The 230,686-nt window shown below is 49.4% G+C and carries 224 protein-coding genes, 6 tRNA genes, 1 pseudogene, 1 CRISPR repeat array, 2 riboswitches and 1 other annotated feature (2 of these 235 only partly in view); of the genes and pseudogenes, 71 read left to right on the top strand and 160 right to left on the bottom strand.

Annotation, left to right across the window (positions count from 1 at the left end; genetic code table 11):
• From I8U18_RS06530 to I8U18_RS06550, 5 genes are all read left to right on the top strand, one after another.
• On the top strand, positions 1-481 hold the 3' portion of the coding sequence (locus tag I8U18_RS06530; RefSeq protein WP_198055388.1) for a matrixin family metalloprotease. 44 nt of this gene lie to the left of the window's left edge; 481 of the gene's 525 nt are visible here — the last part of the coding sequence; its start codon lies beyond the left edge, outside the window; the stop codon is at positions 479-481.
• 13 nt (positions 482-494) lie between these two features.
• Positions 495-1,175, top strand: a complete 681-nt coding sequence (locus I8U18_RS06535; RefSeq protein WP_152568552.1) for a hypothetical protein — start codon at positions 495-497, stop codon at positions 1,173-1,175.
• A 46-nt stretch (positions 1,176-1,221) separates the two neighbouring features.
• The gene (locus I8U18_RS06540) at positions 1,222-1,965 is read left to right on the top strand and encodes an SDR family NAD(P)-dependent oxidoreductase (RefSeq protein WP_033101146.1); all 744 of its coding nucleotides are present in this window, start codon (positions 1,222-1,224) and stop codon (positions 1,963-1,965) included.
• A 134-nt stretch (positions 1,966-2,099) separates the two neighbouring features.
• Entirely contained in the window at positions 2,100-3,680 is a 1,581-nt protein-coding gene (locus I8U18_RS06545) for a glycoside hydrolase family 10-like protein (RefSeq protein WP_052154222.1), read from the top strand.
• Between the two features lie 286 nt (positions 3,681-3,966).
• Positions 3,967-4,488: a DUF2062 domain-containing protein gene (locus I8U18_RS06550; RefSeq protein ID WP_232336326.1), complete on the top strand. Its 522-nt coding sequence runs from the start codon at positions 3,967-3,969 to the stop codon at positions 4,486-4,488.
• 157 nt (positions 4,489-4,645) lie between these two features.
• Here the strand turns inward: I8U18_RS06550 and leuB are convergent, their stop codons facing one another.
• The 6 genes from leuB to ilvD form a co-directional block, all read right to left on the bottom strand.
• Positions 4,646-5,752, bottom strand: a complete 1,107-nt coding sequence (gene leuB / locus I8U18_RS06555) for a 3-isopropylmalate dehydrogenase (RefSeq protein WP_033101144.1) — start codon at positions 5,750-5,752, stop codon at positions 4,646-4,648.
• A gap of 15 nt (positions 5,753-5,767) precedes the next feature.
• Positions 5,768-7,339, bottom strand: a complete 1,572-nt coding sequence (locus I8U18_RS06560) for a 2-isopropylmalate synthase (protein WP_309485158.1) — start codon at positions 7,337-7,339, stop codon at positions 5,768-5,770.
• Between the two features lie 9 nt (positions 7,340-7,348).
• The gene (gene ilvC / locus I8U18_RS06565) at positions 7,349-8,356 is read right to left on the bottom strand and encodes a ketol-acid reductoisomerase (RefSeq protein WP_033101142.1); all 1,008 of its coding nucleotides are present in this window, start codon (positions 8,354-8,356) and stop codon (positions 7,349-7,351) included.
• Between the two features lie 39 nt (positions 8,357-8,395).
• On the bottom strand, positions 8,396-8,893 hold the full coding sequence (gene ilvN, locus I8U18_RS06570) for an acetolactate synthase small subunit (RefSeq protein WP_033101141.1): 498 nt from the start codon (positions 8,891-8,893) through the stop codon (positions 8,396-8,398).
• On the bottom strand, positions 8,894-10,618 hold the full coding sequence (gene ilvB / locus I8U18_RS06575) for a biosynthetic-type acetolactate synthase large subunit (RefSeq protein WP_198064656.1): 1,725 nt from the start codon (positions 10,616-10,618) through the stop codon (positions 8,894-8,896). It lies immediately after the preceding gene.
• Positions 10,619-11,206: 588 nt separating this feature from the next.
• Positions 11,207-12,877: a dihydroxy-acid dehydratase gene (gene ilvD / locus I8U18_RS06580; RefSeq protein WP_033101140.1), complete on the bottom strand. Its 1,671-nt coding sequence runs from the start codon at positions 12,875-12,877 to the stop codon at positions 11,207-11,209.
• A gap of 375 nt (positions 12,878-13,252) precedes the next feature.
• On the opposite strand from ilvD, the gene I8U18_RS06585 reads away from it, so the two are divergent.
• Together I8U18_RS06585 and I8U18_RS06590 are read left to right on the top strand one after the other, a co-directional pair.
• The gene (locus tag I8U18_RS06585; RefSeq protein ID WP_052154221.1) at positions 13,253-13,669 is read left to right on the top strand and encodes a MarR family winged helix-turn-helix transcriptional regulator; all 417 of its coding nucleotides are present in this window, start codon (positions 13,253-13,255) and stop codon (positions 13,667-13,669) included.
• A gap of 96 nt (positions 13,670-13,765) precedes the next feature.
• Entirely contained in the window at positions 13,766-15,382 is a 1,617-nt protein-coding gene (locus I8U18_RS06590; RefSeq protein ID WP_198064606.1) for an MDR family MFS transporter, read from the top strand.
• A gap of 100 nt (positions 15,383-15,482) precedes the next feature.
• Here the strand turns inward: I8U18_RS06590 and rplT are convergent, their stop codons facing one another.
• The 15 genes from rplT to I8U18_RS06665 form a co-directional block, all read right to left on the bottom strand.
• Entirely contained in the window at positions 15,483-15,836 is a 354-nt protein-coding gene (rplT, locus tag I8U18_RS06595) for a 50S ribosomal protein L20 (protein ID WP_033101139.1), read from the bottom strand.
• Positions 15,837-15,878: 42 nt separating this feature from the next.
• Positions 15,879-16,076 (bottom strand): 50S ribosomal protein L35, encoded by a 198-nt coding sequence (gene rpmI / locus I8U18_RS06600; protein ID WP_033101138.1) that lies wholly within the window; start codon positions 16,074-16,076, stop codon positions 15,879-15,881.
• Positions 16,077-16,096: 20 nt separating this feature from the next.
• Entirely contained in the window at positions 16,097-16,675 is a 579-nt protein-coding gene (infC, locus tag I8U18_RS06605; RefSeq protein WP_198055395.1) for a translation initiation factor IF-3, read from the bottom strand.
• Positions 16,638-16,776: a sequence feature (ribosomal protein L20 leader region), on the bottom strand. (Overlaps the previous gene by 38 nt.)
• A 194-nt stretch (positions 16,777-16,970) precedes the next feature.
• On the bottom strand, positions 16,971-18,878 hold the full coding sequence (gene thrS / locus I8U18_RS06610; protein ID WP_033101137.1) for a threonine--tRNA ligase: 1,908 nt from the start codon (positions 18,876-18,878) through the stop codon (positions 16,971-16,973).
• A 342-nt stretch (positions 18,879-19,220) separates the two neighbouring features.
• Positions 19,221-20,090, bottom strand: coding sequence for a sporulation protein YtxC (ytxC, locus tag I8U18_RS06615; RefSeq protein ID WP_198059013.1), 870 nt, complete (start codon positions 20,088-20,090; stop codon positions 19,221-19,223).
• A 236-nt stretch (positions 20,091-20,326) separates the two neighbouring features.
• On the bottom strand, positions 20,327-20,590 hold the full coding sequence (locus I8U18_RS06620) for a hypothetical protein (protein ID WP_033101134.1): 264 nt from the start codon (positions 20,588-20,590) through the stop codon (positions 20,327-20,329).
• Positions 20,591-20,868: 278 nt separating this feature from the next.
• Positions 20,869-21,498: a metal-dependent hydrolase gene (locus I8U18_RS06625; protein ID WP_033101133.1), complete on the bottom strand. Its 630-nt coding sequence runs from the start codon at positions 21,496-21,498 to the stop codon at positions 20,869-20,871.
• Between the two features lie 180 nt (positions 21,499-21,678).
• On the bottom strand, positions 21,679-22,791 hold the full coding sequence (mqnC, locus tag I8U18_RS06630) for a cyclic dehypoxanthinyl futalosine synthase (RefSeq protein ID WP_033101132.1): 1,113 nt from the start codon (positions 22,789-22,791) through the stop codon (positions 21,679-21,681).
• 152 nt (positions 22,792-22,943) lie between these two features.
• The gene (locus I8U18_RS06635; protein WP_033101131.1) at positions 22,944-23,513 is read right to left on the bottom strand and encodes a nitroreductase family protein; all 570 of its coding nucleotides are present in this window, start codon (positions 23,511-23,513) and stop codon (positions 22,944-22,946) included.
• Positions 23,514-23,665: 152 nt separating this feature from the next.
• Positions 23,666-23,755 (bottom strand) — tRNA-Leu (locus I8U18_RS06640).
• Positions 23,756-23,765: 10 nt separating this feature from the next.
• Positions 23,766-23,840, bottom strand: a tRNA-Gly gene (locus tag I8U18_RS06645).
• Between the two features lie 4 nt (positions 23,841-23,844).
• Positions 23,845-23,920 (bottom strand) — tRNA-Phe (locus I8U18_RS06650).
• 130 nt (positions 23,921-24,050) lie between these two features.
• Positions 24,051-25,502 (bottom strand): replication initiation and membrane attachment family protein, encoded by a 1,452-nt coding sequence (locus I8U18_RS06655; protein ID WP_033101130.1) that lies wholly within the window; start codon positions 25,500-25,502, stop codon positions 24,051-24,053.
• Between the two features lie 173 nt (positions 25,503-25,675).
• On the bottom strand, positions 25,676-26,167 hold the full coding sequence (gene nrdR / locus I8U18_RS06660) for a transcriptional regulator NrdR (protein ID WP_033101129.1): 492 nt from the start codon (positions 26,165-26,167) through the stop codon (positions 25,676-25,678).
• A 105-nt stretch (positions 26,168-26,272) separates the two neighbouring features.
• Positions 26,273-27,214 carry an EamA family transporter gene (locus I8U18_RS06665; protein WP_033101128.1) on the bottom strand — a complete coding sequence of 314 codons (942 nt, stop codon included), beginning with the start codon at positions 27,212-27,214 and terminating at the stop codon, positions 26,273-26,275.
• Between the two features lie 176 nt (positions 27,215-27,390).
• Between I8U18_RS06665 and I8U18_RS06670 the strand changes: the two genes are divergently transcribed.
• Positions 27,391-27,861 (top strand): GyrI-like domain-containing protein, encoded by a 471-nt coding sequence (locus I8U18_RS06670; RefSeq protein WP_052154219.1) that lies wholly within the window; start codon positions 27,391-27,393, stop codon positions 27,859-27,861.
• Between the two features lie 226 nt (positions 27,862-28,087).
• Here the strand turns inward: I8U18_RS06670 and I8U18_RS06675 are convergent, their stop codons facing one another.
• The 18 genes from I8U18_RS06675 to citZ form a co-directional block, all read right to left on the bottom strand.
• The gene (locus I8U18_RS06675; RefSeq protein WP_198064607.1) at positions 28,088-29,116 is read right to left on the bottom strand and encodes a glyceraldehyde-3-phosphate dehydrogenase; all 1,029 of its coding nucleotides are present in this window, start codon (positions 29,114-29,116) and stop codon (positions 28,088-28,090) included.
• Between the two features lie 117 nt (positions 29,117-29,233).
• Entirely contained in the window at positions 29,234-29,878 is a 645-nt protein-coding gene (locus tag I8U18_RS06680; protein ID WP_052154218.1) for a lytic transglycosylase domain-containing protein, read from the bottom strand.
• Positions 29,836-30,450, bottom strand: coding sequence for a dephospho-CoA kinase (coaE, locus tag I8U18_RS06685; RefSeq protein WP_198055401.1), 615 nt, complete (start codon positions 30,448-30,450; stop codon positions 29,836-29,838). The genes I8U18_RS06680 and coaE overlap by 43 nt, the downstream gene beginning before the upstream one ends.
• A 15-nt stretch (positions 30,451-30,465) precedes the next feature.
• Positions 30,466-31,128 carry a sporulation membrane protein YtaF gene (ytaF, locus tag I8U18_RS06690; RefSeq protein WP_198064608.1) on the bottom strand — a complete coding sequence of 221 codons (663 nt, stop codon included), beginning with the start codon at positions 31,126-31,128 and terminating at the stop codon, positions 30,466-30,468.
• Between the two features lie 67 nt (positions 31,129-31,195).
• Positions 31,196-32,020, bottom strand: coding sequence for a DNA-formamidopyrimidine glycosylase (gene mutM / locus I8U18_RS06695; RefSeq protein ID WP_198059010.1), 825 nt, complete (start codon positions 32,018-32,020; stop codon positions 31,196-31,198).
• Positions 32,021-32,035: 15 nt separating this feature from the next.
• Complete coding sequence (gene polA, locus I8U18_RS06700; RefSeq protein WP_198064609.1) at positions 32,036-34,699, bottom strand: DNA polymerase I; 2,664 nt, start codon at positions 34,697-34,699, stop codon at positions 32,036-32,038.
• A gap of 204 nt (positions 34,700-34,903) precedes the next feature.
• Complete coding sequence (phoU, locus tag I8U18_RS06705; protein WP_198064610.1) at positions 34,904-35,518, bottom strand: phosphate signaling complex protein PhoU; 615 nt, start codon at positions 35,516-35,518, stop codon at positions 34,904-34,906.
• Between the two features lie 70 nt (positions 35,519-35,588).
• Positions 35,589-36,344 carry a phosphate ABC transporter ATP-binding protein PstB gene (gene pstB, locus I8U18_RS06710; protein ID WP_198064611.1) on the bottom strand — a complete coding sequence of 252 codons (756 nt, stop codon included), beginning with the start codon at positions 36,342-36,344 and terminating at the stop codon, positions 35,589-35,591.
• A gap of 22 nt (positions 36,345-36,366) precedes the next feature.
• Positions 36,367-37,137 carry a phosphate ABC transporter ATP-binding protein PstB gene (pstB, locus tag I8U18_RS06715; RefSeq protein WP_370589205.1) on the bottom strand — a complete coding sequence of 257 codons (771 nt, stop codon included), beginning with the start codon at positions 37,135-37,137 and terminating at the stop codon, positions 36,367-36,369.
• Positions 37,138-37,203: 66 nt separating this feature from the next.
• Positions 37,204-38,094 carry a phosphate ABC transporter permease PstA gene (pstA, locus tag I8U18_RS06720; protein WP_033101120.1) on the bottom strand — a complete coding sequence of 297 codons (891 nt, stop codon included), beginning with the start codon at positions 38,092-38,094 and terminating at the stop codon, positions 37,204-37,206.
• 1 nt (position 38,095) lies between these two features.
• Positions 38,096-39,034, bottom strand: coding sequence for a phosphate ABC transporter permease subunit PstC (pstC, locus tag I8U18_RS06725; protein WP_198059007.1), 939 nt, complete (start codon positions 39,032-39,034; stop codon positions 38,096-38,098).
• 73 nt (positions 39,035-39,107) lie between these two features.
• Complete coding sequence (locus I8U18_RS06730; protein ID WP_198064612.1) at positions 39,108-40,001, bottom strand: phosphate ABC transporter substrate-binding protein; 894 nt, start codon at positions 39,999-40,001, stop codon at positions 39,108-39,110.
• Positions 40,002-40,299: 298 nt separating this feature from the next.
• The gene (pnpS, locus tag I8U18_RS06735) at positions 40,300-42,030 is read right to left on the bottom strand and encodes a two-component system histidine kinase PnpS (RefSeq protein ID WP_198055406.1); all 1,731 of its coding nucleotides are present in this window, start codon (positions 42,028-42,030) and stop codon (positions 40,300-40,302) included.
• Positions 42,027-42,740, bottom strand: coding sequence for a response regulator transcription factor (locus I8U18_RS06740; protein WP_198064613.1), 714 nt, complete (start codon positions 42,738-42,740; stop codon positions 42,027-42,029). The genes pnpS and I8U18_RS06740 overlap by 4 nt, the downstream gene beginning before the upstream one ends.
• A gap of 224 nt (positions 42,741-42,964) precedes the next feature.
• Positions 42,965-43,435 carry a hotdog family protein gene (locus I8U18_RS06745; RefSeq protein WP_052154216.1) on the bottom strand — a complete coding sequence of 157 codons (471 nt, stop codon included), beginning with the start codon at positions 43,433-43,435 and terminating at the stop codon, positions 42,965-42,967.
• An 88-nt stretch (positions 43,436-43,523) separates the two neighbouring features.
• On the bottom strand, positions 43,524-44,462 hold the full coding sequence (gene mdh, locus I8U18_RS06750) for a malate dehydrogenase (RefSeq protein WP_033101116.1): 939 nt from the start codon (positions 44,460-44,462) through the stop codon (positions 43,524-43,526).
• 23 nt (positions 44,463-44,485) lie between these two features.
• Entirely contained in the window at positions 44,486-45,781 is a 1,296-nt protein-coding gene (gene icd / locus I8U18_RS06755) for an NADP-dependent isocitrate dehydrogenase (protein WP_198055408.1), read from the bottom strand.
• Positions 45,782-45,855: 74 nt separating this feature from the next.
• A complete protein-coding gene (gene citZ, locus I8U18_RS06760; RefSeq protein WP_033101114.1) occupies positions 45,856-46,968 on the bottom strand; it encodes a citrate synthase in 1,113 nt (370 codons plus the stop codon).
• A gap of 435 nt (positions 46,969-47,403) precedes the next feature.
• Between citZ and ytvI the strand changes: the two genes are divergently transcribed.
• Together ytvI and I8U18_RS06770 are read left to right on the top strand one after the other, a co-directional pair.
• The gene (gene ytvI, locus I8U18_RS06765) at positions 47,404-48,528 is read left to right on the top strand and encodes a sporulation integral membrane protein YtvI (protein WP_033101113.1); all 1,125 of its coding nucleotides are present in this window, start codon (positions 47,404-47,406) and stop codon (positions 48,526-48,528) included.
• A gap of 200 nt (positions 48,529-48,728) precedes the next feature.
• A complete protein-coding gene (locus I8U18_RS06770) occupies positions 48,729-49,673 on the top strand; it encodes a glycerophosphodiester phosphodiesterase family protein (protein WP_198059004.1) in 945 nt (314 codons plus the stop codon).
• A gap of 21 nt (positions 49,674-49,694) precedes the next feature.
• Here the strand turns inward: I8U18_RS06770 and I8U18_RS06775 are convergent, their stop codons facing one another.
• The 12 genes from I8U18_RS06775 to I8U18_RS06830 all read right to left on the bottom strand — a co-directional run bounded on the left by I8U18_RS06775 (position 49,695) and on the right by I8U18_RS06830 (position 63,440).
• Positions 49,695-50,087: an FxsA family protein gene (locus I8U18_RS06775; RefSeq protein WP_052154214.1), complete on the bottom strand. Its 393-nt coding sequence runs from the start codon at positions 50,085-50,087 to the stop codon at positions 49,695-49,697.
• Between the two features lie 6 nt (positions 50,088-50,093).
• Positions 50,094-50,540 carry an acyl-CoA thioesterase gene (locus I8U18_RS06780; RefSeq protein WP_198055409.1) on the bottom strand — a complete coding sequence of 149 codons (447 nt, stop codon included), beginning with the start codon at positions 50,538-50,540 and terminating at the stop codon, positions 50,094-50,096.
• A 427-nt stretch (positions 50,541-50,967) separates the two neighbouring features.
• Positions 50,968-52,719 (bottom strand): pyruvate kinase, encoded by a 1,752-nt coding sequence (pyk, locus tag I8U18_RS06785; protein WP_198059029.1) that lies wholly within the window; start codon positions 52,717-52,719, stop codon positions 50,968-50,970.
• A gap of 23 nt (positions 52,720-52,742) precedes the next feature.
• On the bottom strand, positions 52,743-53,702 hold the full coding sequence (gene pfkA / locus I8U18_RS06790) for a 6-phosphofructokinase (RefSeq protein ID WP_033101110.1): 960 nt from the start codon (positions 53,700-53,702) through the stop codon (positions 52,743-52,745).
• Between the two features lie 229 nt (positions 53,703-53,931).
• Positions 53,932-54,900: an acetyl-CoA carboxylase carboxyltransferase subunit alpha gene (locus I8U18_RS06795; RefSeq protein WP_033101109.1), complete on the bottom strand. Its 969-nt coding sequence runs from the start codon at positions 54,898-54,900 to the stop codon at positions 53,932-53,934.
• Positions 54,897-55,757 (bottom strand): acetyl-CoA carboxylase, carboxyltransferase subunit beta, encoded by an 861-nt coding sequence (accD, locus tag I8U18_RS06800; protein WP_033101108.1) that lies wholly within the window; start codon positions 55,755-55,757, stop codon positions 54,897-54,899. Before accD ends, I8U18_RS06795 begins: the two co-directional genes overlap by 4 nt.
• A 133-nt stretch (positions 55,758-55,890) precedes the next feature.
• A complete protein-coding gene (locus I8U18_RS18175; RefSeq protein WP_198055410.1) occupies positions 55,891-56,571 on the bottom strand; it encodes a FadR/GntR family transcriptional regulator in 681 nt (226 codons plus the stop codon).
• A 15-nt stretch (positions 56,572-56,586) separates the two neighbouring features.
• On the bottom strand, positions 56,587-57,825 hold the full coding sequence (gene ystJ / locus I8U18_RS06810; protein WP_198055411.1) for an NADP-dependent malic enzyme: 1,239 nt from the start codon (positions 57,823-57,825) through the stop codon (positions 56,587-56,589).
• Positions 57,826-58,037: 212 nt separating this feature from the next.
• Positions 58,038-58,418, bottom strand: coding sequence for a hypothetical protein (locus I8U18_RS06815; protein WP_160173855.1), 381 nt, complete (start codon positions 58,416-58,418; stop codon positions 58,038-58,040).
• A 207-nt stretch (positions 58,419-58,625) separates the two neighbouring features.
• Positions 58,626-59,093 carry a hypothetical protein gene (locus I8U18_RS06820; protein WP_033101104.1) on the bottom strand — a complete coding sequence of 156 codons (468 nt, stop codon included), beginning with the start codon at positions 59,091-59,093 and terminating at the stop codon, positions 58,626-58,628.
• A 148-nt stretch (positions 59,094-59,241) separates the two neighbouring features.
• Positions 59,242-59,784 (bottom strand): phosphatidylglycerophosphatase A family protein, encoded by a 543-nt coding sequence (locus I8U18_RS06825; protein WP_198055412.1) that lies wholly within the window; start codon positions 59,782-59,784, stop codon positions 59,242-59,244.
• Between the two features lie 233 nt (positions 59,785-60,017).
• Positions 60,018-63,440, bottom strand: coding sequence for a DNA polymerase III subunit alpha (locus I8U18_RS06830; RefSeq protein WP_033101103.1), 3,423 nt, complete (start codon positions 63,438-63,440; stop codon positions 60,018-60,020).
• Positions 63,441-63,589: 149 nt separating this feature from the next.
• Between I8U18_RS06830 and I8U18_RS06835 the strand changes: the two genes are divergently transcribed.
• The 4 genes from I8U18_RS06835 to I8U18_RS06850 all read left to right on the top strand — a co-directional run bounded on the left by I8U18_RS06835 (position 63,590) and on the right by I8U18_RS06850 (position 65,145).
• Complete coding sequence (locus tag I8U18_RS06835) at positions 63,590-63,913, top strand: YtrH family sporulation protein (RefSeq protein ID WP_033101102.1); 324 nt, start codon at positions 63,590-63,592, stop codon at positions 63,911-63,913.
• Between the two features lie 15 nt (positions 63,914-63,928).
• Complete coding sequence (locus I8U18_RS06840) at positions 63,929-64,468, top strand: sporulation membrane protein YtrI (RefSeq protein ID WP_033101101.1); 540 nt, start codon at positions 63,929-63,931, stop codon at positions 64,466-64,468.
• Positions 64,469-64,559: 91 nt separating this feature from the next.
• Positions 64,560-64,748 (top strand): YtzJ family protein, encoded by a 189-nt coding sequence (locus I8U18_RS06845; RefSeq protein ID WP_033101100.1) that lies wholly within the window; start codon positions 64,560-64,562, stop codon positions 64,746-64,748.
• 85 nt (positions 64,749-64,833) lie between these two features.
• Positions 64,834-65,145 carry a YtpI family protein gene (locus tag I8U18_RS06850; protein WP_033101099.1) on the top strand — a complete coding sequence of 104 codons (312 nt, stop codon included), beginning with the start codon at positions 64,834-64,836 and terminating at the stop codon, positions 65,143-65,145.
• A gap of 52 nt (positions 65,146-65,197) precedes the next feature.
• On the opposite strand, the gene I8U18_RS06855 is transcribed toward I8U18_RS06850, so the two are convergent.
• The 8 genes from I8U18_RS06855 to I8U18_RS06890 form a co-directional block, all read right to left on the bottom strand.
• Positions 65,198-66,508, bottom strand: coding sequence for a DRTGG domain-containing protein (locus tag I8U18_RS06855; RefSeq protein WP_033101098.1), 1,311 nt, complete (start codon positions 66,506-66,508; stop codon positions 65,198-65,200).
• A gap of 129 nt (positions 66,509-66,637) precedes the next feature.
• The gene (locus I8U18_RS06860) at positions 66,638-66,928 is read right to left on the bottom strand and encodes a hypothetical protein (RefSeq protein ID WP_160173854.1); all 291 of its coding nucleotides are present in this window, start codon (positions 66,926-66,928) and stop codon (positions 66,638-66,640) included.
• A 196-nt stretch (positions 66,929-67,124) separates the two neighbouring features.
• The gene (locus tag I8U18_RS06865; RefSeq protein WP_198064614.1) at positions 67,125-67,571 is read right to left on the bottom strand and encodes an antitoxin YezG family protein; all 447 of its coding nucleotides are present in this window, start codon (positions 67,569-67,571) and stop codon (positions 67,125-67,127) included.
• A gap of 279 nt (positions 67,572-67,850) precedes the next feature.
• Positions 67,851-68,357 carry an Imm6 family immunity protein gene (locus I8U18_RS06870; protein WP_033101095.1) on the bottom strand — a complete coding sequence of 169 codons (507 nt, stop codon included), beginning with the start codon at positions 68,355-68,357 and terminating at the stop codon, positions 67,851-67,853.
• Between the two features lie 16 nt (positions 68,358-68,373).
• A complete protein-coding gene (locus tag I8U18_RS06875; RefSeq protein WP_052154211.1) occupies positions 68,374-69,942 on the bottom strand; it encodes a hypothetical protein in 1,569 nt (522 codons plus the stop codon).
• Positions 69,943-70,250: 308 nt separating this feature from the next.
• A complete protein-coding gene (locus I8U18_RS06880; RefSeq protein WP_033101094.1) occupies positions 70,251-70,769 on the bottom strand; it encodes an Imm6 family immunity protein in 519 nt (172 codons plus the stop codon).
• Between the two features lie 244 nt (positions 70,770-71,013).
• Entirely contained in the window at positions 71,014-71,703 is a 690-nt protein-coding gene (locus I8U18_RS06885; protein ID WP_033101093.1) for a metal-dependent hydrolase, read from the bottom strand.
• Between the two features lie 13 nt (positions 71,704-71,716).
• Positions 71,717-72,067, bottom strand: coding sequence for a YlbF family regulator (locus I8U18_RS06890; protein WP_198055416.1), 351 nt, complete (start codon positions 72,065-72,067; stop codon positions 71,717-71,719).
• Positions 72,068-72,265: 198 nt separating this feature from the next.
• Here I8U18_RS06890 and I8U18_RS06895 point away from each other — a divergent pair, with 198 nt between their 5' ends.
• Genes I8U18_RS06895 through I8U18_RS06915 form a run of 5 tightly spaced genes read left to right on the top strand, consistent with a single transcriptional unit; the run spans position 72,266 to position 77,992 of the window.
• Positions 72,266-73,636: a YheC/YheD family endospore coat-associated protein gene (locus I8U18_RS06895; RefSeq protein ID WP_181735390.1), complete on the top strand. Its 1,371-nt coding sequence runs from the start codon at positions 72,266-72,268 to the stop codon at positions 73,634-73,636.
• Positions 73,633-74,739 (top strand): YheC/YheD family endospore coat-associated protein, encoded by a 1,107-nt coding sequence (locus I8U18_RS06900; RefSeq protein WP_081943856.1) that lies wholly within the window; start codon positions 73,633-73,635, stop codon positions 74,737-74,739. Before I8U18_RS06895 ends, I8U18_RS06900 begins: the two co-directional genes overlap by 4 nt.
• A 10-nt stretch (positions 74,740-74,749) precedes the next feature.
• The gene (locus I8U18_RS06905; RefSeq protein ID WP_033101091.1) at positions 74,750-76,132 is read left to right on the top strand and encodes a YheC/YheD family endospore coat-associated protein; all 1,383 of its coding nucleotides are present in this window, start codon (positions 74,750-74,752) and stop codon (positions 76,130-76,132) included.
• A 16-nt stretch (positions 76,133-76,148) separates the two neighbouring features.
• Positions 76,149-77,480: a YheC/YheD family endospore coat-associated protein gene (locus tag I8U18_RS18180; RefSeq protein WP_198064615.1), complete on the top strand. Its 1,332-nt coding sequence runs from the start codon at positions 76,149-76,151 to the stop codon at positions 77,478-77,480.
• Positions 77,480-77,992: a GNAT family N-acetyltransferase gene (locus tag I8U18_RS06915; RefSeq protein ID WP_052154208.1), complete on the top strand. Its 513-nt coding sequence runs from the start codon at positions 77,480-77,482 to the stop codon at positions 77,990-77,992. Before I8U18_RS18180 ends, I8U18_RS06915 begins: the two co-directional genes overlap by 1 nt.
• Before the next feature lie 30 nt (positions 77,993-78,022).
• Here I8U18_RS06915 and I8U18_RS06920 read toward each other — a convergent pair whose 3' ends face one another.
• A complete protein-coding gene (locus I8U18_RS06920) occupies positions 78,023-78,736 on the bottom strand; it encodes a C40 family peptidase (RefSeq protein WP_198064616.1) in 714 nt (237 codons plus the stop codon).
• A 221-nt stretch (positions 78,737-78,957) separates the two neighbouring features.
• Between I8U18_RS06920 and I8U18_RS06925 the strand changes: the two genes are divergently transcribed.
• Entirely contained in the window at positions 78,958-83,256 is a 4,299-nt protein-coding gene (locus tag I8U18_RS06925; protein ID WP_198064617.1) for a WIAG-tail domain, read from the top strand.
• Between the two features lie 52 nt (positions 83,257-83,308).
• Here the strand turns inward: I8U18_RS06925 and I8U18_RS06930 are convergent, their stop codons facing one another.
• Positions 83,309-84,727: a SpoVR family protein gene (locus I8U18_RS06930; protein WP_033101089.1), complete on the bottom strand. Its 1,419-nt coding sequence runs from the start codon at positions 84,725-84,727 to the stop codon at positions 83,309-83,311.
• Between the two features lie 360 nt (positions 84,728-85,087).
• A riboswitch (M-box (ykoK) riboswitch) is annotated at positions 85,088-85,256 on the top strand.
• 95 nt (positions 85,257-85,351) lie between these two features.
• On the opposite strand from I8U18_RS06930, the gene mgtE reads away from it, so the two are divergent.
• Entirely contained in the window at positions 85,352-86,695 is a 1,344-nt protein-coding gene (gene mgtE / locus I8U18_RS06935) for a magnesium transporter (RefSeq protein WP_198064618.1), read from the top strand.
• A 230-nt stretch (positions 86,696-86,925) separates the two neighbouring features.
• On the opposite strand, the gene kynB is transcribed toward mgtE, so the two are convergent.
• The 3 genes from kynB to kynA are packed head-to-tail and all read right to left on the bottom strand — an operon-like array spanning position 86,926 to position 89,681.
• Entirely contained in the window at positions 86,926-87,549 is a 624-nt protein-coding gene (gene kynB, locus I8U18_RS06940) for an arylformamidase (RefSeq protein ID WP_033101087.1), read from the bottom strand.
• Positions 87,550-88,833: a kynureninase gene (kynU, locus tag I8U18_RS06945; RefSeq protein ID WP_198055422.1), complete on the bottom strand. Its 1,284-nt coding sequence runs from the start codon at positions 88,831-88,833 to the stop codon at positions 87,550-87,552.
• Between the two features lie 14 nt (positions 88,834-88,847).
• Positions 88,848-89,681, bottom strand: a complete 834-nt coding sequence (gene kynA / locus I8U18_RS06950) for a tryptophan 2,3-dioxygenase (RefSeq protein WP_033101188.1) — start codon at positions 89,679-89,681, stop codon at positions 88,848-88,850.
• Between the two features lie 198 nt (positions 89,682-89,879).
• Here kynA and I8U18_RS06955 point away from each other — a divergent pair, with 198 nt between their 5' ends.
• The 4 genes from I8U18_RS06955 (at position 89,880) to I8U18_RS06970 (ending at position 93,008) form a co-directional block, all read left to right on the top strand.
• Complete coding sequence (locus tag I8U18_RS06955) at positions 89,880-90,287, top strand: hypothetical protein (RefSeq protein ID WP_198055423.1); 408 nt, start codon at positions 89,880-89,882, stop codon at positions 90,285-90,287.
• A 1-nt stretch (position 90,288) separates the two neighbouring features.
• Complete coding sequence (locus tag I8U18_RS06960) at positions 90,289-90,588, top strand: hypothetical protein (RefSeq protein ID WP_033101084.1); 300 nt, start codon at positions 90,289-90,291, stop codon at positions 90,586-90,588.
• 147 nt (positions 90,589-90,735) lie between these two features.
• Complete coding sequence (locus I8U18_RS06965) at positions 90,736-91,194, top strand: hypothetical protein (protein ID WP_198064619.1); 459 nt, start codon at positions 90,736-90,738, stop codon at positions 91,192-91,194.
• A gap of 113 nt (positions 91,195-91,307) precedes the next feature.
• Positions 91,308-93,008 (top strand): pyruvate oxidase, encoded by a 1,701-nt coding sequence (locus I8U18_RS06970; RefSeq protein WP_198058996.1) that lies wholly within the window; start codon positions 91,308-91,310, stop codon positions 93,006-93,008.
• A gap of 79 nt (positions 93,009-93,087) precedes the next feature.
• Here I8U18_RS06970 and I8U18_RS06975 read toward each other — a convergent pair whose 3' ends face one another.
• The 3 genes from I8U18_RS06975 to I8U18_RS06985 all read right to left on the bottom strand — a co-directional run bounded on the left by I8U18_RS06975 (position 93,088) and on the right by I8U18_RS06985 (position 95,282).
• Positions 93,088-93,534: a MarR family winged helix-turn-helix transcriptional regulator gene (locus I8U18_RS06975; RefSeq protein WP_198064620.1), complete on the bottom strand. Its 447-nt coding sequence runs from the start codon at positions 93,532-93,534 to the stop codon at positions 93,088-93,090.
• Between the two features lie 281 nt (positions 93,535-93,815).
• Positions 93,816-94,058, bottom strand: coding sequence for a hypothetical protein (locus I8U18_RS06980; protein ID WP_033101082.1), 243 nt, complete (start codon positions 94,056-94,058; stop codon positions 93,816-93,818).
• Between the two features lie 930 nt (positions 94,059-94,988).
• On the bottom strand, positions 94,989-95,282 hold the full coding sequence (locus I8U18_RS06985; protein ID WP_033101080.1) for a YciI family protein: 294 nt from the start codon (positions 95,280-95,282) through the stop codon (positions 94,989-94,991).
• 151 nt (positions 95,283-95,433) lie between these two features.
• Here I8U18_RS06985 and I8U18_RS06990 point away from each other — a divergent pair, with 151 nt between their 5' ends.
• Positions 95,434-96,219, top strand: coding sequence for an SDR family NAD(P)-dependent oxidoreductase (locus I8U18_RS06990; protein ID WP_198064621.1), 786 nt, complete (start codon positions 95,434-95,436; stop codon positions 96,217-96,219).
• A 41-nt stretch (positions 96,220-96,260) separates the two neighbouring features.
• On the opposite strand, the gene I8U18_RS06995 is transcribed toward I8U18_RS06990, so the two are convergent.
• A complete protein-coding gene (locus I8U18_RS06995; protein ID WP_033101078.1) occupies positions 96,261-98,138 on the bottom strand; it encodes a terpene cyclase/mutase family protein in 1,878 nt (625 codons plus the stop codon).
• A gap of 288 nt (positions 98,139-98,426) precedes the next feature.
• Between I8U18_RS06995 and I8U18_RS07000 the strand changes: the two genes are divergently transcribed.
• Positions 98,427-98,633, top strand: a complete 207-nt coding sequence (locus I8U18_RS07000; protein WP_033101077.1) for a DUF1657 domain-containing protein — start codon at positions 98,427-98,429, stop codon at positions 98,631-98,633.
• A 46-nt stretch (positions 98,634-98,679) separates the two neighbouring features.
• On the opposite strand, the gene spoVAE is transcribed toward I8U18_RS07000, so the two are convergent.
• The 4 genes from spoVAE to I8U18_RS07020 all read right to left on the bottom strand — a co-directional run bounded on the left by spoVAE (position 98,680) and on the right by I8U18_RS07020 (position 101,227).
• Entirely contained in the window at positions 98,680-99,030 is a 351-nt protein-coding gene (spoVAE, locus tag I8U18_RS07005; protein ID WP_033101076.1) for a stage V sporulation protein AE, read from the bottom strand.
• A complete protein-coding gene (spoVAD, locus tag I8U18_RS07010; RefSeq protein WP_198064622.1) occupies positions 99,027-100,049 on the bottom strand; it encodes a stage V sporulation protein AD in 1,023 nt (340 codons plus the stop codon). Before spoVAD ends, spoVAE begins: the two co-directional genes overlap by 4 nt.
• The gene (spoVAC, locus tag I8U18_RS07015; RefSeq protein WP_033101074.1) at positions 100,050-100,529 is read right to left on the bottom strand and encodes a stage V sporulation protein AC; all 480 of its coding nucleotides are present in this window, start codon (positions 100,527-100,529) and stop codon (positions 100,050-100,052) included.
• Between the two features lie 398 nt (positions 100,530-100,927).
• Positions 100,928-101,227: a hypothetical protein gene (locus I8U18_RS07020; protein ID WP_033101073.1), complete on the bottom strand. Its 300-nt coding sequence runs from the start codon at positions 101,225-101,227 to the stop codon at positions 100,928-100,930.
• Between the two features lie 279 nt (positions 101,228-101,506).
• Between I8U18_RS07020 and I8U18_RS07025 the strand changes: the two genes are divergently transcribed.
• Both I8U18_RS07025 and I8U18_RS07030 read left to right on the top strand, forming a co-directional pair.
• A complete protein-coding gene (locus I8U18_RS07025) occupies positions 101,507-102,829 on the top strand; it encodes a helix-turn-helix domain-containing protein (protein ID WP_033101072.1) in 1,323 nt (440 codons plus the stop codon).
• A 330-nt stretch (positions 102,830-103,159) separates the two neighbouring features.
• On the top strand, positions 103,160-104,098 hold the full coding sequence (locus I8U18_RS07030) for a magnesium transporter CorA family protein (RefSeq protein WP_198055431.1): 939 nt from the start codon (positions 103,160-103,162) through the stop codon (positions 104,096-104,098).
• Between the two features lie 284 nt (positions 104,099-104,382).
• On the opposite strand, the gene I8U18_RS07035 is transcribed toward I8U18_RS07030, so the two are convergent.
• From I8U18_RS07035 to I8U18_RS07065, 7 genes are all read right to left on the bottom strand, one after another.
• A complete protein-coding gene (locus tag I8U18_RS07035) occupies positions 104,383-104,631 on the bottom strand; it encodes a hypothetical protein (RefSeq protein ID WP_198064623.1) in 249 nt (82 codons plus the stop codon).
• A 204-nt stretch (positions 104,632-104,835) separates the two neighbouring features.
• The gene (locus tag I8U18_RS07040) at positions 104,836-105,054 is read right to left on the bottom strand and encodes a hypothetical protein (RefSeq protein WP_152568548.1); all 219 of its coding nucleotides are present in this window, start codon (positions 105,052-105,054) and stop codon (positions 104,836-104,838) included.
• A 157-nt stretch (positions 105,055-105,211) separates the two neighbouring features.
• A complete protein-coding gene (locus tag I8U18_RS07045; protein ID WP_033101069.1) occupies positions 105,212-105,430 on the bottom strand; it encodes a hypothetical protein in 219 nt (72 codons plus the stop codon).
• A gap of 63 nt (positions 105,431-105,493) precedes the next feature.
• Complete coding sequence (locus I8U18_RS07050; RefSeq protein WP_198055433.1) at positions 105,494-105,718, bottom strand: spore germination protein; 225 nt, start codon at positions 105,716-105,718, stop codon at positions 105,494-105,496.
• Between the two features lie 20 nt (positions 105,719-105,738).
• The gene (locus I8U18_RS07055) at positions 105,739-105,945 is read right to left on the bottom strand and encodes a hypothetical protein (RefSeq protein ID WP_198055434.1); all 207 of its coding nucleotides are present in this window, start codon (positions 105,943-105,945) and stop codon (positions 105,739-105,741) included.
• Between the two features lie 19 nt (positions 105,946-105,964).
• A complete protein-coding gene (locus I8U18_RS07060) occupies positions 105,965-106,180 on the bottom strand; it encodes a hypothetical protein (protein WP_033101067.1) in 216 nt (71 codons plus the stop codon).
• 23 nt (positions 106,181-106,203) lie between these two features.
• Positions 106,204-106,410, bottom strand: a complete 207-nt coding sequence (locus I8U18_RS07065; protein ID WP_033101066.1) for a spore germination protein — start codon at positions 106,408-106,410, stop codon at positions 106,204-106,206.
• Between the two features lie 852 nt (positions 106,411-107,262).
• Between I8U18_RS07065 and I8U18_RS07070 the strand changes: the two genes are divergently transcribed.
• Both I8U18_RS07070 and I8U18_RS07075 read left to right on the top strand, forming a co-directional pair.
• Positions 107,263-107,844, top strand: coding sequence for a TetR/AcrR family transcriptional regulator (locus I8U18_RS07070; protein WP_198055435.1), 582 nt, complete (start codon positions 107,263-107,265; stop codon positions 107,842-107,844).
• Between the two features lie 63 nt (positions 107,845-107,907).
• On the top strand, positions 107,908-108,279 hold the full coding sequence (locus tag I8U18_RS07075) for a nuclear transport factor 2 family protein (RefSeq protein WP_033101064.1): 372 nt from the start codon (positions 107,908-107,910) through the stop codon (positions 108,277-108,279).
• 104 nt (positions 108,280-108,383) lie between these two features.
• On the opposite strand, the gene I8U18_RS07080 is transcribed toward I8U18_RS07075, so the two are convergent.
• The 11 genes from I8U18_RS07080 to I8U18_RS07130 form a co-directional block, all read right to left on the bottom strand.
• Positions 108,384-108,989, bottom strand: coding sequence for an LOG family protein (locus I8U18_RS07080; protein WP_033101063.1), 606 nt, complete (start codon positions 108,987-108,989; stop codon positions 108,384-108,386).
• 31 nt (positions 108,990-109,020) lie between these two features.
• The gene (locus tag I8U18_RS07085) at positions 109,021-109,602 is read right to left on the bottom strand and encodes a TlpA family protein disulfide reductase (RefSeq protein WP_198064624.1); all 582 of its coding nucleotides are present in this window, start codon (positions 109,600-109,602) and stop codon (positions 109,021-109,023) included.
• A gap of 436 nt (positions 109,603-110,038) precedes the next feature.
• Entirely contained in the window at positions 110,039-111,592 is a 1,554-nt protein-coding gene (locus I8U18_RS07090; protein ID WP_198059028.1) for a DHA2 family efflux MFS transporter permease subunit, read from the bottom strand.
• Between the two features lie 100 nt (positions 111,593-111,692).
• Positions 111,693-112,328: a biotin/lipoyl-containing protein gene (locus I8U18_RS07095; protein WP_198055438.1), complete on the bottom strand. Its 636-nt coding sequence runs from the start codon at positions 112,326-112,328 to the stop codon at positions 111,693-111,695.
• Between the two features lie 36 nt (positions 112,329-112,364).
• The gene (locus I8U18_RS07100) at positions 112,365-113,063 is read right to left on the bottom strand and encodes an HlyD family secretion protein (RefSeq protein WP_198055439.1); all 699 of its coding nucleotides are present in this window, start codon (positions 113,061-113,063) and stop codon (positions 112,365-112,367) included.
• A 15-nt stretch (positions 113,064-113,078) separates the two neighbouring features.
• Positions 113,079-113,522, bottom strand: coding sequence for a MarR family winged helix-turn-helix transcriptional regulator (locus I8U18_RS07105; RefSeq protein ID WP_052154201.1), 444 nt, complete (start codon positions 113,520-113,522; stop codon positions 113,079-113,081).
• 437 nt (positions 113,523-113,959) lie between these two features.
• Positions 113,960-114,778, bottom strand: a complete 819-nt coding sequence (locus tag I8U18_RS07110; RefSeq protein ID WP_033101057.1) for a TIGR03943 family putative permease subunit — start codon at positions 114,776-114,778, stop codon at positions 113,960-113,962.
• A 19-nt stretch (positions 114,779-114,797) separates the two neighbouring features.
• The gene (locus I8U18_RS07115; protein ID WP_198064625.1) at positions 114,798-115,841 is read right to left on the bottom strand and encodes a permease; all 1,044 of its coding nucleotides are present in this window, start codon (positions 115,839-115,841) and stop codon (positions 114,798-114,800) included.
• A gap of 324 nt (positions 115,842-116,165) precedes the next feature.
• On the bottom strand, positions 116,166-117,206 hold the full coding sequence (locus I8U18_RS07120; protein WP_033101056.1) for an NADP-dependent oxidoreductase: 1,041 nt from the start codon (positions 117,204-117,206) through the stop codon (positions 116,166-116,168).
• Between the two features lie 123 nt (positions 117,207-117,329).
• The gene (locus tag I8U18_RS07125) at positions 117,330-118,109 is read right to left on the bottom strand and encodes an ABC transporter permease (protein ID WP_052154200.1); all 780 of its coding nucleotides are present in this window, start codon (positions 118,107-118,109) and stop codon (positions 117,330-117,332) included.
• Positions 118,102-119,031, bottom strand: a complete 930-nt coding sequence (locus I8U18_RS07130; protein ID WP_198058992.1) for an ABC transporter ATP-binding protein — start codon at positions 119,029-119,031, stop codon at positions 118,102-118,104. Before I8U18_RS07130 ends, I8U18_RS07125 begins: the two co-directional genes overlap by 8 nt.
• Before the next feature lie 347 nt (positions 119,032-119,378).
• On the opposite strand from I8U18_RS07130, the gene I8U18_RS07135 reads away from it, so the two are divergent.
• Positions 119,379-119,927: a flavodoxin family protein gene (locus tag I8U18_RS07135; protein ID WP_198055440.1), complete on the top strand. Its 549-nt coding sequence runs from the start codon at positions 119,379-119,381 to the stop codon at positions 119,925-119,927.
• A gap of 46 nt (positions 119,928-119,973) precedes the next feature.
• Here I8U18_RS07135 and I8U18_RS07140 read toward each other — a convergent pair whose 3' ends face one another.
• From I8U18_RS07140 to I8U18_RS07160, 7 genes are all read right to left on the bottom strand, one after another.
• Positions 119,974-121,245: a metal-dependent hydrolase family protein gene (locus I8U18_RS07140; RefSeq protein ID WP_198055441.1), complete on the bottom strand. Its 1,272-nt coding sequence runs from the start codon at positions 121,243-121,245 to the stop codon at positions 119,974-119,976.
• A 259-nt stretch (positions 121,246-121,504) separates the two neighbouring features.
• Positions 121,505-121,957, bottom strand: a complete 453-nt coding sequence (locus I8U18_RS07145) for a phosphoheptose isomerase family protein (RefSeq protein WP_198064626.1) — start codon at positions 121,955-121,957, stop codon at positions 121,505-121,507.
• A gap of 11 nt (positions 121,958-121,968) precedes the next feature.
• Positions 121,969-123,228 carry an MFS transporter gene (locus I8U18_RS07150; RefSeq protein ID WP_198064627.1) on the bottom strand — a complete coding sequence of 420 codons (1,260 nt, stop codon included), beginning with the start codon at positions 123,226-123,228 and terminating at the stop codon, positions 121,969-121,971.
• Positions 123,229-123,360: 132 nt separating this feature from the next.
• Positions 123,361-123,522, bottom strand: coding sequence for a hypothetical protein (locus tag I8U18_RS18425; RefSeq protein WP_370589204.1), 162 nt, complete (start codon positions 123,520-123,522; stop codon positions 123,361-123,363).
• Positions 123,523-123,562: 40 nt separating this feature from the next.
• Positions 123,563-123,715, bottom strand: coding sequence for a hypothetical protein (locus I8U18_RS18430; protein ID WP_370589203.1), 153 nt, complete (start codon positions 123,713-123,715; stop codon positions 123,563-123,565).
• 49 nt (positions 123,716-123,764) lie between these two features.
• Complete coding sequence (locus I8U18_RS18435; protein ID WP_407701821.1) at positions 123,765-123,923, bottom strand: hypothetical protein; 159 nt, start codon at positions 123,921-123,923, stop codon at positions 123,765-123,767.
• Positions 123,924-123,989: 66 nt separating this feature from the next.
• Entirely contained in the window at positions 123,990-125,030 is a 1,041-nt protein-coding gene (locus I8U18_RS07160) for a LacI family DNA-binding transcriptional regulator (RefSeq protein WP_198055444.1), read from the bottom strand.
• A gap of 552 nt (positions 125,031-125,582) precedes the next feature.
• Here I8U18_RS07160 and I8U18_RS07165 point away from each other — a divergent pair.
• Entirely contained in the window at positions 125,583-127,175 is a 1,593-nt protein-coding gene (locus I8U18_RS07165) for an APC family permease (protein WP_198055445.1), read from the top strand.
• 194 nt (positions 127,176-127,369) lie between these two features.
• Here I8U18_RS07165 and I8U18_RS07170 read toward each other — a convergent pair whose 3' ends face one another.
• The 5 genes from I8U18_RS07170 to copZ all read right to left on the bottom strand — a co-directional run bounded on the left by I8U18_RS07170 (position 127,370) and on the right by copZ (position 132,806).
• Positions 127,370-127,783: a VOC family protein gene (locus I8U18_RS07170; RefSeq protein WP_198055446.1), complete on the bottom strand. Its 414-nt coding sequence runs from the start codon at positions 127,781-127,783 to the stop codon at positions 127,370-127,372.
• 224 nt (positions 127,784-128,007) lie between these two features.
• The gene (nagB, locus tag I8U18_RS07175) at positions 128,008-128,745 is read right to left on the bottom strand and encodes a glucosamine-6-phosphate deaminase (protein ID WP_033101050.1); all 738 of its coding nucleotides are present in this window, start codon (positions 128,743-128,745) and stop codon (positions 128,008-128,010) included.
• Positions 128,746-129,057: 312 nt separating this feature from the next.
• On the bottom strand, positions 129,058-129,981 hold the full coding sequence (locus I8U18_RS07180) for a cation diffusion facilitator family transporter (RefSeq protein WP_198064628.1): 924 nt from the start codon (positions 129,979-129,981) through the stop codon (positions 129,058-129,060).
• A gap of 144 nt (positions 129,982-130,125) precedes the next feature.
• Positions 130,126-132,546, bottom strand: a complete 2,421-nt coding sequence (locus tag I8U18_RS07185; protein ID WP_370589202.1) for a heavy metal translocating P-type ATPase — start codon at positions 132,544-132,546, stop codon at positions 130,126-130,128.
• 47 nt (positions 132,547-132,593) lie between these two features.
• Positions 132,594-132,806, bottom strand: coding sequence for a copper chaperone CopZ (gene copZ, locus I8U18_RS07190; protein ID WP_033101047.1), 213 nt, complete (start codon positions 132,804-132,806; stop codon positions 132,594-132,596).
• Between the two features lie 392 nt (positions 132,807-133,198).
• Here copZ and I8U18_RS07195 point away from each other — a divergent pair, with 392 nt between their 5' ends.
• Entirely contained in the window at positions 133,199-134,794 is a 1,596-nt protein-coding gene (locus tag I8U18_RS07195; RefSeq protein ID WP_198064629.1) for a multicopper oxidase family protein, read from the top strand.
• A gap of 136 nt (positions 134,795-134,930) precedes the next feature.
• Here I8U18_RS07195 and I8U18_RS07200 read toward each other — a convergent pair whose 3' ends face one another.
• Both I8U18_RS07200 and I8U18_RS07205 read right to left on the bottom strand, forming a co-directional pair.
• Positions 134,931-135,989 (bottom strand): sensor histidine kinase, encoded by a 1,059-nt coding sequence (locus I8U18_RS07200; protein ID WP_033101046.1) that lies wholly within the window; start codon positions 135,987-135,989, stop codon positions 134,931-134,933.
• On the bottom strand, positions 135,986-136,927 hold the full coding sequence (locus tag I8U18_RS07205; RefSeq protein ID WP_370589201.1) for a response regulator transcription factor: 942 nt from the start codon (positions 136,925-136,927) through the stop codon (positions 135,986-135,988). Before I8U18_RS07205 ends, I8U18_RS07200 begins: the two co-directional genes overlap by 4 nt.
• A 21-nt stretch (positions 136,928-136,948) precedes the next feature.
• Between I8U18_RS07205 and yunB the strand changes: the two genes are divergently transcribed.
• Positions 136,949-137,587 carry a sporulation protein YunB gene (yunB, locus tag I8U18_RS07210; RefSeq protein WP_309485156.1) on the top strand — a complete coding sequence of 213 codons (639 nt, stop codon included), beginning with the start codon at positions 136,949-136,951 and terminating at the stop codon, positions 137,585-137,587.
• A gap of 197 nt (positions 137,588-137,784) precedes the next feature.
• Positions 137,785-138,165: a hypothetical protein gene (locus tag I8U18_RS07215; protein WP_198055450.1), complete on the top strand. Its 381-nt coding sequence runs from the start codon at positions 137,785-137,787 to the stop codon at positions 138,163-138,165.
• A 59-nt stretch (positions 138,166-138,224) separates the two neighbouring features.
• Here the strand turns inward: I8U18_RS07215 and I8U18_RS07220 are convergent, their stop codons facing one another.
• Both I8U18_RS07220 and I8U18_RS07225 read right to left on the bottom strand, forming a co-directional pair.
• Positions 138,225-140,138: a peptidoglycan recognition protein family protein gene (locus tag I8U18_RS07220; RefSeq protein ID WP_198064630.1), complete on the bottom strand. Its 1,914-nt coding sequence runs from the start codon at positions 140,136-140,138 to the stop codon at positions 138,225-138,227.
• Positions 140,139-140,406: 268 nt separating this feature from the next.
• On the bottom strand, positions 140,407-141,129 hold the full coding sequence (locus tag I8U18_RS07225) for a BUD32 family EKC/KEOPS complex subunit (protein ID WP_198064631.1): 723 nt from the start codon (positions 141,127-141,129) through the stop codon (positions 140,407-140,409).
• A 290-nt stretch (positions 141,130-141,419) separates the two neighbouring features.
• Between I8U18_RS07225 and deoD the strand changes: the two genes are divergently transcribed.
• From deoD to I8U18_RS07240, 3 genes are all read left to right on the top strand, one after another.
• Positions 141,420-142,127 (top strand): purine-nucleoside phosphorylase, encoded by a 708-nt coding sequence (gene deoD / locus I8U18_RS07230; protein WP_198064657.1) that lies wholly within the window; start codon positions 141,420-141,422, stop codon positions 142,125-142,127.
• 221 nt (positions 142,128-142,348) lie between these two features.
• The gene (locus I8U18_RS07235; protein ID WP_198055453.1) at positions 142,349-143,719 is read left to right on the top strand and encodes an aspartate aminotransferase family protein; all 1,371 of its coding nucleotides are present in this window, start codon (positions 142,349-142,351) and stop codon (positions 143,717-143,719) included.
• Positions 143,720-143,723: 4 nt separating this feature from the next.
• Positions 143,724-144,590 (top strand): MurR/RpiR family transcriptional regulator, encoded by an 867-nt coding sequence (locus I8U18_RS07240; RefSeq protein ID WP_033101043.1) that lies wholly within the window; start codon positions 143,724-143,726, stop codon positions 144,588-144,590.
• 332 nt (positions 144,591-144,922) lie between these two features.
• Here I8U18_RS07240 and I8U18_RS18185 read toward each other — a convergent pair.
• Positions 144,923-145,129, bottom strand: a pseudogene (locus I8U18_RS18185) (YciI family protein); the annotation flags it as partial.
• Between the two features lie 198 nt (positions 145,130-145,327).
• Positions 145,328-145,816 carry an RrF2 family transcriptional regulator gene (locus tag I8U18_RS07250; protein WP_033101041.1) on the bottom strand — a complete coding sequence of 163 codons (489 nt, stop codon included), beginning with the start codon at positions 145,814-145,816 and terminating at the stop codon, positions 145,328-145,330.
• Between the two features lie 206 nt (positions 145,817-146,022).
• On the opposite strand from I8U18_RS07250, the gene I8U18_RS07255 reads away from it, so the two are divergent.
• Complete coding sequence (locus tag I8U18_RS07255) at positions 146,023-146,676, top strand: FMN-dependent NADH-azoreductase (protein WP_033101040.1); 654 nt, start codon at positions 146,023-146,025, stop codon at positions 146,674-146,676.
• Between the two features lie 411 nt (positions 146,677-147,087).
• Here the strand turns inward: I8U18_RS07255 and I8U18_RS07260 are convergent, their stop codons facing one another.
• Complete coding sequence (locus tag I8U18_RS07260) at positions 147,088-147,624, bottom strand: PolC-type DNA polymerase III N-terminal domain-containing protein (RefSeq protein ID WP_033101039.1); 537 nt, start codon at positions 147,622-147,624, stop codon at positions 147,088-147,090.
• 225 nt (positions 147,625-147,849) lie between these two features.
• Between I8U18_RS07260 and I8U18_RS07265 the strand changes: the two genes are divergently transcribed.
• Complete coding sequence (locus I8U18_RS07265) at positions 147,850-149,079, top strand: multidrug effflux MFS transporter (protein WP_033101038.1); 1,230 nt, start codon at positions 147,850-147,852, stop codon at positions 149,077-149,079.
• 131 nt (positions 149,080-149,210) lie between these two features.
• Positions 149,211-150,335 (top strand): glycerate kinase, encoded by a 1,125-nt coding sequence (locus I8U18_RS07270; RefSeq protein WP_198058985.1) that lies wholly within the window; start codon positions 149,211-149,213, stop codon positions 150,333-150,335.
• A gap of 63 nt (positions 150,336-150,398) precedes the next feature.
• Here the strand turns inward: I8U18_RS07270 and I8U18_RS07275 are convergent, their stop codons facing one another.
• Entirely contained in the window at positions 150,399-150,551 is a 153-nt protein-coding gene (locus I8U18_RS07275) for a hypothetical protein (protein ID WP_181735391.1), read from the bottom strand.
• A 148-nt stretch (positions 150,552-150,699) separates the two neighbouring features.
• On the opposite strand from I8U18_RS07275, the gene I8U18_RS07280 reads away from it, so the two are divergent.
• A complete protein-coding gene (locus I8U18_RS07280) occupies positions 150,700-151,461 on the top strand; it encodes a sulfite exporter TauE/SafE family protein (protein WP_033101036.1) in 762 nt (253 codons plus the stop codon).
• A gap of 134 nt (positions 151,462-151,595) precedes the next feature.
• Here I8U18_RS07280 and I8U18_RS07285 read toward each other — a convergent pair whose 3' ends face one another.
• Positions 151,596-153,713, bottom strand: coding sequence for a heavy metal translocating P-type ATPase (locus tag I8U18_RS07285; protein ID WP_198064632.1), 2,118 nt, complete (start codon positions 153,711-153,713; stop codon positions 151,596-151,598).
• Complete coding sequence (locus I8U18_RS07290; RefSeq protein ID WP_033101034.1) at positions 153,697-154,071, bottom strand: ArsR/SmtB family transcription factor; 375 nt, start codon at positions 154,069-154,071, stop codon at positions 153,697-153,699. The genes I8U18_RS07285 and I8U18_RS07290 overlap by 17 nt, the downstream gene beginning before the upstream one ends.
• 313 nt (positions 154,072-154,384) lie before the next feature.
• Here I8U18_RS07290 and I8U18_RS07295 point away from each other — a divergent pair, with 313 nt between their 5' ends.
• The 10 genes from I8U18_RS07295 to I8U18_RS07340 all read left to right on the top strand — a co-directional run bounded on the left by I8U18_RS07295 (position 154,385) and on the right by I8U18_RS07340 (position 166,476).
• Entirely contained in the window at positions 154,385-154,954 is a 570-nt protein-coding gene (locus tag I8U18_RS07295) for a nitroreductase family protein (RefSeq protein WP_033101033.1), read from the top strand.
• Between the two features lie 164 nt (positions 154,955-155,118).
• Positions 155,119-156,477 carry an aspartate aminotransferase family protein gene (locus I8U18_RS07300; protein WP_198058984.1) on the top strand — a complete coding sequence of 453 codons (1,359 nt, stop codon included), beginning with the start codon at positions 155,119-155,121 and terminating at the stop codon, positions 156,475-156,477.
• A 20-nt stretch (positions 156,478-156,497) separates the two neighbouring features.
• The gene (locus I8U18_RS07305) at positions 156,498-158,054 is read left to right on the top strand and encodes a pyridoxal phosphate-dependent decarboxylase family protein (RefSeq protein WP_052154194.1); all 1,557 of its coding nucleotides are present in this window, start codon (positions 156,498-156,500) and stop codon (positions 158,052-158,054) included.
• A complete protein-coding gene (locus I8U18_RS07310) occupies positions 158,009-159,826 on the top strand; it encodes an IucA/IucC family protein (RefSeq protein WP_198064633.1) in 1,818 nt (605 codons plus the stop codon). The genes I8U18_RS07305 and I8U18_RS07310 overlap by 46 nt, the downstream gene beginning before the upstream one ends.
• On the top strand, positions 159,804-160,385 hold the full coding sequence (locus tag I8U18_RS07315) for a GNAT family N-acetyltransferase (RefSeq protein WP_052154193.1): 582 nt from the start codon (positions 159,804-159,806) through the stop codon (positions 160,383-160,385). Before I8U18_RS07310 ends, I8U18_RS07315 begins: the two co-directional genes overlap by 23 nt.
• Positions 160,369-161,763: a lysine N(6)-hydroxylase/L-ornithine N(5)-oxygenase family protein gene (locus I8U18_RS07320; RefSeq protein WP_198064634.1), complete on the top strand. Its 1,395-nt coding sequence runs from the start codon at positions 160,369-160,371 to the stop codon at positions 161,761-161,763. Before I8U18_RS07315 ends, I8U18_RS07320 begins: the two co-directional genes overlap by 17 nt.
• Positions 161,764-161,850: 87 nt before the next feature.
• Positions 161,851-163,656 (top strand): IucA/IucC family protein, encoded by a 1,806-nt coding sequence (locus I8U18_RS07325; protein WP_033101031.1) that lies wholly within the window; start codon positions 161,851-161,853, stop codon positions 163,654-163,656.
• Positions 163,657-163,912: 256 nt separating this feature from the next.
• Complete coding sequence (locus I8U18_RS07330) at positions 163,913-164,572, top strand: PrsW family glutamic-type intramembrane protease (RefSeq protein ID WP_033101030.1); 660 nt, start codon at positions 163,913-163,915, stop codon at positions 164,570-164,572.
• Between the two features lie 604 nt (positions 164,573-165,176).
• Positions 165,177-165,704 carry a matrixin family metalloprotease gene (locus tag I8U18_RS07335; RefSeq protein WP_052154191.1) on the top strand — a complete coding sequence of 176 codons (528 nt, stop codon included), beginning with the start codon at positions 165,177-165,179 and terminating at the stop codon, positions 165,702-165,704.
• Between the two features lie 70 nt (positions 165,705-165,774).
• Positions 165,775-166,476, top strand: a complete 702-nt coding sequence (locus I8U18_RS07340; protein WP_033101029.1) for a hypothetical protein — start codon at positions 165,775-165,777, stop codon at positions 166,474-166,476.
• Positions 166,477-166,857: 381 nt separating this feature from the next.
• Here I8U18_RS07340 and I8U18_RS07345 read toward each other — a convergent pair whose 3' ends face one another.
• The 4 genes from I8U18_RS07345 to I8U18_RS07360 are packed head-to-tail and all read right to left on the bottom strand — an operon-like array spanning position 166,858 to position 169,748.
• On the bottom strand, positions 166,858-167,583 hold the full coding sequence (locus tag I8U18_RS07345) for a hypothetical protein (protein ID WP_033101028.1): 726 nt from the start codon (positions 167,581-167,583) through the stop codon (positions 166,858-166,860).
• A complete protein-coding gene (locus I8U18_RS07350; protein ID WP_198055465.1) occupies positions 167,580-168,287 on the bottom strand; it encodes a fluoroquinolone export ABC transporter permease subunit in 708 nt (235 codons plus the stop codon). Before I8U18_RS07350 ends, I8U18_RS07345 begins: the two co-directional genes overlap by 4 nt.
• Positions 168,284-169,138 carry an ABC transporter ATP-binding protein gene (locus I8U18_RS07355; RefSeq protein WP_198064635.1) on the bottom strand — a complete coding sequence of 285 codons (855 nt, stop codon included), beginning with the start codon at positions 169,136-169,138 and terminating at the stop codon, positions 168,284-168,286. Before I8U18_RS07355 ends, I8U18_RS07350 begins: the two co-directional genes overlap by 4 nt.
• Positions 169,131-169,748, bottom strand: a complete 618-nt coding sequence (locus I8U18_RS07360; protein ID WP_198064636.1) for a TetR/AcrR family transcriptional regulator — start codon at positions 169,746-169,748, stop codon at positions 169,131-169,133. The genes I8U18_RS07355 and I8U18_RS07360 overlap by 8 nt, the downstream gene beginning before the upstream one ends.
• A 560-nt stretch (positions 169,749-170,308) precedes the next feature.
• On the opposite strand from I8U18_RS07360, the gene I8U18_RS07365 reads away from it, so the two are divergent.
• Positions 170,309-170,932, top strand: coding sequence for a hypothetical protein (locus I8U18_RS07365; RefSeq protein WP_198064637.1), 624 nt, complete (start codon positions 170,309-170,311; stop codon positions 170,930-170,932).
• Positions 170,933-170,983: 51 nt separating this feature from the next.
• On the opposite strand, the gene I8U18_RS07370 is transcribed toward I8U18_RS07365, so the two are convergent.
• The 10 genes from I8U18_RS07370 to I8U18_RS07415 all read right to left on the bottom strand — a co-directional run bounded on the left by I8U18_RS07370 (position 170,984) and on the right by I8U18_RS07415 (position 184,151).
• Positions 170,984-172,036, bottom strand: coding sequence for a coiled-coil domain-containing protein (locus tag I8U18_RS07370; RefSeq protein WP_198064638.1), 1,053 nt, complete (start codon positions 172,034-172,036; stop codon positions 170,984-170,986).
• 124 nt (positions 172,037-172,160) lie between these two features.
• Entirely contained in the window at positions 172,161-174,356 is a 2,196-nt protein-coding gene (locus I8U18_RS07375; protein ID WP_198064639.1) for a DNA topoisomerase III, read from the bottom strand.
• Positions 174,357-174,807: 451 nt separating this feature from the next.
• On the bottom strand, positions 174,808-175,989 hold the full coding sequence (locus tag I8U18_RS07380) for a glycosyltransferase 87 family protein (RefSeq protein ID WP_160173849.1): 1,182 nt from the start codon (positions 175,987-175,989) through the stop codon (positions 174,808-174,810).
• A 406-nt stretch (positions 175,990-176,395) separates the two neighbouring features.
• A complete protein-coding gene (gene galE, locus I8U18_RS07385) occupies positions 176,396-177,394 on the bottom strand; it encodes a UDP-glucose 4-epimerase GalE (RefSeq protein WP_198055470.1) in 999 nt (332 codons plus the stop codon).
• The gene (galU, locus tag I8U18_RS07390; protein WP_198055471.1) at positions 177,391-178,281 is read right to left on the bottom strand and encodes a UTP--glucose-1-phosphate uridylyltransferase GalU; all 891 of its coding nucleotides are present in this window, start codon (positions 178,279-178,281) and stop codon (positions 177,391-177,393) included. The genes galE and galU overlap by 4 nt, the downstream gene beginning before the upstream one ends.
• Entirely contained in the window at positions 178,278-178,694 is a 417-nt protein-coding gene (locus I8U18_RS07395) for a GtrA family protein (RefSeq protein WP_033100884.1), read from the bottom strand. Before I8U18_RS07395 ends, galU begins: the two co-directional genes overlap by 4 nt.
• Positions 178,681-179,658 carry a glycosyltransferase family 2 protein gene (locus tag I8U18_RS07400; RefSeq protein WP_198064640.1) on the bottom strand — a complete coding sequence of 326 codons (978 nt, stop codon included), beginning with the start codon at positions 179,656-179,658 and terminating at the stop codon, positions 178,681-178,683. Before I8U18_RS07400 ends, I8U18_RS07395 begins: the two co-directional genes overlap by 14 nt.
• A 16-nt stretch (positions 179,659-179,674) precedes the next feature.
• Positions 179,675-181,786, bottom strand: coding sequence for an ArnT family glycosyltransferase (locus tag I8U18_RS07405; RefSeq protein ID WP_198055474.1), 2,112 nt, complete (start codon positions 181,784-181,786; stop codon positions 179,675-179,677).
• A 212-nt stretch (positions 181,787-181,998) separates the two neighbouring features.
• Positions 181,999-183,471: a sensor histidine kinase gene (locus I8U18_RS07410; RefSeq protein WP_198055475.1), complete on the bottom strand. Its 1,473-nt coding sequence runs from the start codon at positions 183,469-183,471 to the stop codon at positions 181,999-182,001.
• On the bottom strand, positions 183,468-184,151 hold the full coding sequence (locus I8U18_RS07415) for a response regulator transcription factor (protein WP_033100881.1): 684 nt from the start codon (positions 184,149-184,151) through the stop codon (positions 183,468-183,470). The genes I8U18_RS07410 and I8U18_RS07415 overlap by 4 nt, the downstream gene beginning before the upstream one ends.
• Positions 184,152-184,376: 225 nt before the next feature.
• Here I8U18_RS07415 and I8U18_RS07420 point away from each other — a divergent pair, with 225 nt between their 5' ends.
• Positions 184,377-185,273: a DMT family transporter gene (locus I8U18_RS07420; protein WP_052154159.1), complete on the top strand. Its 897-nt coding sequence runs from the start codon at positions 184,377-184,379 to the stop codon at positions 185,271-185,273.
• A gap of 57 nt (positions 185,274-185,330) precedes the next feature.
• Here the strand turns inward: I8U18_RS07420 and I8U18_RS07425 are convergent, their stop codons facing one another.
• Positions 185,331-187,160, bottom strand: coding sequence for an APC family permease (locus tag I8U18_RS07425; protein WP_198055477.1), 1,830 nt, complete (start codon positions 187,158-187,160; stop codon positions 185,331-185,333).
• A gap of 245 nt (positions 187,161-187,405) precedes the next feature.
• Positions 187,406-187,552: riboswitch (cyclic di-AMP (ydaO/yuaA leader) on the bottom strand.
• A 136-nt stretch (positions 187,553-187,688) separates the two neighbouring features.
• The gene (locus I8U18_RS07430) at positions 187,689-188,012 is read right to left on the bottom strand and encodes a nucleoside triphosphate pyrophosphohydrolase (protein ID WP_033100879.1); all 324 of its coding nucleotides are present in this window, start codon (positions 188,010-188,012) and stop codon (positions 187,689-187,691) included.
• A 109-nt stretch (positions 188,013-188,121) separates the two neighbouring features.
• Between I8U18_RS07430 and I8U18_RS07435 the strand changes: the two genes are divergently transcribed.
• Positions 188,122-188,670, top strand: coding sequence for an RNA 2'-phosphotransferase (locus I8U18_RS07435; protein ID WP_181735422.1), 549 nt, complete (start codon positions 188,122-188,124; stop codon positions 188,668-188,670).
• Between the two features lie 57 nt (positions 188,671-188,727).
• Here I8U18_RS07435 and yhbH read toward each other — a convergent pair whose 3' ends face one another.
• From yhbH to I8U18_RS07465, 6 genes are all read right to left on the bottom strand, one after another.
• Positions 188,728-189,879, bottom strand: a complete 1,152-nt coding sequence (gene yhbH, locus I8U18_RS07440) for a sporulation protein YhbH (protein WP_198055479.1) — start codon at positions 189,877-189,879, stop codon at positions 188,728-188,730.
• A 41-nt stretch (positions 189,880-189,920) separates the two neighbouring features.
• A complete protein-coding gene (locus I8U18_RS07445; protein ID WP_033100877.1) occupies positions 189,921-191,819 on the bottom strand; it encodes a PrkA family serine protein kinase in 1,899 nt (632 codons plus the stop codon).
• Positions 191,820-192,055: 236 nt separating this feature from the next.
• Positions 192,056-192,796: an HAD family hydrolase gene (locus tag I8U18_RS07450; RefSeq protein WP_198064641.1), complete on the bottom strand. Its 741-nt coding sequence runs from the start codon at positions 192,794-192,796 to the stop codon at positions 192,056-192,058.
• A gap of 147 nt (positions 192,797-192,943) precedes the next feature.
• Positions 192,944-193,408 (bottom strand): tRNA (uridine(34)/cytosine(34)/5-carboxymethylaminomethyluridine(34)-2'-O)-methyltransferase TrmL, encoded by a 465-nt coding sequence (gene trmL, locus I8U18_RS07455; protein WP_033100875.1) that lies wholly within the window; start codon positions 193,406-193,408, stop codon positions 192,944-192,946.
• Positions 193,409-193,471: 63 nt separating this feature from the next.
• On the bottom strand, positions 193,472-194,002 hold the full coding sequence (locus I8U18_RS07460; RefSeq protein ID WP_052154158.1) for an amidase domain-containing protein: 531 nt from the start codon (positions 194,000-194,002) through the stop codon (positions 193,472-193,474).
• Positions 194,003-194,181: 179 nt separating this feature from the next.
• A complete protein-coding gene (locus I8U18_RS07465; RefSeq protein ID WP_033100874.1) occupies positions 194,182-194,721 on the bottom strand; it encodes a methylated-DNA--[protein]-cysteine S-methyltransferase in 540 nt (179 codons plus the stop codon).
• Between the two features lie 842 nt (positions 194,722-195,563).
• On the opposite strand from I8U18_RS07465, the gene I8U18_RS07470 reads away from it, so the two are divergent.
• From I8U18_RS07470 to I8U18_RS18190, 4 genes are all read left to right on the top strand, one after another.
• A complete protein-coding gene (locus I8U18_RS07470) occupies positions 195,564-196,376 on the top strand; it encodes a sulfate permease (RefSeq protein WP_198064642.1) in 813 nt (270 codons plus the stop codon).
• Positions 196,369-196,956 carry an ABC transporter ATP-binding protein gene (locus tag I8U18_RS07475; protein ID WP_198064643.1) on the top strand — a complete coding sequence of 196 codons (588 nt, stop codon included), beginning with the start codon at positions 196,369-196,371 and terminating at the stop codon, positions 196,954-196,956. The genes I8U18_RS07470 and I8U18_RS07475 overlap by 8 nt, the downstream gene beginning before the upstream one ends.
• The gene (locus tag I8U18_RS07480; RefSeq protein ID WP_198064644.1) at positions 196,937-197,245 is read left to right on the top strand and encodes a hypothetical protein; all 309 of its coding nucleotides are present in this window, start codon (positions 196,937-196,939) and stop codon (positions 197,243-197,245) included. Before I8U18_RS07475 ends, I8U18_RS07480 begins: the two co-directional genes overlap by 20 nt.
• Positions 197,246-197,376: 131 nt before the next feature.
• Positions 197,377-198,009 carry a DUF2705 family protein gene (locus I8U18_RS18190; protein WP_198064645.1) on the top strand — a complete coding sequence of 211 codons (633 nt, stop codon included), beginning with the start codon at positions 197,377-197,379 and terminating at the stop codon, positions 198,007-198,009.
• Positions 198,010-198,993: 984 nt separating this feature from the next.
• Here I8U18_RS18190 and queG read toward each other — a convergent pair.
• The 4 genes from queG to I8U18_RS07505 form a co-directional block, all read right to left on the bottom strand.
• Complete coding sequence (gene queG / locus I8U18_RS07490) at positions 198,994-200,136, bottom strand: tRNA epoxyqueuosine(34) reductase QueG (RefSeq protein ID WP_198055483.1); 1,143 nt, start codon at positions 200,134-200,136, stop codon at positions 198,994-198,996.
• A gap of 73 nt (positions 200,137-200,209) precedes the next feature.
• Positions 200,210-200,641: a ribonuclease HI gene (rnhA, locus tag I8U18_RS07495; RefSeq protein WP_033100869.1), complete on the bottom strand. Its 432-nt coding sequence runs from the start codon at positions 200,639-200,641 to the stop codon at positions 200,210-200,212.
• Between the two features lie 3 nt (positions 200,642-200,644).
• Positions 200,645-202,357 carry an ABC-ATPase domain-containing protein gene (locus I8U18_RS07500; RefSeq protein WP_033100868.1) on the bottom strand — a complete coding sequence of 571 codons (1,713 nt, stop codon included), beginning with the start codon at positions 202,355-202,357 and terminating at the stop codon, positions 200,645-200,647.
• The gene (locus I8U18_RS07505; RefSeq protein ID WP_198055485.1) at positions 202,345-202,935 is read right to left on the bottom strand and encodes a uracil-DNA glycosylase; all 591 of its coding nucleotides are present in this window, start codon (positions 202,933-202,935) and stop codon (positions 202,345-202,347) included. The genes I8U18_RS07500 and I8U18_RS07505 overlap by 13 nt, the downstream gene beginning before the upstream one ends.
• Before the next feature lie 157 nt (positions 202,936-203,092).
• On the opposite strand from I8U18_RS07505, the gene I8U18_RS07510 reads away from it, so the two are divergent.
• On the top strand, positions 203,093-203,929 hold the full coding sequence (locus I8U18_RS07510; protein WP_198055486.1) for an HAD family hydrolase: 837 nt from the start codon (positions 203,093-203,095) through the stop codon (positions 203,927-203,929).
• 374 nt (positions 203,930-204,303) lie between these two features.
• A CRISPR array of direct repeats spans positions 204,304-204,786; the repeat unit is 37 nt; unit sequence GCATCAATGAATACACCTCTAGCAAGAGGATTGAAAC.
• A 326-nt stretch (positions 204,787-205,112) separates the two neighbouring features.
• On the opposite strand, the gene I8U18_RS07515 is transcribed toward I8U18_RS07510, so the two are convergent.
• Together I8U18_RS07515 and I8U18_RS07520 are read right to left on the bottom strand one after the other, a co-directional pair.
• Complete coding sequence (locus tag I8U18_RS07515; protein WP_033100865.1) at positions 205,113-205,394, bottom strand: hypothetical protein; 282 nt, start codon at positions 205,392-205,394, stop codon at positions 205,113-205,115.
• A gap of 273 nt (positions 205,395-205,667) precedes the next feature.
• Positions 205,668-205,907, bottom strand: coding sequence for a DUF2249 domain-containing protein (locus I8U18_RS07520; protein ID WP_033100864.1), 240 nt, complete (start codon positions 205,905-205,907; stop codon positions 205,668-205,670).
• A 164-nt stretch (positions 205,908-206,071) separates the two neighbouring features.
• On the opposite strand from I8U18_RS07520, the gene I8U18_RS07525 reads away from it, so the two are divergent.
• The 4 genes from I8U18_RS07525 to I8U18_RS07540 all read left to right on the top strand — a co-directional run bounded on the left by I8U18_RS07525 (position 206,072) and on the right by I8U18_RS07540 (position 209,489).
• The gene (locus I8U18_RS07525; protein WP_198055488.1) at positions 206,072-206,602 is read left to right on the top strand and encodes a DUF2249 domain-containing protein; all 531 of its coding nucleotides are present in this window, start codon (positions 206,072-206,074) and stop codon (positions 206,600-206,602) included.
• 227 nt (positions 206,603-206,829) lie between these two features.
• A complete protein-coding gene (locus I8U18_RS07530) occupies positions 206,830-207,882 on the top strand; it encodes a hypothetical protein (protein ID WP_198055489.1) in 1,053 nt (350 codons plus the stop codon).
• A gap of 17 nt (positions 207,883-207,899) precedes the next feature.
• Positions 207,900-208,199, top strand: coding sequence for a metal-sulfur cluster assembly factor (locus I8U18_RS07535; RefSeq protein ID WP_198055490.1), 300 nt, complete (start codon positions 207,900-207,902; stop codon positions 208,197-208,199).
• Between the two features lie 528 nt (positions 208,200-208,727).
• Positions 208,728-209,489, top strand: coding sequence for a multicopper oxidase domain-containing protein (locus I8U18_RS07540; RefSeq protein ID WP_198064646.1), 762 nt, complete (start codon positions 208,728-208,730; stop codon positions 209,487-209,489).
• 218 nt (positions 209,490-209,707) lie between these two features.
• Here the strand turns inward: I8U18_RS07540 and I8U18_RS07545 are convergent.
• The 17 genes from I8U18_RS07545 to I8U18_RS07625 form a co-directional block, all read right to left on the bottom strand.
• Positions 209,708-209,784: transfer RNA gene (locus tag I8U18_RS07545), tRNA-Pro, on the bottom strand.
• A 37-nt stretch (positions 209,785-209,821) separates the two neighbouring features.
• Positions 209,822-209,898: transfer RNA gene (locus I8U18_RS07550), tRNA-Pro, on the bottom strand.
• 120 nt (positions 209,899-210,018) lie between these two features.
• A tRNA-Leu gene (locus I8U18_RS07555) sits at positions 210,019-210,104 on the bottom strand.
• 361 nt (positions 210,105-210,465) lie between these two features.
• On the bottom strand, positions 210,466-210,654 hold the full coding sequence (locus I8U18_RS07560) for a hypothetical protein (protein WP_033100860.1): 189 nt from the start codon (positions 210,652-210,654) through the stop codon (positions 210,466-210,468).
• Between the two features lie 21 nt (positions 210,655-210,675).
• The gene (locus tag I8U18_RS07565; RefSeq protein WP_198064647.1) at positions 210,676-210,987 is read right to left on the bottom strand and encodes a hypothetical protein; all 312 of its coding nucleotides are present in this window, start codon (positions 210,985-210,987) and stop codon (positions 210,676-210,678) included.
• A gap of 542 nt (positions 210,988-211,529) precedes the next feature.
• Positions 211,530-211,922: a thioesterase family protein gene (locus I8U18_RS07570; RefSeq protein ID WP_033100858.1), complete on the bottom strand. Its 393-nt coding sequence runs from the start codon at positions 211,920-211,922 to the stop codon at positions 211,530-211,532.
• 10 nt (positions 211,923-211,932) lie between these two features.
• Positions 211,933-213,432 (bottom strand): aldehyde dehydrogenase family protein, encoded by a 1,500-nt coding sequence (locus tag I8U18_RS07575; RefSeq protein WP_198055492.1) that lies wholly within the window; start codon positions 213,430-213,432, stop codon positions 211,933-211,935.
• Positions 213,433-213,453: 21 nt separating this feature from the next.
• The gene (locus tag I8U18_RS07580) at positions 213,454-214,662 is read right to left on the bottom strand and encodes a thiolase family protein (RefSeq protein WP_198055493.1); all 1,209 of its coding nucleotides are present in this window, start codon (positions 214,660-214,662) and stop codon (positions 213,454-213,456) included.
• A 3-nt stretch (positions 214,663-214,665) separates the two neighbouring features.
• Positions 214,666-215,403 carry a 3-hydroxyacyl-CoA dehydrogenase family protein gene (locus tag I8U18_RS07585; RefSeq protein ID WP_033100855.1) on the bottom strand — a complete coding sequence of 246 codons (738 nt, stop codon included), beginning with the start codon at positions 215,401-215,403 and terminating at the stop codon, positions 214,666-214,668.
• Positions 215,393-216,268, bottom strand: a complete 876-nt coding sequence (locus tag I8U18_RS07590) for a 3-hydroxyacyl-CoA dehydrogenase family protein (protein ID WP_232330853.1) — start codon at positions 216,266-216,268, stop codon at positions 215,393-215,395. Before I8U18_RS07590 ends, I8U18_RS07585 begins: the two co-directional genes overlap by 11 nt.
• Positions 216,252-216,569, bottom strand: coding sequence for an EthD family reductase (locus I8U18_RS07595; RefSeq protein WP_033100853.1), 318 nt, complete (start codon positions 216,567-216,569; stop codon positions 216,252-216,254). Before I8U18_RS07595 ends, I8U18_RS07590 begins: the two co-directional genes overlap by 17 nt.
• 42 nt (positions 216,570-216,611) lie before the next feature.
• On the bottom strand, positions 216,612-217,934 hold the full coding sequence (locus I8U18_RS07600; RefSeq protein ID WP_198055495.1) for a phenylacetate--CoA ligase family protein: 1,323 nt from the start codon (positions 217,932-217,934) through the stop codon (positions 216,612-216,614).
• 14 nt (positions 217,935-217,948) lie between these two features.
• A complete protein-coding gene (gene paaD, locus I8U18_RS07605) occupies positions 217,949-218,407 on the bottom strand; it encodes a 1,2-phenylacetyl-CoA epoxidase subunit PaaD (protein ID WP_198055496.1) in 459 nt (152 codons plus the stop codon).
• 21 nt (positions 218,408-218,428) lie between these two features.
• A complete protein-coding gene (gene paaC, locus I8U18_RS07610) occupies positions 218,429-219,223 on the bottom strand; it encodes a 1,2-phenylacetyl-CoA epoxidase subunit PaaC (RefSeq protein WP_052154154.1) in 795 nt (264 codons plus the stop codon).
• 6 nt (positions 219,224-219,229) lie between these two features.
• On the bottom strand, positions 219,230-219,610 hold the full coding sequence (locus I8U18_RS07615) for a phenylacetic acid degradation protein (RefSeq protein ID WP_198055497.1): 381 nt from the start codon (positions 219,608-219,610) through the stop codon (positions 219,230-219,232).
• 12 nt (positions 219,611-219,622) lie between these two features.
• Entirely contained in the window at positions 219,623-220,552 is a 930-nt protein-coding gene (paaA, locus tag I8U18_RS07620; protein WP_033100850.1) for a 1,2-phenylacetyl-CoA epoxidase subunit PaaA, read from the bottom strand.
• A gap of 18 nt (positions 220,553-220,570) precedes the next feature.
• The gene (locus I8U18_RS07625; protein WP_232336327.1) at positions 220,571-221,146 is read right to left on the bottom strand and encodes a TetR/AcrR family transcriptional regulator; all 576 of its coding nucleotides are present in this window, start codon (positions 221,144-221,146) and stop codon (positions 220,571-220,573) included.
• Between the two features lie 379 nt (positions 221,147-221,525).
• Here I8U18_RS07625 and I8U18_RS07630 point away from each other — a divergent pair, with 379 nt between their 5' ends.
• Positions 221,526-221,720, top strand: coding sequence for a hypothetical protein (locus I8U18_RS07630; RefSeq protein WP_033100849.1), 195 nt, complete (start codon positions 221,526-221,528; stop codon positions 221,718-221,720).
• Between the two features lie 280 nt (positions 221,721-222,000).
• Positions 222,001-222,882 carry a hypothetical protein gene (locus tag I8U18_RS07635; RefSeq protein WP_198064648.1) on the top strand — a complete coding sequence of 294 codons (882 nt, stop codon included), beginning with the start codon at positions 222,001-222,003 and terminating at the stop codon, positions 222,880-222,882.
• 62 nt (positions 222,883-222,944) lie between these two features.
• Here the strand turns inward: I8U18_RS07635 and lplA are convergent, their stop codons facing one another.
• Positions 222,945-223,937, bottom strand: coding sequence for a lipoate--protein ligase (gene lplA / locus I8U18_RS07640; protein WP_033100847.1), 993 nt, complete (start codon positions 223,935-223,937; stop codon positions 222,945-222,947).
• 200 nt (positions 223,938-224,137) lie between these two features.
• Between lplA and recQ the strand changes: the two genes are divergently transcribed.
• Entirely contained in the window at positions 224,138-226,288 is a 2,151-nt protein-coding gene (recQ, locus tag I8U18_RS07645; RefSeq protein WP_198064649.1) for a DNA helicase RecQ, read from the top strand.
• Positions 226,289-226,294: 6 nt separating this feature from the next.
• Here the strand turns inward: recQ and I8U18_RS07650 are convergent, their stop codons facing one another.
• Positions 226,295-227,239 (bottom strand): MBL fold metallo-hydrolase, encoded by a 945-nt coding sequence (locus I8U18_RS07650; protein WP_198055500.1) that lies wholly within the window; start codon positions 227,237-227,239, stop codon positions 226,295-226,297.
• A gap of 248 nt (positions 227,240-227,487) precedes the next feature.
• Here I8U18_RS07650 and I8U18_RS07655 point away from each other — a divergent pair, with 248 nt between their 5' ends.
• Together I8U18_RS07655 and rnz are read left to right on the top strand one after the other, a co-directional pair.
• Positions 227,488-228,327 carry a Cof-type HAD-IIB family hydrolase gene (locus tag I8U18_RS07655; RefSeq protein ID WP_033100845.1) on the top strand — a complete coding sequence of 280 codons (840 nt, stop codon included), beginning with the start codon at positions 227,488-227,490 and terminating at the stop codon, positions 228,325-228,327.
• Entirely contained in the window at positions 228,324-229,268 is a 945-nt protein-coding gene (gene rnz / locus I8U18_RS07660) for a ribonuclease Z (protein WP_033100844.1), read from the top strand. The genes I8U18_RS07655 and rnz overlap by 4 nt, the downstream gene beginning before the upstream one ends.
• 5 nt (positions 229,269-229,273) lie before the next feature.
• Here the strand turns inward: rnz and I8U18_RS07665 are convergent, their stop codons facing one another.
• A complete protein-coding gene (locus tag I8U18_RS07665; protein WP_081943813.1) occupies positions 229,274-230,470 on the bottom strand; it encodes an MFS transporter in 1,197 nt (398 codons plus the stop codon).
• A gap of 94 nt (positions 230,471-230,564) precedes the next feature.
• Here I8U18_RS07665 and I8U18_RS07670 point away from each other — a divergent pair, with 94 nt between their 5' ends.
• Positions 230,565-230,686, top strand: partial view of a mechanosensitive ion channel family protein gene (locus tag I8U18_RS07670; protein ID WP_198064650.1) — the beginning only. Its footprint extends 685 nt past the window's final position; the window shows 122 of its 807 coding nt (coding positions 1-122); it begins with the start codon at positions 230,565-230,567; its stop codon lies off the right edge, out of view.

Here is a 230,686-nt window from a genome sequence, read left to right on the forward strand (position 1 = left end):
TTTCCATCTCTTTTTTTTGCCCCAATCTGTCTTTGCCTTCAGTTATACCGGCGATCAACTTTGCGATGACTATTACGTCTACTATCGCTGGGGCGGGAACATCACCGAGCCGCACAAAGAAGCGATCAGCCAATCGGTCACCGACTGGAACAACGCCCAGAACAAGCGCCGATTCGTGCAAAATCCATCCGCTTCCGGAGTCTTTGATTCATATTATTCGAGTACCGATGATTACTACGGGTATTCCTACTGGGAGACCGGACTGGATTCCTGTACCGACGACTGGGTCGTTAAAATGAATAAATTTTATGATTCCAATAATGATCTCAATTTTGGCCGCAGCGTGGCCGGGCATGAAATCGGACATATACTGGGATTGGCGCATACCAACTGGACGGCGCTGATGAATATCGACCGGGATCGCTACTCGATTTACATCCCCCAAACCGATGATATTAACGGGGTGAACAACTTATATTAGGAAGGTGTGGATGATGTTTCACAAATGGCCCCTCTGTTTAACCCTTCTTTCTCTGTTGGTATTAATGGCCGGATGCAGCCGTTTCAACAGCGAAACACAGGTGAATATGCATATGGACCTCGCCTTGGAAAACAACCTGAACGATATGATTCATCAATCCCCTCTCATTGTCATGGGTACCTATCAAAGCGCGGCGGGAAGCATCAACGGCGCCCGCAACCCCCGAGATCCGTCAAAGCCGGCAGCCGATGTTTATAACGAGGTCAAACTGTTTAATTTCAAGGTTAACAAAGTATTAAAAGGAGAGCTGGATGCAGATATAATTAAAGTGGGGCAATCACACACCCTGCAATTGGATCGTTTGCGTGAAAATGAAAATATCCATATCACCAATCCGCTTTATATCGAGCCGGAAATGGGCAAAACATATATCCTGTTTCTGAAAAAATCTCCTTATGCCGATTTTTACTCTTTTCCTTTCGTCCCCAACTCGATCCAACTGAACGGTCAAGGAAAAGCTCTGTTGCAGATCCCCTCTCATCACCTGCTAAAACAGACGGTAACCCAGGATGACCAGACAATTCATGTGTCGATCGACGGGTTTCCGACAAACTACAAAGATCAAGTGACCGGGCTGAATCTGCAGGGAATCTTAAACAGGGTGGAAAATATTGAAAAGACTCTGTTGCAATAATGGTAAACAGAATCGGAATTTCTTAAAAAGAGAGGAGCACCTCACCATGAACAATCAGGTTGCCATCGTTACCGGAGGAAGCCGGGGCATTGGTGCGGCCACTGCCAAACTGCTGGCCCGGCGCGGGGCAAAAGTGATCGTCAATTATCACAACAACCGACAGGCAGCTGATACAGTCGTCGAGTCGATTGTCCGGCAGGGCGGAGAAGCAACGTCCATTCAGGCAGATGTAAGAAACCCGGAAGCGGTTCGCCGTCTGGTCGACCAAACCATCTCTACATACGGCAAAGTGGATATTCTGGTCAACAACGCTTCCATCTCCTTTCCGATTCAACCGCTCATGGAAATGAGCTGGGATGATTTCGCCCAAAAGGTGAACGACGAGCTGCGCGCCGCTTTTGAGCTGACGAAAGCGGTCCTTCCCCACATGATCAAACAGAAATATGGCCGCCTCATCTACGTTTCCAGCGGTTTGGCACGCAGCACATCACCCGGTTTTATCGCGCACGGCGTGGCCAAAAACGGCTTGGAAGCGTTTGTTCGCTATGTCGCCGGTGAAGTTGGGCCGCATGGCATTACGGCCAACATCGTTGCCCCGGGAATGGTGGATACCGATGCAACGGCGGAAATTCCCCAAGAGAGGAAAGAGATGGCGGCCAACTTCACCCCGATGCGCCGAATCGCCCAACCGGAAGATGTCGCAAATGCCATCGCCTTTTTTGCCAGCCCGGATACCGGCTTTGTCACCGGGGGATATACCTCCGTTTCCGGCGGCTCACTGATGATTTGAATTTCACTGCAAAAAGCGCCGTTCCCTTCTTTGGACAACGGCGCTTTTTGTTTCTGCCCGACCAATTTGTCCAAATATTTTGTTATAATTAAATAGACATTTTATTGAAAATTGATTCTTGCAGGGGGAATCACATGAGGAACCGTTCATTTTGGCGAAAAGCCGGTGTTTTTTTCCTTTCTTTTTTGTTAACAGGAAGCCTGTTCCTTACGTCGAACATTCCATCCGCCCGTGCCGGGGACAACGACGGCACCCTCTCACAGGAAACCACATGGAAAAAACGACAGTTAAGGGCCCTGTGGGTTGCTTCTGTCACCAATATCGATTGGCCTTCCGCACCGGGCCTCCCGATCGGACAACAGCAACAGGAATTTATCCAAATCTTGAATGAAGCGAAGGAACTGAATATGAACGCCGTTGTGGTGCAAATCCGCCCGACCGCGGATGCTTTTTACCCTTCCAAATTAAATCCCTGGTCCAAATACCTAACCGGTACACAGGGAAAAAACCCCGGTTATGATCCGCTCGACTTCATGGTTCGCGAAGCCCATAAGCGCAATCTGGAATTTCATGCCTGGTTCAATCCTTATCGCGTCAGCATGGATACAGAAACCGACCAGTTGGCGCCAAACAACGTGGCGCGGTTGCACCCCGACTGGGTTCGATCCTACGGCGGAAAGCTCTACCTTGATCCCGGTCTTCCCGAAGTGCGAGCCTACATTATCAACAGCGTGATGGAAGTCGTCAACCATTATGATATTGATGCTGTTCATTTTGATGACTACTTTTATCCCTATCCCGTTTCCGGAATCGATTTTCCTGATGACCCAACTTATCAGAAGTATGGAGCCGATTATCCCGATAAAGGGGACTGGCGACGCCACAATGTCAATTTATTGGTAGAGCAACTTTCCCATGCGATCAAAGAGGCAAAACCTTATGTAAAATTCGGGATTTCCCCTTTCGGCATCTGGCGCAATCAAAATACCGACCCGACCGGTTCCGATACAAACGGTCTGCAAAGTTATGACTCGATTTACTGTGATACCCGCACCTGGATCAACGAGGGATGGATCGATTATGTCGCACCGCAGATTTATTGGAATTTCGGCTACGCTCCGGCTGCCTACGAAAAACTGGTCGATTGGTGGGCCCATGAGGTAAACGGCAAAAATGTTCACCTGTATATCGGACAAGCGGCCTATAAAATTGGCCACAGCACCGAAGCTTGGGACGATCCGGAAGAAATGCCCAACCAGCTGCTCTTCAACAATCAGTTTGCTGAGGTAAAAGGAAGTATTTTCTTCAGCTATAAAGACGTGAAGGCCAATTATCTCGGTTTCCGGGACCGTCTGAAAAATGATTTATTCAAATATCCGGCACTGATTCCGACGATGCCGTGGCTGGATGACAACCCACCGAAGAAGCCGAAGCTGTTAAAAGCGGAAAACAAAAGCGGTTCGGCTGTTCACCTGGTTTGGAAGGACCAGTCGAAAGGGGACAGCACAGCCTTTGCCATCTATCGTTTCTCCAGCGCAAAAGAGATCAGTCTCAATCGTCCGCAAAACCTGATCGCCACAGTCAGAAAAAACGGGAATGGCCTGCAAACATTTGATGACCGAACGGCTGAAAACAAACCTGCAATCTATGTAATCACCGCCCTCGATCGGCTGCATAATGAAAGTAAACCAAGCAATCCGATTTTTGTCCGTTAAAAACCGTTTCAGGCATGGAGTTCGTTCCGTGCCTTCCCTTCCCCGAATTCACACATGAGGCCGATTTTTAATAAATTGTAAAAGACTTGAAAAAATAAGCTGAGAGTCTGCTTTATAATGAAATTAATAAGCAATGTTCTATCATATGGAGCACAAACATTGGAATTAAAAGGATTTTTTCAATCGTTCCATAAAAGCTAAAATAGAGATAGAGAAACGAATCGGCAGCCAATCCCCTTGCTGATTCGTTCCGAAGTGGGCAGGGCTCTTTTGGGAGAGGGAAACCATGATGAAAACAAAACGAAAGCATAATTGCATAAAACGGCTGGGCAGGACCTTTCGCTTTAATTTTCTCAAGTTGTTGCGTTCACCCGGCGGGGCGAAAAAAGTATCGCTGGGGTTTGCGCTTGGTTTCGGTTTGGAAATGATCGTCATCCCCACATGTTCGCTGATCTATATCCTGTTTTACCCGATCGTCCGCCTGTGCAAAGGTTCGCTTCCGGCAGCGATTATCGGCAACATCATCGGGAAATTAACCTTCTTACCCGTCATAATGCTCCCGATCTCCAAGAAACTGGGCGAATGGATCTACCCGGTGAATACCGGGACGATGAATTTTGAAGATCACTCTTTTACCGAGATTTTTTCAGGTAATTTGCAAATTCTTTGGGACATTTTGCACGGCGGATTGCACGTCCTGATCGGGCAGTCCATTTTGGGAGCGCTGTTCGGGTTTATCTCCTACTTTATTATTTATCGTTTGTATGAAAGTAGAAACTTCTATAAATTGCTACGAAACTGTTCATAATTTACGCCCCTTCCTTCATGGGAATCAGGGGCGTTTCTTTTTCCGCAATAGCGATTTTCAGATCAACAGATTTTCTATTTTAAAATAGAAGGCCCCCGCTTTTCCGTTTGGGCCAAAGGGAACGACAGGGAAGTGCGGGGGCCGTGGATTCATGTCTTCAGGCGGTCTCCTCGATCGGCCACTCCGTCCGGCGTAACTCTTCAACCACGAGATCGCCGAACTCCTCCGTACTGACCGCCAGTTGATTCTCGCTGGCCAAATCAGGTGTCCGCACCCCTTTTTCGAAAACGGTGCGAACCGCTTGTTCAACCGCGGCGGCGGCTGCCTCATAACCGAAGGAGTGACGAAGCATCAATGCCGCGGAGAGGATCGCTGCGGCTGGATTGGCCACGCCTTGCCCGGCGATATCCGGTGCTGATCCATGAACCGGCTCATACAGACCGATCGTACCTTCTCCCAGGCTTGCGGATGGCAACATTCCGATCGATCCGGTTAAAATCGCCGCTTCATCGCTTAAGATGTCGCCAAACATATTCTCCGTCACGATGACATCAAAAGTGGCGGGGCGGCGAATGATTTGCATCGCACAGTTATCGACCAACATGTGCTCCACCTGGACATCAGGATAATCTTTGGCTACCCGGTTGACCACTTCCCGCCAGAGCCGGGAGCTTTCCAAAACATTGGCTTTGTCAACCGAAGTAACCCGTTTTTTCCGGCCGCGTGCAATCTCAAACGCCAAGCGAACAATGCGCTCAATCTCGAACTCGTGATAAATCAACAGATCCGTCGCCACTTCTCCCTCAGGCGTTGTTGTCCGCTCTTTGTCGCCAAAGTAAATGCCGCCGGTCAATTCGCGAACCACCACCAGATCAACTCCGGCAAGCACCTCAGGCCGGAGAGTCGAGCTGTTTTCCAAGCCTGCAAACAGGGTGACGGGACGCAGGTTGGAATACAGTCCCAACCCTTTCCGGATACCGAGGAGAGCTTGCTCCGGTCTCAATTCCGGCGGATAGGAATCCCAGTCGGGTCCGCCAACGGCTCCGAGCAGAACCGCATCGGATTTTTCGCAGAGCTCCATCGTTTCCGGGGGGAGGGGAATGCCCACCCGGTCGATCGCTCCTCCCCCGATCATTCCGTACTGAATGGAGAACGAAAATCCAAATTCTTTCTCAACTTGCTGCAAAACTTTTACCGCTTCCTGGGTGATTTCCGGACCGATGCCGTCTCCCGGCAAAACGGCAATTTTTTTCACTTCGCTCACCTGACTCCACTCCTCTCAAGATGCCGTTATCTTCGCCATTCCGTCCCCGGCAGCCGCGCCTGTTCGCCTGAGCAGGCGATTCACCGCATCCAGATATGCCCGGGCACTCGCTTCCAACACGTCGGTGCTGACTCCTCTTCCTCTCACGGTCCACTCACCTTGGCTCAACTGAACAAAAACCTCTCCCAATGCGTCTTTTCCCTGTGTAACCGAATGGATGCGATAATCTTTCAATTCCACCTGTACGCCGGTCAAACGGTCAATCGCCTTAAAGATCGCATCGACCGCCCCGTTTCCGCAAGCGGCTTCTTCCGATACCGAACCATCCGAAACCCGCTTGATCTGAAGGGATGCGGTAGGCAACGAATGACTCCCGCAGGTGACCAGCAATGACTCAAGTGTATAAGCATCTTTTGCATCGCTCATTTTTTCCTCGACCAAAGCAACGATATCCTCGTCCGCGACATCCTTTTTGCGATCGGCGAGTTCCTTAAAACGGATGAACAATTGATTTAATTGCTCTTCATTCAATTCATATCCCAACTGCAACAACTTATCCCGGAAAGCATGCCGGCCGGAATGTTTTCCCAAGACAAGGCGGCTTTCCGTCAGACCGACGGTCTCCGGCCTCATGATCTCGTAAGTTTCCCTGTTTTTGAGCATTCCGTCCTGATGAATGCCGGATTCATGTGCAAACGCGTTGGCACCGACCACCGCTTTATTGCCAGGAACCATCATGCCTGTCAATTTGCTCACCATGCGGCTGGTGCGATGGATTTCCCGCAAATTGAGAGTCGTTTGCAGCTGGTAATACTGCTCCCGCGTCTTGATCGCCAAGGCAATTTCTTCAAGCGCGGCATTGCCGGCCCGTTCACCGATTCCATTGATCGTGCATTCCACCTGGTCGACCCCGGCTTCAATCGCCGCCAGGCTGTTGGCCACCGCCATGCCCAGATCGTCGTGGCAGTGTGCGCTCAAACGAACCTGCTCCACTTCAGGCACGGCCTTTCTTACATTCATGAACATCTGCGCATACTCATTCGGAGTGAGATACCCCACCGTATCCGGCAGATTGATCACGCCTGCCCCCGCTTTAATCGCTTCCCGGACTACTTCGGCCAGAAAGTCGATTTCCGTTCGACCCGCATCCTCACATGAAAATTCTACAATCGGGAACAGCCGTTTAGCATACCGGATCGCTTCTCGCACCCGCTCAATGACCTGTTCCCGGCTCATCCGGAGCTTATACTCGCGATGAATTGGCGAGGTTGCCAGAAAGAGGTGCAGATAGGGTGATTCGGCTGCGCGCAACGCCTCCCACGCCTGATCGATATCTCCCTTGACCGAGCGGGACAAACTGCAAACAGAAGCATTTTTCACCCGGCTGGCAATCTCACGCACTGCTTGCATATCTCCGGCTGAGGAAGCGGCAAACCCGGCTTCGATCACATTTACTCCCAACCGTTCCAGCTGGATGGCAATTTCCACTTTCTCACGAGGGCTGAGGTTCACACCGGGCGACTGCTCCCCGTCGCGAAGGGTTGTATCAAAAATGGTGATCGTGCGCATAACCGCTTCCTCCTTTATGATTTATCTTTATTGTTGAATCGGTTCTTTTTGGCTCACCCATACCATCATCTCTCTCAGCTTCGCTCCGACTCTCTCAATCTCATGCTCTTTCTCCGCTTCTCTCATCGCCGTAAACTGCTTGCGGCCGGTTTGATTCTCCTCAATCCAGCGGCGGGCAAATGTTCCGTCCTGAATCTCTTTTAACAGCTGCTTCATCGCTTCACGACTGCTTTCAGCCACAACCCGTTTTCCGCTCACATAATCCCCGTACTCCGCCGTGTCACTGATGGAGTAACGCATGCCGGAAAGGCCGTTTTCATACATCAGGTCAACGATCAACTTCAACTCGTGCAAACACTCAAAGTAGGCGACTTCCGGCTGGTACCCGGCCTCAACCAGCGTCTCGAATCCGCTTTTGATCAACTGGCTGACCCCGCCGCACAATACCGCTTGCTCTCCAAACAAATCCGTTTCGGTTTCTTCTTTAAATGTCGTTTGGATCACTCCCGCTTTGGTGGAACCGATTCCTTTGCAGTAAGCCAGAGCGAGCGCGTGCGCATTGCCGGTCGCATCCTGATGAACCGCGATCAGGGCGGGAACCCCGAAGCCTTCGCAATATACCCGTCTTACCAAGTGACCCGGCGATTTGGGGGCTACCAGAATCACATCGACATCTTCGGGCGGAACAATCTGGCCGAAGTGGATGTTAAAACCGTGGGAGAAAAAGAGAGCAGATCCCGGTTTCAGGTGCGGTTCCACTTGTTCCTTGTATACTTTGGCCTGAAGCTCATCAGGAAGCAGAAGCTGCACCACATCGGCCCGTTTCACCGCTTCATCCACTTCAAACACCTGGAATCCATCGGCTTCGGCTTTTTCCCATGACTTTCCTTTTCTCAGCCCCACGATCACGTGTACCCCGCTGTCACGCAGATTTTGCGCCTGGGCATGCCCCTGGCTTCCATACCCGATTACCGCTACTGTTTTTTCCGAAAATAATGACAAATCTGCATGATGCTCATAGAACATTTGTGCCATCTTCATTCCTCCTCAGAGAATTGGTCCTTTTTTTATTGGTCAAACAGTCGCTTTTACCTTGTTTAAACCGCGTTCCAGGGCAATCGCACCGGTGCGGGCAATCTCAATGATGCCGTACGGGCGCAGCAGTTCAACCATTGCTTCCAGTTTCGCCGGTTCGCCCGTTACCTGAATGGTAAGCGACTGTGGACTCACATCGACGATCGAGGCGCGAAAAGGTTCGACAATGCCGAAAATCTCGGCTCTCACCGCCGAAGTTGCTTCCACTTTGATCAGAAGCAGCTCCCTTTCGACGGTCTTTTCTTTTTCCAAATGTTCAACCTTAATCACATCAATCAATTTTTCCAATTGTTTTCTTACCTGTTCCAATGTCTGGTGATCGCCGCCGGTGATAATGATCATGCGGGACAGGCCTTCTTTCTCCGACTCTCCTACGCTGATGCTCTCGATGTTGTAATTGCGTTGCCCGATCAGACTGGCAACGCGGGCCAACACCCTTGGCTGATTGTTTACCAGTACGGAAAGGATATGCCTCATCTAGATCTCATCTCCCATTACCATCTCATCCAAGCCTGATCCCGGCGCCACCATCGGATAAACATTCTCTTCCGGGGAAACCCAAAAGTCGACGAGGGCCGGTCCCGGGTGGGCCAAAGCTTCTTCCCAGCATTTTTTCGCCTCGTCTTTGGTGCGGGCCCGCCAGGCTTTTACGCCATAGGCTTCCGCCAGTGTGACAAAATCAGGGCTGCCAGCCAGATCGACTTCGCTATACCGCTTTTTGTAGAAAATTTCCTGCCACTGGCGTACCATGCCGAGGCACTGATTGTTGATGAGCGCCACTTTCACGGGGATATTTTCCAGTGAAACGACGGCCAGCTCCTGCGCTGTCATCTGAAAACCCCCATCGCCGACGACTGCGATTACCGTCCGATCCGGATAAGCGAGTTGTGCCCCGATCGCTGCCGGAAAACCGAATCCCATCGTTCCCAGCCCACCGGAGGTCAGCAGGGAACGCGGATGGTGGAAACGGTAGAACTGAGCCACCCACATCTGGTGTTGTCCGACATCGGTCGTAATGATCGCTTCCCCTTGAGTCGTGCGGTAGATTTGCTCAATCACCCATTGCGGTTTCAGGCCATCTTCCGTCTCTTTGTATTGAAGAGGGAACCGCTGCTTCCATTCATCCAGCTGATCCATCCACTTGTTTGAGCGACTGCGTGGAACCTCCTGATTGATCAGCTGAAGCACGGATTTGACATCCCCGTTCAACGGAATGTAGGTCCGCACATTTTTGCCGATTTCCGCCGGGTCGATATCGATGTGGGCGATTTTGGCTTTTTGCGCAAACTTGTCAATGCGCCCCATGGTAACCCGGTCATCGAATCGCGCCCCGATCCCGATCAGAAGATCACACTCCAGCAGGGCGTGATTGGCTGCATAAGTCCCGTGCATTCCCGGCATCCCGAGCCAATGCGGATGGGTTCCGGGAAAACCGCCGATGCCCATCAAAGTGGTCGTGACCGGAATGCCCGTTTTTTCCGAAAACGCGATCAATTCACCCGCCGCACCGGAGCTGACAACCCCGCCTCCAGCCAAAATCAGCGGTTTTTTCGCCTCGGCAATGGCTTCGTAAAGCTGTTCGACTTGTTCCCTTCCGGGCGTTCGCCAAGGATGAAACCCGGGAATCTCAACGCTTTCCGGATATTCAAAAGCGGCTTTCGCATTGGATACGTCCTTCGGGATGTCGATTAACACCGGACCCGGCCTGCCCTGAGTCGCAATCGTAAACGCCTCTTTGACGATCCGCGGCAGGTCATTCACATCGCGCACTAAATAATTGTGCTTTGTAATCGGCATGGTAATGCCCGTGATATCTGCTTCCTGAAAGGCATCGGTTCCCAAAAGGGACTGATCCACATTGCCGGTGATGCAGACCAGCGGAACGGAATCCATCATCGCGGTGGCAATCCCGGTCACCAGGTTGGTTGCTCCCGGACCGGAAGTGGCCACGACGACGCCAGGTTTCCCCGTCGCACGCGCATAACCGTCCGCCGCATGAATGGCACCTTGCTCATGGCGGGCCAACAGGTGGCGGATCTGCCCATCATAAAGCGAATCATAAATCGGTAACACAGCTCCACCCGGATAACCGAAAATCACCTCGACTCCTTCCTGGATCAAACATCGAAGCAAGATTTCTGACCCGGTAAACTTTCTCTCCTCAACCTTCGTCTCAACTAACTGACCAGACAGGGTTTCCATCTGGGGAGCCACTGGCATTTCTCCTCCTTTTAAAAAAGCAAAAATAAAAAGAACCTGATCCGCCCTTTGCTCGCATGCCAAGCAGCGCTCATTGGGACGAACAGGTTCGTGGTACCACCCAATTTTGTCGACTTCTCGCGAAAATCGACCTCAATGAGTATGGATCAACTCCATACTCCTGCCGTTAACGGGACAACCGGTAGTGTACTACTCAGCGCTGCAAAGCGCCTTTCGACACTCAACTCCAAGGTGAGAGATGTACAAGGCTGCGGTTCCGGTCTCAGCAAACCCGGACTCTCTGTATCGCGCCTCCTTGCCATCGTCCTTTTCATCGTCTTAACTTATCGAATTATCCGACGAATCGGCATTGCAAAAGCAATCCCTGCAATTATTGGAGGAAATATTGGATCGGATAAATAAAGAAGCTTCAATCTTGTAACCCTCGGGTAAAGATTTTGATTATTTAGCTGATATTATAGTCATCATCCTAAACAGCTGTCAACACAGTTTCTCTCATTTTTTTATTACAAATTTGCAAGCGTTTACAAAATTCTAATAATCCGCTCCCGACAGGGAACGGAAGAAAAGTCACACCTCTCTTAACACAGCTCCGGTATTGGCCGAAGTGACAAGACTCGCATACCGGCGCAAATATTTTCCGGAAACCTGAACGTCCGGAGCTTGCCAGCGGGCACGTCTGGCAGCCAGTTCTTCTTCATGGACATCCAGATGAAGGGTTCCTTTTTCCAAGTCGATCTCAATCCGGTCTCCCGACTGAACCAAAGCAATCGGTCCGCCTTCTGCGGCTTCAGGTGAAACATGGCCGATGCAAATGCCCCTTGTCGCTCCGGAAAAGCGGCCGTCTGTGATCAGCGCGACTTCCTTGCCCAGGCCCATTCCAACAATGGCCGAGGTCGGTGAAAGCATTTCAGGCATTCCCGGCCCGCCCTTGGGACCTTCATATCGAATGATGACTACATGGCCCGGTTTTACCTTGCCCAAGGCGATCCCGGCCAAAGCGGAATCCTGTGATTCAAAAACAATGGCTTCGCCGGAAAACTTCGTGATTGACGGATCAACGGCTCCCGCTTTGATAACTGCGCCATCCGGAGCAAGATTTCCGTACAAAATTTTCAGACCTCCCGTTTGGCTGTGGGCCTCTTCCACCCGTTTGATCACACGGGGATCTTTTATTTCGGCTCCGGCGATATTTTCCCCAAGCGTCCCCAGTGTCACCGTCTTCGTGTCGAGATGAAGCAAACCGTCGATGCGGCTTAACTCATTCAAGATCGCCGAAATCCCGCCGGCGCGGTCCACGTCTTCCATATGCCACTGCCCGGCCGGGCTCACCTTGCAAATATAGGGAACGCGTTTGGAAAGTTCATTGATGCGGGACAACGGATACTCCACCCCGGCTTCATGGGCGATCGCCATCGTATGCAGAACGGTGTTGGTGGAACCGCCCATCGCCATGTCCAGGATAAAGGCATTGTCCAACGCTTTTTCCGTCACAATATCCCGCGGTTTGAGGTCGGCTTCGATCAGGCGGATGATTTGCCGTGCCGCGCGCCGCGCCAATTCTTCCCTCTCAGGAGTCCGGGCGAGAATGCTTCCGTTCCCCGGCAGAGCAAGCCCGAGCGCCTCGGCCAAGCAGTTCATCGAATTGGCGGTGAACATGCCGGAACAGGAACCACATCCCGGACAACCGAATTTCTCAAGGGTTTCCAATTGCTGTTCATCAATTTTCCCCGCCTGATACGCTCCGACGCCTTCAAAAACGGACGAGAGGTCCACTTTGTCTCCTGCCGGCGTCACACCTGCAGCCATTGGACCACCGCTGATGAAGATCGTGGGAATATTAACCCGGAGCGCGCCCATCATCATACCGGGTGTAATCTTGTCGCAATTGGGGATGCAGATCAGCCCGTCAAACCAGTGGGCGAGCGCGACCGTTTCCACCGAATCGGCGATAATTTCCCGGCTGGGCAGAGAATAGCGCATTCCGATATGGCCCATGGCAATCCCATCGTCAACACCAATCGTATTAAACTCAAACGGAACGCCACCAGCTTCCCGTACGGCTTCCTTCAAAATTTCGGCAAAACGGTTAAGGTGGATGTGCCCCGGAATAATTTCCACAAACGAGTTGCATATGCCTATAAACGGTTTGCCAAAATCCTCTTCCTTGACGCCGGCCGCACGGAGCAATGCACGGTGGGGAGCCCGGTCAATTCCTTTTTTGATTCGGTCACTTCGCATCTTATCACCTTCCCTGGATGGTGCAAACTTTTTTTCATATCAGTTTATATCAAATATTTTTTTATGTCACTCTCTTATTTTCGTAAATGTTAGTTGCCGACCGGGTCGATGGAGAAGCGCTCACGCCGGACCGAAACGGGATGAGCGTTCGGTCTCCAACATTCCTGAACGAAATACGGTATTTTCCTGCGTGCAAATCAACCTGCCTGACTGGGCAAATTCCACACTCGGCTCTATATAGATAAATTAATATTTTTAATAAATAAATTTATATTGCCTGAATAAACGAAAAAAGATATAATGATGGTTAAACTATTTCACTTACTTAAACATTAGTATTATGAATCCAACTGTATGAATTAAGGAGATTTTCTTATGTCAGACCGATTGGAAATGAGTCTGGAACTCGAACAGGTTTTTCGCCATATTTTGCGTGATTTGCGACGGGATTTGGCAGAAATCTGGGGTGATCGAATTAACGGAGCGGAGTTTGGCGTCTTAAAACAATTGGAGCAAAAGAGCCCGCAAATCGTGACGGCGCTGGCACAGGAATTTAATGTTTCCGTAAGCCACATCACCCATGTCGCCGACCAGCTGGAAAAGAAAAACCTGGCCTACCGAAAGCGTTCCAAGCTGGATAAGCGGGTGGTGGAATTGCACATATCCGAACTCGGAAAAAAAACAATTGAAGAATTGTCTTATAAAAAATCGGAGTATTTTCGCCGTAAGTTTGAAAAATTAACCACCGAAGAGATTGAAACACTTTTGACTTTGCTGCAAAAGATAAGTTAAACAGATAAACAGATAATCTCTTTTTGCTCCAGTCCGGGATCATGACAGCAGTCGACCCTTGACCATTCAATCATTCCAAAAAGGGGTTACCAGTCGGTGGAACACTTATCCTCCAAGCAGAAGATGACCATCATGGTCGCGATTGTTGCCAGTTTGCTGTTTGCGGCATTGAATCAAACGATCGTGGGAAACATCATGCCGCGGATTATCGCCGAACTGAAAGGAATGGAGTATTTCCAGTGGGTGTTCACCATCTATATGCTCACCTCGAGCATTACCGTGATTTTGGTCGGAAGGCTGTCAGACAACTATGGGCGGAAGCCATTTATCCTGATCGGCTTGGGCATCTTTGTGATCGGGTCACTTCTTTGCGGTACTTCATCGACAATTCTTGAATTGATCTTGTACCGCGGATTGCAGGGATTTGGCGGAGGGATGGTGATGTCCACCGCCTTCAGCGCTGTCGGAGACCTGTTTTCACCCAGAGAACGCGGGCGCTGGCAGGGAATCATGAGCGGATCGTTTGGCCTGGCCAGCATTTTGGGGCCTGCCCTGGGCGGGTATATCGTGGATCACTTGGCGTGGCATTGGTGTTTCTGGATTTTCCTACCCTTTGGCATTATCGCATTCGTCTTGATCTGGTTCCTTTTCCCGTCCGTTCCCAGAAAAGGGCCTGTCTCAATCGACTACCTGGGCTCCCTTTTCCTGATGATCACCATGATTCCCTTGCTGCTGGCCTTTTCCTGGGCCGGCACGCGATATGCATGGACATCACCGGTCATTCTCGGACTCTTCGCCGGATCTGCCGCTTTCCTGATCCTTTTTCTGCTGATTGAACGATCGGCACAAAATCCGGTTTTACCCCTCAGCCTTTTTCGCACATCCATTTTCTCCCTGTCCAATGCGGCTCTTTTTTTGATCGGATTTGCCATGTTCGGTTCGATTATGTACACCCCCTTCTTCATTCAGGGGGTGCTGGGGCTGTCGGCAACCCATTCCAGCTTTCTCATGATGCCGATGACCCTCGGCATGGTGCTCGCCAGCACCGGGTCCGGGCAAATCGTGACCCGCACCGGACGGTATAAATGGATTGCGCTTACCGGGCTGGTCATCATGGCCTTTGGCGTATTCAGTATGACAACCCTCACGGAAAACGCCGACAATTGGCAAATCGCCTGGCGCATGCTGTTGATCGGCATCGGGCTGGGCAGCAGTTTCCCGATCTTCAACCTGACGATTCAAAATGCAGTCGATTACAGGTTTCTCGGGGTGGCCACTTCCGCTTCCCAATTATTCCGCCAGATGGGCGGTACGGTTGGGGTTTCCATCATGGGAACGGTGATGAATACAGCGATTCAAAGCCGGATGGGCACCTTGATGGCCAATATCCGCCACCATTTGCCCGCTGCGGCCAGAACCCCGCAGATGCTGAAGAAAATCGCATCGCTCGGCAATCCGCAACTGCTGATGGATCAAGCCCAGCTCATCCAGATTCGCTCCCGTTTGCCCGGTTCGCTCATTCCCGTGTTCGACACCATCGTTTCATTCTCAAGGGGAGCGCTTACCATCGCGATTCACCATGTTTTCTTCATTGCCGGCTTGATTTTGCTCATGGCGATTCTCATCGCGCTTTTGGTCAGGGAAATCCCGTTGCGCACCTCCAATGCGCAGGCGGTGGAAGAAGATCCCGACTGGCAGCGAAAAACAGCTTAATTCTCTTACACTCTCGCCACAGAGAGTGTTTTTTATGCAAAAAAGGCCCTTTTCCTCCCGGGAAATCCGGGCCGGAAAAAAGCCTTTTTGTGAGTCTGGGTTACTTTGCGTTTTTCGCAACGTTGACCAGTTCAGCAAATGCTTTTTGATCGCTGACGGCCAGTTCAGCCAGCATTTTGCGGTTGATGTCCACACCTGCCACTTTCAAGCCATGGACAAATTTGTTGTAGGAAAGACCGTTCATCCGCGCAGCAGCATTGATCCGGGTAATCCACAGTTTGCGGAAATCGCGTTTGCGTTGACGGCGATCGCGATAAGCGTACATCAAGGATTTCATCACTTGTTGTTTCGCCGTGCGGAACAAACGGTGTTTGGAACCAAAATAACCTTTCGCCAGTTTCAGTACCTTTTTGCGACGAGCGCGAGTAACGGTACCACCTTTCACTCTAGCCACAATAAATCCCTCCTGAAGTAACTTCTGTCTCTAATCAATTGCTTACATATATGCGATCAGTTGCTTAATCCGTTTTACATCGCCGGAATGAACGAGTGCGCTTTTGCGAAGCTTGCGTTTGCGCTTGGCAGTTTTTCCTTCGAGCAAGTGGCTTTTAAACGCATGGTTGCGTTTCACTTTGCCTGTTCCCGTTTTTTTGAAACGCTTTGCTGCAGCGCGTTTGGTTTTCATTTTTGGCATCGCGTGTATCCTCCTTGCAACTACTGTTTCGGTGTTAAAATCATAATCATTTGACGGCCTTCAAGCTTTGGCGGACGCTCGATGTCCGAGATCTCCTTCACCTCGTCCGCCATGCGATCCAAAATCCTGCGGCCAAGCTCCTGGTGCGTGATTTCACGTCCGCGGAAACGGATGGTCAACTTCACCTTATTCCCTTTTTGCAAGAACTTCTTCACGTTGTTCAGCTTGGTTTGGACATCATTTTCTTCGATCGACGGACTCAGACGGACTTCTTTAATCTGAATGATCTTTTGGTTTTTGCGGGCTTCTTTCTCCCGTTTGCTTTGCTCATAGCGGTATTTGCCATAGTCCATGATTCGGCAAACAGGCGGCTTTGCTTGCGGTGCGACATTGACAAGATCCAGATTCGCTTCCTGCGCCAAGCGTAATGCTTCCCTGAGCGGTTTAATCCCCAACTGCGACCCATCGACTCCGATCAAGCGAACCTCACGAGCACGGATCGACTCATTAACTTGGTGCTGATGTTCCTTGCTGATAACCTGCCACCTCCGGAAAAGTATTGAAAACAAAAAAATGCGGGCGCAAGTAAACGCCCACATTTAAATCCCATTATCACAAGGAAATTCAACCGTTTCCTAATGACCTGTCAACAGCAACACAGCGTCGATCAGGTGAGAAGCGGGCGCTTCTTCTTGCATGATGAAGATATCGTATCATACGCTAACAGGAAATGTCAAGCTTACGCCGTTTCACGATCACAGACAGACAACAGGGTATCGAAAAATATCCCTGCTGTCAAGCGAGTCCTGATCTCATCCTGCGAAGCCCCTTTATGCCCATTGAAGGCAAGGGCACTCCGAGCGGATTGGCCTACAACCTGCCTGTGCGGTGGCCTTATCTTCTTTCGCCGATCTCCTCTTTCAGCTCACGGATTACCTCATCCAGCGGTTTGGCGCCGAGATCCCCTTCGGTGCGCTTGCGGACGGCTACCGTTCCGGAATTCAGCTCTTTTTCCCCGACGACAAACATGTACGGCACTTTTTGCACCTGAGCTTCACGGATTTTATAGCCGACCTTCTCGTCACGCGCATCCAGTTCGACGCGGATGCCGGCTCTTTGTAATTCATCCGTCACTTTTCGGGCATATTCATTATAATCGCGGGAAACCGGAATCACGCGCACCTGAACCGGCGCCAGCCAAAGCGGGAAGGCACCGCCGTAGTGTTCGACGAGAATGCCGATAAACCGATCGATGGAACCGTAAATGGCGCGGTGAATCACCACTGGCCGATGCCGTTCATTATCTTCGCCGATGTAGGAGAGATCGAATTTCTCCGGCATCTGGAAATCGAGCTGAATTGTGGCGCATTGATGGCTGCGTTTCAGGGCGTCACGAATGTGGAAATCGATTTTCGGACCGTAGAAGGCGCCATCCCCTTCATTGATCCGGTAGTCGATTCCGGCGCGGTCCAACACGCTTTTCAGAGCGGACTCCGCTTTTTCCCACAATTCATCGGATCCCATCGAATCTTCCGGACGGGTGGAAAGCTCAACGGAATAAGGGAATCCGAAAACAGAATAAATTTGGTCAATCAGTTTCAGCGCATTCATCACTTCTTCTTCGATCTGGTCCGGGCGCACGAAAATGTGGGCATCATCCTGGGTAAACGTGCGAACGCGCAACATTCCGTTTAAAGCGCCCGACAACTCATGGCGGTGCACTTGCCCGAACTCGGCCAGACGGAGCGGGAGATCACGGTAAGAGCGAATCTCATTTTTAAAGATCAGCATGTGCCCGGGGCAATTCATCGGCTTGACGGCAAATGTGGCTTCGTCCACATCGGTGAAGTACATGTTTTCCCGGTAATGATCCCAGTGGCCCGATTGTTCCCAAAGGCGCTGATTCATCATGAGCGGCGTGCGCACTTCTTTGTATCCCGCTTTGGTTTGCATTTCGCGTGAAAGCTGCTCCAACTCATTGCGCAGGGTCATCCCGTTCGGCAGGTAGAACGGCATCCCCGGAGCCTCTTCGGAGAACATGTACAGCTTCAGTTCACGCCCCAGTTTGCGATGATCCCGTTTTCTGGCTTCCTCCAGAAAATGCAGGTACTCTTCCAACTCCGATTTTTTCGGCCAGGCCGTGCCGTAAATGCGCTGGAGCATTTGGTTGTCGGAATCGCCGCGCCAGTACGCCCCGGCCACACTGAGCAATTTGAAGGCTTTGATTTTCCCCGTCGACGGCAGATGCGGACCGCGGCAGAGATCGAAAAACTCTCCCTGCTCATAAATGGTGATCACGGCATCTTCCGGCAGGTCGCGAATAATCTCCAGTTTCAAATGGTCTCCCACTTTTTCGTAAAGGCGGATCGCTTCTTCCCTGCTGACCACTTTGCGGACGATCGGCAGATTCTCTTTGACGATCTTGTTCATCTCCGCCTCGATCTTCGGAAAGTCTTCCGGCGTCAGGCGCACCGGCAAATCGACATCATAGTAAAAGCCGTCTTCGATGACCGGACCGATTCCCAGTTTCACGTCAGGGTAAAGCCGTTTTAAAGCCTGTGCCAGCAAGTGCGCCGTACTGTGCCGGTATACCTCGACTCCGTCTTTGTCTTCCAGCGTCAGAATTTGCACCTGGGCGCCGTCGGGAACTTCCCGGTTCAAATCGACCACTTTTCCGTCGATTTTTCCCGCCACCGCTTTTTTGAGCAAACTTTTGCTGATCGATTCCGCCACGTCGCTTACAGTCACCCGGCGGTCGTATTGGCGAATCGAACCGTCAGGCAATTTCACTGCCATTTCCATTTTGCTTCTCCTCCTTCAGTATAGGAAAAAATAAAAAACGCCCGATCCCCGGAAAGGGACGAGCGTTGCTGTCGTGGTTCCACCCTTTTTCAATCCCGTTGCAAACAAAAAGAAAACCAACGGAATCCTCCAACACAATAACGGTGTGTTGCCGGCAACGGATACTGGCAAACTTCCGCGTTCCCCGTTGCAGCTTGAAGGGGGTAAGCACCTTCCCAGCGGGTACAGGGGTTTGCAGCCGGTGACCCCCGCTCTCTGAAACCATGGAAAACTGCTCGTGTCCTTCGCATTGCCGCTAAAATTGAAATTTTTATGTATTATACTCATTTCCCCGCATTTTAGTCAAGCATCTTCTCCCCATTTTACTGCCGGTTTGCACCGGCTGCAACCATCACAAAGCATAATGCGGCCTTTAAAGATTTGCAGCAGGGTGCGGATCACATTTTCATGCCGTTGTTCCGTATGTACGACCACCCGTTCAGGCACGGCTGTCAGCAAGGCGCCCAGAATATAATCCTCATTGGAAAAAGGAGTTTCCCATCCTTCATACCCCCATTCATTCAATTCTTTTTGCGGAAGCGTCCGACCGTCTGCCAACAGCAGCCGAAACCCGCCATCCGCCTGGTGAACAACATGAATCAAGGGAACCTTGGGAACTTGGAGTTGAACAAATTGGCGCAACAGACGGATAAATTCCTTATATTCCTGATCAAGGCGATAGGAGGCGACTGCTTCTTTGACACAGGAGGCCAGTACGCGGAAATGTCCTTTCATGCGAAAGCGCACATAACCGTCAACAGCCAGCCGGCAATTCTCCCGCAAGTACCATTCCACTTGTTCCGCCAATTTCTCCCTGCGGTCAGCGTAGACGGATTTCTTGTACTCCCAGGCGCTCGACTTCAGTTGCCTGAACACCTCCCGCCTGATTCTCCCGACCTCTTCATGCGAACGAAAAGGATCATACCGGCGGATCATCCAATTGATCAGGTCCGGTTCAATCTGATCGCATATGTAGCGCGCCACGGCCCAACCCACTTTTTTTCTTATTTCTTCTTCACGTCCCGGCGGAAATTGGAGCCAAAAAAAATGTCTTCCTTCAATTTCCGCCAACGTCAACGAACAACGGCGTTCGGCCAACAGATTTTGCAGATAGGGCCGCAAGCGCAGTTCTTTTTTTCGGTCATGAAAGCGAACGGAAATTAAATAATTCACCCAATTCCCCCTTTCGGCAAAAGCTTAATAACAATATATGGGATTGTGGGAATCTGTATACACAAATCGCCCGGCTTTACAGAAAACCCTGTCGCAACAGCCGGTCAATCTTGCCTCCCGCCACAAGCATGGAACGCGCCATTTCCTTCGGTGTATCACATTTAAGCCGGGGGAATTTGGATGCAGCCGGCAAGGCGGACAGCGCACAAAAGAGCCGGATTGAATAATAACAATTTTTATTCTTCTGTCCATTGTTTCGTTTTCATGTTAAAACGCCTCCCGCCATCATGGAATTGCAGGTAACAAGGAAGAGGAAATGAATCTCCACCTGCTTCCAAAAACCGGTCTGAGAACCACTCGTACAAATATTCTTCAGCGCATTCGTCAAATTCTTCCATTTCACCATCATCCAGTTCGGTTGGATCAAAGTAACGAACAGATGAGAAGTCAAACCCCAGATCTTGTAACTTCGCTTCATAAATCGAACAGGACCCTTTCATTGGTATTGGACGAATTCCATAGAATCCCTCATATCCTTCTACATAAAATAAGATCCATTGGGTATCAGGAGGATAAGCTTTCCAACGATCGTTCTCTCCATCATCCCTTAATCACCTGCGATATTTTTTCTAAATTTGTGATTCACATATGAATGGCGCTTGGTCCCCCTTATACAAACGGGGAACTCTTCTTTCACGTCTGCGGCTTAAACCATCTGCCAAGTTTACCTCCTGGCAGAGGTCAAGGGCAACACCCTGCCCCGACCTGCAACAGCGGTTTAAAACCAGCCCGATGAAGCCGCCTGCTGATAAAAAATATGGCCGACCAGATAAACAAATCCGATTGCAGCCAAAACCAGCGATAACGTGCCGATCAGATGATCTTCCTTTCCCCCGCTTTTAATATGAATCCCCAGTTTTTTCAGATTGAATTTTTTATGATAAGGCCACAAATAAGGTACACCGGCCGTGGTTAATGTGTCCGCAAATAAATGGGACAAATAGCCCATGACCACTGCAAATACATACGGGGGCGAAATCAGGTACGTAACCCAGCCAACGTAGAATACCGACAGAACCGAATGGGTAACCGTCCGATGAGGAACATAAGCCACCCCGGCTGCATAAATGCCAATGAGAAGAACCCACAACGGCAATCCTTTCACAAAATAAAGCGCAGCCATAATCACCCCCAATGCCGCTAACGCAAAGGAACGATAGGTTCGCTTCAATGAGGGAAAGATAAAGTTATTGATCAGACTCCCGTCTTCATCAATGTCCGGCAGAAGCGAAGCGAATCCCGACAGCACAATTGTCAAGCTGAGTTCGGCTACGTCATCACTCCCGGATGAACAGGCCAGTCCCACTCCTGTGGCGATTCCGATAGCCACATGCGTTTTTCCTTGCACTGTTTCTCCTCCTCCAAGAATGCCAATATGTAAAAAGTTCCATACAACCTTCTTAAAAATATCAAAGTTTTATAATAAAATCCATTTCACAAGAACAGTTTTATTATTTATAAAATAAATTACCAAAGAAAAAAACCCTGATCAGAATATACTCTGACCAAGGTTTTTGTGGTGTTCTCGCTAATTCTGCATGACAAAATCGCGGGCGGCAGTCTCGTTCTCCCCGAACACATGCAAAATTTGATATTTGGTATTGCGTTGGGCGGGGATTTTTCCTGCTTCCCGGATCAGGCGCAAAATCAGATTGGTATTCACTTTATGTGTCGTTCCCGCAGCTGACACCACGTTTTCTTCAATCATCGTACTGCCAAAATCGTTACAGCCATACTGGAGCGACAACTTGCCGATTTCCGGCCCCATCGTCACCCAAGAAGATTGGAAATTAGGGATATTATCCAACATCAGCCGGGCAATCGCCACCGCTTTCAGATACTCTTCCGGCGGAAGTTTTTCCCGTTTCAGATTGGTATGATCCGGCTGGAACGTCCAGACGATGAAAGCGAGGAAGCCTTTGGTTTCGTCCTGCGCTTCCCGGATGCGAAGCAAATGGTTAATACGGTGTTCGTAGGTTTCACCAAATCCGATCACCATCGTCGCGGTCGTATGCATGCCAACCCGGTGCGCTGTCTGCATCACATCCATCCAGTCACGCCAAGACCCTTTCAAACGGCTGATTTTCCTTCTGATCTCATCATCCAGAATCTCAGCCCCGCCGCCCGGAAGCGAATCAAGGCCGGCTTCCTTGAGCTGGCGAATCACTTCTTCCAGTGATAATCCGGATACTTCCTTCATTTTGAGAATTTCCGCCGGTGAGAAGGAGTGCATCGTAATGCCGGGAAATCGCTTTTTGATCTCACGGAGCAAATCAGTATAATATTCGAACGGCAAATCCGGATTTGTTCCGCCTTGCATCAGGATTTCCGTCCCTCCTACATCAACGGTCTCCTGGATCTTTTGAAAAATCGTCTCATTGGGCAACACATACCCTTCCGGAGACCCCGGCGCGCGATAGAAAGCGCAAAAACGGCAGTAAGTATCGCAGACATTGGAATAATTGATATTTCGCCCGATCACAAATGTGGTTACCGGCTCGGGATGCCACTTCTTCATGATCTGGTCAGCGGCCCGGCCCATTTTTTCGATTTCGTCGCTTTCCCATAATGCGATCCCATCTTCCAATCCCAAACGCTCACCGGCCAATGCCCGTTCCAATATGGAATCGATCTTCGTCATATATTCTCACCCTCCCTGACCAGGTCGGACAATCATTTGATTCAGGCGTGTTGAACGGATATCCTGTATCGGTATCAACATACCCGAATGAGATTACCTTGTTTATCGTATCACAAATGACGGGAAATTGTCATAGCCAGGGATAACGGCAACTATCCGATCCAGGTGGTTTTATCAGCAAACGGGGTCCGTTTTGCGGCAGGAGGCCGGAGATCCGGATAACCGGTATAAACAAAGCCGACGATTTTCTCATGGTCTGCCAGTGCAAATTCCTGTCTGGCCGCCGGATGATATGCCGCTTTTCCGGTTCGCCAAACGGCTCCCAAACCAAGCGCATGCGCGGCGAGCAACATATTTTGCACAGCCGCATGACAAGCCGCCAGCTCCTCTTCCTCAAGCACATTGGGACGGTCGGCAGGAGAAGCGACCACCACGATTACCACCGGAGCGCGAAACGCCTTGTTCAATTCACGCCGTAATTGCTCCTCTTTTTCCGCCGGCGAGAGTTCCTCGTTCTTTTCGTTCGCCACGGCCATCATCACATTGCCCAAACGCTTCCGGCCTTCCCCCGTCAGAACCAAAAAGCGCCACGGCTCAGTCCGGTGATGATTCGGAGCCCACGTCGCCGCTTCCAGCATTTTTTCGATTTTCTCTTTCGGCACCGGATCCGGCTTGACCTTGCCGATACTCCGCCTTGTGCGAATCGCTTCAAAAAGTTCCATCCGTTTCCCCTCTTTTCGCTCCATCAATTGATAATCGTTCTCATTTTACTTCATTGTACGCCAGAAGCCGTTCACCCGTCAATCAAAACAAAAAGCCCCCGTCAATCAAACGGAGGCAAAAAAATAACCTTCCGGGTGGAAGGACTTGGACCTGGTGCCGAGGGTCGGACTCGAACCGACACGGTAGTACACCCACCGCAGGATTTTAAGTCCTGTGCGTCTGCCAATTCCGCCACCCCGGCTTATAAAAAATGGAGCGGAAGACGGGATTCGAACCCGCGACCCTCGCCTTGGCAAGGCGATGCTCTACCCCTGAGCCACTTCCGCAAGATGGTGGTTCGGGACGGAATCGAACCGCCGACACGAGGATTTTCAGTCCTCTGCTCTACCGACTGAGCTACCGAACCAAACAAAGCTATTTGATTGGCTGACAAAAGAGATTATAACACGGGGAAAGATGGATTGCAATTGTTTTTATTATTTTTTTGTGATCACAAATTCCGAGAAGTATCATCCATCGGTCTCCCCGTGATTTGCTCAGGGAGTATTCTTATTTTCTTTTTGCGCAGCGCTAAATTTTTCGTTCATTAAACGAAGCTTTGCCCGGATTTGTGCCTGCCTGTCCTCCGTTTCCCTCTGCTGCGCCGGTGATTCTGCGGAAACGGCCTCCGCTTCAAATTGCTTTTTCAGCATTTGCGGCAACTTCTCCTCCTGTTTGGCCTGTCCCTTCAGACGCGTCTTTTTCCGTTTTGGTTCCCATATTTCCTTCCGAGCCTGCTTCAGGGCATCCTGTATAGTTTCAATCCCCAGCCGTTTCCACTGGCCGGCAATTTTCTCGACGAGATTGCGCGGCAATTTATAATCATATTTCAGCAGCACATATTCCAGCAGGACGTTAATCACTGCCGGCGGCAAACCATATTGGCGAATAAGCCTTTCCACCAATTCCACATCGCTGTCGGGAATCCGCGTTCCCTTATGATAATAGGAAAGCAATTCCAATGGGGAAATTTGGGCCAGTTGCTTAAAATGCTTCTCCTCTTCCGACAGAGACGCTTCGTCATGGCTCTTCGGGGCCTCCGGAGTTTCGTCGGTGCTGGTTGACGGTTTCAGCGGCTTGCGGGTTACGACCGGATTGTCGCCAAACCGCAACCGGTATTCGCTTTTTATATAGGAGCGCAGCCGATCTGTGTCGATCTGCCCATTTCTCGTAACATAAGGATTTTGCAATGCCTTCAGGAGATCCCAGTCATCGAGCTGATACAAAAAGCAAATCTCTCTCAATTCCCTTTTTAATTCATCTGTCCAGGCATTTTCATCAACCAAGGATGAAAGTCTCATTTTTATCAGGGCAAAACCATCGTCCGGGCCATCCAATTGCGGCCACTTTCCTTCATGCAAGCTCTCATCGATCTTTGCAACCGGCCCGACCGCCTCTTTCCCCAACTCCGCGGCCCGCGCCAACTCAGCCGGAGAAAGGCTTTTAAATACTTCCTGAAATGAACGGGTGAGATTGACCGTCAACGTGTTTTGATTCTTCTCTTCCTTTTCCTGTCCGCCAGTCAGCCAATCTTTCATCGCCAAGAAACGCTCTTTGCCGATCTGGTTATATAACGCGAAGCTGAGAACATCGCTTTGGAAAAATTTAGCCGGAGTGAGAGGCGGGATCAGCTCATATTCATAAAAATGGCCGTGCTCCTGATCTTTGATTTCGAAGGTGGAAATCAAACCGACTCCTTCGAGCAAATAGCGTGATTCCAAAAGTTGGTCAAATGTAAGCCGACAGAGATTAAGCAAATAAGAATGGCTGTGAAAATCGGAAAAACCGGCACGATGAACCGGCACTTGATAATAAAGCGTCATGTATAGAGAGATCGCCGTCGTGCCCACAATCGGCTGGTACAGATGAAGCAGGCAAAGCGAATCGGCGGTGTGAAGCGGACGGTGCGTACGGCATCGCCAGCCGAGATCTTTCCAAAAAAATGACATCGTCAGTCCCCCTCTACTTACAAAAACCCCGAAACGCTGTACCATTTTATCAGGTGATCCGGCATCTGCCAAGGATGCTTTTCCGGTTCATACAGACGAGGGATCAAACGTTTTTTGCGAAAATGTGTTGCAGATCAGCCGGCAGGACACCGCCGCCCTCCCGGTTTTTCAGGTCAGGATTGACGCTTTTTTTCTTCCTGCAGGGCGCGGCGCGAACGGTTGAGCAAATCTTCCAGTTCATTGACAAAAACGTTGATATCCTTAAATTGGCGATAGACAGAGGCGAAGCGGACATAAGCCACTTCATCAATATCCACCAGGCGCTCCATCACCATTTCACCGATCTCCTTTGAAGGAACCTCCGCCGAACCGGCCTGGCGCAAGCGGCTTTCGATCTCGGCCACCAGCGACTCCAACTTGGCCAGCGGAACCGGCCTTTTTTCACACGCGCGAATCAGCCCCCGCAACAGCTTCTCACGGCTGAATTCCTCACGGCTGCCATCTTTTTTGATCACGATCAGAGGTTGCTCCTCCACCATTTCAAAGGTGGTAAACCGCTGTTCACACTTTTCGCATTCTCTCCGGCGCCGGATGGCCCGCCCATCGTGAACGGGACGTGAATCAAGAACCCGGCTGCCGTTATTGCCACAAATTGGACATTTCAAAGATACTCTCCCCTTCATTCCGATTTTGATCCCATAACACACCCGAAGTTTTATGACCGTTTATTCTATTCACATCCGTAATCTGCTCGCATCGGCCCGACTGTTTCACACCACTGTTTTCTGATCCATCGGGACCACTTTTTCCTCTTTTTTGCGTGACAAAATCGCAACAGTGGAAATGATGCAAAGTCCTCCCGCCAACTCAAACGCTCCGGGAATATGATGAAAGCAAAAAACCGACATCACCGCCGCCGACAAAGGTTCGGCGCTGCCCAGAATTCCCACTTCATCCGGAGATAAATAACGAAGGCTGTCCAGATACAGATAAAAAGAGAGCAGCGTGCCAAATATGACCACAAAACCGACCAATGCCAGTACATGGGGCGTCATCATATCGGCTTTTATCCTCCCCGGGGCATTCAGATTGACCAGCCCCATGCCGATCCCCCCGACCAGCATCCCCCACCCGACGATGACAACCGAACCGAAGCGGCTAATCAATCGTCCGGGGTAAACGGTGTAAAAAGCGGCGGTCAGTGCGGACACAAGCCCCCATAAAACCGCGGGGAGCGGTACGGTCAGCCCTTTTAATGAACCATTGGTTACCAGCAAAAACGTGCCGAGCATAGCCAGCACAAGCGCAACTATATCGTTTTTCCCCGGGAGTTGCCTTATTTTCAGCGCCATATACACGGTGATGAAAACCGGGCCGAGATACTGCAAAAGCGTCGCAGTCGCAGCATTGCCCGATTGAATCGAGGCATAGTAACTGTATTGCACTCCGAGCATCCCGATCAAACCAAAAATAAGGATTTTCAACCCGGTCCGCGGATCTTTCCAAACAGCCCAAATTCCCTGTTTCTTCATCCCCGCCCAGAACAACAGGAGAATCCCGGCACACAGCAGACGGATCGTCACAAGCCCTCCCGCCTGGAAACCGTATCGTTGAAACAGAACTTGGGCCACGGTTCCGGAAATTCCCCACAGGGAACCGCCGACAATCACCATTGCAATTCCCTTCAGCCGCTTACGAAGCAAAGCGTTCACACGATCCCTCCAGCGTCCTTCTCTCTATTTCTCATCCTTTTACCAAATCCAATAACTTTATCATAGCGGATTAAGTTTATCGGGAAAAGAACCGCTTCTTACTTGTTACTTTTTGAATTTTCCTTTACAATATCAACAAGAACATAGATTCCTTTTCCTTCACCAAGGGGGGCCACATGCAAGGTCGAATTTTAACCAAAGACTCTTTCCAAGTGGTCGGGATCGGTTGGACAGGACCCTATACCTTGTCACGTGAGATTCCGAAACTGTGGGAACAGTTTGTAAAAAGGATACACGAAATTCCGCACCAAGTGAAACCGGGCTCTTTTGTCTGTCCTTGCCATGACCGTGTCACCGATTTCACCTGCTATATTGCCGTTGAAGTATCCGAAGCGGAAAATGTACCCGACGGAATGCTGGCGTTGACGGTTCCAACTCAGCGGTACGCTGTTTTTACCCATAGAGGATCGATTCGCAATGTTCCGGCAACCTATCAACGCGCATGGAAATGGATCGAAAAGATGGGTTATCGCAAGGATCACAGCACATTGGGGCTGGAGGTTTATGACCATCGCTATACGCCGGTCACCCACTCGCTCGATGCTCCGGACAATATGTTTGACATTTACATCCCAATTAAAAGATAAGAAATTCCCCTGAATTTTTCAGGGGAATTTCCGCTTGTTTACGCAATAAAAAGTTGAAATTTGTGAGACCTCGATATATTTTTCCAAGCTCCCTGGCCCATCGTCGCTGCCGAAAAAAACCCGTCCTCTTCCATCGAACACTTGGCGCTGATCCTGCCAACTTTCCAACACCGTTTTCTTCATTTTACCGACAGCCTCAAATTCTCCTGTTTTTTCAGGAGTTTGCTTATGCGGTCACCTTTTTCGCCGCCAGGAGCCGTTCACCGACATATTCGACCAAGTCCACAACCCTGCAGGAATATCCCCACTCGTTGTCATACCAGGCCAGCACTTTTACCTGCTTTTCTCCGATTACCATGGTGGAAAGGGCATCGATGACCGAGGAATGATCATTTCCGTTAAAATCCGACGAGACCAGCGGTTCCTCGGTGTAAGCCAGAATCCCTTTCATCGTCGTTTCCGCTGCTTGTTTCAGTACTGCGTTTACTTCATCTGCTGTTACTTTTGTCTGCAAATCGGCGACCAGATCGACAACAGAAACGTTGGGAGTCGGCACCCGCAGCGCAAATCCGTTCAATCGTCCCTTCAATTCCGGAATTACCAGACCCAGCGCTTTGGCAGCACCCGTTTTCGTCGGGATGATCGATTGGGCACATGCCCGCGCCCGCCGCAGATCTTTGTGCGGATTATCCAGATTTTTTTGATCGTTGGTATAGGAATGAACAGTGGTCATCAGTCCGTATTCAATGCCAAACGCTTGGTGCAATACCTTGGCTACAGGCGCCAAACAGTTGGTCGTGCAGGATGCGTTGGAGATAATATGATGCTCTCCAGGGTTGTAAACCCTTTCATTAACCCCCATCACAATGGTTACATCTTCATCCTTGCCCGGTGCCGTGATAATCACTTTTTTCGCTCCGGCCTTCAGATGCTTGGACGCCCCTTCCCGGTCGCGAAACTTCCCGGTCGCTTCCACCACGATATCGATATCCAGCTCAGACCAGGGAAGCTGTTCCGGGTCCCTGTTGTTTACCAGTTGAATGAATTGATGATCAACGATCAATCCGTCTTCTTTGGGGGTCACTTCTTTATCAAACATCCCGTGGATGGTGTCGTACTTAACCAGATGGGCAATCGTTTCCGGCGGATAACTGGCATTGATTGCGACCACTTTCACCATTGAATTCTGAATCAACCGGCGAAAAACCATGCGCCCGATCCGACCGAAACCGTTTATCGCGATGCGAATTGCCATAAAGATAATCTCCTTCCACCATATGTTACATACCAATTCCCTCTTATTATTATAATCAGTATGTCACATTTTGCAACAGACAAACATAAAACCCATTCCACAGCGGAATGGGTTTTCTCAATTTTGCCTGTGATTTTTTTGTTTTTGCAGGTAATTTTCATAACGGTCATTATATAACTGCTTATATTTTTCATAGTAGAAGCTGACGCGCTGGACATAATTACGCGTTTCCCAGAAAGGGATTTGCGATGCGTGCTGGCTTGTTCCATCCCAAGTCCCATTTTTAAGCCAGCGGTCCACTTTCCCCGGACCGGCATTATAAGCGGCCATGACCGCCACTTTGTTTCCATGGTACCTTTCCGTCAGGGAAGCAATATACCAGCTGCCCAGCTGAATATTGATCGCCGGGTCTTTGATGTAGTTCACAATTCCCGGGGAAAAACCGCCCCGTTTCACAATATCATCCACCGTTCCCGGCATCAGTTGCATCAGCCCCTGGGCTCCGACACGCGATTCACCGTCCGGGTCAAACTGGGTTTCGGCCCGGATGATCGCCATGATCAAAAAGGGGTCGGCTCCCGTATTTTGAGCGCTATTAAAGATGTTTTCTTCATACCTCAGCGGATACATCAAACGATTAAAGAGTGGAGATGCCACAAGCAAAAAAATCAATAACAGCACAAAGGCGATCAAAAGGACTCGTTTGGAAGGCAAGGCATCTACGGCTGGTCTGATCCACTTTTTAATGTTAGATATCTCCATAACTGATCAACCTGTCTTTCTGTTTCTTCCAGAGATCCGCTGTTGTCAATTATATAATCGGCCACCTTTTTCTTTTCTTCGATACTGAGCTGGGATTGCATCCGTTTGATCGCTTCCGTTTTCGTCAAGTGATTCCGCTCCATCAGCCTTTTCAGTTGAATCGCTTGAGGTACATATACCACAATAACTTGTTCAACAAATTGTGTCAAATTTTCTTCTATTAAGAGCGGAACATCCCAAATAACAATGCTTTTCGGGTTTTTGTCCAGACTTTCCGCCGTCATCCGTTTCATCTCATCCATAATCAGCGGATGCAACAGAGCATTCAGACGCAATCTCGCTTCCTCATCAGCAAATACGAGTTCCCCCAGTTTCGCACGATCCAGCTGCCCGTCCGCTGTCAACATTTCGCTGCCGAAAGTCCCTTTGATCCGGTTCAGGCCAAGACTCCCCGGTTCCACCACTTTCCGGGCGACCTGGTCGGCATCAACCACGACGGCGCCACGCCTTTTCAACATTTCAGCCACGGTGCTTTTGCCGGTGGCAATACTCCCTGTAAGTCCAAGCAACATCTCATCATCGCCCCTCTAAAAAAAACGAAGCAATCCCAATACGATCAAAATCAATCCGGGCGCATAAGCCACGAATCGCTGGTTAAAGCGCCCGGCATAGGAAAAACCGAGCCAGATGCCCAGCCGCAAAAAAAATGCGCTCATCACCATGATCACCGCCGCTGTCGGCAAAGGTGAAAAGCCGGCCAACGCCACTCCCAATCCGGCGCCAAACGAGTCCAGTGACAGGGCGGCCCCCAGCAACAACGCTTCCGAACTGGAGATGGAGCCCGAATTATCCAGATCCGCGGCAAGGGGTGTCTTCAAGATTTGCACGACGAGCCCGAGCTGGCGGATTTTAATCGTCCATACTTTGGGTTCCATGATGGCGGGATTTTGCCTTGCACCCGTTCCATTTTTCATCTCAAGTTTATTTTTGTCTCCCTGGTACAGTGCATAACTTCCGAGCAAAATCAAAATAAAAGCACCGATAAAATGGGTGACTGCGGGCGCCAGCCAGACAGCGATCCATTTTCCCACGACCATCGACAAGTAAATAACAGCCCCGGAACATCCGGCAATAATCACGGTCGATAGCAACGGGATACGAATTTTTCGCATTCCATATGTCGTGCCGGCTCCGAAGCTGTCCAAACTAAGTGCAAAGGCAATCCCGATGATCGAAAATATATGCCACATCACCGTCACCCCTCATCTCAGTAGGCTGTTGCGTATCCTATCTTATGATGAAGGGCTCAAGCATGTGTTATTTTTGGCATTCCGGACAGAAGTGAGTGCCCCGTCCCGCTACCACAATCCGCTCAATCGCGTTGCCGCAGCGCAGACAAGGCTCATTTTTCCGCCCGTACACTTGAATCTGGAGCTGAAACATCCCCATTTCGCCCTCGCCGTTGACATAAGAGCGAACCGAAGAACCTCCTGATTTTATCGCTTCGGACAATGTCTTTTTTATACTGTGGTACAAACGCTCCACCTCGGCCGCCGACAAGGAAGAGGCCGGCCTCTCCGGATGAATTCCGGCTGAGAACAGCGACTCGTCCACATAAATATTGCCGAGCCCGACCAGAAATTCTTGATTTAAAAGAACGGCTTTGATTTTGGTCATCCGCCTCGTCAACGCCGCTTGAAACCATTCAAGTGTAAACTGATCGGACAGCGGCTCGGGCCCCAGTTTTTTCAAAGGAAGATGCTGTTCTTCCTCTCCCGCGGGGAACAAATGCATCGTTCCAAACTGCCGCACATCACGATAGCGCAGTTCCGTTCCGTCCGTGAAGTGAAAAATCACGTGCGTGTGTTTCTCATACGGCTCATTTTGCCTGGCCAACCGGTATTTACCCTCCATGCGCAAATGAGAAACAAGAACCCATGGCGGGCAAACGATCTTCAAAAATTTGCCCCGGCGCCCGATTTCCGTGATCGTCGTTCCGACCAACTCTTTCCTGAACAGCTCGACATCTGCGGGCTCCCGGATCAGACGGGGCAAATGAACCGTCACATCGCAAATCGTTTTCCCCACAACAAGTTTGTTTAATGTTCTGCGTACAGTCTCTACCTCTGGTAACTCCGGCAACGCTGTTTCCTCCTGTCACTTCGCTTCATACCAGTTTTTCCCGCAATTGACATCAACCACAAGCGGAACCGACAGTTCAAGAGCGTGTTCCATCACATCCCGGACGAGTTCTTGCATCGCAGGCAGCTCGCTTTCCGGCACTTCCAAAATCAGTTCGTCATGAACCTGAAGCAGCATGCGTCCTTTCAACCCGCGCTCCCGGATCTGCCGGTCAAGGCGAACCATGGCGATCTTAATGATATCCGCTGCCGTCCCCTGAATCGGAGTATTCATCGCCGTCCGCTCGGCAAAACTTCTCTCCCCGAAATTGCGGGAATGGATTTTGGGCAAATAGCGGCGGCGTCCGGATAAAGTGGTCACATAGCCTTCCTGTTTCGCCTGGGCGATAATCGAATCCATATACTTTTTCACCCCAGGGTACGTTTCAAAATAACGCTCAATAAATTCCCGCGCTTCTTTTTGCGGGATATCGAGGCCCTGAGCAAGTCCGTACCCGCTGATCCCGTACACAATCCCGAAGTTGACGGCTTTAGCCTGACGGCGCATCAGGCTGGTCACTTCATCTTCCGCCACGCCGAAAACATCCATCGCTGTCTGCGTATGAATGTCTTTGCCTTCCTTAAACGCTTTTTGCAAATTGGCATCGCCGGAAATATGGGCCAGCACCCTCAGTTCAATTTGCGAATAATCGGCGGAAAGCATGTACCAACCCGGCTCGGACGGGATAAAAATCTGTCGGATTCTCCTCCCTTCCTCCATCCGGATCGGGATGTTTTGCAAGTTGGGTTCCGTCGAGCTCAAGCGGCCGGTTGCGGTGACCGTTTGATTAAACTGGGTGTGGATCTTGCCATCAGATCCAATCTCTTTTTTCAATCCTTCTATATAAGTAGAATACAGTTTTCCTACCTGTCGGTAGTGTAAAATTTTCTCGACAATTTCATGTTGCGGGGCCAGTTTTTCCAGGACATCGGCACTGGTGGAATACCCCGTTTTCGTCTTCTTGATCACCGGCAGGCCCAATTTGTCGAACAGGATTTCTCCCAATTGCTTGGGGGAATTGATGTTGAAAGGCACCCCGGCCAGTTCGTAAATCTCCTCCTGAAGCAAATCCATGCTCCGTTTCAGCTCCACCCCGAGCTCGTCCAAGCGTTCCCGATTAACCAAAACCCCGTGCCTCTCCATGTTGGCCAGCACGGCAGCCAGGGGCATCTCCAAATCAAACATCAGCGCATCCAATCCGGCCTCTTGCAATTGCCGGTCAAGCACTGGATACACTTGATAAATCGCTCTGGCTTTGCGAGCCAGATGTTTTTCCAATTCCTCTCCCTGCAACTGGCGACGTTTGGCCCCTTTTCCGTAGACTTCCTCATCAGAAGGCAGGTAACCCGCTTCAGCCCGTTTCACGATTTCATTCAGTTCCATCTGCGACTCCGACGGATCCAGCAAATAGGCGGCCAACAGCACATCAAAGGAAAGGCCGGCCACATCGAGTTCCTTTCGCTTCAGCGCGAGACTCGTCTTTTTGACGTCGTAAACCACCTTGTGTCGTTCGCCGTCCGCCAGATATTCGCGAAACGCCTGCCAGTCCATAGCCTCTTCAATCGGAATGTAGAGCTGTTTTTCCCCGTCTGACAGTGCCAGGCCGATCACATCGGAATGGTGCGGATTTTCCCCGGTCATCTCCACAAACAGCGCCAATCCGCTTTGTTTTAAAAACGGTTCCCACTCGTCCCGCGCTTCCTCGCCAAATACTGTCACTGATTCGATCGCGTCCTGTTCTTCACGGACGGTCTTCGTCTCCTCTTCATCGGCGCCGCTGAACTTCTTCAAGCGATCCAGGAGCGTTTTAAATTCCACTTTCCGGAAGAAGTCGGCAATCCGGTTCACATCCAATTCCGCCAGCAGCAGATCTTCCAATTGCAGATCAAGGGGAACTTCCGTGTAAATCGTCGCCAGCTTTTTGCTCAACAAGGCTTGATCACGGTATGTTTCCACTTTTTCCCGCAATTTTTTCCCGGGCAACTCGCTCACATGGTCAACGATCTCTTCCACGGTCGGAAATTGTTTAAGCAGTTTCAGCGCTGTTTTTTCTCCCACTCCGGGGATGCCGGGAATATTGTCGGAAGCGTCTCCCATCAATCCCTTCAGATCAATAATCTGTTGCGGGGTCAATCCATACCGGTCCGCCACGGCCTTCCGGTCGTACCGTTCCGTCTCGGTGACGCCTTTTCGGGTGAGCAATACGTTCACTTGCTCATTCACCAATTGCAGCAAGTCTTTATCCCCGCTGACGATCAGGACTTCCAAATCCTTGCCGGCCCCTGCGCGGGCAAGTGTCCCGATAATATCATCGGCTTCATAATTCTCAATCGCATAATGCCGAATGCCAAACGCGTCAAGCATTTCCCGGACAAGCGGTATTTGCTCGGCCAGCTCTCCCGGCGTTTTTTGCCGTGTTCCCTTGTATTCCTGGTAATCTTGATGCCGAAACGTCGTTTTTCCGGCGTCAAAGGCAACCAGCATATGCGTCGGTTTTTCTTCTTCCAACACCTTCAGCAACATCATGGTGAATCCATAAACAGCATTGGTGTAGATTCCGCTCGAGTTGGTCAGGAGCGGCAATGCAAAAAACGCCCGGTAAGCAATACTATTGCCATCGATCAACACCAGTTTACCCACTTTTTTCACACCTTTATCCTTAATTCGCCTTTTCCGGTCCGTTTGTACAGGTTCAGGTCAACATTCTCATTCTATCATGCCCGTTTCCCCTCCTTCCAGCAAATTGGTAACAAGTTCCGAACAAATGATCCTACTTCAAAAAACAGAAAAAAAACCGCCTCCGCCGAAGCGGAAACAGTTTGCCCGCGATTCCCCCAATCAGGCTCAGTTCAGATCAGCCTGTTTTCCTGTTTCGATATAGATGATGTTTTCCGCAATATTGGTGGCGTGATCAGCGATCCGCTCCAGATAACGTGCGACAAAGCAGCATTTTAACGCAACCTCGGCATAACGGTTACCGGTCGGAAAGTACACTTTCATCTCCTTAACAATGGAATCATATAGCCGGTCCACCTCATCATCGTCTTCGGCCAATCGTTGGGCCAACATCGTATTTCCGTCTATATAGCTGTTAATCCCGTCATTCACCATTTTCTGAACCCGTTTGGACATGGTTACGATTTCTTGCAAAGGATTAAACTCCGGAAAATTCATTTTCGCCAAGGAAATCGTCTCGATGGCGATATCTTTCGCCAGGTCTCCCATTCTTTCCATGTCGGCCGCTATTTTCAGCGCAGAGATCAGTTTTCGCAAGTCACCGGCAACCGGCTGTTGTGTTGCAATCAGTTTTGCCACCAGTTCATCGATCTGAACCTTGATTTCATCGATCTGACTGTCTTGCCTGACAATCTCTTCCGCCAACAGCTCATCGCGGCCGACAAGTGCTCTCATTGCTTTATCTATCGCAATTTCAATATGGGCTCCCATTTTCAGGAGCATCGCCTGCACATCGTTTAAGACTGGTCAAATTGGCGCGTAATCATGTCCGTCCTCCCATCCCCGTGCGAGCCTATCCAAATCGTCCGCTGATATAATCTTCCGTGCGCGGATCACTTGGATTGGTAAAGATCTGATCCGTAGGACCGCTTTCGACAATTTCTCCGTTCAAAAAGAAAACGGCAGTATCGGATACGCGTGCTGCTTGTTGCATATTGTGTGTCACGATAATAATGGTGTACTGGTCTTTCAGCCTCATGATCAATTCTTCCAACCGTTCAGTGGAAATGGGGTCCAATGCGGATGCAGGCTCATCCATCAGAATCACTTCCGGCTGCACCGCCAATACCCTGGCCAGTACCAGGCGCTGTTGCTGTCCTCCGGACATTCCCAAGGCGGAGCGGTGCAAACGATCTTTCACTTCGTCCCATAAATTGGCCTCCGTCAGTGTCCGTTCCACGATCTCATCCAATCTCTTTTTATCCCTGATTCCGTGTAGTCTCGGCCCATAGGCGACGTTGTCATAGATGGAAAGCGGAAACGGATTGGGCTGTTGAAACACCATCCCCACCTTCTTCCGCAATTCCACCAGATCCACTTTTTCACCATAAATATTTTGACCGTCGATATGGATCGTTCCGGTCGTTCGCACACCCTTGATCATATCGTTCATGCGATTGATACTGCGCAAAAATGTGGACTTGCCGCAGCCCGATGGACCGATCAGTGCGGTAACCTGATTTTCTGCGAGATCAAGATCAATATTTTTCAATGCATGATTGGTTCCATAGTAAAGCTGAAAACAGCGAACACGAACTTTTTGCGACATCCTTCCCCCTCCTTTCCCCCGCTTAACCAAACCGCCCTGTCAAATAATCTTCCGTCTCTTTTTTCCTGGGATTAACAAACAATACATCCGTCCGGTCATGTTCAATCAATTCTCCCATGTAAAAATAGGCGGTGTAATCGGAGATGCGGGCAGCCTGCTGCATATTGTGCGTCACGATGGCGATGGTAAACTCGTTCTTCAACTCTTGGACCAACTCTTCGATTTTTCCTGTTGAAACCGGGTCAAGGGCGGAAGCAGGCTCATCAAGCAGGATAATCTTGGGCTTCATGGCAATGGCCCGGGCAATGCACAAGCGCTGTTGTTGCCCGCCGGACAACGCCAGGGCGGAAGTATGCAAACGATCTTTCACTTCATCCCACAATCCCGTTTTTCTCAAGCTTTCCTCGACCAACTTCTCTTGTTCCTTCTTGGAAATGCCGTAAAGGCGGGGAGCAAACACGATATTTTCATAAATGGATTTGGCAAATGGATTGGGCCGTTGGAAAACCATGCCGATCTGGCGGCGAAGCTGAGTCACATTAATTCTGGAATCGTTGATATTCACACCTTCGACCAAAATCTTGCCCATTACTCTTGTCCCGGGAATCATATCATTCATCCGGTTAAGGCAGCGCAAAAAAGTGGACTTTCCACAACCGGATGGGCCGATTAATGCTGTCACCGTGTTTTGATATAGCGGAAGATTGACTTGTTTAATCGCATGCTTTTCACCATAATAGACATCCAAATCCAATGTTTCCAGCTGGATCGGCCGCGTTTCATCCGTCAACAACGATCTTCCATCGGTTTTCGGCTGGAACCGAAAAGGGGTGATTAATTTTTCCATCCGCCATCCTCCTCACCTTGTCGAAGTCAAACGGGCATGGATCAGGCGCCCAAACCACCGTGCAAACAAATTAAAAATCAATACGGCGATGACCAGCAGTGCAGAGGCCCCGCTGGCAATCTCTTTCGCATCCGGAACAATTCCCTCGGAATTGATTTTCCAGATGTGAACTGCCAGCGTCGATGCCGGCCGGAAAGGATTGAGGGGTGAAACAGGCGAGGTAATATCCCAATTGCTGAAATCGAGATCAGGCGAAGACATCCCCGCCGTGAACATCAGTGCCGCCGCTTCCCCAAACACCCGTCCGGCCGCCAGGATCGTTCCTGTCAAAATGCCGGGAAGCGCCGCCGGCAAAAGAACTTTGACAATGGTGTGCCAATGGGTGACTCCCAAAGCAAAACTCGCTTCTTTTTGTTCCCGGGGCACGGTTCCGAGCGCCTGCTCCACAATCCTTACCATCAACGGCAGATTAAACACTGTCAGCGTCAACGCGCCGGCAGCCAAAGAGAACCCCCAACCGGTGTATTGGACAAATACCATCAATCCAAACAATCCGACAACAATGGAAGGAAGGGATGATAATACCTCAATGCTTAACCGCAGGACATTCGTAAGTTGACCCGGTTTGGCATACTCCGCCAGATAAATTCCGCCGCCGAGACCGAGGGGAACGGTGATGATCATGGTTAAAACAAGCAGATAAAAGGAGTTAAACAGCTGGGGGCCGACTCCTCCGCCGCCGGTTAAAACCGAACCCGGCGCTTCGGTAACAAAATCCCAATTGATCACATGCAAACCTTTAAACAAAATAAAACCGATCATCCCGGCCAAAATGCCAATTATCAGGATGGCGATCAAATAAAAACAGAGAGTCGCGATCCGGTCTGTCACCTTCGCCCTCATATCAAACCTCTCTCCTTCGCGCAATAAAACGGATTGCCAGGATCAAGATGAGAGTCATCAGCAGCAAAATAAGCGCCATCGACCATAAGACGTTGTTATAAGTGGATCCTTGCACCGTATTTCCCATATTGAGTGTAATCACGCTCGTCAATGTGCTCATCGGTTTCAGCAGGTGAAAAGGGAGATCCGCCGTATTTCCGATCACCATTTGCACGGCGAGCGCTTCGCCGAATGCGCGGGCAATCCCCAAAACGACAGCGGTCAGCAATCCCGGCTGTGCCACGCGGATTACCAGCCCGGAAATCGTTTGCCATCTCGTCGCTCCCAATGCATAGGAACCTTCACGGATCCCCTGCGGAACCGAATGGATGGCATCGGCACTGATACTGATGATCGTCGGCAAAATCATGACCGACAAGACGATGATCCCGGCCAACAAGCCAAATCCCACCTCGCCGAAAATCGAACGAAGAGCCGGGACGATGAGGGTAAGCCCGATAAAACCATACACAACCGACGGAATGCCCACCAGGATTTCCACCGCAGGCTGCAAGATTTTCCGGCCTGCCTTCGGAGCGATCTCCGTCATGAAAAGAGCGGCCCCAATTCCAAGCGGCCCGCTGATCACGGCCGAACCCAGGGCCACCATAAGCGATCCCAGGATAAAATCGAGGGCGCCGTATTGCGGTCCGCCCTGCTCAGCAGATAAAGAAGGCCCCCAATTGCCGGAAAAGAAGTCGGCGAGGGTAACCTCTCCGTGAAGAAAAGGGGCGATCCCTTTGGAAGCGATAAAGTAAAGCAACGAAAACAGGGTGATGATCAATACCCATGCACTGACCAGCGTCATCACTTTTCCTCTGTATTCAATGCGAGTCCATTTCTGATTCGGTTTGGTCAGCTCTTTTTCCATCGATGAAACGCGAACGGCTGCTTGTTCCATCTTCCCACACCCTTTCCGAATAAACAGCACAAGGGATAGAGAGAATTCTATCCCGCGCTTGAATCATCAATCTTTACTCCGGTTTGACACTCCCGTCGGCATCACGCTCCACCTTCATTTGGCTGACGGGAATATACTCCATTTTTTTGACCAGCGCTTGTCCTTCCCCGGAGAGGATATATTGAATAAAAGCATTTTCCGTTTTGCTGTTTTTGCCGTTTTTATTGGTGTACATATGCTCATAGGACCAAACTTTCCATTTGTTCGTACAGACATTTTGGTTGGTCGGTTCGACACCGTCCAGCTTCAAAGCTTTCACCGAGGAGTCGATATAGGAGAAAGCGAGATATCCAATCGCACCCGGCGTTTCGGAGACGATCTTGCGCACCGTGCCGGAAGAATCTTCTTCAATGCCTCCCTTCGCGCGGAACTCCGTATTTCCTTTCAAAGCATATTTGGCAAATGTCGCCCGGGTTCCGGAACTTTCCGGACGGTTGACCAACACGACAGGCAGGTCTTTTCCCCCGACCTCTTTCCAATTTTTGATTTTGCCCGTGAAAATGTCGATCAGCTGCTGCTGGGTTAGGTTATCCACACCCACATCGGGGTTGACAACCGGTGCGAAACCGACCACAAACACTTTATGATCAACCAATTTGGATGGGTCGATATTCTCATTCGATTTTTCTTCCGCAAACAAATCGGAATTGCCGATGTCGGCCGTATCATTCATCACCGAACTGAGTCCCTGTCCGCTTCCCCCGCCTTGAACATTGATTTGGACGTTTGGATTTTTGGCGGAATATGCTTTGCCCGCTTCCTCAACCAAGGGTTGCATGGCCGTAGAGCCAACGATGGTTAAAGAACCGCCTGCCTGCTGTTGTCCGGACGTACCCTCGCTGCAACCTGTCAGCGCTCCGAATGCCAAGGCAAATACGCCTCCAAGTAAGAGACTTTTTTTCAACATGATGAAAAGTTCCCCCTAATCAACGTCATGATCATCGCAAAAACAATGATTTCAATTTGAACTATAATCTACTTCTTTTATATAAAAATGAATGCAATGTAAATGTTTGATAAACAAAAAAAGGGCATCTGCCCCTTCTACAGCGATCAGGTGGTTCAGACGCCTTGAATACAGAAATTTTTAACAATAACATGCACAATTGGGTTTCGCACTTCTAAAAGCGAAACGCAGTGGCCGATCAAACCATCAGCCTGATCCGCCGCTGCATTCTCTGTAAAAGAATTATTTCGCCGTACAGTCAATCAGACGGGGATAACGGAAAAGTGAGGATAAACGACGTCCCTTCCCCCACCTTGCTCTCGACCTGAATTTTCCCATGGTGCACTTCGACCAGGTGCTTGACGATCGCCAGACCGAGGCCGGTACCACCCGAATTTCGCGCCCGTGCTTTGTCGACGCGGTAAAACCGTTCAAAAATGCGAGGAAGATCACTCTCCGGAATACCGATCCCTGAATCGCCGATGATCAATTGCCAATCTGATTTTCTCCGCCGCGCTACCACGGTGATATGCCCTCCCGCAGGGGTATAGTGAATGGCATTGGTCAGCAAGTTTAAGATAATCTGCCGGAAACGGTCAGGATCCACCTCAACCTCAAACAGCTCGTCGATCTCAATCGTCAGATTTTGGTCTTTGGCCTTCAACTGATCCCGCACCATTTTTTGGGCAGAGTAAATCAGCGTATCAACCGGGACTATTTCGGTCTTCAAATGAAATTGTTTAGATTCGATCCGGGACAAATCGAGCAAGTCGCCGATTAATCGCTGCAACCGCAAACTCTCCTCATGGATGATTTGCAAAAATTCCTGACATGTCTCCCGGTCGTGCATCGCCCCGTCCAGCAGCGTTTCGGCAAATCCTCGAATGGAAGTGATCGGGGTTTTCAATTCATGTGAAACATTGGCCACAAAATCCCTGCGCAGTTGCTCCAAGCGGCGGATGGCCGTCAAATCATGGAAAACCACAACCACACCGACACCGTTTTTCTCCACCCACATCGGAGTGAGATGCGCGAGCAACATCCGTTCTTCAGGGTAATAGAGATGAATCTCTTTCCGCAGGCGAATGCCCGATTCGGCACACTCGGTGATCAATTCGCTCAGATCATAGGGATAACTCAGCTTCTTGTAAGACTGGCCGATCAAATCAGACGCCGGCATGGAGAACATGCGTTCAAAGGCGCGGTTGGCCAGGCTGACATTTCCCGTCGGGTCCACCATGATCAGGCCGCTTTCCATCGATTCAATCACACTGTTCAATCTTCGTTCAGACTTGCGAATCGTTTCCATCTGCTTTTGCAAACTGCGGGCCATCCGGTTGATCGCCTGCCCCAGATGGGCGACCTCATCCCGTCCCTCCTGCTGAACCCGGCGATAAAAACGTTTCTCCGCGATATCCCTGGCGACTTGCGTGATTTCTTCAAGCGGGCGGGTCACTCCGCTGGCGATGCGCGAACTGAAAAAAGCGGCCAATGCATAGGCGAACAAGAGTCCAAGAGCCAGTGAGAACCAAACTTGATGCAAAGAACGATTGACTTCCCGGATGTCCAATGATAAGCGAACAGCCCCCACGATATGACCATTCCGTTCGACAGGTAATGCCGCATGTAAAAAGTCATTGCGGATGGTCGGATCGGGAATGTGGTTTTTCAGGGCTTCTGCCACTTCCGTAAACTCTTTGCCGTCGAACGATTTCCCTTCAGAGTCGCCAAGCACCCGTCCGTTCCGGTCAAAAAAGGTAACCCTCACGTCAAGCGTCTGTGCATAGACCTGCGCCTGATGCTGTAACGATCTGTCCGAATCCCACCGGGTTGTTTCCGCCAGCATTTTCCCTTCTTTTTGCAAACGGCCGGACAGGGAATCCAGATAGGATGTTTGTAACAGAAGCGCGACAAAAATCCCTGTCCCGAGAACGGAACAGCCGATTAAAAGCAGAAATGACCAGGTAATTTTCGCTTTTAACGTTTTCATGCTCGTCTCGGGCCTTCAAATTTGTAACCGATTCCCCGAACGGTTTTAATGAAGAAAGGATTTTTAGAATCGGTTTCAATCTTATCCCTGAGGTGGCTGACATGGACATCCACGATCCGTGAATCGCCGACATAATCATAATTCCATACCGCATTGAGCAATTGGTCGCGCGATAGCACTTTTCCCCGATGATTGGCCATATACAACAGAAGTTCAAATTCCTTCGGCGTCAGTTCGATTTCTTCCCCGCTTCTGCTCACAACATATCCTTCCGGGTCGATCTCCAGGTCACCGATCTTGATCAGCTCTTGATGCTCCCCGCTTCCGAGATTCTTTTTCAGCTGATCCACCCGTCGGAAAATCGCTTTCACCCTCGCTGTCAGCTCACGGGGACTGAACGGCTTGGTCATGTAATCATCGGCGCCCAATTCAAGCCCCAGCACTTTGTCGAATTCATCTGTTTTCGCAGTCAGCATCAGGATGGGGATATGGGTTTTTTCCTGCCGCATCCGGCGACACACTTCCAAACCGTCAACTTTGGGCAACATCAGATCCAAAACAACCAGATCCGGTTGGCTTTTTTCGAGCATCGCCAGTGCCATCTGGCCATCATAAGCGACTCCCACTTCATATCCTTCTTTTTCCAAATTAAACTGCACCAGTTTGACAATCGATGCTTCATCATCAACGACCAGGATCTTCTTACCCAAGGTGATCCCTCACTCTCCGAAATCATGTTTGAACAAAATAAATCATACCATAACAAAGTTAAGATTCCGTTAAAAATGGCACCCAATACATCGGGTACCAAATAAATGCACTCTTTTCTGTCATCCCTGTTGAATCGCTGACACCGGCAACAGCCACTCGTTTGCATGCCAGTTTTTTCACTTTTGGAAGCGCTGTCAAAAAAGAGCCTGCTTTGTTTCTCTTTTCAGAAATTATCTAGCAAACCTTGGAGCGGTTTGAGCGGTTCGGGCGGCACAACGGAGAATTCGCAATTCAAAATCACCTTCTCTCCTCTTCGAGCGCTTGCCTCTATGATAATCCGCTTCTCAGTCTCGATTTTGCCGGCAACTTGCAAATACAGTTCCATTTCTTCGTCGAGATGGGCCACTCCCGGCATGTTCACCTTCATTTCCCGAACGACGCTCCCCGGGCCAGGCAATCGCGTGGAAACGAGCGCGGTCAACCAGCCGACAAGCAACCCCGGCGGTACGATCACCCGTTCAAATGGCGTTTGTCCGGCATAATTTTCCGTCAAATACAGCGGGTTAAAATCACCGGCGATCCCAAGATAGCCGAGCACATCACGAAGCTCGACAATTCGTTTTTGCACGACGCTCTCTCCGATTTGCACCTGATCAAAGCATTGGCCATCTGTCAAAATTCTCCCAAAATCCAATCGAATCCCCTCCTTATGTATATTTTTATTTTACTTAAAAAAGAAGCCCGGAGGAAGGCACCCCGGGCAATTCGTTTCTCCGATTATTTCAATTTAAAACTTTCATCACTTTGCGCACGGACTCAGCAGATTTATCGAGTGCTTTTTTCTCTTCGTCTGTCAATTCAAGCACGATCACTTTCTCCAAACCGTTGCCGCCCAAAATGGTCGGTACACCGAGATAGAGGTCATTGTAACCGTACTCCCCTTCAAGGTAGGCAACAGCCGGCAGAATGCGCTTTTTATCTTTCAGGATCGCTTCCGCCATTTGCACGAGAGAGGCCGCCGGTGCGTAATACGCGCTTCCGTTGCCCAGCAGGCCGACGATTTCACCGCCGCCTTTCCGCGTGCGCTCGACAATCGCTTCCAAACGCTCTGCCGGAATCAGTTTTTCCAGCGGAATGCCGCCTGCATAAGAGTAACGCACGAGCGGAACCATATCATCCCCGTGTCCGCCGAGCACAAATCCGGTCACATCTTCAACCGACACATTCAGCTCCTGCGCCACAAAAGTGCGGAAACGTGCAGTATCCAGGACACCGGATTGACCGATTACGCGGTTTTTCGGAAAGCCGGAGGTGCGGTAGACTTCATAAGTCATGGCGTCAACCGGGTTTGTCAGGACGATGATGATACAATTCGGCGAATACTTCACAACATTCTCTGTTACCGAACGGACGATCCCCGCGTTGATGTTGACCAGATCATCCCGGCTCATTCCCGGTTTGCGGGCCATTCCTGCAGTGATGATCACCACGTCGGAATCTTTGGTATCTTCATAGTTGCTCGTACCGATGATGTTGGCATCGAATCCTTGCACCGGGCTTGCCTCAAGCATGTCTAACGCTTTTCCCTTGGTTGGGCCTTCCGCTTGGGGAATATCAACCAATACGACATCGCCCAGTTCTTTTTGAGCCAGCATGAGCGCTGTGGTACTTCCGGTAAATCCTGCACCGATGACGGAAATTTTTCTGCGACGAATGGCCATCTTCGTTTCCTCCTTCAATCCACTTACATATTTTTAATCAGATGATCGGCGAACTCGGAGCATTTCACTTCGGTCGCCCCTTCCATCAGACGGGCAAAATCATAGGTGACCGTTTTTTCACGGATGGTTTTGCCCATGGCTGCATAGATTAAATCGGCTGCTTCTTGCCATCCCAAGTGCTCCAGCATCAGGACGCCGGACAAAATAACCGAACCGGGGTTAACTTTATCCAGGCCGGCGTATTTGGGAGCCGTGCCGTGAGTCGCCTCAAAGATGGCATGGCCCGTGCTGTAATTGATATTGGCACCCGGAGCGATCCCGATTCCGCCCACCTGTGCGGCCAGCGCATCGGAAATGTAATCCCCGTTCAAATTGAGTGTGGCGATTACATCATACTCGGCCGGACGGGTTAAAATCTGCTGCAGGAATGCATCGGCAATCACATCTTTTACGATCACTTTTCCTTCTGCTTCCGCTTTGGCCTGAGCGCTGTTCGCCGCATCCGTTCCTTTTTCCGCCTTGATGCGGTCATATTCAGCCCAGGTAAAGACGCGATCCTTGTAGTCACGCTCTGCCACTTCATAACCCCAGTTTTTAAATGACCCTTCGGTAAACTTCATAATATTTCCTTTATGTACCAGGGTTACGCTTTTGCGCCCGTGGCGAAGTGCATACTCAATCGCAGCTTTTACCAGCCGTTCGGTTCCTTCACGCGAAACCGGTTTAATGCCGATTCCGGAAGTTTCCGGGAATCGAATTTTCTTGACGCCCATTTCCTCTTGCAAGAAGCGAATCACTTTTTTTACTTCTTCGGATTCGGCTTCCCACTCAATCCCTGCGTAAATATCTTCTGAGTTTTCCCGGAAAATGACCATATCGACATCTTGCGGGCGTTTGACAGGGGAGGGGACACCTTCAAAGTAACGAACAGGACGGAGGCAGACATAAAGATCGAGCTCCTGGCGCAAAGCGACATTCAGGGAGCGGATTCCTCCGCCTACAGGTGTGGTGAGCGGTCCCTTGATGGCAACCAAATACTCGCTGATCGCGCTCAGGGTGTCTTCGGGCAGCCATTCCCCAAATTTTTGGTATGCCTTTTCACCGGCGAATACCTCATACCAAGCAATCTCTTTTTTTCCGTTGTACGCCTTTTTCACGGCCGCGTCAAGCACGCGTTTGGCGGCAGCCCAGATATCCGGCCCCGTCCCGTCTCCCTCGATAAAGGGAATGATCGGTTGATCCGGAACATTCAGCTTTCCGTTTTCCACGGTTATTTTTTCCCCTTTGACCGGGGCTTCAAGATGTTTAAATTGTGCCATGCTACCACTCCTGACTTTATAGATCGAAGAAAGGACGGTAAAAAACCCCGTCCCATTTATTCTAAACGATTTTCTCAGCGTTGGTCGATTGGAACATATGACTGGTTGGTCAGTCCGGTGTATTCTGCACGTGGCCTGATGAGACGGTTATTCGCATATTGTTCCAGTACATGCGCGGTCCAGCCGGTCACACGGCTCATGGCAAAAATCGGCGTGAACAGATCGCGCGGGATTCCAAGGTAGGTATAAACCGATGCAGAATAGAAATCAACATTCGGCTTCAAGCCTTTTTTCTCATATACCAGCTTTTCGATGGCGGCAGACATTTCATACCACAGGGAGTTCCCGCTTTGCTCGGCCAAGCGGCGAGACATTTCACGCAAGTGTTTGGCGCGCGGATCACCATCTTTATAAACGCGGTGGCCAAATCCCATGATTTTTTCTTTGTTGTCCAGCTTACTTTGGATATACGGCTCGATCCGTTCAAAAGTACCAATTTCTTCAAGCATTGCCATCACGCGCTCATTGGCTCCGCCGTGCAACGGACCTTTCAGGGTACCGATGGCAGTCGTGATCGAGGAGTACAGATCCGACAGGGTTCCAGTTGTGACGCGGGCGGCAAACGTAGAAGCGTTCAATTCATGGTCTGCATGGAGTACCAGCGCTTTATCAAAAGCTTTAACAGACACATCCGAAGGAATTTCTCCATTGAGCATATAGAGAAAATTGGCGGCAAAGCCCAGTTCTGCTTTCGGAGAAACCGGTTCCAATCCTTGGCGAATACGAGCGATCGCCGTGATAATGGTCGGCAATTTTGCCGTCAATTTAATCGCCTTAATATAATTGGCATCCTCACTGTTTACTTCTGCCTCTTCATCATAAAGAGCAAGGGCGGAAACAGCTGTTCGGAGGAGTGACATCGGATGGACGTTCTTCGGATACGCTTTCAATTGTTGCAAAAGTTCATCAGGAATGGATGCGTGCTGGCTCAGATCCTTTTTCAATTGGTCGAGCTCGGATCGGGTCGGCAATTTGCCGTGCCACAAGAGGTAAGCCACTTCCTCGAAATTGGCATATACCGCCAAATCATCAATATTATACCCGCGGTAGGTGAGTACGCCATCCACGATGGAGCTAATTCCAGAAGTACAAGCAACTACGCCTTCTAACCCTTTAGCAACCGTCATATGATCCGCTCCTTTTCTGAAAACTTGCAAGAGGGCACTCTGACTTAAAACTTGCAATTGAAATGTTTAAGACAAGAGACGATGAATGAATCATCATTCTCTTTATTTATTATAAAATATCTTTTTGAGTAAAACAGCACTTGTTCGTATTTACACAAATTTTGCAAGATTCGAGTGCAGGAATCAAGTACAATGTTTGCCCTTAATATCACTTAAGTATGCAATATTAAAGGAGAGTCAGTTTTTTTGGTCAGTGCCCACTCTTCCTACCGTTTTTTATTTTATCATAAATTGAACAAATTCGCACATAACGCGTATTTATTTATTTTTAACATGCGCACCCTGAAAGTGGAAGATAACTGGACTTCACTGTGGATTTCAACAAAAAATGGTATAATGAGTCAGAAAGGATTACACACGAGGGGGTCCATACAGATGAATTTAAACCCTTGGGTTGGACCGGTTACCCGAGCCGTCATCGTGCTGGCAATCATTATTTGTACATATTTGCTCATCTCCTTTGCCCTCCCTCTGGTTTATCCGTTTTTGATCGGCTGGCTCATCGCCATGGCAATCGAACCGATGGTCAGGTGGCTTGAACGGCGGGCCCGTATGCCCCGTTGGGCGGGTGTCACTGTGATTCTGTTTATATTGCTGGTTCTCCTGAGTTCTTTACTGATTTTCATCGTGGCCGAAGTGGTCGTTGAACTGGCCAAGCTGGCCGAATTTCTGCCGGTTCTGTTTAACAAGGTCGGCCAGATGGTCGTGGGTACATTTACCAAAAATCAGGACTTTCAGCGGATCATCGACACCGTTCAGTCCTATTTGGAAAAAAATCCCGAACATCAACAGCGCATTGCTTCCAGTATCCAGGAGAACATCGGCATTCTTGCCAATAAAGGGACGGAGATGATCACCGACATTCTCTCGGGAATCGGGTCGTTCCTCAGCAACTTGCCTTACTACATCACCGTGCTGGTTTTTATCACACTGGCTTCGCTGTTTATCGGGCTGGAATGGCCGCGGCTCCGCTCGATCTTGATTTCGCTTATACCAAACAAGATTCACAAGACAGTCGGCTTTGTGCTGGATGATTTGAAAAGAGCGCTGTTCGGATTTATTCGCGCCCAGCTCACCCTGGTCTCCATCACCGCGTTGATCATGTTTATCGGTCTGGTGATTTTGCGGGTTCCCTACGCCTTTACGATCGCCATCATCGTGGGTGTCGTCGACCTGCTCCCTTATCTCGGGGTCGGGGCAGTGGTCATTCCTTGGATTATCTATCTTTTCCTGACCGGAAATATTCACCTCGCTGTCGGGCTGTCGATTGTCTACGGAGTGATTATCATCGTCCGGCAATTGCTGGAACCGAAACTGGTGGCAAGCAATGTGGGAATCGACCCCTTGTTGACGCTGATCGCCCTGTTTATCGGATTAAAGCTGATCGGATTCTTCGGATTGATCTTGGGGCCGGTTACCGTCGTTTTCCTGCAGGCGCTTCATCGCACCCATGTGTTTAAGGATATTTGGCAGTACATTGTTGGCAAACCTGCTGAGTAGGGACTAATACCGGAAACAGGTTGCGTCCCGTACCTTGTATGCTCATCATCCAATCCCATTGCCCGCTTCACGCCAACGGTCAACTCATTCCCCGGGCAATGGGATTCTCTTGCCTGAAATATTTTTTGAAAGATCCGTCATGAAACTCTCCTTTCCACATTGGAAATCTTCACAAATCACCTCTGACAGGAGCCATCAAGATGAAAACAACAAAGAAATGGTTTATCGGCATTCTCATTGCTCTCCTGCTTCTCGTCTTTGTCAATCTGTTGCTGACAACGTTCTTCACCCCGAAAATGCCCACAGTCTTACCGGAACTGGAGCGGCCGGTGCAAATCGCGCATCAGGGCGGGGCATCACTCGCTCCGTCCAATACGATGACAGCCTTTGATCTGGCACATGCGCTTGGCACACCGGTGCTGGATCTGGATCTTCATATGACGAAAGACGGGCATCTGGTAGCCATTCACGATCCGACCGTCAACCGGACGACAAACGGAACGGGTTCGATTAGCAACCATACCCTGAAAGAACTCAAAAATCTGGATGCCGGCTACAAGTTTACCGATTTGCGCGGGGAACATGCCTATCGCGGAATGGGTGTCACGATCCCGACATTGGAAGAGATTTTTCAAACCTACGGCCCCGATTCCTTTTTCAATATCGAGATTAAAGATGATAATCCCGCCGGACAGATTCCGCAAATCGAGCATAAGCTGTGGATGCTCATTCAAAAATATCATCTCGAGCATAAAGTGATCATCAATTCGTTTGATGATGACATCATCCGCTCTTTTAAACAAATATCGCACAGACAGGTCGCACTTGGCGCCAGCCGGGCCGAGGTGAAGCGTTTTGTGATTCTCAGCAAATTGCACTTGTCCGGTTTTTACCGACCGCAAGCCAATGTTCTGGAGATTCCCGTGGAAAACAGCGGCGTCAATTTGCGGGACAAACACTTGATCGAGACGGCACATCGCTTCAACATGCAGGTTTATTATTGGACCATCGACGATAAAAAAACAATGCGGGAATTGCTGAATTTGGGAGCAGACGGCATTTTGACCAACCGTCCGGATCTGTTAAAAGAAGTGGTTGAGGAACAAAAGAAAAAAAGACAGGGGGGCAATGCTGTTGTCAAATGATTTCTTGGCGGCGATGGGAAACTAACGCCGCCAAATCCATATTTCCCCGCGCTCCCATTTGGCGTAAAGCCATCGCTTCAGCAAAAAAGCCACTATTCGGCGCGTATAGGGAAAAATGAGGAAGAAACCGAGAATATCGGAAAAAAATCCGGGCGTCATCATCAGAACGGCTCCGGCAAGGATCGACGCTCCTTCCAGCAGTGTTTCCCCGGGTGGTTCTCCATTTTGCAGTTGCTTCTTCAACAACTGAATCGTCGCCCATCCTTCCCTCTTGGCCAAATATCCCCCGATGATCGCTGTCGCGATCACGCACAGCACGGTCGGAAATGCACCGATCCACTCCCCCACTTTGATCAGTCCCCACAATTCGATGACAGGCACAAGTATGATGGCAAGCACAATGAACCAAAACACCATTCCTCATCCTTTTTTCGGATTGTGCATCTGAACCAGCAGCTCATAAATCTCCGGAAATGCACGTTTTATGTTTACTCTTTTCATCTCTTTATTCACCCACAGGTGTGTCGTCGTCCCCTTCGCCAGCTTTACACCGGTCTCCTTGTTTGAGATCTCGTACGAGAAAACGACTTTGGGACCGGATAACTCCTTCATCTCGGTACGGATCAAAACCAGGTCATCATACTTGGCTGAATGCATATACTTACAATGGATGTCCACCACGGGCAAGAGCAGACCGTTTTCTTCCAGCTTACGGTAAGAGGAACCGAATTGGCGGATCAGTTCCGTTCGGCCGATCTCAAACCACACGAGATAGTTCGTATGGTACACGACACCCATTTGATCCGTCTCCTGATAGCGAACCCGCAGAACGGTTTCATTACAAGGTACATTTGCATACTCTTCCATTAAGTATTCCCTCCAACCAAATGAAGTATCAGACAAAAGCATTCACAGAAAAAAGGAATTGGTTTGTGAGCGAAGCATTCCAGCCATTGCCATCAGTTTTTTCCAATTATGACTTTTGTCTTATTGCCCCAGATCGCCACTCTTTTTATAATAGTCAATAGCCGATGGGTTAAAACCGGGTTGTACACATATTTGCCCGCCCGACTTCACATAATGAGAACAGCCAATTCCTTTTTTACAGATAAAATCAATTCTGAAAAAAGTGCAACCTAAGAAAGAAAGGAGCATCGTCATCATGAAACTCAGAAAGAGAAAACAACGGCGCAAAAGACTCCGTTGGTGGATCTACCCCCGTTTAGGACTGCTGTAAACCCCATTGATTCCGCACTTATTCGAAAAGCGCTGGATGTCTCCAGCGCTTTTTTTATTATAGCACGTTGGCTTTACCGGAATAGATTTGACCGCGATCCGCATCCACCGTGACCATGGTCTCGGCAGCCAACAGGCTGGTTGCATTTTCCACGCCCACGACCACCGGAATTCCGAGGCTGACACCCACAACCGCCGCATGGGAGGTCAATCCACCTTCTTCCGTAATAATCGCGGCGGCCCGTTTGATTGAATCAATCATGTCCTTATCCGTGGCGCGAGTAACCAGTATCGCCCCATCGACCATTTTTCCCTTCAGTTCTTCAGCCGTATTGCCAACGACGACCGGCCCGGTGACCACTTGCTTGCCGATCCCTTGTCCGCTGGCGAGCACTCCGCCGATCACATGCACTTTCATCAAGTTGGTTGTACCGGATTTCCCAACCGGCACGCCGGCGGTGATCACCACCAGATCCCCTTGTTTTACACATCGGTTTTCCAGGGAAGCGGATATGGCGGTGGCAAACATTTCGTCCGTTGTCGGCGCTTCCTTGCCCAAAACAGGGTATACGCCCCAGACGAGAGAAAGTTTTCGGATAATATCTTCATTTGGCGTAACAGCGATAATCGGGGCCAACGGCCGGTATTTGGAAACCATCCGTGCAGTGAAACCCGTTTCCGTCGCAGTGATGATAGCCGAACAATCCAAGGTATGAGAAGTATGTACAACCGCCTGGCTGATCGATTCGGTGATCGTATTGCCGATTTCTCTCGTCCGCTGCCGGAACAGTTCCCGGTAACGAAGGGAGGATTCGGTGCGCAGAGCAATTCGTGCCATCGTTGTTACCGCTTCAACCGGGTATTTTCCGGCAGCCGTTTCACCCGAAAGCATAATGGCATCCGTACCGTCCAAAATGGCGTTGGCGACATCGCTCGCCTCAGCCCGGGTGGGTCTGGGGTTGCGCTGCATCGAATCCAGCATCTGCGTGGCCGTGATCACCGGTTTGCCCAGCTGATTGCATTTGCGAATCATCTCTTTTTGCACGACCGGCACTTCTTCAACCGGGATTTCCACTCCCAAATCCCCGCGCGCCACCATCAGCCCGTCGCTCACTTCCAGGATGGCATCGAGGTTTTCGATTCCTTCCTGATTTTCGATCTTGGAAATGATCGGGATGTTCGCACCATGCTCTTCCAGTATCCGGCGAATCTCCAGGACATCTTGCGGTTTGCGCACAAAAGAGGCTGCTATAAAGTCTACTCCCTGTTCGATTCCAAATAAAATGTCTTCTGCATCCTTTTGCGTAATTCCCGGCAGATTGATTTTGACCCCCGGGATATTTACGCCTTTGCGGCTTTTTAACGTGCCACCGTTTTGGATCGTGCAGTGAATTTCCGTTCCCTCTACAGCATCCACGGTCAATCCGATCAAACCGTCATCGATCAAGATCAATGAACCGACTGCGACATCCTGCGGCAAACCTTCATAAGAGACGGAAATCCGGCTTTGATCTCCCAAAATATTCTCTGTGGTCAAAGTGATTTTTTCGCCGGCGACCAGCTCGACTGCAGGTACCCTCAGATCGCCGGTCCGAATCTCCGGACCTTTCGTATCCAGGAGGATGGCCACATTTTTCCCTTCTGCTTTGGCCGCTTCGCGGATATTTCTGATCCGTTTTCCATGTTCTTCGTGCGATCCGTGTGAAAAATTGAGGCGTGCGACATTGAGGCCGCTCGAAATCAGCTTGCGCAGAATTCCAATCTCTTCACTGGCCGGGCCAATCGTACAAACAATTTTCGTCTTTCGCATCATCCTTTTTCATCCCCTACTCACTAAATGGATAAAATTTTGGCTAAATCATACAATTGCAAATCAGGCTTGTGTTTCATGGAAAAGGCTTTGTCAAAGTCGATTCCCACAACCTCATTATTCCGGATCGACACCATTTTGTCTTTTTTCCCTTCCAACAGAAGCTCAACGGCTTTTGCTCCCATCCTGCTGGCCAAAACCCGGTCAAATGCCGTCGGGGAACCGCCTCGCTGCACATGGCCCAATACGGTTACCCGCGTTTCACATCCGGTGATTTCTTTGATCTTCTCCCCAATCTCGATGCCGCTTCCAACCCCTTCCGCCACAATGATAATGCTGTGTTTTTTCCCGCGTTCATTGCTGTGCTTCAAACGCTCCACAATCTCGTTCAAATCATAAGGTGCTTCAGGAATCAAAATCGATTCCGCTCCGTCGGCAAGCCCCGCCCAAAGAGCGATATCACCGGCATCCCGGCCCATCACTTCAACCACATAAGTCCGCTCATGCGAATAAGCCGTATCACGAATTTTATCGATACAGTCAATCACGGTATTAATCGCCGTATCAAATCCGATCGTAAAATCCGTTCCAGGAATGTCATTATCAATCGTTCCCGGAACTCCGATGGTGGGAAATCCGAGAGCTGTCAATTTTTTCGCTCCCTGAAAACTCCCGTCCCCACCGATGACAACCAATCCGTCAATCTTGTTTTTGCGCAACTGTTCAACCGCTTTTTTGCGCCCTTCCTCGGTTTTAAATTCTTCACAGCGGGCACTGTATAAAATCGTTCCTCCACGATGGATAATATCACCGACATCCCCGAGCGAGAGAAGTTTCAGATCACCTTGAATTAGTCCCGTATAACCACGATAAACCCCAAAAACTTCCACACCGTGATAAGCCCCGCTTCGTACAACCGCCCGAATCGCGGCATTCATTCCGGGGGCATCGCCACCGCTGGTCAAAACAGCAATCCGTTTCATGATGTATCACCTCTATTAAAAGAATATCCCATCCCTAAGGGACAAAAAATGTCCATGCGGGACAAAAAGAAAAACCGCTGATCGGTTTTTCAACTGGTGAACAAAGTTCCAAAACAGGAGTCCGTCAGGTCTTGGTGCTTCTCTTTGCTCCGGTTTCTTTTTTCACAAAGGTCGCTGCAGAAAAGCACCAATCCCCTCCCGTTCCAAACTTGTCCACAGCCTCTGTTTTTTACTTTGCCACTAAGGAAGTGAATTCTCCCATACCAGCGTATTTTTTATAACGATCCTCCAACAGTTCGTCCGGCGTCAATTGCAAAAGCGACTGCAAATGTTCATTTAACGCCTGTTTGATATAGTTTGATTGTAACATGGGATCTTTATGAGCTCCACCTTTTGGTTCGGGAATAATCTCATCGATTACCCCCAACTCTTTCAAGTCTCCTGCCGTGATCTTGAGGGCTTCGGCGGCTTCCTGGGCTTTGGCGGAATCCCTCCACAGGATCGCGGCTGCTCCTTCCGGGGAAATGACGGAATAATAGGCATGCTCCAGCATTAGCAGGCGATTTCCCACTCCGATCCCCAGAGCTCCGCCGCTGCCTCCTTCCCCGGTAACCACGCAGATGATCGGAACGGTGAAGCCGGCCATCTCCCGGAGATTGCGGGCAATCGCTTCACTTTGTCCGCGCTCTTCCGCCTCCACCCCGGGGTGAGCGCCCTGAGTGTCAATGAAACAGATAATCGGGCGTCCAAACTTGTTGGCCTGCTGCATGAGGCGAAGCGCCTTGCGATACCCTTCCGGATGCGGCAAGCCAAAATTGCGGGCGATCTTGTCTTTGGTATCCGTTCCCCGTTCATGTCCGATCACGGTCACCGGTCTCCCGTTGAACTTGGCGATTCCTCCGACAATCGCCGGGTCGTCCCCGTACAGCCGGTCCCCGTGCAACTCGATAAAATCGGTAAAAATCGTATGGATATAGTGCAATGTCGTGGGACGGCTCGATTGCCGGGCGATCTGCACTTTTTGCCAGACCGTCAGGTTCCCGTAAATCTCATCTTCCAGCCGCTGCGCTTTGGCTTCAAGCGTGTTGATCTCTTCCGACATATCCAGTTGTTTTTCGGAAGCAAACTTTTTCAGTTCCGCAATCTTGTCACGCAACTCCACCAACGGCTTTTCAAAATCCAAGTAGCCATTTTTCATTTCGCTTCCCTCCCATATGCGTGAAGCTCCAGAATTTTCATGAGCGTATCACGCATCTGGTGGCGCTCCACGACCAGATCTAATTGTCCGTGTTTAAGCAAAAATTCGGCTGTCTGAAAGTCCTCCGGCAACTTCTGGCGCACCGTCTGTTCGATGACGCGCCGCCCGGCAAACCCGATCAGCGCCCCCGGTTCAGCAATATTGATATCCCCCAGCGAGGCAAAGCTGGCAGATACTCCTCCGGTCGTCGGATTGGTCAACACGGAAATGTACAAACCCTTTTCCCGATGCAAACGCTCCAGCGCCGCACTTGTTTTGGCCATCTGCATCAAGGAAAGGACCCCTTCTTGCATCCGGGCACCACCTGAAGCGCAAAACAGAATAAACGGATAGCGTTTCGTCGCCGCACGATCCGCCGCACGCGCAATTTTCTCGCCGACAACCGATCCCATGCTGCCCATGCGAAAGCGTGAATCCATCACACCGATCACGGCCGGATAACCGCCAATCGTCCCTTCTCCCGTAACAACTGCTTCATTCAGATTGGTTTTTTCCATATCTTTTTTCAGTTTGCTCATATAATTGGGGAACTGAAGCGGATCTTTGGATAACAAATCCCGATCATACTCAATGAAATGCCCTTCATCAACCAGGGAGGCGATTCGCTCCGGAGCGGAAAGCGAAAAGTGATAACCGCACGCTTTGCATACCTTCAAGTTCTTTTCCAGTTCCTTGGTGATCAGAATGGTGCTGCACCGCGGGCATTTTTGCATAATCCCTTCGGGGACCGCCTTTTTGACTTGCTCAGAAGGGATGGTTGCGTATTTCTTTTGCTTTCTGAATAAATCTCTTAACACAATAACACCTCATCTGAGTTTGAACTTAACCGATCATTTCAAGCACAGCTTCGCCTTTCAAATCCCGATTCTTTTATGCTCCCGTCATTATATCTCATTCCCTTGATCCGATTCAACGGAGCCATAAAAGACGTTAATGCGCGCATTCCATCAAGGAAAAAATCCGTTCAAACAGCATCATCGCTTCAAGCTCCTGCCGTTTTTTGAAAGCCAGGACAATTTCATGATAGTATCTTAACATTTTGTGCGCAAAATACTCCTGTTCCATCCACCCTTTTTGCCCGATTGCTTCTTCAAAATGAACAATCGGATACCAGATCCGGGTCAGCAAATAATTGTTAGCCATCCTGATAATCTGCGCATGAAAATCCCGTACTTCTTTTTTCGGATTGTTTTGCTTTTCAAGCAAGTGCTCAATTCGAGCCAATATTTTTTCCAGTTTGTCGATCTGCTCTTTCGTCGCTTTCCTCACCGCCATCCGAACCGCGCCGGTTTCGATCAGCATTCTCGTTTCCGTCAGATCCCCTTTTGACCGCTGGTCGCGCAAGATGAACCCGGCCAGCAAATCGACGAGGTGATGGGCATGATAAGGCTCCAAAAAAGTTCCTTCCCCCCGTTTGGTGCTGATGAGTCCCAACAGTTCAAGCGAGCGCAGTACCTCGCGCACAGTTGAACGGCCGGCGCCAAGGCGTTCGGACAACTCACGTTCGGATAGCAAACGATCACCAGGCTGAAGCCCGTCCTCTTCGATCAGTTGCTGAATTCCTTTGAAAATCTCCTTGAATTTGTTTGATCCGGTTTCTTGTTTCCTCACTTGGAACTTTCACCCTTATGATACAAAAGAACTTGTCAGGCGTATCGTTTTTCTGTAGATTTCCTCAGGATCCACCTGAATCCGGGCTTCTCCCGTCTCCATTGCCACCCTGGCCACTTCGGCAGCCACTTTGGCCGCCACACGCGGATCAAATGGCTTCGGAATCACGTAATGGGGAGACAATTCATGTTCTTCAATCAAATCAGCAATGGCGTAAGCAGCCGCAATCTTCATCTCTTCATTAATGCCTTTGGCTCTCACATCGAGAGCACCTCGAAAAATACCCGGAAAAGCCAGCACATTGTTAACCTGATTGGCGTAGTCCGAACGGCCGGTTCCAACTACCGCAGCGCCCGCTTCCATTGCTTCTTCCGGCATGATCTCGGGAACCGGGTTGGCCATCGCAAAGATAATCGGATCATTGTTCATCGAGCGGACCATTTCCGGGGTGACGGCCCCTGCCACGGATACCCCGATAAAGACGTCGCTTCCTTTAATCGCTTCCGCCAGATCACCGGTAATCCTCGTGCGGTTGGTTACTTTTGCGATCTCTTCCTTGATCGGATTCATCCCGAAGGATCGTCCTTCATAGATGGCTCCCTTGCTGTCGCACATGATCACGTCTTTGACGCCCATGCGCCGCAGCAACTTGATGATCGCAATCCCCGCTGCACCGGCTCCGCTCATGACAACGCGAATCTCATCCATCTTTTTGCCCACGACTTTCAAGGCATTGATCAATCCGGCCAATGTGACGATCGCCGTACCGTGCTGGTCATCATGAAAGACAGGGATATCGAGTTCCTTTTTCAGCCGTTCTTCGATCATGAAACAAGCCGGAGCGGCAATATCTTCCAGATTGATCCCCCCAAATGTCGGGGAAAGCAACTTTACAGTCTCCACAATTTTATCGATATCGGTTGTATCCAGACAGAGCGGAAAGGCATCGACACCTGCAAACGCTTTAAATAATACGGCTTTGCCTTCCATCACCGGAATGGCTGCGTGCGGACCGATATTTCCCAGCCCCAGTACTGCGGTTCCGTCCGACACAACTGCCACCAGATTTCCTTTCGCTGTGTAATCGTAAACGGTTTGAGGGTTGGTATGAATCTCCCGGCAAGGCTCAGCCACTCCCGGAGAATAAGCCAGGCTCAAATCGTGGGCCGATCCCACCGGAACTTTGGATTGAACGGTGAGTTTTCCGCGCTTCTCACCATGCAGCTTCAAAGCTTCTTCCCGCAAACTTGACAAAAAAATCGCTCCCTTTCCCGACTGTTGGTGGTCAGACCACCAGCATGTCCCATTATATCAAATTTAGGCAACTTAAAAAACGGAACGAACATGCGCTTTTTCGCTTTCTACATACGATTCCTCCGTCCGATGCCGGATCCCTGCTTCGTTCACTTTATCTTCCAAAAAAAAAGAACACAGCGAAACCGGCTGTGTTCTGTCGAGGAGCAAGCTTATTTCAGAGTCACGGTCTCCGTTTGGTTGTTCCATTCCAGCTGCAGCTTCAACTCCTGAGGCTTGTCCTCCGCTTGTTGCGCAAAACTGACCGCTTCATATTGCCCGTTATCCCCCAAGACAAAATTTCTTGTATCGGCCACTTTTCCATTTTTCAATAGTTTGTATGTAACATTGCCAACCATCACCGCGTCGGAGCCCAGATAGCGAATGATCAGTTTCTTCTCAAAGACGGAGTCCTTCATCTGATATTGGAATACGGCAGACCAATGCTCACTTTTTCCGGACAAACTCCCCTTGCCCCCCTGTCCGGAACAAGCGTTCAACAACATGAAACAAAAGATCAACAGGAACCAAGCCACTCTCCATCGTAATATCATGTCATCAACCTCTGCTTTCCCATTAGCCGCCTTAATCCAAATTCCGGTTATATTAGCAAATCCTTAATTAAATTTATCATCTCCGCCAGATCGGTTCTATCATTTCTTCTCAAACTTCCATACGGCAAATTTTGCCACCCGCCCGATCGGTCGACGCTATTGTTCCGGTACAGGGCTCGTCCAACGATAGTTCTGACGCGCTGGAGATTATTTTTTCATCATGGCGACCATGGCATCATGGAATTTCATCAATTCCTTTTCCAGCCAGGAGTCAAATTCGAATATAAGTCCGCGAACATAGGCCGCTGCCTCTTCCTCGTCCCGGGTACGAAAACCCAGATCTTGATCCATCCAGATTTCCCACGCGCCGTCGGCCCATTTTACGGAGATCTGCACTCCATAGGCAACATCAAAAAAACGCCAAACCCCTCCTTCCTTGCGCACATGCTCCAGATAAGAAGAGAGCCGGGTGCGAAAGCGTTCATATACTTCTTCCAGCACCTGTTTCATTTTTGCTTCCTCTTCAATACGCTCTTCCATCTCCTCTTCCCCGCCTGAGATGATGAGATCGCTCTTTTCCTTCGCAAACCGCACCAGATACCGGCAACCTCCAAGCGGATCAACCAGTTCCCGCTTTCCTTCTTTTCGCATCAGCGATGACCATGCTCCATTCATGATGCAATCCTCCTCTTTCTATTTTCAGATAATAAGGAATGATACAAAATTAATCAATCCTCTTTATTATAAACAAGTAAGGATCACGAAAAAACAGACATCTTCTTGCACCTGGTTTAAAAACAAGTCGTTTTCAATTGAGTTGATCTCAATCTTCCCGCCTTTGATCTCTGCTGTTCTCCGCATCTTTTTTCTTCAGCAGCAAACTGGCATCGTACCTTTTGATATTCGGATTCTGGTGCGCAATCCGGGCTGCGGCAGCAGCGGCGATCCCTGCAACCAGATCATCGAGAAAGACATGAATCTGCTCCCCGTGATTATTCAGCTTTTTCATAATGCCGACCTTATTTTTATCAAGGTATCCGAAACTGGTCAAGCCGATTGTTCCATAAACATTGGTAATGCTTAAAGCCAGAATTTCATCGATTCCGTAAAGAGGTTCGTCCGCTTCCATAATCGTTTGAAACGGTTCGGGCAGCTGCTTTTGCTCTGCCAGCATATCAAGGGAAACCCCGGTGATAATCGCATGCTGAACTTCTCTTTTGTGCAAAACGGCATCAACATTATCCACGCATTCGTCCAATGTCAGGTTCTTATTGTATGGCCGCTGCAAATCGTAGACGATCCGTGCGATATCTTCCGTCGTCACTCCGCGTTTTTCCAGCAATACAACTGAGTGTTCATAAAACACAGTTTCTCACCTTCTCAGAAAAAGGCCCTTTGTCTCCTTGAAGAGCCGGTTTAAACCAATATATGCAGGCCGGATTTGGAACTTGCCCGGACAACCCCTGCCCTGACCGGCTGTCTGATGACCTTTTTTATCCTCCGACCGTTTTTTCGCAGAATCAGGTCGTGGTGCCTCCCGGATCCCTCCTGCATTTCCAACCGTCGCTCCGCGGGGCACCACTTCCCTTCATCGCTCGCTTAACTTTCATCCCTTTTCGCGATGCGGACGCTTCCTTCTCCCAAAAGCTGTTCCAACTTGGCCAGGCTCCCCTTGTTCACCGAAAGGCCATAGCGATCCGGTGGCAATGACAAAACCTTTTTGCTCCGCTCATAATACAAATAGACAGGCATTGTCCCGCGATACTGGCCAAGGATCTTTTTCAACTGATGAAGTGACTGCGGATCTTCCCTTTCTTGAGAAATCCTGAGATAAACGACCTGCTGCTTCGGCAGGCGACCGTCAGACAAATCTGCGATTTTAGCGGCGATCACTTTGACAGACTCATCCTGGCGGTCAACGCTTCCCCACACCAAAACCGGCTGATCTTCCTTCAGCCAGGAGCGCCATTCGGCAAACCGCTGCGGAAAAATAACGATCTCCGCCCTGCCGCTGCGATCTTCCACTGTGAGGAAAGCCATCATCTCTTTCCGTTTGGTCTGGACCAGCTTCAGATGTGTAATCCATCCGGCCACTGTCACTGATTGGCGATCCCGGCATTCCGGCAATTCATTTAAACGATGGGTGATCGTCCGTTCAATCATCGGTTGCCAGCGGTCAAGCGGATGGCCTGACAGATAGATTCCGAGCAGTTCGCGTTCCGCCTCCAGCTTTTCTTTTTCCGTGTAGGGAGAAACGGACTGAACCTCCGACAGCAATTGCTCGAAGGTAATCTGATTCCCATCCTGAAACAAGCTGATCTGATCCTTGCCCTGCCTCTTTCCGTCACGGCTGGCTATTTCGATCACATCATCCAGTGCCGCCAGTTTGTGCGCGCGGTCACCAGGCAGGCAATCGAGCGCACCGCAACGGATCAGCGCATCCATCACCCGTCGGTTGCATAAGCGCAAATCGACCCGGCGGCAAAGATCGAGCAAATCGGCAAATGGCTTTTCTTCCCGTTCCTTCAAGATATTCTCGATCGCCAGCGTCCCCACGTTTTTGACGGCCGCCAGTCCGAAGCGAATCGCCCCGTTTTCCACGGTAAACGAAACGCCGCTTTTCTGTATGTCCGGCGGCAAAACGGGAATGCCCATTCTCCGGGTCTCATCGATGTATTCTGCCAGCTTGCTCTGATTCCCGACGACTGTCGCCAACAGCGCCGCCATAAATTCGAGCGGATAGTGCCTTTTTAAATAAGCCGTCTGATAAGCCAATACGCCATAGGCGGCGGAGTGGCTGCGGTTAAACCCGTAATCGGCAAAGCGGACGATCAGGTCATAAACGCGATGACCGACTTCTTCGCTGTATCCCCGATTGATACAGCCTTCGACAAATGCCTTTCGCTGCGCGGCCAGGAGATCTTTCTTTTTCTTGGAGACAGCCCGGCGCAAAAGATCGGCCTGCCCCAGGGAAAATCCGGCCATCTTGGCGGCAATTTGCATAATTTGCTCCTGATACACAATAATCCCGTACGTATTTTTGAGAATCGCTTCCAGATCCGGGTGAGGGTAATCCACTTTTTCCAGTCCTTGTTTGGCACGGATAAAGCGCGGAATCTGCTCCATCGGACCCGGCCGGTACAGTGCCAAAACAGCGATCAGGTCTTCAAAGTTGGACGGTTTCAGTTCCCGGAGCACTTTGCGCATGCCGGCCGATTCCAATTGGAAAACACCGGTGGTCTCCCCGCTGGCCAGCAATTCATAGGTTGCCGGGTCATCATATTCCGTTTGCGCGAAATTCACCTCTGTCCCGCGACCGGTCCGAATCAGCTGCAACGCTTTTTCAATGACCGTCAGATTGCGCAGCCCCAGAAAATCCACTTTCAACAGCCCGATCCCTTCGAGGACTTCCATCGGATACTGGGTCAGCGGGATGCCGTCCGTTCCTTCCTGCAAGGGAACATGGTTGGTTAACGGCTCATTGGAAATCACCACTCCCGCGGCATGAGTGGAGACATGCCGGGGCATTCCTTCAATTTTGCGCACGACAGAAAAAAGCTCGCGTATTTCGGACTGCTGTACCATTCGCTTTAACTCCGGCTCCATGGCAAACGCGCGCTTCAGCGTCATGCCCGGTTGGGCGGGGATCAGCTTGGCAGCCTGATCGACCGCCTTGTACGGCAACCCCATCACCCGTCCCGCATCGCGTACTGCTGCCCTCGGTGCCATCGTTCCAAAGGTGATGATCTGCGCCACCCGGTCAGCTCCGTATTTGTCGACAACATAGCGAATGACCTCATCGCGGCGTTCATAATTAAAGTCGAGGTCAATATCCGGCATCGTCACCCGCTCCGGATTGAGAAAACGCTCAAACAGCAACTGATACCGGATCGGATCGATATCTGTAATTCTCAGCACATAGGCTACCAGGCTGCCCGCCGCCGAACCGCGCCCCGGCCCGACAGCTATTCCCGCTTCATGCGCAAACCGGACGAAATCCCACACGACCAGAAAGTAGTCATTAAATCCCATCCGGTCGATGATCTCCAGCTCATAATCCAGTCTCGCTTTCGCTTCCTCCGTAACCTCCCCATACCGCTCACGCAATCCGTCGAGACAAAGCATCCGCAAATAGTCTTTTGCCGTCATGTCCCCGGGTACGGGAAAACGCGGCACCAGGCGCATTCCCAGCGGAATTTCCACCTGACAGCGTTCGGCGATCCGGGCCGTGTTTTCCAGCGCTTCCGGTACATGAGAGAAAAAGCGTTTCATTTCTTCTCCTGATTTCAAATAAAAGGAATCACTGGGAAACCGCAACCGGGATTCATCGGCCAATTTCCGTCCGGTGCCGATGCAGAGCAAACAATCGTGCATGGCATGATCTTCCCGGCGGACATAATGGACATCATTGGTGGCAACGAGCGGAATCCCCATTTCCCTTGACCAGGCGATCAATTGCCGGTTTACTTTCTGCTGTTCCGGCAGTCCGTGATCTTGAAGTTCAAAGAAAAAGCGGTCCCGGCCAAAAATATCCACATACTCCTCGATCAGAAGACGTGCTTTTGTCAGGTCTCCCTCCAAAATCGCCCGGGGAATTTCCCCGCTCAGGCAGGAACTGGTGGCAATCAGTCCCTCGGAAAACCGGCGCAACAATTTTTTATCGATTCGCGGTTTATAATGAAATCCATGCAGATGAGCCTCCGTGGTCAAACGTAAAAGATTGCGGTAACCCTCCGTCGTTTCCGCCAGCAACAGCTGGTGACAGATTTTTTGTTCCCGCGGCGAAGGACGATCGCGATAGTCTCCGGATGCCATGTACATCTCACAACCGATAATCGGCTTGATTCCTTGGTTGAGACACGCTTGATAGAAAGGAACCACTCCGTACATCGCACCATGATCCGTAATCGCCAGTGCGCTCATTCCCAATTTTTTCGCTTCGCCGACCAGTTCCTCGATCCGTCCGGCACCGTCCAGCAAGCTGTATTCCGTATGAACGTGCAAATGCACAAATGGATCCATTGCCCCGACCTCCCATCTTCCTTCTATTATAATGGATCTCCATCTGCGAACGTATGTTTTATTCCTCCCATATTGAACCCGGTCAGAGTCATCAATCTCCAACTCTCCTCATACGATTTTAAAAGAATCCAGAGAAGGACGGGTTGCTTATGGAACAGGAATTTTGGGCCACCACGATACTCGATTTCCTGATTGCCCTCGGAGTCGTGCTCGGCGGCGTGATCCTTGGGGGGATCGGCGCCTTTATCACCGACGAATATCCGATGTTTCGAATGGTCCGCCTGGCTGAACAGCTGAAAATCTGGGCGATGGTGGCGGCAATCGGCGGAACGTTTGATACGATCAAAAACTTTGAGATCACGATTATGGGCGGTCAGCTCAACCTCGCTTTTCAACAATTAATCTTCATCATCAGTGCTTTTTTGGGCGCACATGCCGGCACGCTCCTGGTGCGTTGGCTGATTCAGGGCTGATGGGTGAGTGAGACAATGGCACGCGAAATCTATCGCGGAATTGTCAAAAACAAACGTTCATGGGTGATGTTTTTCATCGGTATCATCTTTGGCGGAAGTATTTTTCTTTTCCTCTACGGACAGAAAATCGACAGTCTGTTATCCGAACGCAATGCCATCTACTATGCCAACAATCAAAAATACAAAGAAATCCTGAAGCTGCAGGAAGAGATCGAGAATCTGACACGAAAAGGCGAAAAAAGGGAGGAAAAAGAAGACCGCATTGAAAAAATCATCGTCGAAGTCAACAGCGATCAGCCCTATATCACCGATGCCGTCAAGACACAGGTGGAGGAAAAACTTTCTCCGTTTCTCAATAAATCAATGCAATGGATCAGCAACAATCCGGACATCATCGAGCTGATTCTGGACAAACAGCCGATCGTGATCGATGGCGCCCAGAAAAGCAAAGTGGAAATTCACTTGAAATATATCTCTTTTTACCGCTCTACGTTGAAGATATGGATTACTGCTTCGGATCTTTCCGGAGAAGAGATCCCGGAAACGGACGGTTGATACCATGCGGGTCTTCCCCCTTCAGTCGTCCGGCCTGTTCAAAATCTTTTTTTTGCGGTAATATTAAATGACAGGAAAGGGGGGGACCACCATGATCATAAGTCCAAAAGCGCTCGCCAGAGCCAAAGCGGAAAAGCTGAAAAAAGGCTACACTGCATTTGTTGAAACCGAAACCGTTGCACATTTCCTCAAAAAAGAAATCGAAAAACAAAACCTCCGTGTCGTTGTCGATCAAACCCCTCATGGATGCTGGTTTACCCCGCTTGAGCGAGAAGAGTAACACCGGTCACTGCTTATGGGGCGCATGAGCAGTTGCCATGCTCCCCAAACTGTTTTTCCATACGCTTTTTTGGGAGGTTATCCTCATGCAAGTAGTCGGAATTTTGCTCATTTGCCTGATCCTCATCACGATTTTCGGCACTTTTTTCAACAGCATCCTGCAACGGCGCAATGAAGGAATGATCAAGCGCCTGTACCAAGCACGCATGAATATCAACATGGGTGTCATGTTCATCTCCATCGCCGCGTTGCAATTAACATTGCCCGGCTCTTCCTTCCTACGTTATTTCCTGCTTTTTCTTGTCATCGCAGCAGGCCTGATCAACCTCTACTACGGAATCAAATACCGCCGCTACTATACCGAAATGATCAACAAGCAATCCGAAGCCGCTCAATGAAAAAGCGCAAAAAGAAAAGCCGCTCTCAAGCAGCCTGAGAAGCCGGCTTATTTTATCTTTCAATCGTATGGGCCGTAATCAGCGCTTTGGCGACGATCTGGTGATCCAAAACCATTTCCACATCGAGTTTGGCCTGTTTTCTCCCCAAATCGAGGATGCGCGGCACCAGTTCAACTATGCTGTCGATCTGTACTGGTTTGAGAAAATACAAGGTGAGATTGTGAACAGACAAGTCCCCCCGCCTCTGTTTGCGCAGGGTCCGAAGCGCCGTTTCCGTAATGAGGGCAGTGCAAACCCCCGAGCTCAAGGTTCCCAGCGAATCGGTCATCTGCGGGGTGATTTTCCCCCGATACACCGGCTGGCCGTTTTTCATCAGTTCCTCAAACGAACGAAAGCTGAGTTCCTGAAATGTTTCACCCACCTGCGGCTGTTTTTGCATATATTGGAGCGATTTGATCACATCCTGGCGGCTGATCACACCCAAGAGACGACGCTGATCATTCACCACCGGCAACAGTTCGATCCCTTCCCACACCATTTCATGTGCGGCCGAAGCGAGCGATGTCTTTGGATTGGCCACAATCGGGTTCCGGGTCATCACTTTTTCCACTTTATCATCTGAAACAAAACCCATCACATCTTTGGCCGTGACCATACCGACCACACGCATCGATTCATCGACCACGGGGTAACGGCTGTGACCGGTTTCCCGCACCAACTGATGAAACCGTTCAACATTGTCATGCACCGTCAGGTAAACCGGAGACGGCTCTTTGCTCATAACATCCTCGACCACCAGGATCTCCTTTTTGATCAGCCGGTCGTAAATGGCCCGATTAATCATCGCAGCCACCGTAAACGTGTCATAACTGCTGGATATGACCGGAAGTTCCAGTTTATCGGCCAATGCTTTCACTTCATCCGTGGCATCAAAACCGCCGGTGATGAGAACGGCTGCTCCGCGTTCCAGGGAAATGCGATGAACGTTATCCCGGTTTCCCACGATTAACAGATTGCCCGATTCCACATACCGCATCATTGCTTCCAGCTTCATCGCCCCGATGACAAAGCGGTTCAGTGTTTTGTGGAGTCCGGCTCTCCCTCCCACAACCGTGCCGTCAACGATGTTCACCACTTCTGCAAACGTGAGTCGTTCAATGTCGGAGCGCTGCTTTTTTTCAATTCGCACCGTCCCGACCCGTTCGATTGTATTGACCAATCCCTGCGCCTCGGCATCCTTGATCGCTCTGTAAGCAGTTCCGTCGCTTACGCCCAAATCCTTGGCGATGCTTCGCACCGAGATTTTTTCCCCGACTTCCAAATTGGCAATGTATTGCAAAATCTGCTCATGCTTGGTCGTCACATTCTCCCCTTCTTTCCTCCGCCTTCGTTGGTCTGTTATACCATATTATATAACAAACGGAGGGACAGGAAAAAGAAAAGGAGCTGACCCGTTGGTCACTCCCGATAATTCTTTTTAAAACAGATGTTTTTATTGTAAAGAAACAGATTTGACCCGCCTCATTTTCATCTGCTCCTTTTTCCACTTCCGCTCCGCAGCCAGCCATTCCAACCGTCTCTCCGCTTCCATCCTCTTCCTTCTTTGTTCTTGCATCCTGCGCATCTGCCGGGCATTGGCCATGATATAGAAAAGCATTAAAATAACCCATGTCAACGCAAATGCATCCGCCAGCGGCGATCCGGACCCCATGGTCAATTGGGAAATGCCGAACAAAAGCAGCAGAATCCCGCTCACCACAAGCACGCCGTGCTTCATAACCACCCTTTCCTCCTCCCTTGTGACAAGCTCTTTTTAAACATGTACGCAGGAAACTTCTGTTTCATGCAAAAAATGGCTGCAATTGCAGATATGATTACTAAAAAACCACAATGCCGATGAAACACATGCGGCATTGTGGAGTGGAAAAACTGAACAAGAATAGAAGGATTCAGGATTGACCGGTCTTTTTCAAATATGCTTACAAAAAAGCCCTGTCGTCCTCATCCTCGGGAACCAGTCTTAAATACTGATACTCCCAAATAATTTGCTGTTGATGCGGATTTGCTCCCGAAAGATCGGTATAGTCAAAATCAATCTTGAATTTTCCGGAGTTATCAAGGATGAAGGTCAGATTGGTCCATGGTTCATGTCCTTGTGACTGATATTCAGTCCACAGTTCTTCCAATTCATCAAGCAACTGATGTTTTAATTCGGCAAATTTCTCTTCAGACACGTGAAAAAGCTCCGGGATATCCGGACTATAAACCGGTTCCCTGCGTTCACTCGGATAGTAGAAGAAAAACGATTTGCTGAATCCATCTGCGACTTCCCCGTACAAATAAACCTTTTCCCATTCCTCCGGGATCATTTCGATTACCGTTTCCGCCATTTGCTGATATAATTTCCCCAAACGGGTGTCATCCATCTCATTTTCCTCCCGGTGTATTTTTAAACCTGGCTTCAACCCATCTGCCAATCAGTCCATAAATTATCCATTTTTTTCATTCTGCTTATTCAATCATTCATTGGAACCGCTTTATCAACACTGTCGGAACTTCTGAGGATTCGCCGGCGATGCACGCCTCGCACAGGCCGGGCAATCCGCCGGTGTTGTTGCACTTTGTTAAATAAAAAATGACCCCGAAAGCGCCGGACAGGTTCATGCCCTTCTCCCTGCCCAGGCACTTTGAGGTCGTGAGCGAAGCTAAATCCGGCTCAAAATTTCCGACCGCTTGATCTTTTTGTCACTGCCTGCCGGATAATTTTCGAGCAAATGCTTTTTCAACCGTTCAGCCCACTCTTCTTGATATCCATCCACTTCTCTTATTCTTTCCATAAACTGATCAATGGATTGATCACTTTCGCTTTCCAAGAGTTGGGGAACATACTCTGTCTTTTCATATTGATAAGCTTGCCAGATCACGTAACATACCGCTTCAATGATCGAAAACAGGACGGATTTGGCTTGCGGATTTTCTTTTACCCCGGGATATCCTTCAATCAAAATTAATCCGTCATCTTCATCATCAAATCTCTCATAAAGGTCATCTGCACCGTACTTCTTCTCTTCAACCCATTCCCAGCACATGTCTGTCATTTCTCTTACCAGAGGGTACCATTCGTATTTTTTGGTTTGATCAATGATTTTTTCAGTCAAGGTCAATACATAAGCAGCTTTGGCATCTTCATTGATCTTCTCGTACCACCCCATCATAACTCCCCCTTTACTACGGCTTGTACGGATATTGTTTACCATTTTTCACTATAAAGAAATGCTTTTTTGTCACTTTTGCTCCTTGATTAACTTCACTTGAAACAACAATCTCAAGATTTGGATACCGCTTGCTGAGTTGACTCAGAATTCCGTCCATCGCATTCGGATTCTTCCCGAGTCCCGATTTGCACGAAGAGCATACTCCCGTTGGATTGGATTGATGAATATAGAGTTTCCCTTTCACATCAAGCCGATTTGGAAACTTCGCATCAACCTTTTGAACAAAATCATTGATGACCATCTCTTCAGCATGATTTTTGGCCTTATCCAGTCCAAACGGTGATTTAATCGGTCGGTTTGGCATTAACGTATCCAGATCCGGCAAACCAGCCTCTTTCAGTACTTGAGGAGAAGCACCTTCAAATACTTCTTTTTCCAATCCTTTAATATCGGTTCTGCCTACTGCGACGGTCTCTGTTTTAGGCACATTTAATTTGTTTCGATAGGCGGCCAGATCATTTTCCAGCAGTTTCGTATTAATGCATGATGTTGCTACGGCAAAATAGCCACGCTCCTGATTCAGTGCCACACAATTGGTCGCACTTTTAAAGAGGTTTTTTACAATCGGCGTTTTGGCCAGCAATGGTTCCAGTGAGGAGGCCGCCTTATTGACCGCCGGTTCGGCAAAATGGAAAAGTCCCAGCATTCCGGCTCCGAAGACCCCGGAGAAGATCATCATTTTCCAGTTGATCTTCCGGCCGTGCAGGAGATCGTCGGCCATACTGGTTCCTGCACCTTCAACTGCATTGACAAATCCGGCCCGGGTAAAGATTTTTTGCATCGGCCCGGGAAGTTTCCCGATCAGTTTGCTTCCCCCGCGCATCAGCGGACCCATAAATCGGGATTCAGCCAGTCCGGTCAGCAGTTTCTGCCCAACTCCGGTGGCCAGGGCTCTTGATGCTCCGCCGGCGATGCCCGCCCCGCACAGTCCAAGCAATCCGCCGATGGCCGCATCCATAAAAGTGTGTTTATCGATTTTCCCGCCATTCAGCCCGGCGCTGATCAAAAATGATAAAGCTGCACCGCTCAATACGGCAGCTCCCAGCGGCGGGGCGACAAAGCACAAGACCACCCCGACAATCACCACGGCCGCACAAGCGATGTACTCTTTATACTTGACAATCCAATTCCAGGTGGCGGATAACGCATCCACTACAACTTTGGCGATCTTGTCACACACCTTGCAAATCCAGTCCCAAAGCTGTGAGGCCTTGTCTTTCGTCCAGTTCCAGGCATCGGAAGCCTTGTCCGAGGCCCAATTCCACGCGCTCTTAAAAGGTTTGGTCACCGAATGCCAAAATCCTCCCTCATCTTTCTTTTCAGGCTGGGGAGGCAGCTGCGTCTTCGACGGCGGCGGATCTTCCTTTCCTTTATCAAAATGGTCATTTACCTGCGGAACCTGAAAGCTTCCGGCGGCATATGCCTGACTGCTGTAACATCCTGCACCGACAATGAAGACCAGAAGGAGCAGCAGGAACCCGTAAAAAAATTTACTCCTTCTGATGTAATTAACATTTTTCAAAATGATATCCACCACCTGAAGGGTTATTTATTTATATGAATATATTATGTCAACAGCCAATTGATGGAAAGGTCTAATAATATGATAAAATAATAAATTTCTATCCTCTTTGAACAAAAATACTTTTTCACCCATCATTCCAGGGATTCAATTCAGGAAAGCTCATTTTTCATCCTTAAATTTCTGTTCACATATGGCAAAAATCCTCGCTATTCTGCGCCAAGTGTTAAATACAAAATAACCCCGAAAAGCGCCGGACAGGTTTATGCTCTCCCTGCCTCGTCTCTTTTCGGGGATCATGATCGAAATTAAATCTGACTCAAGAGTTCCGACCGCTTGATCTTTTTGTCACTGCCTGCCGGAACATTTTCGAGCAAATACTTTTTCAACCGTTCAGCCCACTCTTCCCGATATCCGTCCACTTCTCTTATTTTTTCCATAAACCCGCTGTTTGTATATTCGTCATTTACCCCCTCAATAGGTTGCGGAACTTTATGTTTCTTACGTTCAAACACATATGCTTGCTTGATTGTATAAGAGGCTGCATGAAATACACACCAATAAACGAACTCGGCTTGCCGGTCACCTGTGAAAGGATCCTCTTCACAGGAAATAACGAACAGCCCCTCATCTTCATCGTCGATCGTTATGTAAAGGTCATATCCCTCATGCTTCTTTTCCTCTACCCATTCCCAGCACAGGTCGATGGATTCCCTGACCGTTGGATACCAATCATAATCGGTTAATTTATCCAATACTTTTTCGGATAATGCTAAAAAATAAGCAACTTTTGCATCAGCATTGACATTCTGATACCATTTTTCCAAAATCGATTGCCTCCCTGTTAAGCACGGTACTTGTTCTCACGACAGCGATCGTATTCATATCAGCATTCACCTTCAAAAATGACAAGGGTGTACCACTACTGCTCCCGGCAGCAGGGAGAAAAATAAACATAAAAAAAAAGAGACGGTTTCCGGGGCCGTCTCTACCAAAGGGGGTTTTCATCCTGTATTTATTTTAGTCGATGATTTTTACAGGATGATTACAGGAGATTTACAATTCCATATCTTATAGTTCGAGGGATTCTCCGGCTTTCAGCGCCGCGCCTTTGATTCCTTTTTGCTCCAATTTTTTCACGAATGCCTCTCCATCCTGCTGAATCGCCGGGAACGTATTGTAGTGCATGGGAATCACTTGTTTTGCCCCGACCCATTCAGCGGCAATCAAGGCATCATCGGGGTCCATGGTGAAGTTGCCGCCAATCGGAAGCATGGCCAGATCAATCGGCTTTTGCATCCCGATCAGTTTCATGTCGGAATACAATGCGGTATCCCCGGCGTGATAAATCGTTTTGTCTCCGAGCGTCAGCACAAACCCGGAAGCAGGCCCCATGTAAATGATTTCTTTTTTCTCATCCAACACCAGCCCGCTGCCATGCAGGGCATTGATCAACTTGACGCTTCCAAATTCAAAGGAGAAGGTTCCGCCGGTTCCCATCCCATGGGTATTTAATCCCTGCCAGCCGAGCCAGACGGAAAGTTCGTGCGGGGCGATGACCGTGGCACCGGAGGCCTTGGCAATCTCGACTGTATCGCCGACATGATCATTGTGGCCGTGTGTCAGCAGGATATAATCCGGTTTCAAGTTCTCCGGTTTTACTTTCGCCAAGGGATTCCCGGTAATAAAAGGATCAATCAGCAGACGGTAACCGTTGTGTTCGATTTCAAAACAAGCATGACCATGGTATGTAACTCTCATTTTCTTACTCTCCTTATTTCATTTCTTTGCCAAAAATATCTTCTACAGGCTCCATGATAATGCGCTGCAAATCCTGAAGCAAGATCATCAGTCTTTCCTCTGCCTGGAGATAGGCAGTAATGGCGGGCACTCCCTGGATGGCAGTCGACAACTTTTCCATTTCTTCCGACTGCTCCGGAGACGGTTGTTTCCCCTGAAGATAAAGGGTTTGCATCTGAAGGCGTTTCTCCGTAAATTTGTCCAGCATCTCGCGAAACTTGGGATTCTCCTCCAATTTCCGCTTTGCTTCCTTCACTTCCAGATACTGCTGTGAAGCCCGGATGCTCCGCGCCAACTGATGGGCGTGGTCGTACGGATTAACCATGTGCATTCCCCCCTTTCTCTCATCCTACCATTTTCTTATCCCAGATTCATCCGTGAATGCCAAGCCTGTTTTTTTCACCCTGCCAAACATGCCTACATACGATGAATTAGTCATTTCAGGCGGAAGGGGATAGTCATGGGGGGCCAAAAAGTACAAATTCAAATTGTTCCCGAAAGCCAATTTCCAAGGAATATCAATATGGTTATGAGCCGAATGCTGGCAAAAAAGCTGAAAATAGAAACCAACCCTTTTTGGGTGACGTTTGGTTCCGCAACAGCCAAAGGAGCGATTGCCTTTACCAACAAAACGAACAATTTGGTACGGATGAGTTCCCGGCTGGCCTCACAATTGAAAATGATCAACCAACCACTGATTCAAGCACGGTTTGACTCCCGCTCTTTCCGCTTGCGGTTTGGCCCTTTATTTGGAATTTTAATCAATGCCGAACCACAGGGCAAACAGGATCAATTATTCGGACTGATGACTCGCTTTTTGGAAGAATGCTGCGCCGCGGGGCAATCGCAAGGCGTCCGCGTCGCCATCTTTTCCCCGGAACAGCTAGATCTCAAATCTTGGGAAACCGGCGCTTGGGTTCGCGAGAAAGGACGATGGATCTTCACCAGGCTTCCTCTTCCCGACGTGATCTACAACCGGATTACCTCCCGCAAGCTGGAGCAGCAGGATCAGATTCAAAATAAACTGTACCAGCTGAAAACGCATTTTCATATTCCGGTCTTCAACGAAAAATTCCTTAACAAATACCAAGTATATCAAATCCTGATCAAAGATGAACGCACCCGGGAGATGCTTCCGGAAACCTATCCATTTCGCGTTTCCAGATTTAAAGAACTGCTTCAGCGCTATCCGACTGTTTATCTCAAGCCAAATAACGGCAGCTTGGGCAGCGGGATCATCAAGGTGAGCAGATCCGGCGGCAAGTGGATTTGCCAATCCTCCACGCCCGGCGGTACATTGACGCGCACGACCAAAACTTTAGCCGAGATGTGCAAACTGATGGCCCAAAGGATCGGACGTCAACCCTATCTCGTGCAGCAAGGGCTGTCCCTGGTGAAATATGATCAGCGGCAAATGGATTTTCGCGTTTTGGTGCAAAAAAACAGAACCGGAGACTGGCGGGTCACTTCTTCCGTCGCGAGAATCGCCAACAGCCAGCATATTGTCTCCAATCTCGCACGCGGAGGTACCGTGCGCAAAGCAGCGGATGTGCTGAAAGAGCTGAACCATATTCCCGGCAAACCGACAGACAGGGAGATTAAAGCGACAGCACTGGAAATCGCCAAAACATTTGAGTACCTGGCGGAAGGACACTTCGCCGAACTGGGAATTGACCTGGCCCTCGACACAAAAGGAAAAATTTGGCTGATCGAGATCAATTCCAAACCTTCCAAAACCGATGACACCATGGTCAATCCTACGGCCAATACCCGACCTTCTGTTTTGCGCCTGATCGAGTATGTGCACTTTTTGACGGAAACCGCGGGCGGACCCCATTCCCCTCCTTTTTCTCCGAAACCGGTACGAAAAATACGCGGGAGGGGTCCGACATGAAAATGGACATAAGCAAAAAGGTGTTAGGAATCATCGTATGTTATGGAAAAACGGAAAAGATGCCGCCCTTTTCAGAAGCTCCTTTTTTTTCGCAACTGGCAGTGGAAGGTGAGTCTCTGGGAATTGAGGTTTGCGTCTTCAATCCCCAGCTGGTTCATTGGAAGACGCGGACCGTTCCCTGCTGGATTGTGGAAAACGGCAGATGGAAAATGGCGGTCAAACCGCTCCCATCCCTGATCTATGACCGATGTTACTACCATACGACCGAACATTATTTAAGATATAAACCCTATGTTCTGAAGCTGGCAAATGACCCGCATATCCGCTTATTGGGGAGGGCGCTCGGCGGCAAATGGCAGACATATGAAATATTGAAACAGCATAAGGAAATCGCTCCGTATCTCCCGCACACGATTTTTTACCGATCAAGCCATGATGTGCTCGCTTTTCTGCAAAATCAGCCAAGCGCCCTGATCAAACCGAACGGCGGCAGTCACGGGCGGGGAGTCGTGGCGATCACGAAGCATCCCCCGGGCTATTTGATTCAGGGACGCACGCAGGCCAATAAATTGTTTTACCGCCAGTTGAAAACCGTGCAGGAACTGGAAACCTGGATCCAAAACTTCATCGGCCGCACCCGGTATATCATCCAACCGCTTCTGCCGCTGATGACACCGGATCAAAGACCGTTTGATGTCCGGATCTTAGTGCAAAAGAACGAGGAACGGAACTGGGAAACAACGGGAATGGCAGTTCGGACGGGCAAACCGAATTCCATCACCTCCAATCTTCACGGAGGAGGGCAAGCTGTCGCATTCAGACCCTTCCTCCAAAAACACTATGCACAAGAAACCATTTTTAAAATTCAAGAAACCATTCAATTTTTGAGCTCGATCGTCCCCCGTTTTATCGAACAACAACACGGGCCGCTTGTCGAGCTGGGAATCGATGTCGGAATCGAACCAAGCGGGCGTATTTGGATCTTGGAGGTGAATTCAAAACCCGGCCGCGCTGTTTTCCTCAGAACCGGCGAAATCAACATTCGCCGTCGCGCTGTCCAACTCCCTATTCGTTATGCCCATTCTTTACTTAAGAACACCTAGGAGGGTCACTATGAAATCAATCATATGCCAAACCCGAATCCATTCCAAAACACCTGCAAAAGCGATCGTGATCAGCCAGGCTCTGATGGAGCAATGGGGTTGTGTCAATGGGCAGTCCATTAAGGTGGAAGTAGGCAATAAAACGGTTATTACCCGTGTGGCAAGAGGGAAAATGAGTGGGCAGCAAATTATTTTCTCGCCCGCTCTTGCCAAACAACTCACTCTCCCTTACCCCGGACAAACCCGGGCCCTTTTTTACAACAGAACCCTGAAAATCGGCCCGGTGATCGGCATCCTGACAACCGGATTCACCGGGAACGCCGCCCAGCCATTTGGCGGACGATCACAACTTTTCCTCAGTTTCATTCGAGCGGGTGCAAAGGAAAAACCTTTCATCTATGTGTTTACCCCCGATATGGTCGACTGGCAAAACCGGACCGTTTCCGGATGGTATTGCATTCCGAATAAAAGCGGGGGCATGCGCTGGATTCGCCTGCTTTCGCCTTTTCCCGATGTTGTCTATGAGCGTGTTCCCAACAGGAAAGCAGAGTCTCTTTCCCATGTCCAATCCTGTCTCTCCCGCCTGAGGGAAACCAATCAGAGCAAGATTTTCAACCAGGGCTTCTTCAATAAATGGTTCATTCATCAATGTTTGAGCACCCATCCGGAGAGTTCCCAGTATATTCCGGAAACCTATCTCTCCCCTTCGATTCAAACCATTAAAAAGATGCTGGAAAAACATCAGATGATTTATTTAAAGCCGAGCGGAGGAAGTTTGGGGCTCGGAATTTTTCGCATCACCTATCATCCGCGGGAAGGTTACTTTTGCCGCTTTCATCAGGGAACCAAAAATGTGCTCCACCGCTTCAACTCATTGGAAAAACTGATTCGCCACTACTTTGGCAGCAACGAGTCTGAACGGTTTAAACGATACCTCGTACAGCAAGGCATTCGCCTGATCAAACATAACGACCGTCCCGTTGATTTTCGCGTGCACATGCATAAAGACGGGTCCGGAGAATGGAAGGTGGTGGCGATCGGTTCCAAAGCGGCGGGCTTTGGCTGTGTAACCACCCATGTACGAACAGGCGGTTCGATCATCCCCACCGATGAACTGTTAAAGAAAGTTTTTCACGAAAATGCAAGCTATATCGAAATGTCGATTAAAGAATCGGCGATTTTGATCGCCAAGGTTCTTGAAGATCAGATCAATGGTCCGCTCGGCGAATTGGGGATGGATATCGGAGTCGACCGCAGCGGAAGAGTATGGCTTTTTGAAATCAACGCCAAACCCGGCCGCCATATCTTTCTCCATCCGTCTCTCAGGGAAGCAGGGCGCCAATCTGCCAAGTATATAACGGATTACTGTCTAAAGTTAGCCAATTTTATCTGAGAAGGAGGGGGCATAAGTGAAGGTGCCAGAAGCAGGTTGGTTATCCATCCAACATAATCGCGGACAATATTTTTTCATTCCGCTGAAAGGTCACCAAACTTCGGAGTTAAAAAGTCCGCTTCCCGCCATTGTCGGAGCAAAGACACCCGGGCAACTCATCATCAGAAATTGGTCTTCCAAGCAGCACCTTCCCGTCTTCACCCCGGCAAGAGTGAAGAAAACATCCGATCATCGCTACCAAGTGGGCCCGTTTGTCGCCATTCTGGCTGCTGACGGAAAACAGCCCTTTTACGGAAATCAGAATAACTTTGCCGACATTATCCGAACCGGACGCACAATGGGCGTCAGCGTTTATGTCATGACCCCCGCCGGGTTCAGGCACAACCAACAGAATCCCCATACCGTCAGAGGATTTCTGTTGGATCATCGCAGCCGCAACCTGCGCTGGATTCCGGCCGAACTTCCGATGCCCAATGTCGTTTACAACCGCATTCCCACGCGGACCGAGGAGCAGAAACCGGAAGTGCAGCAAGTTGTAAAACAATTGATGAACACACCCGGCATCCATTTTTTCAACCCCGGTTTTTTTGACAAATGGTCACTCTACCGGTTGCTCTCCGCCTCTCCGCGGCTGCGCCAGTTCCTGCCGGAAACAGCCATGCTGGAAAATCCGGCCGGTCTGAAACAGATGCTCGAACGCTATCCTTCCATTTATTTAAAACCGGCCAACGGCAAAGCGGGAATCAAAATGATGCGCGTCAATAAAAAGCCGGACGGCTTTGAACTCCACTATCAGTCGGTGTCGGCGAAAAAACGTCTTTCAATCGCATCGCTGCCTGCACTTTGGAATCATGTGCAACAGTTGAAAAAACCCGGCAACTATATCCTGCAGCAGGGAATTCCCCTGGCACAGTATCATGGCAGGCCTTTTGACGTGCGCATGCTGCTGCAAAAAGACGGTCAGGGAAACTGGGGATTAAGCGGCGCCGGCATTCGCGTGGCCGGTGCAACGGCGATCTCCACCCATGTTCCGATGGGCGGGAAAATCGAATCACTTGATCAGGTATTCCAGGCCGCATTTGGCGACAGGAAAAAAGAAATGAGGGAAAAGATCGAAAATATCGGTTTGGAGTTGGCTTCTTTCATCGAGACGAAACAGGCCGGCCCGCTCGGAGAGATGTCGATCGACCTCGGGATCGAGCCGAATGGGAGAATGTGGTTTTTCGAAGCGAATTCCAAACCGATGAAATTTGATGAACCGGATATCCGCATCCGCTCCCTGCGCCGAATCATCCAATATTCCCTGTATCTGAGTGAGTTTTCACAGGCAGTGAAAGGAGGAAGATGATGATTATCCGCCAGTTTGAACCACAGGATATCGAAACGGCCAAGGTTCCCGTCATCCGGTTTATGAAACGGTACGGAGATGGGCGAATTACCCATCGCGCTTTGCGCTGGTTTCAACGTTTATCCAAGCAAAACATCCCGGAAGGCACATATGTGGCGGCTGCGCTGGACAAAAAGAAATTGATCGGCGTGATCGTGTTCGGTCATTACGGACTTCAGGAATCCTTCATCGCAGTGCATCCGCAGTATCGCAAACGCGGTGTCGGGGAAGTTCTGCTCAAAAGCGCGCTGGCCAAACTCCCCAAAATTTACACGCGGGTCGCCTGTGATAATATCCCCAGTCTCAAGCTGTGTTTTTCCTGCGGATTAATCGCTTTTAAACTGATCAAAGGGCCGACGGGAAAACCGACGCTCTGGCTTGCCGGCGGGGACTATTCGACGGAAGACGTCATTCGGATGGAATATATCGCCAAAATCTCCCCCAGAGCAGAAGAAAAAAGAAGCGGATCGTAATGTCCGCTTCCTTTTCCATTCATTTCAAGCTTACTTATCTGGGATGACGCGTTTGGCTGTAATATATCCTTTATCCAGCCACGGTGTGCTCAGACTGTCAAAGCGAACGCCGCCCGGACCCCAAGTATGCAGGATTTTATTGTCTCCCACATAAATGGCCACGTGTCCAATTTTGCCGTGGGAGTGGCTTGTGGAAAAGAACAGCAAGTCCCCTTTTTGAATTTGGGAACGCGGGATGGTTTTTCCCACGTGTGCCTGTTCACGGGAAGTACGCGGCAAATGAATTCCGTTTTTCCCGTAAACGTATTGAACAAAGGAAGAACAATCAAACGTGGAGGTTACTCCGGAAGGAGACCCTAATCTGTAAGGGGTGCCCAAATATTGTTTACCCAATTTAATAATGTTGTCCGCCACTTGCAGACGATGGCCATTTGATTGTTCTTTCTCTGTTCCTTGTACCGGCTTGTTTTGCGCCGGCGCCTGCACAGGAGTTTGTGCAGATTCGTTATTGGATACAGGTGTAAACGTTTTATCTTTAACTTCCGAAGAATTGGAAATTGATCGGCTATTATCGAATACCCACTCTAAACCGACTTTGCTGAAAACAGAGCTGAGAAAACTGGAATTTTCCGATGTTGCATTCAACGTGGCAGCATGGGAAATCCCCGTCGGAATCAATCCGGTAACCATTAAAGATGCAGCAACTGTCCAAACTGTTTTCTTTATGCCTTTATTATTTCGCATCAAATCCCCCTCTGCAAATAAAATTTTTATTTGTTAACGGCATGTCCTATGGTAACATAGATCAACACGAGATGATTATGTAAAAACTTCCATTGTCAGGAAAATCCGATAACGGCGTTTGTCGCGAAAAATGTCCCATTTTTTTCTATTGACATGTTTCCATCTCCCCGCCCGGTGAATATACCTAGAAGAGGAATTTGCATAAGAAAGGGGCCTGGAAATTGAAAAAGCGAAGATCATCCTCATCCAGGAAAACAGGGACAACATCCCCTCACCTGCGCGATGAAATCATTCTGGAAGAGCTGATCCGGCTCGAACAGGAAGAACTCAGGAAAAAAAAGGCGTCAGCCCGGCCAACGCAGCAACCGGCAGAATCAAATGAACCGGAAGAGAGTTTGAAGAAGCCCGAATATAATGAACCGCCGTCCCCATCGATCAAAGAGACGCGCAATGTGACCGGATCCGAATCTTTTATTTACACGGATGATCTGACCAATTATTCCGTAACGAGAGAAAAAATCGCCAATCAGGCTGTCGATGGAAGTAAAATCAAAAAAGGTTCCATCAGCGCGGACCATATCGAACAAGATGCAATCATCGAGGCCAAGATTGCCGCAGGAGCCGTTACCGCTCCCAAAATCGCGGAAAAAAACATCAAGTCATCCCATCTCGACGATGATATCATCGGGGAAGAAAAAATCAGAAAAGAAGCCATCACTGCGAGACACATCAAAGACAATTCAATTCCCGGCACAAAACTGGAAGACCAGAGTATTGGTGAAAGCAAAATCAAAGACCGGGCGATTCTGGGCAAGCACATCGGACTCGGCCACATTCAGAGCGAACATCTGGCCGACCAGTCGGTCAGCGGAGAAAAGATCAAAAGTGGTGCGATCAGTACGAATCACTTGATGAATCAAATTATCAACAATCCCAAAATCGCCGATGGGGCGATCACGGAAGCCAAGATACAAAACGACAGCATCAGCTCCGACAAGATCGCCGGCGAAGCAATCACCTCCGACAAAGTAGCCAAAGCGGCCATCCGTTCCCACCACATTGCCGATGAAACCATCCAATCCCACCATCTGCAAAACAAAGCGATCACCAGCAATAAATTGGCCAATTCTGTCATTATGTCAGACCATTTGCGCGATCAAATCATCGGGTCTCATCATATCGGGCCAAGTGTGATTCAAGGGAAGCATTTGGCTGATGATTCCATCACCAGGGATAAAATCGCCCCGGCAAGCATCGACGCCCATCGGATTCAGGATCAGGCGATCAAATCGAATCACCTGGCTCCTCGCAGCATTTCAGAACAGCATTTGCAAGAAAACAGTGTCAACAAAACGCACATCAAAGAGGCGAGCATCGGGGAGCAACATATTGCCAACAATTCGATTCCCGGCACAAAACTGTTGGATCATTCCATCACGACCTCGAAGCTCTCACCCGAGTCGATCTCCTCGGATAAAATTATCGATCAGGCGATCAGCACCAATAAAATAGCAGATCGAGCCGTAAACTCAGGCAAGCTCGCCCCGAAAAGCATTCAAAGCGAACACATCGAAGAGCGGGCGATTTTGCATAAGCATATTGGCGCGGAGCAGGTAAAAACCGAACATCTCTGCGACGAAGCAATCACTTCAAACAAGCTGGCACGGGAAGCGATACTGGGCAAACACATCGCCGCCGACACCATCACCGCATCCCACATTTCACCGTATGAAATTACGGAAAATCATCTCGCCGACCACTGCGTCACCTCGTCAAAAATAGCTCCGCAATCGGTGGAAGGCGGGCACTTGGCTGAAAACGCCATCCAGAGCCGTCATATTCAAAACGGGCAAATTTTAACAAACCATCTCGCACCCAAAGCAGTCAATTCCGAGCAACTGGAAGAAAGATCGGTGGGATCAGGGCATATCAAAGAACAAGCGATCTTATCCATGCATCTCGCTCCGGAACAAATTGAGGAAGAACATCTGAAACGGCAAACCATTACCTCCGCCGTCATTCAGGATCAGGCGGTCACCGGGGATAAAATCGCCCCTGCCGCCATTAAAGCAGAGCATGTACAGGAACAAGCCATCCGCTCCTCTCATCTTGCATCCGAACAAATACAAAAAAGACATTTGTCCCCCGGAGCAATTCAATCCAAACACTTGGAAGCAGAGGCGATCCAAAGCCGGCACCTCGGAAAACAGATAATCCGGGGAGAGCATATCGACATCCAGCAAATTAAAACACACCATTTGGAAGCGGAATCAGTGACGTCGGAAACACTGTCACCGGAGTCAGTCCAGTCAGTGCATCTTGCAGAAAACGCGGTCAGGTCAAAACATATCGGAGAAGAACAAATCCATGCACATCATTTGGCGAAAAACATCATCCATCAGGATCATATTCAGGAACAGGCGATCACCGGAGATAAAATCGCCAGCCATTCAATACAGGCAAAACATTTGGATGAAAAAACGATCCTCTCCCATCACATCGGAGACGGACAGGTGCAAAGCCATCACCTTGAACCCCGGGTAATCGGCTCCGATCAACTGGCAAACGAAGCGGTACAACCAAAACACATCACAGAAAAAGCCATTCTTTCCACTCATATCGCGGAGCAGCAAATTCAAAGCCACCATCTGGAAAAAGATTCGATCACCTCGGAATTACTCGCATCCGGAGCAGTCGAAACGAGACATCTCGTGGAAAATATCATCAGCAAGGAGCATATTGCCCCGGGTCAAATCGACGGGCAGCATCTAAAACCTGAAATCATCACCAATGTTCACCTGCAAAACCATTCGATCAATTCAGACAAAATTGCTCCAAACAGCATCCAAGCAAATCACTTAACGGAGCAGGTAATCAACGCTTCCCACATCGGGGACGAACAGGTGCAGAGCCATCACATTAAACCACAGGCAATCGGCTCCGGCCAACTGGCAAACAAAGCGGTACAACCAAAACACATCACAGAAAAAGCCATTCTTTCCACTCACATCGCGGAGCGGCAAATTCAAAGCCACCATCTGGAAAAAGATTCGATCACCTCGGAATTACTCGCATCCGGAGCAGTCGAAACGAGACATCTCGTGGAAAATATCATCAGCAAGGAGCATATTGCCCCGGGTCAAATCGACGGGCAGCATCTAAAACCTGAAATCATCACCAATGTTCACCTGCAAAACCATTCGATCAATTCGGACAAAATCGCTCCAAACAGCATCCAAGCAAATCACTTAACGGAGCAGGTAATCAACGCTTCCCACATCGGGGACGAACAGGTGCAGAGCCATCACATTAAACCACAGGCAATCGGCTCCGGCCAACTGGCAAACGAAGCAGTGCAACCAAAACACATCACAGAAAAAGCCATTCTTTCCACGCACATCGCAGAGCGGCAAGTACAAAGCCACCATCTGGAAAAAGATTCAATCACTTCGGAATTACTTGCATCGGGAGCAGTCGAAGCCAGACACCTCAGGGAAAATCTCATCGGCGAGGAGCATATCGCCCCAGGTCAAATCGACGGGCAGCATCTTAAACCTGAAACTATTACCAACGTTCATCTGCAAAACCATGCAATCAATGCAGACAAAATTGCTCCAAACAGCATCCGGGCAAATCATTTAACAGAGCAGGCAATCAACGCTTCCCACATCGGAGATGAACAAGTGCACAGCCGCCATCTCGGCGCACATTCGGTTACCTCTGCCCATATTCAAAACGAAGCCATAACTGCGGAAAAAATTGCTCCCCTTTCAATTGGAACCCTGCACTTTAGCGAACAATCAATTCAATCCGCCCACATCGGCCAACGCCAGATCGAAGGACACCACATCGCAAAACAAGCGATTTCACCGGAACATTTACAAGAAGAAGCGATCCGTGCCGGACACCTGACTTCCCAATGCGTCACCTCCCGCCATATCGATTATGAACAAATCAAAACGAAACATCTGGAGGATGAAGCGATAACCGCCCAAAAAATCCGCTCCCAGGCAGTGGAATCGCATCATATCGCCAAGCAAGCCGTTCAATCGGATGCCATCGCTGACGGAGCTGTTACGGCTGAGAAGATTGCCGACGGGGCAATCGGTCCGGAAAAACTGAGTTTTGCTTTGCCCGGGCCTGCTGCCGCCATTTCCGGATCTGCTCCGTTTGAGATTGCGGCCGGGAAACCGGAACAAACCGTACACATCCATCTTAACGGTCATATTCCCTCGCCCTACATTGTGGTAGCCATGACAAACCAGCCCTATTGCTTTGCGACTCTCTCCGATTTGCAGGAAGACAGCTTTGTGCTTCGCGTGCACCAAATCAAGGAAACACAAGAACAAATTAGAGGCACGGTCTTTTGGATCGCCAATCCGGTACAATCCTTTTCCGGCTCTCCCGCTGAGATCCCGATTGAACAGGTTGAAACAAAAACAGAAGACACACTGCAGATCGCTTCTTGCCGAAAAACGGATTCTCCCGCCTCAACCCATGATGAAAACCCGTGGGACTAAACAAAAAAACTGCTGATCAAAAACACGATCAGCAGTTTTTTGTGTGCTCCGCTTAAACGAACCGCCTGGTGCACTTTTTCCCGTTATAGCAAAATATGACCGGGCGTTCGTCAATCACCGTTTCCAGATGAACCGGCCGCCCCCAGAGAGCATAAACATGGGGCAGTGTTTTTTCCAGATATTTAATGTCCAGCTCAATTCCTTCATACCGGTGAATCAGATATAATTCGCCATTTTGCAGATAATCCCCATCCTGCACCAGAATCACGGGATATCCTCCGTTAATCCGGCTTGCCACCAATTGATCCCGTACATTTTCCCAATCCTTATCCGTGACCTTCCATTCATTCCCCTGACGGCTGAAAACATAGAGATCCAGGTCTTCCACCAAATCCTTGGTCAGGTAATTGCGCAAGAACGATTGATCGGACTCCAGTTCACGCACTTCAAAAATCTTTTGACGCCCTTGTCCCGGTTTGCGTCCCAATTGCTTCTGTTCCTGTTCCGTCGGATTGTCCCAGCGCCTTTCAATGTCCTCAAACAACTTGAGTCCCAAATGATAGGGATTAATTGAGGTTTTCGATGGCGAAAGGACGGAAGCATTCAACTTGGCGAACTCAATTGCTTCTTCCTCATCCAGATCCAGTTCCCGCATGATGCGAATATGCCAGTAGGAGGCCCAGCCTTCATTCATGATCTTCGTTTCCAATTGCGGCCAAAAATAGAGCATTTCTTGACGCAAAATCGTCAGAATGTCCTGGTGCCAATCCTCAAGGATTTTGCTGTTTTCCATGATAAAGAGCAGCAGATCTTTTTCCGGTTCCTCGGGGAAACGCTTTTTGCGGGGCTTCGGCTTGGCAGGAGGTTCGGCGATATGGTCCAACTTCCACAGATCATCGTAAGGGGAGGTGCGGTTTGGCTTCGGGGTATCAGGCGTTGATTTTCGTTTTCCTTTCCGGTGCAACCTGGCATCGATCAGGCTGGGATTGATATGCTCCTGAATGGCCAGTACGTGATCCAGAAATTCCTCCACCACTTCTTTCCCATACTCAATCTCATACTGGCGAATGCGCTCGGCACTGGCAGCCATCGTTTCAACCATGTCACGGGAGGTATTGGAAAAGCGGATATTATTTTTGAAGAAATCGCAGTGAGCAAGAACATGAGCCACAATCAGCTTGTTTTGCGTCAAACTGTTCCCCTTCAACAAAAAAGCGTAACAGGGATCGGAGTTGATCACCAGCTCATAGATTTTGCTCAGATTCAGGTCATACTGCAATTTCATCTTGTAAAAAGTTTTGCCAAAGCTCCAGTGGGAGAAGCGCGTCGGCATTCCATATGCTCCAAATGTATAGATAATATCGGCAGGACAGATTTCATAACGCATGGGGAAGAAATCGAGGCCAAATCCTTTTGCGATCTCCGTAATTTCTTCAATCGCCCGCTCCAGCTTTTTCAGATCCTCTTTCACTCGGCATCCCTTCCTTCCCTTGAAATGACCTTTCCCCGAGCCCGTGAAACTATCATCGGAAATCGGATCTGTTGGTGCGGTAACGAGAAAGATCTACACCCTAAGGAAACAGCCTTTGATAATGAGTGTCAACAACGAATCCTTAAAACTATTTCATTCAAAAGGGAAAGGTTTTGGAACAGCATCTTACACAGGATGAAACCTAAAATCGGATATAGAAACGCTTAGTTTAATTATAAAGAATATTTGTCCATTTATCAAATTTCACATGCGAATTGAGGCCGATATTTACATAAAATAAATTGACAATCTCCGGTATCAGACGTTATACTAACTTCGATTCAACAGCATATGGAAAGCTCTTATCTCTATTAGGTGAGGTTCCTGTTCGGAGATACGCTACTGCCCAAAAATGTCGAGAGACACCAATGGGTCAGCAGGAAAGATCGGAATGAAGGTCTTTTCTAATGTAGCTGGTTTCGCGCAAACCTATGCCGTTCAGTGCCAAAGCTCAATGAGGGGGATAAGCGATCGGGCCTGGAAAGTGCGGGCTCAATTTGTGTTGAAACCCTCTCCGCCAAGAGTAAGGGTTATTTTTTATATTCGCAAAAAGGAGGGATTCACATGGATAACGCTTTGCTGAAACAGCATGAGCCTCAATCCGTGCTGGCAAATGCAGATCCGCCGGCAGAATTGTTGCACCAGCTGCAACCCTATGATCTGTCAGAAATGCTCAGGGAAATGGATGAAAAGAAAAGGCTCAAATGGATCGCCGCCCTTCCATTAACTCTGGCTGCCGAGGCGTTGGAATATCTGGAACCGGAGTTGCAGTATGAAACGCTCAGCCACCTGGACGGCAATCTGGCTTCCATGCTGCTGAAGCAGATGTCGAGTGACATGATCGTAGACATGCTGCTTGCCGTCCATCCATTGCAGGCGGAAAAGATGCTCAAAATGCTGCCGGAGGACTACCGGGAAAAAATCAATGCTCTGATGCGCTATCCGGAATATACAGCAGGGAGCCTGATGACCGTCGACTACGTGTCCGCCCGGGCACATTGGACCGGAGAACAAACGCTCCGCCACATTCGCAAGGTGGGAGGAGAAGCCGAGATCATCTCCTATATCTATGTAACGGGAATGCGCGGCGAACTGGTGGGAATCGTTTCGCTTAAAGAAATGATCCTCGCCCATCCGCAGACCAAGCTGGCGGATATCGCCAAAAAGGATGTCATTTCCGTTCCGGCGGATATGGAGCAGGAAGAGGTTGCAGCCATCCTTTCCCGCTATGGTTTCTACGCACTTCCCGTCGTTGACCGGCAAAACCGCCTGATCGGGATCATCACCTATGACGATGTCGTCGAGGTAATTCAAGAGGAAGCGACAGAAGATATCCAAAAACTAGGAGGAAGCCAGCCGCTCAGCGAACCTTACTTTAAAACATCCGTCTGGAGCCTGTACCGCAAACGGATCGTCTGGCTGTTTATCCTCTTTGTCGGCGGGGCCTATACTTCGACCGTCCTGGAATCGTACCAAAGCACACTGGATAAAGTGGTTTCCCTTTCCTTCTTTATTCCCTTGCTGATCGGTACCGGCGGAAATACAGGGTCACAAATCATCTCCACCCTGATCCGCGCACTGGGAACGGAAGAAGTAAAGTTTCGCGACTTGTTTCGCGTGATCCGCAAAGAACTGGTCACCGGATTGCTGTTAGGCATTTCCTTGGGAATCATCGGCTTCTTCAGGGCCGAACTGATGGATGTGTCCGTTGCCATCAGCATGGTGGTCTCTCTGGCAGCCCTGTTTATCGTTTTGTGGTCTTCCTTGGTTTCCGCAGCATTGCCGCTTGTGCTGCACCGCCTCAAAATCGATCCGGCCGTTGTATCGGGACCGCTCATCAGCACATTGGTCGACGGAACCGGTTTGATTATCTATATGAGCATAGCAAAAGCGGTTTTGCATCTCTAAACTTCTAAGGAATCGAGGTTGATGAATCCTTGAGTACTGAGCAGAAGATGAAGGCAGGTACGGCTTGACATCTCCCGCTGGAACAACGGAGCATGTTCAAGGAGTATCTGCCTTCTTAATTATTTCCCCCGATCCGTCTCCTTCTTCAGAATGCCTCATCTTCGATCTGAAACACGATCTCCTTTCACCATTTAAACTCCGCATCCGGCAATTCCGGTTCCAACAGTGCATTACGCCGTTTTTTTCAAAATTGCGCGCACAGGACTGCCGTCTGCCCCCTCGAGCTTAAGCGGCAGGGCGATCAGCTCATAATCCCCGGCATCCGCACGACTGAGATCGACGCTTTCCAAAATATGAATGCCCGAGAGACAGAGAGCGTGGTGGGCCGGAAGCTCCTTGCTGTCAATGGGATCAACGGAAGGAACATCGATGCCGAGCAGTTTCACCCCTTTTTCAGCGAGCAACGGAGCCGCATCAGGGCGCAGGCAGCAAAAGGAATCGGGAAAACGGTCCGGATCTTCCCAGGAATCCGTCCGAATCAGCAACCGTTCAACTCCCGTCAGATCATGGGCCGCCAATTCTTCCGCACCAATGCTCTCATACCCCGGCAAATGAAGCACTCTGGCCTTTCCCACAAAGATATCGGGTTCCAATTCATGCACCTTTTTGCCTGCTTCGGAAAAATGATACGGGGCATCAACATGGGTTCCCGCATGGGTGCTGAACACCACTTTGCCCACATTGACAGAACCGCTCTGTTCCTTGGTCCATTCCAGATTGAAAGAAAAAGGGGTATCCCCCGGCCAAACCGGCATGCCACCCCGCAACGTCCGCGATATATCAATCCATTTCATCTATGCGACTACTCCCCTCTCCTGTTGGAATCGTTCGTATGTTCGCTCCTCCATAATCCGCTTCAAGCGGTCAACCACATCCCATACATCGGCAAATGAAGTATATAAGGCAACGGGAGCAAGGCGAATCACATTGGGGGATCGGAAATCAGGAATCACTTTTTCCGCCTTCAACGCCTTGGCGATGCGCACCGCTTCCACATGTTCCAGAGCGACATGACCGCCGCGGCGCTCCTCCTCGACGGGGTTGCCGATGGTAAAGCCCATGCCGTCGAGTCTCACCCGAATCAGCTGCATCAAGTACTCCGTCAAAGCGAGCGATTTTTTCCGGATCCGCTCCATTCCCGCTTCAGCAAACATTTCCAGCGAACCAGACAGCGGTGCCATGCTCAGAATATGCGGTGTCCCCGTTTGGTACGCACCTGCACTCCCGGCAGGTTCAAATGTGTGATCCATGTCGAACTGCCGGTCCTTTCGCGAACCAAACCAACCGGCCAAACCGGGAGAGTGTGAATGATGCTTCTCATGCACATAAAGTCCGGCCACCCCTCCCGGGCCGCTGTTCAGATATTTATAGGTGCACCAAACGGCAAAATCAACCTGCCACGCATGAAATTGATGCAAAACGGCGCCAATTGAATGGCAAGCGTCAAATCCGATCAAAATCCCCTTTTCACGGGCCGCTTCTGTCAATTGCTTCACATTCAGCAATTGCCCGCTGCGATATAAAACGGTCGGGAGCAAAACCAACGCCACTTCCTCCGTCATGGCGGAGATGATCTCCTCTTCGCGCAAATACCGCCCGTCCTCGCTTTTGATACGGATCAGATTCTGTTCAGGATCCAATCCTTTTAACCTGATTATACTTTTTATAGCATAAATATCGGTGGGAAAATCAAGTTCATTCGCGACGATTTTTGTCCTGTTTCCGCACGGACGGTAAAAAGTGGCCAGCAATTGGTGCAGATTGGTCGTGGTCGAACCGGCCGCCACCACCTCGTGCGGCTTTGCCCCGACCAGCGGCGCCATTTGTCCTCCCAATTGCTCGGCCAAATAAAACCAAGGCTTGTCACCTTCTGTCCAGCCATCGATACCAAACTGCTTCCAGGCTTCAACCATGTGCATAACCGCCCGTTCCGCCCGTTTCGACAAAAGCCCGAGTGAATTCCCATCCATATACAACACGCCCTCAGGGATATAAAATTCCCTCCGGTAGGAGCGAAGCTCATCACGCTGATCCCGTTCCTCCGCATACTCCCTCGTCTGGGAAAATGACAGTTCCATACGGCTCCTCCTCACTATAATTTGGTTCTGACATCCCATAGTTCGGGAAAAAACCGGTGATCCAACACTTTTTTCAAATAAGGAACCCCGGATGACCCGCCCGTACCCGGTTTATGGCCGATAATCCGTTCCACCGTCTTCATGTGCCGGAACCGCCACTGCTGCAACCAGTCTTCGAGATCAACCAGCTTTTCCGCCAGTTCGTAGAGATCCCAATAGCGATCCACATGGCGGTACACTTCCAGCCAGGCAGCCTCAACATCAGGGCTCGGCTGGTAAGGCTGGCTGAAATCACGTTCAAGCACACGGGACGGAATGTCCAATCCCTCTCTGGCCAGCGCCTGAATAGACACATCGTACAAACTCGGGGAATAAAGGGCACGGGTAAGTGTGTCCAACAGCTCGGGGGAATTTTGATAAATTTGCAAAATGCGCTGATCCTTACGGCCCAAAGAAAATTCAATCAGGCGATACTGGTAAGATTGAAACCCGGACGCCCGCCCCAAATGATGGCGAAATTCCATATACTCGGCAGGAGTCAGTGTAGACAAAACATCCCAGGATTGAATAATCTGTGACTGAATCTTGGACACGCGCGCCAGCATTTTAAAAGCGGAAGATAAATCCCCCCGCTGAATATTCACAATCGCCGCTTTCAATTCATGCAGGATCAGCTTCATCCATAACTCGCTCACCTGATGGATAATGACAAACAACATTTCATCGTGGTGGCCGGATAACAATTTTTGGCTGGACAATAAAGACTGAAGCTGGAGGTAATCGCCGTAAGTCATATGTTCACGAAAATCAAGATGAATCTGTTCGGCATCAGGGTGTTGTTCGGGCATTTTCTCCCTCCGTCCGCTTTTTCTCGAATTTTTTTGCAAATCAAGTGAATGCTTTCCTGATATTTCGTATGAAAGCGCTCCCGAAACCTATTATAATAAAAAACATTACCCCTTGAAAAAATAAATTGAATAATGGGAATCATATCCATTAAAATAGGGATGGACACTCATTTATTCCGAAAGTTGGGACGGAGACATATGAACAAACTGCTGCTGTACACCACATGGGATTACTGGAAAAGCTGGAACGAAACCGGGCATGCCATCCCTGCGTGGACCGAAGATCACACCGGAGAATTCGAAATTTTGGTTGAATTCGACTGGAGTTCAATCGGGGAAATAACCGACAACGGCATGTTCATCATCAGCAAAAAGAAACCGGACATGTTCAGCCGGATTTATCTTTATACCAAATGGGAACTGTTCTGCCTGTGGCAACACGGACAAATACTTGAACTCGATCTCTGGACAAAAGATCACGTGACCAACTTTGAAGTGCTTTGTAGTTTCGCCTTTGACGAAATTCATGAACATACATATGGGGGCATGTTTATTGCCAAGAGAAAGGAAAACCCCTATTACTATCCCATTGTAAAAGAGGTTTGATATGTCTGTCAGCCGTTTTATTCAAGAAATCGATGCGATCAAAAGGGACTTGAAGGAATGCGAATGGCAAATTTATTATCACCAGGATGAGATGCAGCGGGCCCACCGTCAGGGAGAAAGCGAGATCGAGCGCTACCACCGGCAGGAACAATTGCGCTGGGAACGAAAGATGCGCACATACATAAGCGAATTAATCCGGGCTGAACAGAAACTGGATGAGGCCAAAGCGGAAGAACGGGAGCGGCTGGAACTGGAAAACCAGGCAAAAAGGGAAGGAAAAAGCCGTAATTCCTGGTATTAGGCAGCACCGGGCCCGCATCCTCTTCGCATCAGGGGCTTTTCGAACTTTGTTTTTCCTTTTGGGTTAGGAAAAGAGCAGATGGTGGAATATTATTTATGACTTGTGCCAATATCCACATAATGAACCAATCATCCAGGGAGTGAGCTTATGAAGCGGGTGCCTTACGTTGCGAAATGGTGTTTATGCATCTTGTTAACCTTATCATTTGTGGCTGCCACCGGTTTTGTTTCACCCTCGGCTGATCCCGTTCCCCAAAAAGCGGCAAAGAAGTCGGACGGTTGTCCGAATATTGCTGATCTGGTCAAACCCGGGCCGGATGCGGCAGATGAAATTCAGGCGGCTCTGCCGAAATTGATCCGCAAAACCTATGGCAAAGACCCCCATTACAAGGTATGGGAAGCCAAACGGATCTTCTCCCTCGCCGATCCTGATTCGTCTCCCTATTCTGACATAGCCAAACAGCAATGCGGAGAAGAGGTCGCGAACCAATCCTGGCTGGTCGATCTTTTCTTTCCCGAGTTTCTTCCGAGCGCAAGCCTCTCTCAAGGGCAAATCTTTGTGGCCAAAACAAAAAAAGGCTGGGTCGCTTGGTATCGCTATCATTAAACAAAAGAGCCGGTGGGAAGTTTTTCCCGCCGGCTCTTTTGATCTTGACCGAATGATCGGAATCGTTCTGTGCAAACTAAATCTGGAAACATTCACCTACAGGAGGAAAAAACATGTTTCGGAAAACAGCCGGAGAAGCACTCGTCGATCTGCTCATCGAATGGGGAGTGGATCACATTTACGGGATGCCCGGAGATTCGATCAACTCGGTCATCGAGCCGCTCAGAAAAGCGCGTGACAAGATAAAATTCATTCAGGTTCGCCATGAAGAAGCGGGTGCCCTTGCTGCGGCAGCTTACGCCAAATTGACGGGAAAGCTCGGTGTTTGCCTGTCGATCGCCGGTCCGGGGGCCATCCATTTGCTCAACGGATTGTATGACGCCAAATTGGATCGCGTTCCCGTCCTGGCCATTACCGGCCAGGTAGAATCGGATCTGCTCGGAACAGACTATTTTCAGGAAGTGAATCTTGACCGCCTCTTTGATGATGTCGCCGTCTACAATCAGCGAATCATGTCAGCGGAACAGCTTCCAGCCGTCGTCAATCAGGCGATCCGCACCGCATATGTGAAAAAAGGCGTGTCCGTGCTGACCATTCCCGATGATATTCCCACTTTTGAATTGGAAAAAAAGGCGCTGGTCACCAGTACCTCTTATTCCGTTTCTGAAATCAGCCCTCCGTTGTCCGAATTGGAAAAGGCGAGGGAAATTCTGGATCAGGCCAAGCGGCCGGTAATATTGGCGGGAAAAGGCGCACAACATGCCAGTGATGCCTTGATCTCCTTTGCCGACAAACTCGCCTCCCCGATCGTTCTGTCCCTTCCGGCAAAAGGAACCATTCCCGATGAACATCCTCTGTGTCTGGGGGGATTGGGGCTGATCGGCACATCTCCCGCTTATCATGCCATGCAGACCGCAGATACACTGATCATGGTCGGCACTTCTTTTCCTTTTACCGGTTTTTTGCCGGAAGATGCCAATACGATTCAAATCGATATCGATCCGGCACAGATCGGCAAACGGTATCCGGTTGATCTCGGACTTGCCGGCGAAGCAGGAAAAACTCTCTCCTGGCTGACGGAAAAAATCAAGCGTCATGAAGATCGCTCTTATCTCGAAGAGCATCAAAAGATGATGAAGGAATGGTGGGAACGGCTAAAAAAACAGGAAGAGCAGGAAGCATCTCCGATGAAACCGCAAACGGTGATCAAAGCATTGCAGAAGATCGCCCACGATGATGCAATTCTGTCCGTCGATGTCGGGAACGTCACCGTCTGGGTGGCCCGCCATTTTCGCATGACCAGGCAAAAGTTCATCATCTCCAGCTGGCTGGCAACGCTCGGATGCGGACTGCCGGGGGCCATCGCCGCCAAAATTGCCCATCCCGAGCGCCAAGTGTTTGCCATCTGCGGCGACGGCGGCTTCGGGATGACCATGAACGATTTTGTCACCGCTGTAAAATACGACCTGCCCATCATCGTCGTTGTGTTAAACAACCATAAAATCGCAATGATCAAGTTTGAGCAGGAAGTAAAAGGAAACCTGGAATACGGAACCGATCTCCACAATCCGAACTTTGCGCGATACGCGGAAGCTTGCGGCGGTGTCGGATTCCGGGTGGAGAAGAGCGAAGATCTGCTCCCTGCCTTTATGCAGGCGAAAGAACTGAACAAACCCTGTATCATCGATGTCGTTGTCGATCCGGACGAAGCACCGATGCCCTCTCATATCACTTATGCCCAAATGTCCGGTTATGCCCGACACATGATTAAAGCCCTGTTTGAACAAGGAAAACTGGAACTTCCTCCTCTTTGAAAAACAGAATCTGCTTGAGACTGTTGCAAAAGATGACAGTCTCAAGCTCAATATCCTGCAACCTTTCCCGTCCTGCCGCTCATCTTTGAAGTTCTTTGGCCAGTAGTTGCAATAATCCGACTAGTGTTACACTTTTCTCTTTCCCCATTCGCAAAAATGCTTGCGCCACCGCATCGTTCTTGATATCTGAACGCATTCTGCTGATGAGCTCATTTCCGCGCTCTGTCACCTGAAGCAACTTGCGGCGCCGGTCTTTCAAATCCGGAATCCGCACCACCAAATTTCTTCGTTCCAACAGGTCGATAATCGGAATCAGGGTTGGCGGTTCAATCGAAAAACTTTCCCCTAATTCCTTTACTGTCAAGTTCCCCTTGCTCAAACGAACCAAAATGGCATATTGGTGAGCCGTGATCTCTTCTCCCTGTTCCCTGAGCCGTTTCTCCAACTGTTGCTTGCTCATTTTGATAATCGTTCCAATACTCGCCAGGAAGGGCTCCGTAAGTTCCAACAACTCCTTTTCTTCCATCTGCTTGCTCCTTTCCACTTTATTAGCTATACGAATTATTCGCCTGTAAAAAGTATCACAAGCCGGAACGGCGGGGACACCAATCCCCTCCCGCTCTAAGTACTTCCCGTTCCCAGGTAGTTCCCGAAACGAGGTGATCGGTTTCTGTCCGTGATCTTGCATCCATATAAAAAGATAATGACACCAGTTTTAAAATACCATATCTTCGCCCGGATCACTATGTACGAACCAAAAAAAGGGGCAACATCACTTTTGATGTGCCCTGTCCTCAAGATATCTCCTCAGAAAATAATCAAAAACGGAACAAAAAACCCGAACGGGATAAAAAATGGTACAAAGAGTCTCACTTCTGCCTGACCGGAAGAACCCCTGGAACCGACGCGGGCCGGCAGAAACATGATTCCATTTTTGCGGACCTCGTCAATCGTCCCATAGAGTTTCTTTCCGTTCTTCAGCCGCAACATGATCGGTTTGCCAATGGCCTGGGTTAACTGATCATTGGGAATATACCGGTAACGAACCATCAGAAACCCTCCTTAACTCCAAAAAATTCAAGCAACCTATTCTATGAATGATTTGGAAAAACGGTAACGGCAAATGAAATAAATCACGATATAAGTAAAAGAGTATCATTGATATAATTCAACCCGGCTCTTTCTTCATATTTCTTCCTGTCTGGAACAATAGAGTCAATACTCAAAAACGCACAAAAAAACAGCGGCATCATCAGCCGCCAGCTTTTTGACAAGATCCCAAAACATGAATCCGCCGGGTAAGGGTGTTTTTCTTTGCTTCCGGTTCCTCCGTCACAAAGGTTGCTGCAAATAAACACCCATCCCTTCCTATTCGGTTTGTCAACATCCTCATTGTCATCATCAGTTGCTGTTTTTCAGTATGTTTAATGGAAGATAGCTTAAATCGAGAGGAAAACTTAACCAGCCGGCGGCTCTCCACCGCTTAAGAAACGCAACATTCCTTTCACCTCCCTTCAAGTCTGCTGTCTCATCCTTCTTCGATGGCTGCACTGAGCTGTGTATGCGCAAAATGGCAATGGCCGATGATTGGCAATCCGGGGCGAAAACGAGCTGTAAACAAAAGCATGATCCTTATTTTTATAAAACGGATAAGATTCAGCGGAGACAACTCCCCTTGTTCCTTGCCCGATCTGGTCTGCCAGTTTCATACCGCCATTTCTATGTTTAATAATTTTTAAAATAATTATACAAACGCCCTTTCGCTTTGGCAATACTTTTTATTTTAAAAAAACAAAAAAACCGACATCTTTAACCCTGAAACGGTTTGATTATTGACAGCCGTTTTATTGAAAAAAGAGGATTTACTCTGATATCCATCTGATATTGACATTATTTTTTTAAAAGATAAGAGTTTGCTCATCTATTTTGAGAAAAAGCGCCGGGCAACCACCCGAGCGCTTTTTGTGCGGAAACAAAAGGTTATTCGTCGAGAAACATCGCCCGAAACTCCGGGTCGCTCTTCACCGCGTCAAATTCCATCACCTGGTATTCAGCCACCCCGTTTTTAAAGAAGGGATCTTGTTCAATAATTTGTTCCACTTCTTCCCGTTTCTTCACCCTGAACAGGATCAGCCCGCCTGTTGGCGGAACCATCGGACCCGATGCGATCAATTGCTTCTTCCGATAGCATGTATCAAGATAATCCCGATGTGCCTGCCGATGCTTTGCCACCTCTTCCGCCGTCAGCAAATAGTGAAGAATGGCGAGAAACATATTTCATCCTCTCCGTTCGCCTGTCGAAATTTAAAAAAGTGACTCAAGTACTATATTGCCAGATTTGAAGGGGTATTTGTATTCTTATATAGAAATTTAAATCAAAATCATTAACATTGTCACCAGGAATCGTGGAAAGGAAGGAAGGAATTTGGGAATCGCACTGATCACCGGAGCCTCAGAGGGGATCGGAAAAGAACTCGCTTATCTCTTCGCCAAAGACGGGCATGATCTGGTGTTGGTCGCGCGCAATGTCGATCAGCTCAACAGGGTCGCCACCGAGATCGAAGAGCGTTATCAGCGAACGATCCACATCATCACCCAAGATTTAAGTCAGCCGGATGCTCCGCGCCAAATCCGCAATACGTGCGTAAGCCTCGGTCTGCAAATCGATTATCTCGTCAACAATGCCGGATTTGGATTGTATGGTCCGTTCGCCGAGCAACCGCTTGAAGACCTGATGCAGATGATCAATCTGAATATCAAGGCGCTGACGGCATTAACCCATTATTTTCTGCCTGATCTGCTCGCCAGCAAAAGCGGCGGCATTTTAAATGTCGGTTCGATGGCCTCCTTTGTGCCCGGGCCATTGATGGCCGTTTACTACGCCAGTAAAGCCTATACGCTCTCTTTTACTGAAGCGCTGGCCCATGAGCTGAAAGAGAGCGGAGTCAAGGTAACCGCCTTGTGCCCCGGGCCGGTTAAAACCCGTTTTGCCATGCGGGCAAAGATGCACCAATCCCGGCTGACGGAGAAAAACGCCCTTGACGCTTTTACCGTCGCCAAGGCGGGATATGAAGGTTTGCTAAGCGGAAAGCCAGTCGTGATTCCGGGAGCGGTGTTCCGGTCTCTGTTGTTCGGAACGCGCTTTTTGCCGCGAAACTGGATCGCATCATCCGTCATGCGCATCCAGCAGGATCGAACACCGCTCCGTTAATCTCTTTTCAGCGACATCGCTTTGAACCAGCGTTGTCGCTGTTATTTACCGTATTTTTTCACATAGTGGGCCAAAGTTTTTAACGGCCACACATAGGGATAGCTGTGATAATAAACATAAAATTGCCCGGCAAGCCCGGCCCCGACAGGGTATGTCCACTCCCTTCCGCGCCCTTCCAAAAGGGCGAACATCCTTTCCATCCCTTTTTCGATCTCAGGAGTCGGCCGGTCATGGCAAGCGATCAGCGCATCCAGTGCCCAGGCCGTTTGCACCGCAGTCGAATAGGGAAGGGAAACGAATCTGCCTTTCACATCGCTCGCACACGATTCTCCCCATCCTCCATCCTCTTTTTGCTTGCTCAAAAGCCAGTTTTTCCCTTTTTGAATCATCCGGTGCTCGGGTGGCACGCCAACGGAGGTGAGCCCGGTGATGGCCGCCCACGTTCCGTAAATAAAGGTGACACCCCAGCGCCCAAACCAGGAGCCGTCTCTCTTTTGATTGTGATAAAACCAACTCCAGGCACGCCTTGCTTCGGGCCGGTCAATCGTCCATCCGAGCTCCTGTCCGAAAAATCGCAGAGTGCGTCCGGTCAGATCCGCACTGGACGGGTCTCCCCAGACTGTCTTCCCGTCAGGATAAGGCATGAGCCGGAGCCACCTTTTATTCGTATTTTTTTCAAACGCCGGCCATCCTCCGTCATTGTTCTGCATAGAAATGAGCCACCTGACCCCGCGATCCCATTCTGTGCGGTAACGGCCGGACCGAACGGAAGGCGCGAGCGCACTTAAACTGGAGGAAGTATCATCGACATCGGGATTGATTGTGTTGAGATCGGAGAACCCCCATCCCCCCGGGGCCGCGTACGGGTTTTTGATTGACCAGTCTCCCGGGGATGTCTGCTGTCTGGATTTGAGATAATGAAGGCCTCGCTTAATGGCGGGATGGCTGATTCCCACCCCTGCTTCCTGAAGGACATGCAGGATCAGTGATGTATCCCAGACCGTCGAAGTCGTTTCCTGCAAATGGGTCCCATCCCCGAGCGGGAAGGCAAACTGCGCCAAACCGTTCATCGCTTTTTGAATCACCGGATGACGCCGGGAGTAACCCAGCGACAGAAGGGCAAAAATCATTAAAAACGTCGTGGTCATATAACTGTACAGCGTTCCGTCTTTTTCAACCCGGCTGAGCATAAAGGACTCACCCCAGCGCAAGGCTCTTTCATGCAACCGCCGGCGCAGTTCCGAACTAATCGAACTTTCGGGGAACAGCTGCTCCGCAGTCCAAACATATTCCGCTTTTCTCCCTGAACGGCGTTGAACCGGAAGCCATTCTTCCACTTCGTCAAACCCGTCGAGTCTTGTCGCATATTCGCGGTCTGCGGCGATGAGAATCGGTGCCAAATGCACCCGGGTATATCCGACAAAATCAAAAAAGGAAATCGGTCCCGAGGGTGGAAGCAAGAAAAATTCAACAGGCAACTTGATAAAATTGTTCCAACTGAAGTGCGACAACAGGGCCAGAACAACTTTGGTCAGGGAACCGGCGTTCCCCGCTCCCCCATTTTCCATTATATACTCCCGTGCTTTGCGCATCGCCGGATCATCCGGCTGTTTCACTTTCGCATACAGAAGGGCCAAACAGGCATCCACCGTGGTCGAAAGGTTTCCCTCCGGCTCATCTTCGTACAGTTTCCAGGTTCCATCCCCCGTTTGCCGGGAGAGAATACGTTCAATCAATAACGGTTCGAGCGGATCTCCCCTTCTTTTAAGCACCCGGTTTAACAACAAATAAAATGAATCGCACATCACCCCGCTTTCAAAACAGAAACGCCAGCTTCCGTCCGGACTCTGCTTGCGGAGCAATTCATCTGACAAGCGCCCGATCCATTTTTTTGCGCGATCGATATGCTCTCCGTGCATCCGCCAAAACTCCTTTTAAAAACGAATTTCAGGCATGTTGATTTGCATCAGATCGGAAGGAGAAACGAGGAGATTTTTGAGTCCCGGGCTCTTCTTTCGCTGACTCAGCAGCGATAAACCGCTCTGTTTCAAAAATCCCGCCATGAAACCATACATTGGTTGATCAACATACCTGACGTGATTTCTTTACAAAGATATTCATGGAATCAAATCACATGATCCCAACTGAATAAACCGGCAAAGAGAGCACAAAATATCATTGGGCAAGTTGAAAGGAGGGGAATCCAGATGACGGTAGGTACAAAAATCAAGCAAACGATCGCCAGCGCGGAATCGGTAGCAGCCAGCCTGCGTTCTTTTGCCCTTGACACCAACAACCAACAAGCAAAGCAAACATACAACCAATTGGCGCAAAACGTTGACACAGTGGTTCAACAACTGAAAGCGCGCGAACAGGAAATTATGAGCGAAGAGCCGCAATACAACCAACAATAATAAAAAATCGGAACCGAAAACGCTTTTTCGGTTCCGATTTCCTGCTTCATCCACGCGGCTTAAACAGGAGCGCCGCCAAAAAGCCAAAAATGATTGCCGCTGAAATTCCGGCACTTGTCACTTCAAAAATTCCCGTGATGACACCGACCAAACCATACTTATTCGCTTCCATCATCGCACCGTGAACCAATGCGTTTCCAAAGCTCGTGATCGGCACTGTCGCCCCGGCGCCGGCAAACTTGATCAGCGGCTCATATAGCCCCAAGCCGTCCAGAATCGCTCCGACTACCACCAGCGTACTCGTCGTATGGGCGGGGGTCAGTTTTAATCCATCCATCATCAATTGACCGATCACGCAAATAATCCCCCCGACCACAAATGCCCAGAAAAAGATCATTTTTTCGGGTCTCCTCCCTTTTCAATCGCCACAGCGTGAGCGATACAAGGTATCGTTTCTTTTTGCTGATAACTGATCGGAGACAACAGAGCTCCGGTTGCCACGATCAACACTTTGCGCAGTTCTCCGTTCTTCATGCGGTTGAGGACATGTCCGTAAGTGACGCAAGCGGAACAGGCACAACCGCTCCCCCCCGCCTGAACGGGCTGTTGCTCATCGTAAATCATCAAACCGCAATCCCCAAACTTCTCTTCCGGCAGTTTAAGGCCATGCTTCACCAACAAATCCCCGGCAATGCGATGACCGATCTTCCCAAGGTCGCCGGTTAAAATCAAATCGTATTCGTCTTCGGAAAGCCCCAGATCACGAAAATGGCTCTCGATCGTATCGACAGCCGCCGGAGCCATCGCCGCCCCCATATTGAACGGGTCACTGATCCCCATATCAACGACACGGCCAACTGTTGCCGCTGCCACGTAGATTTCATCTTTGGTCTTTTTGGAAGTGAGGACAGCCGCACCTGCTCCTGTCACCGTCCATTGTGCGGTCTGAGGTTTTTGCCCTCCGTATTCCGTCGGGTAACGGAATTGCTTTTCAACCGCAGCATTGTGACTGGCTGTGCCCACCAGAACTTTGTCGCCAAACCCGCTGCCGACAATCAACGCGCCGAGCGCCAAACTCTCCATCGAAGTGGAACAGGCCCCAAACAAACCGAGATAAGGCACAGCCAAAGTCCTTGCCGCAAAGCTGCTGGTGATCACTTGGTTCATCAAATCCCCGGACAAAAAAAACTGGATGTCGTCCGCTTTCATCCCCGCCTTGTCCACAGCTTTCTTACACGCCTGTTCCAACAACATCTTTTCCGCTTTTTCAAAACTGTCCTGCCCCAGCCACAGATCGCCGTGCAAAAAATCAAAGTCCTCTGCCAGCGGTCCGTTCGCTTCAAACGGGCCCCCGACAGCGCTGCTTGCTGCAATATAGGGCCGGTTCTCAAACACCCATGTTCTTCCCTGAATCACTCAGAATCCTCCCAAACTTTTTATGATCACTTTGATTGTGCTGATCACAAATGCGGAAAATACCCCAAATACAATTACCGACCCTGCCAGTTTAAACATATTGCCCCCGACCCCCAGAACGTATCCTTCGGAACGATGTTCGATCGCCGCTGAAGAGATCGCGTTGGCAAATCCGGTCACCGGAATGATGGTTCCCGCCCCGGCCACTTGTGCAATATGGTCATAAACCCCGAATCCTGTCAAAAGGACTGAAATAAAAATCAAGGTTGCTACAGTCGGATCTCCGGCTGTTTTTTCGTTAAACCCGAAAAAATGAATGTAAAAAGTGGAAATCAATTGTCCGAGCAAACAAATTGCCCCGCCAATAAAAAAAGCACACAGGCAATTCTTTAAAATAGGGCGTTTGGGTTCGCGTCCTTTCACAAACTGATGATATTCCTGTTGAACAGGGGTTAGCTTTTTTCTCGTTTCTTTTAACACTGCGCTCACCTCATCTTAACGTTCCCTTTATCTATTAAGTAATTTTTGGTAAAAACCAAAACGTTTTATACCTGCATTGGCAAACCAGGACGTAAAATACGCAAAAAAAGTCCAAAACACAGTCCTGGTAAAGATTCTTTCCTGTCGGCCCATTCCGATGATAAAACGAAGCAAGATTGCGCGAATTGCGTGGAACCACGACCTGATCAACATGGACTTTCAGGGAAAAATAAAAGAAGACCCGAACAAGGCCTTCTCTTGAAACGCTCATATTTGGCAAGGGCATGCAATCCTGTTGGTTTTTGTGGTAGAATGTTGCTCTCCGTTTGCCTCCAACTTCCCAGTTATTTTAATTTTAATTAAAAACGTTGTATTAAAGAATATTTTTCTTCTTTATCTCAAGCAAATATATCATAAGAACGGCCGGCCAAAATGCGAACCCCTTTTTCCATCTCGACCTCGATTAAATCCATCAAAGGAAGCTGAATCTGTGTTCCGTCCGCCAGGTGCAGTTTGATCGTTTTTACCCTTCGCTCCGGTTTATGATCAACATAGCAGACAACCCGGATGCCTTCGTTAACCTCCATTTGGTTCTCTTTGATTTCGTTTTTGAGCAATTCGATTTGCGAACGTTGCTTCAAATCTGACAAAAACGGTTGCACCTGTTCCATTTGTCCTTCCACCAGTACCTTTAACATTTGCTTGTCCCCTCCCAAAAGTCGCGTGAGCTTTTATGAAATAGGCAAGAAATTGTTGGCTAAAACCTCTTGATTACAGTTTATAAATCTAAATACTCATTTGCAAATTAATAAAAAATCACGCTGAAAAGAAGGTATTTTGAACATATGTGCCAAAATAGATAAATATCTGAACAAAACAACGAATATGTTCATCCATTTTTTGCACATATGTACAAAAACGGTATGATTTCCCTCTCAATCAACCAAAAAAATTTTTTAAATTGGGAGGTGAACCTTTTGTTACCGCTGGATCATGAGAATGCGGGCAAAGTGATTCGCAAGAGAAGAAAGGAACTGGGGTTAAGGCAGAGCGATCTGGTCGATGATGTGGTCAAATTGCACTCCATCCGCAAAGCGGAAAAAGGGGAAGTCGTCAACGATGACATCTACATGCGCATTTGCGAAAAGCTGGACATCGATTTGCAGCAACTCCTGGAAACTTATGAAGATGAATGCGACAAAGAAGAGCGCCTGCGGTTTCTCTTATTTGCGATTGAACATGATATCGATCTCGTCGGCCCCGAGGAAGGTTTGGAGCAGCTGAGAAATATCGAAATCGCAAAAGATTCACCGCTTCAAACCTTTGTCTATTTTCTGAAAGGAAAATGTTATGACCGCAAAACGCAGTGGAAAAAAGCGCAAGCCCAATACATGAAAACGCTCAGTCTCTTGAACCAGTTTCCCGAACTGGAAGACAGCAATCTGAAAGCCTCAACGTACAACGAATTGGGACGGTGCTGTTATTATCAGAACAATCTGGAACAGGCGCTCAATTATATTGAAAAAGGACTGGAATCGTATAATAAAAATGGTGAACGCGACTATATTATCTACCATTTGATGATCAGCAAAACGATTTATCTGGAAAAGATGAGCCGCAACGAGGATGCTTTTCGCACATTGGAATTTTTATGGGATCATATCGGCGAAATCGACAGCATGGAAATCCGCTTGTCGATGTACGAAGTTCACTCCGTGCTGCTGGCCAAGCAGGAACTGTACGAAAAAGCTGCGCAAGCGGCCACCCGCGGCATTCAACTCGCGCGAATCGACCAGAATGTGGATCGTTCGTTTGAGCTGTGGACGGCGTTGGGTGAGAGCTATAAAAACCGCGGTGATTTCTTTAAAGCCGAGATTTGTTTTCGCACCGCGCTGAAATTGGAGAAAAAAATCAGAAAAAAGAACATGCTGGTCTCTACCTATACACAACTCGGCATGCTGTACTTAAAGTCAAAAAAAATCTCCTCTGCGCAAAGCGCATTGCTGAAAGCGGTGCAAATCGGGCAAAAAACCAATGACGCCCTTAAGTATTGCAACGCACTGGTCGCTTTGGGCGATTGCTATATGAAACAGGGCAAGGATCTGGATGCCCGCTCCTGTTTCCAACAAGCGCTTTCCTTTGCGGAAAAGCATGGTTTGAAAATCCATCTGCCCGATATCCTGGTCAAATTGGCAAAATGTTGCGAGAGAGAAGACCCGGCTACTTATGAAAAGTACAAAAACCGCTTCTTCCAGTATTACGTGCAAATGATGTTTGAGAAAGGAGGCGAAAAAAGTTGAAACACCTCTTTGACGACGAACCGCCAGCCTGCTGACTCGTTGATTCAAATGAAACCGTGAACGGGATGCAGCGTTTTGCGCTGCATTTTTTATTTTTTCGACAAAAACCGCCAAAACCGGTTGGAATTTGCCCTTACTTTTCAATCTTATCCACAACTTTTGTAGAAAGTTTATAACTAAATGACAGAAATGTCAATCTCCTCAGGCGATTTTTTGGGACATGTTTCGATTTTGTTCGACAACCAGAAAACCTTCGTAATTTCTTCTCCATTCCTGCCTATATTATATACAGGCAAGGTTTCTCATTTGCCCAAAAAGAGGTGAAAAGCAATGTTAAACATTTATATTTCCGGAGAAGATGGCGTATTACAGGAAATAAACGAATTTGCCAAAGGTGCATGGGTTCACCTCACCGCTCCCGATGAGGAAGAAATTCAAAAAGTGGTGCAGTCGCTGGGAATTCCCGCCGATTTTATCCGTGATCCCCTGGACGAGGAGGAGCGGTCACGCATCGACAAGGAAGGAGACAATCTCCTGATCATAGTGGATATTCCCATCCTTGAAAATGAAGGAAGCAGGGATGAACAATATATTACGATCCCCCTCGGAATGATTGTAACCCCGGACCTGTTCATCACTGTCTGTCTGAAAGAAACACCCATTGTCCAGCAATTTATCACCAACAAGATCAAAAATTTCTATACTTATATGAAGACACGGTTCATACTGCAACTTCTTTACCGGATTTCAACCTATTATTTAACCTATTTGAAACAGATAAACCGCAAAACGAGCAAACTTGAGAACAAATTGCAGGAATCGATGCAGAATCAAGAGCTGTTCTCCATGTTAAGCCTGGAAAAGAGCCTGGTCTACTTTACCACCTCGCTCAAAACAAACAATCTCGTCACCGAAAAACTGTTAAAAAACCAGTACCTGAAGATGTATGAAGAAGATCAGCATCTGTTGGAAGATGTCATCATCGAAAACAAACAGGCGATGGAGATGACGGAGATCTACAGCCATATTTTAAGCGGAATGATGGATGCGTTTGCCTCGGTCATCTCCAACAACGTGAACCATGTGATGAAGGTTCTCACCTCGTTTACCATCGTGCTCACCTTCCCGACGATGGTGGCCAGTTTATTCGGAATGAATGTCCCTTTGCCCTTTGAACATTATCGCCATGCTTTTTTGATCATTTTGCTGTTATCTTTATTGTTGTCATGTATTACGGCGATGATCTTCTGGAAAAAGAAATACTTCTAACTGACAAAAAACGGGATCATACCGCCTTTTTCGTGAACATAAACTAGGAGGAGAAATTCAAGGAGGTCAAAGCATGATTCCTTTTGACCCGGCTCATTACTCCTATCAATATCAGATTTATCCGTATGTACCTTACTGCCGCCTGAAGGAACTCCCACATTTCCGTGTTCCCCATTCCAATCCACATCGGGGTCGTCCTCCCCGTCCCAATCCCATTTTCCCCCGGCGTCCTTCGCGTCCGATCCGGCCGCCTCGTCCCATTCCGCCGGGTAATCCGCCTCCTTTCACTCCCTATCCATATTGGGATCTGTATTGATCGCCCAGGCCCTGGGCTTTTTTATCTTCCCTCTGTTGCGAAAGCAAAAATAGTCGAGATCATCCACGTCAAAGTAACTGTTCCTTTCATGGACGGAGTCGGCGACAAGTTCCTGTTTCATCATTGCCAAGACATCCAATCGGTTTTCGCGAACATTTCGCGGAGCAGTCCAAATTCTGCCGATGTCAAATTGGAAAAATATATTTTGATTCGGCATCGCCATCCTCCTATCGTCAATCTTTTTATGATCAAGCGATATGTAACTACATGCTTCCACTCCGGGGGTAAACTCCGGTTATATGGCCACCCGGATTCCAACGTTGTCTCTTTTTCCCTCAATGGAGTGCAAGCAAGTAGAAAAAATTCATCCTCGATGATGCTGTTAACAAATGACATTTCAGACAATACTCCTTGATGAATCTTAAAAAGTAAGTTTGCGTTGCGTCATCGGCGTATCAAATACATCAGTGTCGAATGTAGGCGTGCAAAACAGATTGACGGCAAAGTCGCCATTGTTGAAACTAGCTGTGTTGTTTGTTTGCAAGCTGTCATTCTGGACCAACAGATTCAGCAGGTTATTCAGATTCAGTTCTCCGCTCGAAGAGGTGCTGTTAAATTTCATCAACGGTAAAAACAACATTGTGCATCCACCCTTTGATTTCCTTTTGCTCCCCATTAAATATACGTGCAGGCCGGGGGCGGGACAGATTCCGATCCGGTTGACACAATGGACGGTTACCAACATCATCTTCGGCAAAGCCGCCTACATACATTTCTCCTGAAACTCCTGCATGGTTTTAAAGAGTAACTTTTGATTGGGTGATCGGCGTATCAAATACATCAGTGTCGAACGTGGGCGTCCAAAACAGATTCACGGCAAAATCGCCATTGTTGAAACTAGCTGTGTTGTTTGTTTGCAAGCTGTCATTCTGGATCAGCAGATTCAGCAGGTTATTCAGATTCAGCTCTCCGCTCGAAGAGGTGTTGTTAAATTTCATTCTCGGTAAAAACAGCATCATCCATCATCCTTTGTTTTATTTTCAGTTGAAACGAAGCATTTCCCGCTCTGACCCGCAGGCCTAAATAAGCTTGACTTCCGCTATCGGCGTGTCAATCAGATCCTGATCACAGATTGGTGCATTAACCACTTGAATCGGTGCATCCCCCGTGTGGCTATTGACCGAATTGCTCTTATTGAAGCTGTGATGATAGGCCAGAAAATTCAAGCCATAAGACAAATTCACCTTGGCGGTTGCCGATACGTTATTTACTTTAAACGGTCCAACAATAATCGGCTGGATCATCGTGATCTTCCTTTCCCAAACTAGACGATCTTGATCTGGGAAATGGGAGTATCCATAAAATCCTGATCATAAATCGGCCCGTACATCAGGGACAATACCAGATCACCCAGGTTGTTACTGGAGATATTGTTCTTCTGAAAACTTTCCTGGTTCAGCAAGAGATTGACCGGAGACATATTAAGCTGTCCCGAACTGGAAATATTGTTCAATTTGATCAAAAAGGGCATCCCTGACCCTCCCCATTTTTTAGTAAGGCTTTACTTCTCCCATCACTGAATCCAGCACATCCGGGTCTATGATCGCTCCGATGTGGGTAATCCGCAGCGCATCACCAACTGTCGAACTGGCTCCGTTACTTTTCGCGGAACTCTCGGAAAAGAGAGACACCGTGCAAGGAGCCACATTGATATTGGCTGTTGACGTAACAGAGATGATCTCCGCACTTCCAACGTAAATCGCCATTACTTTACCTCCCAATCATTCATTTATCGGTGGATCAGTACAGGGTGGTCATTCGTATCCGGATCAATGACCGGGTTTGCCGCTTTAATCACTGCACCATCTCCCGCCGTCGAAACCCCTGTATTTGCTTTTTGAAAGCTGAGTGGCAAAACGGATATGTGCGTACCGATCGTCACTGACGATGTCATGGAGACCGAGTTTATTTTTAATACGCCAACCTTGATGTTCAAAATACTTCCTCCTTAATCATTTGCCACAAGCCTACTTTAATGTATGTGTAATCCGGGCATGAGTGACTCAATCCCGTAAAAATTACAGGGGTTGCTCTTTTTCCGAAGCCCTGAAATTGCGGGATTACACTTGCTCCCATAAAAAATAATGACCCCTTTCTGACTGCCAGTCACACTGCATGGCCGCCTGCTGTTCACCCAGGGGTCGGTCTCCGTTGTTCTCTCTGATGATCGGCTTATGCCCAGTATATTCACGACGAAAATCATGTGTCACCAATGAGAATCGATTCTTTTCACGAAAAATCAATTCACCTTCATTCGCCTATTGAATACGGTATTAAAAACGAAATGAGGTGCTTGTTATGTATTATTATTCATATTCTTCTTTCCCTGCCTTGCCCCCGCACACTCCCGCTTATGATGATGGCTACTTCCAACCGGCTGCCCACACCAGTTTATTCCCGTTTTTCTTTCCCTTCTTCGGGTTTCCCTTTTTCGGCCCGTTCATTTGGAGAACCTGGTGGTGGTAGGAATCCATTGGGGCAGGGGGCTTCTCTCTGTCCCCGGTTCCTTCGGCGCAAAGGCGGCCCGCTGAAAAAGCACCCATCCCCTGCCAAATGAAGTTGGCCGACAGCCCCAAACCACTTCTGAATGCTTTTTTTCAGAAGAGGTTTTTCTGCCTTCTTTATTTATAAAAATAAATATTGTATCATAAATAAAAACTGATTATTGACAAGTCCGGCGGGGCCGGGTGGACGAAAAAACCACCATCCCTTGCCGCTCAATTTTCCCAACAGCCGGATAAATGAAAATTTTTATTTTCCAATTCTCGTTCGTTCTGCGGGAGGAACCATGACAAGAGAGAAATTAAAAGCCGCAGCCTTGAAGCATTTTGCCAAAAGCGGATACGAAGGGACATCCCTCGCGGCAATCGCCAAAGAGGTCGGAATCAAGCCCCCGTCCGTTTATGCTTTTTTCTCAGGCAAAGATGATTTGTTGCTGACCGTCTTCGATGAAGCGATGGAGGAACTTCAACATGAACTGCTCCGGGCTGGCGGGCATTTGCATGGTCACAACATGAAAGAAAAATTGTTTTCCCTTCTTAAAAGCTTTGTCCACTTTCAGATGCACAATGAACAGAAGATCACATTTATTCGCCGGACTCTCCTGTTTCCACCCGAGCACCTGAAAGAGCGACTGAGCGCCAAATATTCGGAAATGAACAACCTTCTTTCCAAAACCGTTCACACCATTTTTGCAGAAGATCCCTGCGGAGGACATGACCCGGATATCCGGATGCAAACCTATCTCTGTCTGCTGGATGGAATTTTCCTTCATATGTTTTTGAATGACGATCACAACCAACTCTGCGACAGAATACATAATATTTGGAAAACAGCGTGGAGCGGATTGGCCGCCAGCGGAGACCTTTGACGCCGGCAGCAAAAACCGCTATACTGTTCAGAAAAAAATCAAAACTTCTCAGGGAGAATGTCCATGGAAAGCGGAACTTCTTTAAAAGAACATTTGCGTCAGCTTGAGGAAAAATTATTACTGCCCGAGGTCCGCAGATCCCGGGAGGAACTTTCCAAATTGCTCGCTGATGAATTTTTTGAGTTTGGAAGCTCAGGCACAGTCTGGTCCAAAGAGGAGATTGGAAGCGAAGGGCTGAGTGTAAGGAAAATGAGTTTGTCCCATTTTGAAGTGCATCTTTTGGCTCCGGATGTAGCTTTAACGACTTACCGCGTGAAAGATGAAACGCGAAAAATGGATACACTGCGCAGCTCTGTCTGGAAACTGAAAGAGGGAAGATGGCAAATGATCTTTCATCAAGGAACACCGACAAGCCCTATGAGTGATGAACCGTAAACCCCGTCATGACAAGTCGATTCTTTTGCTCCCCTCCATCTCCGATGGCCGGTCAGGGGGGGGGCCAGCTTGCCCGGGCTTTTATGCCAGGGTGTGCCGGCAGGTCATGATCGCTTTGATGCACCTTTTTGGGGAGCTAGCTCTTCCCATTTAAGCACCGGCTTCGGCGGGCGGTAAGAAAACAGTTTTTTTACCAACGCTTCTGCATCGCTCTCACAGACAAACAAATCGAGATATTCCGGCCTGATAAAACCGTCATCAATCCCTTTCTCCACCAACTGTAAAAGCGGATTAAAATATCCGGCCGCATTTAACAGTCCGATCGGTTTTTGATGAATTCCCAATTGTGCCCAGCTCAACACCTCAAAAATCTCCTCAAAAGTGCCGTACCCGCCGGGAAGAGCGACAAAAGCATCGGAGAGTTCCCCCATTTTCGCTTTGCGCTCATGCATGCCTTCAGTCTCGTAAAAATGGGTCAGATGGTGATGCTTCAATTCTTTCCGCGATAAAAAAGCGGGCATCACTCCGATTGCGATACCGCCATTTTCCAAAACGGCATCTGCGACAATGCCCATCAATCCCTTACTGGAACCTCCATAAACCAAGCTCAAACCCGATTTGGCCATCACGAGCCCGAGTGATTTTGCTGCATCCCTGTACTCGGGATTCCTGCCGGGATTGGAACCGGCGAAGACACAGATATTTTTCACCTTTGTCCCTCCTGTTTTTATTCCCATCTGTTCATTTCCCTTTTTTCAACACTTTTTGCAACTGCTCCCGCAGCAGTTCTTCCGTCATCGGGCCCGAATGATGATAAAAGATCCTGTGTTCCCGATCCAGAATAAAGGTTTGCGGAAAAGCCTTGGCAAAATAGGAATTGCCGACATCTCCGCTTTGGTCCAGCAAAACCGGAAGTGTGATGTGATTTCTCTTCACAAACCGGCCGATGGCAGCTTCATGCTCGGTATATGCGGCGTCGATCATATAAAAGTTTACTTGATCTCCCATCTGCGCATACACTCGTTGAAAAGCGGCCATCTCCTCCTGGCAATAATCACAGTAGGTCGCCCAGAAGTTGATCACCACCGGTTTCCCCTTGCTCTGGCCGAGTCCCGCTTCGCCACCTCCCCATTTGGGAAGGGTAAAATCAGGCGCTTTTGTACCTGTTTTCGGGACATGATCCTGAATGTAGTCGCTGACAGTATAAACAGGGGTCTGACGGCTTTTCGCTTCCCCCGTCTCTTTTTTTTCTATGTAATTCCAAAAAGCTCCGCCCAATAAGGCTACCAGCAGAACCCACGCAAACACGCGCACGCTTTTCATCTCTCTCACCTTTTGCCAAGTTGATCCGTTCCGTTCTTTCATTCTACCAAATTCTTCACTTTTTTCGGAATCGGAAACTGAAATCCCCGGGCTTGATTCATAACAAATAATCAAATTATTCATAATAAACATGAATTTTATATTATAATAAAACTATCATCCCTGGAAAGGAGGATTCCTTATGCTGATCCGTTCCAAATGTTCGGTTTGCGGCAAAGACGATTGTGAGTGCAAATAATCATGAGCGCGAAATGAAAAGAGCGCCCCGGGATCTTGGGGCGCTCCGCTTGTTTGCCATGTTTCAGGATCTTGGTGCTTCTCTTTGCTTCTATCAAAGTGCATTGGAGATCAGGCCGCGAGGCACCCATCTTGCCGGATGACTCAATAGCCGGACACGGTCCCTCACTCCCCGGCCCGGATTTTCTCCTGTCAGCAATCAACCTGCTGCAACCTCTTTTTTCGGTTCCATCTTTTCCGTTTCGAGGGCAACATCTTCCTTCGTCGCTTTTTTCAGATGATCCTTGCGCACGTCACGCAGGAAAATACTTAAGACAAATCCGACCACGGCAAAACCCATCGACCAGAAAAAGGCGTCATTGACTCCCATTACAGCTGCTTGCTGGTTAATTTGCCCGAACAAGAGCGTCGCCAGCGTCTGTTTTGCTTGCGCCATCGGAATTCCAAGGGCATCCGTCAATTTCATCACATGCTCCTGAAAAGTTTGTGCAAATCCGGGGTCCATCAGGTTTGCCGATTCCGTCATTTTACCGAGGTGGAATGTCGTGCGCGTACTGAAAATGGTCGTAACCACACTGATCCCAATCGAACCGGAAATTTGGCGCAAGGTATTGGACATCGCCGTTCCGTGCGCATTTTTTTCCGCGGGCAATTGGTTCAATCCCGCTGTCATGATCGTCATCATCAAAAGCGACATTCCAAAGGAACGAATCATGAACAAGATGAGAATATGGAAATAATCCGTATCCAATGTCAGCTGGGTAAAACCATAGGTGGTCAGAGCCGTAATCAGCATGCCAACAATCGCCAGCGGACGCGGACCGATCTTGTCAAACAAACTCCCGGAAATCGGGGACATAATCCCCATGATCACCGCCCCCGGCAACATGAGCAGGCCGGATTCGAGCGGAGTAAAACCGCGCAAGTTTTGCAGATAGATCGGAGTCAGAAACATCCCGGCGTACATGCAGATCGTTACCAGCGCGCTGATGACACTGGACAGTGAAAAGGCATCGTATTTAAAGACGCGGAAATCCAGCATCGGATGTTTAGAGCTGAGCTGCAAAATAACGAACAGGGCGATCAAGACGATCCCGACGATGATCGAGACGTCGACCACCGTATCATCCCAGCCTTTGCTTCCCGCTTCGCTCAACCCATACAGGAGCAGTCCGAAGCCGGCGGTGGAGATAATCGTTCCCCACAAATCAAACGGCGGTTTGGACCGCGGCTTTGTATCTTTTAGCAAGAACGAAGCAAAGATGGTGACAAACAAACTGAGCGGCACGATGCCGTTAAACAACACGCGCCAACTGTAATGCTCCATGACCCATCCCGACAGAGTGGGACCGACGGCGGGAGCAAACATCATCCCGAGACCAAAGATCCCCATTCCTTTCCCGCGCATTTCCGGCGGAAAGATCGACAAGATGATCGTCATAACGAGCGGCATCAGGATTCCTCCGCCGACTGCCTGAATCAGGCGGCCGATCAGCATCACACTGAAGGTAGGCGCGATTCCGCACAGGAACGATCCAACTGTAAAGAAGATCATGGCTCCCAGGAATAAGGTCCTTACCCCAAACCGTTCAATCAGGTAAGCAGACATCGGAATCAAGATCCCGTTAATCAGCATGTAGCCTGTGAGGAGCCATTCCGCTGTTGTCGCGCTGACGTTAAATTCATTGATCAAGTGAGGAATGGCGACATTGAGCAAGGTTTGGTTCAAGATCGCCAGAAATACCCCCAACATCAAGATGGACAACAAGGGAATATGACGGGCAATCCCTCCCTGGGCCTCCGCTTCATTTCGCTGAGTCACAAGTGCCCCTCCTTTCTGTTTCTGCCAACGATCATTTATGAATCTTCACTTCTGCGTTCATCCCGGGAACAAGCCCGTTTGGATAATTGTCCATCGAAATTTTCACAGGAATCCGCTGTACCACTTTCGTATAATCGCCACTGGCATTGTTTTGCGGAATCAAAGAGAAAACAGAGTTGGTCGCCTGACCGATCTGCTCGACCTTCCCTTTGATCCGGGTATCAGAATTTGCATCAACAGTAATATCCACTTCTTGACCGACACTGATATCTTTGATCTCCGTTTCTTCGACATTGGCAAGGATATACAACTTGCTAAAATCAACGACATCAGCCAACGCTTGACCCGGAGCGACCATTTGCCCGACCAGTCCTTTGTTTTGCACAATCGTTCCGTCAATCGGAGCTTGAATATCGACCGTGTTCGACCCAATGTTAACTTTTCCGAGCGCCTGTCCTTTGGTCACTTGATCTCCTTCATTCACTTTCCATTCGGTCAACTTTCCTGCGCTGTCAGCAGCAACAGGTACAATATCTCCCATCACTTTCGCATCATCGGTTTGAATGAAATTGGTTTCGTTGTAATAGTAGTAGTATCCGCCGATCCCAAGTCCGACAATGATAATAAAAATAACCGCATTGATCAACAATAACTTTCCTGTCTTCATGAAAGTTCTCCTCTCACCGGAAAATTTTCTGCTCTCCTATTTGTGTATTTGTACGGACGCATTCATTCCAAGAGCGATGTATTTCCCATTCAAATCATCAATCGAAATTTTGACCGGAACACGTTGCACTTCCGGCGAATCCGTCGTTTTCGCCGTCAATGCAGATGACGCCTGAAGGACATTTCCGGCAGAATTGCCGATTTCCACCACTTTTCCGTGGAAAGAATCACCAGGATAAGAATCCAGTGAAATGTCGACGTCTTTGCCTTTGCTCACATCGTTAATCTCCTGTTCATCGATATAAGCGGTAATGTAAGCATTGGACAAATCGGCAATCATGGCGAGCGGCTGTCCTTGTGCCACCACTTCTCCCGGCACGACATCGGTTTGCAAAATCACCCCGTTGATCGGAGACGTAATCTTATCAACTGCCGGTTGCTCTGCCATCTTTGCCTGATCCAGACCGGAGAGCTTGACAGCATCGGCCGAGCTCGTTGGATCGATGGCCATCTGTTCGTCTCCCAGCAATTGATCCGCTGAGACCTTATCTCCAGATGACAGCTTCCAGTCTGTAATCCTTCCTGTCTGTTTGGCATATACGGTGGTGAGGTCTGCCTGGACTTGCGCATTATCAGTGCTGACATATAAGGAATTTTGATACCAATAATAAGCCCCGGCTCCGACCGCCGCCACCAGAAAGACGATCACGATGATACTGATTGCAATACGCTTCATGCGGCTTACTCCTTCTTATAAATTTGGCTCGCTTTCAATTATGGTCGCCAGCTTTAACAATGTATCCGTTAAACTGGCAACCTCTTTTGGTTTTAAGCGGTCGACATATCGACGCAACTGGCGAATCTGGTTCGACGAAAACTGTTGAAACATTTCCTGATCCTTTTCCGTCAGGCTGATCCAGACGATACGCCGGTCATGTTCATCCCGCTCGCGCTTGACCCATCCGCTTTTTTCCAAACGATCGACAATCCCGGTGATCGAACTGGTCGATGTTTCCAATTTCTTGCTCAACTCGCCGAACGATTGCCGGCCGTCCTCCCGCAAAACCTGGATCACCCGAGCCTGAGGTATCGTCAAATGGCAAGTTTTTAACTCTTCTTGCAAGATCTTGCGATAAGCCTGAAAACAACTGTGCATGGCATTGATGAGTTCTTGAATCTGTTCGTCGCTTACCAAAGATGGTCACTCCCGTTAACATTTAGGGATCGAAAATATTCCTCATACGAACGATTAATATAATAAAATTTAATGAGGTTAAATGTCAACACCAAAAACAATTAGGTTTGTGAAATATTTTTTAAAGCTTTCATAATAAAATTTCATTCGGTTTATTTTTTAGCATACAAAAAAGGACTCTGAAATGAAAAACTCGTTCCAAAGTCCCATGGTCTTTCCGCTGATAATCTCTTGTATCCTCTTTCCGATTGAAAATTCGTTTGCTCAGGCGTGCGGGAATGTTTTTCCCCTTTCGCAGACTGACCGTTTTTTCAGGATAGCAGCAGCCCTTTGAAAACTGAAGATGCAGGGCTGTTAAAATGAAACGACCTGCAACGTAAAAATCTCCAACCATTCCGTTCATTGAAGTTGCGAAAAGCAGCGAAAGCCGTCAATGTCTAAGAGGGATAAATATAGGGATTTTTGGGAGGAGATACAAACTTCACAGACTCTACTTTAATCACGGGCGTTATTTCCCCCTCAATCTTTTCCGTCTTCAGCGTTCCCTCCACTTCAACCCAACGGTCCTTTTTCAGAGAATCGGCATGATTGTCTTCAGCCAAGATTCCCACAACCGCCGCGTCGGCCACGCAACAGCTAACCGCCATCCGTCCGGGAACAAACTGGTTGGATTTAAACGATTCGTCCCGGTAGACAAAACCCATGGTCCGGATTTTCTTTCCTTTGAATTTCTCGGGATACAGCAAAATCACGTTCAGCCGTTCAAAATAATTTTGATCGTTGAAAGTAATTACCGGCATTTTTACCAATTCAGCCGCTTCCTTTTTGTATTGCGCCTCCCAGCTCTCCTGGCCGTCGGAGAGAGTCTCGCTTTGGCCTTTGTCGGTGCTATTTTTCCCATCGTTATTCTGATCAGACTGGCTTTTGGTTAACACTTTCTGATCCGGTTGCGAAGATAAGTAGGTAAACATTTTATGATTGGCAATGCTCCCATCCAAAACCTTCGGCGGAAACAGGAAAAACATAAAAAGGGGAAAAATGACGAATCCATATCCCCAAAATCCTGTTCTATGTATATCTTTCTCTTTCAGATTCCATAATTGAATCAAACCCAGGACAAGCAATAAAAAGATACTGATCGCCACCAACCACTTCAACCGCGGGTTAATAAACAGGTCGATGTTTTTCGTGACGAGAAGGTATAAAAGCATGATCGCATTCCCGATGAGAATGGCAGTGCGAAGGATTGCGGTCATTCATCCGGTCTCCTTTCATTTAGACAAACAGCAAGATTGACAGAATGGTCAGGAGCGTGGTTCCGCCCCAAAAAAACCAAACGACAGAAGAGCGAAAGCTCCCGATCATCATCAGTAAATTTTTCAAATCCATCATCGGCCCGTATACGAGGAAACTGAACAGGGGAGCGTTTCCTAAAATTCCCCGAAAAGAAGCGGCCACAAACGCATCCGATGATGAACAAATGGACAGTCCGAATGCGATTCCCATCATCACGATCACAGCGATCCCCTCATGTGCAGCAACCGATTTCATCACTGACAATCCAATAAACGTTTGAAAGCAGGCTGCGATGAAAGCGCCGGCCACAAAATACTTTCCCATGTCAATAAATTCAAAGATCGCATGATAGAACGCATGACACAATCGCGCTTCCAAACCCCGATGGTCATGGCAGTGATCATGTGGATGAGCATGATCGTGATGGCAGGAATGATGGCAGTCTGCTTTTTGCAGATTTCCTTTTAAAACATCGGTCTTACTGAAAAAAAGCAAAAACATAATCCCCATCGCCACGGCAATCCCCGCCCCCAATCCGAGACGCAGGAAAACCATATCCCAGTTGTTTCGGAAAGCAATATAGGTAGAAACGGCGGTAACAGGGTTCACAATCGGAGCTGCCAGTAAAAACGTAAATGCGGTATGAGCCGGAAGCCCTTTTTGGATCAAACGACGGGCGAATGGCACAATTCCGCATTCGCAGATCGGAAGAAAGATTCCAAGACACGCCGCCAGAGGGATTGATAAGAGCGGGTTTTTGGGGATCCACTTCCAGATGACCTCTTCATCCACAAACTCATGGATCAAGACGGAGACAAATACCCCCATCAAAATAAATGGCAAACCTTCAATAAAAATGCTGAGAAAAATGGTGGACAGGTTTTGCAACTGAACGTTATCCGTAATTGCAAATTTCGCCATCAAACTTCCGAGTTCCATGATCTGACCGGAAGTTAAAAAGTAAAACAGGGCGATAAAAACTAGAACTCCCGTAATCTCAATGTAGTAATTTTTCAGCCACATTCTGATTGTTCCTCCAGTCTGAACGCGATCCGGCATGTTGATTTGTCATCATATTGGAATTTTATGACGAGCTAAATCAAAATTATTACGATTTAATTCCCGCTTTCAATATCATATCAAAACATCAACCCTTTATAAATCAATAATTGTTTCAAAATCAGGATAAATTCAACCGAAGAAAAAATCAGGCTGATTCTGATTTCTGCCCCGCTCAAAACAAACACGATCCAAAGATGAACTCTTTCCCGCTCGCAAAAAAATATAAAAAAAGACGGTAACGTCCTTTGCGTCACCGACTTTTTATATCACATCAGGCTGTTAAGGTTATTCTTTCACAGGCCGCTTGGAGGGCTCTGCCACCTTGACTAGCTGTTTGCCCAGATTTTCCCCTTTGAACAATCCGAGAAAAGCATCAATGGTATTCTCAAAACCTTCCACAATATTTTCTTCATATTTCAATTTGCCCTGCTTCAACCATTCAGCCAACTGGTTGGTTCCTTCATCGAATCGGGCTGCATAATCGGATACGATAAACCCTTTCATCAGCGCCTTATTGATCAGCAGCAAGGGTTGTATCCTCGGCCCGATATCGGCCTTTTCCAGGTTGTACAAGGAAATTTGGCCACAGACCGGAATACGGGCGTGGGGATTCAACAGTCGCATGACCGCATCGGAGATTTCGCCCCCGACATTGTCAAAATAGATATCCACACCCTCCGGGCAAGCTTCTGCCAACGCTTTTTTCAACTCTTTCGTCGTCTTGTAGTTAATGGCGGCATCAAATCCAAGCTCGTCGAGCAGGTATTGAATCTTCCTGTCTGAACCGGCAATCCCCACAACACGGCACCCTTTAATTTTGGCAATTTGGCCAACCGTCATACCAACCGCCCCTGCCGCACCGGACACAACAACGGTTTCCCCCGGTTTCGGCCGGCCGATATCAAGCAACCCGAAATACGCGGTCAGCCCGGTCATGCCCAGAATCCCCAAGGCCGTGGTAACCGGGGCGATCGTTTCATCGATCTTTCGCAATTGCGCACTATCCACCGTTTGCATCGTTTGCCAGCCATAATTGCCGATCACGAGATCCCCTTCATCCAGTTCGCTTGCCCTGGACTGGATAACCTCGCCGATCACCCCTCCGGTAATCACTTCATTGAGCGGATATGGAGGAACATACGATTTTTGGTCATTCATCCGTCCCCGCATATAGGGATCAACCGATAAGTATAAGGTGCGAACCAATACTTCACCCGTTTTCGGCTCCGGCACAGTCCCTTCAACCATTTTGAAATCGTCTTTTGCCGGCAGTCCTTTCGGCCTTTTTACCAATAAGATCTTTTTGTTTGCCAACGCTTCGGCCATACTTTCGCCTCCATCGCAAATTTGGTTCAAGAAAACATCATTTTTTCGGCACATTTTTTCACAAAAGCAAACCTGTTAACCCTTTTCCCGGTCCACTTTTGATCTCAAACCAAATTTCCGGCCTCAAACAGTAATATCTCTTTTTGCAAATGCCCACCATGAGATTATGTGGAAAAGAATAAAATAGACCAGTAAAACGATGACGGAAAAAGTGGCGCTCATGCCCGGATAAGGCGGTTGTCCCCCTGAGAGATACTGTGTGAAATCCATATTGGCAAAGAGGAGATATTTTCCCCAGGCAAAGCCGAACATATTTAAAAACTCAATCAGAACGGCCCCGGCAAACACCAGAAAAACCGAGAGGCCGATCGCCACTGAACTGCTGCGCGTCCAAGCGGATAGCATAAAAGCGAGTGTCGCCATCATCACAATTTCCACAAAATAAAGGGAATATGTGGTGATCAGCTCCTTGATCAGGGGAACCGGACTTCCGTAAGCGGAGGTGACGCCGAAAAAGACCGCTCCAAACAAAAAGGAGCAGACGATGAGCGTTACCACGAAAATCACGGAAAACAGCAACACGGTAACATACTTGGCCCAAAGGATTTTTATACGTCGCGCCGGACGGATCAGCAGCATTTTCACCGTTCCCCAGTTAAACTCGCTCGACACGATGTCTCCGGCAATCACCACGGTCAAGATTTGCGCGATCGGCAACAGGTGTGAGTCAAACTCGAAAAATCCCCATAGATCCTCCGGCCTTCCCGAAGCCTTTTCCATATACTTCAAGACGAAAGCGGAACAAAAACTGACCACGATATAGAATCCGAGCATTACATAGGTTCTCGTCCGCTCAAATTGTTTCATCATTTCATTTTGAATCAAGCGAAAAAAATCAGGCAATCTCATCACCTTCTGTCATTTCCAGATACTTGTCCTCCAGCGATTGATCCATGGTCCGAATTCCGTAAACTTTTATTCCCGCTTCCGTCATTCTGGCGTTCAGTTCGGCGATCTGCTCCCGTTTCAGCTCGATCTCAAACCCTCCCGGCACTTGAGCCCATTCTTTGTTCCAGCTTTTCTTTTTAAGCAGCTCAGGAATTTTTTCAACCGAATCAACTTCAAAGTGAACCTTGAACATCCCGGCCTTCTGATTTTCAAGTTTTCCAACCGATCTTATGCCTGCCAGTTTCCCCTGGCGAATGATTCCCACCCGGTCACACATCAGCTCCATCTCGGACAGAAGATGACTGGACACAAGAACGGCGACATTTTCCTTCTTGGCCAGTTCGCGCAAATAATCGCGCAGTTCGCGGATTCCGGCAGGGTCCAGACCGTTAGTCGGCTCATCCAGGATCAACAACGAAGGGCGGTGCAGAATCGCTTGTGCCAGACCCAAGCGCTGGCGCATCCCCAGGGAGTACGTCTTGACCGGATCATGAATGCGATTTTCCAACCGGACCAGGGAAACAACTTCATCGATCCGCTCCTGGTCTACACCCGGTGTCATCCTGGCAAAATGAACCAAATTCTTGTACCCCGACATGAATTGATATAACTCCGGATTTTCGACCACCGCTCCAATCCCGCGGACCGCTTGTTCAAATTGCGTTTTAATGCTGAAATCATGAATCATAATATCTCCCTCGGTGATTCCCATCAATCCGACGATCATCCGGATGAGGGTCGTTTTTCCGGCACCGTTGGGACCGAGGAGCCCAAATACTTCTCCGGCATAAACCTTAAAGGAGAGGTTTTCGACAATCGTTTTATTATGTATTTTTTTCGTGACATTGTTCACCTTCAAAACCGGTTTCCGTTTCATAACGCCCTCCCAAGACAGCATCAACCTTACATCAGGTGTTTATCATAAAACATTATTGACTGAAAGCCTTGCCACCAGACAAAACTCTCCATCCAATTGTAACAGATTTGTGCTGTCCGGCCCAAAGTCTTTCACATTGATTGTATCAGGGACTCCTTTTTAAAAAAGAACCATTTTCCTGCGCCATTGTCCCCGTTTTTCGCTTCCGTCAACAATAAAAAAAGATGATGATTGTCTGCGCGTTCATGTGAATTTCCGGTTTCCGTTCATGAAAACAAGGGAATTGCTGTATGATGGCGAACACACAAGTTTAAGTTGCCTATTCCCAAAAGCAGGAGTTGATGGATATGAAAATCGTCGCCCTTTACGGCAGTTCCCGAGAAAGTGGAAATTCGGAACAACTGGCCGATTATGCCCTGGACGGGCTTCAGGCGACCAAGATTTACCTGCGGCATAAAAAAATCCTTCCAGTTGCTGACGGCCGCCACTCGCCCGAAGGATTTCACCCTGTTGACGATGACTATGAAAGCATCATCACCCAGGTAATAAATCATGATGTTATTTTCTTTATTACTCCGCTGTATTGGTACGGAATGTCCGGGTTGATGAAAAATTTCATCGATCGCTGGTCGCAAAGCCTGCGCAACACGAACTACGATTTCAAAGGAAGCATGAAGGATAAACAGGCATTTGTCATTGTCACCGGAGGAGATTCGATAAACGTGAAGGGACTTCCTCTCATTCAGCAATTCCAGCTGATTTTTGACTTTATGTCGATGAAATTCGGCGGATATATCCTCGGTGTCGGAAATAAGCCGGGCGAAGTGATGAATGATCAGCACGCCTTACATCAGGCGCGGCTATTGAACCAACAACTGCAAGCTGTGCAGTCTTAAGCGGCAAACGCCACCCCTTCCCTGCAAAGAGGTGGCGCTTCGCCATTTATTTTGTTTTTGACTCCTGCTTGCGCAGATCCTTCACGATTTTCCCGCCTTTAATAACCATCACGATCTGATCCTGATTTTCAAGTGCACGGATATTTTTCAGCGGATCAACCCCGGTCAAAACAAAATCCGCCCATTTTCCTTTTTCAATTGTGCCCACCTCTTCCTCCCATTGCAAACAAGCTGCAGCCATCTGCGTCGCAGCCACAATCGCTTCCATCGGGGACATGCCGATCTCGCAGAGAAGTCCCAATTCGCGCAGATTCTGGCCGTGGGCCATCACCCCGGCATCGGTGCCCATCGCGATTTTCACGCCGGCGCGAAAAGCCTGTCTGATGCTCTCCCGGTGAATTTCAATCACTTCTTTTGATTTGCGGATGGCATGTTCCGGCATGGTTCCCTCCTGCTCCGCCATCTCCAGAACAGCCAGCGGGGCGAGCAGCGTGGGAACGAGATACGTCCCCTGTTTCAGCATGAGCTCAATGGCTTCATCATCCAAGAAAATCCCGTGCTCAATCGAATGAACACCGGCACGGACGGCATTTTTAATCCCCTCGTTCCCCTGGGCGTGAGCCATCACTTTGATTCCCCGGCGAAACGCCGCTTCCTCAACCATCACTTCCAGCTCCGCCTGGGTAAATTGGGTAAATTCCGGATGGTCAGTGGGGCTCATCACCCCTCCGGTGCTGCAAACTTTGATGAAATCGGCCCCTGCCCGCAACACTTCGCGCACTTTTTTGCGAACCTCATCGGGCCCGTCGCAGACCCCCAGCGGGTTTCCCGGATATCCGCCAAAAAGGGCCGGCGTTACATCCACACCCGAACGCTGCCAAAAATCGAGGTGTCCCCCCGTTATGCTTAAGGGAGTTATGCTGATTTTCATCCGCGGGCCGAGAACCAGCCCGTTTTCCACAGCCATCTTCACCCCGGCATCGGCGCCGCCTGCATCCCGCACAGTGGTCACACCCGCCGCAACCGTGGCTTTCATATTCCGGATCGAATCATAAAATTTATAAGAAAAAGGGGTGTTCAAACTATTGGCGAAATTGACCGGGGACATCATAACATGAACATGGGCATCGATAAATCCCGGCAATAAAGTAAACCCATCCGCATCAATCGTCCGCACCGGCACATCGGGAATCCGAATGCGATTCACATGCCCGACCTCAGCAATGCGTCCATCCCGGACCAGCACGGCCATCTCTTTCTTCGGTTCACCCCCTTTTCCATCAATTAAGGTCACATTTTTAATCAGGATAGCCTCCACGTTGATCCTTCCTTTCTGCTCAGCCGGAATCACGGATAATTTACCCTAATAGAAAGAAAATAAAATATAATAATGCAATTAATAAATAACACCTCTCCAAACTGGAAGAGGCGTGCCTTATTATTGAAAAAATTCAATTTTTCCTGTTGGTCTTGGTGCTTTTCAGCTTCTGTCTTCTTTCTCACAAAGTGCTGCAATAGAGCATCAATCCCGCTTCACCCTATTTGGCAACAGCCTTGTACATATCTGCTGCTCCAAATCAGCATGTCTGGCTCGGGCTTTTCGGTGGCCGATTGCGTTCAACCAGGCATACCGCAGGCAAATGGCATCCGGCAAAAGCGGGGGCACTGGTCAGGCAGGGAACCGGGCGGCTGGATGGCGGCTTGCTTTCCCCGCCGGCGATCCTTGGTCGCGGCCAGTACATGAAGGATCGCGTCAGCCTACCCCCCGGCGGAGACTTCGGATCAGCGGTGACGGCAAGAACTTTGCAGCCGATCCGTCTCGCTTTTTCCTCGATCATCAGTACTGATTGTGTCTTCCCGGAAACAGTGATGACGAGATCCTCTGCGGCAATGGCGGGAGCAATCGTCTCTCCGACGACATAGACGGGCAATCGACATGCCATCTTCTTGATCAGTGAAGTCCCCGCTTCAATCCAATCCGTTTCCGCTTCCACCCGGGCAGCGATCCTGACCGCCTCGCCTGCCGTCATTCATCTGATATTCACCTTTCATGTTTCTCCTCTTTTTTGCTTACAGCCAGGGTTAAAACCACCGACAGCAGGAGGGCTGCCGCCATGAAGATATAAGAAGCATTCGGACTGCCGGTCGCACCGTTCAAATACCCGACAACGTATGAACCGACAAAGGAACCGAGCGCTCCCATGCTGTTGATCAACGCCATCGCCCCGCCGGCGACATTGCGCGGCAAAATCTCGGGAACAATTGCAAAAAAAGGACCATATGGCGCGTACATCGTACCGCCGGCAATCACGAGCAAAACGTAGGAAAGCCAAAAGTCGGAGTTACCCAAGAGATACGATCCGGAAAAGGCGAGGGCTCCGATGAGCAGAAGCGGCCACACAAATACTTTCCGCTTCATCAGGCGGTCGGAGTAATATGAGACGACCAGCATAAGAATGACAGCGAGCAGATAGGGAACGGAGGAAAGCCATCCTGTCGCGACGATCCCCATTTTTGACGCCGATTTTAAAATCGATGGCAGCCATAACACAAATCCATAAACACCGATGCTCCAGCAAAAATATTGCAGGGAGAGCAGTATCACATTTTTCGATTTAAACGCTTCCCAATAGTTTTTGGCCGGCTGTACTGTCTGCTGCTCTTGCTCCAATGCTCGGGAAATCCCGGCTTTTTCTTCTTTGGTGAGCCATTTCGCCATCTCCGGTTTGTCGTCAACCAGTTTTTCCCAAACAAAGGCCCAGATCACCGCCGGAAGCCCTTCAAGGATAAACATCCAGCGCCAATTGAACACATCGACCAAATAGCCCGAAACAACGGACATCCACAAAACCGTCACCGGGTTCCCCAGGATGAGAAACGTGTTGGCGCGGGATCGTTCCTCTTTGGTGAACCAATGGCAGAGAAACACGAGCATGGCCGGCATTACAACGCTTTCGGCAACGCCGAGCACAAAGCGAATTACCAGCAGCGCTTTTACATCAGTCAGAAATCCAGTCGCCGATGCGCACAATCCCCAAAGGATCAGCGTCCAAAAAATCAGCTTTTTCGCACTTCTCTTTTCGGCATAATGCGCACCGGGGATTTGAAAAAAGAAATAACCAAGGAAAAATAAGGCCCCGATCAGCGAGGAAACTTCCTCTGTGATATGCAAATCTTCGGCCATCCCGCCTGCCGCTCCAAACCCGTAGTTGGCGCGGTCGAGGTAGGCCAGGCTGTAAGTGATGAAAACGATCGGAATCAAGCGATACCAGCGGCTTTTGGCCAAACGATTGTTTTCCATCTGATTCACTCCTCAGGTGCGCAGTCATGGTGTGCAGACATAGGACTCCGGCTGCTCCCGTACGGGCAATCCATCCTGGTTCCCCTGACTCATTACTGCCAAGCCCCGATGGCATTTGCCCGCAAAACCGCTTCACGGATCGGCAAACCCTCCAGCATTCCGCTGATGGACACCGACGTCAAATCCGTCTCCCTCTCCTACTGTATCGACCACTTGCGAAACAGGAAATCCTGTAACTTCCCCTTCTTCCGTCACCGTACGATCATCAGCGCCTCTTGCCCCCAACTTGATCACAACCAATTTCACCTCCTTATCAAGATAAAATGCTGCCAGATCACGCGGGCCGGTATAGCCGGTGAGGATCCGGGCAGATCACCCGATTCCGGAAATAAACCACCTCGGGGTCACCGCTGCCCGCCTTGGGTTTCAACTGAAAACCGGTCGGATGGTCCGGATCGCCACCATGGAAATATCCACGTTTTCCCATCACAAACTCTCCTTGATCCATTGTCCAAACGGATCATTCCCCACTTCGCTCACCCGGCCGGCACAATATCCCAACCGGAACAGACCGACGGGGACATTGGTTTCCGCCCCGGCCACCCCCGGCGTAAACTGCTTACCCGATGAAGCGCTCCGGCTTTACCGGCCGCAGACATTCCCATCGCTTCGCCAAAGGTTACGACATCCGGCATAATCCAACTCTCATTCCCACCTTTTTTGAAATCGGTTTCAAAAAAGGGCGAAAACAGGCAATCTTTCTAGTCCCTCACTTCCGGCGTAGAGCCGCGCACCAGCAATTGACCGGAAAAAGCGATATTTTGCGCCGGCGACCGATCCCCGTCAATCCGCTCCAACACTCTTTTCATCGCGGTCACGCCCATTTCATAAGTAGGCTGTGCCAGGGTCGTGATTCCGGGGCCGATCAGCGGTGCCCATTCCATATCATCAAATCCCAAAACGGCCACATCCTTGCCAATCTCGATTCCTTTCTCCTGAATCAGATGGATCGTTTTTAACAGAATCACCCCGTTTGCCGCAAAGACGGCCCGCTTTCCCTTCGGCGCCTTTTGAAAAAACTCATCCAACAGAAGGGAGAATTCGCGCAACTCGCGTAAATCAATCTCATGAACTTCAGCGGAGACTTCACGATCGGACAACATGTTTTGAAATGTGCGCACCCGTTCCTCCCGCGAACTCACGCCGGCAATCGATTCGCTGAAAAGGGCGATGTGCTTATACCCCCGGGCGAGCAAGTGGTTGACACCAGCAGCCATCGCCTGTTCATTGTCAAGCGTCACGGTGTCAAATCCCAATTCAGGCACTTTTCGGTCGACCAGGACGACGGCTGTTTTCTCTGTCGCCAATTCTTGCAAAAACTTGTTGTTGCGTCCGGTCGTATTGATGATCAAACCGTCGATCCGGTGGGATTGCAGCATAAAAATGTATTCACGCTCTTTGGCCGGATCGTTATCCGTATTGCAAACCATCAGGCTGTATCCGCGCTGCTTGCAGACATCCTCGGCCCCGCGCAAAATCGCGGTGGAAAAAGGATTGGTAATATCAGCGATCACCATGCCGATCAGGTAACTGCGATCCCGTTTCAAACCTCTTGCCATTTTGTTGGGACGGTAATTCAGCTCAGCAATGACTTTTTCTATTCGGTTCAAGGTGCTGTCAGACAGCATATGGTACTTTCCGCTTAAATAGCGGGAAATCGTCGTTTTTGACACACCGGCCAGTCTTGCTACATCTGAAATGGTGGCACGGTCCGATTGCTTCTTTTGTCTCTTATTTTCCATCTTTACAGTCCCTCATGCCAACTGCTCATTTATTTTTGAAACCGGTTTCATTATACCAAATTATCTTTCTTTTCACAAGTCCTCGAAAAAAACAGGATATTGATCTGTTAACCACAGGTTGATTTACATCCACTTGGAAAAAGTTTTTTGAATCTCCTTCCTTGCAAGGCAGCAAGGAAGACCAGATCTGCCCGCTTGCAATCCCCTGCATCATATCCCTTTATTTTCCAATTAACACTGCTTATCTATTAAAATACATTCTATTTTATTCGTATACCTCCCCAGGCTGATCAAACTGTTTTTCATCATATGACGCAAAATCCGAACATTATTTTCTACAGCGACCTTTTCTCCTTCTTATGCGTGTTAAATAAAAATAAATCATCACTCAAAAGGGTTAATTTTCGCCTTTAACCCTGGTATATTTCGGTTTTCTAAATAACAATTTTTGTAAATAAAAGGTTTTAATTTGATTTACAATTCATTTTTATGCGATACTATTATCAGTGAATTAATCTACTAGTATATCCTGCTATAGTTGGAGGTAGCCATATGAAAGGGATGAAGAGAAATATTGGAACATTTGCCCTTATGATGACCGGCCTCGGTTCGATTATTGGATCCGGCTGGCTCTTTGGAGCATGGAAAGCGGCCTCAGTTGCCGGACCCGCCGCGATCTGGGCATGGGTCATTGGAATGATCGCCATTATGTTCATCGGCTTGACCTATGCCGAATTGGGCGCGATGTTCCCCGAAGCAGGCGGAATGGTACGTTACGGCCATTATTCACACGGATCATTTCTTGGGTTTATATCCGGCTGGGCCAACTGGATCGCGATTGTTTCCGTCATTCCTGTGGAAGCGGTTGCTTCGATACAATATATGAGTTCCTGGCCTTGGGCATGGGCAAAAGCCCTGTACAACGGAGAAACGCTTTCCCCGGTCGGGCTGGTGCTCGCCGCCTGTTTGGTCGTTGTCTATTTCCTGATCAACTACTGGACGGTCAAGCTGTTTGCCCGTGTTAACACGGCCATCACCGTCTTCAAATTCCTCATTCCCGGACTGACGATTATCGGGCTCATTTACGCCGGTTTTCACGCTAACAACTTCACTCATGCCCCCGGCGGTTTCACTCCGAACGGCTGGGCAGGCGTGCTGACGGCTGTGGCCACATCGGGAATCGTTTTTGCCTTTAACGGATTTCAAAGTCCGATCAATATGGCCGGAGAAGCAAAAAATCCAAGCCGTTCCGTTCCAATCGCAGTCGCCGGTTCGATTCTCCTGGCAGGAATCATCTATGTCTTGTTGCAAACCGCTTACATCGGTGCAGTGCCGGATCATCTGCTGGCCAAAGGCTGGGGTGTCCTGAACTTTAGCTCTCCCTTCGCCGATCTGGCCTTGGCTCTAAACCTGAACTGGCTTGCCCTCCTGCTGTTTGCAGATGCATTCGTTTCTCCGTCCGGTACGGGTATGACCTATACGGCAACCACGGCCCGGATGATTTACGGTATGGAACAAAACGGTTATTTCCCACGTATATTTGGAAAAATCCACCCGGTTTACGGCGTTCCGCGACCGGCGATGTGGTTTAACCTGGCTGTTTCGTTTTTATTCCTGTTCATTTTCCGAGGATGGGGATCACTGGCTGAGGTTATTTCCGTCGCGACGCTGATCTCGTACGTAACCGGCCCGATCTCGGTCATGGCATTCCGCCGCATGAAAGACGTAAATGTTTCACGTCCTCTCAAAATCAAAGGCATGCCGGTAATCGCGCCGCTGGCGTTTATCGTTGCATCGCTGATCCTGTATTGGGCGACCTGGCCGCTGACCGGTCAAGTCACCCTGATCATGATCATCGGATTGCCCGTTTATTTCTACTATCAAGCCAAAAACAACTGGAAAGACTTTGCTGCCAACTTTAAAGCCGGCCTCTGGCTGGTCGTCTATCTGATCGTGATGATGGGAATTTCCTATCTGGGCAGCAGCAAATTCGGCGGAACCAATCACATCCCTTACGGCATGGATATGGTTGTCGTCGTCATCGCAGCTCTGATATTTTATTTCTGGGGCATCCGCAGCGCTTTGCCTTCCTATCAAGGCAAACAGGATGAGCAGAGCAACGAACAGATGAAAATCGCCAACTGATCCTCGTTCTTTAAAAACTGACTGTCCACCTGGCTGGGCAGCAGTTTTTTTATAAACGCAGATTCTGTTCACATTTGAAACCGTCACTGCTTTCGTGATGCAAAGTTCCGTCATGATCTTGAAAGTCTCAAGCATGCAAACCCATGCAGTATCAACACGGACAATAGCCCCTTTCAATGACTTACGTCAGAAAATTACAGTTGACAATTCAAGTCCCAGTTGATGCCGAACCGGTCGGTCAGCTTCCCGTATTTCGCCCCCCAAAAAGTGTCCTGAAGCGGCATAAGAACTTCTCCGCCTTCAGCCAAAGCGTTGTACACCTTTTCAATCACATCCGCTTCTGTCAACTCCAATGTCAGACTCACCTGATTTCCAAAGTTGACAGATTGGTTTCCGATCGCATCTGAGAAATAGATCGCTTGATCCGCCACTTTGAGATGACCGTGCAGAATTTTGTCCCGGTCCTCTTCAGCACAAGGGATATCCGGTACATCTCCATAGCGTCGAAGGGTAACGATTTCCCCGCCAAAAACATCCCTATAAAAATACATCGCTTCCTCACTGTTTCCCCGCAAGTACAAATAGGGATTAATTTTTGCCTGAATCACCTGTCCATTCGACTTCCTTTCCTCATGTAATGTTGGAACGCATTTTCATGAACGGTTATATTTATCCAGTCTTCACCTCTATTCGGGATTATAATCCGGAACATATGTTTCGTAACCCTGTTTTTTGAGGGTGAAGAGCATTGTGAACGATTGAAACTTTCCTGTACTCCTACATACAAAAAGAAGCCGCCCGCAATCCGGACGACCTCTTCTGATCAACCATCCTAACAACGGACGGAAAGAGAAGAAAGGGCTTCTTCATCGGCAATAATGGTCACATGTTGATGCATTTTTAAAACAGATGCCGGCAGTTCTTCGGTCACCTCGCCGTAAATGAGCCGCTGCAACACTTCCGCTTTTCTTTTGCCGACGGCGAGCAGCAAGATCTCTTTACTCTTCATGATCGATGCGATCCCCATCGTGACGGCGAAGGCCGGGACTTCCTCCAGGGAAGAGAAAAATCGGCTGTTGGCGATCCGGGTCGATTCTTCCAATTTAACAACATGCGTAAAGGAGTGAAATGAAGTTCCCGGTTCATTGAAACCGATATGCCCGTTGATGCCAATCCCCAGCAGTTGCAGATCAATTCCGCCGCTTTGGTCGATCATTTGCTCATAACGTCTGCATTCCTCTTCCAGATTTTCCGCCATGCCATCGGGTATATGGACATTTTGCGGGGGTATGTCGATAAAATCAAACAGTTTTTTATTCATATAGGTATGATAGCTTTGCGGATGATCAGGCGGCAGCCCTACATATTCATCCAAATTAAACGTGGTGACGTGCTGGTAGGTAGTGCCGTTTTGCCTCGCCTCTTCCACCAGTATTCGATAAACCCCTTGTGGTGTGCCACCAGTCGCCAGACCCAAAGTCAGCTTTTTCTGCCCTTTGACCTTCCTTAAAATGAGTTCGGCTGCCTTATGGCAGAGATCATGATAATCTTTTGCCTTGATCAGCTGCATCGCGGCCCCTCCTTCCGTTATGAAAACTGCCACTTTCCCCTTTACCTGGTTCAATGTCCGGTTCGATTTGCAACAGACATCATCAGTTTTTGAAAAAATGGATCATTTATATGCAATTGGTTATTTATGGTGGCTATGCTTTCATTTTTATATTATCATTTAGTCATATAGTTGTATATACCAATATGTATGCAATATTTCCCGATAAAAAAGAAGCCCCATTGCGAGCTTCTGTCTTCCCCAACAGCCTTGAGATGAAGCTGATTGCACCGCCTCTTCCGCCAGGCTTCTCCGGGATTCCTCCCGGGGTGTTTAATGCAATTCAGGATGCTGAAGCTGTTCCGTTTCCACCTGAATCGTCGTATGGTGAATCTGAAAATGTTCGGCGATCAGCCGGATTGCCTGTTGCAAAATCTGTTGCTGGTCAAACTGTTCCTCGACCAGCAAGTGGCAGGAGAGCGAATCGAGCCCGGAGGTAATCGTCCAGACATGCAGGTCATGCACATTGATGACCCCGGGAATGCTCCGCAAAATTTTGTCCACCTCATCACAATCGACCGTTACCGGCGTACCTTCCATCAAAATGTGCAACGAATGGGAAATCACACCCCAAGCTCCTTTCAAAATGAGGACCGCAACCAAAATACTGATCAGGGGGTCAGCGTAATACCAAGAAAAAAGGTAGATCAGCACCCCGGCCGCGATCGCTCCCAGAGAACCGAGGGCATCTCCCAGAACATGAAGATAAGCGCTGCGCAAATTCACATTCCCTTTTACATCCCCTTTGCTCAGTAAAGCCCAGGCGCTCAGCAGATTGGCAACAAGCCCGACGGCCGCGATCAGGATCATCGGGCCGCTGGAAACGCGGGCAGGATGGAAAAAGCGCAAAACCGCCTCCCAAATAATCCATCCGGAAATGATGAACAACAACACTCCGTTAAAAAGTGCCGCCAGGATTTCAAACCGGTAATATCCATAAGTTTTGCGCGGGGATGGAGGCCGAACGGCAAACCACAGGGCGGCAAAGCTGAGGAAAAGGGTAGCGGCATCGCTGAGCATATGTCCTGAATCGGACAACAAAGCCAAACTATGAGTAAACAATCCGCCGAAAAATTCGAGCAACATAATGCCAACGGTAATCAGCAGAGCGATGAGCAATCCTTTTTTGTTATCTGCCCGCTGATGGCAATGGTGCAAATGCCCGTGATCGTGGTCTCCATGTGTATGAACATGCATGGCCCAGTTTTCACCTCATTTTCCGTCGCAGGTCGGTAGTTTTTGGCCTCTTCTGCCTCCCTGCGTTCCAAATCGTCTGTAAAAGGACGAGAAACTCCCGCAACAATGTCGGGAGTTTTTTATCTCCGGGTCTGTACCGTCTGGTCACTTTGCTCTTTGCAGTCGCAGCGCGTTTAACACAACGGTTACGGAACTGAACGCCATGGCGCTTCCCGCGATCCAGGGAGCGAGAAATCCAGCCGCGGCAACCGGAATCCCCAGTGTATTATATGCAAAGGCCCAAAACAGGTTTTGTTTGATATTGGAAATGGTCTTTTTGCTCATGCGAATGGCGTCGACGATACCGGTTAAATCCCCACGCATCAGCGTAATCTCTGCGGTTTCCATCGCCACATCGGTTCCCGTTCCGATCGCCATGCCAATATCGGCCGTTGCCAATGCCGGGGCATCGTTAATTCCATCCCCGACCATCGCTACTTTCCGCCCTTGTTTCTGCAAATTTTTCACTTCTGCCGCTTTTCCTTCCGGGAGGACTTCGGCGATAACGTGCTCAATTCCTGCCTGTCGGGCAATGGCTGCGGCCGTCCGTTCATTATCCCCGGTGATCATGATCACATCGAGTCCCATCTCTTTCAAGGCATAAACTGCTTGCCGGGATGTTTCCTTGATCTCATCGGCGACCGCCATCACCCCGCATAATTTCCGGTCAATGGCCGCAAACATCGCCGTTTTCCCTTCCTGCTCCAAACGTTCCGCCAATTTCAGACCATCAGCCATCTCCACTTCGTGCTGATTCATCAGGCGGCGCGTTCCGACCAGCACTTCTCTCCCCTCTACCCGCGCCTTGATGCCAAATCCGGCGATCGCTTCAAAATCAGCAGCTTCCACCAACGCGATTCCGCGTTCGCGCGCCCCGGCAACAATCGCCTCTGCCAGCGGATGCTCGGAGAAGTTTTCCGCGGAAGCGACAAGGCGCAAAAAGTCCCGTTCTCCCACACCAAAGGGGATGACATCGGTCAGCACCGGCTTGCCGACGGTGACGGTCCCGGTTTTATCCAGAATGACGGTGTCGATGAGATGAGTGGTCTCCAGATACTCCCCGCCTTTGAATAAAACTCCCAACTCCGCAGCCCGTCCGGAACCGGCCATGATCGAGGTGGGAGTGGCCAAACCCAATGCGCACGGACAAGCGATGACGAGAACAGCGATCATTTTTTCCAAAGCCGAACCAAAATGGCCGGGAGAGACAAGGAAATACCAGATGAGGAAGGTCAGCAGGGCAATGCCGACGACGATCGGAACAAAGATGCCGGAAATGGTATCGGCCAATCGTTGGATCGGGGCCTTGGAACCCTGCGCTTCTTCCACCACTTTGATAATTTGCGCCAAGGCCGTTTCTTTTCCCACCCGGGATGCCTTGATTTTTAGCAGGCCGTTTTTGTTGATCGTCGCCCCGATCACCTGATCGCCCGGAGCTTTTTCCACGGGGATGCTTTCACCGGTCAACATGGATTCATCAACGGCTGAACGCCCTTCCAGCACTTCACCGTCAACCGGTATTTTTTCACCGGGTCTGACGAGAACAAGATCCCCTGCGGCCACATCTTCCACCGGGATTTGCATCTCTTTCCCGTCACGGATGACCGTTGCCGTTTTTGCTTTCAAGCCCGCCAATTTTTTGATCGCTTCGGAAGAACGCCCCTTGGCTTTCGCCTCAAACAGCTTTCCAAGCAAGATCAGCGTAATCAGGATCGCGCTCGTCTCAAAGTAGAGTTCTACCGTTTTGTGCGGATCAAGTGACCATAAGACCACTTGGTACAAGCTGTAGAAATAAGCTGCCGACGTACCGAGCGCCACCAATACATCCATGTTTGCGCTCTTGTTGCGCAGCGCTTTGTATGCCCCGATATAAAACTGTCTGCCGATGAGAAACTGCACGGGAGTAGCCAAAATCAGCTGAAACCAAGGGTTCATGAACAGATGCGGCATCCATATAAAGGAAAGAAAGCGAAAATGGCTTATCATGCTCCAAATGAGCGGAAGGGATAAGACCGCTGACAGGATAAGCTTCCACGTTTGGCGGCGAATCTCTTTTTGTTTGCGCTCTTCTTGCTCTCCCCCCGTATTCGCTTTTTCTGTTGCATGATAACCGAGCGCCTCGATCTTTTTGATGATGTCGGCAAGTTGGACTTCGGCGGGGTTATATTCGACCGTGGCCGACTCCAAGGCAAGATTGACATTGGCATGGAGGACACCGCTTAAGCGACGCAGCCCTTTTTCAATGCGGGCAGCACAGGCCGCGCAGGTCATTCCGGCAATGGACAACTCCTCTTTTTCCGTCAGAACCTGATAACCGAGATCAACAATCTTCTTCCCCACAGCTTCCGGGGAAACCTTGTGCGGGTCATAGGTGAAATCGACCCGTTCCAGGGCAAAATTCACATTGGCATTTTGGATTCCTTCCAGGCGCCGGATGCCTTTTTCAATCCGGTTCGCACAGGCCGCACAAGTCATTCCGCCAACTGCAAACGAACCCTTTTTTTGTTCTGCCGCTTGATCCCCCACGTCCTTCACCTCCCTCCGCTTGAAGCCGGGGAAATCCCCTTTGGCGCTTACGAACGGACAACATCATATCCTTGATCTTCAATCGTCTCGATCAGTTGCTCCACATTCACGGCACCATCCTCAAATTCTATATCAACCAGACCCTCATTCAAGCGCACCGTGACTTCGCGAACGCCATTCAGTTTCCCGACGCTGGTTTCAACTGCATTGACACAATGGTTGCAGGACATGCCGTTTACTTTCAGTGTAACTTGAGCCATCGCTATTTCCTCCTCATTCAGGTACATTGATTTTAGGTAACGACAAAAGATTTTTGAGTTGCGCACTCATGGTAACTTGCAGACTTAACATTTCCTTTGTCAAAATCCGGCGTTTGGCCAATCAACATACCTGTTCTTTATTAACATTCTTCACATTCAATATACTATACCCCCCTACTGTATTTCAACGGGGAGCGGGGAAAAAGATATCAACGTATACGCAGATTTTCCTTCCATTTCCTCTATCTTCATTATTTCTTCATATTTCACTTTTATGATGAAATCACGGGAGCGGATTTGTTCGACATGCTCCGCTCCCATCCCGTCCTTCAACTTCTTTTTATATATTTCGCCAATCACGGCTTTGCTGAAGAAAAGTGGAGGAATTGCTGATGAAGAAAAAAGGAGTTATTCTTCTTTCCGTTTTTGTGGCCGTCGTCGCGATCATCGCCATTGTCGCGGCGGTGACCGTCACCCTTTCCAGGGAAAAAGACAGCGCAAATCCGACTCCGGCGCTGGCCGTTCCCAAAGTTTCCAAAGACGCGCAGGGAAGGCCCCTGAAGGAGTTTACCATCACGGCCAAACCGGCGAATTGGACGCTGCAACCGGGGATTCAGGTTGATGCGCTGACTTATGACGGAACCGTTCCCGGAAAAACAATCAAAGTCACTCAGGGAGATCATGTCAAAGTTCAACTGATCAATCAGATGAACGAACCGGTCACTATTCATTGGCATGGTTACCCGGTTCCCAACGGAATGGACGGTGTGGCCGGTCTGACTCAAGCTCCGGTAGCTCCCAAGCACAGCTTTACGTATGATTTCATAGCCAAAGTTCCCGGAACTTATTTTTACCACTCCCACTATAACAGTTCCACCCAGGTGGATCGAGGGTTATATGGAGCCTTCATCGTCCTGCCCAAGAAAGAAACGGTAAAATACGATCACGACTATGTTCTGATTTTGGATGAATGGATGTCCTCGCAAACGAAAATGGAGATGGATTACGCTTCAATGGACATGGAAGGCATGGATCATTCGAAAATGAATATGGATCACGCTTCGGCGGACATGGGAGACATGGATCACTCGGGGATGCACATGGAAGGCACGGATCATTCAAAGATGAATATGGATCACGATGAAATGATGAAAATGATGTACGATCTCTATTCCGTCAACGGAAAGACCGGGTCCGCCATCCGGCCGCTGAGGGTGAAAAAAGGAGAACGGGTTCGGTTGCGCTTCATTAATGCCGGTTATCAGACCCACATGCTGCACCTGCAAGGACAAAACTTCAAAATCGTTGCCGAAGACGGCAATGCGATTCCAAATCCGGCGGAGGTAAAGGATCAGCTGATTCCGGTCGGAGCGTCCGAACGGTATGAAATCAGCTTTGTTGCCGACCACAGTTTTGCCATCGACCTTCATGACAGAACCAAGGGAGCCAAATCCTTCCTGCTTCCCGTCGAAGTGGAAGGCAGCCAGACAACCGTAAAAGCCGATCACGAAAAAAATCTGCCTGTTTGGGATTTGGCCAAATACAATCAGGATCAGACGAAGTCCCCCGTCTCTTTCCGGTCTTCGTACACGCTCCACCTCAACACGAAAACGGAAAACGGGGTGCAAGTCTATACGATCAATGGCAAAACATGGCCAAACACCGATCCTCTGCCGGTCAGGGCCGGGGAACAAGTCGAGGTCACCCTGATAAATGAGGGAAAATCCGTCCACCCGATGCATCTGCACGGTCACAAGTTTCTCGTGCTGTCGGTCAATGGAAAACCCGTTTCCGGCCAGGTTTACAAGGATACAATCCAGGTGAACCCCGGGGAAACGGTTGTGATCACCTTTAAGGCGGACAATCCCGGTGTCTGGATGTTCCACTGCCATGATCTGCACCATGCAGCCATGGGCATGATGACCGATGTAACATACCAGGGCTACAAAGGGACTGATCCGGACAAACGCAAACAAGTGCACGAATAGAAAACCGGCTCCTTTTTCGGAAAATCCGGGAAGAAGACCCATGCAACGCAAAAAGGAGTGGATTCCCCCACTCCTCCGACATGCAACCGAAAATATGGGACGAATCGGTATGTGCCGGTTTGTCCCTTTTTGCTGCTTATTTCGGCAAAGAGAGCACCACCCTCGTTCCACGTCCCTCCTCACTTTCGATGCAAATCTCTCCCTGATGGGCTTCAACCAGCTTCTTTACGATCGTCAAACCGATGCCTGTCCCTTTGCGCCGTCCTCCCGCCCGATCGCCACGATAAAACCGCTCAAACACCTTGGGGATTTCTTCAGCAGGGATCCCCATCCCCGTGTCCTCCACCACCACGATGGCCTGCTCCTCCCTGTTTGTCACCCTGACGGTGACTGTTCCCTCCGGAGGGGTAAAATCAAGGGCGTTGGACAACAGATTGAACAATATTTGCGTGAAGCGGTAGCGATCGACGGGCACGACCACCGCCTCCTCCCCGGCAAATTTCAGATTCACCTTCTTCTGCACAAACGGCGTTTCCATCGTTTGCAGGAATTGCCGGATGATCTCCACGAGATTTTCCGGCTGCCGGTTCAATTTGAATTGCGGTGAATCCAGCCCCTGTAATTGTTCCAAGTCGCCGACCAAATGAATCAGCCGTTCAATTTCTTCATAACAAGCATGGAGACGTTCCGGGGTCGGGCTCCAAATCCCGTCCTCAAAAGCTTCCATATGGCTTTTCAGCGTAGCCAGAGGGGTTCTTAACTCATGGGCCAAGTCAGCGGTCAAATTTTTGCGGAATGCCTCCTGTTTTTGCAGTTCCTCCGTCAGGTGATTGAGCGCCTGCCCGAGTTCGGCCAATTCGTCGTTTCCCGAGACGGCGATGCGGGATGTCCACTTGCCCTGTTTCATCCGTTCGGCCACTTCCTTCATCTTGATCAGGGGCGCACTGATGCGCTTGGCCAGATAGAGACTGATCATGACAGCCAGTGCGATCGTGCCGATCATCGTCCACAAGGTTGATTGGACCAATGCCTGCTGCAGATGATAAACAAGCAGCACCGTGCCTGGATCAAGCTCCGGGTACTCACGCAGATACATCGAAAAGTGATAACGGATTTCCAGCAGCAAAAAGAGGATGGCCAAACCGATCATCCCGCAGGCAACACCGATAAACGCTCCGGTCAAACGCCTTTTCATCGGCTTCGCTCCCTTGGCGCAAACCGGTATCCAAATCCGTAAACAGTCTGAATGTATTCCGGCGTCCGCGGGTCGGATTCAATTTTGTGGCGCAAGTTTTTCACATGTTGGTCAATGGTCCGGTCATCTCCGTGGTAATCATAGCCAAAAGCCTTGATCACCAATTCTTCGCGGGAAAAAGGACGGCCGGGGTGACGGGCCATCACGGAAAGAAGTTTGTATTCAGCCGGCGTGAGGTGCACCGTTTTTCCCTGCTTCCACACCGTCTGCGCCCCGGAATCGATGACCAGATCGCCACCGTTGAAGGTGACTCTCGTCGCCAGCAAATCCGGTCCCGACCTGCGCAAGATGGCCTTGACGCGGGCAATCAGCTCCCGGGGGCTGAACGGCTTGATCACATAATCATCCGCCCCGAGCGCCAAGCCTTTGATCCGGTCTTCTTCACCGACCTTCGCCGTCAGCATGATGATCGGCACCGGCGACTGTTCCCTGATTTGTTGACACAACGTTTCTCCCGGCACATCGGGCAGCATCAAATCGAGAATCACAAAATCGATCGCTTTTCCGGCAAACAGCCGCAAACCTTCCGTGCCCGTTGCCGCTTCCCATACAGTAAAACCCTCGTTTTGCAAATATGAGACGATCACATCCCGAATTTTTTGTTCATCCTCGATCACCAAAAACTCTCTCATCTCGATCTCTCCGTTTCGACCGGTTCCGGTCGCTTCTAACCGCCCCGGCTCTTGAATACGTTTTAAAAAGTATGATGTGGACACTGAGGGGTGAGCAAAACCATGCCATTCCGCCGCCGTTTGTTCTACCGAAACCATCTCCGGTTTAAGCGGCCCTTTCACTTTCCGCTGCCATCGATCCGGTTCCCGTCCTTCTCTCTTCCCCGAAGAAACAAAATCAGCAAAAAAACGCCGGCGCCATTTCATTTCCGTTTTCATCCCCATCCGGTGTTTCGCCTGAGGAGAGCATCCATTCCGATCATGATTATCATTCTGTTTTCCTTCTTGATTTTCTCTTTGTGGAATCTCGAGCGGGAATTGGAGCCCATTTTGAGGGCCATCGCCCAGGAGGAAGCGAAAAAAATCGCCCAGCACGCTTTCTCCAACGGCATCGAGCAAATGCAGAAAGCCTTGAACGGCCGTTTGCAACCGATTGCCACCCTGCAGACAGACCATCAGGGAAAAATCGCCGGAGTGAGTTTTAATACGCAAACCGAAGCAGCCATATACAAAATCGTCTCGGAAAAGTTACTTGAAGAGTTGGACAAAACCCGGGAGTACAGCGTAAAGTTATCGCTCGGGGAAATCACGCAAAGCAGCATCCTGTCCGATTACGGCCCCGAACTTCCCTTAAAATTGTGGATTGAAGGTTCTCCGCATGTGACATTTTCATCCGAAATCGTATCACGGGGGATCAATACGGCTCAAGTCAATATCTATCTCAACGCTGACATCGAAGTGAAAACGCTTTTGCCGCTCACTAAGGACCGGCTTCATTTAAAATTCAACCAGCCATTGGCCCAACAAGTGATTGTCGGCGATGTTCCTGATTTTTATCCGATCGGAATCGATACGATAAAAAAATGAATCCCTTTAAAATAATTTTCACTTTGTCAACTGGAAACATTTACTTTATACTAAATTTAGAAGATTTATTTGGGTGAAGGAATTTTTGAAAACGTGCGGCACTTATCACCCGTCGGAAAAATCTTCTCCGACCTCTTCCAAGCCCGTGCAAAAGCTGCCTGATATATCAAAGAGAAATCGTTTGAGGTGATCATATCTTGCGTTTTCGCCATGTTGGCCTGCTCGCAGTACCTTTTTTATTGCTGAGCGGATGTACAACACAAGCGCCGGAACAGGCGGGCAGCGATTCATCGCAGCTCGAGAAAACCACAGTCCCGGTCACGATTCAACTGGTTGACCCGAAAGGGAACCCGCTCACCCAACAACCCGTCGGAATCGAATTGAAGGATACGCCAAAAGGGCGTGTCACTCCGACGATCTCCAATCTCACTGATCAAGCGGGAAAATTCGAAACCGAAGTAACCCCGAACAAAACATACAAACTGGAAATCAATAACCAGGGCAAAATCGTGACCAAAGAGTTTAAAGTGACCCAAGCCAACAAAACTTTGGTCATTTCTGTGGAAAACGGTTCCTGAGGAAAAATGAAAAAAGCCGCTATCTCGCAGGAGATAACGGCTTCTTTTTTATTTCGCATCTATGGATGGATCACATCCACATCCGAAGCCCGGACAAAGGCGAACCGGTGGTTGAAATGAATCCGGTAAAACTCTTGCTGTCCGTAAATCATTTTATGAGTGGCATAGGGATCATCGGTGAAGACCTTTGCGTAATAATAATCGCCTTTCACTTTTTCCTCGGCCACATAGACTTGCCCTGCCGGGATTTTGTACTGCAAGGGAATCAGGGCTGCGGGGGTAATTCCCGCGGGATAAGCGGCATCCTCCGGATAGGCTCCCCCATAGACGGGAATCTCCTGAACTCCTTTTTTCGGCGCAATCAAAGTTCCTCTGCCCGGCACCGTATTTTGATGATGCGGATTATAAAACCAGGCTTTTTGCCCTCCGTACCAGATGGCATCCCAGTCCCCCTTGTGCTCCGCCAAGTAATACGTTTGTCCGGTGACCGCTTTGTCCCCCCAGTCGAGCCCTTGCCGGGTCCCCGGTCTATTCAGCGCCGGATCATCCAGCAACGGTGCATCAAAGCTCGGCTCTGAATAGAGGTAAACGAAGTTGGAAGGCTGCGGGTTCACTCCATCAATCGGGGGCCGGTTGGTTTGGAAATTGGGTTTGATTGTGACCACATTTTTATTTCCGAACTTCGGGATAATCGGGGCCCCCAGAAGCTCCATGTAATGGTTCCAATCCCAAAACGGCCCGGGGTCTTGATGCATGGAAGACTGGTAGTTCGGTGACAGACCGGGAACTTCGTCATGACCGAAGATATGCGCCCGATCGAGCGGAATGCGGTATTTAAGCGCCAAGTAGCGCACCAGTTTGGCCGAAGAGCGGTAAAGCTGTTCGTTATACCAGGCTGCCCCTTCCATGGCATAACCCTCATGTTCAATTCCGATGCTGTGTGAATTGATGTACCAGTTGCCCGCCTGCCAGGCGATATCCTTGTTTTTCACCATTTGGGTCACTTCGCCGTCCTGGGAGCGGATCACGTAGTGGGCGGAAACAAATGCATCCGGATTGGCAAACAGTTTAATCGTATCCAAATAGTTTTCTTCTGTATCATGAATGATGATATAGCGGATTTTCCCGCCGAAATCGGGGCGATCTGCCAGATCATAGTTACTGTAATCTCCGGGAGCTTCACTCCGCTGTATATAAGCGGCCGGAATAAAGCGACAGGAAAGACCGGAGGGGCAGTCAGCTCCCGTCCAATCGGCATTCTGCAAATGAAGGGATTTCACTGTTTGCCGATTCGGCTCAACCTTCTCCGGCCGCAGTTTCACTTGTTGCCCGCTCGTCGTTGTCCGTTCGACACCTTGATTGATGGTATCAAAAACCTGATCGGCAAAATCGAGTGCCACATCCGCCTCTGATGAACCGCTGTACTTCGCCACTGCCCCATACCAATCGCCAATTTCGGACGGAACCTCTCCCGTCGTTTGTCTGGCGTACTGCGCAAGGAGCGCTGCGGCTCCCCGGATGTTTTGCCTGGGATCCTGCTTCAGCCGTTCCGGGCTCTCTCCGAGTAACGCTGCCGCCGTCTTCAGCGTATGCAGCCCCGGGTTTTGGCTCACCTCTTTCACCGTCAGCCGAGCCGCTTCATCTTTGCCGTTACGGCGCAATTTAGCGGGGTCAACATCAGTCAAATGCATAAGTCCGTACCCGCCCGACACACTTGGCTTCCCGTCATGCTGTTCAAAAAGGGAAACATTATAAGAGACGGACAGCAAGATCTCCTCCGGCACTTTAAACTCCCGGGCCGCGCTGGCGAAATCATCCTGAAGTTGACGGTCATTGCCGGTTTGCGCATAGACTTGAAAAGCGGAACTCTTCCCGGCCAAACTGCTTCCCCACGGAACCAGTCCGGCTGTCAGGCCCGCCACTGCCACTACCGCGATCAGCCTTCTGAGACGGCCTTTTTTCTCAATCGACAATCAAATCCCTCCTTGTCGCAGGGGACAGATCCGATCAGGCATGCCGGAACACTTTCTCCAAAATCACGCCCATCGAATGCCTGTCACATTCATATGATTAACTATATTTCTTTCTACAACAGGCATAAAAAAACCTACTTTATTTTGCCCACGAAGCGATATGGATTTGGAGGGAGAGATTTTCAGAAGGGGGCCTCATACGCGGCCAAACCCGGGAATTTAGAAAAAACCTCTGCCGGAACAAATGCTCCAACAGAGGTTCGCTCACTCATGAAGAGAAGAAATGGTGATGGTGACGATGATGGCGATGACGGCGGTGAGAAGAAGACGAGTGACTGCGACTGTAGCTGTGACTATAGCTGTGACTGTAGCTGTGGCTGTGACTGTGCGAGTGTGAATAAGAGTGATAATGGTAATGGCGGCGATGGCGCCGGTGTTTCTTCCATGAGGAGGAAGAGAAGAATCCGCAGTAATACTTCAGGATCTCCAGGTCCCTTTCCACTTTCTCCTTGAACTGCGCACTGTCACGGGTAAAGAAAAAGCGGCCGGTATCGACAATTCTGATCCGGTTGTCTTGATCCACCATCATATTGTTCAAGTGTAAATCACTTGGAATAATCCCTTTCTTGTAACAATCTTCCGCATATTTTTCCAGTTGCCAGTAATACCGGTCAGGCAGCTTTCCACCCGCTTTCACCATTTCACCCAACGTGTGACCGGACACTTTCTCGACAACCAAAAATCTTCCCTGCCGTTCTTTATAATAAAGCGTGGGAAAAGCAGAATAGCCCCGCATGTAATTCAATACCCGATCGTCATCGTTTTCGCTGTAATTTTCCTTGAACACCTTGACTGCATATCCCTCATAATCATACACTTTGCCGCTTAACCCCTCACCGAGCAACGGGTAACTTTCTTCAATCGCTCCCGACAATACCATCTCGGATAATGTTTCGATTGCCTTGCGATCCAATGAAAACGGCTGCTTCATCCTGTTTCCTCCCTATAGGTTTTCCAGAGTCTATTTTCACTTTTTCTCGCAGCTTGAAACCTCTGACAGAAAATATTCATGCTTCCTTTTCTAAAATATTCGCTCCATCGCCAATCATTCCAGGGGCCCAAAGGCATTCTCCCCTGCAAGCTTCTTCCATTCAGTGAGAAATTCTCTGTCTGTTTTCAAGAAAGAGTTGTGAAACGGCAAGATATTGGGATAATATTGGTCGTAGTCTGGAAAAGAGGAGGTGAATGCCGTTACCAACCATCGGTGTAACGGTATCACAGATGAGTGTTCATATTGGAGCAAAACAGGGTGAAATTGCCGAAAACATTCTGCTGCCCGGAGACCCGCTCCGCGCAAAATATATCGCGGAAACTTTTCTTGAGAAACCTTCCTGCTATAATCAGGTGCGCGGGATGCTCGGTTTTACCGGTACATATAAGGGGAAACGAGTCTCCGTACAGGGAACCGGCATGGGAGTGCCCTCCATCTCCATCTATGTAAATGAATTGATTCGCGAATACGGCGTGAAAAAACTGATCCGTGTCGGAACCTGCGGTGCGATCCAAAAAGACGTTAAGGTTCGTGACGTGATTTTGGCCATGACATCCTGCACCGACTCCGCTGTCAACCGGCAAACGTTTCCCGGATTTGACTTTGCCCCTTGCGCCGACTTTGATTTGCTGAACAAGGCTTATCAGACTGGTGTGGAAAAAGGGTTGCACGTTCGCGTCGGAAATGTGTTAACCTCGGATACCTTCTACCGTGACAGCATGGAGCCGGTCAAAAAACTGGCTGATTACGGTGTATTGGCTGTCGAAATGGAAACGACCGCCCTCTATACTCTGGCCGCCAAATACGGCGTTCACGCCCTGTCCGTCCTTACCGTCAGCGATCATATTTTTACCGGTGAAGAGACGACGGCGGAAGAGAGACAAACAACTTTCCACGATATGATGTTGATGGCGCTTGAGGCCATAACCAGAGACTGACTGATTCCCTGCCGAAAGGCGGGGTTTTTTATATGCTCTGCCAGTTCCGTCAAAAAAGGGAGCATTATTGCGGAAGAAAGGATTGATCGCGCCAATCGGGCTGAAACGCCTCCAGAACGCTGTTGATGACATTCGACAAAATGAGAGAAACGGCGAAAAATGAAATAAATACTCCGTTGCAAATATTTAATGGAGTATATATTACAAACGAGGTGGAAATCATGGATCATCACGCCCTCCTTCTCTCCAAAACCAAACGCTCTGCTGAAGCCTATCGGGAGGCGGCAAGATGGATTCCGGGCGGAGTAACGGCAAACATCAAATACTTTGAACCGTATCCGATCATCATGGAATCTGCTGACGGCCCCTATCTGTACGATGTTGACGAAAATCGCTATATTGATTACAACTTATGTTACGGAGCGTTAATCCTGGGACATGGCCATCCCAACGTCAAAAACGCGCTGCAAACACAACTGGAGAAAATCGGAACCACGATCTTCGGCACTCCCCATCAGCTGGAAACGGAGATGGCCCGCACGCTGGCCGGCCTTTACCCGGGGATCGACCAGGTTCGCTTTACCAATTCGGGCCTGGAGGCGACTTTGTTGGCCATTCGTCTGGCCATGGCCTGGACAGGCCGAAAAAAACTGGCCAAATTTGAAGGCCACTATCACGGCGCTTACGATCAGGTTTTGATCAGCGTCAATCCGCATAAACGGAACCGGCATGAACCCCCTTCCCCGGCTCCCGACTCAAGGGGCCTGCCGGAATATTATACAAAAAACACCATCATTCTGCCTTTTAACGATTTGGAACAAACGGCGGAAATCCTCAGCAGACACCGGCATGAAATTGCCGCCGTGATTCTCGAACCGATTCAGGGAGGATTCATTCCGCCGGAGCTTCCGTTTTTGCAAGGGCTGAGAAAATTAACCGGTGAGTACGGGATTGTGCTCATCTTTGACGAGGTAAAAACCGGGTTTCGCATCGGCATATCCGGAGCGCAGGGATTATACGGGGTTGTGCCCGATTTAACCGCCCTCGGAAAAGTGCTGGGAGGCGGTTTTCCGGTCGGAGCCGTCGGCGGCCGGCGGGAAATCATGGAATTATGCTCACCTGCAGGCGGCACTGACATTTTGACCACCCAGTCTGCCGGCGCTGCTTCTCAGGGCAAACCCTTGTTTCACAGCGGTACGTATAACGGCCATCCATTAGTCCTCAGCGCCGGGCTTGCGACCATTCAGACATTGGCCGAGCCCGAACTTTACCGGCAGCTGGAGGAGAACACCGCGCGGCTTAAAGCCGGATTTGAGGAAATTGCCGTTCGCCATGGAATCACCGCCCGGACAGTCGGTGTCGGGAGCATCTTCAACCTGGTGTTCACCGACCGCCCGGTGCGCCAAATTCAGGACGTATTGGCCTCAAATCTGTCGCTGCGCAAAAAACTGGATCAGTATTTGCTGGAGAACGGGATTTTTATCAAACCCCTCAATCGCTTCTCCATGTCGGTTGTCCATACCGAAAAAGTGGTGGATGATACACTGGAACGATTTGAAAACGGGGTGAAAAAACTGAAAGGAAAGGCGTGATCGTTTGCCGGAACACAGCGACATCTTTGCCAGAATCCGTGCGCAAAGCGGCCGGATGAGCAAAGCCCAGCGGCGGATCGCAGCATATCTTGAAGCCCATCCGGATACCGTTCCTTTTTTAACCACGGCCAAATTGGCAAAGCAAGCGGGGGTCGGCGAGGCGACGGTCGTTCGCTTCGCCTCTGCCCTCGGCTTTTCGGGCTTCACGGAAATGCAGCAGCATTTGCAGGAGCAGCTCCGCAGACGGGTGACAACGGTGGAGCGGCTGGATTTGAATGCGGATCTCTATCCTGAAGAACAACGGATTGCCTACGAAGTGCTCACCGATGATATCGCCAACCTGAAACAAACGATGCAGATGCTGGATGCGGAAACCTTCAGCGAAGCGGTAAAACGGATCCATCAGGCCGCATCGGTCACCATTGTCGCCCTGAGAAGCTCGCATTCACTCGGTTCCTTTCTCGCATTTTACTTCCAGTTACTGCGAAAAAACACGCAGTTCATCACTGATTCCGATACCATGTTTGAAAAGCTGGCCCACCTGAACAAGGAAGATCTGGTGATCGGCATCAGCTTTTCCCGGTATACAGCCAGAACGGTGGAAGCGATGCGCTTTGTGCGGGAACGCGGGGTTCAGACTCTGGCCATCACTGATGCCCACCATTCCCCCCTCGCCGCGGTCTCCGATCTTAGTCTCATTGCCTCGAGCAGCCTGCCGTCCTTTCTCGATTCTTTCGTCGCTCCGCTCAGCCTGATCAATGCATTGTTGACGGCGGTGGCAAGAATGAACCGGCAGGAAGTAACCCGGCATTTGGAGAGAATGGAGCGTTTGTGGGAACAGGAAGGAATCTATCATTCTGATGAAAAGTGAGCTCCGATGCGTTGAACGACCATGACGGCCGGGAGATTGTCGGAAGATTTTCCGGTCTCAAAAAGAACGCCCTCCCCCCAAAATCCTGTCAAACCCGGTGTGCTCATTAAGATAATAAAAAACCTTTCAAGGAAAATGGTCCTCCCCTTGAAAGGTCCGCTTGTTGACAAAACCTCAAAAAACAGGAATCCCTGGGTCCGGGTGCTACTCTTCACTCCCGTCTCCTTCACCGCAAAGATCGCAGCGAAAAAGCACCCGTCCCCCTCCATTTTTTCAGTTCCCCCATCGACGTGAATTCTCCTTGTTTCCGCGATCCGCCAGAATAGCGATTGTTATTCCTCAAGGCGGTCCAATACCTCTTCCAAAAGAAAATTGTTTTCAAAAGTGGCTTCTTGAACCTCAACGATTTTTTGTGTTTGATAGTATCCTGCCTGGGAAAAAGGATCTCCCTTTAATAGTTCCTCGGCTTCTTTTTGTGATTCAGCTTTGAGAATCATTAAAGCTGTGCCGTCTACACAAGGACCGCAAAATGGTAATTTTCCTTTTTTCTTTTAATGAACGTAAATACTCAACGTGCCCAACAACAAGTTCTTTGGACATGAGATGCTTTTGCTTGTCAGAAAGATGGACGATAAATTGTTTGCTCATTTAGTCCTCTCCTTTAAATAAGGATTTGGTCATGAAACCGGGTCAGCAAACACCGGAGTGGATCAATTGAATTCCGGCCTTGACACATGTCAGTTGCTCTTCGAAAAATATTCCCGGGTATCTTTGCGTATATGTTTGGGCAAGACGCGATCAAGCTCTTCATTTAACCAGGCCAGTGTTTTACTGCGCAAGTAATCACGCATTTTTTCTTCCGCAGAGAGCATAACTGAATTGATGGTGCAAAAGGAGGGAGCAGAGCAACAGTTTTCCCTGTACAAATATCCATTGTCTTTAATGTTTTTACATTGGAATATAGGCTTTGAACCTTCAACTGCTTCAATCACATCCCAAAAGGAAATATCCTCCGGCTTCCTGGATAACCTATACCCTCCCTTTACACCAGGTACAGAACTGACAATCCCAGCCTTGGATAATTTACCAAAAACTTTGGAAAGATATGTCTCAGAAACCCCTTGGAATTCTGCCAAATCCTTTATCCCAACACTTTTATCGGAAGGAACATCGATTAAATAAACCAGACAATGTAAAGCATATTCAACACCGACACTATACTGCATATTTCTTCACCTTCTTTTGATTTTAAAGATTAATCCAGTTGTATCTTAGAAATATGTAGAGTCTTAGTCAAATAAAAGAAATCGATGCGATTAAATGATGCTTCATTTGACAAAGATGATGAAAGTCTTTATTATGGATAAATGTAATCGGCGATTAACTAAGTCCATAATTAGGGACTGAAATTCATTTTATTGGAGGAATAAAAATGAACAAAACGCTTATTATCAACGCACATCCAAAGACAGATGATCCTTCTTCAGTGAGCTTGCAGGTTCTCAACCACTTTTTGAAAGCTTATAAAGAATTCACAAACGGAAGCGAAGTAATTGAACAGATTAACCTGTACAGTGAAGACGTGCCCATGATTGATAAAACAGTTTTAAGCGCATGGGAAAAGCAGCAAAAAGGACAGGAGCTAACCAGCCAGGAGCAACAGGTAACAGAACGCATGTCGGAGATCTTACAACAATTCAAAAGCGCAAATACGTATGTCATCGTTTTGCCTTTGCATAATTTCAATATTCCATCAAAGTTAAAAGATTATATGGATAATATCATGATCCCACGTGAAACGTTCAAGTATACCGAAAACGGATCAGTGGGTCTGCTTAAAGACGGACGAAGATTGCTCGTGATCCAAGCAAGCGGAGGAATCTATACAAATAATGATTGGTATACAGAAGTTGAATACTCTCACAAATACCTGAAATCAATGTTTAATTTCCTCGGGATCGAAGATTATCAAATCATCCGTGCACAAGGAACTAATATATTGGAGCCAAACGAAGTATTGCAAGAAGCATTTAAAGAAGCTGAAGAAGCTGCTTTCAGATTGGCATCTAAATCAAAACGGTCCTGAAGGAAAAGAGATATAAGCGGTGTCGGGCAGGGCGGCCCGTTCCCCCTCTAAAAACCGTGCACACGTGTTTCACCGAACACGGCTCAGGCCTCTTTAAACGTCCCGTATTCTGGATGCAAGAGACTCGGTTCCCTTGTAAATCGGAACTGCCAAAAGATCACCAGACGGTGTGATAATTGTGCCATCCAGTAAGTCTGGTGATCTTTTCTTATGGTCAATCGGCATCAGATCGCGCGAAAAAACATCAAACCAGCCGGACCCCGCACTTTCAGCCAATCCCCGTCCTGAATCATCGCCGGTCAGATTAAAAGTGGGCAAAACTTCAGCCGTTTCATTTCGCGATCGCTCATTTTCGGAAGCAATGCTCCTTTGATGTTTGCACGGCCTGAAGCTGTTCTGCCTGCGCCTTTTTTATTCCGGAAACCGTTCAGAAGAAGGATCTTCATCCGGTTGGCGGCATAACAGAACAACCGGCAGTCCCCTGCCCGTAATGCGCCGGTAAAACCGTTCTACATGACGATCGATCTCCCGCTGCCGCGCCATCTGCAAAACAGCCGGATTGGCAAAAATCACTTCAATCTTCGCACCATTGATCCGCCACTCCGCTTGCCCGAACCAGGTAGCCGCTGCGGGTGTAACCAGTTTCTGCAAATTTTTTTGAATAAAATATTTGTACTTTTGCAACACGACCGGATGCTCAACCGCGTCATACTCAAACCGGACGGAGACGCGAATGGCCGGATGAAAATGTTTTTTTACCCTGGACCGGAACTCCTGCCAAATATCCGGATCGAGAGGTTCAACAAGATGCAAACAGAGTTGCCAGGTTCGTTTCTCCTGATCCACGATCACTTCTTTGATATAACCACCATGAAAATGCCGGTTCAGCCAATCTTCAGGCAATTCCGTCTCGCGAAAAAGGTTGATCAGCGCCTTCTTTCCTTTCACCTCTCTCAACCTCCCGGTCTTCTTATAACAGAGAGTTTATCAGAAAAAAAACGGCGGAACCAGATCAGTTTAAAATATTGAAACAACAAGGAATAGCCGAAAAGATCAGGTTGACGTCCATGTTGGAATACCTTAAAATCATTTCGATTAACGAAAACTTTCCATTTCTAACAAATTACTTGTTCAGCATCATCTGATTTAACCATGAGGGAGGTTTCAACATAGATGAGCAAATCGCTCGGCAGTTACGACACAACCCTACTGAAATCCACCCGATCACGCCGAGCTGGAATGATCTTTCTGCTGGGATCTCTTGTCTCCTTCGGCCCTCTGTCCATTGACATGTATTTGCCTTCGCTGCCCGTTCTGGCCAAGGGGCTTCACACCAGCACATCGCTCTCCCAGCTCAGCCTGACATTCTGTTTAATCGGGCTCTCGCTCGGGCAATTGGTCGCAGGCCCGCTCAGCGATACGCGCGGCCGGCGGCTTCCGCTTCTTTGCGGGCTCGTCCTTTATACCGTTTCATCCCTGTTATGTGCTTTCAGCTCTTCGATTTGGGTCTTGATCCTGCTCCGGTTGATCCAGGGACTGTCGGGGGGTGCGGGCATTGTCATCGCCCGTGCCATCGTGCGCGATCTCTACTCAGGTCCGGAGTTGACCAAATTCTTTTCTCTTCTCATGCTGGTCAACGGTGCGGCCCCGATCCTCGCTCCGATCATCGGCGGACAGTTGCTAAACATCACCTCTTGGCGCGGGGTATTCATCGTGCTGAGCATTGCGGGTGCGATCATGATGCTCTCCACTTTGTACACCCTGCCGGAAACACTGCCTGTCGATCGCCGGGCCAAAGGCGGAATCAAAAATACCCTGTCCACCATCCGCAATCTCGCCGGTGACCGTCTTTTCATGGGCTATGTGCTGGCGCAAGGAATGGTGACCACCGCCTTGTTTGCCTATGTTTCCGGTTCTCCGTTTGTCCTGCAAGACATTTTTGGCGTCTCGCCGCAAATGTTCAGCCTCTTCTTTGCCATTAACGGCTCCGGCATCATCATCGCCAGCCAGGTCACCGGGAGACTGGCAGGGCGGGTCGGCGAAGCAAAGCTTCTCCTCATCGGGCTTGGCATAGCCGCAACCGGCGGGGTTCTGCTGCTGGCCGCCATTTTGCTCGGTGCCGGTCTGGCAGCCATTTTACCTCCCTTGTTCATGGTGGTCTCCAGCGTCGGAATGGTTTCGAGCGCAAGTTTTTCTCTGGCGATGCAAAACCAGGGAAAAGCAGCAGGCAGCGCTTCGGCATTGCTCGGATTGCTCTCCTATGTTTCCGGCGGAATCGCTGCCCCGCTCGTGGGCATCGCCGGTAACCATTCCGCCGTGCCTATGGGAATCATCATCGCTCTGGCCGAAGCCGGCGCCGTTCTCAGCTACCTGCTCCTCATTCGCAAGCGGAAATCCTCCTGATTTGCCAAAATCCCGTTGTTCCTCCCTCTGTGGCTGGAAAAACGGGATTTTATTTTTTAAAGAGCAGAATGACTTTTATCTGAAAATGAATTACCATAAACGAAAACACCCATACACTGAGAGGAAACTTTATGAGAATCATCATTGCACCCGATTCGTATAAAGGCAGTTTGCCGGCCAAAGAAGTGGGACTCACCATTATGAAGGCGTTTACATCGGAAATTCCCGAGGCTGAGGTAACGGTGATTCCGATGGCGGACGGTGGTGAAGGCACGATTGACGCAGTGGTTTATGCCACCGGCGGTAAAACACAATCCGTCGAAGTGGCAGGACCGCTCCTCAAGCCTGTCACGACCTGCTACGGTGTGATCGACAAACAAACGGCAGTCATTGAAACAGCCAATATCGCCGGCTTGCCCATGGTGCCCAAAAACGAGCGAAACCCGTTGCACACTTCAACCCTCGGCATCGGGCAAGCGATCAGACATGCCTTGGATCAAGGCTACCGGCGCTTTATCGTCGGACTGGGGGGAAGTGCGACCAATGACGGGGGAATGGGCATGCTTCAGGCGCTGGGAGCCACTTTCCTCGATGCACAAAATCAACCGCTGCCCCCGGTCGGAATCTCGCTCGATCACGTTGTCAAAACCGACCTCAGCGGATTGGATCCCCGTCTGTTTGAAAGTGAAATTCTCGTCGCCAGCGATGTGCAAAATCCGCTGTGTGGCGACCAGGGAGCAACCAGCGTCTTCGGTCCGCAAAAGGGGGCAACCCCCGAACAGCTGAAACAGCTGGAACGGGGCATGCAAAAGTATGCGCGGTGCCTCGAAACACTGACAGGCAGGTCACTGCAAACGGTTCCCGGAGCCGGGGCTGCCGGCGGTCTGGGATTTGCTTTCCTCCTGTTGCAAGCCAAAATAAAAAGCGGGGCAAAGCTGATCGCAGACCTGGTTCATTTGGAAGAAAAAATCGCCGGAGCTGACTGGGTGATTACCGGCGAAGGAAAAACTGACTTCCAGACCCAATACGGCAAGCTTCCCGTTTTCGTGGCGCAATTGGCGCAAAAACACGGTGCCAAAGCACTCCTCCTCTCCGGCAGCATCGAACCGGGAGCCGAAGCTTTAAGCAGCCATTTTGTCAGTCTGCACTCCATTCAACGAAGACCGCTCTCTCTGGAAGAGGCCATGGACCAAACCGCTTCCCTTCTGATGGAAACCGCCCGAAACCTGGCGCGCCTGATCAAGGTTTGTTCCTGAAAATCCGGCACAGCAAACAGGAAAACCCGCCTTCCCGATCACATGCCGGGCGGCGGGTTTGTTTCAGTCAGATGGATCGACTTCATCTAAAGACAAAGTTGTGACCTCTGTATAATCGCCCCGGGCAATTTCCTCTTTCGTCGCTTTCTTCTCCAATTCCTCATGATCGTTTAACCCGGGAGCGATTTTGTTCGCTTCTTTCTGCTTTTCCTTCATTCCGATGCCTCCTTTTGAATCCTTAGTTTGCGCGATGATTGCCCGGAAAATTCATTTTGCGATCAGCGGTGAAAATCGTGGTAATATAAAAAAAACGATTTTACCACACAAAAAACGCAAAAATTACAGTATAGGAGACACCCAAGAGATGGAACATTTAAACATTGGCATGCTTCTGTTTTTGATCGCATCCGGCTTTTTGGCCTCGTTTATCGACTCCGTGGTGGGGGGAGGCGGCCTGATCTCCATTCCCGCCCTGATGATGACCGGGCTGCCGCCCACCGTCGTGCTGGGAACCAACAAACTGGCGGGCACGATTTCCTCTCTGACCAGTACCATTACATATATCCGTTCCGGGAAAATCAATTTTCGACTGGTCAAATATCTCCTTCCTTTGTCGTTCGCCGGTTCGATATTGGGCGTTTATACTGTCAAGCAAATCTCTTCCGATTTTTTAAGACCGTTGATCATCGTTTTCTTAATCCTGGTTACGTTTTATTCTTTGCTGAAAAAGGAGTGGGGGCGGGAATCGAAGTTTGAACAATTTACGGTCAAGACCGGTATTTTCATTGCCATGGCCAGCTTTGCCATCGGTTTTTATGATGGTTTTTTCGGTGGGGGAACCGGTTCTTTTCTCATGTTTTCGTTTTTGCTGCTGGGGTTTGATTTCATCCAGGCTGCAGCAAAAGCCCGGTTGCTCAACTTCACCAGCAACATAGCCGCACTCATCTTTTTTATCTGTCTACATGATGTCAATTTTGTCTATGGAATTCCCATGGGAACAGCCATGCTGTTGGGCGCGCTGGTCGGCTCAAATGTCGCTCTGCGCAAAGGGGCCTCCTATGTCAAAGTGCTGTTTGTCTCGGTCACCATCCTTCTGATCGGCAAACAAATTATTGATTATCTGTAAAAGAGATCGAAAATCTATGATGAGGATTCACCATTGCCCACGAACGGGCGATCTTTGCAAAACAGGCGCCGAACTTGCGGGAAGAATCTTTCTTTCGCATTCGGCGCCTGTGTCCGCTTCCGTATAAAACGGCTTTATTCCTTGATTTTCAGAAGTCTCATCGCATTCAGAGTGACGATCAGGGTGCTGCCCATATCGGCAAAAACGGCCATCCACAGCGTTAACCATCCCGGAATGATAAGCAGCAAAGCGAGAAACTTGATGGCAAAAGAGATGGTGATGTTTTGCTTGATAATGCCAAGCGTTTTGCGGCTCAGCCCGATGGTAAACGGAAGTTTTCGCAAGTCATCTCCCATAAGCACAATATCCGCTGTCTCCAATGCCGCGTCTGTTCCTGCCCCGCCCATGGCAATGCCGACTGTTGCAGCAGCCAAGGCCGGGGCATCATTGACGCCGTCTCCGACCATTGCCACCCGGTTTCCGCTGTTACGGACCGCTTTGATCCGCTCCAATTTTTCCTCAGGCAAAAGCTCCGCTTCAATTTCCCTGATCCCCAACCGGTTGCCTATGGCGTCGGCTGTCTCGCGGTTATCCCCTGTCAGCATGACGGTTCTCCTGATTCCGATCCGGTGCAACCGCTCTACCGCTTCCCGGCTGTGCTCACGAAGTTCATCGGAAATGGCGGCCAGTGCCAAGGCTTTCTCTTCATCAGCCAGCAGCACGACCGTTTTCCCCTGTTTTCGATAGCTTTTCACCTTTTCTTCAATGTCAATCGGAATGCCGTTCGGCAGGATTTCTGCCAACCAATCCGGACGGCCCGCATAATAGTGCTTTCCGTCCACTTTGGCCCGGACGCCTTTTCCGGTAACCGATTGAAAATCTTCTGCTTCCCCAACCAAAACTGCCGACTCCTTCGCTTTATCCAGCAGGGCGGCGGCCAGCGGGTGCTGCGAATGACGTTCAATCGAGGCGGCAATTTGCAAGTGGGCCTGTTCTTGGCCGGTGAAGGAAATAAAATCTGTAACCACCGGGCGCCCCCGCGTCAGGGTTCCGGTTTTATCAAAGGCGATGGCCGTCAAGGAGCCCGCTTCCTCCAAATGGATTCCGCCCTTGATCAGAACTCCGTTTCGTGCCGCGTTTCCAATCGCCGTGACGATGGCCACCGGAGTGGAAATCACCAGAGCACATGGGCATCCGACCACCAGAAGCGCCAGCGCACGGTAAATCCAGACAGACCAAGCCCCGTGAAAAAACAGCGGCGGAATCAGGGCGACGAGCAGGGCAAGGAGCAAAACGGCCGGGGTGTAAACTTTGGCAAACCGGTCGATGAACGCTTGAGAAGAAGCCCTTTCCGCCTGTGCTTCCTCCACCAGATAAATGATTTTGGAAAGGGTGGTGTCCCGAACCTGCTTGGTCACCTTGATTTCCAGGTAACCTTCTTCATTTATGGTGCCGGCAAACACCTCATCTCCCGCCGATTTGGCGACCGGAATCGATTCACCGGTAATGGGGGCCTGGTTGACAGCGGAGGAACCCGACACAACGACCCCATCCATGGCGATTTTCTGCCCCGGCTTGACCAGCAGAATATCCCCTGTTTCGATCTCATCGACAGGCAGGGTGAACTCAGCCTGATTGCGCCGCACGGTCGCCTGTTTCGGGGCCAAATCCATCAGCGAGCGGATGGATTGCCTCGCCTTGTCCATCGAGTATGACTCGAGAATTTCACTGATGGCAAACAGTACGACAACTGTCGCTCCTTCGCCCCATTCCCCGATGGCGGCAGCCCCGACGACGGCGATCGTCATCAGCGCTTTCATATCAAAATCGAGGCGGATCATGCTTTTGATCCCATTCACAAACAGCCCGGCGCCACCGATGAGCATGGAGATCACCATAGTCAAAATCGCAAAGGCGCTCGTTTCACCATACAGATCATCGGCAGCATAACCCAGAAGGAGAAAGATCAGCGCGAAAAATAACCGCTGATTCTCCCGCTTTTTCCAAACCGGAGTCCGTTCCTCCTCTTCACGCAGACCGTCCGGGACCAGCTTCAGGTTTTCAAAGGCCCCTGCTTTTTCCAATTCCTCAAGCGATGCGGTTCCGTAAACAGTCAGCTTCGATGCACCGAAATTGATCCGGGCATCCTCCACGCCTGGCAGGGCCTTGACGTTCCTTTCAAATTTGGCGGCACATCCGGCGCAGGTCAAACCCTTGACCCTGTACATATGACAATTATCGTTTTTCCCCATTCTCTCCCACTTCTTTCTGATGCAAAAATGCGATCTCGATCAACTGCCGTACATGGTCATCATCAAGCGAATAAAAAACGAGCTTCCCTTCCTTCCGGTATTTGGCCAGTCCCATGTTTCGCAGCAAGCGCAAGTGATGGGAAGCGGTCGCCAGAGAAGATTCAATAATATTGGCAACATCGCAGACGCACAGCTCCCCCTCCTGCATGAGCGCATAAGCGACCTTCAAGCGGGTCGGATCGGCCAGTGCCTTGAACAGTTGCGCCGTCTCCAGCGGATTCACCGCTTGCAAATGCGCTTGCACCCGCTCCACTTTATCGGCATCAAAACAATAGATCTCACAGCGGTCTTCACTCATACCATGCACCTCGCGCCACAATCTGACGGTTATTTTCTTATATTACAATACTCAAACAACCATTTGAATAATTGATGGGAAATTTAAAATTTCTTTCGCAAAGTGCATTGCAAAATGCGCTGACCTTCCTCCTCCATGCACTTCGTATCGTCACTCAAAGATCCCCCGCAACCCTCACATCCTTGCCGGAATCATCTCAGAATGTGCCGATGTTGTCTGCAAGAATTTTTTCGTCTTGTCAGACCTCTCAATTCTGTATATGATAATGATAATCGTTATCATAAATTGATTCATGATCGCTGGGAGGCAAAACATGAGTAAATCAATCACTCTTCGTTCGTTGACCGAAGTGATTCGGGAGCGGCGGACCGTACGCCAGTTCCGCCCTGATCCGGTTCCGCTGGATGTGATGAAGGAGATTTTGGAAACTGCCAATTGGGCCCCCTTTCACAAGGAAAAAGAGCCATGGCGCTTCCTGCTGGTGCACGGAAATCGCAGGGAGGAAATTATCGCATTATCCATGAAAGTTTACTCCCATCTGCCTGCTCCGACTTTAAAAGCATTTGAAACGTACTTGCGCACCGTCCCCATCTATTTATTCGTCATCATGGAAGAAAGCGAAGAACGACAGCAATGGGAAGATGATCTCTGCGCGACTGCGGCCCTGATTCAAAATATTCAACTTCTCGCCTGGGAGAAAGGGCTTGGCATGGTATGGAAAAGTTATTACGGCACAGATCTGGGGCGGGCTTACCCGGAGGAACTGGGGCTCAAGCCGGGCGAGAAACTGGTTGGTCTCCTTCTGATGGGATATTTTGATCAAGCCCCAAAACCAAAACGCCGCACTCCGCTGTCCGAGTTATTGACGATCCGGGGGGATTAGCACCAAGGCCGCACCCTTCTCCCGGGCCGTCATGGCCTGACTTTCATTGATAATGATTTTCATCTTCATTTTTTCCGAACTCCCCCTTTACTTTCATCCGGCTCAATGGTATATTGATCTCAAATAAATGATAATGATTATCATTATCAATTGGAGGGATCATCTTGAATCAGAGTCTGGTCCTGCGCAATGACCACTATCTCGCCAATCAGGAGCGGCGGGAATCAAATGCCCGCTCCTATCCCCGGCGGATTCCGATCGCCATCAAAGAAGCCAATGGCATTTTTGTCAAAGATGTGGAAGGAAAAGTTTATTATGACTGCTTGTCAGGTGCCGGAACCCTGGCATTGGGGCATAATCACCCCGTTGTCATCGAAGCGATCAGGCAAGTGCTCGACAGCCGGCTCCCTTTACATACACTCGATTTGACCACTCCAGTGAAAGACGAGTTCATCGAAGAGTTGTTTGCCAGCCTGCCGAAATCATTCGCTTCGCGCGCAAAAGTCCAGTTTTGCAGCCCATCCGGTGCGGATGCGGTGGAAGCGGCGATCAAGCTGGTTAAAACGGCAACCGGACGGCGAACCCTCTTCTCTTTTCACGGTGCCTTTCACGGCATGACGCACGGTGCGCTCAGTCTGACCGGCAATCTCGCACCAAAACAACCGATCGCCAATCTGATGCCCGATGTCCATTTTCTCCCCTATCCCTATGCCTACCGCTGTCCGTTTAACCTCGGCGGGACACTCGGTGAACAGACGGGCATCCATTACATCAAACGCGTGCTGAACGATCCGGAAAGCGGAATCGCCCCTCCCGCGGGCATGATTATGGAAATCGTGCAGGGCGAAGGCGGCGTCATTCCAGCGCCGGACAATTGGGTGCAAAGCGTTCGCTCAATCACCCGGGAGCACAAAGTTCCGCTTATCGTCGATGAAGTCCAAACCGGATTTGGCCGCACCGGCAAATTATTCGCCTTTGAACATGCCGGCATTATTCCGGATGTGCTCGTTTTGTCCAAATCGATCGGCGGTTCCCTGCCCCTGGCCGTTGTGGTCTACGATCAATCTCTGGATCAATGGTCTCCCGGTGCTCATACGGGAACATTCCGGGGTAACCAAATGGCCATGGCAGCCGGCATCGCCACCATCCGCTTTATCCGCGACAACCGCCTGGAGGTGAATGCCGCACAAATGGGAGAACGGCTGATGTCCCGCCTGAAGTCGATTCAAAACGAGTCGACCTGCATCGGGGATGTGCGCGGCAGAGGCTTGATGATCGGAGTGGAAATTGTCAACACGCAGCGCGAACCCGATTCTCTGGGAAGCTACCCGGCCTATCCCGAACTGGCCCGGCAAATTCAGCGGGAATCCTTCAACAGAGGATTAATCCTGGAGTTGGGCGGCAGACATGGCAGCGTTGTCCGCTTTTTGCCGCCATTGATCATTACCGGGGAACAAGTGGAGCATATCTCCGCCGTTTTTGCCGAAGCCGTGCAAGCGGCCGAGAAGAAAATGGCCGATTGAACAGGAGGAAAAAACAGAGGATGCACGAGAAAGCAAAAACAGATACAGAGCGGTTGTTTCTCAATGGGTCTCGGCAATCGGCGCGGGAATACCGGTTGGCGATCTCCAATGCGGAAAAGATCCTGTTGGAACAGTTTGCCAATGCACGGCAACCCTTCAGCGGGCGCTCAGTCCAAGAGCTTTCCAACCGGATCGGTGACCTGGAGCCCTGCCCGGAACATGGCCGTGATTTGCTTGAAGTTTTGGAGGAAACAGGAGAGGTCATTCTGAAAAATTTGCTCGCGGTCCATCATCCGGCTTGTGCCGCCCATCTTCACTGTCCGCCGCTGATCCCTTCCCTTGCGGCGGAGGCGATCATCAGTGCCGCCAATCAATCGATGGATTCATGGGATCAAAGCGGTGCTGCCACCTTGCTGGAAGAAAAGCTGGTCAAATGGCTGTGCCGGCTGTTCGGCTACACCGGCCAGGCGGACGGAGTTTTTACCAGCGGTGGCACCCAGTCCAATTTGCTGGGTCTGCTGTTGGCAAGGGACTGGTACATCAAGGAGCAGTTCGGCCGGAATGTGCAAAAGGACGGACTGCCCCCGGAAGCGGAGCGGATGCGCATCCTGTGCGCCAAAACGGCCCACTTTACAGTGCAAAAATCAGCTGCCCTGCTGGGATTGGGGGAAAAAGCGGTTGTCAGCATCGAAACGGATGAACACCAGCGCCTGTGCCTCGACGATCTGGACCAAAAACTGGCCAGACTCCGTTTCGTGGGATTGCTCCCGTTTGCCGTGGTCGCTACGGCCGGCTCCACTGATTTCGGCGCAATTGATCCGTTGCCCGCTTTAGCCGACAGAGCAAAGCAATACGGCCTCTGGTTGCATGTCGATGCCGCTTACGGCGGAACAGTGATGCTGAGTGATCAACATCGAAGCAAGCTGGACGGGATTGAACACGCCGACTCCATGTCCGTCGATTTTCACAAACTCTTTTACCAGCCAATCAGTTGCGGGGCCTTTCTTACGAAAAACGGCCGCCATTTTGAACTGATCAAGTCAAATGCCGATTACTTGAATCCGGAGGAAGATGAAGATCAGGGCATCCCGAATCTCGTGGGCAAATCGCTTTCGACGACCAGGCGGTTTGATGCACTCAAACTGTTTATTTCGATGCAGACCATCGGCCGTGCCGCCTTTGCCAGAATGATTAACCATACGATCGAATTGGCGCAGCAAACAGCAAACCTGATCGCCCAAGATCCGAAGCTGGAATGCATCAATCGGGAGCCGGCCCTGAACGCCGTTGTTTTTCGCTACATCGGAAATGAAGCGGAGCAGAGCAGGCAAAACAAACTCAATCGCGAAATTCGCCGTTCCCTGTTATGGGAGGGAAAAGCCGTGATCGCGCAAACGAAGGTGGACGGCATGCACTGTTTAAAGCTGACTTTGCTCAATCCACGCACCACCCTCGACGATGTCAAGTTCATTTTGGAGGAAGTCAAACGAACCGGCTCGCTGCTGGAACTGAGGAAAGGAGAACGATCGCCATGCCCGACAAAACTGCAGAACAAGCCAGTATCGAAGCATTTTTAAACTGTTATCTGAGGGAGACGGGAAGATATGAGCTGGTAAAAAAGGAGCAAAGCCCCTATCGCTCGCTTTTCGCCGAGTGCCCGTCTGATCAATTGATCATCTGTCCCCTCCCGCATCATGGGTTTAACATCATCGCTCCCGTAAAATATTGGTCGTTGACCGGCCGCCATCTTTTCCACTTCCCGCTCTATTACACAACCGCAAACGGTGCTTCCCACCAACTGGATCTGGTGACGCTGGCAGCACTGGTAACCAAAGAACTGGCCATTTTCCGGAATGCAACCGGCGGTCAGAGTGAGCTTGTTTACCGTGCCTTGCAAAGCTCTGACAACATCAAATCGTTCATCGCTTCCCGCCAGGCGGACGCGCATGAGCTGTATGAACCGCAATTTTCCTTTTTGGATGCAGAGCAGTCATTGATCTTCGGCCATTTGCTGCATCCGACACCGAAAAGCCGGCAGGGCCTCTCCGAACTTGACCAGGCACTCTATTCTCCGGAACAAAAAGGGAAGTTTCCCCTTCATTATTTCCGTGCCCACCGTTCGATCGTCAAAGAGGATTCCGCCCTGCCCCAAACGGCGACACAATTGATCAAGGAAGAGCTGCAAAACGACCCGGAGCTGGACGAAACCTTTAAAAACACCTGCTTGCAAGAGGACGATTACGCGATCTTGCCGCTTCATCCTTTTCAGGCAGAGCATTTGCTCCGCCGCCCGGAGGTGCAAAAATTGCTCCGGCAAGGCCTGATTGAAGATTTGGGAGTCATGGGAAGAGCTTATTCCCCCACCTCGTCACTTCGCACTCTCTATCATCCGCAGGCCCGCTTTATGCTGAAATGCTCACTCCATATCAAAATCACCAACTCCCTGCGGCTGAACCAGCGGAAGGAGCTGGAACGAGGAGTGGAGGTCTCACGCATCTTGCAGAGCAGGATCGGCAAAGAACTGGCGGAACAATTCCCCCGGTTCCAAATAATCCAGGACCCGGCTTATATCACCCTCGCGATCCCGGGCAGCAAAGAGTCCGGTTTTGAAGTATGCCTTCGCGAAAATCCGTTTACCGCCGGTGCGGATGAGAATGTCACGCTGATCGCCGGACTGGTCCAGGATCCAATCAAGGGTGGGAAAACAAGGCTTTTCAACATCATCTCAGAACTGGCCGAAAAAGAAAAACGAACCAATCGGGAAGTCAGCCTCGACTGGTTCCGCCGCTACTTAAATCTTTCACTGCGGCCGTTGATGTGGCTCTATCTCCGTTACGGCATCGCTTTGGAAGCACACCAGCAAAACAGCCTCATCCGGCTTTATCAAGGATATCCGCATCAATTTTTCTACCGGGACAATCAGGGTTACTACTACTGTGAATCCACCTATCCTGCACTCAAGCGGATTTTGCCCGGAATCAGCAAAAAAAGCGAGACGGTGTGCGCCGATGCCGTCGCCGATGAGAGATTTTGTTACTACTTTTTCATCAATCATTTATTCGGGCTGATCAACGTCTTCGGAGCATCCAGTCTGATCGGAGAACAGGAATTGTTAAACGAACTGAAGCATGAATTAAGCCGTTTTCTGCCGTGGAACTGCCGGCCTTCCACCTTGCTTGACAATTTGTTGCACAATGAAAAACTCTCCTGCAAGGCAAATCTGCTCACCCGTTTTTATGAAATGGACGAATTGGCGGGGCCGCTGGAAAGCCAATCAGTTTACGTACAAATCGCTAATCCGCTGTCGAAGGTGGTGGAAAAACGTCATGAGTCTTCAGCCGGAATTTGAACAATATGATTCCTCAATCAACAAAACCATCTCATTTCGCAAGGTCTCTTTTGAACATGACCTGAACATGCTCTTTGTCTGGATGCATCAACCGCATGTGATTCCCTTTTGGAACCTGAATATTCCGTTCACAAAATACAAGGAACATTTGCACAAGTCTTTGCGCGATCCGCACCAAACGCTCAGAATCGGTTATTTGGACGGTGTTCCCATGAGTTACTGGGAAACATACTGGGCCAAAGATGATATTGTCGGCAAACACTATGATGTGCATCCCTGGGATCAGGGAGTGCACCTGCTGATCGGTCCGCCTTCCTTTTTGGGCAAAGGATATGCCTTGCCATTATTAAGAACGATCATATCCCGATTATTCCAATGCGAAAAAACAGAAAAAGTGATAGCCGAACCGGATTTCCGGAATGAAAAGATGATCCACATTTTTCAAAAATGCGGATTTGAAAGGCAAAAAGAGATCGATCTCCCGGATAAACGCGCCTTGCTCATGTATTGTTACCGGGAATCGTTTTTCAGGAGGTGGGAGGATGCCGCGCGTTCATGAACATCCGTTGTTCGATCTGATCGGTGTTGGAATCGGCCCTTTTAACCTGGGGCTGGCGGCCATGATAACCAAAGTGCCCGAAGTGAAGGCCGTCTTTTTTGAGCGAAAGCCTTCCTTCAACTGGCATCCCGGGTTGTTGATCGAAGGAACCACCCTGCAAGTTCCCTTTATGGCCGATTTGGTGACCATGGCTGATCCGACAAGCCCATACAGCTTTCTAAACTACCTGAAAGAGCAGAATCGCTTGTACCAGTTTTACTTTTTGGAGCGGTTCCACATTCCGCGCCGTGAATACAATCACTATTGCCGATGGGTGGCCGGGCAGCTGCCTTCCTGTCGCTTCGGCTCTGAAGTTACCTCGATCGAATGGGTCAAGGCGGAGCCGCATGATCACTTTCGTGTCAAAGTGACGGATAGCACCAGTCAGCAGTCGGAATACCGGGCGAAAAATCTGGTTTTGGGAGTGGGCAGCGTTCCCCATATCCCGCCTGACCTGCATAATCTGCCCGGGGACGATGTTTTTCATTCCGGCGAATTTTTGAACCGGCTTGATCGTTGCCGACAGGCCTCGTCCATCACGGTGATCGGGTCGGGCCAGAGTGCCGCGGAGATTTTTTACACCCTTTTACAGGAACAGAAAGACCATGGATACCGGCTGGATTGGCTTACCCGGTCGGACGGCTTTTTTCCCATGGAATACTCCAAGCTGGGATTGGAGCATTTTTCGCCCGATTACACGGAATATTTTTATTCGCTGCCGCAGGCGAAACGGGACAGCCGCCTTCGTAAGCAGGATTTGCTGTATAAAGGCATCAGTGCCAAGACGATTGCCGATCTCTATGATTTGCTCTACGAACAGACTGTCGCCGGAGAATCGCCTCCGGTTCGCCTGCTCGCCCAAACGGAAGTGCAGGAAATCACGCCTGTGTCCGGCGGGGGAAAACGCAGATATCAGTTAAGCTGCCTGCACCGGGAACAGGATCAACGGTTTCAGCACGAAAGCGAAGTGGTGATCCTGGCAACGGGCTACACCCGCCAAATCCCCGGATGCCTCTCCGCTCTCCATCCCCTGCTTTGCTGGGATGATCAGGGAAGATATGTGGTAAAAGCGGATTATCGATTGGAGCTGACGGAAAAAACGGATTGTGCCATTTTTGTGCAAAACGGCGAACTGCACACCCACGGAGTCGGCGCTCCGGATCTCGGGCTGGGAGCTCATCGCAATTCCGTGATCATCAATACTTTGACGGGACAAACCGTTTATCCCGTTTTCCGCAAAAACGTGTTCCAACAGTTCGGGCTCCGGTCTCCTGAGCCGGATGCTCCCGTCCTCTCTGACAGAAAAGATTCATCTCTTTTCAGCACGACCCGGGGATGAAGGCTTTGGCAAACTCATGAGGATTGTGAAAGCACCGCCCCTGACAAGAACAAACTTTCACTGGCCAATGCGGAAGGAGTGTCTCGCATGAAAGATCAAACCACAATCGTACCCTCGGTATTCAATCCGAAATCCTGGGAAATCGTCTCACGCAATCTGCTGACCAAGATGATCTCCGAATTTATGTACGAAGAAATCATTTCGCCGGAATCGATTGAGCAGGCGGGAGAGTTCGGCACCTACCGCCTCTCCCTGAAAAACGGGGTGACCTACACCTTTTCCGCAAAAGAACGCCCCTTTGGCAGTTACCGTGTCGATTCCGGCAGCATCATGCGGCATGAAGCGGATGCAATCCATCCGGCAGTGAGTCCGATTCAGTTTCTGCTCGACATACAGGATACGGTCGGCATGTCGCCTGAGACCACCGGACATCTGATTCGCGAATACAATCACACCTTGATGGCAGACGCTCATCTCCTCCATAAAAAACAAGATCAAAAAGCCGACGTGACCACACTCGATTACGCGGAATTGGAAGGAGAAATGGAAGGCCATCCCTGGATTACCTATAACAAAGGACGCATCGGGTTCGGCTATGATGATTACCTTGCCTATGCACCTGAGCAAAAGCGGCCCGTCCGGCTTTCCTGGATCGCCGTCCACCGTCAAAAGGCGGAATTTCACGCCGTATCCGGCCTGAGCCATGAGGATTTGCTGAAACAAGAGCTCGGTGAACAATTTGCCCGGTTTCAACGGCAGCTGGCAGAGCAGGGAACCGATCCCCAGGAATACTTCTTCATGCCGGTTCACGACTGGCAGTGGAATCATTATATCGTCCCGTTATTCGGTGAAGAGTTGGCCAACCGCTCGATCATCTTTCTCGGAGAAGGAGAAGACCGGTATCTGCCCCAACAGTCGATCCGCACCTTTGTCAATATCAGCCATAAGCGGCGGCATCATCTCAAATTGCCGATGAGCATTCTGAATACGCTCGTCTACCGTGGTCTTCCGGGAGAACGAACCGTTCTCGCCCCCAAGATCACGGAATACATCAAAGGAATCTGGGAGAAAGACCGGTTTTTAAAAGAGGAATGCCGGATGATCCTGCCCGGGGAAATCGCCAGCTTAAACTATGATCATCCCTATTTTTCCAAACTGACCGGAGCTCCTTATCAATACCTGGAATTACTGGGCGCGATTTGGCGCGAAAGCATCTATTCGTATGTAGAGGAAGATGAAAAACCGGTCACGCTCGCTTCGCTCCTTTATGTGGACGGGAAAGGCAATCCCTACGTTTCCTCCCTCGTGAAGCAGTCGGGATTAACCCTGGAGGAGTGGTTGAATCGCTTATTCTCTGTCCTCCTTCCTCCCCTGCTCCATTATTTGTATCGTTATGGGGTTGTCTTCTCCCCTCACGGGCAAAATACGATTCTCGTGCTGAAAGATTCCGCTCCCCGTCGCCTGGCCGTGAAAGATTTTGTCGATGATGTCAATGTCAGCCGCCATCCGCTCCCGGAATTGTCGGATCTGCCGGCAGACCTTAAAGAGGTATTGCGCAGCGAGCCGCCGGAAGGACTCTGCCAATTTATTTTCACCGGTTTGTTTATCTGCCATTTCCGCTATCTGTCCGATCTGCTCGAAATCCATCATCAGTTCCCGGAAGCAAAATTCTGGGGCATGGTCCGGGACACGATCATCCGCTACCAGAACCGTTTTCCGGACTGGAAAGAGCGGTATGAGCTGTTTGATCTGCTCAAACCCAAGTTCACCAAACTCTGCCTCAATCGCAACCGCATGCTTGATTACGGATATTCGGACGGCGATGACAGGCCGCATGCTTCCGAATACGGCCAGGTCAGCAACGCTCTGGCCATGGAATATTCCTGCGACTGACCAGAAAAAACCGCTTTTCCGCGATTCCCGGGAAAGCGGTTTTTTTAATGGTTCAAGTCATCGGATCTTCCCCGGACCCGGAACTCAACGATTTAACCGACTTGATGTTGATCCGCATCATGCAGGAAATGGCAACGGCAAAATCGGGCATACTACCGTTGATTTTGCATGATTTACAAAACCATCACAGATACTGTCAGGTTTAATCCCCCCTTTTACCGTTTCATCCACATCATCCCCGTCAGGAGGTGTTGGCTTGTTCATCCTGTTGTTTAGCGCTGTCATTCCCGCCGTCTTGTTGATGATCTGGATCTACAAGTGGGATCAACTCCATCCGGAGCCGAAACGGCATGTGTTGCGCTTATTTGTAATGGGAGCCCTTGTGCCGCTGCCTGCCGCTTTGATCGAACGGCATCTGCTGATCACCAAAGCGTTAAGCCCCAATCCGCAAAGCCTGGTTGGCATTTTGCTGACGGCGTTCTTCGTGGCGGGTGCGGTGGAAGAACTATTAAAAGCGCTTTTTTTCTATAAAGGAATCTACCGCCATCGTGAATTTGACGAACCGATTGACGGCGTTGTTTATGCTGTGGCCGTCTCGCTCGGGTTTGCCATGGTGGAAAATATACTGTACGTGTCCAGTTACGGCCTGGCCACTGCTTTTTTGCGCTCAGTTACAGCCATTCCCGGGCATATGTTTTTTGGCATCATCATGGGCTATTATTTCTCCCGGGCCAAAATGGGACGGAGCCGGCTCTCCGCTGCCTTTGCCATTCCCGCTTTTTTTCACGGCGTTTACGACAGTTTCGCCATGAGCGACGGGTTCCGGGCGAATGTCGCGCTTCTGGTCTATTTATTGATCCTGCTGTTTTTCAGTTTAAACATCATCTCCCGGCTGAAGCGAATGGTGATCAACTAACCCGGCAATTCAGCATCTCGGTCCCTGTCCAATACAACCCGGATCCAACACAAAAGCTCCTCGCAAATGAGGAGCTTTCGAGGAGCTTTTGTATCGCAATTTCCAATTTTCAATCTACAGGATAACGGCCAAGCCGGCAAACAAGTGCAAAAGTGCTACGATCATCCTGATGACCTCCCGTTCTATGAGTTAATTCTGAATTTTCCAGTTCCAACTTACAGAATAACAAGCAATCCAGCAACCAAGTGCAAAAATGCTACAATCACTCATGCCACCTCCCGTTCTATATACTGGTATTCAACCCAAATTCGGTAAATTCCTGTTCGTTAACATATTTGTCAATATTTTTTCTTTTTGACAATTTACACTGTTTTCTTCTGAAATTACACGGTTTGCTCTGGAACCCAAAAATTTTTTGCCGGCATTTTTGCAAAAACGTTGGAGAAGAAAATGCCGAAAAACAAGAAAGTTTTTCGTGTCTAGTCGCCGTCCACAAATATCAGAAACACACTCTTCTGAATAAATGATTTTTAATTTTGCATAATTATTGTTATAATTAAATTATTACAAATTATATATCGCATAGAATTTCAGGAGGTAAGAAATGAAAAGAAAAAGATTCTCTCCTGGACTTGTGATGCTGATGTTGACCCTCATCCTTTTTCCGCTGAATGGTTTCGCTTACAGCTATACAGGTTCCGAACAGTGTAACTACTATGTGGAATGGCGCTGGGGGGGAACACTCCTGAACGGCGAGGCGGTCTTCCAAAATGCATTTCAACAAGCTTTGACGGACTGGAACAACAGTCAAAATGCCCGTCGCTATGTCAATGGCGGTTCCGATGCTTCGGGCGCATTGGACACATACAGCGAAAAAGACGGGAAGTACGGAAACTCGATTTGGTATACTAACTTGCTCGGCTGTGTCACTTCCTGGGTATCCAAGATTAACCGATATTATTCGCTCACGCATGAATTTACTCCTGCCCGCAGCACGGCAAACCATGAACTGGGGCACATCCTGGGACTGGCCCATACCAATAATCCCGCCATCATGAACACCAGCCGGAATCGCTATTCCATGTACACCCCGCAAACGGACGATATCAACGGGGTGAATAATCTCTATTAGCTGAAACATAATCCGCAGTAAAAACGTCCGAAGATTAAAGATTATTTTGATCAATCACGGAGGACTTGAAATGAAAAAAAGGATCATTTTGGCGGTTGTTGTGATGATCAGTCTTCTTTCACTTTCCGGCTGTTCGAATTTACCGGCAACAGGGGTTCCCACCATTCACATCGGTGCTGACGACCTGATCGTCGCCAAAGATCTGAAAGATATGACAGAGAAGGCCCCATTCATTGTAGTTGGTCATTATATAAAATACGTAACATCCGTGAATGCGGCGAGGGACGTGCAAAACCCTGCCGAACCGGCCAAAGATGTCTACGATGAAGCCAAGGTATACGAATTCAAAGTGGATCAGGTCTTAAAAGGGACGATCACGAACGAGTCCATCCTGATTCATAAAGTTTACAGCCAGGAGATAAAGGAACTGAAGGATGAGAATGGCCAGCCATTGGATATCCATGTCCCCAATTCCACTTTTCTCAAGCCGGAAACGGGTATAAAATACATTCTTTTTCTGGACAAATACCCCTATATGGAAAACACCTACTCCGGCTCATTTGCCAACTATGAAATCAAGTTCAACGATCAGGATCAAGCTGTGTTGAAACAGCCGGAAGCGTTCAGTCCCCAGATGGTGAAAGCAAACGGAAAAGAGATTAACATCCAGATGGAAGGGGAAACGAACTTCCCCGATGATGTCAGCGGCAAAAGCTTTAAGGAATTGACGGACACGATCAGGGAAAATGCCCGGTCATCATCAACCTCTTGATCGGCGTCATTCCCGTCATGATCCCCGCCATGCACAAATCAGGAATATACCCCGGGGCGGATGCCGGAAACCATCAGGTTTAATCATCGCCACACGACACCTTCAGAAAAAGGGTTGAGCAAAGCTGTTGATTAGTGAAGAACGAATGTAAATCTGCCGACACAGTAACTGCTCAGGCATTATTTTCGCCCCTGGTTATGAAGCACCGCTGTTCCCCGGGATCATTAAAACTGCCCCCGACAAAAGGGCAGCTTTTTTCTTTATAGTCAAATCATCTATCACCTTTGGAGAAACAAACCATCGACCATTTGAAGGATTTTATTCTGCTATCGATTCTCAAATCGGAGAACTACTTAAGTCGCCTCACAGTTTCCGGCCAATCTATTCCACTCGACGAATGAACATCCGATAAGCCACCCACATCCACAAACCATGGATCACGAATCCCATCCCGTGCGCAACAAAAAAATGCTGTCCCGCAGGCAATCCCGATAAAAAAGCTGCAGAGGCCCAGTAAGTGGGGAGCCACCACGCAGCCCATTGCCACTGCGGCGGGAGAAAACACACGGCGACGGGCCCAAAAAAGGAAAGCCCCATCAACTTGGAAATGGCCAACCCCTCCACTTTGTTTTGCGCCCAGGCGCCCAGGAACAATGTGGCGAGCGGCGCTTCCAATGACAACATCAAGAGGGAGGGAAGCAAACGTGCGGAATCGAATTGGACAAGGTTTGCGAGCAGAATGAAGGCCCCCGTGAAGAAAAAACCAAGTAAAACGGGTAAAACCAATCGATACACCAGATATCCCCTCTTCGTCATTGGAGTGACCGCCAACACCAACAACATGCCCTCATCGCGGTCATCCAGCAACAGGAAACCGGCCAGCATTCCGATCGTCATCGGAGTGACGAGTGCGAGAAAACTCATAATGAAATCCAAATGGGGCCGGATGGAGAAATGGAATACGTGCTGAACACCCCATTCCATCCAAGGAAGGACGACCCAAACGAAGATCAAGAGAAAAAGAGGGGAGGCGAACGACATCAGCAAAACCCAATCATGTCGCAACCGCCGCACATCCCCGAGAATAAGATACAGCCATCGGGTCATGCCCGCACCCCTCCCCATTCTTTTGTGAATGCTTGAAATAGCGAGCGTTTCGCCCCATAGAATGAAACTGCACACCACGCGATGAGCAGAAGAAAATCACGCAGCGGAAAAGAAACGAAAGGCTTGGACAGGGCCCATTCCAGGAGGCTGAAAGCAGCGCTTCCCGGCCAGATATCGGCCCACAACCCGCCCGCCAATCCCCAATATCCCAGCAGAGGGAGAGCGATCGGGAGCAAAAAAACTTGTGAACCTACAAGAAAAGCGTTGATTGTCTGTACATGCACAACCAGTATCATGCCCCAGCAGGTGAAACAGATGGAACTGAAGAAAATGCCAATGACCATGAGAAGGCTTTTTCCGCTGAAGCCGTGAACCCCCATCGCAATGGTCATACTGGACAAGCTGGAGAGAAACGCCAGTGAAACCAATTTCGCGCTTAAATATTCTGACAAGCGGAGCGGCGTCACCCACAACGGCTGCAAAATCTTTTGCACTTTTTCCAACAGCACAATTCCTCCGACGAAATAAAACCCCAAAAAAGAAGGATCGCTGTACAAAATAGTGATGGTCAAATCTTCTTGGTATTTTTCCGGAACGAAGCGCAGGAAAAGGATATACAGCGTGCTGATGATGGCATAAACGGCATAGAAACCATGGCGCCACTGGAAGCGAACGTCTTGGATCAAGGCCTTTGACCACCTCATGCCAACTTCCTCCCCGTGACGGCGATAAAAATTCGTTCAAGCGTAGTTTCTTGGGTGTGGATGGTCTCCAAACCGTCATGGGACAGCAGGCGGAGAAAGGCGTCATTTTGGGCAAGACCCGACAGCGGAAACTCCCGCGCCAGCAATCGATCCCCGTCTCGGTATTCGACGCGCACCATTTTGCGCCCGTACTTCAGTTTCATCACCCGCGGCGCATCAATTAACGCGATCTTCCCGTCCACGATTAAGGCTACTCGGTCGCACAGTTCTTCAGCGATGGCCATATGGTGGGTGGTGAGGAGAATGGTTTTCCCCTCTGCTTTCTTCTCCAATATCAACTTTTTTACCGCTTCCGTGCTGACCGGATCCAAGCCGGATGTCAGCTCATCCAGGAATACCAATTCCGGATCATGCAGAAAAGCGCGGCAGACATTGAGCCGTGTTTTCATCCCTTTGGAAAAGCTGGATACGCGTTGATGGACAGCGTCCGATAAGCCCACTTGTTTCAGCAAATCCACCGGGGAAAGCGTTTTATTTCGATAGAGGGAAGAAAAAAAACGCAAGTTTTCGAGTGCGGTGAATTTGTGGTAGAAATAGGGCGTCTCAAACGCCACTCCGATCTTTTCAAGGTATTCCGCACCCGTTTCGCGCAGCTCTTGCCCTTCCACTTTTACACTGCCAGCATAATCTTTCAGAATGCCGATCATCACCTTTTGCAAAGTGCTTTTGCCCACCCCGGAAGGGCCGAGGAAGCCGAAGATTTCCCCGCGGGAAACGGTGAACGACACATCGCGGAGTGCCGTTTTTTCCGTGCCTGGGTAGCGGTAAGTGAGCCCCTTTACTTCAATCACGATGCGCCTCCCCTTTCTCTGCACCGGTGGTCAGATATAAGGCGATGCTTTCCGCCAGTTTTTCCATCGTCTCGGGAAACACGTCCTCCCCGATTTCCCGCTGGTGGATGGGAAGAAGGAAAAACGCGCGAATCATCCCCGCAATCAATTCCGGCTTTTCCGGGCGGATGATTCCTTCCCGTGCCCACGCATCCACCAGCGGCGTCAAATCGTACAGATCCCGTTTGTTGTGATTTTCCAACAATTCAAGGGGGAGCTTTGGCATATATTCCTTTTCCATATAGAGCCGGCGAACAATCTTGTTTTCATAAACTTGTTTCAATCCTTCCAAAAGCAGGTTTTTCACTCGTTCAAAACCACTTGACTCCTCTTTCATCGCTGTTTCCAAGAGCCTGGTTTTGATCTTCTCCTCTTCTCGCTCAAGGATGGCGAAGTATAATGCCTCTTTGGAAGGGAAGAAAAGATAAAAAGCCCCCTGTGAAATCCCCACCTCCCGGGCGATTTCCCGGATACCCGTTTTTTTCAGGCCATAGGTCCCGAAGAGCTCACACCCCACTTCGAACAGTTTTTGTCTGATTTGTTCTTTTTCCGCTTCACTGAATCCGCGCATGGTCATTCCTCTCTTATGGTTTATCCCCTTTTTATGAACATATGAACAAAATTATTATTTGTTCATGATTTAACTGCATTATATCGCTTGGTGACCAGGAAGGCAAGGAGATTAAGTTAAAAAGGCTGCCGGATCATTGGACAGGATTGAGAGAGCGATGCATGACGGAAAGGGGATCAGGATCGCTTCACTTGTCACAAATTGGACCGTAAACTACAGAAACACCGGTTACACTTGTCCAGAAAAGGTCCGGTTATTTTTTCAAAATATTAAAAAAGGATCACAAACCTCCCTGATGTTACTGCTTTATTGCGCTTGGACTCACATCACTCATCCTTGAAACAACCAGGATTTTTTAATAGAAATGAATAAAGAAAAGCAGGAGAACTTGATTGTTTGATTAACAAATGTGAAAAGGAGTCTTATATCGAAGCCTAAATTTCCTCATTCACTTATGCCAAATTGTTGACAAAACAAAAGGGGCTGTTTGAAAAAAGGGTTTTCCTCCTTGCAAAAAGCGATTTCGAAATTTGTAAATAAGTTATGGGAGGATCTAAAAAATGACACACATGAACAGCGATCCACCTGAAAAAGAGGATCTGACGAATTTAAAAGCGATTCTGGTCTTCCTCCTGGCGCTCGGGGTCGGAGCCGGTTTATACGCCTGGCCGAAGCTCACTTACGCCCCGAAAAACCACATTTGGATTTACGAACCCGATGTGATTCCGATCATATTCATCGGCTTGACCATTGTACTTACATTTATCGGCTCCCTGCTGAAGGCGCGTAAATTTTGTATCGGTTGCCTTGTCGTCATCCTGTTGCTTGTGTTTTACTACCACTCTACATTTGCCGATGGTCCGTATCTGAAGGAGGATCAAATCGTATTGGACGGAAAAGCCTATCGATGGAATGACATCAAGTATGCCGTTCTGGACACATCCTTGGACAAGGGACATCCCCATGTCTATTTTGATCTTCACTTTCATGACGGGGAAGTGTGCACAGTGGGCATGAGAAGTGTATTAGCCACGGATGTAAACGGACTGAACCGGGTTTATCATCAACTGCTGAAATACAGGATCCCGATTCAAAAAGAACCTTTGGATGAAGACAAGATTAAACATATCAAGTTTGATTTGTCGGACAGGGAAGAAAAGATCATCTTCTCCATGTATCAATGAAGAAGGGGGACAAAAAAAGAGGAAGCCTTGAACTCCCTCTTTCTTCCAAACTTATTTGCTGTTTTTCTCCGACACCAAAGCTGCGATTTTATCAAAGGTTTTGGATTCATTGGAGCTGGACACCATCTGAATCCCCATCTCCTGAATTCGTTTGTATGCTTCATCCAGCTTCGCCTGCAATGTGGCGATCGTTTCGTTGGCCATTTGCAATTGATTTTTGAGGTTGTCCCGTTCCTTTTCCAGAATCCGTTTGTCCGCTTCCACTTCTTTTTTGAACGCCGCTTCGCGAATGGCCAAGACTTTCTTCATTTCCGCATCTGCCTTTTCCTTGGCCTCTTTTTTCACTTGGGCGATTTTGTCTGGGATGGAGGCTACTTCAGCTTCCAGCTCCTCCATTTTTTCTTCCCGTTTTTGAATTTTTTCTTCGCGCTCGTCGAGCGATTTCTTATATGTATCCAACTCTTTTTTCCTTTTTTCCAATTCCGCTTCAAACGTTTTCCGCTTGCTGGCCAATTCGTCTTCCAGTTGGTCGTGCGCTTGTTTTTTATGTCTGGCGAACTCGTATTTAAACTCTTCTTCTTCCCTTTTTTTCAATTGCGCCAGTTTCTCTTTTTGTTCCTTGAGGAGCGATTCATGCTCTTTGCGAGCTGTTTCGATTTGTTTGAGGATCTCGGCCAGTTCGGAGGAAGCTTTTTCTTTCTCTTCTGCCAACTCTTTTTCTTGCGACAACTTCAGTTCCTGATGGGCGTTGACCAGTGCAGCCAGGGTATGGGCCTGTTTTTCAATCCCGTACAGTTCCTTCAATTCAGCTTCTTTCATGGAAATGGCTTCTTTTACCGTTTTCAGGTTTTGCGTCTGCTCGAGAATGTCCTCGCTGATTTTACTCAGCAATCGGGTGACCGATTTGGACAAGTCCATAATTTTGACGTCGATGTTCTCTTCCATGAGATTGTCCGCTTTTTTGATGGTTTCTGCCGTTTTTTTCGCCTGAGTTTCACTTACAGGGTCCAGTTTCCCTTTTTCCAGTTCAGCGATTCTTTTTTCCGCTTCCCGAAGTGCTGCCAAAATGGTTGCCTTGGTGCTTCTCTCTGTTATTTTGGCCATCTTCGCTCTCCTTTTTGTGAATTCTTGTTGTCAAAATTATGATACCATACGAACAGACGTTTGTAAATCTTTTTGTCTTAAAAAAATGCCTTCCCAAGCGATCACTTGAGAAGGCATAAATTCTTCACTCATTCTGCTGAAACCATTTGGCCAATGCTTCTTTCAACGCGGGATTTCCCTCATCCTTCTGCCGTTCCTGCTGTTTCAGATACCTGGAAATCTCTTTTCGCGAAACCATGCTCTTTTTTTCCTTGCTTTTGCGTTCCTGGAAGGAAGCGTATTTTTCGCGGTAGCCGCAAGCACACACAAAAATCCGCCCATCCCCTTCTCCGCGCAGCTCCAGCTTTTTCCGGCATTCCGGACAGCGCGCATTGGTCACGCGGGCAATTCCTTTGCGGTAACCGCAAGCGCGATCCTGGCAAACGAGCATTCTCCCTTTTTTGCTGCTGACTTCCAACAGCCGTTTGCCGCAATCAGGGCAGCGGCTGGTTGTGAGGTTATCGTGTTTAAAGTTTTTTTCGCTCTCTTTGATCTCCCGGACAACCGCCTGCGCATATTCTCTCATTTCGGCAAGGAAGGATTCCTTGTTTAATTTCCCTTTGGCAATGGCGCCCAGCTTCTGCTCCCATTCGGCGGTCAAAGCGGGCGACTTCAGCTCCTCAGGAACCAGGTCGAGCAGCTGTTTTCCCTTGGATGTGATGGCAATATGCTTGCCTTTCTTCTCGATCAGGAAACTGTCAAACAGCTTCTCAATAATGTCCGCGCGGGTGGCCACCGTTCCCAGCCCGCCCGTTTCCCCCAGCGTCCTGAGCAAATCTTTCCGCTGATTTCCCATATATTTTCCGGGATTCTCCATGGCGGCGATCAAGCTTCCTTCCGTGAACGGTTCCGGCGGTTTGGTCTCTCCCCGGGTCAATTTGACAGACCGGATCGCCAGACGATCTCCTTCCTTGATTTCGGGCAGAATCTGCTCCGGCATCCCTTCGGTTTGCTCCTCCTCCTGCCACTGGTCACCGTAAACTTGTTTCCATCCCTGCGCCCGGATCACTTTTCCGCGGGCAATGAAGGTCTCGCCGCCGATATTTGTCTGAACGGTGGTCTGCTCATACTCAAAGGGCGGAAACATCACGGCAAGGAAACGTTTGACGACGAGGTCGTAAATCTTTTTCTCCTTGGCGCTCAGTTTGTCCAAAAAGACCGGTTCTTCGGTCGGAATAATCGCATGATGGTCGGAAACCTTGCTGTTATCCACGAAGCGTTTGTTTGGCTTCAGCGATCGGGAAGCCTGGTGGGCCAGCTTGCGGTACGGGCCGACCCCGCAAGCCTCCAGCCGGTCCTTCAGAGTGTCGACGATATCGGTGGAAAGATAACGGGAATCGGTTCGCGGATAAGTCAACACCTTATGATTTTCATACAACCCTTGCAGGACGGACAGTGTTTCTTTCGCGGAAAAACCGAAGCGCTGGTTTGCCTCCCGCTGTAATTCCGTCAAATCATAGAGCGGGGGTGCATAGCTTTTTTTCTTCGCCTTTTTCACTTCGGTGACGATCGCTTCTTGCCCCGTTAACCGGGAAAGTAGACGCTCGCATTTCTCTTTGGCAAAACTTCGCCAGTCTTTGGTTTTGCCGTCCTGCCAGACCAACTTCAGGCCATTGGCCGTGACCGCCTCCAACCCGTAGAAGGCTCTCGGCTGAAAATTCCGGATCTCCTCTTCCCTTGCAGCAATCATCGCCAGGGTGGGCGTTTGCACCCGGCCGCAGGAAAGGCTGGCATTATGTTTGCACGTCAAAGCCCTCGACGCGTTGATGCCCACCATCCAGTCGGCTTCCGCCCGCGCCACGGCTGAGGCATACAAGTTTTCGTACTGTTTGCCGTCTCGCAGCTGCCGAAATCCTTCCTTGATCGCTTTGTCCGTCACCGAGGAAATCCAGAGGCGCTTCACCGGCTTCTTGATCCTGGCTTTTTCGATGATCCATCGGGCCACCAGCTCCCCTTCGCGTCCGGCGTCGGTGGCGATGACGATCCGCTTCACATCCGGTCGTGACATCAAATTTTTCACCTGCTGGAACTGCCGGGCCGTCTTTTTGATCACCACCAGCTTCATACGGTCCGGGAGAAGAGGCAGGTCTTCCAACCGCCAGGTCTTGTATTTCTCTCCATAGGCTTCCGGGTCTGCCAACGTGACCAGATGGCCGAACGCCCACGTCACCACATATTGATCCCCTTCCATATAGCCATTTCCCTGTTTGTGACAACCCAGCACTTTCGCTATATCTCTGCCCACGGAGGGCTTTTCTGCCAATACCACTGTTTTGCTCATCGTAACATCCTCTCACCCAACATCCGCAGTACATACTTCTATCTTAACCCTATTTCCCCGCAGATCAAGGGCGAGGATGATCTCAGGCACCATCCCCCTGCCTGTGAGGAGACTACAGGACGATTGAATGCAGGAGGAAAAGTCCGGTGCCGCGGAATCACACAAAGTTGTCCAAAGCTCAAAACTTGTTTCACTCAGCATGAAGCAAATAGTATGCACCACCCGAAAATCAAGGGAGAGAGAAAGCATGGCAAAAGGATGTGAAGATGGCTGGCAGTCTGTCCGGAGTATGCAAATAACGGTGAAGAAGCGATGTATTTAAACGCCGAATCGCTTCCTTAAAATAGCGTTTTCGGCGTTTTTTGCTGAGGATTTTATTTCAAGTGCCTCAAAGCGGTGTCCGATTCGATCTCAGACGAAGGCCGCAATGGATCAGAGAAAATGAAGATCCTCATTTTGTGCGCAAAGCATCCTCTTTCTTGTTCGTTCCCGCTGCCAGATCCCAGCCTGCCTTCGCCAGGAAAATGAAGAGAACAACATTCAGAAGCGAGGTGAGAAACATGGGAACATTATAAGGGACTCCTCCGCGGGTCATGCCGTACAAAACGGTGGCGGTGTTGATAAAACTGGTGGCACTCAATCCGACGGACAGCCAAAGCAACCTTTTGTCCTTAAGAAAGATAAATGCCAGCAAGGACAGGGCCACTGCGGGGAACAGATACCTTTCATGCATACTGACGGAAAAGGTGAAGACACCGGCAATCTGAATCAGCGCCGCCAGGAAAGCATGCTTGGCGCTGCGTCCTCTGTAATAGAGAAACCCGGTGAAAAGGGTAATGAGGACAATGAAAATCATCCCCCAGGTATAGTAACTGAAAAACAACATCACGGTTGTATCCGGCTTGTAATTGGCCCCGATCAGACTGAAGAAGTTATAAGCATTGACTGAGGCATACGGATATTCCCCGATGGTCCCGGCGAACAGTTTGACAATCCAAAGCGGACTTTGCCGGAAGGAAAAGGGCAGGATGATGACCAGAGCCGTGGCCAATGCAGTAAATGCGGCAATGAAAAAACGCTTGACACTCTTCAGCCGCACCAGCTCAAATAACAGAACAGGCAAAAAGATGATCCCTTGCGGTTTCATCAGGACGGCTGCGGCAAAAAGCGCTGCCGAGCCGTACACCCTTTTCTCCGTCAGCAACCATACCGCCACGACTACAACCCATGTGAAGAAGGAATCGACCTGCCCCCAAAAAGTGGAGTTGATGAATACTGCCGGACTAAAAAGATAAAACGCCGACAGCAGAAGGTCGGTCTCCACCGAAAGATGCTTGGCGGCCAGCCGGTAAAGGAGAGCAGCGGTGAGCAAATCGGCCGCGATGGACGGCAGCTTGATCAACAGGGTAAAATAGGAACCCAACGCCGGAAGCGAGACTGCCTTGCCAACCAGATACAAAATGTAAATGTACAAGGGTGGGTAATCGCTGGAACCATGAAGATAAAATCCACTGAAGTTTTCGGCTGCGGCCAAGGCCCAACTTTTGAAGAGATTGAGATCAAACGATTGCCCCCCGACCCATGGAGCGAGAGCCACCCTCAAGCACAAGCCGGCTCCCAACAAGCTCCACAACAAGGCCTTCTGCTGCTGAGGCGCAATCTTTCCCTTTTTGCAGAAAACACGATCGCAAGCAAAGGCAAAAGCGCCGAGAAACAAAAGGCTGTAAAGAAAAACACAAGTTCTTTCCGTTGATCGGAATTCGCCCCGCGAAAGTTGCCAAAAAAATGTTTTCCGTCCGGTGATGGATTGCCACCGTTTCTCCACATCGGATGACTGGCGGGAATCTTTTGGCCCGGGTGCGCCTGATGCATCCGGTGGCCTGAATGTTTGTGCCAGCCCGCGTGGCCAGCCGGAGGCAGATCATTGGACTGAGAGGCATCGCCACGGGCTTTCCATACGGAGAAGGCACATAACAAAATCGATGCGGCCAGGATCAGGAACAAGCCGATTCGCAACTTATGACGAAACACCGCGATTTTCATCCCCTTTTTTCAAAGCCAAATGGATGGGTTTGATGCCATTTCCACGCACTCATTATGATCGTCTGCAAATCGCTGTATTGAGGTTTCCAGCCCAAGTGCTCCCGTAAGGCCTTGCTGTCGGCCACAAGCATAGGCGGATCTCCTTCCCGGCGGGGAGCGATCGTGCTGCGGATCGCCTTTCCGGTAACGCGTCCGGCCATGTCGATGATCTCACGGACGGAATAGCCCGACCCGGTTCCCACGTTATAGCAATTTTGCGGGAGATGGCCTTCACCAAGCGCCTGAAGAGCCAAAATGTGAGCTACCGCCAGATCGAGAACATGGATGTAGTCGCGGATGCAGGTTCCGTCAGGAGTCGGATAATCATCACCGTAGATGGCGACCGACTCACGCTGTCCAAGTGCGGTTTGAAGGACAAGGGGGATCAGATGGCTCTCCGGCTGATGATCTTCCCCGATCGCCCCGTCGAGCGCAGCACCGGCCGCATTGAAATAACGCAGGGCGACCCATTTTACGCCTCGGTTCGCCCCAGCCCATTGCAAATATTTTTCCGTTTTCAACTTGGATTGCCCATAGGGATTGACAGGCCGCAAAGAGTCATCTTCCCTGATCGGGGCGGAGTGAGCCGATCCGTAAACCGCTGCCGTCGAGGAGAAAACAATGTTCCGGACTCCTTCGCGGATGACCGTTTCGAAAAAGGAACAGGATTTCATCGTATTTTCCCTGAAATACAGGTCCGGCTTTTTGACCGATTCAGAGACAAGACTTTTGGCGGCAAAATGGATCACGGCATCGATCCGATGCTTTTGCACAATCTCTTTTACTAACGATTCATCAGCAATATCCCCTTCATAAAAATAAGGGGTTTGCACCGCCTCACGGTGTCCGGTGGACAAGTTGTCCAGCACGACCACATGGATCCGGCGCTTTTTCAATTCCCGAACAGTGTGGCTGCCGATGTAACCGGCTCCCCCTGTCACCAAAACGGATTTCATCGTAACACCTCTCCCTCCATTTCCCTTTTCAAGACGTCCTCCAGATAGGAGAGAAACGGCTCTCTCATTTCCTTCCGCCGCAAACCGATCTCAATGCCGGCTTTCAGGTAACCCAATTTGTCTCCGATATCATAGCGGCTTCCCTTCAGTTCCCGGGCGAGGATCGGCTTCTTTTTGCAGATTACCCGCAGGGCATCGGTCAACTGGATTTCATTTCCGGCCCCCCTGCCGACCGTCCGCAAGATCGGGAAGATGGCGGGCTTCAAGATATAACGTCCCATAATCGCCATGCGGGAAGGCGCTTCATGAAGGGAAGGTTTTTCGACCAAATCGCGAACCTCATAGACGCTGCCTCTTTGTTTGCGGGCATCGATAATGCCATATTTATGCACTTCTGACGACGGCACCGATTGCACCCCGACCACTTCGGTTTCCGCTTCGGCAAACACATCGATCAGCTGCTTTAGGGCCGGCTTTTCCGAGACCATCATGTCATCCCCCAGGAGAACCGCAAACGGCTCATCCCCGATAAACTGCTCAGCGCACAAGATGGCATGCCCCAGCCCCAACGGCACCTTTTGCCGGATATAATGAATGGCCGCCATGTTAGAAATCTGCTTCAGCTCCTGCAGGAGATCCGTTTTCCCTTTGTCCCGGAGGGTCTGTTCCAGCTCCACGGAACGGTCAAAATGATCCTCAATCGACCGCTTGTTTCTCCCTGTGACGATGATGATGCTTTCAATCCCCGATTGGACTGCTTCTTCGACGATATATTGAATGGCGGGTTTATCGACAATCGGCAGCATTTCCTTTGGCTGGGCTTTCGTCGCCGGAAGAAATCGCGTACCCAGTCCCGCCGCCGGGATGACTGCTTTCCTTACCCTCATGAAACTTCACTCCCCTTGGTTTTGGTTCCTGAAAACACCCAGAGGCGGCTTCCGATAAAGTTGACCGCCATTCCGCCCCCGGTGGCTGCCAGCTTGGCAATCCAAAGCGAAAGATGATTGACATCGCGCAAGAGATAAAGCAGGCCGGATGACACCAGCAGTGAAAAACCGTTTACCAAAAGAAACTTCATCAACTCCGGGGTGTTCGTCTTGCGCCTGATGCGAAACGTCCATTTCCGGTTCAAGATAAAACTGTTGGCAATCCCGGCCGTATAGGAGAATGCCTGAGCGGGAAGGAACGGCATCCCGCCCAGTGTCAGCAGGCAGAAGACGCCGAAATCGACGGCCGTATTGGCCATCCCGACAGCGCAGAAGCGAAAGAGCAAAACAGCCTCCTTCTTATGGGCGAACACCCTGCTTCACCTCTTGCTGCTTTCTCTGTTCCACATTCGGCCTGTTGCGGAGGATATAGAGGGGACGGTTCTTTGTTTCATCATAGATTCTGCCGACATACTCGCCGAGAATCCCCAAAATGATCAGAATCACCCCGTTGAGGAGCAGCACGCAGGCGATCAGCGACGTCCACCCGGCAACCGTGCTCGTCGTGAACAATCTTTCCCCGAGCGAGACCAACAGATAGAGAAAGCTGGCGAAGGAAATGAAAAAACCGAGATATGTAGCCAGTTTCAGCGGTTTATAAGAGAAGGAGGTGATCCCGTCCATCGAGAACCGCAACATTTTCTTCAACGGGTATTTCGTTTCCCCGGCAAACCGCTCATCCCGCACGTACTCAATCGCTGTCTGCCGGAAACCCACCCAGCTGACCAGACCACGGACAAAGCGGTTCTTCTCGCGGATGCCCTTCATGGCCTCTGCCACTTTCCTGTCGATCAGGCGGAAGTCGCCCGTATCGAGCGGAATGTTTACCTCGGTCAACGCGCGGAGCGTCCGGTAAAAAAGAGCCGCCGTCCACTTTTTGAACAGCGTCTCCCCTTTGCGTTTTGAGCGCTTGGCATAGACGACTTCATACCCTTCCTTCCATTTCTCGATCATTTGCGGAATCAGTTCGGGCGGATCTTGCAAATCGGCATCAATAATCACGATCGCATCGCCGAGGGCATGATCCATCCCTGCCGTGATTGCGATCTGATGGCCGAAGTTGCGCGAGAAATCCAACAGCTTGACATGAGGATCAGCCTCTTTTAATTCCGTGATGATTTCCTCTGTGCGATCCTGGCTCCCATCGTTGACAAACAGCAATTCATACGGTTCGGCTAGCGATTCCATCACCTGCGTGAGCCGGCGGTGCGTTTCATGGATAACGGCTTCTTCATTGTAGACCGGAATGATGATGGAATAGCGAATCGCTTCATTCATGTTCGGCCCTCCTTACTTATTGCTCAATTTCGTATAATGTTTCCCCGCCGCCAAAGTGCATGGGGAATCCGTGATCGGGAGATGAGTCCGGCTGCCACTCGGACTTGGGCACTTCCTTGCCGTGCGCCCGGATCCACTCGAATACCCGGTTGCTTTCATTGCCGTCCCCAAATCCCCTGAAACCGTCTTGGGAAGGAATCAGGAAAAACTTCACTTCTTTGGTTTTCACCATCTCTTCCAGTTTGGAGACAGTGAGAATCGGGTCGGAACCCGAAAATCCACCCATCGCCATCACAGGTTTGCCCGTTTCAATGATATACGGGGCGGCTGACATCGCATTGGTCGTGGCAAACAGATACTTTTCACCCGTATTGTGACTGGTCACATATTGCAGCAATTTGGAGTTGATTTGCGTCTCGCGTCCTCCCCTTGTCCTTCCTGAGGAGAACGGGTGAGATTCGCGCGATTCTTGATTGGCAGACATCTGCGGATTGGCAAAGCGTTTCCCCATTGCCATTCCCGGACCAAAGCCCCGCTGCACCGGTCCGGCCTCCGGAATCATGCTGTTTTCACCGTAAATGATCGGGGTCGCTGCCCAGTACAAAGGGGCCACCAGCAGCACGAGCATGCCGGCAAGGGCCACGACGGGGATCCATTTCTCACTGGCGGCAACGAACAAGACCAGTGACAAGCCGATGCCGGCCGCTCCGATGCCGATCGACCAGCCGACACCGATCTGCTGCTGGTACGGGTGAAGCACCACCAGTTCAAACGCGGTCGTCGCCAAAATCCCTGAAGGCAGCAGCCAGCGTTTCCATTCCTCCTTGTTCCGGTATTGCCGCCACAGCGCCACCCAGCCCGTTCCGGTAAGGGCCGCGATCGGCGGAGCCAGCATGACCAGATAGTATTGATGGAAAAAACCGGCCACACTGAAAAACGCCATCACCGGAAGCAACCAGCCGAGCCAGAATAATGTTTCTTGTTGCTGATCCGTAAGCGGCTTTTTACGGCGAACACCGGCAAGCAGACCTGCTGAGGCAAAGGCGACAAAGGGCAGGAGCCAGCTGATTTGCCCGGAAAGTTCGCTTTGAAACAGGCGGAGCGGACCCGGTTGCCCGGTGCCGAACATGCCGCCAGATCCCGGGCCTTGTGCTCGGTCAAATCGGGGCATTTGGCCCGGTTTGCCATTGGACATTCCGAACGGTCCCGGCATCCGTTTCCCGTTCGGAGCCGTATGCTGATCGCCCGCCATGTTTCGTCCGTTCCCCTGTGCCTGGCGCAGATGCTCTCCGTTCATCCAGCTCTTGCCGCTGGCACCCTTGCCTCCCCCGTGCATTCCTGTAAGTCGGCTCATTCCGTTATATCCGAAAGCGAGCTCCAGCACGGAATTGGTTTGGCTGCTGCCGATATAGGGCCGTTGATCTGCCGGAATGGAATCGACCACGACCGCCCAAGAGAGGGAAACAGCGGCCATAAGTACCGTTGCTGCGGCCAACACCGTCAGTTTCTTTTTCCATCCGCTCTTAAAAGCGAGGAGATAAAAGAGATAAATAGCCGGTACGACCATATAGGCTTCCAGCATCTTCATGTTGAAGCCGACACCGATCATGGCAAATGCGCCCAAAATCCAGGAAATCTTTTGCCGTCGCATTCCTTTGAACAACATCCAGGTGGCCAGAAGCAGGGCAAACACCAGCATGCTGTCAATATTATTGCTCCGGCTGATCGCTGCCGCGACCGGTGTGCAGGCCATGACCAGGCTGGCGAGCCGGGCCGCTGTTTTTCCGAATGACGGTTTGACCAGTATGTACATCATCAGGACGGAGCCGACACCCGCCAAAGCCTGCGGCAAAATCACGCTCCAGCCGTGAACCCCGAAAACAGCAGCGAACATCGTCTGAATCCAGAACACGACCGGCGGTTTGTCAACCGTCACGTAGCCGCCGGGATCAAAAGAAGCGTAGAAGAAATTGTGAAAGCTCTGAAGCATGCTGGTGACTGCAGCGGTGTAGTAAGCATTCGCGTATCTATCCTTCCAAATATCGAAAATGTTCAAAAAAGCAGCCAGCAGGGCAATCACGATCAAGAGCCAATCGATCCGCAGCCTCTGCTTCGTTTGTCCTGTCATGGTTGCGAATTCACTCCTCTTTGTTTGATATCATGCGCTGTCTTCATTTCTCTGCTATCTTATCTGCTCTGGCTGAATTGACGCTTAAGGGTAACTGAATATTGCTTGAGAATTGGCTGAATGTTTGCTGAAAAGGCACAACGGCAGAGGGAAACGGAGCAACTTTCATAAAAAAAGCATTCAATCCAGCTGAATTCGCCGGTTGAATGCCGTCAACGTTTGGGAAGCCAAACCGTGAAGGTGCTTCCTTCTCCCACCTTGCTGTCCACATGAATGGTTCCGCCATGCGCATCAACAATGGATTTGGTGATGGAAAGACCCAGACCTGCTCCGCCGTGTTTGCGGGCCCTGGACGTGTCAATACGGTAAAATCGGTCAAATACATGGGGCAGATGCTGTTCGTCGATCCCCGGGCCATTATCCCGGACGGACAATTTGACTCCATTCTTCTCACCTGACAGGGAAATTTGAATATGGCCTGTTTCAGGATCGGTATGCTGCACTGCATTTTGAAACAGATTTAAAATCACCTGCTTCATTTTATCCGCATCGTATTTGCATTTCTGATCGGGTTCGACGGACAGGCAGAGGCTCCGGTTCCCGGCCAGAATGTGCAGCTGCGGTTCCATCTCCCGCAACATGGCATCCAGGCATCCTTCTGCAAGCTCCATATGAGGCGTCCGATCCAGCTTGGCCAGGAGCAGAAGATCGTGAACCAATTTATTGAGGCGTGCCGATTCACTGTGCATGCTTTTCAGGGCTTTGTCCAGCTGCTCCGGGTTGTTGGCCGCACCGCGCAGCAGCACTTCCAAAAAACCGTGTATCGAGGTTAACGGAGTGCGAAGTTCATGGGAAGCATCCGCGATAAAGCGGCGCATCTGTTCTTTCGTTTCCCTTTCTGCCGCAAAAGAAGCCTCCAGCCGCTCCAGCATGCCATTGAAGGATTCCGCCAGTCGGTCGATCTCCATCTGCCCTTGCCGGGCGGGAAAGCGTTTGGCCAAATTGCCCGCATCGATCTGTTCGGCTATGTTCACCATATTGAACAAAGGAACCAACGTGCGTTTGAGCACAGGCATAAATCCGAGCAACCCCACCAGCATCGCTGCGAGGGAGAGGCTCAAAAAGGTGAACAGTTGCCGGATCAGCAGCTCCTTGAGCGGGCCGGTTGGCGTACTTGCCTGAACTACTCCGAGCACCCGGTCATGCGAAACAATCGGCTGCAGAACCAGCAATTGCTCCACCCCGTCCGGGCCGGCCGTTACCTGATAATCCGCCTCCGGATCATTGCGCAGCGCATCCAGATACTGCTCGGCAGCCAACTTCGGAGGAGCGGCGCTTTCGGGACTGATGGAGACAAACTGGAAATTCCCCTGCATATCAACAAAAGCCAGACTGACGTCAGGGATGAGAAAATACGGGCGATGCAAGTCGTCTCCCGGATTTATGTCCAGACTGCCGGGGTTTGTAACGAGTTGCTCCCAGGCAAAGCGGGGAATGGCGAGAATTTGGCTCTGCATGCTGGTCGCCTTGTTTTTGTAGATCACCCCTTGCATAAAAACATACTGAAAAAGCCCGATCAGCATAAGCAAGCCGGCCAGGACGAGCAATGACCTGGACAGGAGTTGAATCTTAAGCGAATCAAAGGCAAAAATGGTGCGTAAGCCATCCCGCAGTTTCCGATTCATGAAAGATCAACCCGATATCCTGAGCCACGCAAGGTCCGGATCAATTCATGATTTTTATCGTTCAATTTGGCCCGCAATGAACGGATATAAACCTCAACGATATTTTCATCTCCCTGGAAGTCATAACCCCATACCTTTTCCAAAATCATCGTTTTGCTTAAAACCAGCCCATGATTGAGAACCAAAAATTTAAGCAGTGCATACTCCGTCGGGGAAAGTTCCAACACCCGGTCCCTGAACCTGATTTCTTTGCGGCGGTCTGCAATCTGAAACGGCCCGATCACCACTTCTCCGAACAGATCGGGGAACTGATTGCGGAGCCGGGCATGGATCCGCGCCAACAACTCCTCAAAGCTGAACGGTTTCACCATGTAATCATCCGCTCCGAGCGTGAGGCCCTTCACCCTGTCATCCACTTCATCCTTGGCAGTGAGCATGATCACCGCCACATTCTGCATTTTTTTCAACATGCGGCATAATTCAAAGCCGTCGATCCCGGGCATCATGACATCCAGGATGACCACATGCGGCTGGAACTGCTTCATGAGGTTCAGGGCTTCCATACCGTCTTGGGCCGTCCTCACCTCGAATCCCTCATTTTGCAGGCCGAGCTCCAAAAATTGCAGGATATTCGGCTCATCATCGACTGCCAATATTCTGATTCCCCTTATCTGGTGCATCTTACATCCACCACCTTCACCGAAGTCATTCCGCTTCTATTATCTTAGCCCTAACTGAATCCATACTGAAGGGAAACTGAAAATTTGTTGAAAGTGATGCAGGCGACTGAAACAACATTGCAATCCAAACAAGGCATCCTTCACCTGAAGGCAGGAGAGTGGTTTGCTATAATTAAAATTTTCATTATAATGAATATTTTTGTTTCCAGAGAGAGGTGAAACAGCATGAACAAAGAAACCCGGTTTCTGCCAAAAGCCCCGCAGCAAATAAACAAATGGAGTTCCCTCATTCCCGCCGCCTTTGTTTTAACGTGGAGCAGCGGGGCGATCTTTGTCAAATTGGGATTGCAGTACGCCAATCCCTTTACCTTTGTCTTTCTCCGTTTCCTCATTTCAACAGCTGTGCTTTGGATCATCTGCCTGTCTGCCCGATCCCCTTATCCCAAATCCGGCAAGGAATGGGGATATGTCATACTCACCGGCCTGTTGCTGCAAGCCGGGTATCAAATCTTCTACTTTATTGCGCTGAATAATCATCTGGCCCCGGGGATCCTGGCCATCATCCTGGGGGCCCAGCCGATCATCACAGCCTTTTTTGCTGCCACAAAAATCAGATATGGCCAATGGTCAGGTCTGTTTTTGGGATTAAGCGGTCTCGTTCTCGTGGTGGCCGATCACATTTCCGCTCCGCACTTTCCGTTATCCGGACTGGCAAGCGCCCTGTTGTGCCTCGGTTGCATTACGGCCGGAACGTTTATGCAAAAACGGATCAAACTGAGTCAGCCGGTAAACATGGCAATTCAATATTCCGGAGGGTTGCTGGTGATTCTTCTCTTGCTTCCCTTTTTCGGGGGATGGCAGGTTCACTGGAGTCCCGTGTTTCTCCTCAGTTTATCGTGGATGTCGTTGGTGATCTCTGTCGGTGCTTCCATGATGCTGTACTTCTTGATCCAAAAAGGGAATCTGACCAATGTCACCAGCCTGTTTTACGGTGTCCCCCCGGTCACGGCGCTTTTCGATTATCTGATCTTTCATGATCCGCTCTCTCTCCTTGCTTTTTCGGGGATGCTTTTGATTGTTTTCGGACTGGTCCTGATCCATCGACGAGGAACAGCCTTGTGAAGGATGCCTGCCATCAAAAAAGGAGCCCCCAAAAGACGGGCTCCCCGAAGTAAACATTTATTTTTGCAACTGGTATGGAACGATCGTGACAATCACATCGCGCATGCGCAACAGATAGGCCATGATGAGAAATCCCGACTGATTGTGCAGAATCCCGTGCCACCACTTCTTGGTGATAAATTGGGGCATGACCACAGTCACCCTGGCTCCTTTTTTGTCCGCTTTCGCTTTCACCATATCGATAAATTCACTCAGCGGCGTTAATACACTGCGGTATAAGGAATGCAACGTCACCAGTCTGACTCCCGTCTGCCATTCGGCCCATTCTCTTTCCATGCGATCGATGGCTTCCGGGCTTGATCCGATATAGACAGCAACCACGTTATCGGACAACGATTTGGCATAAACGAGGGATTGCTCCACCACTTTCGTTATCCCGGCAACCGGCACGATCACCACGTTGCCGGCCGTTTTGATCTCGCTCAGCTTATGTGACAAGTCGACGCGCAGCTGATCGCCGACCGCGACATAGTGCTGATGAATTTTATGGAAAATAAACACACAGATCGGAATGAAAACAAGACTCATCCATACATGCTGAAATTTGGTGATAAAAAAGATGATCAAAATCAGAAAACAAATCAGGGCCCCGGCAAGGTTGGCCGCCAATTTGCCGATCCAGCCTTTCGGCTTTGACCTGACCCACTTCAGAATCATCCCGGTTTGTGACAGCGTAAACGGGATAAATACCCCTACCGCATACAGAGGAATCAGATTTTCTGTATTTCCCTGAAAAACGATAATCAAGATAATTGAGGCCAGACCCAGGGTAACGATTCCGTTGGAATAGCCAAGGCGGTCTCCCCTTACGGTAAAGGCTCGCGGCATAAATTTATCCTTGGCCAGGCTGTATGCGAGTAACGGGAAGGCCGAAAACCCGGTATTGGCCGCCAGCACCAAGATCAGCGCGGTGGTCGCCTGAATGAAATAATAGAAGCCATTCCGACCAAAGACAGCCCGTCCCAGTTGAGAAAGCACCGTCTCCTTTGCTGAGGGTGCGATCCCATACCAATAGGCCAAAAAGACAATGCCGGAAAAAAGGGACGCTAAAATAAGTCCCATGATCACCAAGGTAAAGGCCGCATTTTTGGGAGCGGGTTCTTTAAAGTTGGGAATCGCGTTGGAAATGGCTTCAACCCCCGTCAACGCAGAACATCCTGAAGAAAAAGCCTTCAGGAGGAGAAACAGGCTGATCCCCGCCACCGGTGTTCCGATGCTCGCATGCACATGAGCCGGGGCTGCCCCTGTCAATACCTGATACAAGCCGACAACAATCAGCATAGCCAGGGCAAATACGAACAAATAGACGGGATAGGCCAAAATGGAAGCTGATTCGGTCAGTCCCCGCAAATTCAAAATCGTGATCACGACCACAATGCAGACCGCGATCCCCACTTTATGGGGATGCACCACCGGAAAGGCGGAGGTAATCGCATCCGTCCCGGCCGAAACGCTCACCGCGACGGTCAGGATATAGTCGATCAACAATGACCCGCCCGCAACAAGGCCAATATTCATCCCCAGATTTTCCTTCGCCACCATATAAGACCCGCCGCCCTGAGGGTAGGCATAAATGATCTGGCGATAGGATAAGATCAAGGCCACCAATAATATGAGCACGCCCACCGCGATGGGCAGGGAATACCAAAAGGCCAATGCACCGACCGTAGCAAGGACGATGAGAATTTGCTCCGGGCCGTAGGCCACAGAAGAGAGCGCATCAGAAGAGAGAGTGGCCAATGCTTTCAAATTGTTTAATTTCTGGCTGTGCAACTCATTCGACCTCAATGGTCTTCCAATCAGAATGCGTTTGATTTTGCTGAACATATGATTCCTCCAAAACCTGAAAAACTGGTGAATCATGCAACAGTAAATAGTGTTCCCGGTAACCAGTGGTATTTATTGCATAATATTGACAGGACATCAAAAACTATGTGTCCGCAGCTCTTGCCGCCTTCTCCGAAGTTCCGATTCGCTCTGTGCGCGGTTAATCAAGACAGCCGCTTTTCATAAATGAAGCAATAGAAAAAACCACAAAAAAGAGAAACTCCTTCCGTGGTTTATCACATACCGTTTCCCTCCCATAACGCTTACGAGGTTAGCTGACGGATTCGGGTCATGAGAGTGACCCTACCCGGGAAACACCCGGGATTCACCCCTAAAGCAAATCGTTGCTTTTTCGGTTCCCCCGCTCTGTACAGATTCAGCGCTTAATATAGAATTAATCGTATATTACTCCGATTTACGCCATTAGTAAAGATAAAATTGCCCGCTCTTTTCCCTGAAGAGAAAAAGCGGGCAACACCTGATCAGACACAAACGCAATCCGTCCGATCTCCCTTTTCGTTTCCTGTTTTAATCCTCCACATCGATCAGAAAGATTTTTTGCTTAAACCGTCCTCTTTCCTCCGCTTTCCTTCGGCGCAAATCTTCCAGATCTTTGATTGCAAAACCATGGGATTCCGTCAGCGCATGCAAAATCTCCAGCACGTCGGCCAGCTCTTCCAATGCTTCTTGATCATTGCGGCTGCTTAAGTATTCATTAACCTCTTCGCGCAATTTTTTTTGTAATTCCGCTTTGTATTCTTTCTCATCCAAAACACGGGTCCTGCACTTCTTTCCGGCATGTTCAATGACCCGGGGAATCAAATCACGCACCAGTTTGTTGTAAGCAGGCATCATGCCACTCCTTGTGATCAGGGTTTTGACCGGAAGTTTAAGAATAATATAACATGATAAAGTCATGGGATATCAGCGGAATCTTACCCATTTAACAGGAGTGGATTTTATGCGGGCGGAATCTATCAAATCAAGCAAATTCCTCAGCAAAGTGTTGCGGCATCGGCCTGATCTCATCGGGATTCAACTGGATCCGAACGGATGGGTAAACGTGGAGGAACTCATCCACGCTTGCCGGAAACACGGAGTGCCATTGGACCGCGAGACTCTGGAACAGATCGTCCGAACCAATGACAAACAGCGCTTCGCCTTCAGTGAAGACAGGCAAAAAATCCGGGCGAATCAAGGCCATTCCGTCGCGATTGACCTGAATTTGGATCCGGTAAAACCGCCGGACCTGCTCTTTCACGGAACAGCTCTTCGCTTTCTCCCCTCCATCCGCAAAAAAGGATTACTCAAGGGAAATCGTCATCATGTCCATCTGTCCCCGGATCCCGTCACAGCCCGCCGGGTCGGAAAAAGACACGGAACCCCGGTCGTCCTTCAGATTCTGTCCCGGGAAATGCATCGGGATGGGTATACGTTTTTCCAATCGGCCAATGGCGTCTGGCTGACGGAATTCGTTCCGGTCCGGTATTTGCGGGAAAACCCCCGATAATGGGATAAAAAAAACCGTCTCTCCGAGACTGCCGGAGAAGGCGGTTGGCTTTTTGCATTAATGGACCTCTTTCTTCCCGAAAAAATGCTTCAAAGCATCATACACCTGGCTTTTTTCTCTGATCACAAAGTGGGAAAAACGCGGTTCTTTGATGTGGCGGTAGGCTGTCATCAGCGTGGAATGCCGGTTGTACTGATTTACTTCACCGTAGCCGAACATATTGGCACGTTTGAGGATTTCCTTAACCAGTTCGACACAGCGCTCATTGTCGGAACTGAGGTTGTCGCCATCGGAGAAGTGAAAAGGATAAATGTTGTAGCGGTCAGGTGAATAACGGGTATCAATGATTTCCAATGCTTTCCGATAGGCGGAGGAACAGATGGTTCCGCCGCTTTCCCCTTTGGTGAAAAAAGATTCTTCGCTTACTTCCTTGGCTTCGGTATGATGGGCGATGAAGACGATTTCGACATGTTGGTATTTGGTTCTGAGAAAGCGAACCATCCAAAAGAAGAAGCTGCGTGCAATGTACTTTTCAAAGATTCCCATCGAACCGCTGGTATCCATCATTGCGATGACCACGGCGTTGGAGTGCGGGGTCACGATCTCTTCCCATGTTTTAAACCGCAAGTCATCGACGGAAATTTGCACTTTCTTCTTCTTTCCATTGAGCGCATTGCGCTTGATCGCTTCCAGCAGCGTTCTCTTTTTGTCGATATTGCCCATCAAGCCTTTCTTCCGTACATCATTGAAGCGAATATCTTCAACGGTCATGTCGACCTGTTCTTTCCGTTCCATGTGCGGGAGCTCCAGCTCGGAGAAGAGAATCCCTTCCAGTTCGGCGATGGAAATTTCCGCTTCGTAGTAATCAATTCCGGCCTGATCACCTGCTCCCTGGCCTTTCCCCGGGCCCGGTTTGCCATCTGTCGGATCTTGGCCGAGCACGTCGCCCACTTTGCTGTTGCCGTCCCCTTGGCCAACGTGTTTTCCCTTGTTGTAGTTATAGCGAAAACGGTATTCTTCCATCGAGCGAATCGGGATTTTGATGATTTGCTGCCCATCCGACATGATGATACTTTCCTCGCTGACCAAATCGGGCAAATTTTTGCGGATCGCTTCCTTCACCTTTTCCTGGTGCCGCATCTGGTCTTCATAGCCCTTGCGGTGCAGGGACCAGTCTTCTTCCGAGACGATAAACAGGGGGTGCTTCATGTTCTTTCACCTCCCATTTAGAATCGCACCGAAGTGCGGGCTTAGCGATTGAGCAAGCTCCCGACATAACGCAGCAGCTCATTGGCGCTGGCGGGTGTGTAGCCGTATTCTTCCACCAGTCTGGCAATCACTTCATTGATTTTTTTCAACTGGTTTTCATCCGGCGTTTTGGTTGAGGTGGTGATTTTGACGACATCTTTCAAATCGGCAAACAGTTTCTTCTGAATCGCTTCCCTCAGGCGGGGATGGGTATTGTAATCGAAGCGTTTGCCTTTGCGGGCATACGCGGAAATGCGGATTAATATCTCTTCCCGGAACGCCTTTTTCGCATTTTCCGAGATGCCGATCTGCTCTTCGATCGAGCGCATCAGTTTTTCATCCGGCTCCAGCTCTTCACCGGTGATGGGATCGCGGATTTTTTGCCAGTTGCAGTAAGCTTCCACATTGTCCAGATAGTTATCCATCAGGACTTTGGCCGATTCTTCATAAGAGTAGACAAATGCTTTTTGTACTTCTTTTTTGGCGATTTCATCGTATTCTTTGCGGGCGATGGAAATAAAGTGGAGGTATTTTTCTCGTTGCTCGGGAGTGATCGAAGGATGTTGGTCCAATCCTTCCTTGAGGGAACGAAGGATATCAAGTGCGTTGATAAAATCGGCATCCGTTTTGATCAGGGCGCTGGAGATCCGGTTGATCACATAGCGGGGATCGATTCCGGACATCCCTTCGTCCAGGTGCTCATTGCGCAATTCATCCAAATCGATGTCATTGGCGCCTTCAACTGCTTCACCATCGTACAGGCGCATTTTCTTCAGCAGGTCGACACCTTGTTTTTTCGATTCTTTCAGCCGGGTCAGGACGGAAAAAATGGCGGCGGTTCGCAGCGAGTGGGGAGCGATGTGAATATGGGCGAGGTCGCTTTGTCCGATCAATTTTTTGTAAATTTTCTCTTCTTCTGTTACACTCAAATTGTATGGAATCGGCATCACGATAATCCGTGATTGCAGAGCTTCATTTTTCTTGTTGGCGATAAATGCTTTGTACTCCGACTCATTGGTATGGGCAATGATCACTTCATCGGCCGAGATCAAGGCAAAACGGCCTGCTTTGAAATTGCCTTCCTGTGTGAGGGAAAGCAAATTCCAGAGAAATTTCTCATCACATTTGAGCATTTCCTGGAACTCCATCAGACCCCTGTTCGCCTTGTTCAACTCACCGTCAAAACGGTAAGCCCGCGGATCGGACTCCGAACCGTAGTCGGTGATGGTGGAGAAGTCGATGCTTCCCGTCAAGTCGGCAATATCCTGAGATTTCGGGTCAGACGGGCTGAATGTACCGATCCCGATGCGCTCATCTTCTGAGAGCAGGACGCGGTACACGGCCATATCCTCGATCCGGCCCCCGTATTCCTCTTGCAAACGGAAGCGGCAATAGGGGCAGAGGTTTCCTTCAATCCGCACTCCGAATTCTTTTTCAAACTCAGGACGAAGTTCGCGCGGGATCAGGTTCAGCGGCTCTTCATGCATCGGGCAGCCTTTGATCGCGTACAAGGCCCCTTCATCCGTGCGCGAGTATTCCTCCAGCCCTTTTTTCAGCATCGTCACAATCGTCGACTTCCCGCCGCTGACAGGACCCATCAGAAGCAAAATGCGTTTGCGCACATCCAAGCGCCGCGCTGCTGAATGAAAATACTCTTCCACCAGTCGTTCGATGGCGTGATCCAGCCCGAACAGCTCCTTGCTGAAAAACAAGTACTTTTTATTTCCTTGGGCATCTGTCTCAATGCCTGCTTTCGCAATCATATCATAAACTCTGGAATGAGCGGTTTGAGCCACACGGGGGTTCTTCTTCACGATGTCCAGGTAGTCGGCGAAGGTTCCTTCCCACATCAGCTTTTTCTCGCGATCGCGGTACTCGGCAATCCGTTTGAGAATATCCATGGAAAGCCTCCTCTCCTTCAGTGAAAGACAAACCCTGAGTTAGACTTTTCTGATTTTATACCTGCCTCGTCAGTATCCCCTAGTGACTATAGATTACTGAAATAGGAAAGAGTAAGGCGATATTTTATATCATGTATATGCTACAAATAGAAAGTTGTTACTTCTATTTTATCAAATTTCAAAGGAAAAAGATAGAAAAACCTTGGCAAAAATCCAAGGTTTTTTCGAGACTGTTTTTATTTTTTTACCGGATGTTCCTTTTGAAAAACACCCGTCCCCTTGCAAATGGATTGGAACAAATCTTCCATGGTTCCCTCCTGATCAAAGTCGTAGGACGGGCGCCCACGGTCAATCCGGTATTCTTTCAGGAAAAAGGTGCGCATGCCCACAACGGAGGCCACCATATCCTCCTGCATGTCATTGCCGATCATCACGCACTCTTCCGGCGACACGCCCAACCGTCCGGCCACTTCCCTGTAATAACTGGGATGCGGCTTGCAAAAATGCGTTTCTTCATAAACGGTTACCGTGGCAAAAGGAAGATCGTCCAATCCCGCCCAACGCAACCGCTCATAAATCGCCTCTCTCGGAAAAACGGGGTTGGTCGCAACCGCCACCTGATATCCCCGGTCAAGAGCAGCCTGGACCACCTGGCGGGCAAGGGCACTTTTTTCCGCATGTTTCTCCAGCTTCGGAAATTCTTCTTTATAGAAGCGGTCAAACAAAGGCCAAATTTCCTCTTTTTCAAGTCCTGACAGCTGCAAAAAAGCCCGGGTGAATACTTCTTCGTTGGTCAGGTCAGCCTGGTCGTTTTCAATCATCGCCCCCGTCGCTTTCCAGATGATCGGAACCAGCTTGTCCGGCGGAACGACATGGGCTACATAAGGGGCCAAGGCTTGCAAATATACTTTTACAAAAGCTTCGGTATCAAGCGGCAAAAGAGTTCCATCCAGATCGAATAAACAGGCTTTTATCATGCCTTCCCCCACTCTCTGCAAATGATTTCAAACCCTGGCGGCCAAAAGCCATTCAGCGTGCGCTGGTCCATGCGGAACCACGACGTCCCAAATAGACTAAATCCTTTCGTCCCCGGGTCCTGTCACAAAAAAGATGCTGGTTTTCATTCAGGAAAGCCCGGGGAAATTCAATTGCCGAAGCGCCTCATAAACCACGATCGCCACCGAATTGGAGAGGTTGAGCGAGCGGGTCGACGGCCGCATCGGGATCCGAATCAATGTTTCACGATGCCGGTTCAGTATTTCCGGCGGGAGTCCTTTGGTTTCCTTGCCAAACACAAAAAAGTCGCCTTCTTCGTACTGAAAATCGGTATGTGCGCGGCTTGCCTTCGTCGTGGCACAAAAAAAGCGCCCGGCCGGATATTTTGCTTGCAACTGGGCAAATGAATCGTGATGCTCAATATCCAGTTCATGCCAATAATCCAGACCCGCGCGCTTCAATTTGGTATCGTCAATTTTAAAGCCGAGCGGATGAACCAGATGCAACTTGACTCCCGTCACTGAACACGTGCGTGCAATATTCCCCGTATTTTGCGGAATCTCCGGTTCAACGAGTACAATGTGAAATGGCACGTGCCTTCATCCCTTCCATTCTCGAAACATCTCTTTTATTTTACCCAAATGGCAAACCGGGCTTCAACTGATGTGAAAAAAATCATAGCGAATCCTCGGGGTATACGCAACGGAATCGTAATATTCCCAGCGCCGGTTGTGGCAGTTATACGTATGGGCCGTGACCAGCGGTTGCCCGGCAGCGTCAAATCCGGTCACAATCGTATTGTGATTCCAGCGCCCGTCCCCTTCAAAATCGTAGCAGATCACATCCCCGAGCCGAAGTTCAGCCGGACTGCTCAATCTGCGGCAACGACCCGTCGGCCCGCCTGCCTGCAACATATGGTGAAACGCATGGGCTACGGTCCAACTGTAACTCCAGGAGTGCCCCTTTGCTCCCCGGCGGTACCACCATTCCCGGCCTGATTTGGACGAAAAAACCATCGGCAGCCCTCCGGCATGCAGGCACTGCGAGATGAAGTTGGTACAATCGTCATGAAAAAAACGATAAGCACGGTTTGCTCCATTCCAATAAGTGCTGGCATATTGCACTGCCGCCAGCGGATTGTACGCGCGAATGCCGGCCTCCATCCAATTTTCTCCACTGCTGCTCATAAAGCGAAAACTCCTTTCCTTTTATACCACACTGTATGAAAAATGTCAGAAAAGGTATACTTTTCCCTCCACCCGGTCTCACGAGGATGAGTGAAGCAAAAAAGAAAGGAGCGGGGGTACAGCTGACCGGCAATGCCACTCACTAAAAAAGGCGGATGTTCCTGATCCGCCATCTTTCCTTATGATTCCTCTTTCGGTTTTAACCAGCCTTCAAGTGTTAACAGATATTCTTTAATATGAAGCCCGCCGCCGTAACCGACCAGCGATCCGTTGGATCCGATCACGCGGTGGCAGGGAATAATGATCGAAATGGGATTTTTATTGTTTGCCCCTCCTACGGCGCGCACGGCTTTAGGTGCTCCGATCCCCAGTGCCACATCTTTATATGAGCGCACTTCACCATATGGAATCGTCCGAAGGTATCTCCATACCAACTTTTGAAATGCCGTACCGTGCAGGTCGAGCGGAATATCAAACTCCCGCCGCTGTTTATTAAAATATTCGTTCAATTGTTGCATGTACGGCAATAAGGCTTGCTCATTCCGTTCCAAACGGTAATGGTTAAACCATTGATTCAACCAGATCTGAATTCCAACTGTCGGGGCGCTTTTTTTGGCAAAATCGAGGTGGCACAACCCATGATGGCTGGCCACAAGAGTCAGTGGTCCGACCGGACTTTCCATCTGGCTCCATGCTATGACCTGTGATCCGGAAGCCATCGAAAATACCCTCCTACTTGGGATTGCAAAAATTTTATCACAAATAACGAACTGAATGAAAACCCTCCTTACCAACACCATAACATGTAATATGGCGAATAAAATTGCATCATATTGGAAGGATTGCAACAAGACTGTTTTGTTTGCCAAAATGCTTCTATTTCAACCAACATTGCCTCGCAGCAGATCTCCTATAAAACAGACGAAAAAAAAGAGAAAAGGTTTCAAAAATATTTTAACCCATTTCGGCACTGCTGCGGACTCCCAGCCACCTTAACCAGTCGTGGTTAAGACCGCTTCAGCTTTAAATGCCAATAATGCGGGAACCACACGAATGACAGCCCCGCCACACTTCCGAAAACTGAAGAATACTGCCATGCAAGGAAGAAGCATCACACTCCCTTTTGAGGAAATGAAGCTCGTTATCCAGAAGGAAAGATATAATATTATATTACAATAACATTCATACACACAAGGAATCGATACAAAAATTTTTCCTTTACGAAAAATGAAAAAATAATATTGATCGGATAGCCGGGATCTGTGGGATAATTACGGATTTTTTGCCCCCTTCAACAAGGGCTGCTCGATTTAATCCACGTTCCGAAGAAAATATGTAAAGATGGCATGCGACAGAAAATCACAATAATCAAATATTGACGATCATCAAAAAATTATTCGATTAATAATCAAAAATATGAAGGATTCTAAATGCTGAAGCAAAAATTAATAACAGGGTCTCTCATCTTGATACACAAAGCCACCATTATTCTTATAAGAATGGGAGAGTCGTAAACACACTCTCTTATTCTTCTTGTTTTTTTGGGAAAGGAGGGGCCGATTTGTTAACAAAAATCACAAAAATGGAAATAAGGCGGGCGTTCTTTCGCCGGCAGGCATTAGTGGCTTTTTTAATCATGTCGGCTTTTTTTATTCAAGGTTTTGAAGCATACCGTCCTGGACCGCTTGTACCCGTAACGGCAAATCATAATTTTTACTTCGCTTTTTTATATGCACACGGTAATGGAGCCTCAGGTTTATTGCCTTTGGTATTTGCGCTGATCGTTTCTTTGGCTGCCGGTAATTCGCTGGCATGGGATAAGAAGTCAGGCTTTATACAATATGTGCTTATGAGAACTTCTTACAAAACTTACATTGTGGGAAAAATGGTTTCTGCATCTGTTGTCAGTTTTGTATTTGTATTCATATCAGAACTGTTTTGTTTCGTTTTGGCTGCAATACAATTTCCAAATATAAGCGATATCAATAAAATCCACAGTTCATTCATCCCAAAATATGCCGGATCTTTGTTTATCGACCATCCGTTTCTCTATATCTTGCTGATCATTTTCAACAGTGCCCTGTCAGCCGTATTCATCTCAATGGTATCGGTTTTCGTTTCCACAACAGTCAAAAACATTTACATCGTTGTTGCGACTCCCTGGCTGTTATTCATCGTATTACATTTCGTTCTTTATTCTATAAATTTAACCCGATATGCCCCCCTCGACTTAGTCGGAGCGTACATATTGAATCATTTCAGTTATCGTACACTTGAAATTCCTTTCATTTGGATTGTCTTATCCATTGTATTTTACACGTTAACCTACTTTTTCTTTGCCAGAAACTTTAAAGCGAGGGTTTACAATGGATAAAATCAACAATTTGGTAGAGTTCACTAAAGTATCTAAAAAACTGGGGAACAAACAAGTGTTAAATGATATCAACTTAACCGTTGCTTCCGGTGAAGTAGTGGGGATCGTTGGTCCAAATGGTTGCGGGAAAACCACTCTGTTACGATTGGTTACAGGGTTGATATATCCTGACAGGGGAGAAGTTCGGGTGTCAGGCAGAGCGGTTCGCCTTGGTTTGATCGGTGAATTACCCGCATCTGTTGGAGCACTGATCGAATCCCCTGCTTTCCTGCCACAACTTTCCGGTCTGAAGAATTTAACAATACTGGCCGATATACAGCAAAAAATAAATGAGCAAGCCGTAAGAGAAGCCATTAAACGAGTGGGTTTGGATCCTGACAACCGAAAACCCGTTAAGTCTTATTCATTGGGAATGCGCCAACGACTGGGTATTGCACAGGCTATAATGAAAAATCCGAATATTTTGTTGTTTGACGAGCCCACCAACGGTTTGGATCAAGAGGGAAAGATTCTTTTTTTCCGGGATTATGAAAGAGCAGGTGGAGCAGGGAGCAGCTGTAATGATGGTAACGCACAATAAAGAAGAAATAAACAGATATTGTGACCGGGTTTTTATGATACAAAACGGCACCTTGCATCCGGTCAGAGAGCAGCGTGATAAAAGTTGGCTGATTATCACAAACAATCTGAGTGATTTGGAACATATTTATCAACAAGGTTTATCATTGCAAATCACGGAAAGAGTAGACGGTTATCCTGCCGGCATATGCAAAGGAAAATGGAAAAATCGGGATGAGATAATGTCATTTTTAACAGAGATCGGAGTAAAAACTGTCGATGTAAGAGAGGTTGAAAATGATTACATTTGAGCTTATGCAGCTGTTTTATCGTCGAAAATGGCGCTGGTTAGTTGTGTTTGTGATCATTTTTCTTTTGTCATTTTTTCTCTCGCAGAAATGGAATTCAATCACTGAACGTACTGGATTACATCATAAATGCATTGACACAACAGTTTAATTGTATGGTAATGCTTCCTTCCATTTTTCTGATTCTCGTTGCGGATTTAATCCTGAGTGATCTTAACAATGGGTATGCGGGATTAATTTTGACACGTGCCAGATCCAGGCTCTCCTGGCTACTGGCTAAAATCTGCGTCTTATTTGTCTGTGCTTTTTTATTTACAATGATATGTACTGCTATATATCTGATCTCAGGTTTGCTTTCAGGTTTGCCGCTTGATTTTACATGGAGTTCCCATTCACTGTTTACAGAGGAGACTTCTCCATCATTTGTACTGATCATGATCGAATGTTTATATATTTTTGGTTTAACCGCTTATGGAACATTTTTGCTTATGGTTTCATTGATTTTGCGAAACACTGTGTTCACTTGGGGAACAGGGGCATTTATGAATATCCTGTCATATGTTGCTTGGTTAAAAATGAGGGAAATTGAGAAATGGTTCCCAACTTCTCAGATGATGTTTTTATCTCAGTATCCAAATAAATTAATCGTAAACACACCTGGATTTACGACTCATTGGTCACTTACATATCATTTTCTTCTTTTTACTTTCTCAGTCCTGTTGGGATTATTACTGTTCAGACGAATCAATTTAACTCGATCAATTTAGGATGGATCGTATGAAAACACTGATTCACTTGAATTTGTTACTTGTTCTTCGTTTGAAAAATCTGTTAATAACAACCGTTTTATTTATCGTTCTTGCTCTTGCACAGGTGAATTTTCTTCATGTGACTGCAAGTGCAGCACAGTTATCCCCCAATCTCTGGGACTACTTGGTGATCTCGTCGGGTGGGCTTTTTGCGCATGATCACATATGGAAATTCATCGGATGGTTCAGCATGATTTCTCCGATTTTTTTCTATCTGTACGATCTGACGGGGGTCACAGGAGGCTTTGATACTTTTGTACTTACGCGTATAAAGTCGCGTCAGGGGTGGTGGGGTTCCAAGATCATTTCCACTGCTATTATCGTGATCCTGTATTGTACATGGTATTTGTTTGTCCATTTGATCGTAGGTTTTTTATTTTTCCCGGCAGCTAAAAGTTGGAGCTCTTTTGCTCAATCGTTTTATTTAAAGACATTAAAATTGCAATTCGACCCTCCCATCCTGATGATGTTTATCTTTCTCATCCTTGTTACCGGCATGATCGCCATCTCCATTTTCAGTCAAATGACATCTTTGATTTTCAAAAACTCAGTTTCGTTTCATATCATAATCACAATAATCATTTTAATACTGGGAGTCGGATCTCTCCGAGGCATCTTCCTGAGAGAATTTTCCCCTGTTATGTTTCCGTCATTTTTCGATATGTTTCAGGATGGTATTTTTCATCTATCTGTCTATTGGAATCAATTATTATACAACTTCATTTTCGCATTTGCTTGCTTTATCATCAGTTCGTTTTTGATCCATCGCTATCCTTTTGTATCCAATGATTGATGAAAAACGATCCTCCCTCCTTTTTGAACCCGCCGATTTTGCGCACAATTGAGGGCGGCTTTTATTAAGAAAAAAAGAGCTGCCCCGGCAAACGGGCAGCTTTCATCTTCAAGGGGCAAAATCACGCCGCTTTTTCACATGCTTTTCTTTCAGATGCATTCTTCCGCAAGCATGTCCAATCCTTTATCAATTTCCGCCAATACTTCTTCTTCCTGTTCCTTCTGTTTCGCCTTCAGCAATGCCTGTCTGGCTTCCTCGCCTCCGATTCTCCCCAAAGCCCAGGCGGAAGTGCCGCGAATGACGGGGCGGGGATCCTCGTGCAGAAGGGAAATCAGGTCCGGAATCGCAGTCCGGTCTTTAAAATGAGCCAGGGCAATAATCGCGTTCCGTTGAATCGGTTTTTTGCCCCGCCATGAACCGGACATCGGGCCGAATTTCTCCTTAAACTGGCGATTGCTCATCGTGAGAAGGGGTTTTAAAAGCGGCTTTACCTTCTCGGGATCCGGCCGGAACGCTTCATGATGGTCAAAATGCAGCTTGCGGTTCTTGGGGCAGACCGTTTGACAGGTGTCGCATCCGTACAATCGGTTTCCCAGCTTTGTCCGGTAGGCATCGGGCAGCAAGTCTTTGGTTTGCGTCAAATAAGCAATGCAACTTTTGGCGTTCAACTGCCCCGGCTGGACCAGCGCTCCCGTCGGACAGGCATCCATACAAAGGGTGCAATCACCGCACCCATCAAGAACGGGCTCATCCGGCGGCAGGTAAACGTCGGTCAACATCTCACCCAGATAAACCCAGGAACCGAATTCCTCGGTAATCAACGCTGTATTCTTGCCAACAAAGCCGATTCCGGCCCGTTCAGCGACGGCGCGGTCGGACAGGGCGCCGGTATCGACCATAACCTGCGTCCGGACACCCGGCACCAGCGTTTTTAAATAAGCTTCCAGTTGCATCATTTTCTCGCGCAGCACGACATGATAATCTTCCCCCCAGGAAGCCCGGCAAAAAATCCCGCGGTATGCCCCCGGTTCCGAACGGGGAGGATTTTTTAATTTGGAGGGGTAGGCGAGCGCAATCGCGATCAGCGATTTGACCTGGGGCAATGAGAGTTCGGGGCATACCCTCTTTTCCAAATCCGGTTCTTCAAATCCGGAAGCATAACCTTTTTCCCGGCTTTCCCTGAGCCGCTCCTTCAGTTCAACAAAGGGGTCAGCGCTGGCAAAACCGATCTTGTCAATTCCGATCTCCCTGGCTTTTTCGATCAATTTTTGCTTCAATTGGTCGGGTCTCACCTGTACCACCTCCTTATTTTTGATCGAACATCCAACATTCCATCATAACACCAATCGGTCGGTTTGCATACCCTCATCTGGGAACAGCAGCCCGGGCCAATTCATCACAACGATTATTTAATTCCACGTCGCTGTGCCCTTTCACCTTAATAAACTCAACCTCGTGCTGTTTCATCAGTTCGAGCAGCCGCTGCCACAGGTCTTTGTTTTCGACCGGCTTTTTACTGGCGGTCACCCAGCCGTTTTTTTGCCATTTAACATGCCATTTTTGCTTGAAACAATTGACGATATAGGCACTGTCGGAGTGTACCTTCACCCGGCACGGTTTTTTCAGGGCTTCCAAGGCCCGGATCACGGCTGTCAGCTCCATGCGATTGTTCGTGGTCTCCCGTTCCCCGCCGGAAATTTCCTTGCGGCGCGACCCATGCAACAAAATGGCTGCCCAGCCACCGGGGCCCGGATTGTACGAACACGCACCGTCGGTATACACGATCACTTCATCCATTCACTATTCTCCTCTCACTTCGAGCGAACGCAAGCGATTGACCGCACCCGCCACTTCCAGCTTGCGCGGCAAGGCCAAATCACCCGGGTGATGCCCGCGTCGATACGGGGAAATCGCATCAAAGCCCTGTTGCTTCAACTCGGCAAACACCTCATCAATCAGTTCGCGCAAACTTTTGCTCCCGTCCGCTTTCTCTCCCAGCACGCGCAAGATCTGGGCGATCGCTCTCGTCTGGCTGGGATCGACCAATTGTTCCAATGCAGAAAGATCAATGCGGCCGGTGCCCAACTGGATCGTATCAAGGCCCAAGGCATCTGCTTTTTCCTTTCTTCCCTTATGGGCATCAAATCCTTCCGCCAGCGGAAACCGGGGCGTCACCTCACCAAAAGATTCCCCGCCTTCCCGTTTACGCGCAAGCTGATAAGACCGGGCGATGTCCTTTGCTTCTTCGGTTACATCACAGGGGGTATAGTGATCCATCATGATCACATGGTCGGCGACATCAAAGTAATCACCTGATCCACCCAGGACCAGAATCGTCGAAACTCCCTTTTCTTCATACAGCTGGCGCACTTTGTCGATAAAGGGAGTGATCGGCTCTTTTCCTTTGCTGACCAACGCCTGCATTCGGGCATCGCGAATCATGAAGTTGGTGGCACTGGTATCCTCATCCATCAACAGGCAGGAGCAACCCATCTCCAAACTTTCCATGATATTGGCCGCCTGCGAAGTGCTTCCGCTCGCATCGTCTGTAGAAAAACGCTCCGTCGCTCTCCCAAAAGGCAACCGGCTGATAAACGGGGAGATATTCACTTTTTCCACCCGCCGCCCGTCTTCGGAGCGAATCTTGACGGCATCGGGAACGGTGAGCACATATTCCCGCCCGTCTCCCTCGATATGGTGATAAACCCCCCGTTCAATGGCTTTTAAGAGGGTGCTCTTCCCATGATAACCACCCCCGACAATCAACGTAACCCCTCGCGGAATGGCCATCCCCGTGATCGGGGCACCATGCGGCACGGCAATCGACACTTTAAAGGAAGGCGGGGTTCTGAACGGAATCACCGACTCGCCTCTGAGCGGCTGGTCATTGATGCCGCTTTTTCGCGGCAGGATTGAACCGTCGGCCACAAATGAAACCCAGCCGTTCCTGTCCATCTCCTCCCGGATGGCCTGCTGGTTGTCGACCAGTTGCATTCTGGCTTCAATGGAGCGGAAATCCGCTTCCCGCAGGATACACGTTTCATCCACCAGTTGCGGCAGATCCTCAAGAAGCATTTGCCGGGCCTGCTTTCCCAGCACGGTTCGGCCCCGAGCCGGCAACCCGACGGAAAGGCGCACCTCGAGATGATCAGCAGTAACCACCGCGGCCGCGCGTTTCAATATCTGCTGGCCCGGACGGTCAATCGCAATCAGCCCGCTTTTCCCCGTCCCTGTTGTCCGGCGGGAAAAACGTCCGATGCGCTCCGCCCATTTTCGCACCCACCAGTCTTCCAGCGCTGTCTGCCGCAAGGCGTTTTTCAGCCATTCCGGACGGTGTTTCGTGATCCGCTGCGATACTCTGATCCGGATGCGCGAAGGCGAAGCGAACGGATCCCCCTGAACGTGGTCAATAAACAGGGTGAATTTCCCAAAGCGGTATTCTCCCTGAATATCCTTATATGCCTTGTATCCTTTTCCATCAATTCGTGTCAAAATCTGACTCAATCTTTCCATCTGGCTGGCCCTCCTCCTCTCTCTTGTGTCAGCACCATCCGGTACGCGTCGCGAATCTGCTTGAAATCTTCCCATGCTTCCCGTTTCGCAGCCGGATTGCGCAACAGATAAGCCGGATGAAAGGTGGGCATAAAGCGAACCCCTTTTTTCTCCACCCATTTCCCCCTGACTCTGGTGATGCGCGCCCTGGGATCGATGAGGGCACGGGTAGGCGCCGATCCCAAAGTGACAATGATTTTGGGGCGAATCACCAGAAATTGCTGGCGCAAAATCTGAATACAAGTGGCCATTTCCTCATCATGCGGTGTTCGGTTGCCCGGCGGGCGGCATTTCACAATGTTGGTGATATAAATTTCCTCCCGCGGAATCTCCGCCGCCTGCAAAATCTTATTTAACAGCTGCCCGGCCCGTCCGACAAAGGGGCGCCCCTGCCGGTCTTCATCCGCCCCGGGCCCTTCCCCGACAATCATCAGCGGAGAATGGGGATTTCCCTCTCCGATTACCACTTGCGTCCGGCGGGTATGTAAAGGACACATCCGGCAATTCCGATACCGTTGAAAGATCATTTGTAAATCCATGCTACTCTTCCCCTAAGCAAATTTTCCCCTATATGAAACTGAAAAATTATGATATACTTCTTGGAATCATATCACTTTGCCATAATTGAACAAAACCTCAACTCCCGCTTCATCCGAATTCGCTATACTTGCATTGCAAAGGAGTTGATCAGAACTTATGAAATCATTGTTTTACCCCTTTCTCGTATCTGATCTGGATGGCACCCTTCTCAATGATTCGAAAGAAATCTCGGCTGAAAATAGAGACAGCATTGCTCTGTTCCGCGAAAATGGCGGGATCTTTACACTGGCTACCGGGCGCAGTTACAAAGAAAGCATAAAATTCATCGAACAGTTGCAGCTGACTTGTCCCGTCATTTTGTATAACGGAGCGATGATCTACGACCCGGCAACCGGACAATTGAATCCGGTCTGTTTGATCTCCCGTTCGCTTATGCTATCTATTCTAAAGGATTTGGAGCAAAAATTGCCCTCATCGGTTGATATTTTTGTCTACGGTACGGATAAAATCTACGGCACTCAGGTCGGGGAACTGACCAAAGCCTGGAGCGATGCCGATTTTTCCCTTGAGCTGCTCCCCTCTTTCGCTTCTCTTCCCGACGATGTGGTTTGTGTCAAATTGGTCGCGGTTGCAGACACGGAAGAGATGAAAGAACTGGTTCAATGGTCCCGGGCGAACAGCCATCTGCCGATCGACTGCGTTTTGTCCGCGGATCATTATTTCGAAATTCTTCCAGCCGGAGCTTCCAAAGGGAATGCGTTACTGAAAGTGTTAAAAACCCTCGGGCTTTCTCCAAGCCAGGCGGCGGCCGTCGGGGACCATTTAAATGACCTTTCAATGTTCCGGATTGCCGGTTTGCCCGCTGCCGTAAAAAACGCCCACCCTCAGGCGCAAAACCATGCGCAGCTGATCCTCCCTTCCAATAACGACAACGCGGTGGCGCATTTGATTCAAAATCATTTATTGCCAACACTTTCCCAAACATCAAACTGAATGGAAAAGGAGACCTGTTGCCGGGTCTCCTTTAGACTTGTATCCGGATTGTTCTCACTTGGATCTTCAAGCGGAACCGGTTATCTCAAAATAAAAAGTGAAAAATTCTACCCTTTTCTGTTTTTTTGTTTTCTCATTTGCTATATTAGCAGTAAGGTGCTGCAAGAAGATCCCTGCCATCATTTGCGAACACCGGAAGCTTCGAAACAGATCCAAGGGATGTTCGGAAACGCCAAAGGTCGCAAAAACAAAGGGGAATCAGACTTTTTGAATGGAGAAGATCCTGTCAAAACGGTCCGAAACCCGGATGAATCGGAAAGGTGTTCGGAAAATCACGTACAAACTCAATAATCAGAAAGGATCTCATGAACGCCGCATCAATGAATACACCTCTAGCAAGAGGATTGAAACGAGGAATGGGAAAAGGCTCTAGCATTGAGCGGCTGGAAGCATCAATGAATACACCTCTAGCAAGAGGATTGAAACGGTCATGGATAACGTCGCCGCTTGGTTGGTGACGGGTGGCATCAATGAATACACCTCTAGCAAGAGGATTGAAACCTGCCGCCTCACGCTCTGATTTTGTGTCGGATGAAGCATCAATGAATACACCTCTAGCAAGAGGATTGAAACAAATGAGACTCCGGGGGTCTCAAATTGCGACACAAAGCATCAATGAATACACCTCTAGCAAGAGGATTGAAACTCATGCGTACATACGCCGACTTGGTCGGATCGCATAAGTGGCATCAATGAATACACCTCTAGCAAGAGGATTGAAACCAGGAAATAACGATCAGCGGAACTGAATATCCCGGCGGCATCAATGAATACACCTCGGGCAAGAGGATTGAAACATCTTGCGGAAACGGCCGTGATCGGGGCTCGTTGAATCAATTTACGTATGAGCAAACAATCCATATGCTCTGTCGATTTATTTTCACACCCCGGATGAAAACGAATTTAAGATGATCACAACTTTATGATCAGACTTCTAGGGGGGGATTTACCAGCCACGGCATTGGATGAATGGTTTATCAACAAGAATGAATTTTCTAGAATTTTCATCAATATTCCGTACACGTCACTACTGGTCTGCAAGAGGGGAATATTTCCGCCTGGTCGATCGGGCGAATTTCCCGGTGGAAAATTTAAGCGATCCTCTTTGGATTCCCATTCACAATTAAATTTTAAACACAAGCAAACTCGTATCAAAAATCGCTTCCATCTCATAAATTTCATATTGGCTTAATTGCAGCAATGAACACGGTTTCAGCCTGAACCGCTGATTATATACACTAAACATGATCTCCCCGCGAATCAAAAAAATAATTGCATCAGAGTTTAAATAATGACGGGGAATGGTTTCACCTGATTTTAACCGAATATTTATGACCTCTCCTTTGTTAAAATCTAAAACCTTCATTTTTCCAGAATGATTTTCTTCGATCCTGACCATTTGCATTGTTTCAACCCTCCCAAACTATAAAAAGATCGCACTCCAACTCATTGAATAATCAGGTAATGTCATACATTAAAAAAACTCCCACAAACGGAAAATCTCCCTGATCACTTTACTCCCGTACTCCCAGGTTTCTATAGCCAATATAAGCCCGGCAAACGAGTATATATGTGATCATTTTCACATACAGAAGTTTGTTCACACAAAATCCACAGTTTGAACCTAGCCAAAAAAAGTTCATCTGAAAAGGATATCCTTTTCAGATGAACTTCAGGATTAACCTTTCTTGCTGATCGCTACACGCCAAACCTCAGGTCCTTCCTCCAAGTATTCCCATCCAAAACCGTCCGGCCTTTCCATTTGAAATTGGTAATACAGGGGTTTTGGGTCATGATCATTCAATAACAACATTGTCTCCCCTGATTTCAAACCATCAAATGTTTCAAAAATGACACGATGCTTGTCCCGCGGCGGGTATTCTCTGGCATCAACTGTTGCTTTAAAACTTTCGCTCATTCCATTCACTCCTTTTCATAAATTTTGATTCAATCTTAAATTACCTTTCTAAAAAATTTCTGTGATATTTAACACTTTCACTGAAAAAAATCAGATGTGATCTTGGTCACAAAATTTTCCCAAATCATTGCGTTATAGTATAGGCAAAAGGAGGGGAATGAGAAATGAACCAGAAAGAACTACGATCCATCGAACTGGACGTCCGCGAGGACTTGAGAAAAAAAATAGAGCCCTTTAAAAAAATTATGGATGCTGTTCAATCCCTAAAGGATGGAGATCGCCTGATTTTGCATACAACTTTTAAACCGGTTCCATTGATTCGCATTTTAAAATTAAAAGGATATGCCTGCGAAACAACAAAAAAAGAGGCAGATCATTGGATTTGCATTTTTTATAAGAACAAAGAAGGACGGGAATCTCCTGCCAACGAAAACATCTCTGCTGACAGCACCAACCCGGAACCAAAAATCCACCGGCTTGACAATCGCGGCCTGATTCCGCCAGAACCCATGGTTCGAACGCTGAATCAACTGGAAAAAGCCAAACCGGGCGATCAGGTTGTAATATGGAATGATCGGGTACCCGTTTATTTGCTGGAGGAATTGGATAGTCTTGGCTATTCCTATAAAATCGATCAAAAAGATGATGGCTCTGCTGAAGTTACGATTTACAAATCACATTCCAACGGGAAGTGAAACATTTTATGAATACAACTGTCGGTCCTGCAAACCTGCAATCTCAGAGCCATGCATCATCTCTTAAGCTCCCTTTGCTCTTTATCATTACGGGTATTCTTGAAATGGTCGTCTTTTGCCTGCTTTCACTTGTATCACTTTCCGATATAAATTTTACGGCTCCCAGGTATCCGTCGGGCTGGGCCTTTACGCACCTTTTTGTACTCGGCTGGTCCTCAATGGTGGCAATGGGAGCAGTCTATCAGCTGGTTCCGGTTGTCGTTAATCGATCGCTCTTTAGCAAATGGATGGGTTTTATTCACTACTGTTTGTTTATGATCGGCCATCTGGGGCTGATCCTCGGTTTTTCACGATTTAATCCGAATTGGATCGCCTGTTTTGCCGTAATACTTTTCCTTTCGATCTTGCTCTTCGCCGTAAATGTTGTCATCACACTGGTTTCTGCAAAGCAATGGAACACGGTTACAATTCATGTTCTTTGTGCGTCCATCAGTTTGATGTTGACGGGATTTACCGGAATGCTTATGGGCTATGATTTTGCAAACGGACAATTGGGAGTGAACCATAATCATCTGCTGTTGACCCATATTTGGCTTGGTGCTGTCGGATGGTTTGGAAACCTGATCATGGGATTCACCTATAAGTTGTTACCGATGTTTTCCATTTCTCACAACTACCCCGTAAAAGCACAAAAAACCGCCTTGGTTCTCCTTAACCTCGCAATCCTTCTGGGAACGGGGAGCGCATTGGGCGGCCTCGATAATCTCTTTCTGAGATTTCCTGTCGTTTTGCTCGCGTTGGCTTTCCTGTCCTTTGTTTATGCCACGTATCAGATCCGTCAATCCGGAATCAAAAAAAATCCGGGAGCCGGAGTCGCCTTTACCGTAAAGATCAATGCCCTCATGGCTCTATATCTTCTCTTATTGGCCGGGGCTGTTTTCTTCATTCCGGGGCAGGAAATCTTCATCATGAGTATCTGGATCAGCTTATGGGGTTGGGTTTATTTCACGATCATCGGATACCTGTCCAAAATCGTACCGTTCTTATGGTGGACATTTAAATATGGCTCTCATGTAGGGAAAGAAAAAGTTCCCCTGCTTCACCAGATGATTGATGAAAAACGTGTGCGTTGGGGACTTAACGGGGTCGCTTGCTCATTTTTGGCAACCACACTGGGAATGGCTGTCTCTTCATCGTTTCTTTTTAATGGGGGTTTCATTCTGTTTTTGTTATTCAGTCTGTTTTATATCTTGTTAATCGGATTGGTATTTAAAAACTGATTGGGGATGTATCAAGAATGAATGTAACCAAAGAAGAGATTATTGAACGGCTCAAAGATGTGTATGATCCGGAATTGGGGATTAACGTCGTCGACCTTGGATTAATCTACGATGTTGATATCAAGGACAATCAGGTGTTTATCAAAATGACCCTCACTACTCCTGGCTGCCCGCTTCATGACACGCTCTCGAACGGTGTCAAAACGGCATTGAGTTTGCATCCGGCGATTCAATCCGTTGAGGTCGAAGTTGTTTGGGATCCACCATGGACTCCTGAAAAGATTTCACCCGAAGCCAAAAAATCATTGGGATTTTAAAAGTGACAAATTAATCAGAACCTTTTTCATGCACACCTGTACCCACCGGTTGTTGCAACCAATCTCTCTTCAAAACAGTGCCAAGCAAAAGCACCAAACGCAGCGGAGAGAAAGAACATCCGTCTGGATAAAGTCTTGCCACCCCTGACGTTTGGTGCTGGAGGTGCTGGAGCCTTTTCCTGACTCAGTATGTGATTTGTATCACAATGAGATGATTTCAACCTCCTTAAAATATAGTATGTATTAATAATAAACAATTGATGTTAAAGCAATATGATCATCATTTCACATACACGAATGAGATAAACCAGTTTGAAGAAGGGAATAAAGATGCGAAAAAAATATATTTTGGCATTAGGTGTTGTGGCAACAGTCCTGACACTTTTATTACTATATTTTTTCCCATTAAATACCGAAGAGCCGACTAATCCTTCGAACCAGACAATAAGATACGCGAAAAAAACAGAAAAATATTCACATCCGATCAAACCTGTTATTCATCGAAAAGGCCATAATGTGTATATCCAAATGACCGCTCAGGTTACAAAACTGAAAATCGCCCCAGGTATAATTCATCAGGCCTGGACATTTAACGGAACGGTTCCGGGCCCAATTTTAAAGGTAAATCAGGGGGATACACTTCACATATCATTTAAAAACCTGGACCCCAATATGCCTCATTCTGTCGATTTTCATGCTGTCAATGCCTCACCTTCCAAAAACTTTGCCAATATACTGCCGAATAAGTCAGGCGAATTTGTCTATACAACGGATACACCCGGAATTTTCATGTATCACTGTGACACTGAACCGGTGTTGGAACATGTGGCAAACGGGATGTTTGGAATGATTATCGTAAAACCGAAATCCGGTTACCCGACAGATAATCAAGTGGATCGCACGTTCACCTTGATACAGAGCGAATGGTATGATGAATCAAATTCTAATTCCCTGCAAAACGGAACTCCGCAAGCTGTTGTGTTTAACGGAAAAGATTTCAGCATGCAAAAACCTCTTGCTGCCAGAAACGGGGAACGAATCCGTTTGGAAATTGTGAATGCCGGTCCCAATCATTTTTCAGCTTTTCATGTCATCGGTGCAGTCTTCGACCGTGTCTACCTAAACGGAAACCCCGCTGACATGCTCCATGGGCAACAAACCGTGACCATTCCCCCCGGTGGGAGCGCAATCGTCGAATTTGTTGTCAAGGAAAAGGGAGATTACCCCATCATTTCCCATTCACTAATGGACATGCAAAAAGGAGCCAAAATAATCCTCCATGCAGAATAACCGGAAGCACATCGTTGTGACATAGCCCAACGTTCATAACACCATGTTTCCGGAACTCTTTTGGCTACTGATCAGGCTGACACACCAATCCATCATTGGATGGAAGCTGGTTTCGTTGATGATTCCGAAAAGGCGATCCAAACAAAAAAAGGTTGTTGACCTTGGTTGCCAACAACCTTTGGGAGACCTCCGAGCCGGGTCTCCTTCATTTATCTATGTGGTCGGGATGACAGGATTTGAACCTGCGACCCCCTGGTCCCAAACCAGGTGCTCTACCAAGCTGAGCCACATCCCGTTATATGGATTTAAAAAGCGAATAGGTGAATTGAAAATGGTCGGGACGACAGGATTTGAACCTGCGACCCCCTGGTCCCAAACCAGGTGCTCTACCAAGCTGAGCCACGTCCCGGCAAAATACAAAAACAATCATTTTCAGAAACAAGATATAATTTAACATGGAGAAATCGTGTTGTCAACAAGAAAATTTTTATGAAAATTAAAAACCAGGGATCGTTCTCCCTGGTTTTACTGGTGCCGAAGGTGGGACTCGAACCCACACTCCTTTTGGGAACACGATTTTGAGTCGTGCGCGTCTGCCAATTCCGCCACTTCGGCATATCCTCATATTTCTTATCGACAAAAAACATTATACGAAGGATCCACTGCCGTGTCAACCGAAAATCGAGATTCGCAATATTCGGCAAAAAAACACCTTTCTCCGGTACCTGCTGAAAGCCGGTTTCCCGCTCATCGCCGTGTTTGCCGAACCCTTTTGCGATCAAATCCAAAAAATGACACCCTTACTTCGATCGCTTCCACCACCAAGTAAGGGTGTTTTATGTCAAGTTGGCACGGCGGGTTTCAGGAATCAGGCATTTTGCAGAACCCGCCACGGTTCCGCCTTCATAACGGACCAACCAATGTGATGATAATTAATCAGGAGGGGTTAATCAGAAGTTGATTCGGCCCGCTCCGGTCACTTTAAGCGTTCCTGAATCATTTTTTCGATTCGGCCAAACCTCTCATCGATGCTGCTGATCCTTCTTTGAATCTCCTCCGCGATGCTCATATGTCTTGTGATCATCTGTGACATGTCTTCATTCTTGTGTTCACGTCGAGCCGTCGAAATCGTGTATGGGGAGTAATAAGGATATCCATAATACATTTTTTCTCAACCTCCTTTCGTTCAGGAGCAGCTGTCCATCCAGTGGGAACTGCCGGAGGAGCTGCTGTCCATCCAATGCGAACTGCTGGAAGAGCTGTCCCAGTGACACCAGTCATGATAGTGATGGCGGTGATGATGATGGCCGAGCATATGTTTCAAGAGCTTCGTGGCACATTTGCTGTGGTGATAGGCTTCGTGCAAATGATGATAATCTATCATTTTATGATGATGTTTGGGATAGTGATGTTTTTTGTGATGTTTGGGATGGTGAAAGATCGGATACATCGGGGGCATCGGCATCATTGGATAAACCGGAGGTTTCATTCGTTCCATACGCTTCACTCCTTGTTAAGCTGGGATACACGATTATAATATGACCGTTTATCCAAATCGCAACTGGGCAATTTGCCTTAATTTTCCCATTGCCGGCAACACTTGTTTGAGATGTCTGCTCATTCTCTTCATCCTCAAAAGCACCCAAAAAACTGAAAAAGATACTAGTCCAATTTCAATAAAAAATAGGAGAACGCACTTCCACTGTTTCACCCGTGAAATAAGATATATTGAATTTGTTTCTGGAGGTGAGAAATATGAGTTATGGTTATGGTTTTGGATTTGGCTGGAGAAGGCTGTTAATCTTCCTGCTGGTGATTGCGACCATTTTCGTCTTCGTCGCCGGCGGATTTGGTTTCTAAGTTAGAGGCACCGGTTCTTTTTCCAGCAACGCCGGTGTTCACAGAGGCGAAGCAGAAGCTTGCCGGCCAAATTTATAAAGAAGACAAGCAAACCTCTTCATCAACCATTCATCCTCTTGGGGTTGAATGGTTATTTTTATTCTCAATGAAAAAACCGGGGGACCATCACTCCCCCGGTTTTTATTTCATCCGTTCAATATTTTCCTTCAGTTTATCCTTCGGCAGGATGATTTGCACAAACTCACTTTCCCCGACAACGGCGCGGTCATGCCTGGCGATCACATCACAGACCACTTTTTGTTCCGTCACTTCTTTCACGGTGGCAGTAATGGTGACTTGCTTGCCAATCGGGGCCGGAGCGCGGTGTTTTACCTCAATGTACGCTCCCACTCCTTCTTCACCCTCCTGCAAAAAAGGCAAGATCACCTTTCGCCCCGCCCATTCCATATAATAGACAAGCGATACCGTGGATAACACGGGATGAACCATCTGTCCCCCGAAGGAGGCGACCATATCTTCGGTTACGGTAATCGTAATCTCTTCCTGGTATCCCGGCGACAGTCCTGCTTTCATCTCGCTCCTCCTACACACCGAACGGATTGAGCGGTTTTGGCCCTACATAGGAGAGGACACTTTTCGTCTCCATATACAATTCCAGCGATTCGATGGCCAGTTCACGGCCGAACCCGGATTGTTTGTAACCGCCAAACGGCAGGCCCGGGAAAGCGGAGAACGGATTATTGATCATCACCACGCCGGCTTTCAGCTGGGAGGCAACCCGATGCGCCCGTCCGAAGTCACGGGTCCATACGGCCGCAGCGAGACCGTACATCGTTTCGTTTGCCAGCTTTACCACTTCTTTTTCATCTTTAAACTTGATCACAACGACAACCGGACCGAAAATCTCCTCTTGAGCCACCCGCATGTCATTGGTTGCATCGACGATCACCGTCGGCATATACCAGTAACCTTTGGCAAACTCCTCCCCTTCCGGACGCTTGCCGCCATAGAGAACCCGGGCGCCTTCTTTTTCCGCCAATTTGACATATGAATCGATTGTATCCCATTGCCCTTGGGAAATAACTGCTCCGACGTGAGTCTCTTCGTTAAACGGATCGCCCAATTTCAATTTTTTGGTCTGTTCCACAAATTTCTCAATAAAGGCATCGTAGATATCCTCGTGAACAAACAGGCGGGAGCGAGCTTCGCAGGATTGGCCGGTATTATAGTAAATTCCGTAGACAGAGCCGTTCACCGCCGCTTCCAGATCAGCATCGGCAAAGACGATATTCGGCGATTTCCCGCCGAGCTCCAGAGTGACGCGCTTCAAGGTGTCGGAAGCCTTGGCCATGATATCTTTCCCGGTCGTCGTTTCCCCGGTAAAGGCCACTTTGTCAACTCCCGGGTGTTCGACCAGGTAGGAACCGACATCGGCGCCGCTCCCGGTAATCACATTGATCACGCCGGCAGGAACTCCCGCTTCATGGCAAATGTCCGCGAGTACGAGTGCAGTGAGCGGGGTTAAACTGGCCGGTTTCAAAATGAGGGTACAACCTGCGGCCAGGGCCGGGGCCACTTTCCAGGCCGTCATCATAAGCGGATAGTTCCACGGAACGATTTGCGCACAAACCCCGACCGGCTCTTTCACCGAATAGTGAAAGAAACCATTGGGAACGGGTTTTGTATGTCCCTGAATCGTGGTAACCGCACCGGCATACAGTTCAAAATCCTCAATGGCCTGCATCACTTGTCCTTTGGCGGCAGACAACGCTTTTCCGCTGTTGAGCACTTCGAGTTCAACCAAATCATTGAAGCGCTGCCGCATGATCGACGCGATTTTGTTTAAAATCTGTCCGCGGCGGGAAGCGGGCCAGCGTGCCCATTTGCTGTTGGAAAGCGCATCGCGCGCGGATTGCACCGCCCGGTCCACATCGGCGCGGGTCGCTTTGACCACTTGTGCAATCGCTTCTCCGTTTGCGGGATTATAGACGGTAAAATATTCACCCGACTCACTGGGCACATGTTCGCCGCCGATCAACAGGTCGTATTTTTCCTTAAGAAGCGCTACTTTTTCCTTTAACATGCCTGATCCTCTCCTTTTGGTTTAGCTGTCAATCCGTTCGATCAGGGTGGCGATTCCCTGGCCGACGCCAATGCACATCGTAGCCAGGCCAAACCGTCCCTGCCGCTTTTCCAATTCATGCACCAGCGTCGTCAAAATACGTGCACCGCTGGCTCCGAGCGGGTGGCCCAAGGCAATTGCTCCACCGTTTACATTCACCCTGTCCGGATCAAGACCCAACTCGGAAATGCAAGCCAAGGACTGTGCGGCAAATGCTTCGTTTAACTCGACCAAATCGAGATCGGACACGCTGATCCCCGCCCGTTTCAGCACTTTGCGGGTGGCTCCGACCGGGCCTATGCCCATATAAAGCGGATTGGTTCCCTCGACGGCAAACGCGACAACCTTTGCCATCGGTTTCAGACCGAGCCTTTCCGCCACGTCCCGGGCCATTAAAAGAAGCGCGGAAGCACCGTCATTGATCCCGGAAGCATTTCCGGCCGTCACGGTTCCCCCCTGGCGAAAAGCGGGGCGTAACTGCGATAATTTTTCCAATGTCGTTTGCGGCCGGGGATGCTCATCCCGCGCAAATGCGACGGTTGCCCCTCCCGGTTCGGTTACCTCAATCGCGACGATTTCATCGGCAAATTTGCCCTCTTCCCATGCCGCACGGGCTTTTTGCTGGCTGCCGAGCGCAAACCGGTCTTGTTCTTCCCGCGAGATCCCGTATTTTTCAGCGACATTTTCGGCTGTCTCACCCATGCTGACCGGATCGTACATCGCCGCCAGTTTCGGGTTGACAAAGCGCCAGCCGAGGGTTGTATCGACCAGCGTCTGATTCCCGCGGGCCAACCCCGTCTCCGGCTTCAGCATCACCAACGGGGCGCGGCTCATATTTTCCACGCCGCCGGCAATCATGGCATCGCCGGCTCCAAAAGCGATCGCAGCCACGGCCTGATTGACCGCCTCCAGACCGGAACCGCACAAACGGTTGACGGTGACCCCGCCGGCCTCCAGCGGCAAACCGGCAAGCAATGCAGCCATGCGCGCCACATTTCGATTATCTTCTCCCGCCTGGTTGGCACATCCGAGCAGAACATCTTCGACCAGTGAAGGGGGCAAACCAGGATTGCGATCAAGCAGCGCCTTGATGACATGGGCGGCCAGATCATCCGCACGCGTTCTGCTCAAACTTCCGAGATAACGGCCGATCGGCGTACGGACGGCATCGACAATCACCACTTCGCGCATCGTTCACCCTCCCAGCTTGGCATCCTGATAGTGATAAAAACCTCTTCCTGCCGCAATCCCCACATAACCAGCATAGATCATCTTCTTCAGCAACGGTGCAGGACGGTAGCGATCGTCGCCCCATTCGCGCTGCATTCCCTCCAACACGGCGGCAATTTGCTCAATTCCGACCCGATCCGCCCATTCCAAAGGGCCAAAAGGAAAGTTGGTTCCCTTTTTCATGGCCGTATCGATCTCTTCTTTGCTGGAAATCCCTTCACTCAAGGCAAAAGCAGCTTCATTAACCAGGAGCGAAAGAATCCGCGGGAAGACCAGGCCGGGTTGATCACCGACCCGCTCCACCTGTTTGCCCCAGGACTCCGCCAGCCGAAGATGTTGATCCCAACCTTTTACCTCTTCCGCTTGCAGAGGGCAGGCGACTTCCAGCACGGGAAACTGCTCCAGTCCGAGAGGTGAGAAGCCGACGACCCGTTCCGGCACGGACAGCCAGGAAGCGATTTCGGTCGCCGTTCGGTGGAGCGTCGAGGTGTAGATCGGCGTTTGCGGCGAAATCCGCGCTTCGGCCAGCTGCAACTGCTGCCTCTTTTGCCCGTCCACTCCCGGGTTCACATCCACAACCGCACAAACATCGTGATCCGCCAGTTGTTCCAGCGTCAGAGGCGCAAAGCCGCGTTCCCGCAAAAAACGGCAAACCGCGGTGAACAAGCTTCCTTTTCCCAAGACCGCTATATTACGACTCATACGAATAGTGCCCCTTTCCGGTTTTGCGCCCCAGCGCTCCGCTCTCCACCATTCGCTGCTGGACAAAATGCGGGCGGAAGCGGGGATCGTGAAAATATCCTTCGTAAACGGAAACGGAAGCGGCATAATTGATGTCGATGCCGATCAAATCCTGAAGCTCAAACGGGCCCATTTTAAATCCGGCCGAACGGATGATGCGATCCACCTGCGCTTTACCGGCCGTTCCTTCCTGCACGATCCGGTACGCTTCCGTATGAAACGGCCGGGCCACGCGATTGACCAGAAATCCCGGCACATCCTTCACTTTGACCGGTTCTTTTCCCAGCGTCCTGATCCATTCGCTCACGGCTTCCACCAACGCGGGCGATGTGGCCATGCCGGCGACCACTTCCACCAAGGCCATCCGCGGCACGGGATTGAAGAAATGAAGACCGAGCACCCGCTCCGGCCGGGTCGTTTTGGCGGCAATTCCCGTAATCGACAGAGAAGAAGTATTGGAGGCCAGAATCGTATCCGGGGAGGTGCATGCATCCAGATCCTTGAAGACCTCCTGCTTCACCGCGAGATTTTCGACAACGGCCTCAATCACGAGATCCACCTGATCCAGATTGTTGATGGCCGGTACATAACGAATCCGCCCGAGGATCTCCTCCCGCTCACGCGCGGCCATCTTCCCCTTCTCCACTCGTCGGAGCAAGCGCTTGTCCATCTTTTGCAGGGCATCATTAAAGAGGTCTTGCGACAGTTCCACCACCTGAACCGAAAATCCGTTTCCGGCCAGAACTTCGACAATCCCCATTCCCATCGTCCCGGCCCCGATCACGGCCGGCCGCTGAATCCGCAGACCTTCACTTTTCATTGCCATCCAGCTCTTCACCGATCATCATCGTGACCAATTTGCCGGCAAACGACATCACATCTTTGGCGGCCGCTTTTCCTTCCGGCGATCCCATCGCCCGCATCAGGGTTTCCTTATCGTCAAAAAACATTTCCGCTTTGAGGTAAAAAGGAGCCTCCGTTCCCATCGGGGTCTCACTGAAACGGGTAACCGTCACTTTTTTCAGCCCCGGCATTTTGCCCGCAAGCGGAAGATGGATATTGAAATAGTGGTCATCAAACGCTTGTTTATCCTCCGGCTGTTTGTACAAGGCAACCAATTTCACCATGGATCTCATCCTCCCCTTATTTTTGCGTAATGCAATCAGTGCTTATGAACCGGCTGTCATGCGGCGGTCGATGATGCGAACCGCTTTTCCTTCGCTGCGCGGAATGGATTTTGGCGCATGGATTTTTACGAGTATACTAAGCCCCAGCAGATCCTTGATCTCGGACGCAAGCTCTTTTGTCAGCGCTTTTAATTTTTCGTGAGCGGCATTTCGTCCAAGCTGCTGCCACACAGCTTCCGTCACTTCCACCTCAACAGTCAGCTCGTCCAGCCTTCCTCTCTTTTCAATGATCAATTGATAATGCGGGGCAAGGTGGGACTTCCTCATGAGCACGGGTTCAATTTCCATCGGATAAACATTGACTCCGCGGATAATCAGCATATCGTCAATGCGCCCTTTTACCCGGGACATCCGCGCATGGGTCCGGCCGCAGCGGCACGGTTCCCGCACGACTACCGCCAAATCCCCGGTACGGTAGCGCAGAAGCGGAATCGCTTCCTTGGTCAGGCTGGTGAACACCAGCTCGCCGATCTCCCCGTCCGGCTTTCTCTCTCCCGTTTCCGGATCAATCACCTCCACCAGAAAATGATCTTCGGCGATATGCAAACCATCTTTTGCTTGCCAGCATTCAATCGCCACTCCCGGGCCGGTCAGTTCGGACAGGCCGTAAATATCGACGGCATGAATGCCCCATAAGTCTTCCAGTTTTTCACGCATCGCCTCCGACCACGGCTCCGCTCCGAAAATTCCGTATTCGAGCGAAGTTTCCCGGGGATCTTCTCCCATTTCCGCCAATGTCTCGCCCAGACTGAGGATGAAAGAAGGAGTGCCCGCAATTCCCCGGGGTTTGAGGTCGCAAATCATGCTTAACTGCCGCAGGCGATTGCCGCCCGAAGCCGGGATCACGGTTTGCCCCAGTCGTTCCGCACCTTGATGCAGCCCCAGTCCTCCCGTAAACAATCCGTAGCCATACGCATTATGAAAAATGTCTCCCTCTTTCCCGCCGGCAGCGACGATCGCCCTGGCACAGACATCGGCCCAACTTTGCAGATCTCGCCTCGTATACCCGACAACCGTCGGTTTTCCCTTTGTCCCGGATGAAGCGTGGAGCCGTTTCACTTCCTCCATTCCGACCGCGAATAAACCCGCCGGGTAATGGTCACGCAAATCCTTTTTGGTGGTAAACGGCAACCGGGGCAAATCGTCCAGCCCGCGAAAACAATCAGGTGAAAGTTTGCGCTCATCCAGCTGCTTCCGGTAAAACGGCACATGATGATAAACCCTGGTCACGATCTCACGCAAACGCTTCTCCTGTAACCGTTCCAGTTCGGTCCGCTCCATTGCCTCAAATTCGGATTGAAACATCTCCCTCACCCCCGTCACACCTTTTTCATCCCTTCAAACGGCTGATGACAGCGTTTGCAATAATAGATGGCACGGCAGGCGGTAGGTCCGAACAGATTGATCACGTCGGCACCGGCCTGTCCACAATAGGGGCAAGGCGGGGGCTCAGCAGGGCCTTCCACAGGCGGGGCGATCCCGAACTGCTTCAGTTTCTGCTTACCCTCATCCGTAATCCGGTCACTCGTCCACGGCGGGTCAAAGAGAAACGTCACTTGCACTTCGCGCACTATTCCGCCTTTCAAGAGCCGCTGTTCCACCTGCTTGCGAATGAGATCAAGCGCCGGGCATCCGACAAAGGTCGGCAGCATTTCCACCTCGACGGTCCCATCGCTTACCTTCACCCGGTTAACCATCCCCATATCGACAACGCTCACCGTCGGAATCTCCGGGTCCGTCACTTCTTTCAGCGCATCCCAAACTTCCGTCTCCGTCACGCTCTCCCCTCCCTTGCAGCCTCACCATCTCGCGTTGGAGTCGATGGCATACACTTCACAGAGCGTGTCCAGCAGGGGCTGCAGGTCGGAACTGTGTTCACCCCTTCGGCCGCTTCTGGAGGAAGAGGGGATTTCTCCCGGCCATTCGAATCCGATTGATAAGAGCGCATCACGTACCTGCTCTTCCCAGCGGCGGCGAACTTCACTGCCGGAGAGAGAAATGATGCCAAATTCCAACAATTCTTTTTCATAAGGGCCAAAATCGAATAAATCCCCAAGATCCGGCCACACTTTCAGCAGCGCCTCTTCCATCCTCTCCCTTGCTTGTCCGCCGGCACTTCCCAAGCGGGAAAACAACGTCTTCATATGCAACAAATGATAGTACTCTTCCCGCCGGATTTTTTGTGTGCCCTGCCTGAGGGGAGCATAGCTGGAACTTTCCATCGACTGCAGCCTCAGATCATCAAACAGGTCATAAAAATAGTGACGCAGAATCGAGTAAGCCCAATCCCCGTTCGGCCGCTCCAGGAGAATCGCGTTACGGCGCAAGTGCTGATCGCGGCTGAACGCCAGCCGGTCGGGATCCCCCTCCCCCAGTTGATGAAGCAGGTCAAAATAAAAGACGGCATGTCCCACTTCATCCTGAGCAATCGAACTGAACGCCACATCCCCTTCAATATCCGGGCAAAGCCCAAGCCATTCGGAATCACGATGCCCGAGCGTCAATTCATCATCTGCCAGACAGGCAAGCCAGTATTTCAGGGCCGTTTCAAACTTTTGCCCGTCCGTTATCCTTGTGTCCTGTTCCATTTTCATCCGCTTTCACCCCCGTTCTGCCCTTCTTTCCCGTTTACTTTCCTGGTTTCTCCCTTCGACATAAGCCACGATCTCTTCCAGGGTAATCGCCTTCTCTTTGAACATCCGCCACAAGCGGCCATTCTCTGTATAACCGGCGACCTCGCGATATTTGCGATCCATTTCCCTGCTCAAAAAACCGGACTCACCGGTCGCTTCGGTCACTTGTTTACTTGGAACCACCCAGATGCTGACCGCCGGATCCCGGCGCATAAAATTCTCGCGCGCCAGAATCAGTGCAACATCGGGCGAAGGAGCCAGCAAACTTCCCACATGGACTTGAGGTTCTTGATGCGAGCGCCGGAGAAAAACTTCATACTCTTCATACTGCCAAGTTTTTCCAGTCATTATCTGCCCTCCTTATCCCGCCGGCAAATGGGATCTGGCCATCGCTTCTCTCACCCAGCGCTGTTCCTCGTGTGCGGATCGCCTCAGCTCCATTCTTTCCCTGGATTTCGGCCCCCGGTTCTCCCGGACAATCCGGCCGAACTTGTCCCAATCCGGTTCAGAGTAAACCCATGCCTTCCGTTCACGATCATAGCGGAGCTGTTCATCGGGAATGGTGAGGCCAAGCGATTGAATCCGCGGAACGTATTTGTCCAAAAATTTCTGACGAAGCTCCTCGTTCGTTTTCGTGCGTATCCGGTAATACAACATGCGTTCGGCTGCCGGGGTCACCTCTTTGGGCCCGAAGAAAAAGAGCAATGATTCCCACCAGTAATTGAGTGCTTCTTGTAGCATTTGCCGTTGCTGTTTCGTTCCCATCGCCAATGCCAGAATAATATTTTCACCGTGCTGCATGTGAAAGCTCTCCTCGGCACAAATCCGCTTCAACACACGGGCATAAGGCGCATAAGAAGTTTCCAGCAACGCCGCCTGGTTGATGATCGCGGCTCCGTCGACAAGCCACCCGATCACCCCGGCATCCGCCCAGGTACGCGCTTCCATATGAAAAACATTATGAAATTTCACTTTCCCTGTATAAATGTCTGCTATGAGATCTTCACGCGTTTTGCCCAAGGGCGCAGCCAAATCTTCCACCACGCGCAGGAGCAACTGGCCATGCCCCATTTCATCCTGGACTTTGGCCATGATGGCCAGTTTACGCCGCAGCGTCGGCGCTTTTGGCACCCATTCCTTTTCCGGATACGCCCCCATGATCTCGCTCACCGCATGCATATGGATCAGTTTGATCAACAGCTTTCTGTATTCATCCGGCATCCAGTCGGTCGCTTCCACCTTCCCGCCGCGGCGGATGCGCTCCACGAACTCCTCGGTCCGGTGATCCATCCTTTTTCTCCCCCTTTTTTACGCCTGAAAGCCGATGAGAATCATCTCCACAAACCGGTCGGCAACCTCATCCGCCTTCAGTTTCCCTCCCGGGCGATACCATTGGTAAGTCCAGTTGGCCACCGACAATACGAGCAGACGGGCCAATTTTTCATCCAATTGCTTAAATTCCCCGGACTTGATCCCCTCTTCCAAAATGGCTGCCCACAAGCGCTCATAACTATCGCGCTTTTTTCGAATTTGCTCATACCGGTCACCGGTCAGCGCTTTCCATTCATGAAAAAACACGGTGGCTGCTTCCAGATTTGCCTCGATCACATGCATATGCGCCTTGACCGCTTCCCGCAGTTTTTGCGAGGCAGTCTTCCCGCTCTTCACAATCGGCTCAAGGGAGCCCAAAAACGCTTCCGCCCCCCGGTCTGTAATCTCAAACAGCAAATCTTCCTTGGTATTGATATGAGCGTATAAACTGCCTGACAGAATTCCGCAGGCCTCAGAAATATCGCGAATGGTAGTGCCATGATACCCTTTTTGGCTGAAAAGCCGGCAGGCAATGGCTAAAATCTCTTCTCTCCGTCCAACTCTGGCCATCATCCAATTCCTTTCTCCAACTTCTGCAAAGACAATCTCAAAAACAAGCGCTTGTTTGTTTTTATCTTAATAGAATTTTCGAATATTTGTCAAGGCTACTTTTATATCTTTCATAAATGCTATTTTATTTGAATAAGAAAAAAGCATCTCCTCCCAGCCAACCCGAAGATGAAAGCCTCAGCAAATTCAGATCTTCATGCTTTTTTCGCTGAATAAGCAGATGACCATCCTGAGGATGCTCTTCCCTGACACATTCAGTATGCGGTTAATTCCCGCAGCAAATCCCCATCCTTTCACGTTTCGTTAACAGGAAAACGAATGTAAATATCAAAATATAACAGTAATTACAACATTAGCCGGCAAACGGAAGGTGGGCTGAGACGTGTTTTTCAGGCGGAAGCAGTCAGAGTTGGTGGAAGATGCTTTTATCTCATTTCATTTCTGGTTAACCATAGAGGAAATTGAGCAATTGGAGGCGATTGCCCGGCAACATCAATTGGACCCGGCCGCGGTGGTACAGCGAATTGTCAAGGATACCCTGAAAGAATGGAGAGAACATCCAAGCGAGGAAAATTAGATTAATAAATTTGCATTTTGCATGAATATTAAGTCAAATGATTCCAAAATTCAGAAGATAAAAGCAAGCGCTTGGTCAAATAACCAAGCGCTTTTTTCTGTGCCCCTCTGACATAAGTAACAGAAACTAATTTTATAATTATATGAAAACATTCACCTAAATTACTTTTATTATGTTACTATTAATATACAGAACTGTTTTCGAGGAGCGTGTAATCCCGGATTTCACCCAGAAGGCTGTTCGGTTTTGTCATCATTTTCAGAGAAAGGATGACACCGCTATGTTACACCCTTCCAATCAACATGATGAACTGCTTCACCGGCTTAAACAACATCCCCGCTTTCACCAGATTCTGTATAACAAGGCGTTTGTCAACAAAAAGATTCAAGTGACCGAATGGACATGCTGCCGTCATTTTGACGATCAACTGGACAAAGAGACACTGATTCGGCAGATTTCCAGGCAAAAAGCTCGAAGCGGGCGGATTCCGGGCCAATTGCCGAAAGATTTGCAAATCGTCCTTGATTTTCACGCTTTCCGCCGCTGGAATGAACGGATCAGCCCATGCACGGACATACATCTTTTGCGCTCAAGAATGATTCAACTGTTACATCTGGGCCGGGTTCAACTTTCACCCAAAGGCTGGGGCCTGATTGACCAGGATATCCTGTTCGGCTACAAGATCAGCGATCGATCTTTAATCATCCAAACCTTTATCGGACGCATTTCACTCATTCCCGCACTCGCCAACTACAAAGCCGTACTCCGCTTTAATGCTTCACAAAACGATCGCCTCAACCTATACATCCCCGCCAACCTGTTAAAACGTCAACATTTGCCGCTTCTCCCGCGGGAGGTTGTCAAATTTGCCGGAACGCGCAATCAATATCAGTTGGAGGAATACCGATATCGCCGGAAAGACAGTTCTCTCGGTTCAATATTTGCATTGACAGTCAACCAAGGGACGCAGGTTTCCCTCATCCTCATCGACCCGCTGCAACCCCCGAAACAAAAGTTGTACCGCAGCGTTCTCTACTTATTGCTGTTGAAAGGATACCAGGATTTTGTTTTGGAGCATATTCTGATATACAAAGCAGCGAAACTGCAAAAACTGCTGGCCAAACAGGATGCTCCCTCTTCTTTGTTAAAGAGAATCATTTGATCACGGAAGAAAAGCTCGTACAACGCGGTACGAGCTTTTCCCTTTGCTTCAACCCGCTTCGTTCAGTAAAGCAGATCGATAAACTGTTCCTTCGTAATATCCCCGAAATAATGCTTCACATCCAGACCGGAAAGGGCCGCTTCGATCTCGTCGCGATCATACCGTTTTCCGATGAGGCGTTTCTCGATATCGGCAACGTCGCCGATCCCAAAAAAGTCCCCGTAAATCTTGCAGTTTTTAATGATCCCTTTTTCCCCCACATCCAGACGTACATCGATCGAGCCGATGGGGAACCGCTTGCTTCTCATCACATTAAACTCGGGAGACTCCCCGAAGTTCCAATCCCAATTTTTATAACGTTCGTCTGCGATCCTGTGAATTTCCCGCCAATCAGCTTCAGACAACACATATTCGGGAATCGGATCCTGCCCGGCGAAAATGCGGGACAACAGATAAGAGCGAAACTGCAAAATCGTCATCGGCTGTCTGAGAAAGTCAGTAATATTGGCGACGCGGCTGCGCACCGATTTAATCCCTTTTGACTCTATTTTATCCTTTTTGACCTGGAGCGCCTTTTCCACGCGATCCAGGTTGACATCAAACATCAGCGTTCCATGGCTGAACATGCGTCCCCGGCTGGAAAATTGTGCATTCCCCGATATTTTCCGGCCTTCGATCAGGATATCATTCCGGCCGCTCAATTCCGCATCCAATCCCAATTCCCGCAATGCCCGGATCACAGGATCAGTGAACTTGCGGAAATTGGCAAAGCTTTTGCCATCGTCCTTGGTGATGAAGCTGAAGTTCAAATTCCCCAGATCATGGTAGACCGCTCCACCGCCGGACAGACGTCGCACCACATGGATGCCGTGTTCCCGCACATAATCGACATGAATCTCTTCAACGGTGTTCTGGTGTTTGCCGATAATAATCGATGGTTCGTTTATATAAAAGAGCAGGTACGTATTTTCGATATCCAAATGTTTCAAAGCGTATTCCTCGATCGCGAGATTGATTCGCGGATCGGTTACATTTTGATTGTCAATAAAAAGCATGGTTCTTCACACCTTCTTTCCAATCGTCAGGCGCTTTGATTTGCATTTCGCAGATTATCCACATACCTCATTCATTCTAAATAAATTTATTACCCTTGTCACTCTTTGCCGACAGAAGCAAATTCCTGCCTGCCAAGCCCCCTGCCATTGTGTACAATAGATTACAGTCAAGTTTCATGGACTTTGGGGGGTGAATCGCTTTGTCACTTGAGCAAGCGGAACTGCTCCTGCAAAAATACTTCGGTTATCCCACATTTCGCAGCGGACAAAAAAAGATCATCGAAAGCATCCTGGCCGGGCACAACACGATGGGCATCATGCCGACCGGTGGCGGCAAATCAATTTGCTACCAGATTCCCGCGTTGATGTTTCCGGGTATCACCCTTGTGGTTTCCCCCTTGATCTCTCTGATGAAGGATCAAGTTGACGGACTGAAAGAGCTGGGAATCCCGGCCACTTACATAAACAGCTCCCTGAGCGCGGAGCAAATCGACCAACGTATCATCCGGCTGAAACAGGGGAAATACAAGCTGCTCTATCTCGCTCCCGAGCGTCTCGATTCCCACCGTTTCCAGACGATTTTTGAAAGCTTGCCCATTTACTTTGTCACCATTGATGAGGCTCACTGCATCTCTCAGTGGGGGCACGATTTCCGTCCAAGCTACCGCTCCATGGCGGACATGATCCTGAAGCTGCCGCGACGCCCGATTATTGCCGCTCTCACAGCGACCGCGACGAGCGACGTACGTGAGGATATTGCCAGCCTGATGAAAATTCCGCCTTCCCATATATTTTCAACCAAATTGCGGCGGGAAAACCTTTCTTTTTATGTTAGAAATGAAGAGAACAGAAGCGAATTCATCCAAAACTATTTGCGGCAAAATGAGGGAAAAACGGGGATCATCTACTGTGCCACACGAAAAGAAACCGACCAGCTTCACGCCTTGCTCGCCGGAGCCGGTTTTTCTGTGGCCAAATACCACGGAGGAATGAGTGAAGAAGAACGAAACCGCGCCCAAGAGCAGTTTTCCTATGACCAGATCCAGACCATCATCGCCACCAATGCTTTTGGGATGGGCATCGACAAATCCAATGTGCGCTTTGTCATCCATTACAACATGCCCCGGAATTTGGAGTGCTACTATCAGGAAGCCGGACGGGCCGGACGGGACGGTGAGAAAAGCGAATGCATCCTCCTTTTCTCTCCGCAGGACATCCCGACCCAGCGCTACCTGATCACGCACAGCGACATGACGCCGGAGCGTAAAACCTATGAGCTGAACAAACTGCAAAAGATGATCAACTACTGCCATGCCGGAGGATGCCTGCAAAAAGAGATCGTCTCCTATTTTGGCGAAAAAGAGACGACCGCCTGCGGCACGTGCGGAAATTGTCGGAATCAGGCGGGGGACTTGAGCGATATCACCATTGAGGCGCAAAAAATCTTCTCCTGTATCAAGCGAATGCAGGAACGTTTCGGACTCACCATCATCTCCAAAGTGTTGCGCGGTTCCAAAAGCAAACGCGTTATGGAGTGGGATCTCCACAAGCTGTCCACCTACGGGATCCTGAGTGAATACACGGAGAAGGAAATCCTCGGCTTATGCAAGCGGTTGGCAGCGGAAGGGTATATCTCCCTCGCTTACGAAGGCGGAATGTCCTTTCCCATCGCCAAACTGACTAACAAAGCGATTGAAGTCCTGAAAGGAATGAGACCGGTCAGAATCCGCCTGGATCATGATCAATCGCTCCATTCCGAACCGAAACGTTCCCACGGGTTGTTTGAAGAACTGCGCCAGCTTCGCAAAACACTGTCCGAACAGGAACAGTTGCCGCCTTATATGATTTTCGGCGACAGCACATTAAAAGAAATGTGCCGCCGCCTGCCGCTGACGGAAGAGGCGATGCGGTCGATCAGCGGTGTCGGGGAGAGGAAATACAAAAAATATGGTCTCGCTTTTCTTGAAGCGATCCGTCAATATGCGCAAAAACATAATCTCTCTCCGGAAACGGATCCGGCCGCCTCTGCCTCCTCTGACAAAGAGCCGAGCCACCTGGTCACCTATCACTTGTATGTGCAGGGAAAAACGATTGATGAAATCGCCGCGGAAAGAGGGCTTGTCCGCAGCACCGTCGAAGATCATCTGCTCCGGGCCGGACTGGAAGGAATGGATCTTTCCTGGGACGACTTTATTCCCCCGCGCTGGGAAAAGCTGATCATGCAAAAAATCGCGGAACTGGGTGCGCATAAACTGCGTCCGATCAAAGACGCCCTGCCGCCAGAAGTCGACTACATGGCCATAAAAGCAGCCATCGCCAAAAGGGAGCTTCTCTCCCCGACGGCAAAATGACCCGGATCAGCGGACGGCTTTGCTCAAACAAAAAACTTCTCCCTGTTCCTGCCAGACAATCCGTTCCGCTTCCTCCCCTGCTGCTTCCTTCAGGCGCCGGATCGGTTCATCGACCGGCTCATAGGAGAGGACAAATGTATTCCAGTGGATCGGAGCCAGCCATTTTGCTCCGATCTCTTTAAACATTTGCCAAGCTTGCTCCGGCGTACAGTGCGCCCACTGAAACGAATCGGGGAAATAAGCGCCGATCGGCATCAGGGCCAGGTCGATCTCCCCCTTTTCCTTCAGCTTGGACAGATTCGGGGTATAGGCGGTATCACCGGGATAAAAAATCCGTTGTTCCCTCTTTTCAAGCAAATACCCCGTGTATCCGTAACTCTTATTCCACGGAAAACGGTTCCCCCAGTGCTTGACCGGAACCGCCGTGATGGTGAGTCCCCATTCGCGAAAATCGATGCTTTCCTCTCCTCCCAGCTCGAAAACCTCGGAAAAAGGCATCTTTTTCAATAAATGTCCGGTTCCTGACGCCGTAACCACCTTGGTGCCGGAATGAGCCAATTTTTTCAAGCTCGGGAAATCAAAATGATCCATATGGGCATGAGACAACAGAATCAGATCGACATGTCCCAACTCCTCAATGGACAAAGCCGGTCCCGTATGCCGTTTGGGACCGATCGTCCAGTCCCGGATCCCCAGATGGACGCCGACGCGCCGCCCCAAAACGGGATCGGTCAGAATCTTGGTGCCATACAGATTAATCAGCACCGTCGAATGGCCGACCCAGCCAACAGTAACGTCTTCATCGCTCCAGCACTTTGGCTTAAGGAAGTTGGCCGGCTCCTTGAAGAGAGGTTTTGGCATCCGGGAAAAATGCCTGAAAACCGAAACCAAAACAACGATGACAAGGAATATGAATAACAAGCCGATGATAAAAAGGCTGTCCATAATCATAAATGCTTGTCTTCTCCTTCTGTGAATGTTTATTGCAGGTCAGATCGTGGTATCCCCTTATCTTTCCGGTTCCTCCATGACCCTCCCGAGTTGGCTTAAACTGTCTCATCTCCGGATTGTTCAATATTTTCCATGTATGGATGAAAAAGAATCTTCCCTCTGTCATCCGGGATCATGAAAAATGAAACACTTTGTGGTACGCTATGGGAGATACCGGTGGAACAAAAGACATAGAAAGAGTGTATAGCATGATTCGATTATTTGTCAGCGATCTGGACAACACCTTACTTAACCATGAAAAGCGCGTTACGGAAGCCGATCAGGCCGCCCTGCGGACATTGGAGCGCGAAGGGGTGATCCTCTGCCTCGCATCAGGCCGCATGGATAAAGAACTGACGCGCATCGCGGGAGAAATCGGCATCAATGCCCACCGCATCAGTCAAAACGGCGCTTTTCTCTATACGACGGAAAATGAAAAGCTCAGTTCCGCCGTGTTTCCCGGTGAACTCGCGCGTCAACTGTACCAGGAGGCACTCCCGTTCGGACTTTCTTGTTTCATCAATCAGGAAAACGACATGCTCGTGAAGGCCAAAACCCCGGAGATCCGGGCGATTGAACAACGCATGAAGATGCCGGTGAAAGAAGATCCGCATGTGCCGGAACAAATCGGTCACTCGATCCTTCCAAGCAAACTCTGTTTTTTTGGTGATCTCGAAACCATCAAAAAACTGGAACAACACATTAACACCAAATACCGCGGACAATTGGACACCTTTATTTCCGACAAAGATTGCATCGATTTCATGCCGTACGGGATTTCCAAAGGTGCTGCCATTGAAAAATTAATCGACAGGTTGGGCCTGAAAGCTGAGGAAGTCGCTTGCATCGGTGACTCCTTTAACGATATCTCCATGCTCCGGATGACTCCGCACAGCTTTGCCATGGCTGGTGCCGACCCGGCTGTGCAAAAAGAAGCGGCTCATATCGTGCATTCCGTAGCCGAAGCAGCCAGGTGGGTCCTGGACTTTAACCGGAACAGACAGGCGACCGAAAGCGGTCTTGATGAAGAAAGGATGCAAAAGGGATGATCTTCTATTTCCTCGGTACCGGCGCGGGGGTTCCTTCCAGAATGCGCAACGTTTCTTCCCTCGCCCTGGTCATGCCGGAATACGGAGGACAAACCTGGCTGTTTGACTGCGGAGAGGCAACCCAGCATCAAATACTTGTTTCACCTGTAAAGCTGAGTAAGGTAAGCCACATCTGGATCACCCACCTGCACGGGGACCATCTCTACGGCTTGCCTGGAGTCCTGGGAAGCCGTTCCTTTCAGGGAGCGGAAACACCGCTGACCGTATACGGCCCCCCGGGATTGGCCGAATTCATTGAAATCTCTCTGAAAACGAGCCGGACATTCCTCCGCTATCCGCTGAAGGTGGAGGAAATCGCCGACGGCAGCCGGTTTACGGAAGGAGCGTTCTCCATTCTGGTCAAGAAATTGGATCACGGCATCCCGTCATTCGGCTTTCGGCTGATGGAAAAAGAACAGCCCGGGCGGCTCGATGCCAAGCGCCTCAAGGAAATCGGCGTTCCACCCGGTCCTGTTTACAAAGAATTGAAAGAAGGAAAAACGGTTTTGCTCCCGGACGGGCGGCACATCGACGGCAAAGAGTTCCTGTCTCCGCCAGTACCGGGAAGAATCATCGCCATCCTCGGTGATACCCGCGTCACAAAGACCGCATTCGAACTCGCAGGCAATGCAGATATACTCATCCATGAATCGACCTACCGGGCCGGACAGGAAGAGTTGGCTTTTTCTTTCTTTCATTCAACCTGCACCCAGGCGGCGGAAGTGGCCAAACAATCCGGAGCAAAACGTCTCATTCTAAATCATATCAGTTCCCGCTTTCAAGAGGAAGATTGTGCCGAATTGCTCGAAGAAGCCAGAAGCGTCTTTCCGCAAACGCTGCTCGCCCATGACGGCTTCGAATATGAATTGCCGGTGCGCGAAGTTAAACAGAAACAGACGTAATCGTTCTAGACTGCTTTCTTCCGAACGATTTCCTCCTGCTTATGCGTGACGGGATACAGCAGCGCCAACAGAACAAAAACCAAAAGCGAACTGCCGATAAACCAAAACAACGCCGGACTCCCGAACCACTCGATCAGATAACCGCCCAGATAGGGGCCGAGGATGCTGCCGACACTGAAATGCATGGCGGCAATCGCATTGGCTGCCGGCAAATCGTCGGCAGCCAAAAGATCCGTGGCATAAGCAAGGCCGAGGGAAAACAGAGAACCGACGAAGCCTCCGATCAATGTAAAAGCGATGAACAGATAGATAACATTTGAAAGCAACAGAGGAATCAGAAACATCCCGAGCGAACCCAAACAGCAGGTCGCGATCAGGATTCGTTTACGGCCGATCCGGTCTCCCAGCGTTCCGAGCGGTACCTGCAACAGCAAGCTCCCCCAGACGAAGGCGGAGATCAGGATGGAGATCCATCCTTTGGAGAGACCTTCTTTCAAACCGATCACCGGGAAGTTTCCCGACAGCGCCGTTTCCAGAAAACCGTATAAAACGGGAGGACACAGCGCAACCAGACCCGTCAGATAAATTCGCCGCAATTGCGCCCCGTTCCGCTGCCTTTTCCCGGAAGCAACCTCTGCCGACTCCGGCAGGCTTCCATTATCGAGACGCAGCGACAAGCAAAGAGAGATGCCCAAAACGGCCAGGACAGCCAAAAACGGCATAAACTTTCCAAAAACAAGCAAATTCATGCCGAGAGGGCCGATGCCAAAACCGAGCCCATAGGCAAAACCGTACTGGGAAATCCGTTTTCCCCTTTGTACGGCAGGAGCGGTTGTCGTAATCCACAGCTGGGTCGCATAATGCAATAAGCTGTCACCTGCTCCGACAACAAGACGCAGGAAACTCCAAATCCAGACATTGGACGAGAGAGGAAACAGAATGGTCGCTCCACCCACTGTGCACAAACCAAACAAAATTGTCCATTTCAATCCTTTCCGCTTCACCACCCTTGCCCCAAACGGCGAAGCGATGAGCATTCCGATATAAAGAGCTGCTGCGCTCAAACCGTTGACGGCCGGATTTATTCCCTGCTCGTCAAGTAAAGTGGTAAGGAGCGGAATGAGCAATCCCTGGGTCATCCCGGCAACACAGACGATCAGCACCAATATGCGAAACCGTGCAATCGACCACCGTTCGACCATCGATTCAGCACCTCCCTTTTTCTGCAATCAAAATATCATGAAGAGGATTATAGACCGTTCAATCCGAATGCGCAACAAGGAGGAGAACTTTTTTATGCCTGATTTATCCAAATGGATTCACATCGATTTCACCAAAATCTTCGATTCCCTGCTCGCAAGCATCTTCATTATTGTCATCTCACTGATCGCTCTTTCCGTCATCCGCAAAATCATCAT

It is taken from the genome of Thermoactinomyces sp. CICC 10522 (assembly GCF_016055075.1).
Taxonomy (GTDB): Bacteria; Bacillota; Bacilli; order Thermoactinomycetales; family Thermoactinomycetaceae; genus Thermoactinomyces_A; species Thermoactinomyces_A daqus.

Coding starts and splice junctions, on each gene's coding strand:
- I8U18_RS06535 (WP_152568552.1), top strand. CDS start 495: ATGTTTCACAAATGGCCCCTCTGTTTAACCCTTCTTTCTCTGTTGGTA.
- I8U18_RS06540 (WP_033101146.1), top strand. CDS start 1,222: ATGAACAATCAGGTTGCCATCGTTACCGGAGGAAGCCGGGGCATTGGT.
- I8U18_RS06545 (WP_052154222.1), top strand. CDS start 2,100: ATGAGGAACCGTTCATTTTGGCGAAAAGCCGGTGTTTTTTTCCTTTCT.
- I8U18_RS06550 (WP_232336326.1), top strand. CDS start 3,967: ATGATGAAAACAAAACGAAAGCATAATTGCATAAAACGGCTGGGCAGG.
- ilvC (WP_033101142.1), bottom strand. CDS start 8,356: ATGGCACAAATGTTCTATGAGCATCATGCAGATTTGTCATTATTTTCG.
- ilvN (WP_033101141.1), bottom strand. CDS start 8,893: ATGAGGCATATCCTTTCCGTACTGGTAAACAATCAGCCAAGGGTGTTG.
- ilvB (WP_198064656.1), bottom strand. CDS start 10,618: ATGGAAACCCTGTCTGGTCAGTTAGTTGAGACGAAGGTTGAGGAGAGA.
- ilvD (WP_033101140.1), bottom strand. CDS start 12,877: ATGCGAAGTGACCGAATCAAAAAAGGAATTGACCGGGCTCCCCACCGT.
- I8U18_RS06585 (WP_052154221.1), top strand. CDS start 13,253: ATGTCAGACCGATTGGAAATGAGTCTGGAACTCGAACAGGTTTTTCGC.
- rpmI (WP_033101138.1), bottom strand. CDS start 16,076: ATGCCAAAAATGAAAACCAAACGCGCTGCAGCAAAGCGTTTCAAAAAA.
- infC (WP_198055395.1), bottom strand. CDS start 16,675: ATGTGGGCGTTTACTTGCGCCCGCATTTTTTTGTTTTCAATACTTTTC.
- thrS (WP_033101137.1), bottom strand. CDS start 18,878: ATGGAAATGGCAGTGAAATTGCCTGACGGTTCGATTCGCCAATACGAC.
- I8U18_RS06620 (WP_033101134.1), bottom strand. CDS start 20,590: ATGAAAGGGTCCTGTTCGATTTATGAAGCGAAGTTACAAGATCTGGGG.
- mqnC (WP_033101132.1), bottom strand. CDS start 22,791: ATGACGAAGATCGATTCCATATTGGAACGGGCATTGGCCGGTGAGCGT.
- I8U18_RS06635 (WP_033101131.1), bottom strand. CDS start 23,513: ATGGAACTTTTTGAAGCGATTCGCACAAGGCGGAGTATCGGCAAGGTC.
- I8U18_RS06655 (WP_033101130.1), bottom strand. CDS start 25,502: ATGTCATTTTTTTGGAAAGATCTCGGCTGGCGATGCCGTACGCACCGT.
- I8U18_RS06670 (WP_052154219.1), top strand. CDS start 27,391: ATGCAAGGTCGAATTTTAACCAAAGACTCTTTCCAAGTGGTCGGGATC.
- I8U18_RS06675 (WP_198064607.1), bottom strand. CDS start 29,116: ATGGCAATTCGCATCGCGATAAACGGTTTCGGTCGGATCGGGCGCATG.
- I8U18_RS06680 (WP_052154218.1), bottom strand. CDS start 29,878: ATGGAGATATCTAACATTAAAAAGTGGATCAGACCAGCCGTAGATGCC.
- coaE (WP_198055401.1), bottom strand. CDS start 30,450: ATGTTGCTTGGACTTACAGGGAGTATTGCCACCGGCAAAAGCACCGTG.
- ytaF (WP_198064608.1), bottom strand. CDS start 31,128: ATGTGGCATATATTTTCGATCATCGGGATTGCCTTTGCACTTAGTTTG.
- phoU (WP_198064610.1), bottom strand. CDS start 35,518: ATGCTCCTGAAAATGGGAGCCCATATTGAAATTGCGATAGATAAAGCA.
- pstB (WP_198064611.1), bottom strand. CDS start 36,344: ATGTCGCAAAAAGTTCGTGTTCGCTGTTTTCAGCTTTACTATGGAACC.
- pstA (WP_033101120.1), bottom strand. CDS start 38,094: ATGAGGGCGAAGGTGACAGACCGGATCGCGACTCTCTGTTTTTATTTG.
- pstC (WP_198059007.1), bottom strand. CDS start 39,034: ATGGAACAAGCAGCCGTTCGCGTTTCATCGATGGAAAAAGAGCTGACC.
- I8U18_RS06730 (WP_198064612.1), bottom strand. CDS start 40,001: ATGTTGAAAAAAAGTCTCTTACTTGGAGGCGTATTTGCCTTGGCATTC.
- pnpS (WP_198055406.1), bottom strand. CDS start 42,030: ATGAAAACGTTAAAAGCGAAAATTACCTGGTCATTTCTGCTTTTAATC.
- mdh (WP_033101116.1), bottom strand. CDS start 44,462: ATGGCCATTCGTCGCAGAAAAATTTCCGTCATCGGTGCAGGATTTACC.
- icd (WP_198055408.1), bottom strand. CDS start 45,781: ATGGCACAATTTAAACATCTTGAAGCCCCGGTCAAAGGGGAAAAAATA.
- citZ (WP_033101114.1), bottom strand. CDS start 46,968: ATGACGGTTGCTAAAGGGTTAGAAGGCGTAGTTGCTTGTACTTCTGGA.
- ytvI (WP_033101113.1), top strand. CDS start 47,404: ATGAATTTAAACCCTTGGGTTGGACCGGTTACCCGAGCCGTCATCGTG.
- I8U18_RS06770 (WP_198059004.1), top strand. CDS start 48,729: ATGAAAACAACAAAGAAATGGTTTATCGGCATTCTCATTGCTCTCCTG.
- I8U18_RS06780 (WP_198055409.1), bottom strand. CDS start 50,540: ATGGAAGAGTATGCAAATGTACCTTGTAATGAAACCGTTCTGCGGGTT.
- pyk (WP_198059029.1), bottom strand. CDS start 52,719: ATGCGAAAGACGAAAATTGTTTGTACGATTGGCCCGGCCAGTGAAGAG.
- pfkA (WP_033101110.1), bottom strand. CDS start 53,702: ATGAAACGGATTGCTGTTTTGACCAGCGGTGGCGATGCCCCCGGAATG.
- I8U18_RS06795 (WP_033101109.1), bottom strand. CDS start 54,900: ATGAAAAATGGCTACTTGGATTTTGAAAAGCCGTTGGTGGAGTTGCGT.
- I8U18_RS06815 (WP_160173855.1), bottom strand. CDS start 58,418: ATGATATTACGATGGAGAGTGGCTTGGTTCCTGTTGATCTTTTGTTTC.
- I8U18_RS06820 (WP_033101104.1), bottom strand. CDS start 59,093: ATGAATGGAGCATGGTCATCGCTGATGCGAAAAGAAGGAAAGCGGGAA.
- I8U18_RS06830 (WP_033101103.1), bottom strand. CDS start 63,440: ATGGATCCATTTGTGCATTTGCACGTTCATACGGAATACAGCTTGCTG.
- I8U18_RS06835 (WP_033101102.1), top strand. CDS start 63,590: ATGGAACAGGAATTTTGGGCCACCACGATACTCGATTTCCTGATTGCC.
- I8U18_RS06840 (WP_033101101.1), top strand. CDS start 63,929: ATGGCACGCGAAATCTATCGCGGAATTGTCAAAAACAAACGTTCATGG.
- I8U18_RS06845 (WP_033101100.1), top strand. CDS start 64,560: ATGATCATAAGTCCAAAAGCGCTCGCCAGAGCCAAAGCGGAAAAGCTG.
- I8U18_RS06850 (WP_033101099.1), top strand. CDS start 64,834: ATGCAAGTAGTCGGAATTTTGCTCATTTGCCTGATCCTCATCACGATT.
- I8U18_RS06865 (WP_198064614.1), bottom strand. CDS start 67,571: ATGGATGACACCCGTTTGGGGAAATTATATCAGCAAATGGCGGAAACG.
- I8U18_RS06870 (WP_033101095.1), bottom strand. CDS start 68,357: ATGGGGTGGTACGAGAAGATCAATGAAGATGCCAAAGCTGCTTATGTA.
- I8U18_RS06885 (WP_033101093.1), bottom strand. CDS start 71,703: ATGAGAGTTACATACCATGGTCATGCTTGTTTTGAAATCGAACACAAC.
- I8U18_RS06890 (WP_198055416.1), bottom strand. CDS start 72,067: ATGGTTAATCCGTACGACCACGCCCATCAGTTGGCGCGGAGCATCCGG.
- I8U18_RS06895 (WP_181735390.1), top strand. CDS start 72,266: ATGGTTATGAGCCGAATGCTGGCAAAAAAGCTGAAAATAGAAACCAAC.
- I8U18_RS06900 (WP_081943856.1), top strand. CDS start 73,633: ATGAAAATGGACATAAGCAAAAAGGTGTTAGGAATCATCGTATGTTAT.
- I8U18_RS06905 (WP_033101091.1), top strand. CDS start 74,750: ATGAAATCAATCATATGCCAAACCCGAATCCATTCCAAAACACCTGCA.
- I8U18_RS06915 (WP_052154208.1), top strand. CDS start 77,480: ATGATTATCCGCCAGTTTGAACCACAGGATATCGAAACGGCCAAGGTT.
- I8U18_RS06920 (WP_198064616.1), bottom strand. CDS start 78,736: ATGCGAAATAATAAAGGCATAAAGAAAACAGTTTGGACAGTTGCTGCA.
- mgtE (WP_198064618.1), top strand. CDS start 85,352: ATGGATAACGCTTTGCTGAAACAGCATGAGCCTCAATCCGTGCTGGCA.
- kynB (WP_033101087.1), bottom strand. CDS start 87,549: ATGAAATGGATTGATATATCGCGGACGTTGCGGGGTGGCATGCCGGTT.
- kynU (WP_198055422.1), bottom strand. CDS start 88,833: ATGGAACTGTCATTTTCCCAGACGAGGGAGTATGCGGAGGAACGGGAT.
- kynA (WP_033101188.1), bottom strand. CDS start 89,681: ATGCCCGAACAACACCCTGATGCCGAACAGATTCATCTTGATTTTCGT.
- I8U18_RS06955 (WP_198055423.1), top strand. CDS start 89,880: ATGAACAAACTGCTGCTGTACACCACATGGGATTACTGGAAAAGCTGG.
- I8U18_RS06960 (WP_033101084.1), top strand. CDS start 90,289: ATGTCTGTCAGCCGTTTTATTCAAGAAATCGATGCGATCAAAAGGGAC.
- I8U18_RS06965 (WP_198064619.1), top strand. CDS start 90,736: ATGAAGCGGGTGCCTTACGTTGCGAAATGGTGTTTATGCATCTTGTTA.
- I8U18_RS06970 (WP_198058996.1), top strand. CDS start 91,308: ATGTTTCGGAAAACAGCCGGAGAAGCACTCGTCGATCTGCTCATCGAA.
- I8U18_RS06975 (WP_198064620.1), bottom strand. CDS start 93,534: ATGGAAGAAAAGGAGTTGTTGGAACTTACGGAGCCCTTCCTGGCGAGT.
- I8U18_RS06980 (WP_033101082.1), bottom strand. CDS start 94,058: ATGGTTCGTTACCGGTATATTCCCAATGATCAGTTAACCCAGGCCATT.
- I8U18_RS06985 (WP_033101080.1), bottom strand. CDS start 95,282: ATGTTTCTCGCCATTCTTCACTATTTGCTGACGGCGGAAGAGGTGGCA.
- I8U18_RS06995 (WP_033101078.1), bottom strand. CDS start 98,138: ATGCACGGAGAGCATATCGATCGCGCAAAAAAATGGATCGGGCGCTTG.
- I8U18_RS07000 (WP_033101077.1), top strand. CDS start 98,427: ATGACGGTAGGTACAAAAATCAAGCAAACGATCGCCAGCGCGGAATCG.
- spoVAE (WP_033101076.1), bottom strand. CDS start 99,030: ATGATCTTTTTCTGGGCATTTGTGGTCGGGGGGATTATTTGCGTGATC.
- I8U18_RS07020 (WP_033101073.1), bottom strand. CDS start 101,227: ATGTTAAAGGTACTGGTGGAAGGACAAATGGAACAGGTGCAACCGTTT.
- I8U18_RS07030 (WP_198055431.1), top strand. CDS start 103,160: ATGTTAAACATTTATATTTCCGGAGAAGATGGCGTATTACAGGAAATA.
- I8U18_RS07035 (WP_198064623.1), bottom strand. CDS start 104,631: ATGCCGAATCAAAATATATTTTTCCAATTTGACATCGGCAGAATTTGG.
- I8U18_RS07040 (WP_152568548.1), bottom strand. CDS start 105,054: ATGTTGTTTTTACCGTTGATGAAATTTAACAGCACCTCTTCGAGCGGA.
- I8U18_RS07045 (WP_033101069.1), bottom strand. CDS start 105,430: ATGCTGTTTTTACCGAGAATGAAATTTAACAACACCTCTTCGAGCGGA.
- I8U18_RS07050 (WP_198055433.1), bottom strand. CDS start 105,718: ATGATCCAGCCGATTATTGTTGGACCGTTTAAAGTAAATAACGTATCG.
- I8U18_RS07055 (WP_198055434.1), bottom strand. CDS start 105,945: ATGCCCTTTTTGATCAAATTGAACAATATTTCCAGTTCGGGACAGCTT.
- I8U18_RS07060 (WP_033101067.1), bottom strand. CDS start 106,180: ATGGCGATTTACGTTGGAAGTGCGGAGATCATCTCTGTTACGTCAACA.
- I8U18_RS07070 (WP_198055435.1), top strand. CDS start 107,263: ATGACAAGAGAGAAATTAAAAGCCGCAGCCTTGAAGCATTTTGCCAAA.
- I8U18_RS07075 (WP_033101064.1), top strand. CDS start 107,908: ATGGAAAGCGGAACTTCTTTAAAAGAACATTTGCGTCAGCTTGAGGAA.
- I8U18_RS07085 (WP_198064624.1), bottom strand. CDS start 109,602: ATGAAAAGCGTGCGCGTGTTTGCGTGGGTTCTGCTGGTAGCCTTATTG.
- I8U18_RS07090 (WP_198059028.1), bottom strand. CDS start 111,592: ATGTTGGGGGTATTTCTGGCGATCTTGAACCAAACCTTGCTCAATGTC.
- I8U18_RS07095 (WP_198055438.1), bottom strand. CDS start 112,328: ATGAAGACAGGAAAGTTATTGTTGATCAATGCGGTTATTTTTATTATC.
- I8U18_RS07100 (WP_198055439.1), bottom strand. CDS start 113,063: ATGAAGCGTATTGCAATCAGTATCATCGTGATCGTCTTTCTGGTGGCG.
- I8U18_RS07110 (WP_033101057.1), bottom strand. CDS start 114,778: ATGACCGCAATCCTTCGCACTGCCATTCTCATCGGGAATGCGATCATG.
- I8U18_RS07115 (WP_198064625.1), bottom strand. CDS start 115,841: ATGTGGCTGAAAAATTACTACATTGAGATTACGGGAGTTCTAGTTTTT.
- I8U18_RS07120 (WP_033101056.1), bottom strand. CDS start 117,206: ATGGCCGAAGCGTTGGCAAACAAAAAGATCTTATTGGTAAAAAGGCCG.
- I8U18_RS07130 (WP_198058992.1), bottom strand. CDS start 119,031: ATGAAACGGAAACCGGTTTTGAAGGTGAACAATGTCACGAAAAAAATA.
- I8U18_RS07135 (WP_198055440.1), top strand. CDS start 119,379: ATGAAAATCGTCGCCCTTTACGGCAGTTCCCGAGAAAGTGGAAATTCG.
- I8U18_RS07145 (WP_198064626.1), bottom strand. CDS start 121,957: ATGACGGCAGGCGAGGCGGTCAGGATCGCTGCCCGGGTGGAAGCGGAA.
- I8U18_RS07150 (WP_198064627.1), bottom strand. CDS start 123,228: ATGGAAAACAATCGTTTGGCCAAAAGCCGCTGGTATCGCTTGATTCCG.
- I8U18_RS18430 (WP_370589203.1), bottom strand. CDS start 123,715: ATGGGAAAACGTGGATATTTCCATGGTGGCGATCCGGACCATCCGACC.
- I8U18_RS18435 (WP_407701821.1), bottom strand. CDS start 123,923: ATGCCGGATGTCGTAACCTTTGGCGAAGCGATGGGAATGTCTGCGGCC.
- I8U18_RS07160 (WP_198055444.1), bottom strand. CDS start 125,030: ATGGAAAATAAGAGACAAAAGAAGCAATCGGACCGTGCCACCATTTCA.
- I8U18_RS07165 (WP_198055445.1), top strand. CDS start 125,583: ATGAAAGGGATGAAGAGAAATATTGGAACATTTGCCCTTATGATGACC.
- nagB (WP_033101050.1), bottom strand. CDS start 128,745: ATGCAGCTGATCAAGGCAAAAGATTATCATGATCTCTGCCATAAGGCA.
- I8U18_RS07180 (WP_198064628.1), bottom strand. CDS start 129,981: ATGCATGTTCATACACATGGAGACCACGATCACGGGCATTTGCACCAT.
- copZ (WP_033101047.1), bottom strand. CDS start 132,806: ATGGCTCAAGTTACACTGAAAGTAAACGGCATGTCCTGCAACCATTGT.
- I8U18_RS07195 (WP_198064629.1), top strand. CDS start 133,199: ATGAAGAAAAAAGGAGTTATTCTTCTTTCCGTTTTTGTGGCCGTCGTC.
- I8U18_RS07200 (WP_033101046.1), bottom strand. CDS start 135,989: ATGAAAAGGCGTTTGACCGGAGCGTTTATCGGTGTTGCCTGCGGGATG.
- I8U18_RS07205 (WP_370589201.1), bottom strand. CDS start 136,927: ATGAAATGGCGCCGGCGTTTTTTTGCTGATTTTGTTTCTTCGGGGAAG.
- I8U18_RS07225 (WP_198064631.1), bottom strand. CDS start 141,129: ATGAAGCAGCCGTTTTCATTGGATCGCAAGGCAATCGAAACATTATCC.
- deoD (WP_198064657.1), top strand. CDS start 141,420: ATGAGTGTTCATATTGGAGCAAAACAGGGTGAAATTGCCGAAAACATT.
- I8U18_RS07235 (WP_198055453.1), top strand. CDS start 142,349: ATGGATCATCACGCCCTCCTTCTCTCCAAAACCAAACGCTCTGCTGAA.
- I8U18_RS07250 (WP_033101041.1), bottom strand. CDS start 145,816: ATGCAGTATAGTGTCGGTGTTGAATATGCTTTACATTGTCTGGTTTAT.
- I8U18_RS07255 (WP_033101040.1), top strand. CDS start 146,023: ATGAACAAAACGCTTATTATCAACGCACATCCAAAGACAGATGATCCT.
- I8U18_RS07265 (WP_033101038.1), top strand. CDS start 147,850: ATGAGCAAATCGCTCGGCAGTTACGACACAACCCTACTGAAATCCACC.
- I8U18_RS07270 (WP_198058985.1), top strand. CDS start 149,211: ATGAGAATCATCATTGCACCCGATTCGTATAAAGGCAGTTTGCCGGCC.
- I8U18_RS07275 (WP_181735391.1), bottom strand. CDS start 150,551: ATGAAGGAAAAGCAGAAAGAAGCGAACAAAATCGCTCCCGGGTTAAAC.
- I8U18_RS07280 (WP_033101036.1), top strand. CDS start 150,700: ATGGAACATTTAAACATTGGCATGCTTCTGTTTTTGATCGCATCCGGC.
- I8U18_RS07285 (WP_198064632.1), bottom strand. CDS start 153,713: ATGGGGAAAAACGATAATTGTCATATGTACAGGGTCAAGGGTTTGACC.
- I8U18_RS07290 (WP_033101034.1), bottom strand. CDS start 154,071: ATGAGTGAAGACCGCTGTGAGATCTATTGTTTTGATGCCGATAAAGTG.
- I8U18_RS07295 (WP_033101033.1), top strand. CDS start 154,385: ATGAGTAAATCAATCACTCTTCGTTCGTTGACCGAAGTGATTCGGGAG.
- I8U18_RS07305 (WP_052154194.1), top strand. CDS start 156,498: ATGCACGAGAAAGCAAAAACAGATACAGAGCGGTTGTTTCTCAATGGG.
- I8U18_RS07310 (WP_198064633.1), top strand. CDS start 158,009: ATGCCCGACAAAACTGCAGAACAAGCCAGTATCGAAGCATTTTTAAAC.
- I8U18_RS07315 (WP_052154193.1), top strand. CDS start 159,804: ATGAGTCTTCAGCCGGAATTTGAACAATATGATTCCTCAATCAACAAA.
- I8U18_RS07320 (WP_198064634.1), top strand. CDS start 160,369: ATGCCGCGCGTTCATGAACATCCGTTGTTCGATCTGATCGGTGTTGGA.
- I8U18_RS07325 (WP_033101031.1), top strand. CDS start 161,851: ATGAAAGATCAAACCACAATCGTACCCTCGGTATTCAATCCGAAATCC.
- I8U18_RS07335 (WP_052154191.1), top strand. CDS start 165,177: ATGAAAAGAAAAAGATTCTCTCCTGGACTTGTGATGCTGATGTTGACC.
- I8U18_RS07340 (WP_033101029.1), top strand. CDS start 165,775: ATGAAAAAAAGGATCATTTTGGCGGTTGTTGTGATGATCAGTCTTCTT.
- I8U18_RS07345 (WP_033101028.1), bottom strand. CDS start 167,583: ATGACCCGATGGCTGTATCTTATTCTCGGGGATGTGCGGCGGTTGCGA.
- I8U18_RS07350 (WP_198055465.1), bottom strand. CDS start 168,287: ATGAGGTGGTCAAAGGCCTTGATCCAAGACGTTCGCTTCCAGTGGCGC.
- I8U18_RS07360 (WP_198064636.1), bottom strand. CDS start 169,748: ATGCGCGGATTCAGTGAAGCGGAAAAAGAACAAATCAGACAAAAACTG.
- I8U18_RS07365 (WP_198064637.1), top strand. CDS start 170,309: ATGACACACATGAACAGCGATCCACCTGAAAAAGAGGATCTGACGAAT.
- I8U18_RS07370 (WP_198064638.1), bottom strand. CDS start 172,036: ATGGCCAAAATAACAGAGAGAAGCACCAAGGCAACCATTTTGGCAGCA.
- I8U18_RS07375 (WP_198064639.1), bottom strand. CDS start 174,356: ATGAGCAAAACAGTGGTATTGGCAGAAAAGCCCTCCGTGGGCAGAGAT.
- galE (WP_198055470.1), bottom strand. CDS start 177,394: ATGAAATCCGTTTTGGTGACAGGGGGAGCCGGTTACATCGGCAGCCAC.
- galU (WP_198055471.1), bottom strand. CDS start 178,281: ATGAGGGTAAGGAAAGCAGTCATCCCGGCGGCGGGACTGGGTACGCGA.
- I8U18_RS07400 (WP_198064640.1), bottom strand. CDS start 179,658: ATGAATGAAGCGATTCGCTATTCCATCATCATTCCGGTCTACAATGAA.
- I8U18_RS07405 (WP_198055474.1), bottom strand. CDS start 181,786: ATGACAGGACAAACGAAGCAGAGGCTGCGGATCGATTGGCTCTTGATC.
- I8U18_RS07410 (WP_198055475.1), bottom strand. CDS start 183,471: ATGAATCGGAAACTGCGGGATGGCTTACGCACCATTTTTGCCTTTGAT.
- I8U18_RS07415 (WP_033100881.1), bottom strand. CDS start 184,151: ATGCACCAGATAAGGGGAATCAGAATATTGGCAGTCGATGATGAGCCG.
- I8U18_RS07420 (WP_052154159.1), top strand. CDS start 184,377: ATGAACAAAGAAACCCGGTTTCTGCCAAAAGCCCCGCAGCAAATAAAC.
- I8U18_RS07425 (WP_198055477.1), bottom strand. CDS start 187,160: ATGTTCAGCAAAATCAAACGCATTCTGATTGGAAGACCATTGAGGTCG.
- I8U18_RS07430 (WP_033100879.1), bottom strand. CDS start 188,012: ATGCCTGCTTACAACAAACTGGTGCGTGATTTGATTCCCCGGGTCATT.
- I8U18_RS07435 (WP_181735422.1), top strand. CDS start 188,122: ATGCGGGCGGAATCTATCAAATCAAGCAAATTCCTCAGCAAAGTGTTG.
- yhbH (WP_198055479.1), bottom strand. CDS start 189,879: ATGAAGCACCCCCTGTTTATCGTCTCGGAAGAAGACTGGTCCCTGCAC.
- I8U18_RS07445 (WP_033100877.1), bottom strand. CDS start 191,819: ATGGATATTCTCAAACGGATTGCCGAGTACCGCGATCGCGAGAAAAAG.
- I8U18_RS07450 (WP_198064641.1), bottom strand. CDS start 192,796: ATGATAAAAGCCTGTTTATTCGATCTGGATGGAACTCTTTTGCCGCTT.
- I8U18_RS07460 (WP_052154158.1), bottom strand. CDS start 194,002: ATGAGCAGCAGTGGAGAAAATTGGATGGAGGCCGGCATTCGCGCGTAC.
- I8U18_RS07465 (WP_033100874.1), bottom strand. CDS start 194,721: ATGGCTTCCGGATCACAGGTCATAGCATGGAGCCAGATGGAAAGTCCG.
- I8U18_RS07475 (WP_198064643.1), top strand. CDS start 196,369: ATGGATAAAATCAACAATTTGGTAGAGTTCACTAAAGTATCTAAAAAA.
- I8U18_RS07480 (WP_198064644.1), top strand. CDS start 196,937: ATGATGGTAACGCACAATAAAGAAGAAATAAACAGATATTGTGACCGG.
- rnhA (WP_033100869.1), bottom strand. CDS start 200,641: ATGGATGAAGTGATCGTGTATACCGACGGTGCGTGTTCGTACAATCCG.
- I8U18_RS07500 (WP_033100868.1), bottom strand. CDS start 202,357: ATGGAAAGATTGAGTCAGATTTTGACACGAATTGATGGAAAAGGATAC.
- I8U18_RS07505 (WP_198055485.1), bottom strand. CDS start 202,935: ATGGATTTACAAATGATCTTTCAACGGTATCGGAATTGCCGGATGTGT.
- I8U18_RS07510 (WP_198055486.1), top strand. CDS start 203,093: ATGAAATCATTGTTTTACCCCTTTCTCGTATCTGATCTGGATGGCACC.
- I8U18_RS07515 (WP_033100865.1), bottom strand. CDS start 205,394: ATGCAAATGGTCAGGATCGAAGAAAATCATTCTGGAAAAATGAAGGTT.
- I8U18_RS07520 (WP_033100864.1), bottom strand. CDS start 205,907: ATGAGCGAAAGTTTTAAAGCAACAGTTGATGCCAGAGAATACCCGCCG.
- I8U18_RS07525 (WP_198055488.1), top strand. CDS start 206,072: ATGAACCAGAAAGAACTACGATCCATCGAACTGGACGTCCGCGAGGAC.
- I8U18_RS07530 (WP_198055489.1), top strand. CDS start 206,830: ATGGGAGCAGTCTATCAGCTGGTTCCGGTTGTCGTTAATCGATCGCTC.
- I8U18_RS07535 (WP_198055490.1), top strand. CDS start 207,900: ATGAATGTAACCAAAGAAGAGATTATTGAACGGCTCAAAGATGTGTAT.
- I8U18_RS07540 (WP_198064646.1), top strand. CDS start 208,728: ATGACCGCTCAGGTTACAAAACTGAAAATCGCCCCAGGTATAATTCAT.
- I8U18_RS07560 (WP_033100860.1), bottom strand. CDS start 210,654: ATGTATTATGGATATCCTTATTACTCCCCATACACGATTTCGACGGCT.
- I8U18_RS07565 (WP_198064647.1), bottom strand. CDS start 210,987: ATGGAACGAATGAAACCTCCGGTTTATCCAATGATGCCGATGCCCCCG.
- I8U18_RS07570 (WP_033100858.1), bottom strand. CDS start 211,922: ATGAAAGCAGGACTGTCGCCGGGATACCAGGAAGAGATTACGATTACC.
- I8U18_RS07575 (WP_198055492.1), bottom strand. CDS start 213,432: ATGTTAAAGGAAAAAGTAGCGCTTCTTAAGGAAAAATACGACCTGTTG.
- I8U18_RS07580 (WP_198055493.1), bottom strand. CDS start 214,662: ATGCGCGAAGTGGTGATTGTCGATGCCGTCCGTACGCCGATCGGCCGT.
- I8U18_RS07585 (WP_033100855.1), bottom strand. CDS start 215,403: ATGAGTCGTAATATAGCGGTCTTGGGAAAAGGAAGCTTGTTCACCGCG.
- I8U18_RS07590 (WP_232330853.1), bottom strand. CDS start 216,268: ATGGCAATGAAAAGTGAAGGTCTGCGGATTCAGCGGCCGGCCGTGATC.
- I8U18_RS07595 (WP_033100853.1), bottom strand. CDS start 216,569: ATGGTGAAATTGGTTGCCTTGTACAAACAGCCGGAGGATAAACAAGCG.
- I8U18_RS07600 (WP_198055495.1), bottom strand. CDS start 217,934: ATGTTTCAATCCGAATTTGAGGCAATGGAGCGGACCGAACTGGAACGG.
- paaC (WP_052154154.1), bottom strand. CDS start 219,223: ATGAAAATGGAACAGGACACAAGGATAACGGACGGGCAAAAGTTTGAA.
- I8U18_RS07615 (WP_198055497.1), bottom strand. CDS start 219,610: ATGACTGGAAAAACTTGGCAGTATGAAGAGTATGAAGTTTTTCTCCGG.
- paaA (WP_033100850.1), bottom strand. CDS start 220,552: ATGGATCACCGGACCGAGGAGTTCGTGGAGCGCATCCGCCGCGGCGGG.
- I8U18_RS07625 (WP_232336327.1), bottom strand. CDS start 221,146: ATGATGGCCAGAGTTGGACGGAGAGAAGAGATTTTAGCCATTGCCTGC.
- I8U18_RS07635 (WP_198064648.1), top strand. CDS start 222,001: ATGTTACACCCTTCCAATCAACATGATGAACTGCTTCACCGGCTTAAA.
- lplA (WP_033100847.1), bottom strand. CDS start 223,937: ATGCTTTTTATTGACAATCAAAATGTAACCGATCCGCGAATCAATCTC.
- I8U18_RS07650 (WP_198055500.1), bottom strand. CDS start 227,239: ATGATTATGGACAGCCTTTTTATCATCGGCTTGTTATTCATATTCCTT.
- I8U18_RS07655 (WP_033100845.1), top strand. CDS start 227,488: ATGATTCGATTATTTGTCAGCGATCTGGACAACACCTTACTTAACCAT.
- rnz (WP_033100844.1), top strand. CDS start 228,324: ATGATCTTCTATTTCCTCGGTACCGGCGCGGGGGTTCCTTCCAGAATG.
- I8U18_RS07665 (WP_081943813.1), bottom strand. CDS start 230,470: ATGGTCGAACGGTGGTCGATTGCACGGTTTCGCATATTGGTGCTGATC.